Source organism: Achromobacter deleyi (assembly GCF_902859705.1).
Taxonomy (GTDB): Bacteria; Pseudomonadota; Gammaproteobacteria; order Burkholderiales; family Burkholderiaceae_B; genus Achromobacter; species Achromobacter deleyi.
In genome coordinates this window covers 111,965-340,063 of the sequence record NZ_CADIJO010000004.1, presented here as the reverse complement: position 1 = coordinate 340,063, position 228,099 = coordinate 111,965, and the positions used below count along the sequence as shown (strand labels likewise).

Annotated in this window: 216 protein-coding genes, 4 tRNA genes and 1 riboswitch (2 of these 221 only partly in view); of the genes, 128 read left to right on the top strand and 92 right to left on the bottom strand. The window is 64.8% G+C overall.

The window, feature by feature from the left end:
• The 5 genes from HV798_RS08695 to HV798_RS08675 all read left to right on the top strand — a co-directional run.
• Positions 1-1,916 carry the 3' portion of a DNA topoisomerase III gene (locus HV798_RS08695; protein WP_175192251.1) on the top strand. It extends 739 nt beyond the left edge of the window, so the window shows 1,916 of its 2,655 coding nt (coding positions 740-2,655); the start codon falls outside the window, past its left edge; it ends in the stop codon at positions 1,914-1,916.
• 138 nt (positions 1,917-2,054) lie between these two features.
• Complete coding sequence (locus HV798_RS08690) at positions 2,055-3,113, top strand: ABC transporter substrate-binding protein (RefSeq protein WP_175192252.1); 1,059 nt, start codon at positions 2,055-2,057, stop codon at positions 3,111-3,113.
• On the top strand, positions 3,113-3,883 hold the full coding sequence (locus HV798_RS08685; RefSeq protein ID WP_025141106.1) for an ABC transporter ATP-binding protein: 771 nt from the start codon (positions 3,113-3,115) through the stop codon (positions 3,881-3,883). The genes HV798_RS08690 and HV798_RS08685 overlap by 1 nt, the downstream gene beginning before the upstream one ends.
• Positions 3,884-3,890: 7 nt before the next feature.
• Positions 3,891-4,745 carry an ABC transporter permease gene (locus HV798_RS08680; RefSeq protein ID WP_025141107.1) on the top strand — a complete coding sequence of 285 codons (855 nt, stop codon included), beginning with the start codon at positions 3,891-3,893 and terminating at the stop codon, positions 4,743-4,745.
• A gap of 14 nt (positions 4,746-4,759) precedes the next feature.
• Positions 4,760-5,542 (top strand): SDR family oxidoreductase, encoded by a 783-nt coding sequence (locus HV798_RS08675; RefSeq protein WP_175192253.1) that lies wholly within the window; start codon positions 4,760-4,762, stop codon positions 5,540-5,542.
• Between the two features lie 141 nt (positions 5,543-5,683).
• On the opposite strand, the gene ilvB is transcribed toward HV798_RS08675, so the two are convergent.
• Positions 5,684-7,504, bottom strand: coding sequence for a biosynthetic-type acetolactate synthase large subunit (ilvB, locus tag HV798_RS08670; RefSeq protein WP_175192254.1), 1,821 nt, complete (start codon positions 7,502-7,504; stop codon positions 5,684-5,686).
• 93 nt (positions 7,505-7,597) lie between these two features.
• Here ilvB and HV798_RS08665 point away from each other — a divergent pair, with 93 nt between their 5' ends.
• The gene (locus HV798_RS08665) at positions 7,598-8,068 is read left to right on the top strand and encodes an Lrp/AsnC family transcriptional regulator (RefSeq protein WP_025141110.1); all 471 of its coding nucleotides are present in this window, start codon (positions 7,598-7,600) and stop codon (positions 8,066-8,068) included.
• A gap of 13 nt (positions 8,069-8,081) precedes the next feature.
• On the opposite strand, the gene HV798_RS08660 is transcribed toward HV798_RS08665, so the two are convergent.
• A complete protein-coding gene (locus tag HV798_RS08660; RefSeq protein ID WP_175192255.1) occupies positions 8,082-9,002 on the bottom strand; it encodes a bestrophin family protein in 921 nt (306 codons plus the stop codon).
• Between the two features lie 104 nt (positions 9,003-9,106).
• Between HV798_RS08660 and HV798_RS08655 the strand changes: the two genes are divergently transcribed.
• Together HV798_RS08655 and ribB are read left to right on the top strand one after the other, a co-directional pair.
• Positions 9,107-9,631, top strand: a complete 525-nt coding sequence (locus tag HV798_RS08655) for an SET domain-containing protein (protein ID WP_175192256.1) — start codon at positions 9,107-9,109, stop codon at positions 9,629-9,631.
• Between the two features lie 443 nt (positions 9,632-10,074).
• Positions 10,075-10,228, top strand: a riboswitch (FMN riboswitch).
• 111 nt (positions 10,229-10,339) lie between these two features.
• On the top strand, positions 10,340-11,059 hold the full coding sequence (gene ribB, locus HV798_RS08650) for a 3,4-dihydroxy-2-butanone-4-phosphate synthase (RefSeq protein WP_175192257.1): 720 nt from the start codon (positions 10,340-10,342) through the stop codon (positions 11,057-11,059).
• A gap of 88 nt (positions 11,060-11,147) precedes the next feature.
• Here ribB and HV798_RS08645 read toward each other — a convergent pair whose 3' ends face one another.
• On the bottom strand, positions 11,148-12,359 hold the full coding sequence (locus HV798_RS08645) for an MFS transporter (protein ID WP_175192258.1): 1,212 nt from the start codon (positions 12,357-12,359) through the stop codon (positions 11,148-11,150).
• 150 nt (positions 12,360-12,509) lie between these two features.
• Between HV798_RS08645 and HV798_RS08640 the strand changes: the two genes are divergently transcribed.
• A complete protein-coding gene (locus HV798_RS08640; RefSeq protein ID WP_175192259.1) occupies positions 12,510-13,196 on the top strand; it encodes a TetR/AcrR family transcriptional regulator in 687 nt (228 codons plus the stop codon).
• An 81-nt stretch (positions 13,197-13,277) separates the two neighbouring features.
• Here HV798_RS08640 and HV798_RS08635 read toward each other — a convergent pair whose 3' ends face one another.
• From HV798_RS08635 to HV798_RS08610, 6 genes are all read right to left on the bottom strand, one after another.
• Positions 13,278-13,775 (bottom strand): nucleoside 2-deoxyribosyltransferase, encoded by a 498-nt coding sequence (locus HV798_RS08635; protein WP_025141116.1) that lies wholly within the window; start codon positions 13,773-13,775, stop codon positions 13,278-13,280.
• Positions 13,776-13,781: 6 nt separating this feature from the next.
• The gene (locus tag HV798_RS08630; RefSeq protein ID WP_175192260.1) at positions 13,782-14,351 is read right to left on the bottom strand and encodes a flavin reductase family protein; all 570 of its coding nucleotides are present in this window, start codon (positions 14,349-14,351) and stop codon (positions 13,782-13,784) included.
• 16 nt (positions 14,352-14,367) lie between these two features.
• Complete coding sequence (locus HV798_RS08625) at positions 14,368-14,829, bottom strand: nuclear transport factor 2 family protein (protein WP_025141118.1); 462 nt, start codon at positions 14,827-14,829, stop codon at positions 14,368-14,370.
• 189 nt (positions 14,830-15,018) lie between these two features.
• A complete protein-coding gene (locus HV798_RS08620) occupies positions 15,019-15,630 on the bottom strand; it encodes an NAD(P)-dependent oxidoreductase (protein ID WP_175192261.1) in 612 nt (203 codons plus the stop codon).
• A 124-nt stretch (positions 15,631-15,754) separates the two neighbouring features.
• Entirely contained in the window at positions 15,755-16,681 is a 927-nt protein-coding gene (gene panE / locus HV798_RS08615) for a 2-dehydropantoate 2-reductase (RefSeq protein ID WP_175192262.1), read from the bottom strand.
• Positions 16,682-16,864: 183 nt separating this feature from the next.
• The gene (locus tag HV798_RS08610; RefSeq protein ID WP_175192263.1) at positions 16,865-17,779 is read right to left on the bottom strand and encodes a VTT domain-containing protein; all 915 of its coding nucleotides are present in this window, start codon (positions 17,777-17,779) and stop codon (positions 16,865-16,867) included.
• Positions 17,780-18,195: 416 nt separating this feature from the next.
• Here HV798_RS08610 and HV798_RS08605 point away from each other — a divergent pair, with 416 nt between their 5' ends.
• Genes HV798_RS08605 through HV798_RS08585 form a run of 5 tightly spaced genes read left to right on the top strand, consistent with a single transcriptional unit; the run spans position 18,196 to position 24,122 of the window.
• Positions 18,196-19,230 (top strand): BMP family protein, encoded by a 1,035-nt coding sequence (locus HV798_RS08605; protein WP_025141122.1) that lies wholly within the window; start codon positions 18,196-18,198, stop codon positions 19,228-19,230.
• Positions 19,227-20,756 (top strand): ABC transporter ATP-binding protein, encoded by a 1,530-nt coding sequence (locus HV798_RS08600; protein ID WP_175192264.1) that lies wholly within the window; start codon positions 19,227-19,229, stop codon positions 20,754-20,756. The genes HV798_RS08605 and HV798_RS08600 overlap by 4 nt, the downstream gene beginning before the upstream one ends.
• Before the next feature lie 34 nt (positions 20,757-20,790).
• The gene (locus HV798_RS08595) at positions 20,791-21,864 is read left to right on the top strand and encodes an ABC transporter permease (protein ID WP_025141124.1); all 1,074 of its coding nucleotides are present in this window, start codon (positions 20,791-20,793) and stop codon (positions 21,862-21,864) included.
• Positions 21,865-21,874: 10 nt separating this feature from the next.
• Positions 21,875-22,825, top strand: coding sequence for an ABC transporter permease (locus HV798_RS08590; RefSeq protein WP_025141125.1), 951 nt, complete (start codon positions 21,875-21,877; stop codon positions 22,823-22,825).
• A 16-nt stretch (positions 22,826-22,841) separates the two neighbouring features.
• A complete protein-coding gene (locus tag HV798_RS08585; protein ID WP_025141126.1) occupies positions 22,842-24,122 on the top strand; it encodes an amidohydrolase family protein in 1,281 nt (426 codons plus the stop codon).
• A gap of 22 nt (positions 24,123-24,144) precedes the next feature.
• On the opposite strand, the gene HV798_RS08580 is transcribed toward HV798_RS08585, so the two are convergent.
• Genes HV798_RS08580 through HV798_RS08545 form a run of 9 tightly spaced genes read right to left on the bottom strand, consistent with a single transcriptional unit; the run spans position 24,145 to position 32,376 of the window.
• Positions 24,145-24,531 carry a RidA family protein gene (locus HV798_RS08580; RefSeq protein ID WP_175192265.1) on the bottom strand — a complete coding sequence of 129 codons (387 nt, stop codon included), beginning with the start codon at positions 24,529-24,531 and terminating at the stop codon, positions 24,145-24,147.
• Positions 24,528-25,691 carry an NAD(P)/FAD-dependent oxidoreductase gene (locus HV798_RS08575; RefSeq protein ID WP_175192266.1) on the bottom strand — a complete coding sequence of 388 codons (1,164 nt, stop codon included), beginning with the start codon at positions 25,689-25,691 and terminating at the stop codon, positions 24,528-24,530. The genes HV798_RS08580 and HV798_RS08575 overlap by 4 nt, the downstream gene beginning before the upstream one ends.
• Positions 25,692-25,701: 10 nt before the next feature.
• Positions 25,702-27,144 (bottom strand): FAD/NAD(P)-dependent oxidoreductase, encoded by a 1,443-nt coding sequence (locus HV798_RS08570; protein WP_246288626.1) that lies wholly within the window; start codon positions 27,142-27,144, stop codon positions 25,702-25,704.
• The gene (locus HV798_RS31655; RefSeq protein ID WP_025141130.1) at positions 27,141-27,449 is read right to left on the bottom strand and encodes a (2Fe-2S)-binding protein; all 309 of its coding nucleotides are present in this window, start codon (positions 27,447-27,449) and stop codon (positions 27,141-27,143) included. Before HV798_RS31655 ends, HV798_RS08570 begins: the two co-directional genes overlap by 4 nt.
• Entirely contained in the window at positions 27,433-28,590 is a 1,158-nt protein-coding gene (locus HV798_RS08565) for an NAD(P)/FAD-dependent oxidoreductase (protein WP_175192267.1), read from the bottom strand. The genes HV798_RS31655 and HV798_RS08565 overlap by 17 nt, the downstream gene beginning before the upstream one ends.
• Positions 28,590-29,390, bottom strand: a complete 801-nt coding sequence (locus HV798_RS08560; RefSeq protein ID WP_025141132.1) for an ABC transporter permease — start codon at positions 29,388-29,390, stop codon at positions 28,590-28,592. Before HV798_RS08560 ends, HV798_RS08565 begins: the two co-directional genes overlap by 1 nt.
• Position 29,391: 1 nt before the next feature.
• Positions 29,392-30,258, bottom strand: a complete 867-nt coding sequence (locus HV798_RS08555; protein ID WP_175192268.1) for an ABC transporter permease — start codon at positions 30,256-30,258, stop codon at positions 29,392-29,394.
• Complete coding sequence (locus HV798_RS08550) at positions 30,255-31,307, bottom strand: ABC transporter ATP-binding protein (protein WP_025141134.1); 1,053 nt, start codon at positions 31,305-31,307, stop codon at positions 30,255-30,257. Before HV798_RS08550 ends, HV798_RS08555 begins: the two co-directional genes overlap by 4 nt.
• 37 nt (positions 31,308-31,344) lie before the next feature.
• Positions 31,345-32,376, bottom strand: coding sequence for an ABC transporter substrate-binding protein (locus tag HV798_RS08545; protein WP_175192269.1), 1,032 nt, complete (start codon positions 32,374-32,376; stop codon positions 31,345-31,347).
• Between the two features lie 232 nt (positions 32,377-32,608).
• On the opposite strand from HV798_RS08545, the gene HV798_RS08540 reads away from it, so the two are divergent.
• A complete protein-coding gene (locus HV798_RS08540) occupies positions 32,609-33,406 on the top strand; it encodes a GntR family transcriptional regulator (protein WP_025141136.1) in 798 nt (265 codons plus the stop codon).
• Between the two features lie 7 nt (positions 33,407-33,413).
• Here the strand turns inward: HV798_RS08540 and HV798_RS08535 are convergent, their stop codons facing one another.
• From HV798_RS08535 to HV798_RS08525, 3 genes are read right to left on the bottom strand one after another with little or no spacing between them, the layout of a single operon-like run.
• Entirely contained in the window at positions 33,414-35,114 is a 1,701-nt protein-coding gene (locus HV798_RS08535; protein WP_175192270.1) for a hydantoinase B/oxoprolinase family protein, read from the bottom strand.
• Entirely contained in the window at positions 35,107-37,164 is a 2,058-nt protein-coding gene (locus HV798_RS08530) for a hydantoinase/oxoprolinase family protein (protein WP_175192271.1), read from the bottom strand. Before HV798_RS08530 ends, HV798_RS08535 begins: the two co-directional genes overlap by 8 nt.
• A 40-nt stretch (positions 37,165-37,204) precedes the next feature.
• Entirely contained in the window at positions 37,205-38,185 is a 981-nt protein-coding gene (locus tag HV798_RS08525) for a Bug family tripartite tricarboxylate transporter substrate binding protein (protein ID WP_175192272.1), read from the bottom strand.
• A gap of 174 nt (positions 38,186-38,359) precedes the next feature.
• On the opposite strand from HV798_RS08525, the gene HV798_RS08520 reads away from it, so the two are divergent.
• The gene (locus HV798_RS08520; RefSeq protein WP_232786645.1) at positions 38,360-39,256 is read left to right on the top strand and encodes a LysR family transcriptional regulator; all 897 of its coding nucleotides are present in this window, start codon (positions 38,360-38,362) and stop codon (positions 39,254-39,256) included.
• A 321-nt stretch (positions 39,257-39,577) separates the two neighbouring features.
• On the opposite strand, the gene HV798_RS08515 is transcribed toward HV798_RS08520, so the two are convergent.
• From HV798_RS08515 to HV798_RS08475, 9 genes are all read right to left on the bottom strand, one after another.
• Complete coding sequence (locus HV798_RS08515; RefSeq protein ID WP_025141140.1) at positions 39,578-40,411, bottom strand: AraC family transcriptional regulator; 834 nt, start codon at positions 40,409-40,411, stop codon at positions 39,578-39,580.
• Between the two features lie 314 nt (positions 40,412-40,725).
• Positions 40,726-41,664 carry a 2-hydroxyacid dehydrogenase gene (locus HV798_RS08510; protein ID WP_175192273.1) on the bottom strand — a complete coding sequence of 313 codons (939 nt, stop codon included), beginning with the start codon at positions 41,662-41,664 and terminating at the stop codon, positions 40,726-40,728.
• Between the two features lie 89 nt (positions 41,665-41,753).
• Positions 41,754-42,824, bottom strand: a complete 1,071-nt coding sequence (locus HV798_RS08505; protein WP_025140436.1) for an ABC transporter substrate-binding protein — start codon at positions 42,822-42,824, stop codon at positions 41,754-41,756.
• Complete coding sequence (locus HV798_RS08500) at positions 42,821-43,990, bottom strand: NAD(P)/FAD-dependent oxidoreductase (protein ID WP_175192274.1); 1,170 nt, start codon at positions 43,988-43,990, stop codon at positions 42,821-42,823. Before HV798_RS08500 ends, HV798_RS08505 begins: the two co-directional genes overlap by 4 nt.
• Positions 43,987-45,372, bottom strand: coding sequence for an FAD/NAD(P)-dependent oxidoreductase (locus tag HV798_RS08495; RefSeq protein WP_175192275.1), 1,386 nt, complete (start codon positions 45,370-45,372; stop codon positions 43,987-43,989). The genes HV798_RS08500 and HV798_RS08495 overlap by 4 nt, the downstream gene beginning before the upstream one ends.
• Positions 45,369-45,707, bottom strand: coding sequence for a (2Fe-2S)-binding protein (locus HV798_RS08490; protein ID WP_175192276.1), 339 nt, complete (start codon positions 45,705-45,707; stop codon positions 45,369-45,371). Before HV798_RS08490 ends, HV798_RS08495 begins: the two co-directional genes overlap by 4 nt.
• Before the next feature lie 37 nt (positions 45,708-45,744).
• Positions 45,745-46,539 (bottom strand): ABC transporter permease, encoded by a 795-nt coding sequence (locus HV798_RS08485; protein WP_025140432.1) that lies wholly within the window; start codon positions 46,537-46,539, stop codon positions 45,745-45,747.
• A gap of 13 nt (positions 46,540-46,552) precedes the next feature.
• The gene (locus HV798_RS08480) at positions 46,553-47,440 is read right to left on the bottom strand and encodes an ABC transporter permease (RefSeq protein ID WP_175192277.1); all 888 of its coding nucleotides are present in this window, start codon (positions 47,438-47,440) and stop codon (positions 46,553-46,555) included.
• A 1-nt stretch (position 47,441) separates the two neighbouring features.
• Positions 47,442-48,512: an ABC transporter ATP-binding protein gene (locus HV798_RS08475; protein WP_175192278.1), complete on the bottom strand. Its 1,071-nt coding sequence runs from the start codon at positions 48,510-48,512 to the stop codon at positions 47,442-47,444.
• Positions 48,513-48,722: 210 nt separating this feature from the next.
• Between HV798_RS08475 and HV798_RS08470 the strand changes: the two genes are divergently transcribed.
• Positions 48,723-49,565, top strand: a complete 843-nt coding sequence (locus tag HV798_RS08470) for an IclR family transcriptional regulator (RefSeq protein ID WP_175192279.1) — start codon at positions 48,723-48,725, stop codon at positions 49,563-49,565.
• 493 nt (positions 49,566-50,058) lie between these two features.
• Here HV798_RS08470 and HV798_RS08465 read toward each other — a convergent pair whose 3' ends face one another.
• Together HV798_RS08465 and HV798_RS08460 are read right to left on the bottom strand one after the other, a co-directional pair.
• Complete coding sequence (locus tag HV798_RS08465) at positions 50,059-51,222, bottom strand: alpha-hydroxy acid oxidase (protein WP_175192280.1); 1,164 nt, start codon at positions 51,220-51,222, stop codon at positions 50,059-50,061.
• Positions 51,223-51,434: 212 nt separating this feature from the next.
• The gene (locus tag HV798_RS08460) at positions 51,435-52,331 is read right to left on the bottom strand and encodes a phytanoyl-CoA dioxygenase family protein (protein ID WP_175192281.1); all 897 of its coding nucleotides are present in this window, start codon (positions 52,329-52,331) and stop codon (positions 51,435-51,437) included.
• A 162-nt stretch (positions 52,332-52,493) separates the two neighbouring features.
• Between HV798_RS08460 and HV798_RS08455 the strand changes: the two genes are divergently transcribed.
• A complete protein-coding gene (locus tag HV798_RS08455; RefSeq protein WP_175192282.1) occupies positions 52,494-52,790 on the top strand; it encodes an acylphosphatase in 297 nt (98 codons plus the stop codon).
• Between the two features lie 164 nt (positions 52,791-52,954).
• Here the strand turns inward: HV798_RS08455 and HV798_RS08450 are convergent, their stop codons facing one another.
• The 6 genes from HV798_RS08450 to HV798_RS08425 form a co-directional block, all read right to left on the bottom strand.
• Complete coding sequence (locus HV798_RS08450) at positions 52,955-53,860, bottom strand: EamA family transporter (protein WP_175192283.1); 906 nt, start codon at positions 53,858-53,860, stop codon at positions 52,955-52,957.
• A gap of 39 nt (positions 53,861-53,899) precedes the next feature.
• A complete protein-coding gene (locus tag HV798_RS08445; RefSeq protein ID WP_175192284.1) occupies positions 53,900-54,958 on the bottom strand; it encodes a threonine aldolase family protein in 1,059 nt (352 codons plus the stop codon).
• 5 nt (positions 54,959-54,963) lie between these two features.
• Positions 54,964-55,698: an amino acid ABC transporter ATP-binding protein gene (locus HV798_RS08440; RefSeq protein WP_025140423.1), complete on the bottom strand. Its 735-nt coding sequence runs from the start codon at positions 55,696-55,698 to the stop codon at positions 54,964-54,966.
• A gap of 52 nt (positions 55,699-55,750) precedes the next feature.
• On the bottom strand, positions 55,751-56,440 hold the full coding sequence (locus tag HV798_RS08435) for an amino acid ABC transporter permease (RefSeq protein ID WP_175192285.1): 690 nt from the start codon (positions 56,438-56,440) through the stop codon (positions 55,751-55,753).
• 8 nt (positions 56,441-56,448) lie between these two features.
• The gene (locus HV798_RS08430) at positions 56,449-57,201 is read right to left on the bottom strand and encodes an amino acid ABC transporter permease (protein ID WP_175192286.1); all 753 of its coding nucleotides are present in this window, start codon (positions 57,199-57,201) and stop codon (positions 56,449-56,451) included.
• Positions 57,202-57,298: 97 nt separating this feature from the next.
• Positions 57,299-58,207 carry an amino acid ABC transporter substrate-binding protein gene (locus tag HV798_RS08425; RefSeq protein WP_025140420.1) on the bottom strand — a complete coding sequence of 303 codons (909 nt, stop codon included), beginning with the start codon at positions 58,205-58,207 and terminating at the stop codon, positions 57,299-57,301.
• Positions 58,208-58,378: 171 nt separating this feature from the next.
• On the opposite strand from HV798_RS08425, the gene HV798_RS08420 reads away from it, so the two are divergent.
• Complete coding sequence (locus HV798_RS08420) at positions 58,379-59,311, top strand: LysR substrate-binding domain-containing protein (protein WP_025140419.1); 933 nt, start codon at positions 58,379-58,381, stop codon at positions 59,309-59,311.
• 46 nt (positions 59,312-59,357) lie between these two features.
• Here the strand turns inward: HV798_RS08420 and HV798_RS08415 are convergent, their stop codons facing one another.
• From HV798_RS08415 to HV798_RS08390, 6 genes are all read right to left on the bottom strand, one after another.
• Positions 59,358-59,834 carry a DoxX family protein gene (locus HV798_RS08415; protein WP_175192287.1) on the bottom strand — a complete coding sequence of 159 codons (477 nt, stop codon included), beginning with the start codon at positions 59,832-59,834 and terminating at the stop codon, positions 59,358-59,360.
• A 12-nt stretch (positions 59,835-59,846) separates the two neighbouring features.
• Positions 59,847-61,742 (bottom strand): amidohydrolase, encoded by a 1,896-nt coding sequence (locus HV798_RS08410; RefSeq protein ID WP_217481158.1) that lies wholly within the window; start codon positions 61,740-61,742, stop codon positions 59,847-59,849.
• A gap of 127 nt (positions 61,743-61,869) precedes the next feature.
• On the bottom strand, positions 61,870-62,145 hold the full coding sequence (locus HV798_RS08405; protein ID WP_175192289.1) for a XapX domain-containing protein: 276 nt from the start codon (positions 62,143-62,145) through the stop codon (positions 61,870-61,872).
• 25 nt (positions 62,146-62,170) lie between these two features.
• Positions 62,171-62,875 carry a pirin family protein gene (locus tag HV798_RS08400; RefSeq protein ID WP_175192290.1) on the bottom strand — a complete coding sequence of 235 codons (705 nt, stop codon included), beginning with the start codon at positions 62,873-62,875 and terminating at the stop codon, positions 62,171-62,173.
• Positions 62,868-64,487: an MFS transporter gene (locus HV798_RS08395; protein ID WP_175192291.1), complete on the bottom strand. Its 1,620-nt coding sequence runs from the start codon at positions 64,485-64,487 to the stop codon at positions 62,868-62,870. Before HV798_RS08395 ends, HV798_RS08400 begins: the two co-directional genes overlap by 8 nt.
• 21 nt (positions 64,488-64,508) lie before the next feature.
• Positions 64,509-65,195, bottom strand: a complete 687-nt coding sequence (locus HV798_RS08390) for a hydrolase (protein ID WP_175192292.1) — start codon at positions 65,193-65,195, stop codon at positions 64,509-64,511.
• A 316-nt stretch (positions 65,196-65,511) separates the two neighbouring features.
• Between HV798_RS08390 and HV798_RS08385 the strand changes: the two genes are divergently transcribed.
• Positions 65,512-66,435, top strand: coding sequence for a LysR family transcriptional regulator (locus HV798_RS08385; RefSeq protein WP_175192293.1), 924 nt, complete (start codon positions 65,512-65,514; stop codon positions 66,433-66,435).
• Between the two features lie 70 nt (positions 66,436-66,505).
• Here HV798_RS08385 and HV798_RS08380 read toward each other — a convergent pair whose 3' ends face one another.
• The 5 genes from HV798_RS08380 to dnaA form a co-directional block, all read right to left on the bottom strand.
• Positions 66,506-66,964: a hypothetical protein gene (locus HV798_RS08380; protein WP_175192294.1), complete on the bottom strand. Its 459-nt coding sequence runs from the start codon at positions 66,962-66,964 to the stop codon at positions 66,506-66,508.
• Complete coding sequence (locus HV798_RS08375; protein ID WP_175192295.1) at positions 66,961-67,587, bottom strand: SatD family protein; 627 nt, start codon at positions 67,585-67,587, stop codon at positions 66,961-66,963. The genes HV798_RS08380 and HV798_RS08375 overlap by 4 nt, the downstream gene beginning before the upstream one ends.
• Before the next feature lie 220 nt (positions 67,588-67,807).
• On the bottom strand, positions 67,808-70,255 hold the full coding sequence (gyrB, locus tag HV798_RS08370) for a DNA topoisomerase (ATP-hydrolyzing) subunit B (RefSeq protein ID WP_175192296.1): 2,448 nt from the start codon (positions 70,253-70,255) through the stop codon (positions 67,808-67,810).
• Between the two features lie 94 nt (positions 70,256-70,349).
• The gene (dnaN, locus tag HV798_RS08365) at positions 70,350-71,459 is read right to left on the bottom strand and encodes a DNA polymerase III subunit beta (RefSeq protein WP_025140409.1); all 1,110 of its coding nucleotides are present in this window, start codon (positions 71,457-71,459) and stop codon (positions 70,350-70,352) included.
• 2 nt (positions 71,460-71,461) lie between these two features.
• Positions 71,462-72,922 (bottom strand): chromosomal replication initiator protein DnaA, encoded by a 1,461-nt coding sequence (dnaA, locus tag HV798_RS08360; RefSeq protein ID WP_025140408.1) that lies wholly within the window; start codon positions 72,920-72,922, stop codon positions 71,462-71,464.
• A 403-nt stretch (positions 72,923-73,325) separates the two neighbouring features.
• Here dnaA and rpmH point away from each other — a divergent pair, with 403 nt between their 5' ends.
• From rpmH to HV798_RS08335, 5 genes are all read left to right on the top strand, one after another.
• Complete coding sequence (rpmH, locus tag HV798_RS08355) at positions 73,326-73,460, top strand: 50S ribosomal protein L34 (protein ID WP_006228069.1); 135 nt, start codon at positions 73,326-73,328, stop codon at positions 73,458-73,460.
• 115 nt (positions 73,461-73,575) lie between these two features.
• A complete protein-coding gene (locus HV798_RS08350) occupies positions 73,576-73,947 on the top strand; it encodes a ribonuclease P protein component (RefSeq protein WP_175192297.1) in 372 nt (123 codons plus the stop codon).
• Positions 73,944-74,267 (top strand): membrane protein insertion efficiency factor YidD, encoded by a 324-nt coding sequence (gene yidD / locus HV798_RS08345; protein WP_425486130.1) that lies wholly within the window; start codon positions 73,944-73,946, stop codon positions 74,265-74,267. Before HV798_RS08350 ends, yidD begins: the two co-directional genes overlap by 4 nt.
• Before the next feature lie 48 nt (positions 74,268-74,315).
• The gene (gene yidC / locus HV798_RS08340) at positions 74,316-76,004 is read left to right on the top strand and encodes a membrane protein insertase YidC (RefSeq protein ID WP_175192298.1); all 1,689 of its coding nucleotides are present in this window, start codon (positions 74,316-74,318) and stop codon (positions 76,002-76,004) included.
• A gap of 271 nt (positions 76,005-76,275) precedes the next feature.
• The gene (locus tag HV798_RS08335) at positions 76,276-77,724 is read left to right on the top strand and encodes a catalase (protein WP_175192299.1); all 1,449 of its coding nucleotides are present in this window, start codon (positions 76,276-76,278) and stop codon (positions 77,722-77,724) included.
• A 263-nt stretch (positions 77,725-77,987) separates the two neighbouring features.
• Here the strand turns inward: HV798_RS08335 and HV798_RS08330 are convergent, their stop codons facing one another.
• Entirely contained in the window at positions 77,988-78,914 is a 927-nt protein-coding gene (locus tag HV798_RS08330) for a PLP-dependent cysteine synthase family protein (protein ID WP_175192300.1), read from the bottom strand.
• Between the two features lie 198 nt (positions 78,915-79,112).
• On the opposite strand from HV798_RS08330, the gene HV798_RS08325 reads away from it, so the two are divergent.
• From HV798_RS08325 to HV798_RS08315, 3 genes are all read left to right on the top strand, one after another.
• Positions 79,113-79,667 (top strand): sigma-70 family RNA polymerase sigma factor, encoded by a 555-nt coding sequence (locus HV798_RS08325; protein ID WP_175192301.1) that lies wholly within the window; start codon positions 79,113-79,115, stop codon positions 79,665-79,667.
• A 4-nt stretch (positions 79,668-79,671) separates the two neighbouring features.
• Positions 79,672-80,703 (top strand): FecR domain-containing protein, encoded by a 1,032-nt coding sequence (locus HV798_RS08320; RefSeq protein WP_246288624.1) that lies wholly within the window; start codon positions 79,672-79,674, stop codon positions 80,701-80,703.
• Between the two features lie 201 nt (positions 80,704-80,904).
• Positions 80,905-83,388, top strand: coding sequence for a TonB-dependent siderophore receptor (locus tag HV798_RS08315; RefSeq protein ID WP_175192302.1), 2,484 nt, complete (start codon positions 80,905-80,907; stop codon positions 83,386-83,388).
• 291 nt (positions 83,389-83,679) lie between these two features.
• Here HV798_RS08315 and HV798_RS08310 read toward each other — a convergent pair whose 3' ends face one another.
• The 7 genes from HV798_RS08310 to HV798_RS08280 form a co-directional block, all read right to left on the bottom strand.
• Complete coding sequence (locus tag HV798_RS08310; RefSeq protein WP_175192303.1) at positions 83,680-84,588, bottom strand: TauD/TfdA dioxygenase family protein; 909 nt, start codon at positions 84,586-84,588, stop codon at positions 83,680-83,682.
• A 253-nt stretch (positions 84,589-84,841) separates the two neighbouring features.
• Positions 84,842-86,044, bottom strand: a complete 1,203-nt coding sequence (locus tag HV798_RS08305) for a M20 aminoacylase family protein (protein WP_175192304.1) — start codon at positions 86,042-86,044, stop codon at positions 84,842-84,844.
• A 119-nt stretch (positions 86,045-86,163) separates the two neighbouring features.
• Positions 86,164-87,183: an ABC transporter ATP-binding protein gene (locus tag HV798_RS08300; protein ID WP_175192305.1), complete on the bottom strand. Its 1,020-nt coding sequence runs from the start codon at positions 87,181-87,183 to the stop codon at positions 86,164-86,166.
• Positions 87,180-88,190 carry an ABC transporter ATP-binding protein gene (locus HV798_RS08295; RefSeq protein WP_025140396.1) on the bottom strand — a complete coding sequence of 337 codons (1,011 nt, stop codon included), beginning with the start codon at positions 88,188-88,190 and terminating at the stop codon, positions 87,180-87,182. Before HV798_RS08295 ends, HV798_RS08300 begins: the two co-directional genes overlap by 4 nt.
• An 11-nt stretch (positions 88,191-88,201) precedes the next feature.
• The gene (locus tag HV798_RS08290; RefSeq protein ID WP_025140395.1) at positions 88,202-89,122 is read right to left on the bottom strand and encodes an ABC transporter permease; all 921 of its coding nucleotides are present in this window, start codon (positions 89,120-89,122) and stop codon (positions 88,202-88,204) included.
• On the bottom strand, positions 89,119-90,093 hold the full coding sequence (locus HV798_RS08285; RefSeq protein WP_175192306.1) for an ABC transporter permease: 975 nt from the start codon (positions 90,091-90,093) through the stop codon (positions 89,119-89,121). Before HV798_RS08285 ends, HV798_RS08290 begins: the two co-directional genes overlap by 4 nt.
• Before the next feature lie 22 nt (positions 90,094-90,115).
• Complete coding sequence (locus tag HV798_RS08280; RefSeq protein WP_175192307.1) at positions 90,116-91,702, bottom strand: ABC transporter substrate-binding protein; 1,587 nt, start codon at positions 91,700-91,702, stop codon at positions 90,116-90,118.
• 115 nt (positions 91,703-91,817) lie between these two features.
• Between HV798_RS08280 and mnmE the strand changes: the two genes are divergently transcribed.
• A complete protein-coding gene (mnmE, locus tag HV798_RS08275) occupies positions 91,818-93,170 on the top strand; it encodes a tRNA uridine-5-carboxymethylaminomethyl(34) synthesis GTPase MnmE (protein ID WP_175192308.1) in 1,353 nt (450 codons plus the stop codon).
• Positions 93,171-93,354: 184 nt separating this feature from the next.
• Positions 93,355-93,792, top strand: coding sequence for a hypothetical protein (locus tag HV798_RS08270; protein ID WP_175192309.1), 438 nt, complete (start codon positions 93,355-93,357; stop codon positions 93,790-93,792).
• A gap of 34 nt (positions 93,793-93,826) precedes the next feature.
• Here HV798_RS08270 and HV798_RS08265 read toward each other — a convergent pair whose 3' ends face one another.
• On the bottom strand, positions 93,827-94,741 hold the full coding sequence (locus HV798_RS08265; RefSeq protein ID WP_175216349.1) for a LysR substrate-binding domain-containing protein: 915 nt from the start codon (positions 94,739-94,741) through the stop codon (positions 93,827-93,829).
• Positions 94,742-94,865: 124 nt separating this feature from the next.
• On the opposite strand from HV798_RS08265, the gene mdlC reads away from it, so the two are divergent.
• The 10 genes from mdlC (at position 94,866) to HV798_RS08215 (ending at position 105,223) form a co-directional block, all read left to right on the top strand.
• Positions 94,866-96,491 (top strand): benzoylformate decarboxylase, encoded by a 1,626-nt coding sequence (mdlC, locus tag HV798_RS08260; RefSeq protein ID WP_175192311.1) that lies wholly within the window; start codon positions 94,866-94,868, stop codon positions 96,489-96,491.
• Between the two features lie 63 nt (positions 96,492-96,554).
• Positions 96,555-98,003: an aldehyde dehydrogenase gene (locus HV798_RS08255; protein WP_175192312.1), complete on the top strand. Its 1,449-nt coding sequence runs from the start codon at positions 96,555-96,557 to the stop codon at positions 98,001-98,003.
• A gap of 22 nt (positions 98,004-98,025) precedes the next feature.
• The gene (locus HV798_RS08250) at positions 98,026-99,216 is read left to right on the top strand and encodes a 4-hydroxybenzoate 3-monooxygenase (RefSeq protein ID WP_175192313.1); all 1,191 of its coding nucleotides are present in this window, start codon (positions 98,026-98,028) and stop codon (positions 99,214-99,216) included.
• A 74-nt stretch (positions 99,217-99,290) separates the two neighbouring features.
• A complete protein-coding gene (locus tag HV798_RS08245) occupies positions 99,291-100,721 on the top strand; it encodes an MFS transporter (protein WP_425486129.1) in 1,431 nt (476 codons plus the stop codon).
• Positions 100,718-101,647 carry a ketopantoate reductase family protein gene (locus tag HV798_RS08240; protein WP_175192314.1) on the top strand — a complete coding sequence of 310 codons (930 nt, stop codon included), beginning with the start codon at positions 100,718-100,720 and terminating at the stop codon, positions 101,645-101,647. The genes HV798_RS08245 and HV798_RS08240 overlap by 4 nt, the downstream gene beginning before the upstream one ends.
• Positions 101,644-102,852 carry a lyase family protein gene (locus tag HV798_RS08235; RefSeq protein ID WP_175192315.1) on the top strand — a complete coding sequence of 403 codons (1,209 nt, stop codon included), beginning with the start codon at positions 101,644-101,646 and terminating at the stop codon, positions 102,850-102,852. The genes HV798_RS08240 and HV798_RS08235 overlap by 4 nt, the downstream gene beginning before the upstream one ends.
• 34 nt (positions 102,853-102,886) lie before the next feature.
• On the top strand, positions 102,887-103,357 hold the full coding sequence (locus HV798_RS08230) for a carboxymuconolactone decarboxylase family protein (RefSeq protein WP_175192460.1): 471 nt from the start codon (positions 102,887-102,889) through the stop codon (positions 103,355-103,357).
• 29 nt (positions 103,358-103,386) lie between these two features.
• Positions 103,387-104,127: a protocatechuate 3,4-dioxygenase subunit beta gene (gene pcaH, locus HV798_RS08225; protein WP_217481157.1), complete on the top strand. Its 741-nt coding sequence runs from the start codon at positions 103,387-103,389 to the stop codon at positions 104,125-104,127.
• Positions 104,128-104,136: 9 nt separating this feature from the next.
• Entirely contained in the window at positions 104,137-104,742 is a 606-nt protein-coding gene (gene pcaG, locus HV798_RS08220) for a protocatechuate 3,4-dioxygenase subunit alpha (protein WP_175192317.1), read from the top strand.
• Positions 104,743-104,767: 25 nt separating this feature from the next.
• Entirely contained in the window at positions 104,768-105,223 is a 456-nt protein-coding gene (locus tag HV798_RS08215) for a GNAT family N-acetyltransferase (RefSeq protein ID WP_175192318.1), read from the top strand.
• A gap of 228 nt (positions 105,224-105,451) precedes the next feature.
• Here HV798_RS08215 and HV798_RS08210 read toward each other — a convergent pair whose 3' ends face one another.
• Entirely contained in the window at positions 105,452-106,843 is a 1,392-nt protein-coding gene (locus HV798_RS08210) for a ClcB-like voltage-gated chloride channel protein (RefSeq protein ID WP_175192319.1), read from the bottom strand.
• Between the two features lie 492 nt (positions 106,844-107,335).
• Here HV798_RS08210 and HV798_RS08205 point away from each other — a divergent pair, with 492 nt between their 5' ends.
• From HV798_RS08205 to HV798_RS08185, 5 genes are all read left to right on the top strand, one after another.
• Positions 107,336-108,013, top strand: coding sequence for a response regulator (locus tag HV798_RS08205; RefSeq protein WP_175192320.1), 678 nt, complete (start codon positions 107,336-107,338; stop codon positions 108,011-108,013).
• Positions 108,014-108,110: 97 nt separating this feature from the next.
• A complete protein-coding gene (locus HV798_RS08200; protein WP_246288639.1) occupies positions 108,111-109,487 on the top strand; it encodes a sensor histidine kinase in 1,377 nt (458 codons plus the stop codon).
• Between the two features lie 110 nt (positions 109,488-109,597).
• Complete coding sequence (locus HV798_RS08195) at positions 109,598-110,596, top strand: Bug family tripartite tricarboxylate transporter substrate binding protein (RefSeq protein ID WP_175192322.1); 999 nt, start codon at positions 109,598-109,600, stop codon at positions 110,594-110,596.
• 115 nt (positions 110,597-110,711) lie between these two features.
• Positions 110,712-111,149 (top strand): tripartite tricarboxylate transporter TctB family protein, encoded by a 438-nt coding sequence (locus tag HV798_RS08190; protein WP_175192323.1) that lies wholly within the window; start codon positions 110,712-110,714, stop codon positions 111,147-111,149.
• Positions 111,146-112,672, top strand: coding sequence for a tripartite tricarboxylate transporter permease (locus HV798_RS08185; protein WP_175192324.1), 1,527 nt, complete (start codon positions 111,146-111,148; stop codon positions 112,670-112,672). The genes HV798_RS08190 and HV798_RS08185 overlap by 4 nt, the downstream gene beginning before the upstream one ends.
• Positions 112,673-112,723: 51 nt before the next feature.
• On the opposite strand, the gene HV798_RS08180 is transcribed toward HV798_RS08185, so the two are convergent.
• A complete protein-coding gene (locus HV798_RS08180) occupies positions 112,724-113,890 on the bottom strand; it encodes a pyridoxal phosphate-dependent aminotransferase (protein WP_175192325.1) in 1,167 nt (388 codons plus the stop codon).
• Between the two features lie 114 nt (positions 113,891-114,004).
• Here HV798_RS08180 and HV798_RS08175 point away from each other — a divergent pair, with 114 nt between their 5' ends.
• The 8 genes from HV798_RS08175 to HV798_RS08140 all read left to right on the top strand — a co-directional run bounded on the left by HV798_RS08175 (position 114,005) and on the right by HV798_RS08140 (position 124,406).
• Positions 114,005-115,039 carry an AbrB family transcriptional regulator gene (locus tag HV798_RS08175; protein WP_175192326.1) on the top strand — a complete coding sequence of 345 codons (1,035 nt, stop codon included), beginning with the start codon at positions 114,005-114,007 and terminating at the stop codon, positions 115,037-115,039.
• 234 nt (positions 115,040-115,273) lie between these two features.
• Entirely contained in the window at positions 115,274-115,480 is a 207-nt protein-coding gene (locus tag HV798_RS08170) for a cold-shock protein (RefSeq protein WP_025140381.1), read from the top strand.
• Between the two features lie 2,733 nt (positions 115,481-118,213).
• On the top strand, positions 118,214-120,133 hold the full coding sequence (gene mnmG / locus HV798_RS08165) for a tRNA uridine-5-carboxymethylaminomethyl(34) synthesis enzyme MnmG (protein WP_175192327.1): 1,920 nt from the start codon (positions 118,214-118,216) through the stop codon (positions 120,131-120,133).
• The gene (gene rsmG, locus HV798_RS08160) at positions 120,130-120,819 is read left to right on the top strand and encodes a 16S rRNA (guanine(527)-N(7))-methyltransferase RsmG (protein WP_175192328.1); all 690 of its coding nucleotides are present in this window, start codon (positions 120,130-120,132) and stop codon (positions 120,817-120,819) included. The genes mnmG and rsmG overlap by 4 nt, the downstream gene beginning before the upstream one ends.
• Entirely contained in the window at positions 120,816-121,616 is an 801-nt protein-coding gene (locus HV798_RS08155; RefSeq protein WP_025140378.1) for a ParA family protein, read from the top strand. Before rsmG ends, HV798_RS08155 begins: the two co-directional genes overlap by 4 nt.
• A 10-nt stretch (positions 121,617-121,626) precedes the next feature.
• A complete protein-coding gene (locus HV798_RS08150; RefSeq protein WP_175192329.1) occupies positions 121,627-122,448 on the top strand; it encodes a GNAT family N-acetyltransferase in 822 nt (273 codons plus the stop codon).
• A 43-nt stretch (positions 122,449-122,491) separates the two neighbouring features.
• On the top strand, positions 122,492-123,409 hold the full coding sequence (locus HV798_RS08145; RefSeq protein WP_025140376.1) for a ParB/RepB/Spo0J family partition protein: 918 nt from the start codon (positions 122,492-122,494) through the stop codon (positions 123,407-123,409).
• The gene (locus tag HV798_RS08140) at positions 123,402-124,406 is read left to right on the top strand and encodes an asparaginase (RefSeq protein ID WP_175192330.1); all 1,005 of its coding nucleotides are present in this window, start codon (positions 123,402-123,404) and stop codon (positions 124,404-124,406) included. The genes HV798_RS08145 and HV798_RS08140 overlap by 8 nt, the downstream gene beginning before the upstream one ends.
• Here HV798_RS08140 and HV798_RS08135 read toward each other — a convergent pair.
• Positions 124,400-125,293 (bottom strand): LysR substrate-binding domain-containing protein, encoded by an 894-nt coding sequence (locus HV798_RS08135; RefSeq protein WP_175192331.1) that lies wholly within the window; start codon positions 125,291-125,293, stop codon positions 124,400-124,402. The two genes, HV798_RS08140 and HV798_RS08135, sit on opposite strands and share 7 nt — an antisense overlap.
• Before the next feature lie 121 nt (positions 125,294-125,414).
• On the opposite strand from HV798_RS08135, the gene HV798_RS08130 reads away from it, so the two are divergent.
• The 4 genes from HV798_RS08130 (at position 125,415) to HV798_RS08115 (ending at position 129,966) form a co-directional block, all read left to right on the top strand.
• Positions 125,415-126,002, top strand: coding sequence for a cysteine dioxygenase family protein (locus HV798_RS08130; protein ID WP_175192332.1), 588 nt, complete (start codon positions 125,415-125,417; stop codon positions 126,000-126,002).
• Between the two features lie 2 nt (positions 126,003-126,004).
• Positions 126,005-127,180, top strand: coding sequence for a cystathionine beta-lyase (metC, locus tag HV798_RS08125; protein ID WP_175192333.1), 1,176 nt, complete (start codon positions 126,005-126,007; stop codon positions 127,178-127,180).
• Between the two features lie 41 nt (positions 127,181-127,221).
• On the top strand, positions 127,222-128,817 hold the full coding sequence (locus HV798_RS08120) for a rhodanese-like domain-containing protein (protein WP_175192334.1): 1,596 nt from the start codon (positions 127,222-127,224) through the stop codon (positions 128,815-128,817).
• A gap of 147 nt (positions 128,818-128,964) precedes the next feature.
• Positions 128,965-129,966 carry a Bug family tripartite tricarboxylate transporter substrate binding protein gene (locus HV798_RS08115; protein ID WP_175192335.1) on the top strand — a complete coding sequence of 334 codons (1,002 nt, stop codon included), beginning with the start codon at positions 128,965-128,967 and terminating at the stop codon, positions 129,964-129,966.
• A gap of 17 nt (positions 129,967-129,983) precedes the next feature.
• On the opposite strand, the gene HV798_RS08110 is transcribed toward HV798_RS08115, so the two are convergent.
• From HV798_RS08110 to HV798_RS08075, 8 genes are all read right to left on the bottom strand, one after another.
• Positions 129,984-132,728, bottom strand: a complete 2,745-nt coding sequence (locus HV798_RS08110; RefSeq protein WP_175192336.1) for a bpX6 domain-containing protein — start codon at positions 132,726-132,728, stop codon at positions 129,984-129,986.
• The gene (locus tag HV798_RS08105) at positions 132,725-134,557 is read right to left on the bottom strand and encodes a hypothetical protein (RefSeq protein WP_175192337.1); all 1,833 of its coding nucleotides are present in this window, start codon (positions 134,555-134,557) and stop codon (positions 132,725-132,727) included. Before HV798_RS08105 ends, HV798_RS08110 begins: the two co-directional genes overlap by 4 nt.
• A 31-nt stretch (positions 134,558-134,588) precedes the next feature.
• Entirely contained in the window at positions 134,589-135,023 is a 435-nt protein-coding gene (locus tag HV798_RS08100; protein WP_175192338.1) for a bpX5 domain-containing protein, read from the bottom strand.
• Entirely contained in the window at positions 135,020-136,141 is a 1,122-nt protein-coding gene (locus HV798_RS08095; RefSeq protein ID WP_246288622.1) for an AAA family ATPase, read from the bottom strand. Before HV798_RS08095 ends, HV798_RS08100 begins: the two co-directional genes overlap by 4 nt.
• A gap of 137 nt (positions 136,142-136,278) precedes the next feature.
• Positions 136,279-137,040, bottom strand: a complete 762-nt coding sequence (locus tag HV798_RS08090) for a DeoR/GlpR family DNA-binding transcription regulator (protein WP_175192339.1) — start codon at positions 137,038-137,040, stop codon at positions 136,279-136,281.
• 17 nt (positions 137,041-137,057) lie between these two features.
• Positions 137,058-138,725: an ABC transporter permease subunit gene (locus HV798_RS08085; RefSeq protein ID WP_029954369.1), complete on the bottom strand. Its 1,668-nt coding sequence runs from the start codon at positions 138,723-138,725 to the stop codon at positions 137,058-137,060.
• Between the two features lie 52 nt (positions 138,726-138,777).
• Positions 138,778-139,785: an ABC transporter ATP-binding protein gene (locus HV798_RS08080; protein ID WP_175192340.1), complete on the bottom strand. Its 1,008-nt coding sequence runs from the start codon at positions 139,783-139,785 to the stop codon at positions 138,778-138,780.
• A 25-nt stretch (positions 139,786-139,810) separates the two neighbouring features.
• The gene (locus HV798_RS08075; protein WP_175192341.1) at positions 139,811-140,821 is read right to left on the bottom strand and encodes an ABC transporter substrate-binding protein; all 1,011 of its coding nucleotides are present in this window, start codon (positions 140,819-140,821) and stop codon (positions 139,811-139,813) included.
• 185 nt (positions 140,822-141,006) lie between these two features.
• On the opposite strand from HV798_RS08075, the gene hisN reads away from it, so the two are divergent.
• From hisN to rpoC, 17 genes are all read left to right on the top strand, one after another.
• On the top strand, positions 141,007-141,813 hold the full coding sequence (gene hisN / locus HV798_RS08070) for a histidinol-phosphatase (RefSeq protein ID WP_175192342.1): 807 nt from the start codon (positions 141,007-141,009) through the stop codon (positions 141,811-141,813).
• A gap of 64 nt (positions 141,814-141,877) precedes the next feature.
• The gene (locus tag HV798_RS08065; protein WP_175192343.1) at positions 141,878-143,263 is read left to right on the top strand and encodes a glutamine synthetase family protein; all 1,386 of its coding nucleotides are present in this window, start codon (positions 141,878-141,880) and stop codon (positions 143,261-143,263) included.
• A gap of 51 nt (positions 143,264-143,314) precedes the next feature.
• Positions 143,315-144,706, top strand: coding sequence for an aldehyde dehydrogenase family protein (locus HV798_RS08060; protein WP_175192344.1), 1,392 nt, complete (start codon positions 143,315-143,317; stop codon positions 144,704-144,706).
• A gap of 22 nt (positions 144,707-144,728) precedes the next feature.
• Positions 144,729-145,895, top strand: a complete 1,167-nt coding sequence (locus HV798_RS08055; protein WP_175192345.1) for an iron-containing alcohol dehydrogenase — start codon at positions 144,729-144,731, stop codon at positions 145,893-145,895.
• Between the two features lie 115 nt (positions 145,896-146,010).
• Positions 146,011-146,097, top strand: a tRNA-Tyr gene (locus tag HV798_RS08050).
• 145 nt (positions 146,098-146,242) lie between these two features.
• A tRNA-Gly gene (locus HV798_RS08045) sits at positions 146,243-146,316 on the top strand.
• A gap of 10 nt (positions 146,317-146,326) precedes the next feature.
• Positions 146,327-146,401: transfer RNA gene (locus tag HV798_RS08040), tRNA-Thr, on the top strand.
• 57 nt (positions 146,402-146,458) lie between these two features.
• Entirely contained in the window at positions 146,459-147,649 is a 1,191-nt protein-coding gene (gene tuf, locus HV798_RS08035) for an elongation factor Tu (protein ID WP_175192346.1), read from the top strand.
• Between the two features lie 143 nt (positions 147,650-147,792).
• Positions 147,793-147,868: transfer RNA gene (locus tag HV798_RS08030), tRNA-Trp, on the top strand.
• A 64-nt stretch (positions 147,869-147,932) separates the two neighbouring features.
• Entirely contained in the window at positions 147,933-148,313 is a 381-nt protein-coding gene (gene secE / locus HV798_RS08025; RefSeq protein ID WP_175192347.1) for a preprotein translocase subunit SecE, read from the top strand.
• 9 nt (positions 148,314-148,322) lie between these two features.
• The gene (nusG, locus tag HV798_RS08020; RefSeq protein ID WP_006389586.1) at positions 148,323-148,856 is read left to right on the top strand and encodes a transcription termination/antitermination protein NusG; all 534 of its coding nucleotides are present in this window, start codon (positions 148,323-148,325) and stop codon (positions 148,854-148,856) included.
• Between the two features lie 62 nt (positions 148,857-148,918).
• Positions 148,919-149,350 carry a 50S ribosomal protein L11 gene (gene rplK, locus HV798_RS08015; protein ID WP_006389587.1) on the top strand — a complete coding sequence of 144 codons (432 nt, stop codon included), beginning with the start codon at positions 148,919-148,921 and terminating at the stop codon, positions 149,348-149,350.
• 2 nt (positions 149,351-149,352) lie between these two features.
• A complete protein-coding gene (rplA, locus tag HV798_RS08010) occupies positions 149,353-150,054 on the top strand; it encodes a 50S ribosomal protein L1 (protein ID WP_025141328.1) in 702 nt (233 codons plus the stop codon).
• A 270-nt stretch (positions 150,055-150,324) separates the two neighbouring features.
• On the top strand, positions 150,325-150,849 hold the full coding sequence (rplJ, locus tag HV798_RS08005) for a 50S ribosomal protein L10 (protein ID WP_006389589.1): 525 nt from the start codon (positions 150,325-150,327) through the stop codon (positions 150,847-150,849).
• 81 nt (positions 150,850-150,930) lie between these two features.
• Entirely contained in the window at positions 150,931-151,311 is a 381-nt protein-coding gene (rplL, locus tag HV798_RS08000; protein ID WP_013397031.1) for a 50S ribosomal protein L7/L12, read from the top strand.
• Between the two features lie 162 nt (positions 151,312-151,473).
• Positions 151,474-155,586 (top strand): DNA-directed RNA polymerase subunit beta, encoded by a 4,113-nt coding sequence (rpoB, locus tag HV798_RS07995; protein ID WP_175192348.1) that lies wholly within the window; start codon positions 151,474-151,476, stop codon positions 155,584-155,586.
• Positions 155,586-159,830: a DNA-directed RNA polymerase subunit beta' gene (gene rpoC, locus HV798_RS07990; protein ID WP_025141325.1), complete on the top strand. Its 4,245-nt coding sequence runs from the start codon at positions 155,586-155,588 to the stop codon at positions 159,828-159,830. Before rpoB ends, rpoC begins: the two co-directional genes overlap by 1 nt.
• Before the next feature lie 111 nt (positions 159,831-159,941).
• Here rpoC and HV798_RS07985 read toward each other — a convergent pair whose 3' ends face one another.
• Complete coding sequence (locus tag HV798_RS07985) at positions 159,942-160,337, bottom strand: TssQ family T6SS-associated lipoprotein (RefSeq protein WP_175192349.1); 396 nt, start codon at positions 160,335-160,337, stop codon at positions 159,942-159,944.
• A 156-nt stretch (positions 160,338-160,493) separates the two neighbouring features.
• Between HV798_RS07985 and HV798_RS07980 the strand changes: the two genes are divergently transcribed.
• Entirely contained in the window at positions 160,494-161,891 is a 1,398-nt protein-coding gene (locus HV798_RS07980; protein WP_175192350.1) for a serine/threonine-protein kinase, read from the top strand.
• Between the two features lie 36 nt (positions 161,892-161,927).
• On the opposite strand, the gene HV798_RS07975 is transcribed toward HV798_RS07980, so the two are convergent.
• The 3 genes from HV798_RS07975 to HV798_RS07965 are packed head-to-tail and all read right to left on the bottom strand — an operon-like array spanning position 161,928 to position 166,117.
• Positions 161,928-164,252, bottom strand: coding sequence for a CHASE2 domain-containing protein (locus tag HV798_RS07975; protein WP_175192351.1), 2,325 nt, complete (start codon positions 164,250-164,252; stop codon positions 161,928-161,930).
• Positions 164,253-164,256: 4 nt separating this feature from the next.
• Positions 164,257-165,366, bottom strand: a complete 1,110-nt coding sequence (locus HV798_RS07970; protein WP_175192352.1) for a FecR domain-containing protein — start codon at positions 165,364-165,366, stop codon at positions 164,257-164,259.
• A 34-nt stretch (positions 165,367-165,400) separates the two neighbouring features.
• Positions 165,401-166,117, bottom strand: a complete 717-nt coding sequence (locus HV798_RS07965; protein ID WP_175192353.1) for a response regulator transcription factor — start codon at positions 166,115-166,117, stop codon at positions 165,401-165,403.
• A 259-nt stretch (positions 166,118-166,376) separates the two neighbouring features.
• Here HV798_RS07965 and HV798_RS07960 point away from each other — a divergent pair, with 259 nt between their 5' ends.
• From HV798_RS07960 to HV798_RS07880, 17 genes are all read left to right on the top strand, one after another.
• Positions 166,377-167,078 carry a response regulator transcription factor gene (locus HV798_RS07960; RefSeq protein ID WP_175192354.1) on the top strand — a complete coding sequence of 234 codons (702 nt, stop codon included), beginning with the start codon at positions 166,377-166,379 and terminating at the stop codon, positions 167,076-167,078.
• A 636-nt stretch (positions 167,079-167,714) separates the two neighbouring features.
• Entirely contained in the window at positions 167,715-168,092 is a 378-nt protein-coding gene (gene rpsL, locus HV798_RS07955; protein ID WP_005017264.1) for a 30S ribosomal protein S12, read from the top strand.
• Between the two features lie 166 nt (positions 168,093-168,258).
• The gene (rpsG, locus tag HV798_RS07950) at positions 168,259-168,729 is read left to right on the top strand and encodes a 30S ribosomal protein S7 (protein ID WP_006216561.1); all 471 of its coding nucleotides are present in this window, start codon (positions 168,259-168,261) and stop codon (positions 168,727-168,729) included.
• A gap of 18 nt (positions 168,730-168,747) precedes the next feature.
• The gene (gene fusA / locus HV798_RS07945; protein ID WP_025141318.1) at positions 168,748-170,850 is read left to right on the top strand and encodes an elongation factor G; all 2,103 of its coding nucleotides are present in this window, start codon (positions 168,748-168,750) and stop codon (positions 170,848-170,850) included.
• A 78-nt stretch (positions 170,851-170,928) separates the two neighbouring features.
• Positions 170,929-172,119: an elongation factor Tu gene (gene tuf, locus HV798_RS07940; RefSeq protein ID WP_175192346.1), complete on the top strand. Its 1,191-nt coding sequence runs from the start codon at positions 170,929-170,931 to the stop codon at positions 172,117-172,119.
• 73 nt (positions 172,120-172,192) lie between these two features.
• Complete coding sequence (gene rpsJ / locus HV798_RS07935) at positions 172,193-172,504, top strand: 30S ribosomal protein S10 (protein WP_003806903.1); 312 nt, start codon at positions 172,193-172,195, stop codon at positions 172,502-172,504.
• A 361-nt stretch (positions 172,505-172,865) separates the two neighbouring features.
• Positions 172,866-173,555, top strand: a complete 690-nt coding sequence (rplC, locus tag HV798_RS07930; protein WP_175192355.1) for a 50S ribosomal protein L3 — start codon at positions 172,866-172,868, stop codon at positions 173,553-173,555.
• A gap of 4 nt (positions 173,556-173,559) precedes the next feature.
• Positions 173,560-174,177, top strand: coding sequence for a 50S ribosomal protein L4 (gene rplD / locus HV798_RS07925; protein WP_175192356.1), 618 nt, complete (start codon positions 173,560-173,562; stop codon positions 174,175-174,177).
• Positions 174,174-174,470 carry a 50S ribosomal protein L23 gene (gene rplW, locus HV798_RS07920; protein WP_006216557.1) on the top strand — a complete coding sequence of 99 codons (297 nt, stop codon included), beginning with the start codon at positions 174,174-174,176 and terminating at the stop codon, positions 174,468-174,470. Before rplD ends, rplW begins: the two co-directional genes overlap by 4 nt.
• Positions 174,471-175,298, top strand: coding sequence for a 50S ribosomal protein L2 (gene rplB / locus HV798_RS07915; protein ID WP_025136344.1), 828 nt, complete (start codon positions 174,471-174,473; stop codon positions 175,296-175,298).
• A gap of 12 nt (positions 175,299-175,310) precedes the next feature.
• Positions 175,311-175,586: a 30S ribosomal protein S19 gene (gene rpsS / locus HV798_RS07910; RefSeq protein ID WP_006216555.1), complete on the top strand. Its 276-nt coding sequence runs from the start codon at positions 175,311-175,313 to the stop codon at positions 175,584-175,586.
• Between the two features lie 3 nt (positions 175,587-175,589).
• Complete coding sequence (gene rplV / locus HV798_RS07905) at positions 175,590-175,919, top strand: 50S ribosomal protein L22 (protein WP_006227021.1); 330 nt, start codon at positions 175,590-175,592, stop codon at positions 175,917-175,919.
• Positions 175,920-175,928: 9 nt separating this feature from the next.
• Positions 175,929-176,720, top strand: a complete 792-nt coding sequence (gene rpsC, locus HV798_RS07900; protein ID WP_025136343.1) for a 30S ribosomal protein S3 — start codon at positions 175,929-175,931, stop codon at positions 176,718-176,720.
• A 2-nt stretch (positions 176,721-176,722) separates the two neighbouring features.
• A complete protein-coding gene (gene rplP, locus HV798_RS07895; protein WP_006389610.1) occupies positions 176,723-177,139 on the top strand; it encodes a 50S ribosomal protein L16 in 417 nt (138 codons plus the stop codon).
• A 13-nt stretch (positions 177,140-177,152) separates the two neighbouring features.
• Positions 177,153-177,344 carry a 50S ribosomal protein L29 gene (rpmC, locus tag HV798_RS07890; protein WP_003806912.1) on the top strand — a complete coding sequence of 64 codons (192 nt, stop codon included), beginning with the start codon at positions 177,153-177,155 and terminating at the stop codon, positions 177,342-177,344.
• Positions 177,345-177,346: 2 nt separating this feature from the next.
• On the top strand, positions 177,347-177,628 hold the full coding sequence (gene rpsQ / locus HV798_RS07885) for a 30S ribosomal protein S17 (protein ID WP_006216549.1): 282 nt from the start codon (positions 177,347-177,349) through the stop codon (positions 177,626-177,628).
• A gap of 99 nt (positions 177,629-177,727) precedes the next feature.
• Entirely contained in the window at positions 177,728-178,204 is a 477-nt protein-coding gene (locus HV798_RS07880) for a hypothetical protein (protein WP_246288620.1), read from the top strand.
• Between the two features lie 100 nt (positions 178,205-178,304).
• On the opposite strand, the gene HV798_RS07875 is transcribed toward HV798_RS07880, so the two are convergent.
• From HV798_RS07875 to HV798_RS07850, 6 genes are read right to left on the bottom strand one after another with little or no spacing between them, the layout of a single operon-like run.
• Positions 178,305-179,372, bottom strand: coding sequence for a branched-chain amino acid ABC transporter permease (locus HV798_RS07875; RefSeq protein ID WP_175192357.1), 1,068 nt, complete (start codon positions 179,370-179,372; stop codon positions 178,305-178,307).
• 11 nt (positions 179,373-179,383) lie between these two features.
• Positions 179,384-180,394 (bottom strand): branched-chain amino acid ABC transporter permease, encoded by a 1,011-nt coding sequence (locus HV798_RS07870; protein ID WP_025136339.1) that lies wholly within the window; start codon positions 180,392-180,394, stop codon positions 179,384-179,386.
• A complete protein-coding gene (locus HV798_RS07865) occupies positions 180,391-181,143 on the bottom strand; it encodes an ABC transporter ATP-binding protein (protein ID WP_175192358.1) in 753 nt (250 codons plus the stop codon). The genes HV798_RS07870 and HV798_RS07865 overlap by 4 nt, the downstream gene beginning before the upstream one ends.
• Complete coding sequence (locus tag HV798_RS07860; RefSeq protein ID WP_175192359.1) at positions 181,140-181,925, bottom strand: ABC transporter ATP-binding protein; 786 nt, start codon at positions 181,923-181,925, stop codon at positions 181,140-181,142. The genes HV798_RS07865 and HV798_RS07860 overlap by 4 nt, the downstream gene beginning before the upstream one ends.
• A gap of 12 nt (positions 181,926-181,937) precedes the next feature.
• Positions 181,938-183,110, bottom strand: a complete 1,173-nt coding sequence (locus tag HV798_RS07855; RefSeq protein WP_175192360.1) for a substrate-binding domain-containing protein — start codon at positions 183,108-183,110, stop codon at positions 181,938-181,940.
• A 15-nt stretch (positions 183,111-183,125) separates the two neighbouring features.
• Positions 183,126-184,022, bottom strand: a complete 897-nt coding sequence (locus tag HV798_RS07850) for an alpha/beta fold hydrolase (protein ID WP_175192361.1) — start codon at positions 184,020-184,022, stop codon at positions 183,126-183,128.
• 162 nt (positions 184,023-184,184) lie between these two features.
• Here HV798_RS07850 and HV798_RS07845 point away from each other — a divergent pair, with 162 nt between their 5' ends.
• A complete protein-coding gene (locus tag HV798_RS07845; RefSeq protein WP_175192362.1) occupies positions 184,185-185,144 on the top strand; it encodes an AraC-like ligand-binding domain-containing protein in 960 nt (319 codons plus the stop codon).
• A gap of 80 nt (positions 185,145-185,224) precedes the next feature.
• Here HV798_RS07845 and HV798_RS07840 read toward each other — a convergent pair whose 3' ends face one another.
• Entirely contained in the window at positions 185,225-187,390 is a 2,166-nt protein-coding gene (locus HV798_RS07840; protein WP_175192363.1) for a metallophosphoesterase, read from the bottom strand.
• Positions 187,391-187,594: 204 nt separating this feature from the next.
• Complete coding sequence (locus tag HV798_RS07835) at positions 187,595-189,022, bottom strand: NAD-dependent succinate-semialdehyde dehydrogenase (protein WP_175192364.1); 1,428 nt, start codon at positions 189,020-189,022, stop codon at positions 187,595-187,597.
• A 186-nt stretch (positions 189,023-189,208) separates the two neighbouring features.
• Here HV798_RS07835 and HV798_RS07830 point away from each other — a divergent pair, with 186 nt between their 5' ends.
• The 19 genes from HV798_RS07830 to rplQ all read left to right on the top strand — a co-directional run bounded on the left by HV798_RS07830 (position 189,209) and on the right by rplQ (position 199,397).
• On the top strand, positions 189,209-189,973 hold the full coding sequence (locus tag HV798_RS07830; RefSeq protein WP_175192365.1) for an aspartyl/asparaginyl beta-hydroxylase domain-containing protein: 765 nt from the start codon (positions 189,209-189,211) through the stop codon (positions 189,971-189,973).
• 379 nt (positions 189,974-190,352) lie between these two features.
• Positions 190,353-190,721 carry a 50S ribosomal protein L14 gene (rplN, locus tag HV798_RS07825; RefSeq protein ID WP_006216531.1) on the top strand — a complete coding sequence of 123 codons (369 nt, stop codon included), beginning with the start codon at positions 190,353-190,355 and terminating at the stop codon, positions 190,719-190,721.
• Between the two features lie 11 nt (positions 190,722-190,732).
• Complete coding sequence (gene rplX / locus HV798_RS07820) at positions 190,733-191,053, top strand: 50S ribosomal protein L24 (RefSeq protein WP_006389623.1); 321 nt, start codon at positions 190,733-190,735, stop codon at positions 191,051-191,053.
• 12 nt (positions 191,054-191,065) lie between these two features.
• Complete coding sequence (gene rplE, locus HV798_RS07815; protein ID WP_025136330.1) at positions 191,066-191,605, top strand: 50S ribosomal protein L5; 540 nt, start codon at positions 191,066-191,068, stop codon at positions 191,603-191,605.
• Between the two features lie 12 nt (positions 191,606-191,617).
• Entirely contained in the window at positions 191,618-191,923 is a 306-nt protein-coding gene (gene rpsN / locus HV798_RS07810) for a 30S ribosomal protein S14 (RefSeq protein WP_006227037.1), read from the top strand.
• 10 nt (positions 191,924-191,933) lie between these two features.
• A complete protein-coding gene (gene rpsH / locus HV798_RS07805; protein WP_006216525.1) occupies positions 191,934-192,329 on the top strand; it encodes a 30S ribosomal protein S8 in 396 nt (131 codons plus the stop codon).
• 12 nt (positions 192,330-192,341) lie between these two features.
• Positions 192,342-192,875 (top strand): 50S ribosomal protein L6, encoded by a 534-nt coding sequence (gene rplF / locus HV798_RS07800; protein WP_175192366.1) that lies wholly within the window; start codon positions 192,342-192,344, stop codon positions 192,873-192,875.
• 21 nt (positions 192,876-192,896) lie between these two features.
• Positions 192,897-193,262: a 50S ribosomal protein L18 gene (rplR, locus tag HV798_RS07795; protein WP_013397004.1), complete on the top strand. Its 366-nt coding sequence runs from the start codon at positions 192,897-192,899 to the stop codon at positions 193,260-193,262.
• Between the two features lie 15 nt (positions 193,263-193,277).
• A complete protein-coding gene (rpsE, locus tag HV798_RS07790; protein ID WP_006389628.1) occupies positions 193,278-193,799 on the top strand; it encodes a 30S ribosomal protein S5 in 522 nt (173 codons plus the stop codon).
• 3 nt (positions 193,800-193,802) lie between these two features.
• Positions 193,803-193,988, top strand: a complete 186-nt coding sequence (rpmD, locus tag HV798_RS07785; RefSeq protein WP_006216520.1) for a 50S ribosomal protein L30 — start codon at positions 193,803-193,805, stop codon at positions 193,986-193,988.
• 9 nt (positions 193,989-193,997) lie between these two features.
• Complete coding sequence (gene rplO / locus HV798_RS07780) at positions 193,998-194,438, top strand: 50S ribosomal protein L15 (protein ID WP_043541568.1); 441 nt, start codon at positions 193,998-194,000, stop codon at positions 194,436-194,438.
• A gap of 14 nt (positions 194,439-194,452) precedes the next feature.
• Entirely contained in the window at positions 194,453-195,778 is a 1,326-nt protein-coding gene (secY, locus tag HV798_RS07775) for a preprotein translocase subunit SecY (protein ID WP_025136326.1), read from the top strand.
• 8 nt (positions 195,779-195,786) lie between these two features.
• Positions 195,787-196,005, top strand: coding sequence for a translation initiation factor IF-1 (infA, locus tag HV798_RS07770; protein WP_003806927.1), 219 nt, complete (start codon positions 195,787-195,789; stop codon positions 196,003-196,005).
• A gap of 34 nt (positions 196,006-196,039) precedes the next feature.
• Positions 196,040-196,153 carry a 50S ribosomal protein L36 gene (rpmJ, locus tag HV798_RS07765; RefSeq protein WP_003806928.1) on the top strand — a complete coding sequence of 38 codons (114 nt, stop codon included), beginning with the start codon at positions 196,040-196,042 and terminating at the stop codon, positions 196,151-196,153.
• A 43-nt stretch (positions 196,154-196,196) separates the two neighbouring features.
• Positions 196,197-196,562 (top strand): 30S ribosomal protein S13, encoded by a 366-nt coding sequence (rpsM, locus tag HV798_RS07760; protein WP_008168996.1) that lies wholly within the window; start codon positions 196,197-196,199, stop codon positions 196,560-196,562.
• Positions 196,563-196,577: 15 nt separating this feature from the next.
• A complete protein-coding gene (rpsK, locus tag HV798_RS07755; RefSeq protein WP_006216516.1) occupies positions 196,578-196,979 on the top strand; it encodes a 30S ribosomal protein S11 in 402 nt (133 codons plus the stop codon).
• An 11-nt stretch (positions 196,980-196,990) separates the two neighbouring features.
• The gene (gene rpsD, locus HV798_RS07750; RefSeq protein ID WP_006216515.1) at positions 196,991-197,614 is read left to right on the top strand and encodes a 30S ribosomal protein S4; all 624 of its coding nucleotides are present in this window, start codon (positions 196,991-196,993) and stop codon (positions 197,612-197,614) included.
• A 214-nt stretch (positions 197,615-197,828) separates the two neighbouring features.
• The gene (locus tag HV798_RS07745) at positions 197,829-198,815 is read left to right on the top strand and encodes a DNA-directed RNA polymerase subunit alpha (RefSeq protein WP_006216514.1); all 987 of its coding nucleotides are present in this window, start codon (positions 197,829-197,831) and stop codon (positions 198,813-198,815) included.
• Positions 198,816-199,001: 186 nt separating this feature from the next.
• Positions 199,002-199,397: a 50S ribosomal protein L17 gene (gene rplQ / locus HV798_RS07740; protein ID WP_025136324.1), complete on the top strand. Its 396-nt coding sequence runs from the start codon at positions 199,002-199,004 to the stop codon at positions 199,395-199,397.
• A gap of 101 nt (positions 199,398-199,498) precedes the next feature.
• On the opposite strand, the gene HV798_RS07735 is transcribed toward rplQ, so the two are convergent.
• The gene (locus HV798_RS07735; protein WP_175192367.1) at positions 199,499-199,936 is read right to left on the bottom strand and encodes an HIT family protein; all 438 of its coding nucleotides are present in this window, start codon (positions 199,934-199,936) and stop codon (positions 199,499-199,501) included.
• Positions 199,937-200,066: 130 nt separating this feature from the next.
• Here HV798_RS07735 and cutA point away from each other — a divergent pair, with 130 nt between their 5' ends.
• The 3 genes from cutA to HV798_RS07720 all read left to right on the top strand — a co-directional run bounded on the left by cutA (position 200,067) and on the right by HV798_RS07720 (position 203,280).
• Positions 200,067-200,414, top strand: coding sequence for a divalent-cation tolerance protein CutA (gene cutA, locus HV798_RS07730; protein WP_025136322.1), 348 nt, complete (start codon positions 200,067-200,069; stop codon positions 200,412-200,414).
• A gap of 71 nt (positions 200,415-200,485) precedes the next feature.
• On the top strand, positions 200,486-202,297 hold the full coding sequence (dsbD, locus tag HV798_RS07725; protein ID WP_425486133.1) for a protein-disulfide reductase DsbD: 1,812 nt from the start codon (positions 200,486-200,488) through the stop codon (positions 202,295-202,297).
• Between the two features lie 131 nt (positions 202,298-202,428).
• Positions 202,429-203,280 carry a DMT family transporter gene (locus HV798_RS07720; RefSeq protein ID WP_175192463.1) on the top strand — a complete coding sequence of 284 codons (852 nt, stop codon included), beginning with the start codon at positions 202,429-202,431 and terminating at the stop codon, positions 203,278-203,280.
• Here the strand turns inward: HV798_RS07720 and hemB are convergent.
• Complete coding sequence (hemB, locus tag HV798_RS07715) at positions 203,277-204,293, bottom strand: porphobilinogen synthase (protein ID WP_175192369.1); 1,017 nt, start codon at positions 204,291-204,293, stop codon at positions 203,277-203,279. The genes HV798_RS07720 and hemB overlap by 4 nt on opposite strands.
• A complete protein-coding gene (gene yihA, locus HV798_RS07710; RefSeq protein ID WP_025136320.1) occupies positions 204,290-204,913 on the bottom strand; it encodes a ribosome biogenesis GTP-binding protein YihA/YsxC in 624 nt (207 codons plus the stop codon). The genes hemB and yihA overlap by 4 nt, the downstream gene beginning before the upstream one ends.
• A 233-nt stretch (positions 204,914-205,146) precedes the next feature.
• Here yihA and HV798_RS07705 point away from each other — a divergent pair, with 233 nt between their 5' ends.
• The 3 genes from HV798_RS07705 to ccsB all read left to right on the top strand — a co-directional run bounded on the left by HV798_RS07705 (position 205,147) and on the right by ccsB (position 209,427).
• Complete coding sequence (locus tag HV798_RS07705; protein WP_025136319.1) at positions 205,147-205,848, top strand: c-type cytochrome; 702 nt, start codon at positions 205,147-205,149, stop codon at positions 205,846-205,848.
• A gap of 118 nt (positions 205,849-205,966) precedes the next feature.
• Positions 205,967-208,045 carry a cytochrome c biogenesis protein ResB gene (locus HV798_RS07700; RefSeq protein ID WP_025136318.1) on the top strand — a complete coding sequence of 693 codons (2,079 nt, stop codon included), beginning with the start codon at positions 205,967-205,969 and terminating at the stop codon, positions 208,043-208,045.
• Between the two features lie 47 nt (positions 208,046-208,092).
• Positions 208,093-209,427 (top strand): c-type cytochrome biogenesis protein CcsB, encoded by a 1,335-nt coding sequence (gene ccsB, locus HV798_RS07695; RefSeq protein WP_025136317.1) that lies wholly within the window; start codon positions 208,093-208,095, stop codon positions 209,425-209,427.
• A gap of 63 nt (positions 209,428-209,490) precedes the next feature.
• Here ccsB and lysA read toward each other — a convergent pair whose 3' ends face one another.
• Both lysA and lptM read right to left on the bottom strand, forming a co-directional pair.
• Positions 209,491-210,783, bottom strand: coding sequence for a diaminopimelate decarboxylase (lysA, locus tag HV798_RS07690; protein ID WP_175192370.1), 1,293 nt, complete (start codon positions 210,781-210,783; stop codon positions 209,491-209,493).
• Entirely contained in the window at positions 210,780-210,950 is a 171-nt protein-coding gene (gene lptM / locus HV798_RS07685) for an LPS translocon maturation chaperone LptM (protein WP_281360789.1), read from the bottom strand. The genes lysA and lptM overlap by 4 nt, the downstream gene beginning before the upstream one ends.
• A 55-nt stretch (positions 210,951-211,005) precedes the next feature.
• On the opposite strand from lptM, the gene cyaY reads away from it, so the two are divergent.
• The gene (gene cyaY, locus HV798_RS07680) at positions 211,006-211,335 is read left to right on the top strand and encodes an iron donor protein CyaY (RefSeq protein WP_025136314.1); all 330 of its coding nucleotides are present in this window, start codon (positions 211,006-211,008) and stop codon (positions 211,333-211,335) included.
• A gap of 51 nt (positions 211,336-211,386) precedes the next feature.
• Here cyaY and HV798_RS07675 read toward each other — a convergent pair whose 3' ends face one another.
• Entirely contained in the window at positions 211,387-213,834 is a 2,448-nt protein-coding gene (locus tag HV798_RS07675) for a penicillin-binding protein 1A (RefSeq protein ID WP_175192372.1), read from the bottom strand.
• A 259-nt stretch (positions 213,835-214,093) separates the two neighbouring features.
• Between HV798_RS07675 and HV798_RS07670 the strand changes: the two genes are divergently transcribed.
• Genes HV798_RS07670 through HV798_RS07660 form a run of 3 tightly spaced genes read left to right on the top strand, consistent with a single transcriptional unit; the run spans position 214,094 to position 216,815 of the window.
• The gene (locus HV798_RS07670; protein WP_232786501.1) at positions 214,094-214,591 is read left to right on the top strand and encodes a shikimate kinase; all 498 of its coding nucleotides are present in this window, start codon (positions 214,094-214,096) and stop codon (positions 214,589-214,591) included.
• Positions 214,588-215,664 (top strand): 3-dehydroquinate synthase, encoded by a 1,077-nt coding sequence (gene aroB / locus HV798_RS07665; protein WP_175192373.1) that lies wholly within the window; start codon positions 214,588-214,590, stop codon positions 215,662-215,664. The genes HV798_RS07670 and aroB overlap by 4 nt, the downstream gene beginning before the upstream one ends.
• A 23-nt stretch (positions 215,665-215,687) precedes the next feature.
• Positions 215,688-216,815, top strand: a complete 1,128-nt coding sequence (locus HV798_RS07660; protein WP_175192464.1) for a deoxyguanosinetriphosphate triphosphohydrolase — start codon at positions 215,688-215,690, stop codon at positions 216,813-216,815.
• A gap of 51 nt (positions 216,816-216,866) precedes the next feature.
• Here HV798_RS07660 and HV798_RS07655 read toward each other — a convergent pair whose 3' ends face one another.
• A complete protein-coding gene (locus HV798_RS07655) occupies positions 216,867-217,529 on the bottom strand; it encodes a glutathione S-transferase family protein (protein WP_175192374.1) in 663 nt (220 codons plus the stop codon).
• 29 nt (positions 217,530-217,558) lie between these two features.
• The gene (gene uvrA, locus HV798_RS07650) at positions 217,559-220,414 is read right to left on the bottom strand and encodes an excinuclease ABC subunit UvrA (protein WP_425486128.1); all 2,856 of its coding nucleotides are present in this window, start codon (positions 220,412-220,414) and stop codon (positions 217,559-217,561) included.
• A 179-nt stretch (positions 220,415-220,593) separates the two neighbouring features.
• Here uvrA and HV798_RS07645 point away from each other — a divergent pair, with 179 nt between their 5' ends.
• The 6 genes from HV798_RS07645 (at position 220,594) to HV798_RS07620 (ending at position 225,423) form a co-directional block, all read left to right on the top strand.
• Positions 220,594-221,778, top strand: a complete 1,185-nt coding sequence (locus HV798_RS07645) for an MFS transporter (protein ID WP_025136307.1) — start codon at positions 220,594-220,596, stop codon at positions 221,776-221,778.
• A gap of 290 nt (positions 221,779-222,068) precedes the next feature.
• Entirely contained in the window at positions 222,069-222,590 is a 522-nt protein-coding gene (gene ssb, locus HV798_RS07640) for a single-stranded DNA-binding protein (RefSeq protein WP_175192375.1), read from the top strand.
• A 429-nt stretch (positions 222,591-223,019) separates the two neighbouring features.
• The gene (locus tag HV798_RS07635; RefSeq protein WP_175192376.1) at positions 223,020-223,748 is read left to right on the top strand and encodes a class I SAM-dependent methyltransferase; all 729 of its coding nucleotides are present in this window, start codon (positions 223,020-223,022) and stop codon (positions 223,746-223,748) included.
• 201 nt (positions 223,749-223,949) lie between these two features.
• Positions 223,950-224,255 carry a DUF4148 domain-containing protein gene (locus HV798_RS07630; protein WP_175192377.1) on the top strand — a complete coding sequence of 102 codons (306 nt, stop codon included), beginning with the start codon at positions 223,950-223,952 and terminating at the stop codon, positions 224,253-224,255.
• Positions 224,256-224,402: 147 nt separating this feature from the next.
• Complete coding sequence (locus HV798_RS07625) at positions 224,403-224,708, top strand: DUF4148 domain-containing protein (protein ID WP_175192377.1); 306 nt, start codon at positions 224,403-224,405, stop codon at positions 224,706-224,708.
• A 124-nt stretch (positions 224,709-224,832) separates the two neighbouring features.
• A complete protein-coding gene (locus HV798_RS07620) occupies positions 224,833-225,423 on the top strand; it encodes a TetR/AcrR family transcriptional regulator (protein WP_025136302.1) in 591 nt (196 codons plus the stop codon).
• 84 nt (positions 225,424-225,507) lie between these two features.
• Here HV798_RS07620 and HV798_RS07615 read toward each other — a convergent pair whose 3' ends face one another.
• From HV798_RS07615 to HV798_RS07605, 3 genes are all read right to left on the bottom strand, one after another.
• On the bottom strand, positions 225,508-226,362 hold the full coding sequence (locus HV798_RS07615) for a cysteine hydrolase family protein (protein WP_175192466.1): 855 nt from the start codon (positions 226,360-226,362) through the stop codon (positions 225,508-225,510).
• Positions 226,363-226,670: 308 nt separating this feature from the next.
• The gene (locus HV798_RS07610) at positions 226,671-227,288 is read right to left on the bottom strand and encodes a TetR/AcrR family transcriptional regulator (protein WP_025136300.1); all 618 of its coding nucleotides are present in this window, start codon (positions 227,286-227,288) and stop codon (positions 226,671-226,673) included.
• Positions 227,289-227,414: 126 nt separating this feature from the next.
• On the bottom strand, positions 227,415-228,099 hold the final stretch of the coding sequence (locus HV798_RS07605) for a malate synthase G (RefSeq protein WP_175192378.1). Its footprint extends 1,490 nt past the window's final position; only the last 685 of its 2,175 coding nucleotides appear in the window; the start codon falls outside the window, past its right edge — the gene reads right to left on this strand; it ends in the stop codon at positions 227,415-227,417.

The window sequence follows — 228,099 nt, the reverse complement described above, 5'->3', positions numbered from 1 at the left end:
ACCCTGAAAAGCGCGAATCGCGCCTGTGGTCGCAGGCCGCCGCCCAGAGCGTGGTGGCCGCCTGCCGCGAGCAGCCGGGCAGCGTCACCGAAGAATCCAAGCCGTCGACCCAGATGTCGCCGGCCCTGTACGACCTGACCTCGCTGCAGCGCGAAGCCAACGGCCGTTTCGGCTTTTCGGCCAAGACCACGCTGGCGCTGGCCCAGACCCTGTACGAACGCCACAAGGCGCTGACCTACCCGCGTACCGATTCGCGCTACCTGCCCGAGGACTACATCGCCACGGTGCAGGAAACCATGCGGGCGCTGGCCAAGGGCGGCTCGAACGCCGTGGGCGGCCTGTCGCGCCACGCCGAAACCGTGGTCAGCCAGCACTGGGTCAAGCCGAACCGCCGCATCTTCGACAACAAGAAGGTGTCGGATCACTTTGCCATCATCCCCACGCTGCAGATCCCGCACGACCTGAGCGAAGCCGAGGCCAAGCTGTACGACCTGGTGCTCAAGCGCTTTTTGGCCGTGTTCTTCCCCGCAGCCGAATACCGCGTCACCACCCGCCTGACCGAAGTGCAGGGCCACCGCTTCCGCACGGACGGCAAGGTGCTGGTCAACCCGGGCTGGCTGGCCGTCTATGGCAAGGAAGCCCAGGGCGAGGATGCCAACCTGGTGCCGGTGGGCGACGGCGAGACCGTGCGCACCGAAGACGTCGAAGCCGTGGGCCTGACCACCAAGCCGCCGGCGCGCTTTAACGAAGGCACGCTGCTGTCGGCCATGGAAGGGGCCGGCAAGCTGGTGGACGACGAGGAACTGCGCGAGGCCATGTCCGAGCGCGGCCTGGGCACGCCGGCCACCCGCGCCGCCATCATCGAAGGCCTGCTCAACGAGGTCTACCTGCGCCGCGAAGGCCGCGACCTGGTGCCCACCGCCAAGGCGCGCCAGCTGATGACGCTGCTGTCGGGCCTGGACGTGTCGGAACTGACCTCGCCCGAACTGACCGGCGAATGGGAACACAAGCTCAAGCAGATCGAGCAGGGCGCGCTGGACCGCCAGGCGTTCATGCGCGAGATCGCCCAGATGACCCAGGTGATCGTCAAGCGCGCCAAGGAATACGAGCGCGACACGGTGCCCGGCGACTACGCCACGCTGCAGACGCCGTGCCCCAAGTGCGGCAACGTGGTCAAGGAAAACTACCGCCGTTACGCCTGCACCAACTGCGACTTCTCGATCGGCAAGCACCCGGGCGGACGCACGTTTGAGATTCCGGAAGTCGAGGAATTGCTGGCCAAGCGCGAAATCGGTCCGCTGCAAGGCTTCATCAGCAAGATGGGCCGGCCGTTCGCCGCCATTTTGCGCATCAGCGACGAATTCAAGCTGGAATTCGACTTCGGCCAGAACGACGAAGACGACAACGAAGCGGTGGATTTCTCGGGCCACACGCCGGTGGGCAACTGCCCCAAGTGCCAGTCGCGGGTGTTCGAGCACGGCATGAGCTATGTCTGCGAGAAGTCGGTCGGCCCTGAAAAGAGCTGCGACTTCCGATCGGGCAAGGTCATCCTGCAGCAGGAAATCTCGCGCGAGCAGATGGAAAAGCTGCTGACCGACGGCCGCACCGACTTGCTCGACGGCTTCGTGTCCAGCCGCACCAACCGCAAGTTCAAGGCTTTCCTGGTGCGCCAGCCCGACGGCAAGATCGGCTTCGAGTTCGAACCGCGTCCGGAGAAACCCGGCCGCGGCCGCGCGCCGGCCAAGACGGCAACGAAGACCGCCACCAAGACGGCAGCCAAGACCGCCGCGAAGAAGGCCCCGGCCAAGAAGGCGGCGGTGAAAAAGGCCGCCACCAAGACCGCGACCAAGACGGCAGCCAAGACCGCCGTCAAGAAAGCGGTGAAGAAGGCCGCCCCCAAGAAGACGGCGGCCTAGGCCCCCGACGCACCGCACGCTTGCCGCGTGCGGCGCCAGCAAAACGCCCGGGCGACCGGGCGTTTTCCATTGTTGGACCGGAATCGCTGCGGTATTGTTTCGCCAAACAGCTGCAACCCAATCAACGCCGAGGATGACATGCGCAATCGCCCTGACTTCACCACCCGCCGCCGTGTGCTGGCCGCTGCCGGCGCGCTTGCCGGCGTCAGCCTGCTCGATGGCCGCGTGGCCTTTGCCCAGCCCAAGCTGGGCCGCGTCGTCTACGGCCAGGGCAGCATCGACCCGTTCTTTGCCGCGGGCTACGTGGCGCTCAAGAAGGGCTATTTCGGCGATGCCGGCCTGGAAGTCGAATACCTGAACTCGCAAAGCGGCCCGCGCACCAACCAGTTGCTGGCCGCCGGCCAGATCGCGTTCGGCGCCACCGCCGCCACGGCAGCCCCCGCGCTGACCCTGGCCGGCAAGCCCGCCACGCTGGTGTTCGGCTTTGACCGCAAGCTCACCTATGCCAACGTCATCGTGCGCCGCGAAGACTTCGACAACGGCAAGATCAAGTCGCTGAAAGACCTGGCCGGCAAGCGCGTGGGCGCGACCCAGCCGCAGTCCAGCACCTGGCTGATGGCGCTGTACCTGATGCAGAAGGCCGGCGTGGCCGACAAGGTCGATATCCGCCCCCTGGGCGACCTGGCCACCATGCTGGGCGCCCTGAAGACGGGGTCGGTGTCGGCCAGCATGGCGACCATGTCGATGATGGAACAGGCCCGCCAGGAAGGCTGGGGCGTGCCCATTTTCGATGCCACCACGGAAAGCTCGTGGAACGAATTCATGGGCGGCGACGTGCCCGGCATTGCCGCGCTGACGCTGCAGGACACCATCCAGAAGCGCCCGGAAACCGTGCAGGCCTTCGTGACCGCGCTGGTGCGGGCGCAGGACTTCATTTCGGGCAATAGCGCCGCCGCCGTGGCCGACGCCATCTACGACGACTACCTGAACGCCTTTCCGCGCGCCGCCATCGAGAAGACGCTGGGCGTGTACCAGGAAACCGTGTTCCTCAAGGACAACGTGATCACCCAGGACGCCTATGACCGCATGACGGCCATCATGGGCGACGGCCGCCAGTTCTCGAACGACGAGATCAAGACCGTGCCCTACGCCAAGTGCGTCGACATGAGCTTCGTGCGCAAGGCGCGGGGGCTTTGATGATTACGCTGGACAGGGTCGGCAAGGCCTACCAGTCGCGCCAGGGCACGACCCACGCGGTGGGCGAGGTCAGCCTGGACATCGCCGCGGGCGAGTTCGTGTCCATCGTCGGCCCGTCCGGCTGTGGCAAGAGCACGCTGCTGAACATGATTGCCGGCTTTCTGCCGCCCACCACGGGCCAGATCCGGGTCGATGGCCGCGTAGTCGACGGCCAGGTGCCGCCCGCGCTGGGCTACATCTTCCAGAAAGACACGCTGCTGCCGTGGTTCAGCGTGAAAAAGAACGTGGCCCTGGGCCTGAAATTCCAGGGCGTGCCGCCGGCCCGCATCGCCAGCCGCGTGGCCGAGCTGCTTGAGCTGGGCCACCTGACGGCCTTTGCCGACGCCTTTCCGCACCAGCTGTCGGGCGGCATGCGGCGCCGCGTGGCGCTGTTGATGAGCCTGGCAGTGGAACCGCGCATCCTGCTGCTGGACGAACCCTTTGGCGCCCTGGATACGCACACCAAGACCCACCTGCACCGCGAGCTGATGGAAATCTGGCGCAAGCTGGGCCAGACCGTGGTGCTGGTCACGCACGACCTAGACGAAGCCATTTTGCTGTCGGACCGGGTGGTGGTGCTGTCCGGCCCGCCCAGCCGCGTGCTGCTGGATGAGCGCATCCGCATTCCGCATCCGCGCGACGTCTTCACCGTGCGCGAAACGCCGCAGTTCGTCACCCACGTGCAAAGCCTCTGGAGCGTGCTGGGCCAGCAGTTCCGCGCCGCCGCCTAGGTCTTCCATGAACGCTACCCCTATCGCCGATTCCCTGCAGGACCAGCTGCGGCTGGACCGCCGCGCCAGCGCCGCACGGCGCGTGCGCATCACGTTGTGGCAGGTGCTGATTCTTGCCGTCATCCTGGGTTCGTGGGAAACGCTGACGCGCATTCCGTGGTTCACCCAGAACACCCTGTTCGACCCCTTCTTCATCAGCCAGCCATCGCGCGTGGCCGTGCGGCTCTGGGAATGGCTGCAACCCGGCCCGCGCTCGGTCTGGCCGCACCTGTGGCTGACGCTGCAGGCCACGCTGGTGGGGCTGGTGGTGGGCGTAGGCAGCGGCTTCATCGTCGGCATGACGCTCAGCCGCAGCCGCTTTCTGGCCGACGTCTTCAACCCCTTCATCGTGGCGTTCAACTCGATGCCGCGCATTGCCTTCGTACCGCTGATCACCATGTTCTTCGGCCTGGGCCTGGCGTCCAAGGTGGTGACGTCGTGGTTCGTGGTGTTCTTTCTGGTGTTCTTCAACACCTACAAGGGCGGACGCAGCGTCGAACGCGAGCTGGTCGACTTCTGCCGCACGCTGGGCGGATCGCCGCGGCAGATCCTGTGGCGCGTGCGCATTCCCACGGCAGCGGCCTGGACCTTCGCGGCGCTGCCCAACGCCATCAGTTTCGCGCTCATCGGCGTGGTGCTGGCCGAGTTCGTCGGCTCGACCACCGGCATGGGCTATTTGATGATCACCGCGCTGGCGACCCTGAACGCCACCGACATGTTCGCAGCCGTCACGCTGCTGTCCATCGTCGGCATCGCGCTGGTGTATTGCGTAACCTGGCTGGAACGGCGGCTGCTGCACTGGGCGCCGGAGTTCCGCGAATGAACGGAGCCGCCTCCATGACGACCGCCTTGCCCTACCTGAAACAATTCGACCTGAGCGGCCAGGTCGCGCTGGTGACCGGTTCGGCCCGCGGGCTGGGCCTGTGCATCGCCCGCGCGCTGGCCGGCAGCGGCGCGCGCGTGCTGATCAATGGCCGCAGTGCCCAGGCGGTGGACGCCACCGTGGCCGGGCTGCGCGCCGACGGCCTGGAGGCCCACCCGCTGGTGTTCGACGTCAGCAACGACGCGGCCATGGCGCAGGCGTTCGAACGCATCGACCGCGAGCACGGCCGCCTGGACATCCTGGTGAACAACGTGGGCGCGCGCAACCGCAAGACACTGGCCGACACCAGCGCCGCCGAGATCCGCGAATTGATCGACACCGATCTGGTGGCCGGCATCCTGCTGGCCAAGCTGGCCGCCGAACGCATGGTGCGCCAGGGCAGCGGTCGCCTGATCGCCATCACCTCGGTCGTAGGGGAACTGGCCCGCGCGGGCGACGCCGTCTACCCGGCGGCCAAACAGGGCCTGACGGGCCTGGTGCGGGCGCTGGCAGCGGAATTCGGCGGACGCGGCATCACCAGCAACGCCATCGCGCCGGGCACCTTCGCCACCGAAACCAACGCCGCCATGGTGGCCGACCCCGACTTCGGCCCCCGCGTCGCGGCGCGCAACCCCACCGGCCGCTGGGGCGAGCCGGAAGAGATCGCCGGGGCGGCAGTCTTCCTGGCCTCAAAGGCCGCGTCGTACGTCAACGGCCATGTGCTGGTGGTGGACGGCGGCTTGTCGATACAGTTCTAAAGAACGAGCCGAGCACCGCGCACCGCGAGCAATTGGTTTTCCAGTTGCCCGCTGGAACAGTCGCCCGGCCGCCCGGCCGCCCGAAGGCCGGGCAGCCCCCTCGGGGGGCAGCAAGCGCGCGAAGCGCGTGCGGCGTGGGGGTCAACCCTCCTCCTGGTACCAGACGCCTTCGGCCAGCATCATCTTTTGGTGGCCGTGGCCGGCGGGCATCATGGGGAAGCAGTTTTCCTGGGCGGTGACCGCCACGTCCAGGAAGTAGGGGCCATCGTGCGCCAGGCACTCGGCCAGCGCGGCGTCCAGCTTGGCCGGGTCGTCCACCCGGGCTGCGCCCCAGCCGAACGCACGTGCCAGCGCCACGAAATCGGGCAACGACGCGTTGTAGCTGTGGCTGTAGCGGCCGCCGTGGATCAGCTCCTGCCACTGGCGCACCATGCCCATATAGCCGTTGTTGCACAGCACGACCTTCACGGGCGCCTGGTGCTGCATGGCCGTGGACAGTTCCTGGATGTTCATCAGCACCGAGGCGTCGCCGCTGACGCACACCACCGTCTTGTCGGGATGCGCGATCTGCGCGCCGATCGCGGCCGGCACGCCGTAGCCCATGGTGCCGGCGCCGCCGGACGTGAGCCAGCGGTTCGGCTGGTCAAAGCGCAGGTACTGCGCCGCCCACATCTGGTGCTGGCCGACGTCGGTGGACACGATGGCGTCGCGGTCTGCCAGCGCCGTATTCAAGCGTGACATCAGGTGCTGCGGCAGGATCGCATCGGCGGCCGGCGTGTAACCCAGGCAGTCCTGCGCGCGCCAGGTTTGCACCCGCGCCCACCAGGGCGCCAGGCGGGCCGGGTCCAGCGGCGTGTCGCCCAGTTCGGCGTGCAACGCGCGCACCAGCGGCAGGCAATCGCCCACCAGCGCCACGTCCACCCGCACCACCTTGTTGATGGATGCCGGGTCGATGTCGATGTGGATCTTGCGCGCATGCGGGCAGAATTCGGACAGCTTGCCCGTGATGCGGTCGTCAAAGCGGGCGCCGATGCACACCACCAGATCGGAATTGTGCATGGCCAGATTGGCTTCCACCGTGCCGTGCATGCCCAGCATGCCGACAAACTGCGGATCGGACGCCGGAAACGCCCCCAGGCCCATCAGCGTCAGCGTGCAGGGCGCACCGCTGGCGCGCACCAGCTCGGTGAACGCCGCGCAGGCCTCGGGGCCGGCATTCACCAGGCCGCCACCGCCGTAGAAGATCGGCCGCTTGGCCTGGGCGATCAACGCGGCCGCGCGGCGCACGGCCGATTGCGGCAGCTTGGCCGCCAGCTTGCCCGCCTGGCGCCGGGCGCGCAGCGCGGCCAGCTTCTGCTGCGACGGCGCATACGAGTCATCGTCGGCATCGCGCGGCACCGCCAACTGCACGTCTTTGGGAAAATCGAGCAGCACCGGACCGGGCCGGCCCTGGCGCGTCAGTTCGAAGGCGCGGGCGGTCACGGCCGCCACGTCGTCCACCGCGCGCACCTGCGTATTCCATTTGGTGACCGACCGCGAGATGCCGATGGCGTCGCATTCCTGGAAGGCGTCGGTGCCGATGGCCGCCGTGGTGACCTGGCCGCTGATGCACAGCACCGGGATCGAATCGCACATGGCATCCAGCAAACCGGACGTGGTGTTGGCCATGCCGGGGCCGGACGTGACGAACACCACCCCGGTACGGCCGGTGCTGCGGGCGTAGCCCTCGGCCGCATGCACGGCCGCCTGCTCGTGGCGCACCAGCACATGGCGCAGGCGCGGCTCGGCGTACAAGGCGTCATACAGCGGCAGCACAGCCCCGCCGGGATAGCCGAAGACGGTATCCACCCCGTGCGCAATCAGCGTATCGAGCAGAATCTTGGCCCCGTTGGCAGGGGGCAGTTCAGGGGCGGCAAGCGCGGTGACGGCGGAGGGGTGCAGGCGATCGTTCATGCTATCCATCTTAGGGGCAAGTCCGAAGAATTTTTATCTTCTTTTCCACGGATTGCCGCCAAACGCAGTAAATTTGTCTGCAAATCGGAGGGATTGAAGAAAATGAACCTGGACAAGTTTGATTTGGCGATTCTGCGGGTGCTGCAAGAGAATGCCCGCGCCAGCCTGAACGACATCGGCGCCGCCGTCGGCCTGTCGTCCACCCCATGCTGGAATCGGATCAAAAGAATGGAAGCTGCCGGCGTCATCCGCGGCTACACGGTCGACATCGACCCGGCCAGCCTGGGCTTCATGGACACCGTCATCGTCCACGTCACCCTGGAAAGCCACAGCGAAGAAACGCTCTATGAATTCGGCCGGGCGCTCGCCCAGATCCCCGAAGTGCTCGAAGCCTTCCTGGTCTCTGGCGACTACGACTACTACATCCGCATCGCCGTGCGCGACACCCGCGACTACGAACGGCTGCTACGCGAACAGCTCTACCGCATTCCCGGCATCCGCCACAGCAAATCCTGCTTCGTATTGCGCCGCCTGAAGGAAACCATGCTGCCCCTGACCGGACCGGCCACCTGAGCGGGCCCCGCCCTCAACGCAACACGTAATCCACCGGCTTGGCCGGCTCGGGCAGCGGCCGCACGCCCAGCCCTTCCAGCAGGTCCGTCTCGATTACCCGGGCCAACGCCGACAGCGGCAGGTCGTTTTCCTCGAGCCCGAACGGATCTTCCAGCTCGTCGCCCAGCGCGTCCAGCCCGAAGAACGTATACGCAATGATCGTCACCGCCACCGGCATCAGGTATTCCAGCGTGCCCACCAGCCCGAACGGCAACAGCAGACAGAACAGCCACGCCGTGCGATGCAGCAGCAGCGAATACGCAAAAGGCGAGGGCGTGAACTTGATCCGCTCGCAAGCCGCCTGGATCGCCGCGCACTGCGCCACCCGCTGCGTCAGCCCCTGGTAAAGAATGTCGCTCAGTTCCCCGCGCCGCAGACAGGCCGCCAGGTCCCGGTTGATCGCCATCAGCAGCGCGTCCGGCACATTGCGGCAACCGGCCAGCGTCTCCAGCTCGTCCGGCTGCACCCACGGCTGCACCGCCGCCACCATGTCTTCATCGCGCAACCGCGCCGCCAACGCATAGCCAAAGCCAATACAGCGCCGCACCAGCCTTTCCTGCAACGGATTCGCCGTGCTCGCCGCCAGCAGCACCGCGCTTTCACGCGCCAGGCTGCGCGCCTGCACAATCAGGTCGCCCCACTGCTTGCGCGCTTCCCACCAGCGGTCATAACAGACGTTGTTGCGAAACCCCATGAACACCGACAACGCCAGCCCGAACAGCGAAAACGGCACCGCCGACAGATGCGTCGGCGAAAACCATTGCCGGTGGTACATCCACACCACCACGCACGACAGCAGCGTAATGACAAGAATCCGGCTCAAGATGCGGGGAATGATGGAGCCGCGCAAAACAAAGAACAGAGCCAGCGCGGAAGGACGCGGACGGACAATCATGGTGCGTATCGGTAAGAAACAAGGCGGCGCTCACTATACGCCTGTCATCCCGTCATAAGCACGCCGATATAATTCTGTTTCGTCTCACCGCCCACCCGCCGCCAATGACCACCGAAGACACCCCCATCAAGCCCTGGCACGTCGTGCGCCGCTCCAAGCTGCACGGCAACGGCGTCTTCGCCGCCCGCAAGATTCCCGCTGGCACCCGCATCATCGAATACGGCGGCGCCCGCATCAGCGCCAAAGAAGCCGACCGTCGCCACCCCACCAACCCCGACGATCCCTTCCATACCTTCTTCTTCGCCCTGAGCTCCGGCCGCGTCATCGACGGCGGCGACGAAGGCAACGACGCCCGCTGGATCAACCACTCCTGCGACCCCAACTGCGAAGCCCAGGAAGGCAAGCACGGCAAACGCGTCTACATCGTCGCCCTGAACGACATCCCGCGCGGCACCGAACTGTCCTACGACTACGGCCTGGTCCTGGACGGCCGCATCACCAAGGCCCTCAAGCAAGGCTACCGCTGCCTGTGCGGCACCCCCCCGTGCCGCGGCACGATGCTGGCCCTGCCCAAGAAAAAGAAAAAGAAAGAACCCGAGCAAGAAGCCACGCCGCAAGCCGCGGAATAAATCCGGCCCCGGGAACACCACCACGCTGCCGCCGCAAGGACGGCAGCCTACCCCGCAAGATCCTCCACCCCCACCAGCCCTTGGCTAGAACGCCAAGCACACCCCCCGCCCCAACAACCTCCAGGCTGAAACCGATCGAGCCCGGGGCGGCGGGGCCTTGGGGTGCGCGGGGCGTGTAGATGCGCCCGAGGGAATCTGAAGGGAAGGCCGAAGGCCTGGACGAAGATGACGAAGGGGGGGGCCGCCGAGGCCAGTCCGGAGCGAAGGCTCCGGACCGCAATCGTAGCCCCGCGCACCCAAGGCCCAGCCGCCCCGGGCGTCAACAGAACCCCGCCCGACGCAAGCAGCCATCAATCCCCGATACCCATACTGCCCATAAGCATATTCTTCCCCCCTTCGAAGACAGGCGTAAAATCAAAAAGTCGTGAAAAACACGACAAGCAGTACGTCTTCAGGGCGGGGTGCAATTCCCCACCGGCGGTAAGCCATGCAATGTGGCAAGCCCGCGAGCGCCCGGCGTCCACCAGGACACCGGGGTCAGCAGATCTGGTGAAATGCCAGAGCCGACGGTCATAGTCCGGATGAGAGAAGATGTGCCGTCACATAACCAGCTGCCCGGGCCGCCAAGCGCCTGGCCAGCGGCTTTGCGTTCGGCTGTCCAATAGCCCTGAAACGTTTTTCGCCCACTTAATCCGCGAGAGCGTTTCAATGTCCAACACCATCGTCACCCAGCAGTCCGCCATCCCCAGCCTGGCTTCCCAGCCCTTCGCCGTGCGCCTGCAACGCGCCCTGCATCACCTGCGCCTGGGCCGTCCCGTCATTCTCATGGATGACTTCGACCGCGAAAACGAAGCCGACCTCATCGTCGCCGCCGACAAGCTCACCGTGCCCGTCATGGCCCAGCTCATCCGCGACGGCAGCGGCATCGTCTGCCTGTGCCTGCCCGGCGAAGTCCTTGACCGCCTTGACCTGGCCCCCATGGTCCAGCGCAACCAGAGCCGCTTCGCCACCGCCTTCACCGTTTCCATCGAAGCCCGCGAAGGCGTCAGCACCGGCGTATCCGCCGTCGACCGCGTCACCACCATCCGCGCCGCCATCTCGCCCACCGCCCAAAGCGAAGACATCGTCAGCCCCGGCCACGTCTTCCCCCTGCGCGCCCAGGCCGGCGGCGTGCTCACCCGCCGCGGCCACACCGAAGGGTCCGTCGACCTCGCCACCCTGGCCGGCCTGCGGCCCGCCGGTGTGCTGTGCGAACTCATGAACGCCGACGGCACCATGATGCGCGGCGCCGCCCTCGAGCGTTACGCCGCCCAGCATGGCCTGGTTGCCCTGACCATCGCCGAACTCGCCGACCACCTGCAACGCCTGCGCGACGGCCAGGCCGAAAGCATCGACGACCAGGTCCTGGAAATGGCCGCCACGGTCTGACGAAAAACGGCGCCCGCACAAGCGGGCGCCGTCAACGACGCATCAAGCCACGCGCGGCCACATCAATCGTCGGCCGCCACCCCTCTTGCTACGGAGCCGCCACCCGGCCCCGCAAGGCCATGGCCACCGCCACCGCGCCCAGCGCGCACGCGCCCCCCATCGCATACACCGCACCGTAGCCTTGATAGCCGGCCAGCCATCCGGCCAACGGGCTCGCGATGCCCAGCGCCACGTCCAGGAACGCCACGTACGCCCCCATCGCCGCACCACGGCTTGCCGCCGGCACCCGCCGCACCGCCTCCACCCCGAACGCCGGGAAGGCCAGCGAATAGCCCGCGCCGCTGAGCAACGCACCCGCAAACGCCCAGACCGGCGTCGCGCTCGTCCAGATCAGCCACTGGCCCACCGCCTCGATCAGCACGCACACCAGCGCCACCCGCGCGCCGCCCAGCTTGTCAGGCAAACCGGCAAAGAACACCCGCGCCAGAATGAAGCCGCCGCCGAACAACGTGAACATCCACGCCGCGCCGCTCCAGCCGCGTTCGGCGAACAGCAGGCTGATGAACGCCGTGATCACCCCGAAACCCACGCTGGTCAGCGCCAGGCCCAGCCCGGGCAGCAGCACCAGCCCCAGCACCCGGTAGAACGGCGTGCGCACGCCACCCGCCGCGCGCACACCGCGTTGCGGCAGCACCAGCGCCAGCGCCGCCACCGGAATCAGCACCGTCGCCCAGGCGATGCCGCCAAAACCCGCCGCACCGAACAATCGCATGCCAGCCGGCGCCCCCAGGCCGAATGCGGCGTAGATCGCCACGCCCACCCAGGCCATCACGCGGCCCGCGTTCTGCGGCCCCACACGGCCCACGCCCCAACTCAGCGCGCCAGTGACGATCAGGCTTTCGCCGCAACCCATGATGGCGCGGCCGGCCATCAACGCGGCCAGCGCGGCCTGGGGCTGCTGCTGCGCCAGGCCATCGGCCAGCAGATAGAACAGGCCCGCAAGCGAGCCCAGCAGAAAGCCCACCACCACCGCAAGCTTGGCGCCGCGGCGGTCTGCCAGCGACCCCGAATAGGCCCGCGACAGCAGCGCGGCTGCGAACTGCATGCCGGCCACCACGCCCACCATCAGCGCGCCTTGCGCCAGCACGCCGTCCACATATAGCGGCAGCACCGGCATCGGCAGGCCCACCATGAAAAAGCCGACGAAGACCGCCAGCGCCAGCGGCAGTATCTGCATGAAAACGGGGCGCGCGACCCCGCCGGCCGCGGGCATAGCCCCGGCCGTCGATGAATTCGACATAGGTATTCCTTGAAAGGGAGAAGTGCAGCGAGATGCCTGGCCGCCGGAATCGGCGATGGCATAATCCGCCAGTACAGGGCGGACTCAAGCTGCCTGCCAGAAATTTTATGAGCCAACGCTCAGGTTTGAAACTCGCTTTCCCCGAACTCCATGACCAGCATCCCGCAGCCCCGTAAATCGCCGCGCCAGCAGCGGTCGCAGCAGACGGTCGAGACCATTCTGCAAGCGACAGCTCGCGTTCTGGCCGAACATGGCTACGCCGGCACCAATACCAACCTGATCGCCGAGACGGCGGGCGTCAGCGTCGGTTCGCTGTACCAGTACTTTCCCAACAAGAATGCGCTGATCGCCGCGCTGCACGACCGCCACGACAACCAGATGCTGGATGTCATCGACCAGGCGCTGCTGGGCAACCCGGCAGCCACCCTGCGCGAGCGCGTCGCGGCCATCGTCGGCGCCTCGCTGCATGCGCATCTGCTCGAGCCCGCGCTGCACCGCGTGCTGGAACGAGAATTCCCGTTGTTTGACCAGCCGCGCGACCACAGCCGCGCCGACCAGGACATCCATCGGCGCATGCGCCACCTGCTGGAATTGCACCGTGCCGAAATCGCGCAACACGATCGCGAACTGGCCACCTACGTGGTGCTGCGCATCATCGAATCGCTGGTGCATGCCGCTGCGCTGGAACCGCCGGCCGGCTTCACCCCGGCGCAGCTGGAACAGGCGGTGGTGGATGCCGTGATGGGTTACCTGGGCACGCCGCAGGCGGCGGCCCCGGCTAAGCCGGCCCGCAAGACGGCAGGCAAGGCCGCGCGCGGCGCCAAGGCGCAGGCCTGAAACCCGGCCTGACACTCGGCCTGGCACCCGGCGGGCGCATCGCGCCGCCCGCCACCCTTATTCATGCGGGATCTTGCCGGGCTACGCCCGCGCCATGCGGGCCAGGCAATCGGCAGCGTCGCCCACCACGATGTGCGCGCTGCACGCCAGCATCAGGTTCAAGTTCATGCCGAAGTCTTCGACCGTGAACCCTTGCGCGTCCACGGCGCGTGAGGCGTCGTCGGCCGCCACGCCCACGGCGGACTGTTCGAGCAGGCTGCCGGCCTGCGAGGTATAGCCCCATACCGGCTTGCCGCAGGCGATTGCGTAGCCGACCTCGAACGCCGTACCGGAATCGGGCTCGGCGCCGCGGAAGGGGTTCAGGTTGGCCATGACCAGGTCGGCCCGGCGGATCATTGCCACGTTGGCGCGGTAGATCCATTGCGCCAGCGGCGCGCCGGCCAGGCCGGGCGGTGGCACGTTGTCCAGCGGGTACAGGCCTTCGAAACCGTAGGTAGCCACCAGCGCCTTGAGCCGCTGGCCGTGCGCCACGGCATCGGGCAGGAACACGTCGAAACCGGCCAGGTAGACGCGGCGCATGGCGGGTTATTCCGGGTCGGTAACGGTGAACGCTTCGCCGGTGGCGAAGAACGAGCCGCCCGCCAGGTAGTGCACGGACCGGCGCGCATCATCGTTGAAGTGCCAGCGGTTGCCCGAAAACACATCGGGCGCGGCCCACGCGGCCACGACTTCGCCGATGAACAGGTCGTAGGCCTGCTGGTTGTGGGGCTCGGGCACGACCTTGCATTCCAGCCAGCCCAGGCAACCCTCGACCAGCGGCGCGCCGATCTTGCTGGCGGCAAAGGTGGACAGGCCCGCGGCCTTGAACTTGTCGGCGTCAGTGCCCGAATGCGACCCCACCTGCAAGGTGGCCTGCGCCTGGGCGCGCGACGGAATGCACAGCGCAAATTCACCCGAGGCCTCGATCAGCTTGCGGGTGTAGGTGTTCTTGTCCACCACCACCAGCATCTTGGGCGGGCTGAAATCCAGCGGCATGGCCCAGGCCGCGGCCATGACGTTGCGCTCGCCACCGTGCGCGCTGGTGACCAGCACGGTGGGGCCGTGGTTCAGCAGCAGGTAGGCGCGGGGCAGGTCGACGGGTTCGATGGCGGACATGGGGGGCCTGTGAAAACTAGAACATGCCGTTCTTGTTGGCGGGGTTTTCCGGGATTTCCTGGCTGACGTCCCAGTGCTCGACGATCTTGCCGTTTTCGACGCGGAAGATATCCACCACGGCCTGGCCGCGGTCTTCGGGCGATTCTTTCCACAGGTTGTGGATGACGACCAGGTCGCCTTCGGCGATCACGCGCTTGATGTCGACCGTAGCTTGCGGATGCTGTTCGAAGTAATGGGGGAAGAAGTCCACCATGGGTTCGACGCCGTCGCGCATGTAGGGGTTGTGCTGCGTGTAGTTGTTCTTGGCGACGTACAGGCGCACCGCCTCGTCGATCTCGCGGTCCTGGAACATCATGCGGAAAAACGCCACCACGATGTCCTTGTTCGACTGCGGGGCGGCCGCCTGCGCCGGCGCAACCGCCAGGCAGCTGGAGGCCAGCAGCATACAGAGGGCCAGCGATTTCAACTTCATGCTCATACAACTACTCGGGTCGTGACGCCTGGTGGCGGCCTGCCAGTTTACAAACAAATGGGGACCATTCGACCCTACTGGCAGCGCGGCATTGGCGCAAAACGAAGCCCCCTTGGGGCGCAAGGGGGCAACGGGGCGGCGGCTATCGCGCGCAAACAACACTGGCGGCGACGCCGCCGAAATCGCTTGCCCGGGTCAGTAGCCCACGGTAAAGCGGCGGCGCGAGTGCTTGGGCGTCTCGATTTCGTCGGCCAGGGCGATGGCGTAGTCTTCCATCGAGATCCAGCTCTTGCCGTCATCGTCGGCCAGCAGCGAGTCGTCGCCGATGCGGAAGGTGCCGGTGCGCTCGCCGGGTTCGAACAGCGCCGAGGGCGACAGGAACGTCCAGTTCAGCACTTTTTCCTGGCGCAGCGTATCCAGGAACACGACGCCCGCACGGGCCTCGGGCTTGTAGGCGTCGGGGAATTCGGGGGTGTCGATCAGCATTTTGCCGGGCGCCACTTGCAGGCTGCCTGCACCGCCCACCACCAGCAGGCGCGGCACGCCGGCGTCTTTCACGGCGGCCAGCAGCGGCTTGGCGTCGGCCGACACGAAGCGCGAGGCGCTGACCACGGCGTCGTGGCCCTTGAGCAGCGGGGTCAGGCCTTGCGGGTCGGTGGCGTCGCCCTGCTGGATGGTCAGGCCGGGCTGGGGATTGACGTCGCCCAGGTTGCGGGCAATGCCCGTCACCTGGTGGTCACGCTTGAGCAATTCGTCTGCCACGCGCGAACCGACGCGGCCGGTAATTCCGATCAATGCGATTTTCATGGTCTTGCTCCTTGGAAGGTTGGACAAAGCCATACTATTCGGCCAGATCGGTTCCAGGAACTCACGGAGACGGAAGAGTTTTTTGCATTCCGTGCACCAATGAGCCCCTGGCGGCCCGGCCGTATCAGGTCGCGGCGCGCTGCGCCTGATACACCTGCAGATGCGCGTAGGCCGTGCGCAGCGTGGTGGCGTCCACGCCCAGCGTCTGCGCGCGGCGCACCATGTCGCCGACGATGTGGTCGGCCTCGACTGGCAGGCCCTGGCGCAGGTCGCGGAACATCGACGCGGTCATGGGCTGGGTCGGATCGGTCAGGATCTTGAGCGCGGCGGCATCGGCATCGGGCCGCACCGCGTGGCCGCTGGCGGCCGCGACCGACTGCGATTCGCGCAGCAGGCCGCGCACGATGTCGGCGCCGTCATTGGTGGACACGATCTGGCCGACGGTGCCGCGCATCAGGCAGGTGGCGGCGGCCAGGGTGGTCAGGAAAACGTATTTTTCCCAGATGTCCTGGTGGATGTCTTCGCTGAGACGGCTGACGTATTCGCCGCCGTCCAGGGCGTCAGCCAGGGCCGTGCAGCGGGCGCTGCGGGCCGGGCCCGCGCGTTCGCCGAAGACGATGCTGGCGTGCTTGCCCAGGTGGATGACCTGGCCTTCGGCGCCCAGCGTGGCGTTGATCTGGCACAGGCCGCCCAGCACCCGGTGGGGTTCGAATTCTCGGTCCAGCACGTCGTACTGCAGCACGCCGTTCATGATGGGCAGCACGGCGGTGTCCGGCCCCACGGCGGGGCGGATGGCGTCGATGGCGCTTGGCAGGTCGTAGGCCTTGCAGCTGAGCACCACCACGTCGTAGAAGCCTTGCAGCGTGTCGGCGGTGGCCAATTGGGGTTGCAGCGTCACATCGCCGAACGGGCTCTGGATGCGCAGCCCCTGTTCGCGCAGCCGCGCCGCGCGGGCCTCGCGCACCAGGAAGGTCACGTCCGCGCCCGCCTGGGCGGCGCGTCCGCCGAAATAACCACCGGTGCCGCCGGCACCCAAGAACAACAACCGCATGCCTGTCTCCTGTGCCCGTCGGAAGCGCGGGCCGATAGCGAAATTATGCGCCCGGGACGGCATCCGGCGCAGGGCCGGCCGTGCAGGCTGCCCACGGCCCGGACAGGCGGGCGGCGGGTCAGGCGGGTGTCAGGTGAAATGACCGTGGCGCGGCCCCGGCCGGCCCCGAAGGCCCCGGGCCGGTCAGGCAGGGTGGATGTGCCGCACCCAGGCCTCATAGCCGCCGCGCAGGGCCCAGGTATTGGGATAGCCGGCAGCCCGCAGGCGCGCGGCCAGCATGGCCGCCGAGACCTCGTTGGGGCAGGCGCAATAGACCACGATGTCGGCGGCCTGCGCATCGGCCGCCAGCGCCGGCAAGGGCGCGCGCAGGTCGACGGCGATCGCGCCGGGGATGCGGTCGGCCTCTTGCTGCGCCTCGGGCCGGACGTCGAACACCAGCGTGTTGCGGCCGTCCTGGCGCCACTGCATCAGTTCGTCGACCGACAGCCGCGGAATCACGCGCAGGTTGCGCTTGAGCACCCAGCGGCGCAGGCCGCGCGCCGTGATGTACAGCGCCAGCACCGCCGCCAGGATGGCCAGCCCCATCGGGCCGTAAGTGCCCAGCACGTCCAGCACATCGTTGACGACGCTGTGGAACAGGCCGCCCAACAACAGGGCAGAGCCCGCCCAGATCAGGGCGCCGACCAGGTCGTAGGCCAGGAAGCGCCGGTAGGGCGTATTGGTCAGGCCCGCCATGACGGTGGACAGCGCCCCCGCGCCAGGCAGGAACTTGCACACCAGCAGGGCGCGCACGCCGATGCGCAGGTACAGCCGCTGGGTCTGGCGGATGCAGGAATCCTGCGACAGCGACAGCTTGCAGACCACGCCCAGCAGCCGCGAGCCATAACGCCGCCCGGCCACGTACCAGAGCGTGTCGGCCAGCAGGCAGGCGACGGTGGCGGCCAGCCAGGGCGTCAGCCAGCCGCCCGCGCCGGCCAGGGCGCCCGCGGCGATCAGCATGGGGTAGGCGGGCACGGGCAGCCCGGCCTGCTCGACCAGCACGTTGGCGAACACGAGCCACCCGCCGTACTGCTCGAGCAGCAATTGAATGTCTTGCATGGTGTTTTCCGGCTTGCCGCGCCCAGCGCGGCTCTTTGCTGGAATTTTAGGCTTCTGCCCAGCCCGCGGACGCTCAAGCGGACCGCAACAGGCTGTTCCAGCACGAAAGTGTCCACGCCCCGCGACGGTGCGCACCATCTTGGTGCCACCTTTCCCCGCCAGGGTGCCTATAATCCCGCCCGGCCATCAGGATTCCCCCGACTTGCCGCGGGAATGCCCCATGGCATACAACTTGCTTCGCCAGGACTGGCTGCGAACCCGCCCATTCGGATGGGGCGCGCTGCCCCGGCAGCCCCCCTTCCGATGACCGATCCCACGCCTTCGTTTCCGCCCGCCCACGCGTGCCGCGCCGCGACGCCCGGACATCGCCGCCTTTCTCCCCATTCCCTTTCCATCCCCGCGAAGGAGCCTTCCGCATGAAATCCTTTTCCCTCCCGGCTGCAGGCGGCATTGCCCGCCGCGGCCTGCTCAAGCTGGCCGCGGCAGCCGCCGCCGGCGCGCTGCTGTTCTCGGGCGCTGCCCAGGCGCAAGCGCCCGCCAAGCTCAAAGTGGCCGCCATCTACACGGTGCCGGTCGAGCAGCAATGGGTGTCGCGCATCCACAAGGCGCTGACCGCCGCGCGCGACCGCGGTGAAATCGACTACACCTTCTCGGAAAACGTCACCAACGCCGACTACGAACGCGTCATGCGCCAGTACGCCGAGCAGGGCAACAAGCTGGTGGTGGGCGAAGCCTTCGCCGTGGAAGCCGCCGCCCGCAAGGTGGCCAAGGACTATCCGCAGACCGCCTTCCTGATGGGTTCTTCGGGCAAGCCGCAGCAGCCCAACTTCTCGGTGTTCGACAACTACATCCAGGAACCGGCCTACCTGACCGGCATGATCGCCGCCGGCATGAGCAAGACCGGCAAGATCGGCCTGGTGGGCGGCTACCCCATTCCTGAAGTGAACCGCCTGATGCAGGCGTTCATCGAGGGCGCCAAGGAAGTGAACCCCAAGACCGAATTCACCGTGACCTTCATCGGTTCGTGGTTCGATCCCCCCAAGGCCAAGGAAGCCGCCTTCGCCATGATCGACAAGGGCGCGGACGTGCTGTACGCCGAACGCTTCGGCGTGTCGGACGCCGCCAAGGAACGCGGCAAGCTGGCCATCGGCAACGTCATCGACACCCAGCCGCAGTACCCGGAAACCGTGGTGGCCTCGGCGCTGTGGAGCATGGAGCCCACCATCGACGAAGCGCTCAAGCAGGTCAAGGGCGGCACGTTCAAGGCGGCGGATTTCGGCCAGTACTCGCTGATGAAGTACAAGGGTTCGTCGCTGGCGCCGCTGGGCACCTTCGAAAGCAAGATCCCGGCCGACCTGATCGCCAAGGTGCAGGCCAAGCAGAAGGCCATCCTGGACGGCAGCTTCACGGTGCAGGTCGTCGACAAAGAACCCAAGTCCTCGGCACGATGAACCAAGCGCCTCTCGCCCTGCGTCTTGCGGGGATCACCAAACGCTTCGGCAGCCTGACGGCCAACGATGATGTCTCGCTGACCCTCGCGCAGGGCGAGGTGCTGGCCTTGCTGGGCGAGAACGGCGCCGGCAAATCGACCCTGGTGTCGATTCTGTTCGGCCACTATGTGGCCGACGCCGGCAGTATCGAAGTCTTCGGCCAGCCCTTGCCCCCCGGCCGGCCCGACGCCGCGCTGGCGGCGGGCGTGGGCATGGTGCACCAGCACTTCACGCTGGCCGACAACCTGACCGTGCTGGACAACATCATGGTCGGCACCGAATCGCTGTGGAAGCTGGCGTCCGGCCGCGGCCAGGCGCGCCGCCGCCTGGTCGAACTGGGCCAGCGCTTCGGCCTGGGCGTGGACCCGGATGCGCGCGTCGGCGGCCTGTCGGTCGGCGAGAAGCAGCGCGTCGAAATCCTGAAGGCCCTGTACCGCGGCGCCAAGGTGCTGATCCTGGACGAGCCCACCGCGGTGCTGACGCCCCAGGAAGTGCAGGACCTGTTCGCAACCCTGCGCGGTTTCGTGGACGAGGGCCTGGCCGTCATCTTCATTTCGCACAAGCTGGACGAAGTGATGGCCGTGTCGCGCCGCGTCGCGGTGCTGCGCCAGGGCAAGCTGGTGGCCGAACGCGACACCGCCGCCACCACGCCGGCCGAATTGGCCGAGCTGATGGTGGGCCGCAAGGTCGCCATGCCGCACGCCGAAGCGATGGCGGCGGCCGGCCAGGCCGCGCCGGTGGTGACGCTGTCGCAAGTCACCGTGCGCGACAGCCGCGACGGCGCGCCGCGCCTGGACAGCCTGGACCTGGTCGTACACAAACACGAGATCGTGGCCATTGCCGGCGTGGCCGGCAACGGCCAGCAGGCGCTGGTGTCGGTGCTGACCGGCCTGCGCCTGCCGTCGGACGGCACCATCCGCCTGGGCCCCGAGCATGCGGCCGCGCCCACCACGCCGGCCGGCTGGACGACGGCACAAGTGGGCCGCATTCCCGAAGACCGCCACGGCGAAGGCGTCATCGGCGACAGCCCGCTGTGGGAAAACGCCATTGTCGAAGACCTGAAGGACCCGCGCTTCGCCCGCTACGGCGTGGTGCGCGCCAGCGCCGGCCGCGCCTACGCGGCAGCCCTGGCCAAGCAGTTCGACGTGCGCGCGGCCTCGCTGGACGTGCGCACCCGCAGCCTGTCGGGCGGCAACATGCAGAAGCTGATCCTGGGCCGCACGCTGGCGCGCGAACCGCGCCTGATCGTTGCCGACCAGCCCACCTGGGGCCTGGACATCGGCGCGGTCGCCTACGTGCGCGAGCAGCTGCTGGCCGCGCGTCGTCGCGGCGCGGGCATCCTGCTGGTGTCCGAAGACCTGGAAGAAATCTTCGCCCTGGCCGACCGCATCGCGGTGCTGTGCGGCGGCAAGCTGGTCGCGGTCAAGCCCGTCGGCCAATGGACGCCCGCCACCGTCGGCCTGGCCATGACGGGCACGCGCGCGTGACGCGCCGCGCCCTTACTCATTGAGCATTTCTAGAATGAAACTGACCCTGGAACGCCGCCCCGAGCCCAGCCGCGCCGCGCTGGCCCTGGCGCCTATCGCGGCCATCCTCTTCACCCTGGCCATCTGCGCGCTGCTGGTGGCCTGGGCGGGCGCGCCCGTCGGCCGCACCTACGCGCTGCTGTTCGAAGGCGCGTTCGGCTCGCGCTTCGCGCTGTCCGAAACGCTGACCCGCGCCACGCCGCTGATGCTGACCGGCCTGGCCTGTGCCGTGGCGTTTCGTGCACGCTTCTACAACATCGGCGCCGAAGGCCAGCTGTACCTGGGCGCGCTGGCGGCCGTGGCCGTGGGCGGCATGCATGACGGCACGGGCTTTGACCTGCCGCTGCCCGTGCTGTTCTCCGGCATGATGCTGGCCGCGGCGCTGGCCGGCGCCTTGCTGCTGCTGATTCCCGCCTTGCTCAAGACCCGCCTGGGCGTGGACGAGGTGGTCACCACGCTGCTGGGCAACTTCATCGTGCTGCTGTTCGTGTCGATGATGCTGGATGGCCCCATGAAGGACCCGATGGCCATGGGCTGGCCGCAGTCGGTGGCGCTGAACCCCGACCTGGAGCTGGGCAAGCTGATCGAACGCACCCGCGCCCATACCGGCCTGCTGTGGGCCGCCGGCCTGGCGCTGGGACTGTGGCTGCTGAACCGCTACACGGTGTTCGGCTTCCAGATGCGCGCGGTGGGCGCCAATGCGCATGCGTCGCGCTTTCTGGGCCTGCCGGTCAGCCGCGTCATGCTGGGCACGGCCATGCTGTCGGGCGCGCTGGCCGGGTTGGCCGGCGCCATCGAAGTGGCGGGCCGCACCGGCTATGTCACGCTGGACATGTCGCCGGGCTATGGCTACACCGGCGTGGTGGTGGCCATGCTTGCCGGGCTGCATCCGCTGGGCGTGATCCTGGCCAGCATCTTCGTAGCCGGCATGCTGGTCGGCGCCGACAGCATGAGCCGCGCCATTGCCGTGCCGAACTACATCGCCGACGTCATCGTCGCCACTTCGTTGCTCGCCATGCTGGTCGCGACGCTATTCGCGCAGTACCGCCTGCGCCGCCACCGGGCTTGAGGAGCACGCCATGGAATGGATGGACCTGTTGAGTTCCGCGGCCTTCTGGGTCGCCGTGTTGCGGCTGGCGACGCCGCTGATCCTGGGCACGCTGGGCGTGCTGCTGTGCGAACGCGCCGGTGTGCTGAACCTGGGCATCGAAGGCATCATGGCCGCCGGCGCCTTCACCGGCTGGCTGGTGGTGTACCTGGGCGCGCCGCTGTACGTGGGCGTGCTGGCGGCCGCGTTTGCGGGCGCCGTGTTCGGCCTGCTGCATGCCGTGCTGACCGTGCCGCTGGGTTTGTCGCAGCACGTGTCCGGCCTGGGCGTGACGCTGCTGGCCACCAGCCTGAGCTACTTCGCCTACCGCGTCACGTTTCCCAGCGTGAACACGCCGCCCACCATCACGCCGTTCGCGGAAATGAAGTTCCTGGATGGCATTCCGCTGATCGGCCCGGTACTGGCCGGCCAGACGCCGATGACGCTGCTGGCGCTGGCCGCCGTGCCGATCCTGGCCTGGGTGCTGAACCGCACGCCGGTCGGCCTGGCCATCCGCATGGTGGGTGAAAACCCCGCCGCCGCCGAAGGCCAGGGCCTGTCGGTCACGCGCTTACGCATGGGCGCCATCGTGGCCGGCTCGGCGCTGATGGGCGTGGCCGGCAGCTTCCTGACGCTGGCGGCGTTCAATGCGTTCTTCTTCAATATGGTCAATGGCCGCGGCTGGGTCTGCGTGGCGCTGGTGGTGTTTGCCTCGTGGCGGCCCGGCAAGGCGCTGCTGGGCGCGCTGATCTTCGCGTTCTTCGATGCGCTGCAGCTACGCCTGCAGCAGGGCGGGGCGGCCTTGCCGGGCCTGCCCGAACTGCCGTATCAGGTGTACCTGATGCTGCCCTATATCCTGTCCATCCTGGCCCTGGTGGTGATGGCGCGCCGCGCCGCCTACCCGCAGGCCCTGATGAAGCCCTACCGCAAGGGCGAACGGTAATCCACAAGGTGTGACTATGCTCGATCTCATCATCAAGAACTGCACGCTGCCCGACGGCCGCCAGAACATCGACATCGGCGTGGCCCAGGGCCGCATCGCCGCGCTCGAACCGGCGCTCAAGGCCCAGGCAGCCCAGACGATAGACGCCGCCGGCCAGCTGGTCGCGCCGCCGTTCGTCGATGCGCACTTTCACATGGACTCCACCCTGTCGTTCGGCCTGCCGCGCGTGAATCAGTCGGGCACGCTGCTCGAAGGCATCGCGCTGTGGGGCGAGCTCAAGCCGCTGCTGACGCAGGAAGCACTGGTGGAACGTGCGCTGGCCTATTGCGACTGGGCCGTGGCCCGCGGCCTCCTGGCGATTCGCTCGCACGTGGACGTATGCGACCCGCGCCTGCTGGCCGTGGAAGCGCTGCTGCACGTGCGCGAAAAGGTCAAACCCTACCTGGACCTGCAACTGGTAGCCTTCCCGCAGGACGGCGTGCTGCGCGCGCCCGGCGCGCTGGACAACCTGAAGCGGGCGCTGGACATGGGCGTGGACGTGGTGGGCGGCATTCCCCACTTCGAACGCACCATGCAGGACGGCGCGGAATCCGTGCGCATCCTGTGCGAGCTGGCCGCCGAACGCGGCCTGCGCGTGGACATGCACTGCGACGAAAGCGATGACCCGCTATCGCGTCACATCGAGACGCTGGCGTATCACACGCAGCGCCTGGGCCTGCAGGGCCGCGTGACGGGTTCGCACCTGACGTCCATGCATTCGATGGACAACTACTACGTGTCCAAGCTCATCCCGCTGATGCGCGAGGCCGGCGTGTCGGCGATTGCCAACCCGCTGATCAACATCACGCTGCAAGGCCGCCACGACACCTATCCCAAGCGCCGCGGCATGACACGCGTGCCCGAGCTGCTGGCTGCCGGCGTGCCGGTGGCCTTCGGCCACGACTGCGTGATGGACCCCTGGTACAGCCTGGGTTCGGGCGACATGCTGGAAGTGGCGCACATGGGCCTGCACGTGGCCCAGATGACCGGCCAGGACGCCATGCGCGCCTGTTTCCAGGCCGTGACGGCCACGCCGGCCGCCATCCTGGGCCTGGACGACACCGGCCTGGCCGTGGGCAAGCGTGCCGACCTGGTACTGCTGCAAGCGCGCGATCCGGTCGAAGCGCTGCGCCTGCGCGCCACGCGCCTGATGGTGCTGCGCGCCGGCAACGTGGTGGCGACCACGCCGCCGGCCACCGCCACGCTGAACCTGCCCGGCCGTCCGGCCCAGGTCAGCTTCCAGACGCCGGCTCGCTGACCCTGCTGCGGGCCGCCCCGGATCAGGCTTCCGACACCGGCCCGCCAACGTACCCCGGCCGCTTGGCGGCCGTGACGATGATCTCGACCAGCAGGTCGGGCGAGGCCAGCTTGGCTTCGCAGGTGGCGCGGGTGGGCAAGGCATTGGCCGGCGCCCACTCGGCCCACACGGCGTTCATGCCGGCGAAATCCCGGTCGATATCCTTCAGCCAGATCTGCACCGACAGCAGCCGCGTCTTGTCGGTGTCGGCCTTGGCCAGGTAGCCGTCGATCTTGGCCAGCGCGTCGCGCGTCTGTTCGGTAATGCCGCCGGCCGCCGACGAGGTGACGCCGGCAACGTACACCGTGTCGCCGTGGATCACGATGCGGCTCAGGCGCTGGTTGGAGTCCTTGCGCACGATATCAGTCATGGATGCTGCTCCTTGGGGGATGAGGCCGGCGCCTGCGCGGCGCTGGCGAAACGATCAATGGCGAAGGGCACGATCGGAAGATCGGTCGCCCCGGTAGTGATCAGGTCGGCCATGATACGGCCCACGATGGGGCCCAGCTCGAAGCCGTGTGCCGAAAAGCCGAATGCATGGAAGGCGGTCTCGTGACGCTGGCTGCGGCCGATGACAGGAATTTCATCGGGCATGGCGGCTTCGATGCCGGCCCAGCCGCGGTTCACCACCGCGCCGCGCATGTGCGCAAACAGATCGCAGACGGTACGCGCGCCTTCGGCCAGCGAGCGGAAATCCAGCTCGGTCCATTCCGCGTCGCGGTCGACCCAGGCGCGGCGGCCGCCGCCGATCAGCACCGTGCCGTTGGCCCGCTGCTTGAACGACAGCGGACGGCCGGTACCCAGCACCACCGCATCCAGGAAGTGATCCATGCGCAGCGTCACCAGCATCATGGGGCTGATGGCGACGAGCGGCACCGGTTCGCCCCAGTCGGCCGCCACACGGTCGGCCCAGGCGCCCGCGCAATTGAGGATCTGCGGCGCGGTGTAGACCCCGGCGTCCGTCTCGACGCGCCACTGGCCGGCTTCGCGTGCGGTGCGCTGCACCCGTACCCCTTCCAGGAAACGCGCACCCAGGCTGGCGGCCTTGCGGCGAAAGGCCAGCGTGGTGCGGTAGGGGTCGGCGGCCGCGTCCTCGCGTGCGATCAGGCCGCCGTGAACGGTAGGCGCCAGCGCCGGAATCATCGTGAGCAGATCCTCACGGGATATCCATTGCTCGTGGGTGTAGCCATGTGATTGCATCGTGGCCAGCCGCTCACGCAGCGTGGCCGCGTCCGCCTCGTTTTCGGCCACGCGCACCTGGCCGTGCTGTTCGAAGCCGCAATCGTCGTCGACCAGCTCGCCGATGCGATACCAGAGCTCGCGCGAGGCCAGCGCCAGCGGCACCTCGGCCAGATGCCGCGCCAGCGTGCGCACGCCGCCCGCATTCACGCCGGACGCATGGCGGCCGACGTAGTTCTTTTCGATCACCAGCGCCGGCACGCCCGCACGCGCCAGGTGCAGAGCAGCCGAACTGCCATGCAGGCCGCCGCCGATGATGATGACCGCGGCCGACCGGGAAGCGTCCGTCATGTCGGCCCTCCTATTTTTTCAGGCGCACCACTGCCTGGCGGGAATCATCGGTCTGCGGCAGCGACGCCAGCTCGCCCAGGGTCAGCGGCTTGGTCGGAAAGCGCAGCCGGTAGTAGCCCACTTCCTCGACCGGCACGCCGCGTTCCTCGGCGATGATCTCCGACACGGTCAGCCCGCAGAACCGCCCTTGGCACGGACCCATGCCGCAGCGCAGGAAGGCCTTCATCTGGTTCGGACCGCTGCAGCCCAGCTTGACGGTGTCGCGCACCTGCGCCGCGGTGACTTCTTCGCAACGGCAGACGATGGTGTCGCCGGTGGGGCGGCGCAGGGCTTCGGGTGCCTTGTAGAGCGCGTCGAAGAATTCGCGGCCGCGCACGGCGCGCGCCAAGGCGGCGCGAGGTGCAGCGGCCTCGTTGTCGCGGCGGGCGGCGTCGATGCGGCCCAGCAGATGCGCCGCTTGCAATGCGGCCAGCCGGCCACGCTGTTCGGCCGCCAGCGCGCCGGCAATGCCGGCGCCGTCGCCCGCCATGCCCACGCCATCCACCGACGTCAGGCCCCAGTCGTCCACGTCGGGCTCCCAACAGTCCAGCGCGCCGTTCCAGCGGTGCTCGATGCCGATGGCACGCGACAGGTTGACGTTGGGCACCACGCCCTGGTGCAGCATCAGCTGCTGCGCCGGCAAGGTCTTGGTCACGCCGCCCACGGTGTAGCGCACGCTTTCCAGCTTGTCGTCGCCCAGCGCTTGCAGCGCCGTCACGCCCTTGACGATGGGCACGGCGGCTTTCACGGCGCGCAGCAGCGACAGGCCCTTGCCCAGGTAGGGCGACCGCAGAAAGCCCCACACCTTGGGCAACGCCTGGCGCAAGCGTCCCGGCGGGGTGGTTTCGAGCAGGGTATCGATCTTCACCCCTGCGTTCAGGTATTGCCAGGCCACCAGGTACAGCAGGGGGCCGCTACCGGCCAACACCGTGCGGTCGCTGGGCACCATGCCGGCGGACTTCAGCAGGATCTGCGCCGCGCCCGCGGTGATGACGCCGGGCAGCGTCCAACCCGGAATCGGGAAGGGCCGTTCCTGCGCGCCCGTGGCCAGCAGCAACCGGCGCGCATGCAGGATGCGTGCTTCGCCCGCCACCGAATAGGCCACCTCGAAACCCTGTTCGGGCTGCGGCGCGGTGCGTTCGGCCACGGCCCACACGGTGGCGCCCGGCACGTAACGCGCACCGGATTGCTTGAACGGTTCGACCAGCGAGGCGCCGTGCCAGTAGTCCTGCCCCAGGATCGTACGGTTGGTGACCGGCGTGGTGGTGATGGCGCGGTAGATCTGCCCGCCGGGCGCGGGTTGCTCGTCCAGCAGCACCGTATCCACGCCCAGGCGCGCGGCCGTCGTCGCGGCAGCCATACCGGCAGGGCCGGCGCCCACCACCAGCAAATCGCATTGCGTCGTCTCGATCATGCCTGCACCTTGCGCGCGCCCAGCTGGCGCTCGATCTTCATGCCTTCGCGCACGGCCGTCATGCAGCCCTGCTGGTTCGCCTGGCCATCGATGGTGACCAGGCAGTCGTAGCACACGCCCATCATGCAATAGGGTCCGCGCGGCACCTCGCCCACGGCCGTATCGCGACAGGCCTGCATGCCGCCGGCAAACAGCGCCGCGGCGACGCTGTCGCCCTGGCGGCATTGCAGGTCGGCGCCGTTGACCGTTACCCGCACCGGCGCGCCCTGCGCCTGGCGCTGAGCCTCATCAAGCCTCTTGAACATGGAACCTCCGGGTCGAGAAGGGCGCCATGTCGTCGGCCAGCTTGCCGGCGGCGATCATGGGCGCGAGTTTGAGCGCATGCGCGGCGGCCAGCGTCACGCCGCTATGACAGGTGGCCACGAAGGCCCCGGGACACGTTTCGGATTGCTGGTAGATCGGAAAGCCGTCTTGCGACATCACCCGCAGCGCGGCCCAGCTGCGCACCACGCGCACCTCGCGCAGTGCCGGCAGCGTGCGCAGTGCCCGATCGGCCAATGTACCCAGGATGGGCAGGCCCACCAGGTTGTCCACATAGCCGGCCTCTTCCTGCGAATCGCCGATCAGCCAGGTGCCTTCGTCGGTCTGGCGCAAGGTCGACAGCGGCGTTTCCAGCAGGCGGCGGGTGCGTTCCAGCACGACGATCTGGCCGCGTTGCGGGCGCACCGGCACGGTCAGGCCCACCTGTTCGCCCAGCGCCTTGTTGGACAGCCCGCCGGCCAGCACCACCTTGTGCGCGCGCACGGTGCCGGTGGGCGTGGCAATCTCGAACACGCCGTCGCGCTGGCGGATCTGCTGCGCCGGACTGCGCGGCAAGTAATCCACAACCCGCTGTGCAAAACTCATGTGCAGCGCGCGCAGCAGCTTGAGCGGATTGGCGATGCCGTCGACCGGCGTCCAGGTCGCCCCGCGCACGTCCGGGCCGATGCCCGGCACCAGGTCGGCCACCTCGGCGCGGTCCAGCATCTTCCAGTCGTATTGCGCCATGCCGGGCTGGGCCAGCAGCGTCTTCATGAAGGTGGCGCGTGCGTCCATCTCTTCGTCGCTCAACAGCACGTGCAGGCCGCCGCGCTGTTCCAGGTGCACGTCCACGCCGGTTTCTTCGTGCAGCTGCGCCGCCAGCTGCGGCCAGGCCGTGGCCGACGTCATGGTCCAGACGCCGTAGCGCGGCAGGCCCATGCCTTTGCTCTGCACCCACACCAGGCCGAAGTTGCCGCGCGACGCGCGGTACGCGACATCGCCCTCGTCCAGCACGGCGACGTGATCCAGTTCGCGCCGCAGCCCGTAGGCCACGGCCGAACCGACCAGCCCGCCACCGACCACCGCGGCATCGTAGATGCCCCGGTGCGTCGGCGCACGCGGCGTCCGTTCTTTCTCGTCCGTCATTAGCGTCCCTTTCCAACAAACAGCTTTTCCAGGCCGACCAGGCGGTCCAGGATGAAGATGGCGATGATCGTCACGTAGATCAGCACGGCCGACACCGCCGTCACCAGCGGATCGATGGTGTCTTCGATGTGCAGGAAGATGCGCACCGGCAGCGTGGTGGTCGACGGCGAGGCAATGAAGATCGACATGGTCAATTCATCGAAACTGGTGATGAAGGCAATCACCCAGCCGCTCACCACGCCTGGCAGCAACAGCGGCAGCACCACGCGCCGGAACGCCGTCCAGTTCGAGGCGCCCAGCGATTGCGCGGCGCGCTCCAGCGCCGGGTCGATGCCGGTGGCCGACGCCAGCACCAGCCGCAGCGCATAGGGCATGACCAGGATCACGTGCGCCACGACCAGCCCCACATACGTGCCGGCCAGGTTCACGGTGGTGAAGAACTTCAGGAAGGCCAGGCCCAGCACCACGTGCGGAATCATCAGCGGCGACAGGAAGAACGCCACCAGCGCCTCGCGGCCGCGAAAGCGGTTGCGCGCCAGCGCCAGCGCGCTGGGCACGGCCAGCGCAATCGCCACGGTAGCCGACAAGGTGCCCAGGCCCAGGCTGAACCAGAACGCCTCGATAAAGCGGGGGTTGTCGAGAATGGCGCGGAACCACCGCAGCGACAGGCCGCCGCTGGGCAGCGAGATGAAGCCTTCGGACGTGAAGGCCACCGCGCATACCATCACGATGGGCGCCAGGATGAACAGGATGAAGACGGTGTGGAACAGCAGGCCGATCGGACCATTGCGAAAGTTCATGTCAGGCCCCCGATTGATTGAAGACCGCGCCATAGCGACGCTCGATGATCCGGTTGGCCGACAGCAGCACCACCACAGTCGCCAGCAGCAGCACCACCGCCAGGGCCGCGCCCAACGGCCAGTTCAGCGTGTTCAGGAATTCGTCGTACGCCGCGGTGGCCACGTTCTTCAGGCGGCGTCCGCCGATGATGGCCGGCGTGGCGAACGAGCTGGCGGCCATGGCGAACACCATGATCGCGCCCGACAGAATGCCCGGCATGACCTGCGGCACGATCACGCGCCGGATCACGGTGAACTGGCTGGCCCCCAGCGACAGCGCCGCGGCCTCGGTGGACGGATTGATCCGCTGCAACGAAGCCCACACCGAGATCACCATGAACGGCACCAGCACGTGGGTCAGCGCAATGCCCACCCCCAGGTTGCTGTACATCAGGTCAATCGGCGTGGACACCAGGCCGATGCCCATCAAGGCCTTGTTGATGAGACCGGTGGACCCGAACAGCAAGGCCCAACCCAGCGTGCGCACCACCACCGAAATCAGCAGCGGCCCCAGCACCACCATCAGGAAAAGCCCCTTCCACGGATTGGCCATGCGCGACAGCACATAGGCTTCGGCCGTGCCCAGCACCAGGCAGGCCACGGTGACCAGCGCCGCCACGCCGAAGGTGCGGGCGTAGATCTCGTAGTAATAGCCGTCGCCCAGGATTTCCAGGTAGTTCTTCCAGGTGAACGTGGCCTGCATGCCGCCGTAGAACTGGAAATCGAAGAAGCTGATGAGAAACACCAGCGCCATCGGCACCACCAGAAAGGTGGCGTACACCGCCAGCGCGGGCGCGCTCAGCAGCCAGGGGTTGGCGCGTGCGCTCATGGCGTGGGTTTCCCGGCGACAAGGCACATGTCCTGCGCGCGCCAGCGCAGGTGCACCGGCTGGCCTTCAGCCGGCACCGGCACGCCGTCGTTCTGGCGGATCACCATCACTTCGCCTACCGACGTTTCCACCTGGCAGAGCCAATGGTTGCCCTGGAACACGCGCGTTTTCATGCGGCCGGGCAGGGCACAGGCGCCCGCGTCGGCAAACAGGATCTTCTCGGGCCGCACGATCACCGCACCCTGCGGCACCGGCAGGCCGTCCATGGGAATGTGGGCTTCGCCGATGCGTGCGCGCGTCTCGCCGTCGAACGGCTGGGCGGTCGGCGTGAACACGTTGGCCTTGCCCAGAAAGCCGCCCACGAAATGGCTGGCCGGCCCCTCGTAGGCCTCGAACGGCTCGGCCACCTGTTCGACCCGCCCCTGGTTCATCACCACGATGCGATCCGACAGCGCCAACGCTTCGGACTGGTCGTGCGTGACCAGGATGGTGGTGGTGCCCACCGTGCGCTGGATGCTGCGCAATTCCAGCTGCATTTCCTCGCGCAGCTTGGCATCCAGGTTGGACAACGGCTCGTCCAGCAGCAGCACGCTGGGCCGGATGACCAGTGCGCGGGCCAGCGCCACGCGTTGCTGCTGCCCGCCCGACATGCGCGCCGGATGCCGGTCAGCCAGATGCGACAGGCCCACCAGCTTGAGCGCATCGGCCACGCGAGCCTGGCGCTCGTCCTTCTTCACGCGCTGCATCTCCAGGCCGAACGACACGTTCTCGGCGGCGGTCATGTGCGGAAACAGGGCGTAGTTCTGGAACACCATGCCCAGCCCGCGCTTGTTGGCCGGCATCTTGCTGACGTCTTTGCCGTCCAGCACGATGCTGCCGCCGCTGGGTTCGACAAAGCCCGCGATCATCTGCAGGGTGGTGGTCTTGCCGCAGCCGGATGGGCCCAACAGGGAAATGAACTCGCCGCGCTTGACGGACAGGCTCAGGTCCTCGACAGCCGTCAGGTCGCCGTAGCGCTTGGAAAGGCGGTTCAGTACGAGATAGCTCATGGATGCTCCTGCGGGCGGCGCATGCGCCGCCGTTGCCTCAACGCTCGATTTCCCGCGTCCAGCGCTTGTTCCAGTCGTCCCGGTTCTGATTGACGGTGTCCCAGTCGATCACGATCAGGTCGGCGGCGCGCTTGCCGATCGGCAGCGGCACGCGCGGATCATCGGCCACCTTGGCCTGCTTGTTGACCGGGCCGTAGCCATAGGCGGTGGCCAGCTTTTCCTGCACCGCCGGGCTGACCAGGTAATTCACGAAGGCCTGCGCCAACGGATTGGCGTTGGCCTTGGCCACCGGACACACCGACGACAGCAGCGCATAGGCGCCTTCCTGGGGATACACGAAGCCCACCGGGAAGCCGGTGTCGGCAAAGGCCTTGACGCGGCCGCTGCCCCAGACCGCGATGGTGGCCTGGCCGCTGGAGAACAGCTCGGTCATCTTGCCCGGCGACGGCTCGTACACCAGCACATTGGGGCCGACCTCGTCCTTGAAGGTCTTGAAACCGGCATCGATCTTCTTTTCGCCGCCGCCGCCTTCGCGGGCGTACTCCACCAGCGCGTGCAGGCCGTAGGTATTGTTCAGCGGCGGCACCACCAGCTGCTTCTTGTACTTGGGGTCCTTCAGGTCTTTCCAGGACGTGGGCGCGGCCCATTTGCGTTCGTCGAAGACCTTCTTGTTGTACATGATGCCGGTGGCGACGATGCCGATGGCCACGGCCTTGTCGTCCTTGTAGCGCGCGGTGCCATAGATATCGTCGGCGGGCAGGCCCTGGATCGGGGCGCAGAAGCCCAGCGCGATCGCCTGGTACATGGGGCCGTCATCGATGATCGCGACGTCGATCTGCTGGTTGCTTTTCTGGGCCTGCAGGCGCGCCACCGTGTTGGTGGAATTGCCGGCGACGTAGTCCAGTTCAACGCCGTGCTGCTTGGCAAAGGGCGGGAAGATGTCCTGCCGCATGATGTCTTCGAACGAGCCGCCGTAGCCGGCGACCACCAGTTTCTGCTGCGCCTGCGCATTGGCGCCCACGCCGGCGGCCATCGTCGCCGCCGCGAGCACTGCAAGTACCTTGCCCATGAAAACCCCCGTGTATTGGAAGAGAACTGCAAGAACTGCCTGATGCCGCTAGATCGGGAAAGGACGCGCCGCTGCAAAAAAAGAACCGCCCCGCTTGCCCCGCGAACCCATGTCGGCCGTACAATTTGTCCGTACATGAATGTCCGGACAAATAATGGATCGGACGAGACAGCGTTGTCAATCGGTTATTGTCCGTACAAACCCCGATAGAACGAGCCAAAAAGGAGCCCCCATGACCCGATCTTCCGAACGCGTGGCCGCGCCCAATGGCGCGCGCGAAGCGCGCGGCCGGGCCGAGGCCCCGGACGCTGACGCCGGCGGCCCGCGCTACAAAAGCATCTATCAGCAGCTGGCGCGCGACATCGGCGCGGGCCGCTATCCGGTCATGACGCTGCTGCCTACCGAACACGAACTGTGCGACCAATTCGGCGCCAGCCGCCACACCATTCGCGAAGCCATCCGCATGCTGACCGTGGCGGGCATGGTGTCGCGCCGGCCCGGCGTGGGTACGCGCGTGGAAACCGCCAGCGCCAGCACCCGTTTCACGCAGCGCATTTCGCAGTTCCCCGACCTGCTGCAATACGCACGCAATGCCGCGCTGCTGGTGCAGGACGTGCGCACCATCAAGCTGACACGGCGCCTGGCCGAAACGCTGGGGTGTGAAGCCGGCCAGTCGTGGCTGCACATCAATTCGATCAAGACGCTGGGCGACCAGGACACGCCCGTGGCCTGCACGCTGATCTACGCCGACCCCGCGCATTCCGACCTGCGCGCCGACATCCAGCCGCGCATCTCGTTGCTGCGCCTGATCGAAGACCACTTCGGCAACCGCATCCACGAGGTCAACCAGGAGTTCTCGGCCACGCCGATTGCAGCCAGCATCGCGCGGCAACTGCAGGTCGAGCCGAAGACGGCGGGCTTTGTCATCACCCGCCGCTACTACGGCAGCGGCGGGGTCCTGCTGCTGGCCACCATCACCACGTTCCCGCACGACAAGATGAAGTACTCGATGTCGCTGAACGTGGCGTAGCGCGGGCCTAAACGCCGTAATCCGCCCTTGCGGCCGCGGCGCTGATCTTGCCGTCGGCCAGGTCGCGTTCGATGCGGGCACGGCTGCGCTGGGCCGGCGCGCCGTAGCCGCCCGCGCCCGGCGTTTCGATGCGCACGCTGTCGCCCGGCGCCAACGCGATGTTTGCGGTCTTGGAAAACAGCTCTTCCTCGCCGGGCGTGCCGAAATTGCGGATGAGCCGAGCCCGACGCCCATCGCCACCGCCGTCCACCCCCGCGGCCACGCCCACCGTATGGCTGTCCGAGCGCGCCGAGAACACGATGCCCGGCCCCACCGCGCGGATCTGCTTGGCAATGCCCATGCCGCCGCGCGTGCGGCCCGCGCCGCCCGAGTCCTGGATCATCGCGTACTCGTCCATCAACAGCGGATATTCGTTTTCCAGCGCTTCCACGGGCAGGTTCGATGTGTTGGTCATGTGCACGTGCACCGCATCCATGCCGTCGGCATCGAAGCGCGCGCCCGCGCCACCGCCCAGCGTTTCCAGGTACACGAAATGGCCCGCGCGTTCGCGCCAGCGGCCCGAGAACACGATGGCGGGGCAGCAGTCGTTGCTGGATGCCATGGTCTTTTCTGCCGGCAGCAGGCCGCGGAATGCGCCGAAGATGGCGCCCGCCACTTTCTGCGCGGTGATCGAACGCGCGCCCACCGCCGCCGGGTGTTCGGGGTTGGTGATCGTGCCGACCGGCGCCGACACGCTGATGGGATCGAACAGGCCGGCGTTGGGCGCCAGGTCAGGGTCCAGCAGCGCCTTCACGGCGTAGTACACGCAGGCCCGCAAGGCGTTGAACGGCAGGTTCATCGCGCCGCGCGCCTGTTTGCCCGAGCCTTCGAAATCGAAGTGCAGCCCGTCACGGCTGACAGTCAGCGTCACCTGGATCGGCACGGGGTCGCCGCCCATGCCGTCATCGTCCAGATCGCTGCGGAAGGTATAGCTGCCCAGCGCCAGTTCCTGGATGCGGTTGAGCAGACGGCGACGCGTATAGGTGATGACGTCGTCCACCGAACGCAGCACGGCGTCCAGGCCCATCTGGCGGATCAGGCCCTGCACCGCGGCCGCGCCGCGGCGGTTGGTGGCCATCTGCACCCGCAGGTCCAGCACACGCTCTTCGGGGTCGCGGGTGTTGGCGCAGATCAGGCGCAGCATGTCTTCGTCGACCTCGCCGGCACGCGCGATGCGGCAGGCGGGAATGCGGATGCCTTCTTCGAAGATCGATTTCAGCCCGCCCGCGATGGACCCCGGCACCGCGCCGCCCACGTCGGAATGGTGCGCGATGTTGGCGGCAAAGAACCGCAGCGCGCCGTCCCAGAACACCGGCGTGACGATGTTGATGTCGGGCAGATGGCTGCCGTCCGCCAGGTAGGGATCGTTGCAGATGAACACGTCGCCGTCGCGAATCTCGGCCTGCGGAAAGGTGCGCAGGATTGCACCCATGGCGCCATCCAGCGAGCCCAGGTGCAGCGGAATCTGCGTGCCTTGCGCGACCAGCCGGCCGGCGGCATCGAACAGCGCCACCGAGCAATCCTTGCGTTCCTTGATGTTGGTCGAGAACGACGCGCGCACCAGCGTGTTGTTCATGTCTTCGGTAATGGACAGCAGGCGGTTGCAGAACACCTCCATGCCGACGGGGTCGGCCAGCGCCGCGCCCGATTCTTCTTTGGCTTCACGCATCGGAGCCTCCTTGCAGACGGATGATCAGGTTGCCGTAATCGTCGACCACGACGTCCTGGCCGGCGCCAACGACAGTGGTCGAGCTCATTTCTTCCAGCAGCGCCGGGCCGGTGAAGCGCACGCCGGTGGGCACGCGGTCACGGTCGTACACCGGCGTATCCAGCCAGCCATGGCGGGCGCCGAAATAGGCGCGGCGTTCGCCGATGCGGGCCTCCTGCAACGTGCCGCCGACATGGCGCGGCGCCAAGGGCGCCTTCACGACCTGGCCCACGGCCTGCATGCGGCAGTTGATGATCTGCACCTTGCGGTCATCGACCGTGTAGCCGTATTCGCGCTCGTGCGCCTCGTTGAAGCGGCGCGCGAATTCCGCATAGCCGCCGGCGCCGGTGTCATCCAGGCTGACCTGCACTTCGAAGTTCTGGCCTTCGTAGCGCGCATCGATGGCGCTGCGATATAGGCGCAGCGCGGGTTCGACGCGTTCCTCATCCAGCCAGCGTTCGGCCAGGCCACGCAGGCCCTCGAAGATGGCGGACACGCCCGTCCACGTGGCCTCGCTGGCCAGGGATATCTCGCTGCGCACGAAGTCGAACGAGATATCGCTCAAGAGAATGCCGCGCGCGCACATGGTGCCGGGCTCCTGCGGCACGATCACCACGGGAATGCCGCATTCCTCGGCGACTTCCACCGCATGCAGCGGGCCGGCGCCGCCATAGGCATACAGCGCAAACTGCGACAGGTCGTAGCCCCGCTCGGTGGACACGGCGCGGATGGCACGGCTCATGTTGGCCGCCGCGATCCGCAGGATGCCTTCGGCGGCCGTTTCCCGGTCCAGCCCCAGCGGCTGGGCCACGCGCGCATCGATCACCTGGCGCGCGGCCTCGGCATGCACCGGCATGCGTCCGTTCAAGAGCGCCACCGGGTTCAGCCGCTGCAAGGCAATCTCGGCGTCGGTGATGGTCGGCTCGGTACCGCCACGCCCATAGCCCACCGGCCCGGGCACCGCGCCCGCGCTGTGCGGCCCCACCTTCAGGGCGCCCGCGTCGTCCAGCCAGGCAATGCTGCCGCCGCCCGCGCCGATCACATGGATATCCACCATCGGCGTCTTGACCGGATAGCCGGCCACCTGGCGATGTGACGTGAACAAGGGCCGTCCGTCGCAGATCAACGACACATCCGTGCTGGTGCCGCCCACGTCGAACGTCACCAGGTTCAGGCTGCCGATGGCGCGCCCCACCGCGGCGGCGCCCACCACGCCCGCGGCCGGCCCCGACAGGCAAGTGCGCACCGGATACTGGCGCACGGTGGCGATCGACATCAGCCCGCCGTTCGAATGGATGGTGTGCGGCTCGTGGGCGATGTCCAGCTCGCGCACGCGTTGCAAGAAACGTTCGAGGTAGCGCGCCATCTTCGGCCCCACCGCGGCATTGAGCACCGTGGTGGACAGGCGCTCGTACTCGCGGAATTCCGGCAGCACGTCGGACGACAGGCTCACGTACGCATCGGGCATTTCCTCGGCCACGATGCGCGCGGCGGCCTGCTCATGCGCGGGATTGCGGTAGGCGTGCAGAAAGCAGATCGTCACGGCATCGATGCCAGCCTGGGCGAACTTGCGCGCCGCGGCGCGCACCTGTTCGGTGTCCAGCGCGGTCAGCACGTCGCCCTGCGCGTTGATGCGCTCTTGCACCTCTACGCGGAACTCGCGCGGCACTGCCACCGGCGGCTTGCCGACGCTGTAGTCGTACAGGTGCGGACGGGTCTGCCGGCCGATCTCCAGCACATCGCGAAAGCCCTGCGTGGTGATCAGCCCCACGCGGGCGCCCTTACGCTCGATGATGAGATTGGTGGCCACCGTCGTGCCGTGGCCCACGTGCGACACCTGCGACGGCGACACGCCGTGGTCCGCCAGCATCTGGCCGATGCCGGTGGCAATGGCCTCTGACGGGTCCTGCGGCGTGGACGGCACTTTGTGAAAGTGCACCACGCCCCGGTCTTCGTCGATCATCGTGAAGTCAGTGAAAGTGCCGCCGACGTCTATCCCTATGCGATACATGCTTGTGCTTCCCAGAGAAAAATAAAGGGCGCCGACGCGCTCAATCCAGGTGGATGCCGGCCTGCTTGACCACGCCGCACCACTTGCTGATTTCGTCCTTGATCATGGCGCCGAAGGCCGGGCCAGATACGTCCGATACCTGCGCACCCTGCTGTTCCAGATAAGTCTTCATGGCCGGCGCGTGCAGGGTCTGCACCAACGCATCAGTCAGCTTCTGGCGCAGCGGCTCGGGCAGCTTGGCCGGCGCCAGCATGCCGAACCACACCATGGCCTCGTAGCCTGGATAGCCGGACTCGGCCACCGTGGGCACATCGGGCAACATGCTGGAGCGCTGCGGCGAGGTCACCGCCAGCGCCTTGATCTTGCCGTCCTTGATGTAGGGGTAGGACGTCATCACCACGTCCATCATCATGTTGATCTGGCCGCTCACCAGGTCGATCAGCGCCGGGCCCGAACCGCGGTACGGCACGTGCACCATGGACACGCCCGCCGTGCTCTTGAACAGCTCGGCCGCCAGGTGGTTGGAGGTGCCCTGGCCGTTGGAGGCGAACGAGTACTTCTCGGGATCCTTCTTGAGCAGCGCCACGAATTCCTGCAGCGTGTTGGCCGGCACCGACTGGTTGACCGACATCACGTTGGGAATGGTGGCCACCACGGAAAGCGGCGTGAAGTCCTTGACCGGGTCGTAGGGCAGCTTCGAATACACGCAGGGCGCGCTGCCGTGCGTGCTGACGGACCCCATCAGGATGGTGTAGCCATCGGGCGGCTGGCGCGCCACGTAGTCGGTGCCGACGGTGCCACCCGCGCCGGGGCGGTTTTCAACGATGACATTGGCGGACAGGCGTTGGCCCAGTCCTTCGGCGACCTTGCGCGCGATCAGGTCGGTCGAGCCGCCCGCCGCGAAAGGCACGACGATGCGGATCACTTTGTCGGGCCAGTCGGCTCGCGCCGGCAGGGCGGCCGCAGCTAGCGCGACGCTCCCGAATACAAGACAGCACTTGCGAATAAACGCTGCGTTCATGGCTTGGTTTCCCCTTGTTGATAGAACTTCCTTGCGGCCGGATCATGCGTGTCCAGCCTGAGAGGCATTGCCTCGGGTTCACTGCAACAACGGGAACATCCTAGGCTTGGCGGGCATCTGCCAGCAGCCCTGGCGGTTTATATTGGTATAGATGCCATTTATAGGTGGGCAGTCGTGAAGAATCCGGACCTGAATCTGCTGCTGCATTTCGATGCGCTGATGGCCTGCCGCAATGTGTCGCGCGCGGCCGAGCAGCTGGGCATCAGCCAGCCCGCGATGAGCGCGGCGATGAACCGGCTGCGGCAGTTGTTCGGCGATCCGCTGCTGGTGCGCGAGGGCGGTTCATGGCAACCGACGCTGCGGGCACAGGAGCTGCACCAGGGCTTTCAGCCGCTGCTCGAAAGCTGGCGCCGCGCCACCCGCACGCGCGAGGTGTTCGACCCGGCGCATTCGTCGCGCAGCCTGTCGTTCTATGCGACCGATTATGTGCAGTACACGCTGCTGCCCAAACTTATCCCCAGGCTGGCGGTCGACGCACCGCATTTCCAGTTGCTGATCGTGCCGGCGCGGCCGCAGCACGGCTTGAGCATGCTGGACACCAATCATGTGGAATTGATCGCGGGCTACTTTCCCGACCCGGCGCCGGATCTGCGCACGCGCTTCCTGTACCAGGAACCCGCGGTGTGCATCGTGCGCGAAGGCCACCCGTGCCTGCGCAAGCGCTGGAACCTGGACGCCTACCTGAGCTACGGGCACCTGGACCTGGCGGCCCACACGCGTTATTTCAGTACCGCGATCGATCGCATCCTGATGGGGCAGAACCGCAGCCGGCGGATCGTGGCGACGTTGTCCAGCTACATGGTGTGCCCGTTCATCGTCGAGGCCTCGGACCTGATCGCGACGATGCCGGTGAGCATTGCGAAGGCGATGTCGGGCAGCGCGCGCATCGTGACGCTGAAGGCGCCGCTGAGCCTGCCGGCGATCACGGTGTCGCTCTATTGGCACGAGCGCTACCAGGACGATCCGGCGCACGCGTGGCTGCGGCAGTATCTGGCGGGGGTGTTGGGCTAGGGCCTGTTAACACTAAAAGGAGCCTCGCATGAGTACCCAAATGAGTGGCTATCAAGGCGCGAAGCGCAGTCGTGGCGGCACCACGGCGAGCATTCGCAACGCTGAGAGGCACTCATTTGGGTACTCACCCTTCGGGCAGGCCAGTAATCGGTCGCCAGGCGTCGTTGCGCTCACCTTGCGTGGCACAGCCACGCGGCGGCGACCGCGCCTAGCCTGGCGACCGATTACTGGCCTGTGCGAGGCTCCTTTTAGTGTTAGCAGGCCCTAGGGCCTGTTGTCGGCAACAGGCCCCGGGGGGTTGCGAACGCCGGGGTGGCGGGCCTATTTCAGCGGCATGCAGATGCGCGTCTGCAATTGGGCGGGCGGGGTGGTGCGCGGGTCGTTCAGGTATTGCTCGAACATGGGAAAGTCGGCCGGCACGGCGCCGCTGGCGGGCAGCCATTCGGAGAACATCCAGTTATAGGGCTTGTCCATTTCGTTGTAGGGCCCGGTGTAGGTGAGGATGGCGCAGCGGCCGGCCGGGATCTCGAAGCGTTCAAGTTCATCGCCCAGGTCGGCGTCGGGCGCGACGGACATGCCGGCCAGGGACCGCAGCTGGCCGACGGGTACTTGTTCGGGGTCGTCGAAGTAGACGCCGAAGCCGATGGATTCGGGGCGGGCGAGGCCGCGGCTGCCAGCCAGCATGAAGGCGCGGGTGAAGACGGGGCCGATCTCCTGGTAGCTGCCACGGTGCGGCAAGGCGGCCAGGATGGCGCCAGGAAAGGTTTCGATGGTGATGGGGTACATGCCTAGCTCCTGAGGGTCAAAGGGACGGGAGCGGGCTTCGCGATAGCGCCCCGGCGAGATGCCGAAGGTGGCGCCGAAGGCTCGGCTGAAGGCAGCGTCTGATTCGTAACCGGCTCGCTGCGCAACGTCTCGCAGTGAAGCCCCGGTGCCACCCAATGCGACGGCCGCGCGATGCATGCGGATGCGCTGCACGGTGGCGTTGACCGTTTCACCCATCATCGCGCGGTAGACGCGGTGGAAGTGATACGGGGACAGGCAGGCGAGGTCGGCCAGCTGATACAGGTCTGGGTCGGCGTCGGGGTTGCTTGCCAGCCAGCGCAGGACGGGGTCCATGCGGTGGGCATATTGGGTTTTGGTTTGGGGTTTCACTTGCGGGCTCCTTGGGGAGCAATGTAGGTTTTGTTCGTTTGCAGATTTTGCGGTTTTTTTGCTGATGGGGGGTGGAGTTCTTTAGACGCCTGGGGCGCCGGGGCCGTGGGGGTGCGGGGCTACGATTGCGGTCCGGAGCCTTCGCTCCGGACTGCCCCTTCGTCATTCTCGTCCGCCTGCGGCTCCCTTCGAATTCCCTCGGGCGCATCTACACGCCCCGCACCCCCACGGCCCCGGCGCCCCAGGCTCTGCTCGTTTCAGCTTCACGAGGGCTGGGCGAGTTGTGTGCTTGGCGTTCTTGCCTGTGCCCTGCGTCAGTAGCCGCGTGCGGGGTCGTAGATGTTGGGGAGGGCTTCGCCGCGTTCGTTTGCTTCGATCAGCCAGGCGGTGTGCCTGGCGCGTTCTTCGCGGTCGGGGATGGCGGCGCAGTGGGGGGTGATGATGATGTTGGGGTGGGTCCAGAGGGGGGAGTCTGGGGGCAGGGGTTCGGGGTCGAAGACGTCCAGGACGGCCTGGTGCAGGTGGCCCGAGTTCAGGGCGTTCAGGACGTCTTGCGTGACCATGTGGGCGCCGCGGCCGGCGTTGATTAGGCTGGCGCCGCGGGGGAGTTGGGCGAAGGTGGTGTGGTTGAGGATGCCGCGGGTGGATTCGGTGGCGGGCAGGAGGCACACGAGGAGGTCGGTGCGGGACAGGAATTCGCCGAATTGGGCCTGGCCGGCGTAGGACGGCAGGCCGTCGGGCAGGGTGCTGGCGCCGCGGGACCAGCCGGCGACGGGGAAGCCGACGCGGGACAGCAGGCGGGCGGCGGCGATGCCGAGGTGGCCCAGGCCCATGATGCCGACGCGGATGTCGGCGGCGACGCGCAGGGAGTCGTACAGTTCCCAGTGGCGGCGGGCTTGCTGGTCGATGGCGCGTTTGACGTCGCGGGTCAGCATGAGGGCGCTGGTCAGGACGTATTCGGCCATTTCGGTTTCGGTGCGCGGGGTGACCATGCGGGCGATGCGCAGGTGGCGAGGCCAGGCGGGGTCGGAAACGATGTGGTCGACGCCAGCGCCGGCGCTGATGATGAGTTTGAGGTTGGGGAAGGTGGCGAGGCGGCCGGGGTCGGGGGCCCAGACCAGGGCATAGTCGACGGTGGCGGGGTCGATGTCGTCGTGCCAGTCGACCACGTCCAGGGCGGGCGCGTGGATCTTGAACTTTTCGCGCCATTCGTCGATGGCGCGAGGGCTGCCTGACCTGATGATGAGCCGCATGCCTGGCTTACTCCGTAGCGGGCGCGGTCGCGCCCTGGGGGGATCGGCGCCGCGCCGTTCTCGGTGGGGACGGTGCGGCGCGCCTGTGGTCAGCGTTCGACGGTGCGGTTCCAACGCGCGTTGAAGGCGGGACGGGTGGCGTTGATCTGGTCCCAGTCCAGGATCTTGGCGTTGGCCATGTAGCCCTGGAAGCGCGTGAGCGCCTCTTCGTTGCCGGCCGGCGGCTGAACGTTCTTATTGGACGGGAAATGGCCGCCCATTTCCAGTGCCTTGGCCTGGGCCTGGGCAGACAGCAGGTACAGGGCCAGTTTCTGGGACAGTTCGGGTTCGCTGTTCTTGGCGATGACGCATTCGCCGACCATCAGGATGACCGAGCCTTCCTTGGGCTGGACGTATTCGACGGGGATGTCGCGCTTTTTCAGGCGGGCGATGGCGGTGGGGGTCAGCGGGAAGATGGCGGCTTCGTTGGACTGGATCATTTCGGCCAGCTTGGCCGAGTTGGGGATGTATTCCAGCACGTTGGGGCCGATGGTGGTGGGCCACTGCTTGAAGCCGGGTTCGGTGTTCTGGTCGGTGCCGCCCTGGATGCGGTTGAACATCAGGAAGCCGTGCAGGCCGAAGGTGCTGCCGGAGGCGGATTGGAAGACGACTTTGCCTTTGTATTTGGGGTCGGCCAGGTCCATCCACGAAGTGGGCGGGGCCCAGCCTTTGTCGGCGAACAGCTTGGTGTTGTAGCCCAGGCCGGTCATGCCGATGTCGATGCCGGCGGCCATGCGGTCTTTCATGACGGCGGTGGGGTACAGCTCTTTGAGCACGGGGTCGTCGTTGAGCTGTTCGCACAGGCCCATGGTGATGGCGCGCGCCATGATGCCGTCGTCCAGGAACATGACGTGCATCTGCGGCTTGTCCTTGAAGGCCTGGGCCTTGGCCAGCACGTCGGTGGACGTGCCGGGCACGACGACGATCTTGACGTTGTTGGCCTTCTCGAAATCGGGAAACACGTACTGGGTGAAGGCGCGTTCCATGTCGCCGCCGTTCATGCCGACGTACAACGTTTTTTGCTGCGCCATGGCGCCGACCGACAGCGCAGCCAGCGCAGCGCCCAGCAGCCACTTCCCCTTGTGCAGGCGGCCCTTGCCGCCCTGTTTCTTGTCCATCATGGTGACTCCAGCGTTTGCTCACGAACAGGCCCCAACCGAGGCACGGCGCCGTGAGCGGCCCCCGTGTATCGTCCAATGCCGAAGGCATCGATGGGAATGGAAGACCGGCCGTGCACGACCAGTTCGGAAAGCGCTTCGCCCACGGCGGGGCCGATCTGAAAGCCCGCGCCCGACAGGCCGAAGGCGTGGAACAGGCCCGGCACGGTGGCGCTGGGGCCCAGCACCGGGTTGTGGTCGGGCATGTTGCCTTCGACGCCGGTCCAGAAGCGGATGACCTGGGCGCCGCGCAGTGCGGGCAAGAGGCGCTGCGCGTTGGCCATGAGCGTGCCGGTGGCGTCGCGGCCGGGGCGGGCGTAGTCGGGGCCGGACGCGACCGCGCGGCCGCCGCCGATGACGCAGTTGCCGCGCGCGACCTGGCGCGCATAGATGCCGCCGCCCTGCATGCCCAGGCTGACATCCATGAACAGCGGCAGGGGTTCGGTCACCATCATGAGCGGATGGATCGAGGTTTCGGGTACGGCTTCGCCAAAGCCCTGGGCGAAACGGCCGGCCCAGGCGCCGGCGCAGTTCAAGAGGAAACGCGCGCGCACTTCCAGCTCACCGGCGCGCAGCACGAAGCGGTCGCCGTCGTGGATGGCTTCGGTGACGGCGGTGCCTTCGCGCACATCCGCCCCCAGCGCGCGCGCGGCACGGCCAAAGGCAGGCGATACCAGCCGCGGATTGGCGTGGCCGTCGTCGGGGCAGAGCGAACCGCCTACGACCTGTTCGCCGAGCCAGCCAAAGCGGCGCGCCAGCGTGCGCTGGTCCAGCATCTGCAGGTTCATGCCGAAGCCGCGAGTCTGTTCGCGATAGGCGTGCAGTGCTTGCAGGTCGGCATCGGAACAGGCCAGCTTGAGGTGGCCCGAACGCACGTACTCGCCGTCGATGCCGATCAGCTCGGGCAGCTGGCCCCAGAGTTCGTGCGCACGGCGTGCCAGCGGCATCTGTTCCAGCCCGCGGCCCTGGCGCCGCACGCCGCCGTAGTTCACGCCGCTGGCGCGGGCGCCGCATAGCGCCGCTTCCAGCAGCACCACCGGCACGCCCAGGCGGCGCAGGAACAGCGCGGCGCTGCCGCCGACGATGCCGCCGCCGATGATGGCGACTTCGGTGTCGATGCGTTCGATCATGGCGCGGCCCTTGCGGAACGGTCCAGGCAGACGATATCCACCGGGATGGGCTTGACCGGGGGCTGGTTGCGCAGGCGACCCACCGCGTCGGGCGACGCGCCGCAAGCGTGCGCCAGCACTTCGGCGGCGCCCGCGCCACACATGCGGCCCTGGCAGCGGCCCATGCCCACGCGGGTCAGCGCCTTCAGGCGGTTCATTTCGCGCGCACCGGTCGTGTGGATCGCGGCGCGCATCGTGCCCGCGGTGACTTCTTCGCAGCGGCACACCACCGTGTCGTCGGCGATATCGGCCGCCCAGTCGTCGGGAAACGGAAACGCGCGTTCCAGCGCATCGCGCACGCGGCCGTTGGCAGCCAAGCGGGCTTCGAGTTCGCGCGCGCGGCCGCCGGGCTGTGGATAACCTGCGTCTTCCAGCAATGCCAGCGCGGCGCGCTCGCCGGCCAGCTCGGCTGCATCGGCGCCGCCGATGCCCGCACCGTCACCCGCCACGTAGACGCCGGTGACGCTGCTGCGCCCGGCGGCATCGCGGCGCGGCGTCCAGTTGCGGTCGCGGGCATGGAAGTCGAACTGGCAGCCCACCAGGCTGGCCAATTGCGTTTCGGACCGCAGGGACAAGCCGTAGCCCACCGCGTCGCAGTCGATGCGGTGCTGCCGTGCGCCTTGCCGATAGACCAGGCCGGTGACACGCGCGTCGCCGTCGACCTGCACCGGCCGCACCCCGCTTTTCATGGGCACGCCGTGCGCACGCAGCCACGCCATGTAGTACAGCCCCTTGGCCAGCAGCCCTGGTGCGCGCAGCAGGCCGGGCAGGGCGGCCACGCGGTTCGCGAAGCGCGAGGTATCCAGCACCGCGGCCACCGTGGCGCCGGCCTTGGCGTATTGATAGGCCACCAGGTACAGGAGCGGACCGGTGCCCAGGAACACGACGCGCGAACCGATGGCGCAGCCCTGGTGCTTCAACGCCACCTGCGAGCCGCCCAGGGTATAGACGCCGGGCGTCAGCCAACCGGGAAAAGGCAGCACGCGGTCGGTGGCGCCGGTGGCCAGGATCAGGTGCGTATAGGGCACCGGGGCGCTGGCGCCGGCTTGCAGCACGTCCAGCACCTTGCCTTCGGCGTTCCAGACCAGGCTGCCGGGCCGGTAGTCGATGCGCGGCAGCAGTTCGTCCATCTGGCGGTGCAGGGCATCGGCCTTGCGGTGTTCGAAGCCGTACAGCGCCTTCTTGGGCCGCGAGAAGCCCGGTGGCGGCTGGCGGTAGATCTGGCCGCCGGCGCGCGGCGCCTCGTCCAGCACCACGGGCCGCAGGCCCTGCGCGACCAGCGCCTGGGCCGCGCGCACGCCGGCCGGGCCGGCCCCCACGATCACGGGCAGGATGATGCTCATGGCGTCTCGCTCTCGGGCCACGCCGCGGCCAAGGTGCCCGGCACTGCCGTCGGCAGCAGCGCGCTGCTGCGCAAGCGCATGCCTGGCTCGATATAGGTGGAACAGGCCCGCAGCCGGGTGCCGTCTTCGCGCTGCATCCAGCAGTCCTGGCAGGCGCCCATCATGCAGAACCCGGCGCGCGGCGCGCCGCCGAATTCCGACAGGCGCAGGCGCTCGGCCTGGGTCAGCACCGCCGTCAGCACCGTGTCGCCGGCCAGCGCTTCGCAAGGCTTGCCGTCCAGCGTGAACGCCACGGTGGGCCGGGCCGTTTCGGCCAGCCGTTTCAGTATCGCCATGGTTCCCGGGCCTCCCGTCCCGCGTCCGGCATGGAATTCATTTCTGCCCCACCAGCACCCGGTCCAGCCCGTAGGCGCGATCCAGCAGCAGCATGGTCACCGCGGTCAGGCCGATGACCAGCGCCGACACGGCCGCCATCATCGGATCGATCGATTCGGTGGCGTACATGTACATGCGCACCGGCAGCGTGATGGTCGACGGCGCGGTGATGAACACCGACATGGTCAGTTCGTCGAAGCTGTTGATGAACGCCAGCAGCCAGCCGCCGGACACGCCGGGGATGATGAGCGGCAGCGTCACCTGGAAAAACACCGTGGCGCGACTGGCGCCCAGCGACAGCGCCGCGTGCTCGATCGAACGGTCAAAGCCCACCAGCGCGCCGATCACCAACCGCATCACGTACGGCGTGATGACCACGACGTGGCTGAACACCAGCCACGGAAAACTGCCCGTCATGCCCAGCAGCGCAAAAAAGCGCAGCAGCGCCACGCCCAGCACCAGGTGCGGAATCATCAGCGGCGACAGGAACAATCCATTGAGCGCATCGCGCCCCGGAAAGCGGTAGCGCGTGATGGCAATCGCCGCCGGCACCGCCAGGCACACGGCGATGCTGGCCGACAGGAACGCCAGCCACAGGCTGTTCTGGAAGGCCTGCATGAAATTGGGATGCTCGAACACTGCGCGGAACCAGCGCAGCGAGAACTGCGTGGTCGGCACCGTCAGCGTCGACTCGGGCGTGAACGCCACCAGGCACACGATGACCAGCGGCGCCAGCACGAACGCCACCACCAGGAAATTGAACGCCAGCGCGATAGGACCGTTCTTCTGCATGATCGTGTCCCCTTCAGCCCAGGCTGCGCCGGTAAGAGCGTTCCACCACACGGTTGTACGCCATCATGATGATCACGTTGACCACCAGCAGCACGATCGCAATCGCCGCGCCCAGCGGCCAGTTCAGCTCGGTCAGGAACTCGTCGTAGACCACCGTGGCCACCATCTTCAGGCGGCGTCCGCCCAGCAACGCGGGAATCGCGAACGAACTGGCCGACAGGCCGAACACGATCAGGCTGCCCGACAGAATGCCCGGCATCGCCTGCGGTAGCACGATGCGCAGCAGCGTCTGAAAGCGCGAGGCATTCAGCGACAGCGCGGCGTGTTCGACGGCCGGGTCCAGCTTCTGCAACGACGTCCACACCGGAATCACCATGAACGGCAGCATCACGTGCACCAGGCCGATGATGACGGCGGTGGGCGTGTACAGCAGCGGACCCAGGCCCACCGCGGCCGCCGCACGGCCGATCACGCCGCCAGGTCCCAGCAGCATGCTCCAGCCGAACGCGCGCACCACCAGCGAGATCAGCAAAGGCGACAGCACCACCAGCAGGAAGATCGAGCGCCACGGCTTGCCCATGCGCGACAGGATGTAGGCTTCGGGCGCGCCGATCAGCACGCAGATCAACGTGGTGACGCCCGCGATCCAGAACGTGCGCCAGAAGATCTCCAGGAAATAGCTGTCGGTCACCACCGCCAGGTAGTGCTCGAACGTGTGCCCCGGCAGGATGCCCGCGCCGTAGTCGAACGGCCGGAACGACAGCACGAACGTCAGCGCCAGCGGCGTCAGCACCAGCGTCAGGAACACGATGGCCAGCGGAATCGAGCCCAGGATGGCCAGGAGGCCGTCGGTGCGCGGCTTGGGCGCGCTGGCGGCGCCGGGTTGGGTCAGCGTCGCCATGTCAGGCCTCTTCGGCCACGGCCGGTGCGCGCAGCACACGCAGCACGCCCTCGGCCCAGTCCAGCCCGATGGCGTCGCCATCTTCGTGCGGCCGGCGGCCGTCGTTGGGCGTCAGCACCGTCAGCGCCCCCACCGGCGAATCCAGGTCATACATCCACTGGCTGCCCAGGAAATAGCGCGTGCTGACCACACAGGCCAGCTTGCCCTGGCCTGCCGCCACCGGCACCAGCTTTTCCGGCCGCAGCGACAGCTGCACGCTGTCGCCATGGCGCAGGCCCGTGCCATCGACCAGCACGCGCAGCGCGCCGGTTTCCACTTCGGCCTGTTCGCCGCAGCGCGTCACGCGGCCGGGCAACAGATTGGTCTTGCCCACGAAGCGCGAGATGAATTCGGTCTGCGGATGCTCATACATGCGATAGGGCGCATCCACCTGCGTCGCACGACCCTCCTGCATCACCACCACCCGGTCGCTGATCGACAGCGCCTCGGCCTGGTCGTGCGTCACCATCACCGTGGTCGTGCCGATTTTCTTCTGAATGCTGCGCAGCTCGAACTGCATGTCTTCGCGCAGCTTGGCGTCCAGGTTGGACAGCGGCTCGTCCAGCAGCAGCACCGGCGGGCGGATCACCAGCGCACGCGCCAGCGCCACCCGCTGACGCTGGCCGCCCGACAATTCGCGCGGAAAGCGGTCCGCGTGCTTGTCCAGCTTGACCAGAGCCAGCGCCTCGCGCACTCGCGCCTGGCGCTCGGTGCGTTCCACCTTGCGCATCTTCAACCCGAAGGCCACGTTGTCCGCCACCGTCAGGTGCGGAAACAACGCATAGCTCTGGAACACGATGCCCAGGCCGCGCGTGTTGGGCTTGGCGTGCGTGATGTCGCGCCCATCCAGCGTGATCACGCCCCGCGTCACATCGGCAAAGCCCGCGATCATCTGCAGCGTGGTCGTCTTGCCGCAGCCCGACGGCCCCAGCAACGACACGAATTCCCCTTTCTCGACCGCCAGGTTCAGATCCGACACGACCCGCAGGTCGCCGTAATTCTTCGAGACGTTATCCAACCGCAAAAATGACATAGTCCAACCCCGTGGCCCGATATGGAGCGGTGCGCGGACCCGCCGGCTCAGCCGGACACCACCGCGCATTCGATGAGGCAGTCTAGGAGTCGCCGAAAAGGGCGGTCAATTAGGGTTTTCCGAAGAATCGAATTTTCTTAAAGTTATTTCCGCTCAACCGAATTTACTGATAAAAATACAGCAAGATATTTTGATTATCGGAATTGAACAATGAAGAAATCAGAAACCAACGAAGACGCCAGCGGCCAGGGCGTCCTGCAACGCGCCTTTGCCGTGCTGCGCGTGCTGGCCGACGCCAAGGGCGAAAAACTGCGCCTGACCGACATCGCCTCCCGCACCGGTCAGGCCCAGGCCACCGTCCACCGCGTGCTGCAGGGGCTGGTGCAGGAAGGCATGGTCGAGCAGCCTGCCAACAGCAAGGGCTACCAGCTCACCGTCGCCTTCTTCTCGCTGGCCGCTGCCGCCGGCAACCACCAGTCCACCCTGCGCTCGATCTACCGCCCCGCCATGCTGCGCCTGTGCGGCATGCTCAACGACACCGTCTTCCTGCTGGTGCGCAGCGGCTTTGACGCCGTCTGCCTGGACCGCATCGACGGCGCCTTCCCGGTGCGTTCACACACCGGCGACATCGGCGGCCGCGTGCCCCTGGGCCTGGGCCAGGGCGGCCTCGTCCTGCTCGCCAACCTGCCCCCCGCCGAACGCGAAGAAGTCCTGCGCTTCAACATCCCGCGCCTGCACCACCTGGGCTTCGTCGACGAAATCTCCATGCGCGTCGGCATCAAGGAATGCCTGGAACTCCAATACGCCCGCAGCAAAGGGCAGGGCGTCTTCCCCAACATCGCCGGCCTCGCCGTCCCCGTCCACGACCCCAACGGCGTCACCGTCGCCGCCCTGAGCGTCGCCGCCCCCGTCGAACGCATCAGCGACGAACGCCTCCCCCTGATCGTAGAAATCCTGCGCCGAGAAGCCGCCGGCATCAGCGCCCAACTCAACCCCTTCGACCCCGCGCTGCGCCGCCCCAGCCAGTTCCTGGGCACGGGCAACCGCGAATAGACAAAACGCCCTCACGCACGTCACGCCCCAGCCACGAAAGAGCAGCCGCCCCCGCAACGCAAACCAGGCAAGCACAGCAACGCCACGCAAACGCGCAGCGAACCCCGTCACGACGCAGCACACTGCGTAAGCTCAGACCCGGCCGCCCGCGCGGCCGGTCTGAGCGGGCGACGCAAACCCCTCCCCCATCCCCCGGCCTGGCAGCGCCCCATTTCTCCACGCCGGTAGCCCGGCACGGGTGGTGCACACATGGTGCGCGCCGTCGATGCGCCCGAGGGAATCTGAAGGGAAGGCCGAAGGCCTGGACGAAGATGACGAAGGGGGGGGCCGCCTAGGCATGTCCGGAGCGAAGGCTCCGGACCGCAATCGTTGGCGCGCACCATGTGTGCACCACCCGTGCCGGGCGGCCTACGAAGCAATCCCAGCCAACAAAAAACAAAGGCCGAGCAAGTCGCGCCAAGCGACTCCCCCGGCCTAGACAGCCCAAAAGAACTCAGACCGGATAGGTCCCAGGCAGCAAGATGCTCCGATCCCCCACCTCGATGCTACGACGCCCGCAAAGCGCCATCGTCGTATCCATTTCCTTGTACAGAATCTCAAGCACCCGGCGCACGCCGTCCTGCCCATAAGCCCCCAACCCATACAGGAAGGCCCGCCCGATCATCGCCCCCCGCGCCCCCAGCGCCACAGCCTTCAGGATGTCCTGGCCAGAACGCACCCCGCCATCCATCCAGACTTCGATCTTCGACCCCACCGCCTCCGCAATACCCGGCAACGCAGCGATCGACGACATCGCGCCATCCAGCTGACGCCCCCCGTGGTTGCTGACGATCAGCGCGTCGGCCCCGCTATTGGCCGCCAACTGCGCATCCTCGACATCCAGGATGCCCTTGATGATCAGCTTGCCGCCCCAGCGCTGCTTGATCCATTCCACATCGTCCCAGCTCAGCCGCGGATCGAACTGCTCGGCCGTCCATGCCGACAGCGACGACAGGTCGCTCACGCCCTTGGCGTGGCCCACGATATTGCCAAACGTGCGGCGCTTGGTGCCCAGCATGCCCATGCACCAGCGCGGCTTGGTCGCCAGGTTGATCAAGTTGCGGATCGTGGGCTTGGGCGGCGTCGACAGCCCGTTCTTGATGTCCTTGTGGCGCTGCCCCAGGATCTGCAGGTCCAGCGTCAGCACCAGCGCCGTGCAGCCGGCCGCCTTGGCGCGGTCGATCAGGTTGGCCACGAACTCGCGGTCACGCATCACGTACAGCTGGAACCAGAACGGCTTGCCGGTGGCCGCGGCCACATCTTCCAGCGAGCAGATGCTCATCGTCGACAACGTGAACGGCACGCCGAAGTCTGCCGCCGCCTTGGCCGCCAGGATCTCGCCATCGGCATGCTGCATGCCCGTCAGGCCCGTGGGCGAAATGGCCAGCGGCATCACCACATCGTGACCCACCAGCGTCGTGCGCAACGAACGGCCTTCCATGTTCACGGCCACGCGTTGGCGCAGCTTGATCTTCTGGAAATCGCTTTCGTTGGCGCGGTACGTGCCTTCCGTCCAGGCGCCCGAATCGGCGTAGTCGTAGAACATGCGCGGCACGCGCTTTTGCGCAATAGCGCGCAGGTCTTCGATGCAGGTGATCGTGGAGAGATTAGCGGTCATGGTTATTTTTCTGGGAGAAGAGGGACGCAGTCCCAGAGCGGCCTGCCTGCTGCGCGAACGCCCCGCGCATCGATGCGCACCCGCCGTCCGCGCAAGGCGGCGACGCCCTGCGGCGCCGCCCAGTATACGCGCCGGGGGCGGCAAGCGCCCCTTGCCGGCCCCGATTTCCCCTTGTTTACAGGCCTCGACCGGGCCTCTTGGCGCCGCTTGCGCTAGCGCGGCCAGACCTTGCTGACCGCGCGTATCGTGGCCCATGCCACCCAGCGCGGGCTGGTCAGGCGCGCCCCCGGCAGGCGCCGCAGCACGTCCACCGCCAGGCCGCCGCGGCGGTGCCATTCCTTCTTGCGGGTCTGGCTGTCGGTCCAGCGTCCCTCCAGCCACGGGAATTCGCGTCGTCCCGGCTTGTAGACCGGCGGCGTGTTGTAGATAAGGATGTACGCCAGCCGCGGCTGCGGCGACGTATTGGCGCCCGTGAAATGCAGCGTGCGCGCATCGTGCACCGTGCAGCCGCCCGGTTGCAGCGGTTCGGCCACGGCCTGGCTGCGCGGAAAATCGGCGCAGCATTCCAGCGGATGCAGCGTCTTGTCACCGCCCGGCGAGCGGTGTTCCAGCACGTCACCCTTGTTCGAGCCGGGAATGAACTGCATGCAGCCGTTTTCCAGCGTGGCCGGCTGCAACGCCAGCCAGATGCTCAGCTCGTTGTAGACGAAGTCGGGCGAGCGAAATGCCTCGTCCTGGTGCCACGGCGTTTCGGGGCCATTCAAGGCCGGCTTGAGCAGCGCATGCTCGCCATACAGCGCGGCATCCTCGCCCAGCAGCTGGCGCGCCAATTCCAGCGTGCGCTCGTGATAGCTCGTCTTCAGCAGCCCCGGGGCATAATGGCGCGGATCGTGCAAACTGGGAAACTTGGCCGGCTTGGATGGGTCGTCACGGCTGATGAAGTCGTATTGGGCCCCCTCGTTGTAGCCGGTCTTGTTCGCGAACAGTTCCAGCAGCGTGCGCCGGATGTACCCCACTTCATCCTGCGGGCACATGTCCGGCAGGGCCAGGTAACCCTGGTCTCGATAGCGCGCTGTTTCTGCTTCCGACAACAAACTGGTCTCTTCCATAATGGCTTCTCCAAGCTTTGCTTGCGGGTGGTCCCGTTGGCACGTTTTGACATGTGCTCTAACGTATCGCTTCGATGCCCAGAGGGCCTATCGACCATCCGCTGTAGCCGGAAGCGCCTAATGCTCCGGTGCGCTGCGGCGCATCATCCGAAGGAAATTTCCATGCAAGACCCTCATTCCGACAGCCATATCGAAACTGTTCATGTCACCGTCAGCGGCACCGTCCAGGGCGTGGGCTACCGCCATGCCGCCGTGCGGCGCGCGCACCTGCTGGGCGCCCGGGGATGGGTGCAGAACATGCTGGACGGCACGGTGGAAGCGCTGGTGCAGGGCACGCCCGACCAGGTGGATCACATGCTGGAATGGCTGCGCCGCGGCCCGCCGGGCGCCTATGTGGCCGAGATCATCACGCGCCGGGAATTCACCGACAAGCGTTACGCCCACTTCGAACAGCTATAGGCGCCGCGCACGGCACACCCCCCCTGTCATCCGAAAGCGGGGTGGAGCGCGCGAAGCGAAAGGATGAACTGCAGGGATGAACCGCCGTGATGAACCGTGGGAATGAACTGCGGCGGATGAAGCCGGCGCGAGGCCCGCGCCGGCCAGGCGGCACCCCGGGGCGATCAGCGATTGCGCAGCCAGCGCCCGCCGACCTGGTTGATGATCAGGCCCGCCAGCACGCCGCCCGCGCCCAGCCATTGCAGGGGTTGCAATTGCTCGCCGAAGGCGGCCGACGCCGCCCACAGGCCCACCACCGGCACCAGCAACGAGAACGGCGCGATCTTGGCGGCGGGGTGGCGCGTCAGCAGCTGGGTCCATAGCGTGTAGGCCAGCAGCGTCGCCAGCACCGCCAGATACAGCACGGAAAGCGCCTCGCTCCAGCCGATGCCGGTGATCATGCCGGCCACGGCGTCCCAGCCATCCGCCCACACCGCCAGCGCCAGGAACGGCAGCACCGGCGCGGCGCTGCTCCAGGCAATGAAGGCAAAGGGGTCGTAGCCGGGCGACTTGCGGCTGGCCAGCCGCACGATCATGTTCGATACCGCCCACATGAATGCGCCGCCCAAGGTCAGGGTGAATCCCAGCATGGTCATCTGGCCCGGGCCCTCGCCGCGGCCGGCGGCAATGACGGCCAGCCCCACCGCGGCCACGCCCAGCCCGATCCAGTGGTGCCGGCGCGCGCGCTCGTGCAGCACGGGCGCGGCCAGCAAAAGCGTGAAAAATGCCTGGGTCTGGATCACCAGCGAGGCCATGCCCGCCGGCATGCCGAATTTCAGCGCCGTGAACAGCAGGCCGAACTGGCCCAGCCCCTGCACCAGGCCGTAGGCCGCGATCCAGTGCCACGGCAGGCGAGGGGGCCGCACGAACAACACCAGGGGAAATGCCGCCAGCGCAAACCGCAGCGCGCCGAGCATCATGGGAGAGAGGCCTTTCAGGCCGAACTTCATGACGACGAAGTTCAGGCCCCAGATCACCACTACCGCCAAAGCGCAGAGATAATCTTTCCTGGAGAGGTGGGTCGCGGACATGCGTCATTATCGCATCGCCGGCCCTCTCCAAAGGCAATTTCAACGGCTGGAAAGCACCTTTTTGAAGGCGTCGATCGCGGCGTCGATACCGGCGTCATCGATGTGCCGGTGGGTCACGCAGCGCAGCCGCGTACGGCCCCACGGGCGGGTCAGGAGGCCCGCCGCTTCCAGCGCCGTCACCCAATGTGCGTTGGTCATGCCGGTATCGGCGGTCTCGACCTGCACGATGTTGGTCTGCGGCACCGTCGCCGACAGCGCCGGGTCCAGCCGGTTCAGCCCGTCGCTCAGGCGGCGCGCGCGGACATGGTCTTCGCCCAGGCGGGCGCCCATGTGCTGCACGCCTTCCATGCCGGCCGCGGCCATGATGCCGGCCTGGCGCTGCGTGCCGCCCAACATGCGGCGCAGCGTGCGTGCCCGCGTCATCACCGCACGCGGCCCCGACAGCACGGCGCCCACCGGCGCGCTCAGGCCCTTGGACAGGCACAGCGATACCGTGTCGGCATGGCGCGCGATTTCGACGGGTTCCACGCCCAGCGCCACCGCGGCGTTGAACATGCGCGCACCGTCCAGATGCACCGCGATGCCGCCAGCATGCGCCATGCCGTAGACGGCCTGCATGTGATCCAGCGGCAGCACCGTGCCGCCAGCGTTGTTGTGCGAGGTTTCCATCGCCACCAGCGAGGTCTTGAGCTTGTGGCCGCCGGACAGCAACGCGTCTTCCAGGCGGTTCAGGTCCATGGCGCCGTCGGTGCCGGGCACGCCCTGGTAGAACAGGCCGGTGAAGGTGGCCGCGCCCCGTTCCGACGTGTACATGTGCGCGGCAGATTCCAGCACCACCTGTTCATTGCGCTGCGTCTGCGCCAGCACGGCCAGCAGGTTGGCCATGGTGCAGCTGGGCACGAACAGCCCGGCTTCCTTGCCCAGGCACGCCGCCACGTGGGCTTCCAGCGCACGCACGCTGGGGTCGCCATCCAGCCCGTCGTCGCCGATGGGCGCCGTTCGCATGCGCTCGTACATCTCGGCGGTGGGCTGGGTCACCGTGTCGCTGCGCAGGTCGACAAGTGCGCGGGATGGGTCGTCGGAGATCCGCTGGGTCATGACTATCAGTGCTGCAAAATTTTGGAAAGGAATTGGCGCGTGCGGGGGGCACGTGCGTCTACGTTGCCGAAGAACTCGTCCTTGACGCAGTCTTCGACGATCTTGCCGCCGTCCATGAAGATCACCCGGTCGGCGACGCGGCGGGCGAAACCCATTTCGTGGGTCACCACCATCATCGTCATGCCGTCGCCGGCCAGGTCGGTCATCACGTCCAGCACTTCATTGACCATCTCGGGGTCCAGCGCCGAGGTCGGTTCGTCGAACAGCATCACGACCGGGTCCATCGACAGCGCGCGGGCGATCGCCACGCGCTGCTGCTGGCCGCCCGACAGTTCGCCAGGGTGCTTGTCCTTGTGCGCCGACAGGCCCACGCGTTCAAGCAGCGTCAGCGCCCGCGCGCGGGCCTCGTCCTTGCCGCGCTTCAAGACCTTGACCTGGCCCAGGCACAGGTTTTCCGTCACCGTCAGGTGCGGGAACAGCTCGAAATGCTGGAACACCATGCCGGCCACCGAACGCAGCTTGGGCAGGTTGGTGCGGGGATCGCCCACCGCAATGCCGTTGACGATGATCTCGCCCTTCTGGAAGGGTTCCAGCGCGTTCACGGTCTTGATCAGGGTGGACTTGCCCGAGCCCGACGGGCCGCACACCACCACCACCTCGCCGCGGCCGACGGTCGTCGTGCAGTCATCCAGCACCTGGAAGGCGCCATACCATTTGCTGACCTGGCGGATTTCGATCATCGGAGGGTTCGAAGAAAGTTGCATCGTTGGACCTGTGGATAACCCGGGGCGCCTAGCGCAGCACCCGGACGCGCTTTTCCAGCCGTTTGACCAGACGGGATGCCGTGAAGCAGATCACGAAATACACCACCGCCACGAAGAGATAGAGTTCGACCAGCCGGCCGTCGCGCTGGCCGATCTTGGACGCCGCGCCCAGGAAGTCGGTCAACGACAGCACATACACCAGCGACGTGTCCTGGAACAGGATGATGACGCGCGTCAGCAGCGCCGGCACCATGTTGCGCACCGCCTGCGGCAGGATCACGTAGCGCATGCCCTGCCAGTGGTTCAGGCCCAGCGCCATGCTGGCCGAGACCTGGCCGCGGGCAATCGACTGGATGCCGGCGCGCATGATTTCGCAGAAGTACGCCGCCTCGAACAGGGTGAACGTCACCACCGCCGAATTGAACGCCCCCACGCGCAGCGGCGTGGGCGAGCCGACGATCCAGGCCGCGATGTACGGCACCAGGAAATAGAACCAGAAGATCACCAGCAAGAGCGGCACCGAACGCATCACGTTCACGTAGATGCCCGCCGGCACCGACAGAATCTTGTAGCGGGACAGCCGCATCATCGCCAGCAGGGTGCCCAGCGCCAGCCCCATCACCGCTGCCAGCAGCGTGAGGGTCAGCGTGAACGTCATGCCGGTCTGGAACAGGTACGGCAGCGCGCTGCCGATGACGTCGAAATCGAATTTGCCCATGGCTGCCCCTAGCGACCGTTCTTGGCCGCCGCGCCGATCTGGCCGGGGACCGCCACGTGGCGTTCAAGCATGCGCATGCCAAGCACGACGATGCCGTTCAGGATCAGGTAGATCACCGTCGCGGCCGAGAAGGCCTCGAAGATGTGGAAGCTGAATTCCGCCATGGAACGGGACTGGCCCGTCAGCTCCAGCAGGCCGATGGTCAGCGCCACCGACGAATACTTGACCGTGCCCATGAACTCGGAAGTCAGCGGGGGCAGGACGATGCGATAGGCCTCGGGCAGGAGGATGTAGCGGTACACCTGCACTTCGGTCAGGCCCAGCGCCGTGCCCGCCTGGAACTGGCCGCGCGGCAGCGACTGGATGCCGGCGCGCAGCTGTTCGGCCACGCGCGCCGAGCCATAGAAGCCCAGGCACATCACCGCCGGCACGAACTGGCCCCAGGGCTGCGGCATCTGCTTCATCGCCAGCCCCCAGGCATGCGGCAGCAGCTCGGGCAGCACGAAATACCACAGGAACATCTGCACCAGCAGCGGCACATTGCGGAAAATCTCGACATAGGTCGCGCCCACGGCGTTGGCCAGGCGCGACGACGCGGTGCGCAGCACGCCCAGACAGGAACCGAGCAGCAGGGAGAACACCCATGCCGTCAGCGCCAGCGCCAGGGTCCAGCCCACGCCGATCAGGATGGTCTCCAGGAAGGTATGCACGCCGTCGGGCGACATCTCCAGGAAGACGCTCCAGCTCCAGTTGTAATTCATGCTTCGGGACCTGTAGAACTGAAAGGAGGCGCCGGCGGGCGGCGCCTTGTCCGCACATCGCCGCGATGCCCGAACGGGCATCCACGGCGAGGCCGGCTTACTCGTAGGCCTTGGGGTCGCCCGAGTCGGTCGGATGAGCCAGGGCGCGCTTGAGCGCGTCGCTCATCGGGTACTTCAGGTTGATGTTCTTGGGCGGGATCGGCGAATTGAAGTACTTCTCGTAGATCGCCGCGACGCGGCCGTTCTTGATCAATTCCAGCACGGCCTCGTCCACCACCTTCTTGAAGGCGACGTCGTCCTTGGGCTGCATGATGCCGTAGGGCGCCAGTTCCAGACCCTTGGTGCCGATCACGAACACGTCGGGGTTCTTGGCCGAGGCCACGGCGCCGTAAGCGATGCCGTCGTCATTGGCCGAGCCCGCTGCGCGGCCCGACTCCACCATCAGCAGCGTTTCCGCCGTATCCTTGGTGGGCGCCATGGTGATGCCCAGGCTGCCCTCGGCGTTCAGGCGCGAGATCAGCTTGAACGTCTGGCCGCCGGCCTGCGCCGCGATCGACTTGCCCCGGAACGAGGCCAGGTTGTTCGGGTCCACGCCGCCGTCCTTGCGGGCCACCAGCACGACCTGCGCCACGAACGTGGTGGGCGCGAACGACACCAGCTTGTGGCGTTCCAGGTTATTGGTGGTGTTGCCGCATTCCAGATCGATGGTGCCGTTGGCCAGCAACGGGATCCGGGTGGCGGAAGTGGTGGGGTTGTAACGCACGTCCAGCTTGGGCAGCTTGAGCGCGGTTTTGACGTATTGGGCGATTTCCTGGCAGATCTCGACGGTATAGCCCACCGGCTTCTGGTTGCCGTCCAGGTAGGCGAACGGCACCGAGGTCTCGGGGTGGCCGATGGTGATCACGCCGGTTTCACGGATCTTGTCCAGGCGGCTGGGGCCTTCGGCGTGGGCGGCGGCGCTGCCGAGCAGGGCGGCGGCGACCGAGATCGCGGCAAATGCTTTCATCGTATTCCCTTGGCGCCATGCGAGCGGCGCGTGTTTATGTTCACGAACAGCGGTACCAGACTGCCTGAATACCGCCGCGTCCCGCGATGAGCCCCGCGGCTGGCAAAAAGTATCAACTAGCGTTATGGTTTTATCCAGTTCCAATCGGGTATTCCTCTATACGGATTTGATATGGCCATTACACGAATGGGCTTACGGCACATCGAGGCTTTCCGGGCCGTCATGATGACCGGCTCCATGACCGCGGCCGCCAGGCGAGTACACACCTCGCAGCCGCACGTTAGCCGCTTAATCGCGCAATTGGAAGCAATCACCCAGTTTCCCCTTTTCGACCGCAACGGCAGCCGCCTGACCCCCACCCAGGACGGTTCGCGCTTCTTTCAAGAGGTGGAAAAGACCTTCATCGGCCTGGCCGGCCTGGAATCGGCGGCGGCCAGCATCCGCTCGTTCAGCGCCAGCCGCCTGAGCGTGGCGGCCATGCCGCGGCTGGCCGGCGGCCTGCTGGCGCGCATCGTGGCCGCCTTCAAGACCGAATACCCGGATGTGATGGTGTCGATCCACTCGGGCAACGCCAGCGCGGTGCACAACTGGATCAGTTCGGGGTTCTGCGACACCGGGCTGGCCATGCTGTCGGGCGATTCGCCCGGCATCCAGGTCGAACCCGTGCTGACCATGAATTGCGTGGCGGTGCTGCCCAAGGGCCACCGGCTGACCAAGCTGAAAAAGCTCAAACCCGCCGATTTCGCGGGGGAACCTTTCATTGCCTTCCCCAGCGCCACGCCGCTGCGGGAAAAGATCGACGCGGTCTTCAAGGCCGCCAAGGTCGAACGCCAGACGGTGGCCGAAGCCGGCCTGGGCTCGTCGGTCTGTGCGCTGGTCGGCGCCGGACTGGGCGTGGCGCTGATCAACCCGCTGGCGGCGCGCGAGGAATACGAGGCCAACGGGGTCGAGGTACGCCCCTTCAGCCCCGCCGTGCCGGTCACGGTGGCGCTGCTGTACCCGCCGTACCACACCCGCACCCGCCTGGTCAGCGTGTTCTCGCGCTACGCCCACCAGTTGATGCAGGAAGAAATGGCCGACCTGAAGGCCCGGCCGGCGCGCTAAATGCCGCTGGCCAGCCTGGACGGGAAGCCGGCGGCCGCGCCCGCCCTCAAGCAGGTGTGCGCGGCGCCCCAGGCGGCGTAGCCGCGGCCTCGGGGGCACGCAAGTCCAGCCAGGCCACCAGCAGCAAGCCGCCCGCCAGCCCCAAGTGCTCGAAGAAGGCATTGGCGGCCATGAAGCGGTCTTGCCCCAGGGGCATTTCCCAGAACCGCAACGCCAGCCCGGTGGCCGCCAGCGTGAAACCGGCCAGCGCCACCGCCCCCAGCCAACGCAGCCGGCCGGTCAGGATCATGGCCGACGCCGCCAGTTCCAGCACAATCACCAGCGCCGCGAAGAGCGGCTCGGGCGACAGGCCGAAATGCGCCATCTCGCGCAGGGCGCCAGGAAAGTCCGTGAGCTTGACCCAGCCGCCTTGCAGATAGGCCGCGCACAGGCCCAGGTACGCCAGGAACCGCAGGGCAGGGGAACCGAACAGCGGCCGGGCGGCGCCGGCCAGCCGCTGTTCCCAGGAAGAAGACGCTTGCATGGCCGGACTCCCTTAAACCGCCCAGCACGCGCAGCCCAGCGCGCCGAAAAAGCCCTGCAGATCGCCGCTGGGCGCCTTCGAGGCCCACGCCTTGGCATGGTCGTGGCCATGCACGCCGCAAGCGCTGGCGCAACCGCAGGCGGCCATGTTGCGATAGCCCAGCGAATTGCGGCCGGCGCCGTCAGGATCCCCCCAGGCGGCATAGCCGCCGAACAGGCGCGTGGGCGACCAGTCCGGCATCGCAGGCGGCAACGGGTTCTCGTCCAGCGGCCCGAAATCACCGCCGCCATAGACCACGCGGCCGCCCACCACCGTCAGGTCCGACGTCAGGAACGAGATGTCGTCTTCGGCGCAGCTGAAATAGTCTTTGCTGGGCACGATGAAGTCGGCAAGCTGGCCGGCCTGGATGCGGCCGCGCTTGCCTTCCTCGTTCGAGAACCAGGCGACGTTCTCGGTCCACATGCGCAGCGCCGTCTCGCGGTCCAGGCAGTTGCGCGCCGGATACAGGCGCGTGCCGCCCACGGTCTTGCCGGTGATCATCCAGGACAGCGATACCCACGGGTTGTAGGATGCGACGCGCGTGGCGTCCGTGCCTGCCGATACCTTCACGCCCCGCTGCAGGATCTTGGCCACGGGCGGCGAGGCCTCGGCGGCGGCCGCGCCGTAGCGCTCGATGAAGTATTCGCCCTGGTAGGCCATGCGGTGCTGCACGGCAATGCCGCCGCCCAGCGCGGCAATGCGGTCGATCGACTTGTCGGAGATGGTTTCGGCGTGGTCGAAGAACCAGTTCAAGCCGGTCAGCGGCGTGTCCTGGTGCACCTTCTCGAACACGTCCAGCGCCCGCGAGATGGTCTCGTCATAGGTCGCGTGCAGGCGCCACGGCCAGCGGTTCTGCGCCAGCACGCGCACCACTTCTTCCAGCTCGCCTTCCATTTCCGCCGGCATGTCGGGCCGCTCGACGCGGAAGTCCTCGAAGTCGGCCGCCGAGAACACCAGCATCTCACCCGCGCCGTTGTGACGGAAGTAGTCGGTGCCTTGCTTGTACTTCACGCTGGACGTCCAGTTCAGGAAGTCTTCCTTTTCCTGCTTGGGCTTCTGGGTGAACAGGTTGTAGGCCAGGCGCACCGTCATCTGGCCATCGTCGGCCAGCTTCTGGATGACGGCATAGTCGTCGGGATAGTTCTGGAAGCCGCCGCCGGCATCGATCACGCCGGTCACGCCCAGGCGGTTCAATTCCCGCATGAAATGGCGCGTCGAATTGAGCTGGTAGTCGAACGGCAGCTTGGGCCCCTTGGCCAGCGTGGCGTACAGAATGGTCGCGTTGGGCTTGGCCAGCAGCAGCCCGGTAGGGTTGCCCTGGCTGTCGCGGATGATCTCGCCGCCGGGCGGGTTGGGCGTGGTCTTGGTGTAGCCCACGGCACGCAGCGCGGCGCCATTGAGCAGGGCGCGGTCGTACAGGTGCAGGATGAACACCGGCGTGTCCGGCGCAATGGCGTTGATCTCGTCGATGGTGGGCAGGCGCTTCTCGGCAAACTGATGCTCGGTGAAGCCGCCCACGATCCGCACCCACTGCGGGGCCGGCGTGATGGCCACCTGGCGCTTGAGCATGCCCATGGCATCGGCCAGCGAACGCACGCCGTCCCAGCGCAGTTCCATGTTGTAGTTCAGGCCCCCGCGCACCACGTGCGTGTGGTTGTCGAACAGCCCCGGCAGCACGCCGCGGCCCTTCAGGTCGATGCGCCGGGCGGTGGAGCCGGCCAGCGCCATGACCTCGGCATCGGTGCCGACGGCAACAAAGCGGCCGTCCTTGATCGCGACTGCGCTGGCCTGTGGCCGGGCGCGGTCCAACGTGGTGATGCGGCCGTTGTAGAAAACGACATCCGGGGTGGCGTTTGACGTGTCGGACATGGAGGAATCTCCTTGGGATCGGGCAATGGCGCGGCTGCCCAGCAGGCTATTGAGCGCCAGGGTAGAAGCAACACCAATGAGGTCGCGGCGAGTAGGCATACGATATTCCTTTGGTGCGTGATTGGGGTCAGCTCTGGGCCTTGTCCCCGGGATCTTTGGCCTGTGCCTGGCGGCCGGGCAGTTGCCCGAAGACATGGCTCACCGCCTTCTCTTTGTCGCAGGCGGCGACAAACGCGGTGCCGCTGAGCCATTGCTTGCCCACCGGCACGATCTGCTCGCCGACCAGGATGCCGAGCAGGCCGATCAGCGCCACCAGCGGCGGTGCCGGCGAACGCACCTGCAGCAGGCTGTACACCACGCCGACCAGCAAGCCGGCGCCAAGGGAAAGTAGATAGATCTTCATGGGTGTCCTTGCGGGATGAATGGGGTCAGGCATGGGTATCGGCCAGCAGAACTTCGGTGTCGTCCAGGGCCATGAGGCGTAGATCGGTTTCATCGTGAATGGCAACGCCGTCGCCGCCATCCACGGGGATGTCGTTGACGGTCAAGCGCCCCTTGGCAGCCACCAGGTAGCCGCGGCGCGCGCCTTGCGCGAAACGATAGGTGGCCGCTTGCCCGGCCTTCAGCGCAACCGCCAGCACGCGCGCGTCGCTGCGGATCGGCAACGCGTCGTCGTCGCCCTCCAGACCGCTGGCCAGCGTGACGAACTGGCCATGGCACGCCTCGCGGGCAAAGGTCTTGCGGCCCCAGCTGGGCGGCACGCCGCGGCGGTCCGGCTCGATCCAGATCTGGAACACGCGGGCAGGGCCGCCTTCCATGTTGAATTCGGCGTGCGTCACGCCGCTGCCCGCGCTCATCACCTGCACATCGCCCACGCGGGTGCGGCCCCGGTTGCCCAGGTCGTCTTCGTGCGTCAGCGCGCCTTCGCGCACGCAGGTGATGATTTCCATATCCGTCTGCAACAGGGGCGGAAAGCCCGCGCCTGCCGCGATCGTTTCATCGTTCCACGCGCGCAGCGCCCCCCAGCGCATCCGCTTGGGGTCCTGGTAGCCGGCGAACGAAAAGTGGTGCTTGGCATCGAGCCAGCCGCGACGGGCATGGCCCAGGCTTTCAAGAGGACGGCGCTCAATCATGGCGAGCCTCTTTCGATGATCCTGGTTTCAACGCCAGGAAGTGATGGACTTCCGGCTTGTCCGGCCCGATATGAAAGCGCAGCGTCTCAGCCTGCAGGTCGGCATCGGCATGCGATACCCGATGATGCTGGCGCAGATGTTCGGCCCACGATTCCACGAAGAACCACTCGACCACGCGCTCTGGATCGTTCGTGTGTTCGACCACGCCCCAGGCATAGGCGCCATCGCGCAACCGTTCCTGCGACAAGCGTTGCATCGCATCCAGGAACGCCGGGCGGTCTTCCTGGCGAATGCGGTATTCCACCTGCACCATCACCGGCCCGCGGTCGTTGGCCACCGATTCCGCCACCAGCGGCTCGGGCCAGTGGTTGGATGCCTGCAGATCCGCTTCGCCCACCGGCAGGCGAACACGGTGGAACAACAGCGCCACCAGCACCAGGCCTGCCGCGCTGGCCGCCAGCGCGTACGGCACGCCGATCTCCCGGGCCACCAGGCCCCAGCCCAGGCTGCCGGCGGCCATCGCGCCGTTGAACACCATCAGGTACACGGCCAGGCCGCGGCCACGCACCCAGTTCGGCAGAATCGCCTGGGCCACGCTGTTGAAGGTCGTGAGCGCAGTGATCCAGCCCATGCCCAGCAGCACCAGCAACAGCACGGCCAGCCACTTGGGGGGGGCAAACACCAGCATCGCCATGACCGCCGCACTGACCACCGACGCCAGCAGCACCAGTCCGTCCGTATCCAGATGCGCGCTCAGCCGCGGCATCACCAGAGCGCCGATGATGGCGCCAGCGCCCACCGCGCCCAGCAGCACACCGTAGAACCCCGCGGTGCCGCCCAGCATCTGCCGTGCCACCAGGGGCAGCAGGGCCCACACGGCGCTGGCAAACAGGAAGAACACGGCGGCGCGCAACAGCACGCGGTGCAGTTCTTTGCTGGCCCGTGTGTAACGCAGGCCGGCGCGGAAAGCCCCCAGGAAGTTTTCCGACAAGGCGCTGTCGCCAGCGGCCGGGCGCTTCCACCAGAGCAGGGCGGCAATCACGAAGACGTAGCTCAGCACATCCATGCCGTAGGTCACCGCGGCGCCGAAGCTGGCCAGTATCAGGCCGCCTGCGGCCGGGCCGATGGCCCGCGCAATGTTGATCCCCAGCGAGTTCAGCGCCACCGCGCCTTTCAGATTCTCGCGCGGCACCAGCTCGGGCACGATGGACTGCCAGGTCGGCCCCATCAACGCCGCGCCGATACCGCCCACGAAGGTCAGCGCAATCAGGTAATCCACCGTCAATGCGCCAAAGTGCGACAGCACCAGCAGCGTGCCGCTGACCGAGGCCAGCAGCAGCTGCACCACTATCAGGAAGCGCCGCCGGTCCAGAATGTCCGACAGCACGCCCGCCGGAATCGCCAAGAGAAAGATCGGCAGCGTCGCCGCCGTCTGGATCAGGGCCACGGCGGTCGGGCTGGCGGACAGGTCCGTCACCAGCCAGGAGCTGGCCACGTCGCGCATGAAGCTGCCGACGTTGCCCAGCACCGTGGCCGCCCACAACACGGCAAACACGGGCTGGCGCAGCGCCACGAAGCTGCCTCCCGCGGAATGGTTCTTCTGGTCTGGCACGGTGCGCTCCTGGTTCCGGGATTACTTGGCCGGGTTGGGGCCGATGCGTTCGCCGTGCTGCACGCGCTCGGCCAGCTTGTGAACGTGGGTCACGGCGTAGTCGATGCCCATGCCGTATGCACCGGAGTGTTCCTTGACGATGGCGGTGACGGCGTCATAGGTTTCCTTGCGGGCCCAGTCGCGCTGCCATTCCAGCAACACTTGCTGCCAGGTCACCGGCACCACACCGGCCTGGATCATGCGGTCCATGGCGTACTTGTGCGCATCCGCCGAGGTGCCGCCCGAAGCGTCGGCCACCATGTAGATCTCGTAGTCGCCTTCCAGCATGGCGCACAGCGCGAAGGTGGTGTTGCAGACTTCGGTCCACAGGCCCGCCACGATGACCTTCTTGCGGCCGTTGGCGGCCAGCGCGTCACGCACGTTCTGGTCGTCCCACGAATTCATCGAGGTGCGTTCCAGGATCTTGTTGTCCGGAAACACGGCCAGCAGTTCAGGGAAGGTATTGCCCGAGAAGCTCTCGGTTTCCACCGTGGTGATGGTGGTGGGGATGTTGAAGGTGCGCGCGGCCTTGGCCAGGCCCACCACGTTGTTCTTCAGCGTCTGGCGGTCGATCGACTGCACGCCGAATGCCATCTGCGGCTGCTGGTCGATGAAGATGATCTGGCTGTTCTCGGGGGTCAGGACTTCGAGGTATTTGCGGTTCGACATGGCGGGTCTCTCTTTCAGGGGATCAGTCAAAAAAGGGGCGGCGAAATGAATTCGGGGTCCTCGCAGGCGGCTTGTGCCTGCACCGTTTCAGGGCTGCTGGAAGCGCCGCTTGAAGCTTCCGTCTGCGTTGTCTGTCGGTGTAGGCATATTAGGGATGGGTCCGTCCCCTGAGAATCCGCCGCACGGAATTCCATCCTTTCCATTTTTTGCATGATCCCTCTGGCGTACTGCGATTGCGTGACCCTTTGCAAGGCAATCTTGTATGGGCAATAGGCAGCCGCTATCATCGGCGCGAACTGATACCTGAGAGCGCACGATGAATAAACTGCCCGATCTGGAAGGGTGGGCGATCTTCGCCAAGGTTGCCGAGACCGGGTCGTTCGCCAAGACCGCCACGGAACTGTCGGTGGCCCAGGCCACGGTTTCCAAGACCATCACCCGGCTGGAAACCCGCATGAAGACCACGCTGTTCCACCGCACGTCGCGCAGCATGACGCTGACCGAATCGGGTTACGCCGCCCTGGAACGGGCCGCCCGCATCCTCGAGGAAGGCGAAGCGGTCGAAGCCGAGGTCACGGAAAAATCCACCAGCCTGCGCGGCAAGATCCGCCTGGCCGCACCCATGTCGTTCGGCGTCACGCACCTGGCGCCGATGCTGCCGCCCTTCATGCAGGCGCATCCCGACGTGGGACTGGAGATCGAATTCAACGACAAGCAGGCCGACCTGGTGTCCGAGCGCTTCGACGTGGCGCTGCGCATCTCCAACCTGGTGGATTCCACCCTGCTGGCGCGGCGCCTGTGCTCGGTGCGCATCCTGCTGGTGGGCGCGCCCGGCTACTTCAAGCGCGCGGGCAAGCCCAAGCACCCGCGCGACCTGGCGCAGCACAACGCGCTGCAATACATGTACGCCCGCAACGGCGCCAGCTGGCGCTTTCGCCACGAGAAGCACGGCGAGTTTTCGCAGGCCTTGCCCATCCACCTGAACGTCAACAACGCCGAAGCCCTGGCGCCCGCTCTGCGGGCCGGCATGGGCCTGGCGCTGCAACCGGAATTCCTGGCCTGGGAAGACCTGCAATCGGGCGCCCTCGAAACCGCCATGGACGACTGGCAGGTGGACCCGATCGCGCTGCACATCGTCACACCACCGGGGCGGCGCCGGCCGGCCCGGGTGCAGGCGCTGATCGAATACCTGGCACAGCGCCTGACGGCCGAGCCGTGGGCGAATGACGTGCAGGGGTAGTCATCCCGCAGGACCTGATCAATGCAAAGAGGGGCCGCACCTGCGGCCCCTCGATGACATGGCATACGGACTACTTGGAACGCTTGAGTTCGGCTAGCAGATCAAGCCCCAAGAAGTGGTCAAACCCCATCCAACCGTACGTGATGACGATGGCCCAGACCAAACTGAACAGAGAACCGACCAGAAAATATTCCGCGTCGAGCTTCTGATCCAGTTCCTTGAAGCGAGCCACTGTCTTCAGCGCAATGACCGCAACCAGAATTTCCCACGCCCCCACCAATACACCTGCGGCGATAAGCAGTCGCTCAAGGCTGCCTATCAAGTGACCCACCCTGGGATGACTGATCAATGGCGACGCCGCGGGCGCCTCACCAGCAGGACTGGAACTTGCCTGCAGGGGCTTGTTCTTCATGGCCGTAATCAGCCCGCTCCACTCAAGCATTCTCTTGCAAATTCTGTTGCCGGTGGCAGTCAGCAGAAATAGCGCGACAATCGTTGAGGCGATCGATAGTACCCATTCGCAGGTCATAGCAGTCCGTAATGTCTGTCCAGCGCCGCGGCGCTTTCCGTCAACGCACGCCACTCGTGTTCATAGAGTTCGAAACGGCCGGCTCGGCGAATCTTGTAGTAGGTGGCCGTAGACATTCCGAGCTGAGTCACCAGATCTCCGACCGCCTTTCGCTCCGACAACAAAATGACCTGCCTTTGGCGGTCGGTCCAATCACTCTCGATATCCGTCAGCGCAGCGCCCACACCGTCCATCAGAATCTGTACGGTTGGCTGATCCGGCAATACAAAACGGTATGCGTTGCTGTCTCGCTTGTCAGCAAGGCGTTTGCGACTCGCTGCAAGACCCGGCCCCATCATGTTCCATGCCCGATCGTTGTTGATGGGTGTTTCCAAAGAGATGACACCCAACACAAACCGGCATTCGAGCAGCTTGAGCAGCATGCCTGCCCTGAGCTTTCGCAACAGCGCCAGGCCATCGGACAGATTCGCACAAATGCCTTGGAATTCGTCACCCAGTGTGATCGTGAGCGGCGAGACGAGCTTGCGCTGGTCGTCTTCATTGACCTGATCGATCACCTCATTGAATACACGATGCAAGTCGGCCACTGAGGGCGAGCGCTCACTGGATACGAGGTCTCCCATGACAACGGTGTGCGAATATCGAGATGTCATCATAAGTTACATAATTAACCCATAATTGGGATATTTTTGTAATGTAGCCCATTTTTGGTACTCCTGATCGAATCTGCCAGCAGGGCGAGAACAGAGCAAACCCGCAAAAAAAGGGGCTGCCTGAGCAGCCCCTTCTTGTGTCATCCCGCCGCCCGGGCGGGCAGCACGATGTTTGCCTGACCGCAAGCGATCAAACGTCGATGTTGCCCGCCGACAGCGCGTGCGCTTCGATGAAGTTGCGGCGCGGTTCGACGTCGTCGCCCATCAGCGTGGTGAATACCTCGTCCGCCGCGATGGCGTCTTCGATCTGCACGCGCAGCAGGCGGCGCACCTTCGGGTCCATCGTGGTTTCCCACAGCTGTTCCGGGTTCATTTCGCCCAGACCCTTGTAGCGCTGCTTGGAGATGCTGCGGTCGGCTTCGCTGCGCAGCCACTGCATGGCTTCGCGGAAGTCGGACACGGCCTGTTCCTTGCGCTTGTCGCCTTCGCCACGAGCGGCCAGCGAGCGCGGGCCCACCTTGCCCGAGAAGCTCTTGGCGGCCTTGGACAGGATGGCGTAGTCGCTGCCGTTGACGAAGTCGGCGTCGATGATGCTGACGCGCACGTTGCCGTGGTGCATGCGTTGCACCGACAGGCGGTGGCGTTCGGTGGCTTCGTCGAATTCGGGCACGACGTCCACGCCATTGCCGCTGACCGGGTCACGCATGGCATCGGCCAGGCGCTTGGCCGAATCGGCGGCGGCTTCGGCCGAGTCCAGGTTGATCTCGACGCCTTCGGCCATGGCCGACAGCGCGGCCACGTCGAACACGCGCGCCAGGCGGGCCATCACGCCGTCAGCGGCCACGTACTGGCGGGCCAGGTCGCTGAGTTCTTCACCGCGGATGATGTTGCCGCCCGAGATGATCTCGGCGTCTTTCAGGGCCAGCTGCAGCATGAACTGCGCTTCTTCCTGGGCATCCTTCAGGTAGCGTTCTTCGCGGCCAACCTTGACCTTGTACAGCGGCGGCTGGGCGATGTAGACGTAGCCGCGTTGCACCAGCTCGGGCATCTGGCGGTACAGCAGCGTCAGGAGCAGGGTGCGGATGTGCGCACCGTCGACGTCCGCGTCGGTCATGATGATCAGGCGGTGGTAGCGCAGCTTGTCGACGTTGAAGTCGGGGCCGATGCTGGTGCCCAGCGCGGTGATCAGGGTGGCGATCTGTTCGCTGGCGATCAGGCGGTCAAAGCGCGCCTTTTCCACGTTCAGCACCTTGCCGCGCAGCGGCAGGATGGCCTGGAACTTGCGGTCGCGGCCTTGCTTGGCCGAGCCACCTGCCGAGTCACCCTCGACGATGTACAGCTCGCACAGCGCCGGGTCTTTTTCCTGGCAGTCAGCCAGCTTGCCGGGCAGGCCGGCGCCTTCCAGCACGCTCTTGCGACGCGTCATTTCGCGCGCCTTGCGGGCGGCTTCGCGGGCACGGGCGGCTTCGACGATCTTGTTGCACAGGGCCTTGGCGTCGTTCGGGTGTTCGAGCAGCCAGGTTTCCAGCGTGCGGGCCACGGCTTCTTCGACGGCCGGACGCACTTCGCTGGACACCAGCTTGTCCTTGGTCTGGCTGCTGAACTTGGGCTCGGGCACCTTCACCGACAGCACGCAGGCCAGGCCTTCGCGCATGTCGTCGCCGGACGTCTCGACCTTGGCCTTCTTGGCCAGCTCGTTGTCGGTGATGTACTTGTTGATGATGCGGGTCATCGCCGCGCGCAGGCCGGTCAGGTGCGAGCCGCCGTCGCGCTGCGGGATGTTGTTGGTGAAGCACAGCACGCTTTCGCTGTAGCTGTCGTTCCACTGCATCGCCACTTCCACGCCCACCGACACGCCGCCCGCGGCGGACTCGGTGCTGACCGAGAACACGTTCGGATGCAGCACGGTCTTGGCGCGGTTGATGTATTCGACAAAGCCCTTCACGCCGCCCGAGAAGGCGAAGTTCTCTTCCTTGCCCTGGCGCTGGTCGATCAGGCGGATCTTGACGCCGTTGTTCAGGAACGAGAGCTCGCGCAGGCGCTTGGAGAGAATCTCGTAGTGGTATTCGATGTTGTTGAAGATGATCGGGTCGGCCAGGAAGCGCACTTCGGTGCCGCGCTTGTCGGTCGTGCCGGTCACGGCCAGGGGCGCGACGCGCTCACCCTGGCGGAATTCCATCTGGTGCACTTCGCCGTTGCGGCGGATGGTCAGGCGCAGCCATTCGGACAGGGCGTTCACGCAAGACACGCCCACGCCGTGCAGGCCGCCGGACACCTTGTACGAGTTCTGGTCGAACTTGCCGCCGGCATGCAGCTCGGTCATGACGATTTCCGCCGCGCTGCGGTGGAATTCATCGTCCTTGTGGATATCCGTGGGGATGCCGCGGCCGTTGTCGGTGACCGAGATGGAGTTGTCGGTGTGGATCGTTACGACGATGTCGTCGCAATAGCCGGCCAGTGCTTCGTCAATGGCGTTGTCGACGACTTCGAACACCATGTGGTGCAAGCCGGTGCCGTCGGACGTGTCCCCGATGTACATGCCGGGGCGCTTGCGCACGGCCTCCAGCCCCTTGAGCATCTTGATCGAGTCGGCGCCGTAGCCGCCGTTCTCGGGAGTGGTGTTCTGCTGATCTGACATGTCTGTATCGATAACGCTTTAAAGAACGGCCTGGCGGCCGGACCGCCGACGAGCCATCAGGCCCGTGGCGGCACAAACCCACATGAGCGCGGACTTAGATCCGCATGGGCATGACGACGTATTTGAACTGGTCGTCTTCGGGCAGGGTGATGAGCGCCGACGCGTTGGCATCGGGCATGACCGACCACTGGATGTTGTCCACTTTGACGTTGGCCAGCACGTCGAGCAGGTAGCCGACGTTGAAGCCCACGTCCAGCGGCTCGTGGCCGTAGTCGATGTCGATTTCTTCCTGCGCCTCTTCCTGCTCGGCGTTCGAGGACGAGATCTTCATCTGGTTCTGCGCCAGCTGCAGGCGCACGCCCTTGAACTTGTCGGTGGTGAGAATGGCGGCGCGCTGCAGGCTGCCCTGCAAGGCTTCGCGGCCCACCAGGAAGTGGCGCGAGTAATTCGTGGGAATCACGCGCGTGAAATCGGGGAACTTGCCTTCGACCAGCTTGGACACCAGCTCGACGTCGCCGAAACGGAAACGGATCTGGCCCGGCGCCACGTCGATCGACACGACTTCGTCGGAGTCTTCGAGCAGGCGCTGCATTTCAAGCACGGTCTTGCGCGGCACGATCACTTCGTGGCGTTCGCTGATGCCGTCTGCTTCGGTGGAGCAGTGGGCCAGGCGGTGGCCGTCGGTGGCAACCGCGCGCACACGGCCCGGTTCAAACACCAGCAGCATGCCGTTCAGGTAGTAGCGGATGTCCTGTTGGGCCATGGCGAAGTGCACCATGTTGAACAGATGGCGCAGCGTGCGTTGCGGCATGGTCAGCGACACGTCCCACTGCTCGGGCTGAGCCACGGTGGGGAATTCGCTGGCGGCCAGCGTCTGCAGGGCAAAGCGGCTCTTGGCCGATTGCACCGACAGCTTGTTGCTGGCCAGCGCCAGGCGCACGTCGCCCGTATCGGGCAGGGCCTTCAGGATGTCGAGCAGCTTGCGCGCCGCAACGGTGGTGGACTCGTTGTCGTGGCCCACGCCGAAGTCGGCATGCGTCGTGATCTGTACTTCGAGGTCGGTCGCAATGAAGGCAACCTTGTTGCCTTCCTTGCGCATCAGGATGTTCGCCAGGATGGGCAGGGTATGGCGTCTTTCGACGATGCCCGCCACGGTCGACAGCGGTTTCAGCAATGCATCGCGTGTGGTTTGTACGAGTTGCATGGTCATCCTTTTAGAGTTTGTTCCAACACGTGCAGGGTATGGTTGAGCTCCGCTTGCTTTGCGCGGGCGTCGGAAATCTTGCGTACGGCGTGCAGGACGGTGGTGTGATCACGACCACCGAACAGGTCGCCGATTTCCGGCAGGCTTTTCTGGGTCAGCTCCTTCGCCAGGTACATAGCGACCTGGCGCGGCAACGCGATATTGGCCGGCCGGCGTTTCGAATACATGTCGGCCACTTTGATCTTGTAGAAATCCGCCACCGTCTTCTGGATGTTTTCCACGGTGATCTGCCCGTTGGACACGGACAGCAGATCCTTCAGGGCTTCCTTGCAGACGTCTACCGTCAGCACGTCGCGGCCATGGAAGCGGGCGTAGGCCAGCACCTTGCGCAACGCGCCTTCAAGTTCGCGCACATTGCTGCGCAGGTGCTTGGCGATGAAGAACGCCACTTCCTCGGGCATGGGCACGCCTTCGGACTCGGCCTTGCGCAGCAGGATCGCCACGCGCATCTCGAGTTCGGGCGGCTCGATCGCGACCGTCAGGCCGGAATCGAAGCGCGAGATCAGGCGGCTGTCGATGCCCGACAGTTCCTTCGGGTACGTATCGCTGGTGATGATGATCTGCTTGCGCTGCGCGACCATCGCCTCGAACGCGTAGAAGAATTCTTCCTGCGTGCGGTTCTTGCCGGAGAAGAACTGGATATCGTCGATCAGCAGCAGGTCCAGCGAGTGGTAGTAGCGCTTGAAATCGTCGAACGCCTTGCGCTGATACGCCTTGACCACGTCGGACACGTATTGGTCGGCGTGCACGTAGCGCACGCGCACCCCGGTGCCGGCCGCCACCATGGCGTTGCCGATGGCGTGGATCAAGTGGGTCTTGCCCAGGCCCACGCCGCCATACAGGAACAGCGGGTTGTAGGACGTACCCGGGTTCTCGGCCACCTGCAGCGCGGCAGCGCGCGCCAGCTGGTTGGCCTTACCCGTCACGAAGTTCTCGAACGTCAGGTCGGTGTTCAGGCGCGAGCGCTCGTACACGATGTTCGCGGCATCCGCGTTGACGGCAGCCGCGCCCGCACTGGGTGCGGGGGCTGCCGGCGCGGCGGGCTGCGCGGCCATGCCGGGCGGCGGCGCACCGCCTGACGGCGTGGCACCGGACAGTGGCGTATGCGCGGGCTGCTGGGCGCGCACGGGCGCGACAGGCATGCGCGGCGTCGCGCCCTGCGAGGGCAACTCGAACAAAACCTGTACCGGACGCTCGAACCACTCCGCGGCCAACGCTTCGATCTGGTGGGAGAAGTTCTTGCGCACCCAGTCCAGCTTGAACCGGTTGGGGGCGGCAACGCGCAGCACCGCCTGCGTCTCGTCATACGCAAGCGGGACCAGCGGTCGTATCCACGCGCTGATTTGTTGGGGGGGGAGTTCCTGCTCAAGACGACTGACGCAGGTCTGCCAGAATTCTTTCATGTCGCTCTTATTCAAACCTCGATTCTACCTTGCCTGGGCATGGGTTATCCACAGGGTAGGGCATAAGCTTGCACATGCCGCCAGCTTAACTGTTTGACAAGACAGGGAAAACTTGCTGAAATGGTGGGCTTTTCCGAATTCTGTCTGTCAGAAGGTTTCGCAGAAGGCCCAGTATCAACGTGAGCGCTACACTAGCGTTCGCCTGGAATCCTGGCCTTGCTGAATAGGTCGCCCGGGGAATCCCCGGCCCCCAAGCCCCGTCTACAAGTCTGATTTTGCTGGCGTTTTTGCACCTTGGTGCCATGACGCGGCGCAATCGCTTACTAGATACCCGCTTTGGATCCGCGACCAGGAACCCTCCGGGCAGGTCCCTTCTGACTTTTGTTCTTTTTGTGGATCGTCCATGAAACGTACCTACCAACCTTCCGTTACCCGCCGCAAGCGCACCCATGGCTTTCGCGTGCGCATGAAAACCCGCGCTGGCCGCGCCATCCTGAGCGCCCGCCGCGCCAAGGGCCGCAAGCGTCTGGCCGTCTAAGTCCCGCGTTTCCGGTCTTTTGCCGGAAGCCTGACTTTTTTTGCACGGACCGGCCATATTGCAAGACCTCTCGCAATCCCGTCCCGGTTCCGCGCAAAAGCCTGACCCGCAGTCCATGCCGCGCTCCACGCTTCCCCCGGAGGCGCGGCTGCATCGCCCCTCCGAGTTCGCCGCCGCCCTCAAAGGCCGGCGTCTTGCCCGAGGGGCGTTTTTCGTTGTGAGCGCCGCTCCCAACGATCTGCCTCCCGGCCAGGACGCCTGTGCCCGCCTGGGCCTGGTGATCGCCAAGCGGTTCGCCGCCCACGCCACCACACGCAACGCCTTGAAGCGGGTCATCCGCGAGGCGTTCCGTCATCGGCGCCTGGCGCTTCCGGCAAAAGACTACGTCGTGCGGCTGCACTGCAAGGTGGCGCCCGCCTCGCTCACCGCGCTTAAACGCGCGGCCAGAGCCGAAGCGGACGCTCACTTCGAGCGGATCGCACGATGAACGGCCCATCCCCCCGGCAGGCAAGCCGTCCGCGACGCGGGCGTTCCGTGGGGGCCGCAATACTCATTGCCCCGATCCGGTTCTACAGGTTCTTCCTGAGCCCCTGGATCGGCCGGCAGTGCCGCTTTACCCCGACCTGCTCGGCGTACGCGATCGAGGCGATCGAACGCCACGGTCCCTGGCGCGGCTTCTGGCTGATGGTCCGGCGCATCGGCCGTTGCCATCCCTGGTCGCCCGGCGGCTGGGACCCGGTTCCGCCGGCCAAGGGAACCAACGGCGACGCTTGCTGCTCCCATGGCCACCGCACCGAGCACGATTGACGCTAAACTGGCGGGCTTTGCTGGCCCGTATTCACTTCAGTAGGCACCATGGATATCCGACGAACCGTCCTCTGGATGATTTTTTCCTTCTCGCTGTTGCTCCTTTGGAACAACTGGCAGATCCATAACGGCAAGCCGTCGTTGTTCGGGGGCCCCACGCCCGCGGCCAGCACGAACGCCAACGGCACGCCGGCCGCCGCGAACAACGCGACGCCTTCGGTGCCCAATGCGCCCACGGCCGCCAGCGCGCCTGCGCCCTCGGCCGTGCCGGGCGCCGCCACGCCGGCCCCGACGCGCTCGGAAGAAGTCGTCATCACCACCGACGTGCTGCGCCTGACGTTCGACACGCTGGGCGCCCAGCTGGTGCGGGCCGAACTGCTGAAGTACCCGGCCACCGGCCAACCTGACAAGCCCACCGTGCTGCTCGATCGCGCCGCCGGCCTGAACTACGTCGCCCAGACCGGCGTGGTCGGTGCAGGCAACGGCCAGAGCTTCCCGACGCACCAGACGCCTTTCCGCGTCGTCTCGACCGATCGCCAGCTGACCGGCGACAACCTGGACGTGACGTTCGAAGCCGAATCCGGCGGCGTCAAGGTCACCAAGACCTTCACGCTGCATCGCGGCCGCTACGACATCGACGTGCGCCACGACCTGGCCAACGTCGGCTCCGCCCCCGTGACGCCCGCGCTGTACCTGCAGCTCGAGCGCGACGGCAACGACCCGGCCGATACCTCCAGCTTCTATCACACGTTCACCGGCATGGCCGTCTACTCGGAACAGGACAAGTTCCAGAAGATGACCTTCGCCGACATCGAAAAGAAGAAGGCCAACTACATCAAGCAGACGGACAACGGCTGGATCGCCGTGGTCCAGCACTACTTCGCCACCGCCTGGGTGCCGCCGCAAGGCAAGCCGCGCAGCAACGAAGTGCTGGAAGTGCAGAAGAACCTGTACGCCGCCCGCACCATCGAAGCTGTTGGCGAGATCGCCCCGGGCGCCGCTGCCCGCGTCGATTCGCACCTGTGGGTCGGCCCGCAAGACCAGAAGGCCATGGCGGCGCTCGCCCCCGGCCTGGAACTGGTGGTCGACTACGGCTGGCTGACCATCATCGCCAAGCCGCTGTTCACGCTGATGACCTGGCTGCATTCCATCCTGGGCAACTGGGGCTGGACCATCGTCGCCCTGACCGTGCTGATCAAGGCCCTGTTCTACCCCCTGGCCGCCGCCAGCTACCGCTCGATGGCCCGCATGAAGCAGGTCGCCCCGCGCCTGCAGGCCCTGAAGGAAAAGTACGGCGACGACAAGCAGAAGCTCAATGCGGCCATGATGGAGATGTACCGCACCGAAAAGATCAACCCGCTGGGCGGCTGCTTGCCGATGGTGGTGCAGATCCCGGTGTTCATCTCGCTGTACTGGGTGCTGCTGGCCAGCGTGGAAATGCGCGGCGCGCCCTGGATCCTGTGGGTCCACGACCTGTCGATCCGCGACCCGTTCTTCATTCTGCCCGCCATCATGATGGCCACCATGTTCCTGCAGATCAAACTGAACCCGACGCCCCCGGACCCCGTCCAGGCCAAGGTCATGATGATCATGCCGCTGGTGTTCGGCGGGATGATGTTCTTCTTCCCGGCCGGCCTGGTGCTCTACTGGTGCGTCAACAACACCCTGTCGATCGCCCAGCAGTGGTCGATCACCCGCGCCATGCAGCGCAAGGCAGAAGCCGCGGCCAGCCGCTGATCGCTTCGCGCCACGAAAAACCGGCCTCCTGGGGCCGGTTTTTTTTCGCCTGCGTTCCGGGATGGTTGGGCGGCGATGGGTGTCATGTCGCACCATCGATAGTTATTTTTAATCAAATTTACTAGTTCAATCAACTTCACAGTGGAAACATAGACCCCTATGATGTGTCGGAGATATTCCCCGGCCGGCTATGTCCGGGGCGGTATCCATCACGTTGCGCGGCCCGGCCCAGGCGCCGCGCATTCCAGGAATTACGTAGGGAGTGTGTGCCATGACCGACAAGAAGCAGCATCTGACCACCGCCTCTGGCGCCCCGGTGGCCGACAACAACAACACGCTGACCGCGGGCCCTCGCGGTCCCGCGCTGTTGCAGGACTTCTGGCTGATTGAAAAGCTCGCCCATTTCGACCGTGAACGCATCCCCGAACGCGTGGTGCACGCCAAGGGTTCGGGCGCCTATGGCACCTTGACCATCACCCACGACATCTCGCGCTACACCCGCGCCAGCATCTTCTCCAAGGTCGGCAAGCAGACCCCGCTGTTCCTGCGCTTTTCGACCGTGGCCGGCGAACGCGGCGCGGCCGATGCCGAACGCGACGTGCGCGGCTTCGCCATCAAGTTCTACACCGACGAAGGCAACTGGGACCTGGTGGGCAACAACACGCCGGTGTTCTTCATCCGCGACCCGCTCAAGTTCCCCGACTTCATCCACACCCAGAAGCGCGACCCCAAGACCAACCTGCGCAGCGCCACCGCCGCCTGGGACTTCTGGTCGCTCAGCCCCGAATCGCTGCACCAGGTCACCATCCTGATGAGTGACCGCGGCATTCCCGCCAACCTGCGCCAGCAGCATGGCTTCGGTTCGCATACCTTCAGCTTCGTCAATGCCAACAACGAACGCTTCTACGTGAAGTTCCACTTCAAGTCGCAGCAGGGCATTGCCTGTCTGAGCGACGATGAAGCGGCACAAGTGGTCGCTCACGACCGCGAAAGCTCGCAGCGTGACCTGTTCAACAACATCGAACAGGGCAACTTCCCGAAGTGGTCGCTGAAGGTGCAGATCATGCCCGAGGCCGAAGCCGAGACCTACCACATCAACCCGTTCGATCTCACCAAGGTGTGGCCGCACGGCGACTACCCGCTGATCGACGTGGGCGTGCTGGAACTGAACAAGAACCCCGAGAACTACTTCGCCGAAGTCGAGCAGGCCGCCTTCACGCCGGCCAACGTGGTGCCGGGCATCGACTTCTCGCCGGACAAGATGCTGCAGGGCCGCCTGTTCTCGTATGGCGACACGCACCGCTACCGCCTGGGCATCAACCACCACCAGATTCCGGTGAACGCGCCGCGCTGCCCGTTCCACAGCTACCACCGCGATGGCGCATCGCGCGTGGACGGCAATGCCGGCGGCACGCTGAACTACGAGCCCAACAGCGCCGGTGAATGGAAGGAAACCCCGTCGGCCGGCGAACCGCCGCTGGCGCTGGACGGCCAGGCCGCGGCCCGCTGGAACCACCGCGTGGACGACGACTACTACTCGCAGCCGGGCGCCTTGTTCCGCCTGATGACGCCGGCACAGCAAGAGCTGCTGTTCGGCAACATCGGCCGCCACATGGCGGACGTGCCCGAGGAAATCCAGCGCCGCCAGCTGGAACACTTCCGCAAGGCCGACCCGGCCTATGCCGCGGGCGTGGCCAAGGCGCTGGGCCTGAAGCTGTAACGCACCAGCACGGATGCCGCGCGGTATTGACCGCGTGGACCTGGCGGGCGGCCTGCGGGCCGCCCGTTTTCATTGCTGCCGTGCCGTTTGGCGCCGAAAGACTCCGAAAAACCCTTCCAGCGACTTATCCCCAGAGGGTGGGGTGGAAAGTTATTCTTTTTTATCCACAAGCCTTTCACAGGCAATCCACAGGACTTTCACAGGGATATCCACAGCTTCGCCCGCTTTTGACCCGATTTTGCATCGGGACGGGTGTCCCGGGCCTAATACTTCAAGCCGGTGTCGCACAACACGGTAGCCACCGTCGCATCCGGCCGCAGCCGTCCGGACTGCAACAGCTTCGCCGCCGCGCACACGTTGGCCGCGGCCGAAAACCCCACGTACAGCCCCTCGCGCACGGCCAGCGGGCGGCGCCAGTCCTCGGCCTCGTCGTCGGTCACCGCCAGGCTAAGGTCCATCAGGGTGGCGTCCCAGTGGGGCGGCACGGCGCCGTAGCTGGTGCCCTGGATCACGTGGCGGGCCTTCAGGACGGGCGCCCCCGCCAGCACTTCGCAGCCCTGCGGCTCGACTGCCGCGCAGACCGTCGCCGGATTGGCCGCCTTCAATGCGCGCGCCACGCCCATGAACGTGCAACCCGTGCCTACGGCTGCGACCCAGCCATCCGGCGCACTACCCAATTGATCCAGGATTTCCCGGCCCGTGCCCGCTTCGTGCGCCGCAATGCATTCGACGGCGTTGAACTGGTCGACATAGAAGCCGCCGCGTTCGGCCGCGATGCGAGCCGCGACATCAGCGGCGGCCTGCACGTCGGCGCCGGTGACCTGCCCGGAGGCGCCATCCACTTGCGCCACCAGCACCACCTCGGCGCCCAGGCCTTCCAGCATGCGGGCGCGGGCAGGGCTGTTGCCGGCGGACATCGTCACCACCAGCGGATGCCCCAGCGCGGCGCAGGCCACGGCCAGGCCCGCCCCCATGTTGCCGCTGGTCATCTCCACCACCGGCATCCCGGGCTGCAGCCGGCCGTCCGCCCTGGCGGCCAGCAGGATCGCGCGGGCAGCGCGGTCTTTGACGCTGCCGCCGGGCTGCAGGAATTCCGCCTTGGCGACGATGCGCCCGGGGCCGTCGTGGATACGGCCCAATGTCACCAGCGGGGTATTGCCGATCAGGTCGATGGAAGAGGTTGCAAGCATGTCGGTCCAGGAAAGCCCGCTGCAGCAGCCCGGCGGGAATGCCGGACGGCGGGGGAGCAGGCGTCCCGTCATTGTAGGGAGGCGAGGTCGACGCCATTGACAGCGGTTGGCGCCGGTATCAATAATGATTACTATTCATTACTCATCGCCTGCTGCCCGTCCGGGCCCAGGGCGCAGCCACCGCCATCGAGCCGGACCGTGAACCCGCAGGGATATCCCTCAACGCCTTCCATCGAAACCCTGTACCAGGACCACCACGGCTGGCTGCGTGGATGGTTGCAACGGCGCCTGGGCAACGCCGCCGACGCGGCCGACCTGGCCCACGATTCCTTCCTGCGCCTGATCCTCAAGCCGGCGCCGCGCGGCTTCGGCAGCCCCGGCGAGGCCCGGGCCTACCTGCGCGCCATGGCGCAGGGCATGTGCATCAACCTGTGGCATCGGCGCGAAATCGAACAAGCCTGGCTCGACACGCTGGCCGCCAGCCCCGAAGCCTGCGCCCCGTCAGCCGAGCGGCAGGCCATCGTGCTGGAAGCCTTGCAGGAAATTGGCGCCTTGCTGCGGGATCTGCCGCCCAAGGCGGCACAGGCATTCCTGATGGCTGCGGTGTGCGACGTGCCCACCTGCGACGTCGCTTCGGAGCTCGGCATTTCGCCCCGCATGGTCCGCAAGTATGTTGCCCAGGTGATGCTGCGCTGCATGCTGACCGAGGCCAGCGCCACCGCTGCCGCCCTGCAAGACCCGTCCTTCGCCTGACGGCATGGCCACCTTGCCCATCGGCGGCTCCCGCCCCCTTGCATCCGCCAGCCCGCCGCATGACGTCATGGAGCAGGCCGCCGAATGGTATGCGCTGCTGATCTCCACGGACGCCGTGCCCGCCGACCGCCAGCGCTGGCATGTCTGGCTGGACGCCCATCCCAGCCACCGCCAGGCCTGGACCTATGTGGAACAGGTCAGCCAACGCATCCTGGCGCCGCTGCGCGACACGCCCGACCCGCGCCTGACCACCGACACCCTGCACGCGGCCGCCCAACGCGTCATGCGGCGCCGCCGCGCCCTGGCGCGCATGGCCACGCTGGCAGGAGTGGGGCTGTTCGGCTGGCTGGGCTGGCGGCAAACGCCGCTGGGCGGACTGGCCGCCGCGTGGCGCGCCGACTATCGCGCAGCCACCGGCGAGATCCGCAGCGCCACGCTGTCCGACGGCACCCGCGTATGGCTCAACACGGCCAGCGCCTTCAACCAGGCTTATCAGCCCGACCTGCGCCGGCTGCAGCTGGTGCAAGGCGAGATCCTGATCGAAACCGGGCCAGATCACTCTCGGCCGTTAGTGGTCGATACCGCCCAAGGGCGCTTGCGCGCGCTGGGCACCCGCTTCACGGTGCGCCAGGAGCAGGGCGCCACCTTGCTGGCGGTGTATCAGGGGGCGGTGGAAATCCGGCCATCCGCCGCCGCGTCGTCGGTCATCATCACAGCCGGCCAGCAGACCCGCTACACCGCCACCACGGTGGCGCCTGCCACTGCCGCCGACCCGGCACGCGAAGCCTGGAGCCGCGGCGACCTGGTGGCCGCGGACCTGTCGCTGCAAGAGGTCGTGGACGAGCTGGGCCGCTACACCCTGGGCCATATCGGCGTGGCACCGGAAATCGCACAGCGGCGCGTCTTCGGCACCTTCCCGCTGCGCGATGTGGACAGCGCCCTGGCCATGCTGGCGCAAGCGGCCCAGGCGCAGATACGACGCCCTTTGCCCTGGTGGACGACGCTGGCCGCCGATGAGCGTGGCCGGCCGCATTGAGACGGGCGGCCAAGGACGCAGCAGGCCCGATCGAAACCCGCTTTACAAATTTTCTGCCATCAATCGGGGCCGCCAGGTTCCGTTTTCGGCTGCTCGATTGATTCAGGAGGTGAAAGCACATGGCATCGATGGCCGACGGCCGGCGGCCCGTCGATGGACATGCGCTGACGACACCCGAACCTCCCGCAAGGATTGAACGCCATGTCCCCCCGCTTGTTCCATTCCCGCTTCGCCGTTGCCGGCGTGCGCCGCGCGCGCCAACCACGAAGCGGACAGCCCGCCGTGCTGGCCCTGCATATCGCCGTCGCCGCCGCCCTGGCCGGCAGCGCCGCTGCGGTACACGCCCAGGCCGCTTCCGGCCGCACTGCGCCAGCCCCTGCAGCCCGCAGCTACGACATCCCGGCAGGCCCGCTGCAACCCGCCCTGATTCGATTCTCGGCCGAGGCGGGCATCTATCTCGCCGGATCCACCGACCTGGCCAGCGGCAAGCACAGCCCCGGCCTGAAAGGCCGCTTCGGCGCCCAGGAAGGCCTCACCGCGCTGCTGGCCGGCACCGGCCTGCAAGCGGTGGCCAACGAACAGGGGCAGTACGTGCTGAAAGAAGCGCCTGCGGCCGGTGTTGCCACGTTGCCGGCCATCGCCGTCACCGGCGCCGAGATCGATCCCGTCGTCCAGCGGCTCAATCCGCAGACCAGCGTCGCCTCGAAGATCCCGCTGGCACAGCGTGAAATCCCGCAGACCGTCAGCGTGGTCACGCAACAGCAGATCCAGGAACAGAACTTGCAATCGCTGGACGAGGCCATGAAACGCACCCCGGGCGTGATGGTGCTGCAAAGCGACGCCGACCGCGTTCAATACTATGCGCGCGGCTTCCCGATCAGCTCGATGGTCGTGGATGGCTTGCCGGTCGTGATGAATTCCGACATGTCTTCCACCGCCGGCACCAACGCGCCCAGCCTGGCCATGTACGACCGCGTGGAAGTACTGGATGGCCCGGCGGGCCTGTACGGCGGCTTCGGCAGCGTCGGCGGCGTCATCAGCCTGGTGCGCAAACGCGCGCCGTCGGAATTCTCGACGCAGTTGAGCACCACGGTGGGCACCCGCGACAACTTCGCCGGCCAGGCTGATATCGGCGGCCCGCTGAACGACGCCGGCACGCTGCGCGGACGCTTCGTCGCATCCGCCCAGCGCAAGGATCTGGAGCCCGATTCGACATGGCGCAAGGACCAGTCGTACTACGGCACCCTGGAAGCCGACCTGGCGCCGGGCACGTTGCTGCGCACCGGCGTGAGCTACAGCCAACGCGATTCCAATGTCGGCTGGGCCGACAAGGTGCCGCTCTACGGCGACCTGACGCTGGCGGGTGGCCGGTCGGACTTCTTCGGCGCGCCCTGGAACCACGACCGCTACGCCAACACCAATGTGTTCGCCAGCCTGGAGCACAAGCTGGCCCAGGACTGGAAGGTCACGCTTGCCGGCAGCTTCGACCACAACACGGCGCGGGTGTTGTCAGGCGAAACCTTCGGCAGCGTCGACAAGGCCACCAACGAAGCCACCTTCGGCACCACCAACACCGACTACTACGAAAACAATCAAAGCTACGACTTGAACCTGACCGGCAAATACGTGCTGCTGGGCCGCCAGCACGACCTGGTGATCGGCGCGAACTACAGCCGCATGTACAACTACGGCACCAGCTATTACGGCACCGACGACCTGTTCAATTTCCAGACGGTCAACATCAAGGATTATTCCTACGCCAAACCCACCTGGAGCGGCCTGCCCGAACACACCTCGAAAGGCGCCGTCGAACAAAGCCAGTACGGCATCTACGGCAACACGCGCTACCACCTGACCGACGCATTGACCGCCATCGTCGGCGCCCGCGTGTCGTGGTGGGATACCCGCTACAAGCAGGACGCGACCTACAACCCGTTCAACAACCAGTCCAGCAGCGACACCTACAAGAAGAAGGTCACGCCATATGCCGGCCTGATCGCCGACATCGACGACGCGCATTCGGTCTATGCCAGCTATTCCACCATCTTCCAGCCGCAGGCCTTGCGCACGCCTTCGGGCGAACTGCTCAAGCCGATGGAAGGCGAGCAATATGAAGTGGGGGTGAAGGGCAGCTACCTGGACGGCAGGCTGCAGACGTCGGCCGCGCTGTACCAGGTCACGCAGACCAACCGCGCGCTGCCCACCGACGATACGTCGCAGTACTTCGAGGCGGCGGGCAAGGCCCGTTCACGCGGGTTGGACTTGCGCGCATCGGGTCAGATCACGCCCGGCTGGACCGTGACGGCCGGCTACACCTACAACGACAGCAAGCTGCTGGACGAGGCCAGCCTGGATACCAGCGCGTCCGCGTTCTCTCAGATCGCGCCGCGCCATCTGTTCAGGGTCTGGAGCAACTATCGCTTGCCGGGCGATCTGAGCCGTTGGGAGGTCGGCGGCGGCATCAATGCCACCAGCAAGCTGTACGGCGGCACCAATGACGCCAAGATCACGCAGGGCGGCTTCTACACGGCCGATGCGCGGCTGGCCTACAAGATCGACGAACACATGACCGTGGCACTCAATGCCACCAACCTGTTCGACCGGCGCTACATCACGCCGATGACCCAGGGTGCGCTGTTCGGCGAAGGGCGCCGGGTGGCGCTGACGCTACGCGCCAATTTCTGAGCGTCGCCAGGCGTTTGTGCGCCAGCATTGTCCCGGGCCGGCAGGTTATCCCCAGCCCCGGCCCGGGCAGTCGGATTACTTCGTCACCGATGCGGCGCTGTGCGGTTGCGATGCAACCGCCTGGCCGGCTTGCGCCGCGACGGACGGCGTAGGCGAAGCCAGTGCAACGAGGCCTAGCGCCAATGCCAGGCCCGCACCGGTCGCGGCGCGAACCAGGCGTTCACGTAGTTCAGAGGAAAGACGCATGGCGGTCCTTGTGGATAAGTACGGGGGGCGGTGAATGAACCGGCGTCAGACCGGCACATCGCCTTCAATCGTGGTGCGGTACAGCTTGCGCCGCAGGTGATCGGGCGTGCCGCCGGCCAGGTGGATCAGCGAACGGTTGTCCCAGAACACCAGGTCATGCGGCTGCCAGCGATGGCGGTACAGATGTTCCGGCCGGATGCTGTGGGCAAACAATTCGTCCAGCAACTGGCGGCTTTCGTCTTCCGGCAGGCCTTCGATGCGCGTCGTGAATCCTTCGCTGACGAACAGCGCACGGCGTCCGTTCTCCGGATGCGTACGCACCACCGGATGCACCACTTCCTGCACCTGCGCCACTTGCTGCGCGCTCAGGTTGGGGCGCCAATTGCCTTCCTTCTGCAGCTGGCCGTACTTGGCCAGGTAGGAATGCACCGCGCGCTTGCCTTCAATGGCGCTGCGCAGCGCCGCGGGCAGGGTGTCGTAGGCCAGGTGCATGTTGGCGAACAGCGTGTCGCCGCCTTCGGCGGGCAGCTCCTGCGCATGCAGCAGCGACCCCAGGCTGGGCAGTTCCTTGTACGAGATGTCCGAATGCCAGTACTTGCCGGCATCGCCCAGACCGACAGGCTTGCCGTCTTCGACGATGTTGGACACGATCAGAATTTCAGGGTGTCCGGCCAGATGGAACTGGTGCAGCACGTGAATCATCAGGCGGCCAAAGCGGCGGCTGAAATCGATATGCTGCTGCGGCGTGATGCGCTGGTCGCGAAACACCAGCAGATGGTGATCCAGGTGCGCCTGGTGCACCCGCGAGAAGTCGGCCGATGTCAGCTCGCGCGACAGGTCCAGGCCGATGATCTCCGCGCCCACCGGGCCGGCCAAAGGCCGCAGCTCGAACGTCCGCGGTTGGGGGATGGCGGCGCCAGCCTCCACACGCCGCACGGCATTGCTCTGGGACATCGATCGCTCCGGTTCGCGTGGCGGCAATGCCGCCTGCGCTGGCTCTGCGACCCGCCCACGGGCGGATCAGGAATGATCGATTATGGAAAGCGTGCCTTGTATCTCAAACGAAGATATCGGCGTTTGAACAAAGCTTCCCGTCATATAGAAAAGCCGCCCGGGGGAGGCCGGGCGGCTTCATGCGCTGCACGCATAAGCTAATAGCGCTCATGGCTGAAGGGCGGTGCAAATCCGCCGCAAGGATGCAAACGAATCACTTCTGCGCGGGCAGGAAGGCCTCGACCAACTTGACCCAATACGTCGCGCCCACCGGCAGCAAGGCATCGTTGAAATCGTAGTTGGGGTTGTGCAGCTGGCACGGCCCCATGCCGTGATAGCTCTCCATGCGATGGTCGCCGTCGCCGTTGCCCAGGAACAGGTACGTACCCGGCAACGCTTCCAGGAAGAAGGAAAAATCTTCCGCCCCCATGAACGGCGGCATCTCGCGCACCACGTTCTCGGCGCCAAAGGCGTCTTCGGCCACCTGCGCGGCAAACGCGGTTTCTTTTTCCCAGTTCACCAGCGGCGGATAGGCACGCACGAAATCCAGCGTGCCGGTGCCGCCGTACACCTGCGGCAGCGTCGTGGCGATACGCCGCATGTCGGCTTCGATCTTGTCCAGCACCGCCACCGAATAGGTGCGCACGGTGCCACGCAGCACGGCTTCGCCGGGAATGACGTTGTAGGCATCGCCCGCGTGAATCTGCGTGATCGACAGCACGGCCTGCTCCAGCGGGTCTTTGCTGCGCGAGATGACGGTCTGCAGCGCATGCACCATGTCGGCGGCCACGATGATCGGATCGACCGACGCGTGCGGCTGCGCGGCATGGCCGCCCACCCCCTTGATGACGATGTCCCAGCGATTGCTGGACGCCATGGTGGGGCCGGTACGGAAACCGAACTGGTTCACCGGCATGCCCGGCATGTTGTGGATGCCGAACACGGCATCGCACGGAAATCTGTCGAACAGGCCGTCCTGCATCATTGCCCGCGCGCCGGCATTGCCGCCTTCTTCGGCGGGCTGGAAGATGAACACCACCGTGCCGTCGAAATTGCGATGCTTGGACAGATACTGGGCTGCGCCCAGCAGCATCGTGGTGTGGCCATCGTGGCCACAGCCATGCATGCGGCCGCTGATGGTCGACTTGTGCGCGAAGCGATTGTGCTCGGGCATGGGCAGCGCATCCATGTCGGCGCGCAGGCCCACCGTCTTGCCGCCGTTGCCGCCGCGCAATACGCCGACCACGCCGGTTTTCCCCAGGCCGGTGTGCACTTCCAGCCCCCATTCGCGCAGGCGCTCGGCCACCAGGTTCGACGTACGCGTTTCCTGGAAGGCCAGTTCGGGGTGGGCGTGGATATCGCGGCGCAGGGCGGTCAGATCGCCGTGGGCGCGTTCGATTTCGGCTAGGGTTTTCATGGCTGTGGATAAGCGGTCGGTAGAGGTTCGGATCGAAAAGGCAACGTCTGCATAAACGGACTATCGCAGGAATTCTCGCGCTGGCCACCCGCCGCGTCCAGCCCTGTTACGGATGAGGGTCAGGCCGCATCGTTCAGATGGCAGGCGCTGAATTGCCCTGGCGCAATCTCGCGCAGCAGCGGCCGCTCGGTCTTGCAGCGCGCCATCGCCTGTGGACAACGCGGGTGAAACGCACAGCCGCTGGGCGGGTCCAGCGGCGACGGCAACTCGCCCTTGATGGGCTGGTAACTGCGACGCCCCGGCGTCAACGTGGGCAGCTCTTTCAGCAACGCCTGCGTGTACGGATGGTTGGCACGCTGGAACACCATGTCGGTGGGCGCCAGCTCGACCACGCGCCCCAGGTACATGATGGCCACGCGATCCGAAATATGGCTGACCACGCTCAGGTTGTGGCTGATGAACAGGTAGGTCAGGTCCAAGTCGTCGCGCAGTTGCTCGAACAGGTTCAGCACCTGCGCCTGGATGGACACATCCAGCGCAGCCACGGCCTCGTCGCAGACGATCACCGACGGCTTGAGCGCCAATGCCCGCGCGATGCCGATGCGCTGGCGCTGGCCACCCGAGAATTGATGCGGATAGCGCTGCGCAAAGCTTGGGTCCAACCCGACCTGGCGCATCAGGCCTGCCACGTACTCGGCCTTGTCGCGGGCCCGTATCAAACCATGCGCCACCGGCGCCTCGCCGATGATCTCGCGCACCCGCATGCGCGGATTGAGCGAGGCATACGGGTCCTGGAAGATCATCTGCACGCCCAGCTCGTAGGCGCGTCGTGCCGGCCCCGCCATGGCCTTCACGGCCTGGCCCTGGTAGTGCACTTCGCCGGAAGAGGGCGGCAAGATGCCGGACACGATGCGGCCCAGCGTCGACTTGCCGCAACCCGATTCGCCAACGATGCCGATGACTTCGCCCGGCTGCACGTTCAGGTCGACGCCGGCCACCGCGTGCACGACCTGCGTCTTCAGGCCCGCCCCCAACAGGTTGGCGATGCGGCCGGCCAGGTCCACGGGCTGCGTGAATCGCAATTCCACACCGCGCAGGGACAGGATGGGGGCGGCGGCGCCGCGTTCTGCTGCGCTCATTTGATGTCAGGGTCTCCGGCATGCCAGCAGCGCACCCATTGCGCCGGGCGGACTTCCACGGGTTGCGGCTCGACCAGACAGGCGTCGGTCGCGCGCGGACACCGCCCGCGAAACGCACAGCCTTGCGGCAGGTTGAGCAGCGACGGCGTCATGCCGGGAATCGGCACCAGCGGACGGCCACGCGATTCAGGCGTGGGAATCGACGCGATCAGGCCATGCGTATACGGGTGCATGGGGTGGCTGATCACGTCCTGCGTGCTGCCGGTTTCCACGACGCGGCCGGCATACATCACCGACACGCGGTCGGCCAGGCCCGCCACCACCGCCAGATCATGCGTGATCCAGATCAGGCCCGTGCCGGTCTCGCGGCACAGCTTCTGCACTTCGAACAGAATCTGCCCCTGGATGGTCACATCCAGCGCCGTGGTGGGCTCGTCGGCAATGATCAAGCGCGGCGAATTCAGCAGCGCGATCGCGATCGCCACGCGCTGGCGCATGCCGCCGGACAACTGGTGCGGATACGCACGCAGCCGTTCCTGCGGCGACGGAATGCCGACCATCGTCAGCGTCTGCAACGCCCGGTCGCGCGCTTGGTCGCGCGACACCTTATGATGCGCCTGCACCGCCTCGATCATCTGCGTATCGACGCGCAGCACCGGGTTCAGCGTCATCATCGGGTCCTGGAAGATCATGGCGATCTCCTGCCCGCGCAACTGGCGCCAGCGCGCGGGCGATGCGCCGCGCAGGTCTTCGCCATTCAAGCGCAATTCACCGTCGACGATGCGGCCCGGTTCGTCCAGCAGGCCCATCAACGAAAATCCCGTGATGCTCTTGCCCGACCCCGACTCGCCCACCAGCCCCAGAATCTCGCCTTCGGCCAAGGTCAGGTCGACGCCATCCACCGCCTTCACCACGCCGTTGCGCGTGAAGAAGTGCGTCTTCAGTCCGTGCACTTGCAGCACGGGGCCTGGCGTGGCCAGCGGCTTTTCCACAGCTTGGGTCTGCATCGCGTCCGCCCTCAATTCGCGTGGCGCGGGTTGAGCACATCGCGCAGGTGGTCACCCACCAGGTTGATGGCGATGATAGCCAGCGCCAGCGCAATGCCGGGAAAGAACGAAATCCAGTATTGGCCCGACAGCAGGTATTCGAAGCCGTTGTAGATCAGCATGCCCAACGACGGCTCGGTCACCGGCACGCCCACCCCCAGGAACGACAGCGTGGCTTCCAGCGCGATGGCGTGCGCCAGGTCGATCGTGGCGATCACGATGAGCGGCGGCATACAGTTGGGCAACACGTGGCGAAACAGCACCCGTCCCCACGAGAGCGACATGCAGCGCGCCGCCTCGACGTATTCCTTGCCGCGCTCGACCAGCGCCGCGCCGCGGGCCGCGCGGGCAAAATAAGCCCACTGCACCACGATCAGCGCGATGATCACCTTATCCACACCCTTGCCCAGAATCGCCAGCAGCATCAACGCCACCAGGATCGCAGGAAACGACAGCTGGATATCCACAATCCGCATCAGCAGCGCGTCGATGCGGCCGCCAAAGTACGCGGCGATCAGCCCCACCGTGGCGCCGATACCGAAGGCTGCCAGCACCGACACCGTTGCCACCATCAGGCTGGTGCGCATGCCATACAGAATGGCCGACAACAGATCGCGCGCCTGGCCATCCGTGCCCAGCCAATAGCGCATGGCGCCATCGCCGCTCTCGCTGCCGGGCTTGAGCTTGGAGTCCATGATGTCCAGCGACGCCAGGTCGTACGGATTCTGCGGCGCGATCCACGGCGCCAGCAGCGCTGCGCCGACGATCACCACCAGCATCACCAGACCCAGCGTGGCCAGCTTGCTGGCAAAGAAATCCGCCACGAAGCGGCGCCAGGGCGTCTGCTCCTTGGCCGCGGCGGGCGGCGCGCTTGCGGTCGCGGGCGTATTCATCGGCGGCTATCCAGGCGTACGCGGGGGTCCAGCACCGTATAGATGATGTCCACCACGAGGTTCAGCATGACAAGGAAAAACACGATCAACAGCAGATACGCCACTACCACCGGGCGGTCCAGGTTGATGATGGAGTCGATCAGCAGCTTGCCCATGCCCGGCCACGAAAAGACGGTCTCGGTCACCACGGCAAACGCCATCACCTGGCCGAATTCCAGGCCTGCCACCGTCACCACGGGAATCAGGATGTTCTTGAGCAGGTGCACGCCCAGCACGCGCTTTTCCGACAGCCCCTTGGCGCGCGCGAACTTGATGTAGTCCATCGGCAGCGCCTCGCGCGTGGCCGCCCGCGTCACGCGGATGATCATGGCGCACTTGGCAAATGCGATGGTGGCCGCCGGCAGCGCCAGGCTCAACCAGCCGTTCAGCGTCAGCACGCTCAGTTGCAATGACCCGATGCTGACCGTCTGCCCGCGACCGCCGGCCGGCACCCAGCCCAGCATCACGGCGAACACCATGATCAGCATCAGGCCGACCCAGAAGTTGGGCAAGGAAAAGCCCAGCACCGAACCCGTCATGATGGCGCGTGAGCCCGCCGCCTTGGGCTTGAGCCCGGCCAGGATGCCCAGCGGCACGCCAATCAGCACCGACAGCAGCATGGCCACACAGGCCAGCTCGACGGTGGCCGGCATGCGCTCGAGAATCAAGTGCATGGCCGGCTCGCCAGTCAGGAAGCTATTGCCGAAATCGCCGCGCACCGCCTGGCCCATGAAGATCAGGTACTGCCGCCAGAGCGGCAGGTCCAGGCCCAGCGATGCGCGTATCGCGGCGCGTTGCGCTTCGGTGGCCTCCGGACTGGCCAGCATCGATACCGGATCGCCCACCATGTAGATGCCGGCGAAGACCAACGCCGACATCACCAGCATGACGACGATGGTTTGCAGCAGCCTTCGTACGATTGTCGCTAGCACGGGAACCTGCCCAACGACCGCATTACTTCTTCAACGTCGCGAACTGCGCCAGCGTCACCTGGTCAGGACGGCCTTGGTAACGGATGTCGTTCTTCATCGCCCACACCGACAGTTCGAAGTGCACCGGCAGCATCGCGTAGTCGTCCATGGCGATATTGCTGGCCTGCGACAGCAGTTCGGCACGCTTGGCATCATCCATGGTGGACGAGGCTTCCTTCACCAGCTCGTCCATCTTGGGGTTCGAATAGCGGCTGCGGTTGGTGGTGCCCAGGCCCGCCTCGGGATTGCGCGTCACCAGCAACGACGTCAACGCATTGGACATCTCGCCGCTGGTCACCGACCAGCCCGCCAGATAGGCCGAGAACGCATAGCTGTCGCGGTTCTTGAAGAACACCGGCGGCGCCATCGCATCCACGCTGGTCTTCACGCCGATACGCGTCCACATCGACGCGATGGCCTGCGCCACCTTCGAATCGTTGACGTAGCGGCCCGACGGCGAGCCCAGCGTGATAGAGAAGCCGTTGGGATAACCCGCTTCCTTCAGCAGCGCTTTCGCCTTTTCGACGTCAGCCTTGGGCGCCTTGGAATGTTCCTTGCTGGATCCGAACATGGGGTAGGGCAGCAGGTTGCCGGCTGGCAATGCCACGCCCCCCATCACGCGTTCCACCAGCGCATCGCGGTTGATCGCCAGGGACAGCGCTTCACGCACGCGCTTGTCCTTCATCGGATTCTTTTCGGTGCCCTGGATGCCGGGCGAGGGCTCGGCGTATTGATCCAGCGCCACGTACACCACGCGCACCGACGGCGTCTCTTCGACGTACAGCTTCTTGTCGCCCTTCAGCTTGGGCAGGTCATCGGTGGGGGGATCCTCGATCATGTCGACGTCCCCGGCCAACAGGGCGGCCACGCGCGCCGCGGCATTGCTGATCGGGCGGTAGATCACCTTGTCCCAGGTCGGTTTCTTGCCCCAGTAATTGTCATTGCGCGCCAGCACGAATTCCGCGCCGCGCTTCCACGACACGAACTTGTACGGGCCGGTGCCCACCAGGCCATCGCCGCTGTTGAGTTCCGTCGTCGTCTTGCCTTCGGCTGCAGGGCCCGATGCGGCTTTCTTGGACATGATCGGCAATTGCGCCAGGTTCACGAGCAGGTTGGGCGCGACTTCTTTGGTGGTCACACGCAGCGTCATCGGATCCACGGCTTCCGTCTTGGCGACAGACCCCAGATACAGCGTGAATGGCGACGGGCTGTTCGGCACCTTGGGTACGCGGTCATACGTGAACACCACGTCTTCGGCGGTGAACGGCGTGCCATCCGAGAATTTCACCCCGGGGCGCAGCTTGAACGTCCACACCTTGCCGTCCACGGTCCAGGATTCGGCCAGCGCCGGCACGGGCTTGAGCTGGGCGTCGGTCGCGACCAGCGTATCGAAGATGGTCTGGGATATCTGCGTATTCGGCGTCAGGGCGTGGTACTGCGGATCCATCGACGACGGCTCAGTTTTCAGGGCAATCACCAGATCGCGCGCCAGCGCCGAACTGAAGGTGCCGAAAGCCAGCATTACCGCGGCCGAACCACAGGCCAACGCACGCGAAAACCGATATGCCATCGTGATCTCCCTGAGCTGTTTTGGGTTTTAAACCTCGGGGCCACCATAACCAGCAAACAAGCCGCCGCGCAACAGTTATATTCCCCTATTGTTCTCGCTTAGCCTTGTCCCTGATATGTCTGTCCACGCCCCCATCGCCGCCATTGCAACCGCCCCCGGAAGAGGCGGCATCGGCGTCGTGCGCGTTTCTGGTGCGGACCTGTCCGAATTGGTGCGCCGCCTGTTCCAGCGCGACCTCACGCCGCGCCACGCCCATTACCTGCCGTTCAAATCGCAGGACGGCGAACTCCTCGACGAAGGCATCGCGCTGTACTTTCGTGCGCCGCACTCGTATACCGGCGAAGACGTGCTGGAACTGCAGGGCCACGGCGGCCCGGCCGTGCTGCGCCGCGTGCTGGAAAGCTGCCTGGCCGCGGGCCGCGACCTGGGCGCGCGCCTGGCCGAGCCCGGTGAATTCACGCGCCGCGCGTTCCTCAATGACCGCATGGACCTGGCCCAGGCCGAAGCCGTTGCCGATCTGATCGAAGCCTCGTCGGTAGCGGCTGCCCGCGGCGCCATGGCCTCGCTGTCCGGCGAATTCTCGGCCCACGTCAACGATCTGTCCGACCGCATCATCCACCTGCGCATGCTGGTCGAGGCCACGCTGGATTTCCCAGAAGAAGAAATCGACTTCCTCGAGAAATACCAGGCCCGGCCCACCCTGGAAAAGCTGGCCGACGACCTGAACCGCCTGATCGCCCAGGCCCGTCAGGGCGTCATCCTGCGCGAAGGCCTGCACGTGGTGCTGGCCGGCCAGCCCAACGTGGGCAAGTCCAGCCTGCTCAACGCCCTGGCCGGCGACGATATTGCCATCGTCACGCCCATTGCCGGCACCACGCGCGACAAAGTGGTGCAACAGATCCATATCGACGGCGTGCCGCTGCACATCGTCGACACCGCCGGCCTGCGCGAGACCGACGACACCGTCGAAAGCATCGGCATCGCCCGCACCTGGCAGGAAATCGAACGCGCCGATGTCATCCTGCACCTGCAGGACGCCACCGCCCCCGGCGACGAACTCGACGCCCAGATCACCGCCCGCCTGCCGCCGCGCACACCGGTGCTGAAGGTGTTCAACAAGGTCGACCTGTTATCCACAGCCTTCGCGCCCGGCCCGGGCGAACTTGGCATCTCTGCCAAGCGCGGCGCCGGCCTGGACGCGCTGCGCGCCGAACTGCTGCAGATCGCCGGCTGGAACCCCGGCGCCGAATCGCCCTGGCTGGCCCGCGAACGTCACCTGCACGCCCTGCAAGACGCCGCGGAACACCTGGCCCTGGCCGCAGAACACGCGGAACAGGACGACCGGGTGCTGGACCTGTTCGCAGAAGAATTGCGGCTGGCGCATGACAGCCTGTCGAGCATCACCGGAAAATTCACCAGCGACGATCTGCTGGGGGAGATCTTTTCAAGCTTCTGCATTGGCAAATAGCGCAACAGAAAGCCGTATTTGCCGATTTTTCCTACAGTCGATGAGCCCCGCCGACACGCACAATGCGTGTTTCCGGCGTGATGCAGAGCAGCCTGCAGAGGTCGGTCCATCTGAACATAGGGCTCATCACCAGACTATGACGCGACCGTCCTCGAAAAGAGCCGCGGCCTTGAGGGCCATCAGCGTGCAAGACGAGATCGTCTACTTATTGGCATCACAGAAAGACCCCGTCATTACGGCATTCCGAGACCACTGGAACAAGCACTGCGACCTGTGGATTCAAGAGATGGACGCGGGCCAGCTGTCTGTCGCGACATTGACCGGTAACGTCATGCTGTCATTGCGGGAAAGCCTGCCCATTTTCTTGCGCGCTATCCCACCAAAAGATCGCCGTGCGTTCAATCTCGCGTACCGAGGGATGGTCATCGCTACCTTCCCTGATTTTTACGAGCAGGACGAGAGCGAGCTTGATGCGATCATCGCGCGCGGGAAGATCAGGAATGACGATGAGTTCCATCTCATCGAGTTCTATTTCGAGCAACAGCAGAACATCGACCCTGATAGTTCCGCAAGCGCAGCACTACGCCAACTCATGGACGATTTCGAGTTCAGAGAGCACTGAGGATCAGCGCCATCCTGGGACTGCGCATCCTCGCCTAACCCTGCAACGGCCTCGCCGTCAGCACCCGCAGTTCGTCCAACAGCTTCACCGCCGGCCCGGGCAGCAAGCCCTGGCTGCGCCGAAACGCCGTGAGCGTACGAGTATCGGCGGTGCCGGGAATGTCCAGCCTGTCGATCAAGCCGGCACGCCGTTCCGCGTCGAACATTGGCTCGGGCATCCACCCCAGGAAGTCCGAGTGCGCGATCAGGCTCTTGAGCACCGTGATGGAGCGCGTTTCGACCACCACATTGGGCATCGGCAGCCCATGGTCGGCAAAGACCTTTGTCATGTGATTGAACGGCCCGGTGCCCTTGGGCAGGATGGCCCATTTGTGATCCAGCGTGTCGGCCAGCGCCAGTGTGCCACGCGCCCGCAGAGGGTGGCTTACGCCGGCCACGACATGGCTGACGTCCTCCCAGCGGCAGTCGGGCACGGCCACGATGTCGTCGCTGTCTTCTCCCAGCACACCCAATGCCAGATCGATCTCGCGCGATATCAGCGCGCCGGCCAGGCGATCCCACACGCCTTCGATCACCTCTACCCGCAGGTTCGGCCACTTGCGGCAGGCGCGGTCGATGGCCAGCGGTAACAGCAGACAGGCAATGCTGCCCACCGCGCCGACGCGGATGGTGCCCTTGGCCAGACCCAACATGGCATGGATTTCTTCTTTCGCGGCTTGGGCCTCGCGTTGCAGCAATCGTGCGTGCGGCAACAAGGCCTGCCCGATATCGGTCAGTTGCATGCCTTTGGAGTGACGCTCGAACAGGGGCGCGCCGACCTGTTCTTCCAGGCGCCGGACGATACGGCTCAACGCGGGCTGCGTCACGCTGAGCTGGTCCGCAGCCCGGCCCAGGCTTCCGGCTGCTGCGATGGCATTGAATGCCGCGAGTTGCTGAAGATCGAAAGTCATACCAAAGCGTAATGACTTTGTGCAGATATATCAATTCTCAAGAATGGCGCGCCCCGAGACACTAACCCCGTCTTCCATTTCAGGCCATGCCGGCCCATCAGCCGACCGCCTTCTCCTGAAAATCATGATCGAAACCCTTGATCTCCAAACCTCGCCAACGGCTTGCGATGCCGGTGCAGTGACCTTCACGGTGCGCGACGCCGTCTTCGATCTGATGCGCCGGTTCAACCTGACCTCGGTGTTCGCCAACCCTGGGTCGACCGAACTGCCGATGTTCCGAGATTTCCCGGCGCAATTCCGATATGTGCTGGGCCTGCAAGAAGCGACAGTGGTCGGCATGGCCGACGGCTACGCCCAGGCCACCCATAACGCGGCCCTGGTGAATCTGCATTCGGCCGCAGGCGTGGGCAACGCCATGGGCAACCTGTTCACCGCGCACAAGAACCGCACGCCGCTCGTCATCGTGGCGGGCCAGCAGGCGCGCGCCATTCTGCCGTTCGAGCCTTTCCTGTGCTCCAGCCAGGCCACAGAGCTGCCCAAGCCGTACGTGAAATGGAGCATCGAGCCTGCCCGGGCGCAGGACGTGCCGCTGGCCATCGCCCGTGCGTACTACATCGCCATGATGCCTCCGCGCGGGCCGGTGCTGGTGTCGGTGCCGGTGGATGACTGGGATCAACCGGCGGAACCGGTGGCGCCACGGCTGGTCAGCGATGCTGTGCGGCCCCAGCCATCGGTCCTGGACAAGATAGGCGCCATGCTTGATGCCAGCGAGCGCCCGGCCATCGTCGTCGGCGCGGCCGTCGATCGCGACAATGCCTGGGACGATATCGTCGCGCTGGCGCAAGCCCACAATGCCCGCGTCTGGGCGGCTCCGATGTCGGGGCGTTGCAGTTTTCCCGAAGACCATCGCCTGTTCGCGGGCTTTCTTCCTGCGATGCGTGAAAAGATCGTCAGCCTGCTGGCCGGCCACGATGTCATTCTGGTCGCTGGCGCACCGGCGTTCGCGTACCACGTCGAAGGCGCGGGCCCGCACATTCCCGAAGGCGCGGCGCTGTGCCAACTGACCGAAGACCCTGACACCGCGGCCTGGACGCCGGTAGGCACCACCGCCGTGGGCAGCCTGCGCTTGAGCCTGCGCGACCTGCTGGCCAGGCCCGCCCCGGCGCCCAGGCCTTTGCCCGCGCCACGGCCTTGCAGGCCCGCGGCGGCGCCTGACACGCCCATGACCACGGCGTTCGTCCTTCAAACCCTGGCCGAGGTGCGCGGCCCTGACGACATTGTCGTGGAAGAAGCGCCCAGCGCACGTCCCGTCATGCAGATGCACTTGCCTCACGTCCGGCCTGAAACCTTCTACACCATGGATAGCGGCGGCCTGGGCTACGGCATGCCCGCGGCGGTGGGCGTCGCGTTGGGCAAGCCGGGAAAGCGGGTGGTCGCGCTGATTGGCGACGGCTCGAGCATGTATTCGCTGCAGGCGCTCTGGTCGGCCCGGCAGCACAACCTGCCCATCACCTTCCTTATTCTCAACAACGGTCGCTATGCGGCCTTGCAGGACTTTGCGCCCGTGTTCGGCTTTTCGGCCGGGGACGTGGTCGAGGGCACGGAACTGCCAGGCCTGGATTTTCCTGCCCTGGCCGCGGGGATGGGATGCAGGGGCATGCGCATCGACGATCCGCACCGACTGCGCAGCGCGCTGACCGAGGCGCTGACCAGCGGCGAACCTGTGCTGATCGAGGTACCCGTGGTCTGACACATACCGCCAGAACAAGGGCGCCCGGCGAGGCCAGCCCGCTATCAATAAGGAGACAACCCCATGCAAGTATCCATGCTGATCAACGGCGAAAAATCGCAGACGGCCAACGGCGCCCATTTCGAACGCCGCAATCCGCTCGATGGTAGCGTCGCCTCCCGCGCCCCTGCGGCACGCCCCGAGGATGCCGTCGCCGCCGTCGAGGCCGCCGAAAAGGCATTCAAGACCTGGTCCAGGACCGGCCCGGGCGAACGCCGAGCGCTGCTGCTCAAGGCCGCGCAAACACTCGCTGCCAAGTCCGCTGACCTGGCAACGGCAATGGCAGCGGAAACGGGCGCATCCGCCGGCTGGTCTGACTTCAACGTGCAGTTGGGTGTCAACACGCTGCTCGAAGCCGCATCGCTGACGACCCGGATCAACGGCGAAGTCATCACCTCGGATGTGCCAGGCAGCCTTGCCATGGCATTGCGCCAGCCGGCGGGCGTGGTGTTGGGCATCGCCCCCTGGAATGCGCCCGTCATCCTTGCGGTACGTGCGATCGCCACGCCGCTGGCCTGCGGCAATACAGTGGTGCTCAAAGGTAGTGAAACCTGCCCCGCCACACAGGCACTGGTCATCGATGCGCTTCATGAGGCAGGCCTGCCCCGGGGCGTCGTCAATTTCATCACCCATGCGCCGGCCGACGCGGCCTCGGTCGTGCAAGCCATGGTCGCCCATCCCGCCGTGCGCCGAGTCAATTTCACCGGCTCGACTCAGGTCGGAAAGCGCATCGCCGCCACTTGCGCCCAATATCTCAAGCCCGTGGTGCTGGAACTGGGCGGCAAGGCGCCGTTCATCGTGCTGGATGACGCCGACCTGGACGCGGCCGTCAATGCGGCGGTGTTCGGCGCATTCGCCAACAGCGGGCAGATCTGCATGTCGACCGAGCGCGTGATCGTCGATACGCGCATCGCCGACGCCTTCGTCGCGCGGCTGGCGGCGCGCGCGGCGGCCCTGTCGCTGGGCGATCCACGCGAAGGCGACGTCGTGCTGGGCTCCGTCGTGGACATGACCACGGTGCAGCGCTGCAACGCGTTGATCGATGATGCGCTGGAGCGGGGCGCCAAACTCGTGGCGGGCGGCAAGGCAGACAGCACCCTGATGCCGGCCACCTTGCTGGATCACGTGACGGCAGACATGCGCATCTATCACGAAGAAGCCTTTGGACCGGTCAAAGGCATCGTCCGCGTCGACGGCGTGGAAGCAGCCATCTCCTGCGCCAACGACAACGAATACGGGCTCGCCGCGGCAGTGTTCGGCCGCGACGCAGGGCGAGCGATCGAAGTCGCCAAACGGATCGAATCTGGCATCTGCCATGTCAATGCGCCGACGGTGCACGACGAACCCCAAATGCCGTTTGGCGGCGTCAAGCATAGCGGCATCGGCCATTTCGGCGGCCAAGCGGGCATCGACGCCTTCACCGACCTGCGCTGGATCTCGGTGCAGACGACGACGCGCAGCTACCCCTTCTAATTCTGCTTACCGAGACAATCCTATGCGAACCCAGGTGGCAATCATCGGCGCAGGCCCGGCGGGTCTGACCCTGTCGCACATGTTGCATCAGCAGGGCATCGAATCCATCGTTCTCGAAACACGCGCGCGCGATGCCGTGGAAGCGACCATCAGAGCCGGCGTTCTCGAACAAGGAACCATTGACCTCCTGACGGAGATCGGCGTTGGCGAACGCATGCAGCGCGAAGGGCTGCGACACGCCGGTACGGTGCTGCGCTATGACGGCCGCGACCATCGGATCGACTTTGCCGAACTCACCGGCGGCAAGACCGTCATGGTGTATCCCCAGCACGAGGTGTTGAAAGACCTGGTTGCCGCGCGGTTGGCCACGGACGGAGATATCCGCTTCGAAGTCTCGGAAGTCAGCGTGCACGATATCGACTCGGACAAGCCTTATGTCCGGTACCGCGACAGCCTCGGGAACACGCAGGTCATCCACGCCGATTTCATCGCGGGCTGCGATGGCTCTCAAGGCGTATGCCGGCCGGCCGTGCTGGCAAGCCATCCCACGTTCCACGAACACGTCTATCCCTATGCGTGGCTCGGCATCCTGTGTCATGCGCCGCCATCCTCCGACGAACTCATCTATGCACACGGCGGCGGTGGCTTCGCATTGGTCAGCACACGCTCGCCCCGGGTTCAGCGGATGTACCTGCAGTGTGATCCCCAAGACAAGACCGAAAATTGGCCCGAGGCTCGCATCTGGACCGAACTTCGCACCCGGCTGCGTACCCACGACGGGTGGGCGCCCAATGAAGGAGAGATCTTCAGCAAGACAGTCGTCGGCATGCGCAGCTTCGTGATCGATTCGATGCAGTCCGGACGCTTGTTCCTGGCGGGGGATTCGGCCCATATCGTTCCCCCCACGGGCGCCAAGGGGCTGAATCTTGCCATATCGGACGTGTGCATCCTGGCCCGTGCCTTCATCCCGTTCTACAAGGACAGCACCCGCACCCTGCTCGATAACTACAGTGCTACGGCATTGGCCCGGGTATGGCGGGCGCAGCGCTTTTCGTGGTGGATGACATCGTTGCTGCATACCGCCCCCGGCGCCGATCAATTCCAGAAACGACTGCAGTACGCGGAACTGGACTATCTGGCCAGATCCTCGTCCGCACGCGCCGTACTGGCCGAAAACTACGTTGGCCTGCCCATGGATTTTCCCGTGAACTAGCACCATCTTTTCCACCGCAGCACATCATCGCGGGGCGCCGCAACAAAGTAGAGCGCCCCCGATCGGAGACAACAATGACATCACCTTCTTCCTTGCCGTCGGCACAGCGGGCCATGGCGGTTCCACCCTTCGGCGCATCCGCGCAGCGGGGTCCCGTTGCATCGGAACGTCCGGCGGCGGGTACAGCCGATATCGGCAAGATGCTCGACGACGGCCCCTACACCAGCATGCAGAAGTTCGTCGTGCTGCTTGCCGCCTTGTCGATCGTGATGGACGGCTTTGATGGCCAGCTCATCGGCTTTGCCATTCCGATGATGATCAAGGAGTGGGGCATCACGCGCGAAGCGTTCGCCCCCGCCGTCGCTGCGGGATTGATCGGGATGGGTATCGGCAGCGCCTTCGCGGGATTGTTCGCCGATCGCTTCGGGCGCCGGATGGCGGTGATATGCAGCGTGCTCGTGTTCGGTACAGCCACTTGCGCGATCGGACTGGCGCCGGACGCCATGACCGTTGCCGTCCTGCGATTCATCGCCGGATTGGGTATCGGGGGTGCGTTGCCCAGCTCCACCACGATGACCGCCGAATTCACACCGGCACGCCGACGCACGCTGGCCGTGACCGCCACGATTGTCTGCGTCCCCTTGGGCGGAATGCTGGCAGGTCTTTTCGCCGGCCAGGTCTTGCCCGCATATGGCTGGCGCGCGCTGTTCTTCATGGGCGGCGCATTGGCCATCGCCCTGGGCATTCTGTTGCTGATCATGCTGCCCGAGTCCCCCCGCTATCTGTCGCGCCATCCACGCCGTTGGGCCGAGTTGACCAAGCTGCTGCTCAGAATGGAACGCCCCATGGCCGATGGCGTGCGCTACACCGACGTGCGTGAGCAAGCCAACGAAAAGCAGGGCGGCTTCCGCGCCCTGTTCATCGCCGGCTTCGCACGCGACACCATCGCCATCTGGGTCGCGTTCTTCATGTGCCTGACGGCCGTCTACAGCGCATTCAGCTGGTTGCCGACCATGCTGGCGTCCGAAGGTTTGCCGTTGGGTATCGCCGGTTCGGGCTTGACCGCCTACAACCTGGGCGGCGTCATCGGCGCACTGGCATGCGCGGTCGCCATGACGCGCTGGGGCTCGCTCTGGCCGCTGGCGATCTGCTGCCTGGGGGCGGCCATCAGCGCATTCGCCATGCTGCAGGTCGACGCGACGCAAAGCAGCAGCCTGTTGATCTTCGGCTTCGGCGTGCATGGCCTGTTCGTCAATGCCGTGCAGTCCACCATGTATGCGCTCTGCGCCTTCATCTATCCCACCAGCGTGCGGGCGACCGGCACGGCATCCGCGCTGGCTTTTGGACGCCTGGGGGCGATTTTGAGCGCGTTCATCGGCGCAACCGTCATTACCCGAGGGGGTGCGCAAGGCTATCTGACACTGCTGGGCTCTGTCATGGTGGTAGCACTGATCGCGTTGCTGCTGGTGCGCCGGCACATTCCTGCACAAAAGGAGCACGCATGAACATCGCAATTCTCGGTGCTGGCGCAATGGGTTCATTGTTCGGCGGCCTGCTGGCCGAGGCGGGTCAAGATGTCATTCTGCTGGACATCAACGAAGGACATCTGAACGCCATCCGCAACAACGGCCTGGGCCTGTGCACCGACAGCGGTGATCGCCAGGTAACGCGGTTGACTGCCATGCGCCCCGAGCAGGCGCAAGTATCCCCCGATCTGCTGATTGTGTTCACCAAGACTTTGCACACGGAAGCGGCGCTGGCAGGCGTACGCAGACTGCTCTCACCGGATACCTTGGTGCTGACCCTGCAAAATGGACTTGGCAACATCGAAGCGGTCGGCCGCCATGTGCGGCAGGACCGCATCCTGATCGGAATGACCACCTGGCCTGCCGATCTTGTCGGCCCCGGCCAAGTGCGTTCACACGGGCAGGGCCTGGTCCGCATCATGCCGGTCGAGATCCAGCAGCAGAAGGCTGCAACTCAGGTGGCAAAGATACTGAGTCTGGCCGGCTTGCGGTGCGAAGTCGATCCGCAGGCCTGGACTGCCATCTGGGAGAAAGTGGCCTTCAATGCCGCCTTGAACAGCCTTTGCGCGGTCACTGGCTGCACGGTGGGGCAGTTGAACGCAGTATCCGACGGCCTGGCATTGGCGCGGGCGGTGGTGGCCGAAGTGATCGCAACCGCGCAGTCAGCCGGCATCAACGCCGACGCTGCGCATTGCATGGCCAGCGTCACCGATGCCCTCGCCAGGCACAAGGCGCACAAGCCATCCATGCTGCAGGACGTCATTGCAGGACGCCAGACCGAAATCGAATCCATCAACGGCGAGGTGGTGGCCCGCGCTCACCGGGCGGGGATAGCGGTGCCGCATACCGAGATGCTGCTGGGACTGGTGCGGTTGATCCAGGCCCGCAAGGCAGAAGACGCATGACCTTGTTTGAATCATTTCTGTCACATGCGTCATGCCGCGAGTGCTTTTCCGATCGAGAAGTGCTGGCCGCCATGCTGCGCGTGGAGTCCGCGTTGGCAGAAGCTCAGGCCGAACACGGCGTGATTCCCGTCGATGCCGCCCGCGTCATCGCCAGGCATTGTGATATTGCCGGCTACGACGTGGCGGCGATCATGGCCCAGGAAGCCGGCGCCGGCAGCGTCGCGATTCCGCTGATACAGGCATTGAAACAGGCGGTACAGGCGCAAAGCGAAGCCGCCTGCGCGTTCACGCATATGGCCAGCACCAGCCAGGATATTGCCGACACGGCCCTTGCACTGGTGACCCGCGACGCGCTGGCGTTGATCGCCAAGGATCTGCGCCGGGCGGTATATGCCGGCCTGGCGCTGGCCCACAGACATGCGCGGGACCCCATACTGGCGCGCACATTGATGCAGCCGGCGTCAGTCACCAGCTTCGGATTCAAATGCCTGGCCTGGACCGCGCCATTGGTGCGCGCGCACTTGCGATTGCATCGTACGGCCGGACAAGCCCTGCAGCTGCAGCTGGGAGGCGCCGTCGGCACCTTGGCGCAGATGAAAGGCAAGGGCCCGGCGGTCGCCGCGAGCATGGCACGTTCGTTGGGATTGCATAACCCGGAGATCTCCTGGCACACCCAGCGCGATGCCTGGGTCAGCCTGGGCTGCGAACTGGGTGTCCTGGCCGGCAGCCTGGGCAAGATTGGCCGCGATCTGTCGCTGGCAGGACAGTTTGAACTCAGCGAGGTCTTCGAGCCGTCCGGGCCTGGACGTGGCGGTTCGTCCGCCATGCCGCACAAACGCAATCCTGTGTCCTGCCTGACCGCCATCTCGGCTGCGGCGCGCGCCCCTCAGCAGGTCGCCAGTCTGTTGGCCGCCATGCCACAGGAAAACGAGCGCGCATTGGGACTCTGGCAGGCCGAGCTGGCCGAATGGCCGGCGCTCGTCATGACCGTGCATGGCAGCCTGGCCGCCATGGCCGATGCGCTGCAAGGGCTGGTCGTCGACACCGCCCGCATGCGCCAGAACATACAGCGGCTTGTCCAGGCACTGCCGTCGAGCGTGGCCGGCCAGTGGTTCAACGCTGAATTGGCGGATGACATCGCCGTAACTACGCAGCAACAGGCCGACAGGCTCCGGCGCGAATTCGACAGTGTCGATGCGGGCTGACCGTCATCAGGAACTTATCCACAGGACGTTCGCCATGAACCCAAAGCCATTGCCAGATTCTGTCCACGCCTCGGATGCCGAAAACGCCGCATGTCAGGCCGGCGAACGCAATCGCCGCCGCATTCTCGGCGACGCCTGGGTGGACCGGTCAAAGGCCGCACGCAATCCGTTCACGGCCGACTTCCAGGACCAGATCACGCGTCATGCCTGGAACGACATCTGGGGCCGTCCCGGCCTGGGCGACAAGACACGGCGATACCTGGTGTTGGCAATGATGCTTGGCACCCACGCCTATGACGAATTCATGCTGCACGTGCGTGCGGCGTTGGATGGCCCCCAGGAATCGCGCCTCTCGCCGGACGACATCAAGGAAATCATCTTGATGGCGGCCATCTATTGCGGCGTGCCGGTAGCCAATCACGCATTCGGCCTGGTCGCGACCCTGTTGCGCGAGAGAGGCCTGATCGACGCCCCCGTCGGGGCACAGCCCCCATCGCGGGGATGAATCCGCTTCATTTACCCATGGAGACTTCGATGAAGACCGAAATCGCCCCCCTGACACCGCGAGTTGCAGCTGCCAGCCTGTCTGCACGAGACTGGCACAGCCATCCCGCCTATCTTTACGAGGGCTACCGCTCGACCGCCAAGCGCGGACCGCAGCAGCCCTTGGTACCGTTGAAGTCGGCATTGGGGGAACTGCGTCGTCCGGTTTACGGCCATGATTGCGTCGGCGAACTCGATCATGACCTGACCCGAAATGCCCGCCGCAATGGCGAGCCCATCGGTGAACGCATGGTACTGGCAGGTCAGGTGCTCGATGACCGGCGTCGCCCAGTGCGCAATACGCTCGTGGAAATATGGCAAGCCAACGCCGCCGGTCGCTACGTGCACAAGGCGGACCAACACGACGCGCCATTGGATCCCAACTTTCTGGGAGCCGGCAGGTGCATGACCGACGACGAAGGGCGCTATCGCTTCCTCACGATCAAGCCGGGCGCCTACCCGTGGGGCAATCACCCCAACGCCTGGCGCCCGCAACATATTCACCTATCCCTGTTTGGCCAGTGCTTCGGCAGCCGCCTGGTCACGCAGATGTACTTTCCCGGGGATCCGCTGCTGCCATTCGACCCGATGTATACCGGGACGCCACCAGCCGCTCGCAGCCGGCTGGTGGCGGATTTCAGCCTCGACTTGACAGTGGAGGGCTACGCCCTGGGGTATCGCTTTGACATCGTATTGCGTGGCGTGGATGAAACCCCGTTTGAAAACCAGTGAGACTCGCTCATGATGCACGGACTTGAAACCAATTTTGGACAGACCCCGTCACAGACCGTCGGCCCGTACTTCGCCTACGGATTGGCGGCCTCGCAGTACGGCTACGACTTCAACCAGCCCTACGGCAGCGTAGTGGCCCTGGGTCATGCGCGCGGTGAACGCATCCGGCTCGAAGGCCGGATACTCGATGGCAATGGCGAAGCGATATCGGATGCGCTGGTCGAGATCTGGCAGGTGGACGGCGAAGGCGCGTATCCATGTAGCGCCGACGATGCATTGAAGGGCGGTTTTCGGGGAATTGGCCGTAGCGGTACTGGCACCGATGCACAACATCGATATCGCTTCGATACCGTAAAACCAGGTGCTCAATCGCCAGGCGAGGCGCCGCATATCGACATGGTCGTCACCATGCGTGGACTGCTGCTGCATGTATTCACACGCGTCTACTTTGACGATGAAACCCAGCGCAATTCTGGCGATGCCGTACTGAAGGCCGTGCCGGTCGGGCGCCGCCACACCTTGATCGCCCGGCGCGTGCAGAAGGGCAATGAGGTAACGTATGAGTTCGACGTGCATATGCAGGGCACGGACGAGACTGTCTTTTTCGACCTTTGAACCCCTGCAGCTCCCGAGAGCCGGCATGACCGCGCACCGCATCCGCCAAGCCACTACTGCCGACCTGGCCGCCATCGAGCGCATCGTCCACGACGCGTATCGCCATTACATAGACCGCATCGGGGCAACGCCCGGTCCGATGCGTGACGACTACCGCCAACGCATCTCGCAAGGCCAGACGCAAGTGCTGGAAGACGACGCCGGCATACAGGCCGTGCTGGTGTTGGTGCGCGAGCCGGACTGCTTGCTGCTCGACAACGTAGCCGTTTCTCCGGCCGCGCAAGGCAAGGGGTATGGACGCGAACTGATGCAGTGGGCCGAGATTCAGGCGCGCCAGGCGGGCTATCGGCAGATACGGCTTTACACGCAGGAATCGATGACCGAGAACATTGGCATCTATCAACGCTATGGCTACGTTGAAACGCATCGCGCCGAAGAGATTGGTTTGAAGCGCGTTTTCATGACCAAGTCTCTGCGATGAGACTCCTTTCAATAAATTAGTAATTACTCATTTATTGAAGATCACGAACGCGCATGAATCATGCGCGCCCCAACGCCATATTCAACTCTGAAAGCCAAGAAAAATGGCGATGAATTCGACGATATCGCTTTCATCATTTCTTGGGAAAAAAGAACAATATGAGCTTTTACTCATAAAATATAAAATGGGGGATTACTTATGCAAAACCCCTGTATTCAAGCACTTTTCTCAAGAGCTCCCTGGCTTGTCGGCATGCAATGACGGCACTGCACGGATCTGCTCCCGAGCGATCCGGTTGCTGGCCAACGACTTGGCATACACCGAATCCGGCCGAATTTTCTGCGCAATGACAAAGCCCGTGATGCAGGCGAGCATCAGCGGCAACATGACCTCGTAGCTCAACGTCATCTCGAAGATCATCAGTATCGACATCAACGGCGCATACGTCGTGGCAGCGAGCAGCGCCCCCATGCCCACCACGGCATAACTCGACACGGCAGACAGGTCACCAGCGGGAAACAGCGCATGCAATCCGCTGCCATAGAGGGCGCCGACGGCCGCGCCTACAAACAGCGTCGGCGTGAACACGCCGCCGATTGCCCCCGAGCCCACGCTGGCGCCGGTCGCCACGATCTTGAACAGCAGTACCGCCGCCACAGCCTGCCAGGCCCACTCGCTGTGCAGCATGCTGTTCACCACGCTGTAGCCGTTGCCCCAGACTTCGGGCTTGAACACAGACAAGGCCCCAACCACCAGCCCGCCGACCGCCATGCGGGTCCACAACGGCAGCGGCATGCGCCGAAACAGTGCCTTGGACGCATCCAGAAAACGCAGGAATTGCGGTGCCACCAGGCCGGCGATCAGCCCCAGACCCAGATAATTGACCACTTCCCAGCCCGATACGAAGTCGAAAGGCGGCATATGGAAAACCGCGTCGTAGTGCAGGATCTGGCGGGTCACGATGTTGGCGACCACCGACGACACCACCAGCGGAACCAGGGTGGCCGACGAAATCGCGCCATAGACAATTTCCGAAATGAACAGGGCGCCCGCGATCGGCGCGTTGTACGCCGCGGTGATCCCGGCCGTGGCGCCGCAGGCCACCAGCAGGCGCAGGTGGCGCGGCGGCAGCACCAGGTAGCGACCGGATAGCGACGAGAACATGGCGGCCAGCTGCACCATGGGGCCTTCACGCCCAATGGATGCCCCGGAACCAATTGAAAACAAAGAAGAAATGCTGCGCGCCACGGTTTGCCGAAAGCCGATGACACCGCGGCCGATGGAGATCGCTTCCATATAGTCGGCAGCGCCGCGCCTGGGCAGGCGGCTGGCCGCCCATTGCAAGATCAGCCCGGCAATCGCGCCTCCTGCCGCCGGCAACAGGAATCTTTGCCAGGCTGACAGGCCCCGCGCAAGCGAGACCATGCCATGCGGTTCGTCCGCACCGGCCAGCAGCATCTGGATCCCGCCCAGCAATTCCCGAAATATCACGGTGGCCAGTGCGCCAGCCAGTCCCATCAACGCCGCCGCGCACAGTGTGGCGGGCAAGTTGTCGGCCAGCAAACGGCCTCTCAGCCAGGTCGCCCAGGCTGGTTTCTTGATTCTGATTTGTCGTGCCATGGCCGAATTCTACGGCGGAAAGCTGCTCACTTTTTGTTCAGGCAACCGTCAACCGCGGCAGGGATTCCTCCCCAGGCAGGGCCAATTTCCCAGGCGCCTGCAGGGCCCTTTACGGGGCTGGAAAGGGGCGAAAACCAGGGTAGGCAATAGGCGGTTTTTCGGGGTAAAAGTGCCGCTTCCGACCCCGGCTTCCAGAAAAGGGCCTGTGGATAACTCCTAAGGCGGCAGGTTGTGCACATTGTGTGGAGGCAAGTTGAACAAGCGGAGGTTTTGGGCCAGGTCCGAAATCTTGTCCAACTTCAACTTTTTTCCCACACAGAGTTCTTGCACAGCCAAAAACGGCCGCAAGTTCATGAAAAAAAACAGGTTTCCAAGGTTAAGGTAGTTATCCACAGGCCTTATTAATCATTAGTCTTTATATAAAGAGAAATACAGGGAAAAGACAAACATGCTTTCTCCTAGCTCCCAGCCACGCCCCCCCGGACTCCGTCCATGCGCATCCTCCTGATAGAAGACGAAGCTGAACTTGCTCGCTGGTTGGCCAGAAGCCTGGCCCGACATGCGGGTTTCGTCGTCGAGTGGGCCGATGACGGCCTGGTTGCCGAAAGAAGGTTGGCCGTCGAAGAATTCGATGCAATCGTGCTGGACTTGGGATTGCCAGGCATGGATGGCCACACTTTGCTGGCGAAGATTCGCGCGCGGGACGATCGAACGCCGGTCCTGGTCCTGACCGCGCGCGATTCACTGGCCGAAAAAATCGGGACACTTCACCAGGGCGCAGACGATTTCCTGCCGAAACCGTTTGTTGTGGAAGAGTTGGAGGCGCGTTTGATCGCGTTGGTACGACGCAGCCGAGGTCGCGAACACCCGCGACTTGCCCTGGGGAACCTGGTTTTCGAGACTTCCGCGCAAAAATTTTCGGTCTCGGGACAGACTTTGCAGTTATCCCCACGTGAACACGCGGTGCTTCGGGTCTTGATCCAGAAAAGCGGCGAACCGATCAACAAGCAGCAGATCCTGGATCGGATCGTGACCGACGATGCCGACATCAACCTCGAGGCCATCGAGGTTCTGGTGCACCGGTTGCGCAAAAAATTGGCGGAAACAGGCGTGCAGATCACAACCATGCGCGGCATGGGCTACTGCCTGGAGAACGCTGTTGACAACTAGTTTTCCGGAAAAAACCCGGTTTTCCAGGAAAAAAAACCGCACCCGGACCCTGAAGACCCAGCTTCTCTGGTGGCTGATCCCCACATTAGTTTTAGTAATGATGGGTGCCTTGTGGCTGTCGAACCACCAGTTGCGCAACCAGGTCGACATTGCGTACGACCGCTCGCTTGCCGGCGCGCTGCGCGCGATCGACCACAACATATCCACAGCCAGCGGTGGATTAGCCATGGAGCAGCCGTACCTGATGCTGGAATTTTTCGAGCTGACGGCCAATGGCAGCGTGTTCTACCGGGTGGCGACCGAAGACGGGCTGGCCGAAATCGGCCATCCTGAGCTGCCCATGCCCACTCAGCCGCTGGTGTCTGGCGAACCGCAGTTTTTTTATGCGACGTATCTGGGCATGCCGGTCCGGGTCGCCGCGCTGGCGCGGGCGATGGATCCGCCGCTTTACGCGAACAAAGGGGGACGGGTTATCGTCCAGGTTGCCGAAGGCCTGGAAAGCCGCCAGGCGTTCCTGCACCAGGTGCTGGTGCGGTCGGTAGAGCGTGACCTGGCCGTGATCCTGATCAGCGTCCTGGTGATCATCCTGGGCGTTTTCATGGCCTTGCGCCCCCTGGCGCGGCTGAGGCAAGAGCTGGAAAGGCGTCCTGCAGACGATTTAAGCCCCGTCAGCGCGTCCGACCTGCCGGGTGAGGTCCTGCCCCTGGTTGGCGCCGTAAACCTCCACATGGCCCGCTACGCGGCCCAGGCGAGGGTCCAGAGCCAGTTCCTGGACGACGCATCCCACCAATTGCGCACGCCGCTGTCGGTTTTGCGTACCCAGACCGCCTATGCCTTGCGGGAAACATGCCCCCAGGAGGTCCGTACAGCCCTTCTGGCGATGCAAGAGGGGTTGGACAGGGCCGTACGCACCACCAACCAGATGCTGGCTCTGGCGCGCGCTAAAGACGCTTCTCTGGCCGAAGGCGGCTTTTCGCTGGAACCCGTCGACCTGGCCGCGCTGGCCGACGGGGTCATCCGCAGCTTGCTGCCTACGGCCCGTGCCCGGCAGATGGACATCGGCCTGGAAGCCGATCCCGGTCCGGCCATCGTCCCGGGCGCCGAATGGCTGCTGCGCGAAGCGGTCGGCAACCTGGTGGACAACGCGATCCGTTACACCTCCCCCGGCGGAACGATCACCGTGCTGGTACGGCGCGAGCCGGGGCAACTGCGGTTATCTGTGGAAGACAGCGGTCCCGGCATGTCGGCCGAGGACATCGCCCGTGCCGGCATCCGCTTTCGCCGTGGCGCTGCCGGCAAGAACAAGCCGGGGGCCGGCCTGGGGCTGGCCATTGTCGGCACGATCGCCGAAGCCCTGGGCGCCCGCCTGGTGCTGGAGAACCGCGCCCCCTTGCCCGGGCTGCGCGCATCCCTGGTGTTTTCCCTGCAATCCGCCGCCGATGTTGCGGCGCGTCAGGAAAAACGCGTTTTTTGAAAGGTGTTAGAAAGCTTCGGTTTTGTACGGTTGCATCCGCTGGACCCGCCTTGTCGTGCTTCGCCGGGTCGCCAGCCATACCTAGACCTATAAATCACGGAGACACCACAATGCAGACCAGCCTGAAGCTGCGCCTGGCCGCCGTCGCGGCGCTTGGCGCACTGACCTTGCCCCTGGGCACCGCCCAGGCGGCCGACGAACCGCGCCGCCCCGAATGCATCGCGCCGGCCCAGCCCGGTGGCGGATTCGACCTGACCTGCCGGCTGGCCACCGAAGGCCTCAAGCAGAGCGGGGCGCTCAAGAGCGCCATGCGCATCGTCTATATGCCGGGCGGCATTGGCGCCGTGGCCTACAACAACATCGTGGCGCAGCATCCCAACGAGCCCGGCACCATCGTGGCCTTCTCGGGCGGTTCGCTGCTGAACCTGGCGCAGGGCAAGTTCGGCAAGTACAACGTCGACGACGTGCGTTGGCTAGCCGCCATCGGCACTGACTACGGCGTGGCCGTGGTGCGCAACGATTCGCCCTATACCGACCTGAAGGGCCTGATGGACGCGTTCAAGCAGGACCCGACCAAGATCGTGCTGGGCGCCGGCGGCACGGTCGGCAGCCAGGACTGGATGAAGGCAGCCTTGACCGCCAAGGCGGCGGGCGTCGACTTCAAGAAGATGCGATTCGTGGCCTTTGAAGGCGGTGGCGAAGCCGTGACGGCGCTGCGTGGCGGCCACATCCAGGCCTACATGGGCGATGCGGCCGAAGCCTTCACGATGCTCGAGGGCGGCGCTCCCATCCGCGTGCTGGCCGTGTTCAACGACCAACGCCTGCCGGGCAAGCTGGGCACCGTGCCCACCGCCAAGGAACAGGGCTACGACATCGTCTGGCCGATCATCCGCGGCTTCTACGTCGGTCCCAAGGTGTCGGATGCCGACTACCAGTTCTGGGTCACCGCGTTCAATCGCGTCACCAGCGCCCCCGAGTTCTCCAAGCTGCGCGAACAACAGGGCCTGTTTCCCTTCAACAAGACGGGCGCCGACCTGGATGCGTACGTGAAGCAGCAGGTCAAGCAATACGCTGAACTGGCCGACTCTTTCGGCCTGGTCAAGAAATAAGCCGCAAGGCGTTCCTTTCAACCGCGCCTGCAGGCGCCCCCCCGTTGCCGCCGGTACTGCCTGCGGCCGGGGCGGGCTTGCGCCGCGCGGTCCTGCTACCAACGGAAATCTGATCATGAACGATCGCATCCTGGGCATCGCCGCGCTTGCGCTGGCGGCCTTCATGACATGGGCGGGGTGGGGCATTGAAGCGCCATTCGCCTACGAACCGGTGGGGCCGCGCGCGTTCCCGCTGCTGCTGGCATTGATCATCGGCCTGTGTGGCCTGCGGCTGGCCTACAAGGGCGGCAATGCCGTCGAAGCCAACCCGGCCGGCGCCAACGTGCGCATCGTGATGATGGTGCTGTTCGCCACGGCGTATGCCTTTCTCTTCCAGTGGCTCGGCTTCATCATCGCCACCGCGTTGATGACGGTGTTTGTCGGCCGCCTGTTCGGCGGCGGCTGGGCCAAGTGCGCGATCGGCGGCATCGTCATGAGCGCTTTCTTCTACGTGTTGTTCGACAAGGTGCTGGACGTGGTCCTGCCCGGCGGGCTGCTGGAGAACCTGATATGAGCGGAATTCTTGATCACCTGTCGATGGGCTTCGGTGTTGCGTTCTCGTGGACCAACATCCTGGTGGCCGCCATCGGCTCGTTCTTCGGCACCATGGTGGGCGTGTTGCCGGGCCTGGGGCCGATCAACGGCGTCGCGATGCTGATTCCCATCGCGTTTGCGATGAACCTGCCGCCCGAGACGGCGCTGATCCTGCTGGCGGCGGTGTATGTCGGCGCGGAATACGGCGGCCGCATCACCTCGATCCTGATCAACGTGCCGGGCGAAGCCAGCGCCATCATGACGACGCTGGACGGCTATCCGCTGGCGCGCCAGGGCCTGGCCAACGTGGCCCTGTCGCTGTCGGCATGGTCGGCATTCTTTGGTGCGCTGGTATCGGTGGTGGGCGTGGTTCTGCTGGCGCCGACCTTGGCCAAATGGGCATTGGCATTCGGTCCTGCCGAATACTTCGTGCTGATGATCTTTGCGTTCTGCTGCCTGACCAGCCTGCTGGGCAAGCAGCCCGTGAAAGGCGTGCTGGCCGCGATGATCGGGTTGTCGATTTCCGTGATCGGCGTGGACGCGAACTCGGGCGTATACCGCTATACCTTCGACTCCGTGCATCTGGCCGACGGCATCGATTTCGTGGTGGTGGTGATTGCGTTGTTCGCGGTCAGCGAAATGCTGGAAATGCTGGAAAAGGTGATGGCCGGGCATAGCGTCGAGGTCGAGTCCAGCGGCCGCAAGATCTTCAATCTGAAAGAGATGGCTTTCACCTGGTGGAGCGTGGTGCGCAGCGCCTTCGTGGGCTTCGGCGTGGGCGTGTTGCCCGGCGCCGGCGCCAGCGTGGCGGCAGCCGTGGCCTACTCGCAAGAGAAGCGCATCATCGAGGCCAAGGATCCGGATGCCAAGTTCGGCCGTGGCGACATGCGCGGCCTGGTGGCGCCGGAAGCCGCGGCCACGGCCTCTGCCATCGGCTCGTTCGTGCCGATGCTGACGTTGGGCGTGCCGGGGTCGGGCACGACCGCGGTGATGATGGGGGCGTTGACGCTCTACAACATCACGCCGGGGCCCGTGTTGTTCGAATCCAAGCCGGAATTGGTGTGGGGATTGATTGCGTCGCTGTTCGTGGCCAACGTGCTGCTGTTCATCATGAACGTGCCGCTGGTGCGCGTGTTCTCGAAGGTGCTGTCGGTGCCGGGTTGGCTGATGGTGCCGGGCATCCTGTGCATCAGCTATATCGGCGTGTATGCCATCAATGCTGGTACGTTCGACCTGTTGCTGGTCGCGGCCATCGGCACGCTGGGCTACCTGCTGCGCAAGTTCGGCGTGCCGATGGCGCCGCTGGTGCTGGGCGTGGTGCTGGGCAACATGATGGAACAGAACCTGCGCCGCGCCTTGTCGATGACCGATGGCAACGTGTCGGTGCTGTTCTCCAGTCCCGTCGCGATCACGTTGTGGGTGGCGGCCGCCGCAGTGGTGGTGGTGCCGCAGATCATGCGGCGAGTGCGCCGCGCCAGGAAGATTGCCGCCGATCCGGTGTGAGCAAAAGAAAAGCCCCGCAAGGGGCTTTTTTCTGCAAGACGTATTGCTCGGTCAGACTTGCGCCAGGCGTTCCAGCGCCGCGTCCAGCGTGGTGTCTTTCTTGGCGAAACAGAAGCGCACGATGCGGTGGTTCGATTCCGGCGCATCGGGCTTCTGGTAGAAGGCCGACACCGGGATCACCGTCACACCGTGGCGCACCGTCAGGTCGCGCGCAAAATCGGCTTCGCTCTGTTTGGAGATATCGCTGTAGTCCGCCAGCAGGAAGAAGGTGCCGGGGCTGGGCAGCGGCTTGAAACGCGTCTTGGCCAGGCCTTGGGCCAAGCGGTCGCGCTTGGCCTGGTAGAACGCGGGCAGGTCCAGGTAGGGCTTGGGATCGCGCATGAATTCGGCCAGCGCGAATTGCATGGGCGAGGGCACCGTGAACACCATGAACTGGTGCACCTTGCGCAGCTCGGCGCTCAATTGGCGCGGCGCGCAGCAGTAGCCGATCTTCCAGCCGGTGGTGTGGTAGGTCTTGCCGAACGATGAAATGACAAAGGCGTGCTCGGCCAGCAGCGGGCGACGCGCCACGCTGGCGTGCGGCTTGCCGTCGAACACGATGTGTTCGTAGACCTCATCGGACACCAGCAGCACGCCGGTGTCGCGCACAATGGCTTCCAGCGCGTCCAGGTCGCTGTCGTCCAGCACGGCACCGGTGGGGTTGTGCGGGAAGTTCAGCATCAGCAGGCGCGTCTTGGACGTGATGGCGTCGCGCACGCGCTGCCAGTCGATGCGGTAGTAGGGGTCGTCCGTGGTGGGCGCGCGCAGCGGCACCGGCACGGCCGTGCCGCCGGCCAGGCGAATGGCGGGCAGGTACGAGTCGTAGCAGGGCTCGATGACCACGACTTCGTCGCCGCTGTTCACGGCGGCCAGTACCGTGGCCATCAGGGCTTCGGTGGCGCCGCTGGTGACGGTGATTTCGGTTTCGGGGTCATAGGCGCGGCCGTACAGGGCCTGCGTCTTGGCGGCGATGGCTTCGCGCAGAGGCGCCACGCCGGGCATGTAGGGGTACTGGTTATGGCCGTCGGCCATGGCCTTGCTGACCAGCGCGCACAACGCCGGGTCGGGATCGAAGTCGGGAAAGCCCTGGCCCAGGTTGATGGCCTTGTGCTCGATGGCCAGGCGGCTCATGACGGTGAAGATGGTGGTGCCGACGTCGGGAAGTTTGGATCGGATCATGGTGGACGCGAAGGTGAACGCTAGGTATGCACGGGAGTTTTCGTAAGTATCCCACTAACTCATAATTCCGGTTTCTCATGAGCTTATGGCGTGGACGGTGTCGTGGTGCAGAACATGTTGTTGAGAGTCTTCGGCGGATTGGCGATCGCGTTGACGGGGGCCTTGCTGGCGGTGTGGGCGCACATCCCGCTGCCCTGGATGCTGGGGGCGCTGCTGTTGACGGCGGCGGTGCGGATCGGCGGTCTTCGCACGGTCTGCCCGCGCCCGGCGCGCAACGCAGGGCAGTGGGTCATCGGCACGTCGCTGGGCCTGTATTTCACGCCGCAGGTCATCGGGCACATCGGCACCAACGCCGGGCCGATCATCGTCGGCATGTTGTTCGCGTTGGGGCTGGCGTTCATCGGCACCGCCATCCTGCGGCGCTACACCGATGTCGATTTCAAGACGGCGTGGTTCTCTTGCGCGATGGGCGGCGCCAGCGAGATGGCCAGCCTGGCGGAACGGCATGGTGCGCGTATCGATCGCGTGGCGACGGCGCACAGCGTGCGTGTGCTGATGGTGGTGTTGACGGTGCCCTTCATCTTCCAGTGGTGGGGCGTGGCGGGCATCGATCCGACCGTGCCAGGGCCGCGTACCGTGGATGGTGCAGGCCTGGCTGCGCTGGTGGGCCTGACCTGCATCGGAGGCCTGTTCTTCATGAAGCTGAGGCTGCCCAATCCGTGGGTGCTGGGGCCGATGCTGGTGGCCATGCTGCTCACCAGCAACCGCATCGAACTGTCGGCGTTGCCGGACTTCGTGCCCAAGATCGGCCAGCTCTTTATCGGGTGGTCGTTGGGTGATCGCTATCGGCCCGATTTCTTCCGTGCGGCGCCGCGCTTCATTGCCGCAGTGGCCGTGTTCACGGTCATCGCGTTGGCGTTGGCATTTGGCCTGGGCGCCTTGTTGTCGCTATGGTCCGCGGCACCGATTCCCACGTTGATCCTGGGCACTACGCCAGGTGGCATCGCAGAGATGGCCATCACCGCGAAAGTGCTGCAGCTAGGGGTTCCCGTGGTCACCGCGTTCCACGTCACGCGCATGGTATTCGTCGTGATCGTGACCGGTCCGATGTACGCATTGCTGGCGCGTCGGCAGGCTAATTCCGCGTGACGGGATTGCGTTTCCAGTCAGAAAAATACGACATTGGGGTAAACAACTATATGAGTCTGTAATGTCGGATGAGTATGCTGATTCCGCAGTTGATTCAAGCAGCGCGCGGACTCGTTCTGCTGCTTTTGCGGCATGCGAGAACGCAGCAGCAACGCAGGTATCCCTACCGGTCGTTCAGTTCTCACGGCGTCCTTGATTCATTGCATTTCGAGTTAATTACAGGACGCTAGGAAAATGGCTCAGAAGGGCAAAGTTAAGTGGTTCAACGCTGACAAGGGTTACGGTTTCATCACGCCGGACACCGGCGGTACCGATGTTTTCGCACACTTTTCCGCCATCCAGGGCCGCGGCTATCGCAGCCTGAACGAAGGGCAGGAAGTCGAATTCGAAGTCAAGGATGGTCCGAAAGGACCTCAAGCGGCCGAAATTCGCCCGCTCTAAATCGGGAAATCCCAATTTCCCGTCTGCCAGGCCAAGCCTGGCTACGACGCCCCAGAACCTCACGGTCTGGGGCGTTGTTTCATTCCGGCCGAGCTTTGTGCCGCCTTAGATGCGCTCAATGTTAGTGTTCACTAACATATCCTCCAACCTTGGATAAGTTTGTGGATAATTATTTTCGGGCATGAGTATCCGGCTGCTCAGTAATGAAGCAACCGTGAATTTGAAATCACGGTTTTGCACATTTTTAGACACCTCATGAATTGCGTTCTTGACGTCGATCCCCGCACTGACAGCACCAGGCTGCCAGCTTGCCGTTCCATGGGAAACAGCGCTTTTCCGTAGGGAAACCATGTGGTTACGCGGCTTTTGTTGATTGTTTTTCTGCGCGGGCCGATCTTTTTTTACGCCGGCGGGCCGAGGTAAGGACGGCGGTTCGGGTCGCCTCGGTGGCGGTTGTTCACAAAGATATCCCCATCCCGGTTATGCACAGAATTAGGCCTTCGGCGCCCAAATGATGGGTGCTCAACCTGTGGATAGAAATGGGGATAGCAGTCCTCGCGTGACCTCGGCCGGGGGGAATCTGGTGTTCTGAGTGGGGCCTGGCCGGCGCCCATGATCGGGCTGCTGTGGATTTCACGTGAAAGGAAAATTCGCGTCGAATTTCCTTTCGTCGACTTTTCCACAGGTGGCTGGCATGCCGCCTCAGCCAAATGGATGATGGCGTTGCCCGTGAGGGGAGGGCAAGATATTTGTTGCATCAAGCGTCCCCGGCAACTTGTGCACAGGGCAGCGCTTGATCGCAGATCTGAATAAGGTTGGGGATAAGTGCGGCGCGCGTACGGCAGTCGGATCCAGACAGAGCGGCGATTGGACTTCGGCAGGGAGATGAAGTTCCCGAGGGGGTGTGACCCGCATCGAGCATGTTTGGTACGCGGCCTAGTTGGGGCACATGCGCATTGCGGGCAGGCGCATCGAAGATTTTAAGAAAGCCAATGGGTTCGATAGCGCTGACTTATCCACAATTTTTTCCACCGTTTTTCATAGGCTGATTAGCGCGTCACCATATCCTCCAGAAAGGGCGGCGAAGCGGGCCGGACGCGTAGCAGAGTACGGGCTCTAAAGACAATTTCCCTGGGAAGGCATTGCCGTTTTGTGCGTTTTGCCAAATCTGGGTATTTGAATTGCCGTCGGTACTTCGTGGCTGATTACGGGGCAATCTCTCCTGTTGAATCGAAGCCTCTTCCCAAGTTATCCCCAAAGTTGTTCCACGTGAAACCGGCCGATTGCAGCCCGAGCGGACTGTGGATTGATATGTTGATAAATCATGGTTGCCCTGGATGCTGGGCGTGGCGACGTTCTCAGTGCGGGATGAAGTTACTGCTGCGGTCCTGCCTTGGTTTGCGGTTGCACTGGGGGTTGGGCCGGATGCACCAGGACGTAGTCGTGCCCAATTGCGGGGACGCATAAGGGATTGAGCCGATCCTGTGTTGGAGGGGCTGCGGACCCTGGTTACGGACTGCCCGCAGTGTTCGAAATTCTTGCCTTGCTATGTTTCAGTCGGATGACGGGAGATGGTCAACCGGCCTGGTGCTGCCCGTAATCTTCCGAGAGGTTCTTGAATTTTCCGTTGACTGGGACAGGAAGCTTGGGTGCGGCTTCGGTCCATGTTTCACGTGAAACCCAAAAATTCACCATATTTTGGGGTAAGGGGTAGGGTAGGGCTCTGAAAACTGTCTTCTTTTCAACGTGGATGGATTGGATGGGTGCGCGAATGTCTTGATGGAAGGGCGTGTCTTCGTGATCAGGCCCTAGCGTCGAAGCTGTTTTGACCTTTCCGACCTGTGCGAGCACTCATATTGGTCCCTACGGCCTGATGGATTTGCTGTGTTCCACGTGAAACGTCACGGGAGGGGCCGCGCATAAGGTCTGCGAAGCTGAATGATCTGCCTCAGTTTTCGCGTGTTTCACGTGGAACATTCTCGATAGACTGATGAACTACAGGGTTCGGGTGCGTTCACTTCACGCGTTGCAGTGTGCAGCGGGATCGGGGTTTCGATGCTGAGTGCTACTGCTTCCTTGGTATGTTTCACGTGAAACATTGGCGGTGCAGCCTTTCGGTCACCTTATCAAGTAGTGCGGTGTGGCATTCCACCTAGCCTCTCCCGCTGGTCTCAAGCCCCGTTCAGTGAATTATGTTCCACGTGAAACATACAACGATGATCATCGTTTCCATCATTGAACAGCGCCTGGGGAGGTCATTCATATTCTTGGATTCTGAATGGCAGATATCAGTACGAAGGCTATGCTCAATGTTTCACGTGAAACATGCCGCTTGAGAATGACGAAGATCTCTAACCTTGGTTGCTCGCCATCGCTTGTGTAGGAACAGACCGAGCATGCGGACCATATGACCGGTCATAGATTGTGCTTGAGCGCAGGGTGATCTTCTATGTTCTACATGAGGGCAGCACGCCCCGAGCACTGCTGGTGGGCTCATGTTTCACGTGAAACATGCCCGGGTAAGAGCAGGGCGCCGGTGTGTTTCACGTGGAACATCCACTCAACAGAGGCAAATGCCGACATATTTGGCCGCACCAGGAGGCCACCTCGTTGCCTTTTGCACACGAACAAGGGAAGACCTCTGGGCCCATTGCTGCACCGAACCATGTTTCACGTGAAACATGCCCCCCCTGCCTCTATAATGAGCACCGAACGCTCTCTTACCTCCCCATCATGGATTATCCCCGCGAATTCGATGTCATCGTCGTTGGTGGCGGCCACGCCGGCACCGAGGCGGCGCTGGCTGCAGCGCGCGCTGGCGCCCAGACGCTGCTGCTCACCCACAACATCGAAACCCTAGGTCAGATGTCTTGCAATCCCTCCATTGGCGGGATCGGCAAAGGCCATCTCGTCAAAGAAGTCGACGCCCTTGGCGGTGCCATGGCACTGGCAACGGACGAGGCGGGGATTCAGTTCCGCATCCTCAACGGTTCGAAGGGGCCGGCCGTACGCGCAACCCGCGCCCAGGCAGACCGGGTGCTTTACCGCCAGGCCATCCGTGGCCGTCTGGAAAACCAGCCCAACCTGTGGCTGTTCCAGCAAGCGGTCGAGGATCTGATGGTGGAAGGCGACCGCGTGGTCGGTGCCGTCACCCAGGTCGGACTCAAGTTCCGAGCCAAGACTGTGGTGCTTACCGCCGGCACGTTTCTGAATGGCCTGATTCACGTGGGCCTGCAGAACTACTCGGGTGGCCGCGCGGGAGATCCCCCCGCCATTTCGCTGGGCCAACGCCTGAAAGAACTGCAGCTGCCCCAAGGCCGTTTGAAGACCGGCACTCCGCCGCGTATCGACGGTCGCAGCATCAACTACAGCATTCTTGAAGAACAACCGGGCGATCTCGATCCGATTCCCGTCTTCTCGTACATGGGCAATGTGGCGATGCACCCGCGGCAATTGCCGTGCTGGATCACGCACACCAACGCCCGTACCCACGACATCATCCGTGGTGGCCTGGATCGCTCGCCCATGTACAGCGGCGTGATCGAAGGGGTAGGGCCGCGCTATTGCCCGTCCATCGAAGACAAGATCCACCGTTTCGCTGACAAGGAATCCCACCAGGTCTTCCTCGAGCCCGAAGGGCTGGACACGCACGAGGTCTACCCCAACGGCGTATCGACCAGCCTGCCGTTCGACGTGCAGCTGGACTTGATCCATTCCCTGCCCGGCCTGGAAAACGCGCACATCCTGCGCCCGGGCTACGCCATCGAATACGACTACTTCGATCCACGTGGATTGAAGAGCACGCTCGAAACCAAGGCCATCTCCGGGCTGTTCTTCGCCGGCCAGATCAACGGCACCACCGGCTACGAAGAAGCTGCGGCCCAGGGCTTGCTTGCTGGCGTGAATGCCGCGTTGCAATCGTTGGGCCGCGATTCCTGGACGCCGCGCCGCGATGAAGCCTATCTGGGCGTGTTGGTCGACGACCTGGTGACGCGCGGCGTAACCGAGCCGTACCGCATGTTCACGTCGCGTGCCGAATACCGCCTGAGCCTGCGTGAAGACAACGCCGATCTGCGCCTGACCGAAATCGGCCGCCAGCTCGGCATCGTCGATGACGCCCGCTGGGAAGCCTTCAACCGCAAACGCGATGCCGTCGCCGCCGAAGTCGAACGCTTGAAGTCGTCGTGGGTGAACCCGCGGCTGTTGCCGCTGGAAGTGGCTGAGCCGCTGCTCGGCAAGGCCATTGAACGTGAGTACTCACTAGCTGACCTGCTGAAACGTCCGAATGTTTCCTATGAAGCCTTGATGGCCGCCCGCAATGTCGACGGTACGCTCCTGGCCGGCCCCGGTGTCGTGGCCGACGAGGTGCTGGCCGAGCAGGTCGAGATCCAGGTGAAGTACGCCGGCTACATTGCCCGCCAGCAAGACGAAGTGCAAAAGCAGATTGCCCACGAACAACAGCCCATCCCGGCGGACGTCGATTACGACGCCGTGACCAGCCTGTCGTTCGAAGTGCGCCAGAAGCTGAAGACGCATCGGCCCGAGACCATCGGCCAGGCCGCCCGCATTTCGGGCGTGACGCCGGCGGCGATCTCGCTGCTGCTCATCCACCTGAAGCGCCTGCATTACGGCTCGCGCAAGCAAGCCGCATGAGCGCCCATCCCAATCCGGCCGGCGCAGACATGGCCGGCCGTCTCTCCCTTGCCTTCGAGCAACTGGGGCTGCAGGCCGATGCCGGCGCCGCCCCCAAGCTGCTCGACTACCTGGCGCAGATGCAGCGCTGGAATCGAACCTATAACCTGACCGCCATCCGCGATCCGCAGCAGATGCTGGTGCAGCACCTGTTCGACAGCCTGGCCGCGGTGGGCCCGTTCAGCGAGGCGCTGGGCCAGCCCGGCACGCCGGCCAAGGTCTACGACGTCGGATCCGGTGGCGGCTTGCCTGGCGTCGTCCTGGCCGTCATGCGGCCAGAATGGTCCGTGACCTGTGTCGACGCCGTAGAAAAGAAAACCGCATTCGTTCGGCAGATGAGTGGCGCGCTGGCCTTGCCCAATCTGCAGGCCCGCCATGCACGCATCGAAACGCTGGACCCCGCCGACTGCAACATTGTGACGTCGCGTGCCTTCGCATCCTTGGATGATTTTGCGATGCTCGCGGGCAGGCACGTGGGCAACGATGGTACCCTCGTCGCGATGAAGGGCAAGGTCCCCGATGATGAGATCGCAGCGCTGCACGCGCGCGGGGAATGGCAAGTCGACCATATTCAGCAGCTCCGGGTGCCGGAGCTGCAAGCAGAACGCTGCCTGATCTGGATGCGCCGCAGTCAAGGAACCCTATGAAGAACTTACCCCCCAGCTCGTCCGCCCGCGTTTTCTGCATCGCCAATCAAAAAGGCGGTGTGGGCAAGACGACGACCGCCATCAACCTGGCGGCCGGCCTGGCGACGCACAAGCAACGCGTGCTGCTGGTGGACCTGGACCCGCAAGGCAACGCCACGATGGGCAGTGGCATCGACAAGAATTCGCTCGAGTCGAACCTGTACCAGGTGCTGATCGGTGAATCCACGATCGAGCAGGCGCGCGTGCGCTCGGAATCGGGCGGCTACGACGTGTTGCCCGCCAACCGTGAATTGTCCGGCGCCGAGATCGACCTGGTGCAGATGGACGAACGCGAGCGTCAGCTCAAGGCTGCCATCGACACCGTGGCCAGCCAATACGATTTCGTCCTGATCGACTGCCCGCCCACCCTGTCGCTGCTGACGCTGAACGGCCTGGCGGCCGCGCACGGCGTCATCATCCCGATGCAGTGCGAATACTTCGCGCTGGAAGGCCTGTCCGACCTGGTCAACACGATCAAGCGCGTACATCGCAACATCAACGACGACCTACGCGTCATCGGTTTGTTGCGTGTCATGTTCGACCCGCGCATGACGCTGCAGCAGCAAGTGTCCGCGCAGCTCGAAGCGCACTTCGGCGACAAGGTCTTCAAGACCGTCGTGCCGCGCAACGTGCGCCTGGCCGAGGCCCCCAGCTATGGCATGCCCGGCGTGGTCTACGATCGCGCCTCGCGCGGCGCACAGGCCTACATCGCCTTCGGCGCCGAAATGATCGAACGCGTTCGCGACCTGAATAAATAAGCCGTACAGCATGTCCGCCGCACCGCGCCATTCTTCGACCCACGCCTTGCCCCACACGCCGCCCGCCGACGTGCGCGATGCGCTGCGCGTGCGTCTCGAAGAAGCCGCGCTCAATGCCACGGCGGTACGCGCGCAAGTGCTTTACGACGGCTGGCTGGTGCGTTTTTCGCAGTCGTCCGCCAAACGGGTACGCAGCATCAATGTGCTGGGGTTATCCACACGTCCGCTCGATGAGCGGCTGGCGTATTGTTCAACGTTGTATGCGCGCCATGGCTTGCCCATGGTGCTGCGCATCACCTCCATCGGTCCCGATTTCGCCCTGGACGCCGACCTGGAGTCCCGTGGTTACATCCTCACTGGCGAGACCCGAGTCATGAGCATGCCGCTCGCCCCCAGGCCTGGCGCCCGGGGCGATCTGCTTTTCAAGACAGTGGACGCTGCCCGATTCGCGGCGGCGGTCGGACGCATGCGCGATTCACGTCCGGAACACATCGCCGAGCATCAATCCCGTCTCGAAGGGCTGGCTGTGGATATCTCGCCGGTGCTGGCGCTGGACAGCGCCGGACATTGCGTGGCCGCTGGCATGGCCGTGCGCGATGGCGATGTCGTGGGGATGTTCGATGTGGTGACGGACCCGGGGCAACGGCGCAAGGGGCACGCCGCGATGTTGGTCGAGCATCTGTTGGCACAGGGCGCCGCTGGCGGCGCCACCACGGCTTATCTGCAGGTCGAGCCGGAAAATACCGCGGCGCGCGCCTTGTACGGCCGCTACGGTTTCAAAGACTGTTACGCGTATTGGTACCGCCTGCCCGCCGAGCAGGCGGACGCCTGAGCCTGGCTCGGGATACAAAAACAGAAGGAAAGAGGATTTAACTATGGCCACCAAGAAACCCAAGGGTTTGGGTCGCGGACTTGACGCCTTGCTGGGCGCCGACGCGCCTGCGATCGACAATATCGGCAAGGCTGCGGCCAAGCCCGAGGGTCTGCCGTCCACCTTGCCTGTTTCGAAGATGCGGGCCGGCAAGTATCAGCCGCGCACCCGCATGGACGAGGGCGCGCTGGGCGAGCTGGCCGAATCGATACGCACACAAGGAATCATGCAACCCATTCTTGTGCGCGCGCTGGGCGATGCGCCCGGCCACTACGAGATCATCGCGGGCGAACGTCGTTTCCGCGCGGCGCAGCTGGCCGGCCTGAAAGAAGTGCCGGTGCTGGTGCGCGAAGTCGCCGACGAAAATGCGGCCGTCATGGCGCTGATCGAAAACATCCAGCGCGAAGACCTGAATCCGCTGGAAGAAGCGCATGGCGTGCGCCGCCTGCTCGACGAATTTGGTTTGACGCACGAGCAGGCCGCGCAAGCCATCGGCCGCTCGCGTTCGGCCACCAGCAATCTGCTGCGGCTTTTGAACCTGGCCGCTGCCGTGCAGACCATGCTGTTGGCCGGCGACGTCGACATGGGCCATGCTCGCGCGCTGCTGGCCGTGGATGCCGCCACGCAGATCCAGCTGGCCAACCAGATCATCGCGCGTCGCCTGTCGGTGCGCGAAGCCGAAAAGCTGGTCGCCAAGACCGCCAAGGAAGCCGAGACCGCGGCGTCGCCCAAGAAAAAGACCAACGGCGCGTCGCGCGACCTGACGCGCCTGGAAGAGGCCTTGTCCGATCATCTGGGCACCCGTGTGGCACTGAAGGTCGGCGCCAAGGAAAAGGGCCAGATCGTGATCGACTTCCATGGTTGGGAACACCTGAATTCGCTGCTCGAGCGTCAAGGCTTGTCCGGAGTGGTCGATGCCTGATCAGGCTTTGCCGGTCATTGCCGTACTGGCCACCGGCGGCACCATTGCCGGCGCCCAGGCCGACGCCACCGCGGCCGGCTACAAAGCCGGCTCGTTCTCGGTAGGCGACCTGCTCGCAGCCGTGCCGCAGTTGGCGGGCCTGGCGGACATCCGCGCCGAGCAGGTGGCCAACGTGGGCAGCCAGAACATGACGCACGACGTCTGGCGCGCGTTGGCGCAACGCGTGGATGCGCTGTGCGCCGATGCATCGGTGGCCGGCATCGTCATCACCCACGGCACGGATACGCTTGAAGAAACCGCGTACTTTCTCAGCCTGGTGATCCAGCACGACAAACCGGTGGTGCTGGTGGGTGCGATGCGTCCGGCCACCGCGCTGGGCGCCGAAGGCCCTGCGAACCTGTACAACGCGGTAGCGCTGGCGCGGCACCCTGACGCGCGTGGCCGCGGCCCACTGGTCGTCATGAACGAAGACGTGCACTACGCACGCGAGATCCAGAAGATCGCCAGCGCCGGCATCAGCGCCTTCGCCTCGCCCAATCGCGGACGCGCAGGCGTCATGCACGGCGGCGTGCCGTGCTTCTATTCGCGCAACACCACGACGCACACGGCACAAAGCGAGTTTTCACTCGCATTGTTGGAAAAGGCGGGATGGCCGCGCGTGGATATCGTCTATGCGCACGCCAATCTGCAAGCCGATGTCATTGCATTCATCGCCGGCAAGGCCGACGGCATCGTGCTGGCCGGCGTGGGCGATGGCAATGCCACCGACCTGGCCGTCGAGGCCTTGACCCGTGCGGCTGCCGATGGCGTGGCGGTGGTGCGCTCCAGCCGCACCGGCAGCGGCCTGGTGGCGCGCGATGTCGAACTGGACGACGCGGCGCTTGGCTTTGCCGCCGCCCGCGACCTGAGTCCGCAAAAAGCCCGCATCCTGCTGATGCTGGCGCTGTGCATCACCCGTGAACCTGCCGCCGTGCAGGGTTACTTCGACCGCTATTGAAGGCTTGCGGGGTTGGGTGCGGCATCCGCATGCCGCGCCAACCCCAGGCTGGCCTTGAGCATGTCGTAGACCTGCCGCGTCAGCGGATTGATCAGGTCACGCCTTATCCACAGGAAGTACGTTACGTCCGGCAAGGGCGGCAGGCCTTCCTTTTCACCCAGCACCCGCATTTCCGGCCCCAGCAGCTCCACGCTGCGCGCCGTGACGCCCAGGCCCGCCCGCAGCGCGGCCTTGATGCCCACCAGGTTCGGCGCCACGTAGTTGGTGTGCCAGCGCACTTGCGCCTGTTCCAGCGCCGTCAACGCCAGGCGGCGGAAGATGCTGGGTTCATCGGCCAGCACCAGCGGCACCGGCGCGTTCACATCGTGCACGTAGTCGGCCGACGCCAGCCAGACGGTGGGCGAGGTGCGCAGCGCCACGCCTTCGAAGTCCTGGTCAAAGCGGGTCGATATGGTCAGGTCGAGTTCACCGGCCCGCAGCGCGTCCATCAGGAACGGGCTGCGATCGGCGCGAATCTCGAGTTTCACGCGCGGCGCCGAGCGCGCGATGTGCGTCAGCAGTGTGGGCAGGATGGTGTCCGCGACGTCCAGCGGCGCACCCAATCGCAAATCGCCTTCCAGCGGCCCGTCCTGCAATGCGCGCAGCGCCTCGTCGTTGATGGCCAGCATGTGGCGTGCGTATTCGACCAACCGCCGGCCGTGGGTGGACAAGGCCTTGTTGCGCCCTTGCTTTTCGAACAGCGGCAGGCCGATGGTGGCCTCCAGGCGCTGCATTTGCTGCGTGACGGCCGATTGCGTCTTGTGCAGCCGGTTGGCCGCTTCGGAAAACGTCTCGTAGCGCGCGATCGCGGTCAGCGTGCGCAGCAGGTCCAGATCCAGATTACGCATGTCGCTTGAAATCTAAAGTATTAGCAATGCTTATGGAATCTTAAGGCAATTTAAATTGTTGCGCCCCGCCCGGGGCGATACAGTGACCGAAATAACTCATGAAACAAGAGGGAAAGTCACTGTGGGCAACGCGCATCCTCACCAGCAGGGCATCGACAGCATCGTTGGAAATATTAAAAATACTTTAGGAAATAAGGGCCTGAACCGCGACAGCCTGAAGGCCGTGCTGGACGACCTGATCCAGCTGGCAGGCCACACCGACTGGTGGGCCCAGGACCGCTACCCGGCGCCGGAAGAAGGCGAGCGCCAGGCGCGCTACCTGATCAGCGAAGACGCCGACAAGCAATATGCGCTGTACTTGAACGTGATGCGGCCGGGCAAGCAGATCGTGCCGCACAACCACACCACCTGGGCCTGTATCGCGGCCGTGGAAGGGGTGGAATACAACTACGTCTACGACCGCACCGACGACGGGTCGGTGCCTGGCGTGGGGCATCTGGAAAAGACCGGCACCGTCGTGGTCGGCCCGGGCGCCGGCATCGCACTGATGCCTGACGATATCCACGCCGTCGAGATCCAGGGCGACAGCGTCATCCGTCACCTGCATATGTACGGCCGCGCGCTGGAAACGCTGACCGAGCGGCTGGCCTTCGATCTGGCCGCCGGCACCTGCAAAGTCATGCCTATCGGCGTGCAGACCCGTCGCTGATCATGGACAAGCCCTATCGGTCCGCGACGCGGCTGCTGCGTGCCGGGCGCCCGCATGGCGGCTGGGTCAACACCCCGGTCACGCGTGCCAGCACCTATGTGTTCGACAGCGTCGCGGCCTGGCGCGACACGCGGGCGCGCCGCGAGCAGGAACGCCTGCCGTCCTATGGCGCGCGCGGCACCGACAGTACGCACGCACTGGAAGATGCGCTGGTCGAACTGGAACAGGGCTTTCGCGCCAAGCTGTTTCCCACGGGGCAGGCGGCCATCGCCACCGTGTTGCTGGCCTATCTGCGCGCCGGCGATCATGTGCTGGTGACCGATGCCGTGTACGAGCCGGTGCGCCGCTTTTGCGCCGAACATCTGTCGCGCCTGGGTATCGAGTTCTCGTATTACCCGCCGGATGGCAACGGCCTGGCCCAGTGGGTGCGTCCGAACACCCGCATGATCTACGCCGAATCGCCGGGTTCGCTCACCTATGAAATGCCGGACCTGCGCCGCCTGGCCGAGTTGGCGCGGCAACACGATTGCTGGCTGGCTGTGGATAACACCTGGGCTTCCGGATTGCTGTGCCAGCCGCTGTCGCTGGGCGCCGATATCTCGATTCTTGCCGCCACCAAATATCTGGGCGGCCACGCCGACGTGATGATGGGCGCGGTCGTGACCAACCCGCGCGCCTGGCGGCCGTTGGACCGCGCAGGCATCGACTTCGGCCAGACCGTCGGCGCCGACGACGCCTTCCTGGTGCTGCGCGGCATGCGTTCCCTGCCGTTACGCCTGGCCCAGCATGCCCGCAGCGCGATGCGCGTGGCCGAATGGCTGCAGGGCAGGGCAGAGGTTGCGCGCGTGCTGTGCCCGGCGCTGCCTGGCGATCCGTCGCATGCCGTCTGGCAGCGTGAATGCTCCGGCACCAACGGCCTGATGACACTGGAGTTCGCGGCGCCCATCACCGACGCCGATATGGAGCGCGCCATCGATGCACTGCGACTGTTCGGCATCGGCGCTTCGTGGGGCGGCTTCGAAAGCCTGGTGATTCCGGTGCAGCTGGGCAATGCGCGATCGCTGCCGGCACCGCAGGCGCGCGGTCCGATGCTGCGCCTGCATATCGGGCTGGAAGACCCGGAAGACCTGATCGCCGACCTCGAACACGCGTTGACCCAGTTGCGGCCCCAGCGCTGATATCCGCCATTCCCCCATTTCCGATTCCAGAGAATTCACTGATGCATCCCCATTCCGACCTGAACACGGCCGACGTCGATTCCCACACGCTCAAGGGCTGGCTGCATGACGGCAGCGAGATTGCGCTGCTGGACGTGCGCGAACATGGTCAATACGGCGAGTCTCACCTGTTCTATGCCGCGCCGGTTCCGTACAGCCGGCTTGAAGCCGACATCGTGCGGCTGGCGCCGCGTCGCGGCGTGCGGGTGGTGGTCTATGACGAGGGCGGCACGGACGACACGGCGGCGCGCGCGGCGCACGCATTGCGCGGATTGGGTTATCCACAGGTGTATCGCTTGGCAGGCGGCATTGCCCAATGGCTGCGCGACGGCTATGCGGCATTCGCCGGCGTCAACGTGCCCAGCAAAACCTTCGGCGAACTGGCCGAAGAAGTTTTCCACACCCCCCGCATCGGCGCACGTGAATTGGCCGAACGCCAGCGTCGCGGCGACGATCTGATCGTGCTGGATGGCAGGCCCTTTGCCGAATACCAGAAGATGAGCATTCCGGGCGGCATCTGCTGCCCCAACGGCGAACTGGCCTTGCGCGCACACACGCTGGCCAAGGACCCGGCCACCACCATCGTGGTCAATTGCGCCGGGCGCACGCGCAGCATCATCGGCGCGCAGACGTTGATCAATCTTGGCGTGCCCAACCCTGTCTACGCGCTGGAAAACGGCACTCAAGGCTGGTATCTGGAAGACTTCAAGCTCGACCATGGCGCGCAGCGCCGCTACGTCGATAGCGTGGCGCCCGAAGACCTGCCGGCGCTGGTGCAGCGTTCAGCCAATCTGGCCGAGCGCCATGACGTGCCGCGCGTCGATGCACGTCAGGTGCAGCACTGGCTGGATGACGCCAACCGCAGCACCTTCCTGTGCGATGTCCGCAGCGCCGAAGAATTCGCGCAAGGGTCCTTGCCCGGCGCACAGCACACGCCGGGCGGACAGCTGATCCAGGCCACCGACCAATATCTGGCTGTGCGCGGCGCGCGCATCGTGGTGTTCGATGCCGAAGGCGTGCGCGCACCGGTCGTGGCCAGCTGGCTGCGCCAGATGGGCTGGGACGCAAGCGTGCTGCAAGAGGGTGTCGCTGCAGCATTGAATGTCACTGCGGCTTCGGTCGACGTGCCGACCGTGCCGGTGCTCGACGATACCGCGCTGGCCGCTGCATCGGCCCAAGGGGCGCAACTGGTCGATATTCGCGCCAGCATGCGTTATCGCGCCCAACATATCGCGGGGGCGCAATGGTCGATTCGCCCGCGCTTTGCCGATCTGGCGCTGGATCCCGCGCAACCGGTGGTGCTGCTGGCCGACGAGCAGGCCGTAGCCGCCTGGGCGGCGGCGGATCTGCGGGCGCTGGGTGTGCGCGACGTCAAGGTCAATCTCGGATCGCCCGCTGGCTGGTCGGCCGCAGGCCTGGCCCTGCAAGCCACACCTGACGAGCCCGCCGACCGCGATTGCATCGACTACCTGTTTTTCGTGCACGACCGCCACGACGGCAACAAGGCCGCGGCGCGTCAGTACCTCGCCTGGGAAACCAATCTGGTCAAGCAGATCGACGAGCGCGAACGCGCCGCGTACCGCTTCCCGGCGCAGTAACCCGCGCGCTGCGCAAGCGGCCGCACGACATGCTTCATCCGATCAGCACGCCCCGGCGCCAAGCCGCCGGGGCGCGGACGGTTCCTGGCGAACCGAAATGCAACGGACGGCCGAGTATCCGGCCGCCGACAACAAGGGGAAGTACCGATGACAAAGCAACACGTGCTGCAAGCTTGCAGAACCGCGGCGGCCCTGGCCTGCCTGGCATGGGGGGCCAGCGCCCACGCCCAGGCGCTCGCGCCGCTGGCCGACTATCCCAAACAGGCGATCACGGTCGTATCGCCGTTTCCGCCCGGGGGCGGCAACGACGGCGTGGCGCGCCTGATCGCGCAGGAACTCGGCGCGATCACGGGGCAAAGCGTGGTGGTGGAAAACCGATCCGGCGCCGGTGGCAACGTGGGCACCTCCCAAGTCTCGCGCGCCAAGCCGGATGGCTACACGCTGGTGATGTCGCAGACCAGCGTCATGGCCGTGAATCCGCGTCTGTACAAGAACGTGGGCTTCGATCCCGTCAAGGACTTCGTGCCCATCTCGCAGATCACGTCCGCGCCGCTGGTGCTCGTGTCGCGCAGTGAAAGCGCCTACAAGTCGTTGAGCGACTACCTGGACGCTGCGCGCAAGCAACCGGGCGTCATCACCTACGCCACGCCTGGCAACGGCACCATGAGCCACCTGATGGGCGCGCTGCTGTCGCAAAAGGCGGGCGTGAAACTGGTGCACGTGCCGTACCGTGGCGCCGCGCCCGCCATCACCGATCTGATGGGCGGCACCGTGGACATGCTGATCACTTCGCCCGCATCGGCCGAACCCATGGTGGCCGCCGGCAAGCTGCGCATCCTGGCGCTCAGCCACGACAATGGCATCGGCATCTTCAAGACCGCGCCCACGCTCAAGCAATCGGGCCTGGACGGCATCACCGCCGACGACTGGTATGGTCTGTTCGCACCCGCCGGCACGCCGCCCGACCGCATCGCCTATCTGGCAAAGGCCGTGGCCCAGGCCATGAAGTCGCCCAACGTGATCGCCAAGATTCAGGCGGGCGGCAGCCAACCCGTGGGCAGCGCGCCCGATGCTTTCCAGAAGCGCTTGCAGCAAGATACGGTGTACTGGGCAGACATGGTGAAGGTGGCGGGCGTGTCGGTGGACTGACCCGTCTTGGGAGGCTGTCAGAGCACCTGCGCGCCCCAGGCCTCGCCTGATTTCAGATCGCATCGGAACAGGCGGCCCTGCGTATCGACGACCACCAGATCGGATCCGGCGACCCGCAGTGTCATGACGGCGTCCGCCGGCCAGTCCAGCCGGGCGCGCGGCACGGAGACGCTGGCGTCATACGCGAACAGTGTCCAACGTAGGGTATGGGCATCGAGCGGCGTGCCGACGAATAACCAGTTTTCTTCCTGTCGCAGGCCGTACTGATCGTCTTGCGCCGGGTCCAGCGGACTCACCGGCGGCACCCAGCTGAAGCCGGAGGCATTGGTCAAGCGCAAGCACCGGGCGCCCGTGTTGTCGCGCTCGAAGCCGACGGCGATGAGTTCGCCGCGCGGCGCCAGGATGCGGGCGCTGTCGCTGTCGGCGACGTCGTTGCGCGCAATCAGGCGCCGGCTGGGCAGGGCGTAACTCCACATCTGCGCGGCCGTCCGCTCGTGATCGACGATCAGGAAGTGTTCCTGGGTGCCGAACCGTTGATACGCCGCGATGCTTCCGGGCAGGTCGCCTACGCGCCAGTGCGCGGAAAACGCCTTGTCCACATCCACCACGCGGATTTCTTGCCGGGTTGCGATGACCCAGTTGGTGCCGTCGAAATCACGAGCATGAAAATCGAATGCCAGCATGCCCAGGTCGGTGGCGTGTCGCGTCGCCAGGTCCAGCTTGCTGATGCGCCACAGATGATCGCGGCGCGCCAGCGCCAGGGCACTGCGGCGATTCTTGGCGATCACCAGCAGGTCGGCGGGCACGGCAAAGCGGAACAGCGTGCGGCCGCGCCGGTCGACCACCAACGCGCCGGATTCGCCCAGCGCCAGCAGCGTGCGGTCTTCATCCAGCGCCGCGGCGTCCAGCAAAGGCATGGCGCCGGGCTCGGGTGCAAACCATTCCTTTGCCCTTTCCGCCTCGCTGAGCTGCCGGGCAGGCATGGACGGCAGCTTGGACGGTAAGTCCGCCTGCAACAGCGCGTCGCCGCTGAGCGCGATCAGTGTTTTCAGGTCCTTGGATGCCAGCGATGCGCGTTGCGCCACGTGGTCTTCGAGGAGCGGCGCAATCAACAGATTTGCCAGCCGTGCGATGGCCGACTGCTGTGCGCCGGATTTCTTCGGCGTTTGCGCCTGCACCAGCAGCAACGCCTGCAGCATCTCCGAGCGCGCGTGGCTGGCGGCGGGGTCTTCGCACAAGGTCGGCAGCAGGTCGGACTGCGGATCCAGCGTGTCCGGCAGCAGCATGGCACGTTTGACTAACGCCCTGGCTGACAGGCCGCCGCCGGCGCGTTCGGCAAGGCAAAGCCACTGCGCGGCGCGCTCGCGTTCCTCCGGCAGCGGCCAGATCGCCTCAACGGCCTCCAGCCAGTCACCCCGGGCGCACAGCATCTCGGCCCACTCCATTCGCAGCCGGTTGGCGGCCTCGGGCCACTTTTCCTGCATCTGCGGAATCGCTTGCGCGAAGGCGTCGTCGCGCCGCACGATCTGGATCGCCCGCTTCCAGTCGCCAACCAGGCAATGCAGGCGCACGATGGTGGCGGGCGCGCAGTCCCACGCCAGTGACAGCCGCGCCGCCTGTTCCAGACGGCCGTGTTTTTCCAGATAGTCCAGCGCCTCCTGTCGCGCGTTCAGCAGTTCGGCCAGCACGAAGACTGCTTCGTCGATTCGTCCGGCGCGATCCAGCTTTTCGAAGCTCTGGCGGTACAGCGTGCGCAGATGGGCATTGAGCGTGGGGTCGAACATCATCGACGGTCCCGCGGCGCGCTGTTCCTGCAGGCTCAGGCTGTCGCGGCGGCCCGGTGTGTCGAACGCCTGCCCGGTGCTGTTCAGGTCTCCGTCCAACGGGACGGCATGACGCAAGGCTTCTTGCAGGTTGCCTTCGTCGAACATCTTCATCATGCGTCGCAAGTAGGCGGCCTGCTTTCTGCCCACCATCTTGCCCAACAGGGTCGCATTCGCCAGCCGCGCCAGCCAGTTGCGCCAGGCCTGAGGCTTGATGGGACCTGCGCGGGGGGCGACGCCGGCGTGGGAATGGCCGGAGTGGGCGTGACCCGCCGCCTGGGCCGCGCGAGCGGGCATCGCCAATCGTTGCAGCAGCGTTTGCCAGAACGATCCGCGCGACGACTGGCGGGCGCCAGGGGCGGCGGCCGCGTCTGGCCGGCGGGCCTGTTGCCGGCGCCGCGCCATGTCGGCCAGGAACTCGCTGCGCTCGGCGCTTGGGGGCGGAATTGCGTCGCCCAGCACCTCGCGCAGATCCTGAACCGGCGACGGCATGTCGGCGGCGGGCGGGGCGAGGGCCTGGCTGCAATCGTAGGTGTCCAGCAAACCGTAGCGGTCGACGTCCATCCAGGCTTGCAGGGCCAGTCTGCTGCCCTGGGCGAGTTGCCGTGATTGCGCCTGGGCCCCGCGGACCAGGTGCAGGTCGGCAACCGGCAACGCCGCAATCTCGTCCTTGGCCAACACCGCCGAGCACAACGCCGTGCCCACGCGTAGCAACGGCCACCCCAGGCTGCGGTCGCAATCGACATGAGCGGGTGCCGCGAATATCAGCAGATCGCCGTCGTCATAGCGATAGGCGCGCGCGCCGTTCTGCCAGTGCGAGACGAGTTCGCGTATGCGCTGCCCGTTATCGAATCGCTCGGCGGAGAACCACAGCGCCGCGATCAACTGATGGCCGCTGAGCAGCGGACGCCGGATGGGGGCGCTCGATGAGACGTTCATGCCTGAGCCTTTGCAGCGGATTCGCTTGCGCTGTGCAAGTGCAGCAGCAGCCGGGGCGGGGTGATGGAATGGACGATCAACTGCCGGTCGTCGGTCAGCATGGCGACCACGCCGGCCTGGGTCGCAACCGACAGGCGGGCGATCGGGCGTGGCGCGGTGTAGAGCGTGTCCAGGCCGTCGCGGTGCAGCAGGCTAACCGAGAGCCTGGACGCGTTCAGGACGACCAGGCCAGCCTGGTGGCTCTCGGATGACAGATGCAGGCCGACCACCGACCAATTTGCCGGGATACGCCACGTTTCGGCCGGCGCGTCGACGCCGGGATGGACGCGCCAGGCATCCTGCTTATGCGTTTTTTCCTGTACGGCGCAGGCCTGCCGCAGCAGGCCGCGGTTCGACTGGCGCAGGCTGGCGAAGAACACGGCGGGATTCTTCTCGGGGGCGGGACCCAGCGCCACGGTGCGTGGATCCTGCAGCGCACCGTCGACCGTCACCCACTGCAGCAATTGGCCGTGGCGCCGGATATAGGTCAGCCCGGTATCGCCATTGACCGCGCTCATGCCCAGCACGTCCAGATCCAGGGTCTTGGTGATGGCCGGTTGCGCGCTGCGTTCCTTGGCCAAGAGGCTGCGCCGGGCGGTCCAGTAGACCAGCCTGCCGGCCTTGTCGAGCAGGAACAGCCGATTGCCTGTAGACGAGGTGATCCAGGCGCAAGGCAGGCGGGCTGCCGTGCCAGGAGGAATCAGCAGCGTCTCGCGTGACGGAAGCTCCACGGATTCGAAGTCGGGCAGTTGCCAGAAATGCAGTTTTTCCTCGGCGCTGACGATGCCGCACAGTTGGCGTCCGGCGAAGGTCAGGGTGAGCGGCGGGCGTCGCGCGCTCCAGCGCACCGGGCTGCTCTTGGCCTTGGTATCGGGCCGCGACAGGTTGGGCAATTGAATCAGCAGCACACCGCGCTCATCGAGCAAGGGCGCGGCGATGCGTGCGCCATCGGGCGAGAGCAACGGCGCGGCCAGAAGCGACAGGCGTTGCGAGCTGGCCTGGTTCAGTTGCGCGCCCGCTTCGTTCTTGAACTGGCCTTTCAGCAACCGCACCGCCGCCTTTTCTTCGGGTAACGGCAGGCGTAGTTTGCCGTTGCCCAGATCCAGTTCCAGGCCGCCGCTTTCCGGTGTGCGCCACAGCATGGCGTGGCGGGGCGCTGGCAGCGTCCGTGACTGCTCGCGCAGACCTGGCGGGCCGATCAGCCAGCATTCTCCCGGAGGCGAGGGCAGCCGCGCGATCGCCGCGTGCCATTCGTCGATATCCGCCGCGCTTGGTGATTGATAGCAACGGCTGGAAAGCAGTTTCTTCAGCTGCGCCGAGGACTCCAGCGGCAGCAATTTGCCAGGCGCCTGGAGCAGGCCCCAGCGCAGTTCGCCGCCAGCTTGGGCGGCGCGGCGCGCCAGCAGGATCAACATCGCCAGCTGGGCCAGCCGGGGGGAGCCTAGTTGCCGCGGACCGGCATCGAACAGCGCGATGATGAGGCGGTTGGCTCGGTGAGCCTGCCGTGCCGGCGCCAGGAACAGATGTTCGCCGTTGGCGGCGCGGCGCAGGAATTCGTCGGGCAGTTCGTCGGCCAGCAGCCACTCGGTGGCCAGCAGATGCTCATAATTGCCGCGCCGTCGCAAGTCGCCCAACCCTTCGAATTCCGGTTGGCCGGCCGTGTCCTGTTCGCGGATCGGACCCAGCAGCGGATGAACCCGGCTAAGCAGATCGCCCACGGCCGGCACCAGTTCGGAATCGAACCAATCCAGCCAAAGCCGCCAGGGCTGCAGGGATTCAGGAAGTTGCACGGGTCAGACGATTACGGAGCGGGAAGAGGAATCAACGGCCGCGCCAGAGCGCATCGATGCGCTCCAGCAGCTCGGTGTTGACGGGCAGTTGGCGATCCAGGGGAATGCAGACGGCGGGGTCGCGCCACAGCAGCATGGGCTTGCGTCCATGACGGCCCTGCAACGCCAGCGATATCAGGTCCAGGGGCAGGTCGGGTTGCCAACGCGTAGGCAGCCATAACGCCGGGTCGACGCTGGCGGCGGCATAATCCGCCCCGTCCACCCAGGGCAGGTCCGCGCTTGCGCCCAGCACGACCAGCGCATCGGGGGCCGCCGTGGCATGCAGGCGTGCCCGGCGCGGGCCGGGCAGTTCGGCCAGGCGCGTCAGCAGCTGCGCGGCGGCATCGCCCCAGGCGATGGCGGCACCAGGTTCCGGTACGGGATCGCGGGGCCGCCAGGACCACCCCAGCAGGTCGGACGGGTTCATGCCGGCGCGATTAGCTGCGCCATCAGGCGCAGCCGCAGCGCCTGCAGTTCGGCAGGCAGTTCGTCGCGCGAGAAATTCGCGTCGATTTCCCTGAGCAACGCTTCCAGTCGAGCGGGGCCTTCTTCGCTGGTATCGGCCAGGCAATGACGGGACGCTTCGATCAGGCGGCTGGCTCGGGAATGCGGTTGCAGCGTGGCTTCTTCGATGGCGCTGAACAGATTGGGATTGCCGGACGCCGCCAGCGAGGCGCGCAGCGTGTCGCGGCCGGACTCCTGGGTTTCCTTGGTCGGCAGCATATACAGCAGCGGCCAGAGATCGGCCGGCGTGGCGTGCAGGCGGCCGCCCAGCAGCGCCGCCGCCGCCACCAGCCGTTGCGACTTGACGATACGCCGGTCGGACAGCGGGATGCCGGCCTGGCGCAGGCTGCGTATCGCATTGGCCAGCGGGGGGCGCGCCGCGGTCAGATCCACCTGCGCCAACGAGCGTCCCAGCGTATCCAGAGGCGCCAGGCCGATAGAGGCAGCCGCGGCGGATTGCTCCGACTGCCAGCCGCCTTCCAGCATGGCTTCCAGCAGATTGTCCGGCAGCGGCTCGACGAACAGGCGCAGCATGAAGCGGTCGGCGAATGCCGACAGCGACTCATCGGACGGCAGGGCGTTGGCGGCGCCCACGCACACGCGCATCGCGCAAGCCACGTCCGTGTGGCCGCGGCGGAAGCGCCGCTCGTTCAGCACGCCCAACAGGGAATTGAGGATGGCCGTCGAACCCAGGAATACCTCGTCCAGGAACGCCACGTCCGCCTGCGGCAACATGCCGGTGGTGTCGGTTTCGACGGTACCTTCGCGCAGCTTGCGCAGGTCGACGGTGCCGAAGATCTCGGACGGCTCGGTGTAGCGGCCCAGCAGGTATTCAAAGTAGCGGCCGCCCAGCGATTGGGCCACGCGCCGCACGACCGCGCTCTTGGCGGTGCCGGGAGGGCCGATGACCAGCAGATGTTCCTGCGCCACGGCGGCCAGCATGATCAACTCGGCCAACTGCTCGCGTCCGACCAGGCCGGTGGTGGCACGCCGTATACCTTCGCGGATCTGTTGCGCCGCGACTTGAATCGATGAGGTCAAGATAAGGGTTCCCTGCGCAAAGGCCGAACGCGACTGAGGGTCTTGGGCCGGAGGTGCCGCTGGGCGGCGGCGTGCCCGGAGGGCGTCGCCGATTATAGGGGAGGCTTGCTGCAGGAAAAGGGTAGGAAATTTCCGCTTCAGGCCGTGGTAACGGCGCCCACCGCAGTCTTCAACGGCGCGAACGCGGGCATCTTTTCCGCGTTGACGTTGGTGACCAGGTGATCGATGCGGCCCACCTCGCAATACGACACGCGGCTGCACAGGCCGATCTTGCTGAAGTCGGCCAGCAGCACGCGTTGCTTGGCGTTGGCGGCCATGGCGCGGGCGACTTCGGCCTCGCGCAGGTCGTAGCTGGTGGCGCCGCATTCCGCATCCACGCCGACCGGCGAGAGCAGCGCCAGGTCGGCGCGGTAGCGGTGGATTTCGGCGATGGTGATGTCGCCGGCCGTGGCGCACACCGGGCCGCCCACCGAGCCGCCCAACATGATCAGTTCGTTGGCGCCGTTGCCGGCCGCGCCGACCTTCAGCGCCACGTCGAACGAATTGGTGATGATGGTCAGTCCGGTCAGCTTGGCCAGTTCGTCGGCCAGCACGCTGGTGGTGCTGCCCGCGTCAAGAAACAGTGTCTGTCCGCTGCTGACCAGGCCTGCCGCGGCGCGTGCGATGGCGCGCTTGTATTTGACGCGCGTGTGCACGCGTTCGGTGATGGGCGGCTCGCTGTGTACCGGCACGGCGCCGCCGTGCACGCGGCGCAGTTCGCCCATCGCCTCCAGTTCCAGCAGGTCTCGCCTGACGGTTTCCCGTGATACCCCCAGTTCGCCGACGATACGGTCGGTCGATACCTGCTGCAGGGAAGACAGCAGGGCGCGGATTCTTTGATACCGCTCTTCTTGCCACATATCGGATGCTTCCTAATCTATTTGCGGCGCCGTGCCGCCAGCGCGATCAACGCGCGCATCGCCAGCAGGGAACCGCCCACGACCAGCATGATAAGCGTCGAATACGCTGCCGCCTGCGAGACGAACCCCGCTTCGTCCAGCCGCAAGACAGAAACCGGCGCCACGCTGACCGAGGGCGTCACCAGGAAAATCACCGCGGACAACGTGACCATGGACCGCATGAACAGGAAAAAGAACACGCCCAGCACCGTGGGGGCGATCTGCGGCAGCACCGCATCGCGCAGTATCTGCCAGGTGCCGCCGCCCAGGCAGCTGACCGCTTCTTCCAGGGCCTGCGGCACTGCGCGCATGCCCGTCATCATCGTCAGGAAACCCTGCGTGTGATAGTGGTAGAAATTGCATAGCGCGATCAACGCGGCGCTGCCATACAGGGCATAGAGCGGCGTGGCCGGCGAGTTGAAGGCGAAGATATAAGACAGCCCCAGCACCAGACCAGGCACGCCTACCGGCAGCACCGACACCAGGTACACCAGCTTGGCCCAGGCCCGCGGAATGCGGCATACGCCGAAGGTCAGGAAGAACAGCAGCAGCACGCCGCCGGACGCGGCGGCCAATGACAGGTACAGCGACGTCCACAGCGGCGCATAGCCACCACTGACCGTGATGTCGTAGTGCTTCAGCGTCCATTCCATGCGGTAGGGCCACAGCCGCATGAAGCTGGCGAACACCACGGTGGCGACCGTGGCCACGATCGTGCTGGTACACAGCAGCACTCCCACCGTGAAGGCTCGGTCGCGTCCGCGCGCCGGCTGCGGCGTCACGCGCAGGCCGCTGGGCGAGGCGGCGCCGAACTGGCGCTGCGACGCCACGCGTTCGATCTGCACCGAGATCAACGACGGCAGCAGCAGCAGGATGCCCACCACCGATCCCATGCCGAAGTTCATCTGGCCAGACACCTGGCTGTAGATCTCGGTGGCCAGCACCTTGTAGTTGCCGCCGATCACCGCAGCGTTGCCGAAGTCGGTGATGGTGATGACGAACACGACGAACGCGGCGCTCAGCAATCCGAACTTGCAGTTGGGCAATGTGATGTCGAAGAACTGCCTCGTGCTGGATGCGCCCATCACTTCGGCCGCGTCGTAATAGCGTGCGTCGGTGTTGCGCAGCGCCGCCTGCAGGATCAGCACCGCCTGCGGCAGGGCGTAGAACACATTGGAAATCAACAGGCCCCAGAAGCCATAGATATCGAATTCCCAGCCGGTCCAGCGGTGCACCAGGCCATTGCGGCCCAGGATGAAGATCAGGCCCAGGCCCTGTACCAGTGAAGGCGCCAGCAACGGCAACACCAACGCCAACTTGACGTAGGCCTTGCCGCGCATGCGGCTGCGGTCCAGGCCGTAGGCGATGGCAAAGCCCAGCAGCAGGCTGACGACGGTGGTGGCCGCGCTCATGGTCAGGCTGTTGGCGGTGGCGGTCAGGATGCCGCGGGTCGCAAATACCTCGGCATAGTTGCCCAGGCCGATCCCGCCATCTTTTTCCACCAGGCTGCGCCAGGCCACGGTCGCCAGCGGGAACAGGAAAAACAGCGCCAGGCCCGCCATCGGTATGCCGACGCAAGTCCACAGCAGCACCCGGTCCAGCGACCAGGGCGCGCGGGCGGCGGGGGCGGATGCGGTCGCGCTCATGCGGGCGGTGTTCACGCGGCGGCTCCCGGCCGCCTTGTCGCGGCAGCCGGCGTCATACGCGGACCCAGGCGCATTGTCCCGGCTCCATGTCCAGGCGTACCGGCGCGCCTTGCGACAGTCCGGCCGCGCCCTGTTGTTCCACCAGCAGTTCACGGCCTTGCCAGTCCACTCGCAAACGCGTCAGGTTGCCCATGAAAGTCATCTCGCGCACGCGGCCAGGGCCCTCATCGTCGGCGGCGATGCGCAGGCTCTCGGGGCGCAGGCAGGCCTCGAAGCGGTCGCTGGCGCCATCGGGCCGCGTGGCCAGCAGCGCCGGCATTGCCTGGCGTACCCAATCGGTGGGCAGCAGATTGCTCAGCCCCACGAAATTGGCCACGAACCGCGTCTGGGGGCGCAGATACAGGTCGGACGGCGATCCGACTTGCTCCACGCGCCCGTCATTCATGCACACGATCTTGTCGGCCAGCGTCAGGGCTTCTTCCTGGTCGTGGGTCACCATGATGGTGGGAATTCGCAGCCGGCGCTGCACCTCGTGAATTTCCGCGCGCATGTCCGTGCGCACGCGGGCATCCAGCGCTGACAGTGGTTCGTCGAGCAGGATCAGGGCGGGGTCCACCGCCAGCGCGCGGGCCAGCGCCACGCGCTGCTGCTGGCCGCCGGAAAGCTGGTGCGGATAGCGCTGTGCATAATCGGGCAGCTTGATCAGCGCCAGCAGTTCCGTCACGCGCGCTGCGATGCGGTCGCGGCTTTCTCCGCGTATGCGCAGGCCGTAGCCGACGTTCTCGGCCACGGTCATGTTGGGAAAAAGCGAATACGACTGGAACACGATGCCGAAGCCGCGCTTGCGCGCCGGCAGCGCCGACAGATCGTGGCCGCCCAGCATGATGCTGCCCGCATCGAAGGGCAGCAGTCCTGCCACAATGCGCAGCAGCGTGGTCTTGCCGCAGCCGCTGGGGCCCAGCAAACAGACGAATTCGTGTTCGCCAACGGACAGGTCGATGCCTTCCAGCGCTACTGCGCCATCGAAGGTCTTGCGTATCCCGCGCAGTTCCAGGTACATGGCTGCTCCAGCCGGCCGCATGCCATCAGCGTTTGATGGTGTCTTGCCAGGTCTTGATGGTGGCGTCGCGCTCGGCGGCCGATTTCTGGAAGTCCACGGGGTACAGCACCGCGGTCAGGTCCTTGGGCAGGCCGGCGGCTTCGGCGGCCTTGTTCGGCGCCGCGCCGGGAATGGTCACCAGTTCCTTGTACTTGCTGTAGAGCCCGCCGGCCTGTGCCGACAGCGTCCAGTCCAGGAAACGCTTGGCGTCCGTCGGGTTCTTGGCGGTCTTCATCAGGCCGGACGCCTCCAGCTCGTAGCCCACCCATTTCGACGGAATCACCATCTTGACGGGGAAGCCTTCCTCGATGGATTGCATGGCAGGGAAGGCGAACGACACGCCGATCGCATATTCGCCGGCGCGCGCCATCTTGCATGGGCGCGAGCCGGATGGCGTGTACTGCGCCACGTTCTTGTCCAAGTCCTTCAGGTACGCCCAGCCCTTCTCGGCGCCCAATCCCTGCAGCAGCGCCACGATCTGCAGGTAGCCCGTGCCGGATGCCGCGGGGCTGGGAATGACGATTTCACCCTTGTAGACGGGTTTGGCCAAGTCTTCCCACGATGTGGGCATGGGCAGGTTCTTGGATTTGAGCCGATCGGTATTCACACAGAACGCTGCCACGTAACCTGTGGCGGCGAACCACTTGTTGTCGGCGGCCTTGTACTGGGCGGGCAGGGCGTCGATGCCTTTCGCGGCATAGGGTTCCAGCAGCTTCTGCAGCCGCGGGTCCAGCATGTTGCTGACGGCAAAGCCCCAGATCACATCCTGCTGGGGGTTGCCCGCTTCGGCGATCAGGCGCGCGCCCAGGTCGCCGGTGGACAGGCGCAGCACGTTCACCTTCACGTCCGGCATGGCGGCGTTGGCGGCCTTCAGGTAGGCGGCGATCTCGTCTTCTTCCAGCGCGGAATAGACGGTGATGGCGCCCGCGTGGGCGGCCTGTGCACAACTTAGGGAAATTACTGCAACCACAAGGCTAAGCTTCTTCTTACATTGCATGATGGAACTCCGGAAAGGAATACACGGCAACGGCGGTGAGCTACGGTTTGCGGACAGCGGCCTGCTGTAAGACGGTTGGGTTGCGTTTTTAGGTATATTTGCAAATTTGTGGCAACGTGTCTAGACTGGAAAAACCTTAATCGCATGGGTTTTTTTGGCGCTGCGCCACGCCTGGGAGCTCGTCAATGCAAACTTCGCCGCCGCTTACCGCGCAGCAACTGGCCGCTTTTTCCTCGTTCGCCCAATCGCTGGCGGACCAGGTCCGGCCCTTGTCGCGCCAGTGGTTCCGCCACCCGCTGTCGGTGGATACCAAAGCGGACGAAAGTCCCGTCACCCAGGCCGACCGCGAGGTCGAAGCCGCCTTGCGCGCAGCCATCGCCAGCCAATACCCTGATCACGGCATCTTCGGCGAGGAATTCGGCGCCAGCCATGCCGAAGCCGAGCTGGTGTGGTCCCTTGACCCCATCGACGGCACGCGCGCCTTCATCTCGGGCAACCCGTTGTGGGGCACCCTGCTTGCGCTGCTGCACCGCGGCCGCCCGGTGTTGGGGCTGATCGATATCCCGATGCTGGGCGAACGTTGGCTCGGCGCAGCCGACGCCCCCGCGCGCTTGAACGGCGAAGTCTGCCGCGCCAGCGGCTGCACCGAGCTGGGGCAGGCGATTCTCTACGCCACCTCGCCCGACATCTTCGAAGGCACCGATCTGGCCGCGTTTGATACGCTGACCCAGTCGGTGCGCATGCGCCGCTACGGCGGCGACTGCTACAGCTACGGCCTGCTGGCCAGCGGCCACGTCGACCTGGTGGTCGAGGCCGGCCTGCAGCCTTATGACTATCTGGCGCTGATGCCCGTCATCGAAGGGGCGGGCGGCGTCATTACCGATTGGTCGGGGCAGCCGTTAGGCCTCGCGTCGCAGGGCCGCGTGATCGCGGCCGCCACACCGCAACTGCATCGCGAAGCGATGCGGGTGCTGGGGGCGGCCAACACCTGAAACGCCACGCCCCGCGACCCCGCAAGTCAACGCAACGCTTCAGCCACGGACAAGGTGAACAAGCATGCATGCACTAGGGGTAGCAACGGTGGAAGACGCAGAGCGGCTGGTGCAAGCCAGCACGCTCTCGCATATCAAGGTCGGCCTGTCTGACGTCGATGGCGTCATGCTGGGCAAGTACATCCGGCGCGACAAATTCCTGTCTGCGCTGCGCGGCGGGCTGGCATTCTGCGATGTCGTGTTCGGCTGGGACCTGGACGACCAGCTCTACGACAACACCAAATACACCGGCTGGCACACGGCGTATCCGGACGCCAAGCTGCGCATCGTGCCGTCCACCGGCCGCCGGCTGCCGCTGGAACAAGGACCGGGCGGCGAAGACATGCTGCTGTTCCTGGCCGAGTTCGAAGGCCCAGCGGCCGAGATCTGCCCGCGCCGCCTGCTTCACCGCACGCTCGATCGCGCGGCCGACATGGGCTTCGAGGTCTACGCTGCGCTGGAATACGAGTTCTTCATGTTCCGCGAGACGCCGCATTCGGTGCGCGCCAAGCACTATCGCGACATGGAGAACTGGACGCCCGGCAACTTCGGCTATTCCATGCTGCGCAGCACGGTGCAGGGCGATTTCTATCGCAAGCTGCTCGACATGTGCGAGCGCATGGACATGCCCATCGAAGGCCTGCATACCGAGACGGGCCCGGGCGTGCTCGAAGCCGCCATCGCGGTGGACCAGGCCGCGGCTGCCGGCGACAAGGCTTTTCTCTTCAAGACCTTCACCAAGGCGCTGGCGCAGCAGAACGGCCTGATGGCCACCTTCATGGCAAAGTGGTCGCATGACCATCCCGGCCAGAGCGGCCATATCCATCTTTCGCTACGCGAGCGCAAGAGTGGCCGCTCGGCCTTCTACGATGAATCGCAGCCCCACGGCATGAGCGCGACGCAGACTGCGTTCATGGCAGGCGTGCAGCGCTACCTGCCGGAATTCATGGCGCTGTACGCGCAGACCATCAACAGCTACTCGCGGCTGGTGCCGGGCTATTGGGCGCCGCTGGATGCCACCTGGGGCATGGAAAACCGCACTACCGCGTTGCGGCTCATTCCGGGCAGCGACAAATCGCAGCGCGTCGAAGTGCGCATCGGCTCGGCCGATGCCAATCCCTACCTGGCGCTGTCCGCCGCTTTGGCATCGGGCCTGCACGGCATCGAGCAGGGCCTCAAGCCCGAGCCCATGGTGCAAGGCAACGCCTATACCCAGCAGTTTCCCGCGCACCTGCGCTTGCCCACCACCTTGTGGGAAGCGGCGCAACGCCTGCGTGAATCCGAGGCAGCGCGCCACCTGTTCGGCGACGCCTTCGTCGAGCACTACGCCGCCACGCGTGAATGGGAAGAGCGCCAGTTCCGGCGCCACGTCACCGATTGGGAATTGGCGCGGTACTTCGAAATTATCTGACCACGAAGACGCGCACCACACTTATCCACAGCTTGTACGCATAGGGTCGCCATGACGCAGGAACTCATCACCATCAGTCCCATCGACGGCCGCGAAGTCGTGCGTCGTCCCTACGCCAGTGAAGCGCAGATCGCGCAGGCGTTGGCCGACGCGCAGGCCGCGCAAGCGCCATGGCATGCGTTGGGCATCGAACAACGCGCACGCATTCTGTCAGAGGCCGCCACGCGTTTCGTCGCGGCAAAGGCCGAAGCGGCGCGCGCAATCACGATCCAGATGGGGCGGCCGCTGCGCTATACGCCTGGCGAGGTCGACGGCTTCGAGGCACGCGCGCGCCACATGATCAGCATCGCCGCCGCCGCGCTGGCACCGATACGCGTGCCCGAGCTGACGGGCTTCACCCGCTTCATCAGCCGCGAACCGATCGGCGTGGCGTTGACGATCGCGCCGTGGAACTACCCGCTGCTCACGGCCGTCAACAGCATCGTGCCGGCATTGATGGCGGGCAACACCGTCATCCTCAAGCACTCCGACCAGACACCGCTATGCGCCGAACTCATCGGCCGCGCATTCAGCGAGGCGGGCGTGCCGCCGGGCGTGTTCCAGTACCTGCATGCCAACCACGACATTGCGCAGCGGCTGATTCGTGCGCCGGAAATCGGCTACGTGTCGTTCACCGGCTCGGTGCGTGGGGGGCGCAGCGTGGAACAGGCTGCCGCCGGCCGTTTCATCGGCGTAGGCCTGGAACTGGGCGGCAACGATCCGGCCTATGTGCGCGCGGACGCCAAGCTCGACCACGCCGTCGAAACCCTGGTGGATGGCGCGTTCTTCAATTCGGGCCAGTCTTGCTGCGGCATCCAGCGCATCTATGTGGCGCGCTCCCGCTACCAGGAATTCGTCGACCACGCGGCGAGCCTCACGAACGACTACGTGCTCGGTGATCCGCTGCGCGCCGAAACGACCTTGGGTCCCGTGGTGCGCACGCGCGCTGCCGACGAGGTGCGGGAAGTGATCGACGAAGCCCTGTCGCGCGGTGCCCGCAATCTGGTCGACGCCAACCGCTTCGAGGCCGCCCGTGCCGGCACGCCTTATGTGGCGCCCGCGCTGCTCACGCAGGTCGACCACCACATGCGCATCATGAACGACGAGTGCTTCGGACCCGTGGTCGGCGTGATGCCGGTGGACAGCGACGAAGAGGCCATCGCACTGATGAACGACAGTCCCTACGGCCTGACCGCGGCCGTGTTCACGCAGGACGAAGACGCCGCGCTGCATCTGGGCCGCCAGGTGCGCACCGGCACGTTCTTCATGAATCGCTGCGACTACCTGGACCCCGCGCTGGCATGGACCGGCGTCAAGCACACCGGCCGCGGCGTATCGCTGTCGCAGGTCGGCTACGAACAACTCACCCAAGCCAAATCCTTTCATCTGCGCAGCGTGGCTTAAGGCCGCGCGACCAGGAGCCGACATGACTGTCCCCAGCGTCAACTGGAACTATCCCACCGCCATCAAGGCGGGCCCCGGCCGCATCAAGGAACTGCCGCACTGGTGCCGCGAACTCGGCATGGCAAGACCCTTGCTGGTCACCGACCCGGGCTTGGCGGCATTGCCCATGATTGGCGAGGCCGTGCGCGCATGCCGGCAGGCGGGCTTGGAATGCGGCCTGTTCCACGAAGTGAAGGGCAACCCGACGGGGCGCAATGTCGACGATGGCGTGGCACGTTATCGCGAAGGCCACCATGATGGCGTGATCGCGTTCGGCGGCGGCTCGGCGCTGGATGCGGCCAAGGCCATTGCGCTGATGGCGGGCCAGAACCGTCCGCTATGGGACTTCGAAGACGTGGGCGACAACTACCTGCGCGTCAATGTCGCCGGCATGGCGCCGGTGGTGGCGGTGCCGACAACGGCGGGCACCGGTTCGGAAGTGGGCCGTGCATCAGTCATCACTGACGAGGCCGCGCACGTCAAACGCATCATCTTCCACGCGCGCATGCTGCCCGCCATCGTCATTCTCGATCCGGAACTCACCACGGGCCTGCCGCCGAAGATCACCGCGGCCACCGGCATGGACGCGCTGTCGCACAACCTGGAAGCCTACTGTTCGCCGTTCTTTCATCCCATGGCCGCCGGCATCGCGCTGGAAGGCATGCGCATCATCAAGGAATACCTGCCGCAAGCGGTTGCGGACGGAGCCGATCTGCAGGCGCGCCAGCAGATGCTGGTGGCTTCCAGCATGGGCGCCACCGCGTTCCAGCGCGGCCTGGGCGCGATGCATGCGCTGGCGCATCCGCTGGGTGCGTTGTACGACGCGCACCACGGCATGCTCAACGCCATCCTCATGCCCTATGTGCTCAAGGCCAACCAGCATGCCGTCGCGCCGCGGCTGCAGGCGCTGGCCCGCTACCTGGCGCTACCGGACGACGACAACCCGGGCGCGGTGCTGGACTGGGTGCTGGCCTTGCGCGAAACCGTGGGCATCCCCCATACCCTGGCCGACATCGGCATCAACGACTCGGAAGCCGAGCGGGTAGGGCGCATGGCCAGCGAGGATCCGTCGGGCGGAACCAACCCTGTGACCTACACGCCAGACCAGTACGCTGAACTTTTCCGTGCAGCCGTTCGCGGAATCTTGTAAGCTTCGCCCCCTCTGCGCGGAAACGCGGCGGAGGTAGAACAAAAGATTTGAATATTTTTCGTCCCAGGCGTTTGACAGCGGATTTGAAAGTGTTCATAATCTCAAGTTCTCCGCTGGAGGGGTGCCCGAGTGGTTAAAGGGGGCAGACTGTAAATCTGTTGGCCTTGCGCCTACGTTGGTTCGAATCCAACCTCCTCCACCAGAGACCCATACCTGAATCCAGGCGATGTTTGCCTGGATTTTAAAATGTAGGCCTAGGGAACTGGGCGGCCTTCGCAACGAAGGTTGAAAAGTTCCCCGGGCCTTGATTTTGAAAGTCTGGGATAGAGATGGTGAAAGGGTAGCCCGCGGGTGTAGCTCAATGGTAGAGCAGAAGCCTTCCAAGCTTACGACGAGGGTTCGATTCCCTTCACCCGCTCCAAGATTTACATGCCCATGTGGCTCAGTGGTAGAGCACTCCCTTGGTAAGGGAGAGGTCGCGCGTTCGATCCGCGCCATGGGCACCACTAATTTCCAAAGTTCTTTTCTTCAGTCAGAAGCGCAATCCAGGTCAGGAGTCAGCCATGGCAAAAGGCAAGTTTGAACGTACCAAGCCGCACGTGAACGTGGGTACGATTGGTCACGTTGACCACGGCAAAACGACGTTGACGGCGGCGATCACGACCGTTCTGTCGAGCAAGTTTGGCGGCGAAGCCAAGGGCTACGACCAGATCGATGCGGCTCCTGAAGAAAAGGCTCGCGGTATCACGATCAACACGGCACACGTCGAGTACGAAACGGAAGCGCGTCACTACGCACACGTTGACTGCCCGGGCCACGCCGACTACGTCAAGAACATGATCACGGGCGCTGCCCAGATGGACGGCGCGATCCTGGTCGTGTCGGCCGCTGACGGTCCGATGCCGCAAACGCGTGAACACATCCTGCTGAGCCGCCAGGTTGGCGTGCCGTACATCATCGTCTTCCTGAACAAGGCTGACATGGTTGACGACGCCGAGCTGCTCGAGCTGGTGGAAATGGAAGTTCGCGAACTTCTGTCGAAGTACGACTTCCCGGGCGATGACACCCCGATCGTCAAGGGTTCGGCCAAGCTGGCGCTGGAAGGCGACAAGGGCGAACTGGGCGAGCAAGCGATTCTGTCGCTGGCGCAAGCGCTGGACACCTACATCCCGACGCCTGAGCGTGCCGTTGACGGCGCGTTCCTGATGCCGGTTGAAGACGTGTTCTCGATCTCGGGTCGCGGCACCGTGGTGACCGGCCGTATCGAACGCGGCATCATCAAGGTTGGTGAAGAAATCGAAATCGTCGGTATCGTTCCGACGGTCAAGACGACCTGCACCGGCGTGGAAATGTTCCGCAAGCTGCTGGACCAAGGTCAAGCTGGCGACAACGTGGGCATCCTGCTGCGCGGCACCAAGCGTGAAGACGTCCAGCGCGGCCAAGTTCTGGCCAAGCCGGGCTCGATCACCCCGCACACGGACTTCACGTCCGAGGTGTACATCCTGTCCAAGGAAGAAGGCGGCCGCCACACCCCGTTCTTCAACGGCTATCGTCCCCAGTTCTACTTCCGCACGACGGACGTGACGGGCACGATCGACCTGCCGGCCGACAAGGAAATGGTTCTGCCGGGCGACAACGTGACGATGACCGTCAAGCTGCTGGCCCCGATCGCCATGGAAGAAGGTCTGCGTTTCGCCATCCGTGAAGGCGGTCGTACCGTCGGCGCCGGCGTCGTCGCCAAGATCCTGAAGTAAGCAATACCCGGATGGGTAGAGTGGGCTCTCAAGCCCCTCTATCCATCTTTGCTGTAAAAGTAGTATTATGTATGGTTCCGCAAGCCGTCACGCAGACGGCACGGGCGGAAAGTGGTTGAAATGTAGTGCACGTGTAGTGTTTTAGGGGCATAGCTCAATTGGCAGAGCGTCGGTCTCCAAAACCGAAGGTTGTAGGTTCGATTCCTACTGCCCCTGCCACCGCCAGGATAAACCCGCGGGAGATCATCGCGAGTTACGCATTCACGGCGGCTCGCGTCGCAATATGTCTAATACCAGCGTAGAAACCGTAACCAGTACCGCCGACCGGGTGAAGCTCGGGCTGGCGGTTCTTGTCGTTATTGCTGGCATCGTCGGGTTTTCCGTGCTTAGCGCGCAACCGATGCCTGCACGTGTCGGCGTGTTCGTTGGCGGCCTCGTGATCGCAGCTGTGATCGCCTGGTTCAGCGAGCCCGGCCGCCGCACCCTGAGCTTCGCCAGCGAGTCCTACAACGAAGTCAAGCGTGTCTCGTGGCCCACCCGCAAGGAAACGACCCAGATGACGGGCATCGTTTTCGCGTTCGTGGCGATCATGGGCATTTTCATGTGGGTGCTCGACAAGGGCATCGAATGGATTCTCTACGGCCTGCTGTTGGGCTGGAAATAAGGACGGCGAATGAGTAAGCGTTGGTATGTCGTCCATGTGTACTCCGGCATGGAAAAAAGCGTACACAAGGCCCTGAACGAGCGCATCGAGCGCGCGGGCCTGCAAACGTCTTTTGGCCGCATTCTTGTGCCCTCCGAGGAAGTCGTCGAGGTCAAGGGTGGCCAGAAGTCGATCACCGAGCGCCGCATTTTCCCCGGTTACGTCCTGGTTGAAATGGACCTGACCGACGAAACGTGGCACTTGGTCAAGAACACCAACCGAGTCACCGGCTTTTTGGGTGGCTCGGGCAATCGTCCGACCCCGATTTCCGAAAAGGAAGTCGAAAAGATCCTCTCCCAGATGGAAGAGGGTGTCGAGAAACCCCGCCCCAAGATCCTGTTCGAAGTGGGCGAGATGGTTCGGGTCAAGGAAGGTCCGTTTGCGGACTTCAACGGCAACGTCGAAGAAGTCAACTACGAAAAGAGCAAGGTTCGCGTGTCGGTCACGATTTTCGGTCGTGCCACGCCCGTCGAACTCGATTTCAGCCAGGTCGAAAAGACCTGATTTCAAACCCCGGGGAGCCCTGGCCTTTGCGCTAGGGCGATATAACCCGCAAGGAGCAAAGCATGGCGAAGAAGATCGTCGGCTTTATCAAGCTGCAAGTACCGGCTGGTAAGGCTAACCCCTCCCCCCCGATTGGCCCGGCCCTGGGTCAGCGTGGCCTGAACATCATGGAATTCTGCAAGGCGTTCAACGCCAAGACCCAAGGCATGGAGCCTGGTCTGCCGATTCCGGTGGTGATCACCGCTTTCGCCGACAAGAGCTTCACCTTCATCATGAAGACCCCGCCCGCGACGGTCCTCATCAAGAAGGCCGCCGGTGTGCAAAAGGGTTCGTCCAAGCCGCATACCGACAAGGTCGGCACGCTGACCCGCGCCCAGGCTGAAGAAATCGCCAAGGCCAAGGGTCCCGATCTGACCGCCGCTGATCTGGACGCCGCCGTCCGCACGATCGCTGGCAGCGCCCGCAGCATGGGCATCACGGTTGAGGGGATCTAATCATGGCAAAACTGTCCAAGCGCGCCGCCGCCATTGCACAAAAGATCGACCGTACCAAACTGTACCCGGTCGCCGAAGCCCTGACCCTGGTCAAGGAAACCGCTGTCGCCAAGTTCAATGAATCCATTGACGTGGCCGTGCAGCTCGGCATCGACCCGAAGAAGTCGGACCAACTGGTCCGCGGTTCGGTCGTGCTGCCCGCCGGTACCGGCAAGTCGGTCCGCGTGGCCGTGTTCGCCCAAGGCGACAAGGCTGAAGCCGCCAAGGCCGCCGGCGCCGACATCGTCGGTCTGGACGACCTGGCTGACGCGATCAAGGCCGGTCAAATGGACTTCGACGTCGTCATCGCCTCGCCCGACACGATGCGTGTCGTGGGTGCCCTGGGCCAGATCCTGGGTCCCCGTGGCCTGATGCCGAACCCGAAGGTCGGCACCGTGACGCCCGACGTCGCCACCGCTGTCAAGAACGCCAAGGCCGGTCAGGTTCAGTACCGTACCGACAAGGCCGGCATCATCCACGCAACGATCGGCCGTGCGTCGTTCGGCGTGGAACAGCTGCAAACCAACCTGGCCGCTCTGGTCGACGCCCTGCAAAAGGCTCGTCCCGCAGCGTCCAAGGGCATTTACCTGCGCAAGCTGGCCGTTTCGTCCACGATGGGCGGCGGTGCGCGCGTGGAAATTGCCTCGCTGTCGGCTTCCAACTAAGCCAACAGCAGTAAACGTACTTTGGGCTGCATCCGGATTCCTCCGGATGTTGCTGTCAAAGACCGCTGGAGCAGGGCAGTGCGAAGGTTCTCCTTGCACTTGAAGCAGTTCCCCCGCTGCCCCGCTTAATCCCGAAGCTCGCAAAGTTCGGATCCAGCGTAGACGGCGTCCCCAGGAAGATTTCTTTACCCGAAGAACTCGACCAGGCGCCGCATTCGGTTGACGCGCAAGGCTCAGGCCCCAAGCGTCTTTTGATGGAGTGTTCAAACCGTGAGTCTCAATCGTCAAGAGAAAGCGGTGGTAATCGAGGAAGTCTCGGCCGAAGTGGCCAAGGCGCAATCGATTGTTATCGCCGAGTACCGTGGTCTGGACGTCGCCTCTGTCACCGTACTGCGCAAAACTGCGCGTGAATCGGGCGTGTATCTGCGTGTTCTGAAGAACTCGCTGGCCCGTCGTGCTGTTGCCGGCACGGCTTTCGAGCCGTTGGCTGAGCAACTGACCGGTCCGCTGATCTATGGCATCAGCGCTGATCCGGTTACGGCGGCCAAGGTCCTCGCAGGTTTCGCGAAAAGCAACGACAAGCTGGTCATCAAGGCGGGCGCTCTGCCCAACAGCCTGCTGAACCAAGAAGGTGTGAAGGCTCTGGCCACCATGCCCTCGCGCGAAGAGTTGCTGTCGAAACTGCTGGGCACCATGCAAGCCCCCATCGCGCAATTCGTGCGTACGCTCAACGAAGTTCCGACCAAGTTCGCCCGTGGCCTCGCCGCCGTGCGCGACCAGAAGGCAGCGGCTTAATCGCCCGCCTTCACGGAATTCGCTGAACGACCGAGCGACACCCAAACCCTGGCATTACCAAAATTTTTGGAGTTCTGAAAAATGGCACTTAACAAAGCTGAAATCCTTGACGCCATCGCTGGCATGACCGTGCTCGAGCTGTCCGAGCTGATCAAGGAAATGGAAGAGAAGTTCGGCGTGTCGGCTGCCGCCGCCGCTGTCGCTGTCGCTGCTCCCGCCGCTGGTGGCGCTGCCGCCGCTGCTGAAGAGCAAACCGAGTTCACCGTCGTTCTGACCGAAGCTGGCGCCAACAAGGTTAGCGTCATCAAGGCCGTGCGCGAGCTGACCGGTCTGGGTCTGAAGGAAGCCAAGGACCTGGTCGACGGCGCTCCGAAGCCCGTCAAGGAAGCTGTGGCCAAGGCTGACGCCGAAGCCGCCAAGAAGAAGCTGGAAGAAGCTGGCGCCAAGGTCGAAGTCAAGTAAGACCTGCGTCAATTTGCCCGGGGACAGCGCAGTTTGCAGTCCCCGGGCTTTTGCGTTTCCAGGAAACCCCTGCTGGGGTCATGCCCTTTCAGAGGGGTTTCCTGGAGTCGTATCACCTGGGGCCGTGGTTGACGGCCCATGCAACCTCGAGTCGGAGTGCTCATGCCTTACTCGTACACCGAAAAAAAGCGCATCCGCAAAAGCTTCGCCAAGCGTGAAGACGTTCAAAACGTTCCCTTCCTGTTGGCGACACAGCTTCAATCCTACCTAACTTTCCTGCAGGCGGATACCGCCCCGTCCGATCGCGTAGCCGACGGTTTGCAGGCGGCGTTTTCGTCGATTTTCCCGATCGTTAGTCACAACGGTATGGCGCGCTTGGAGTTCGTGAGCTATGTGCTCGGCGAACCGGTGTTCGATGTCAAGGAATGTCAGCAACGTGGCTTGACCTATGCCTCGCCCCTGCGAGCCAAGGTCCGCCTGGTGCTGCTTGACCGCGAAGTCAGCAAGCCCACCGTCAAGGAAGTGAAGGAACAGGAAGTCTACATGGGCGAAATTCCGCTCATGACCGGCACCGGTTCGTTCGTCATCAATGGCACCGAGCGTGTCATCGTGTCCCAGCTGCACCGCTCGCCGGGCGTGTTCTTCGAACACGACCGCGGCAAGACGCACAGCTCGGGCAAGCTCCTGTTCTCGGCCCGCGTGATTCCCTACCGCGGCTCGTGGCTGGACTTCGAATTCGACCCGAAGGACGTCCTGTTCTTCCGCGTCGACCGTCGTCGCAAGATGCCTGTCACGATCCTGTGCAAGGCCATCGGCATGACGCCGGAATCCATCCTGGCCAACTTCTTCGATTTCGACAATTTCGAATTGAAGAGCGAAGGCGCCATGATGGAATTCGTGTCCGAGCGTTGGAAGGGCGAAATGGCCCGTTTCGACATCGCGGACCGCTCGGGCAAGGTGATTGTCGAAAAAGACAAGCGCATCAACGCCAAGCATCTGCGTGACTTGGCTGCCGGTGGCATCCAGCGCATCTCCGTGCCGGAAGACTTCCTGTACGGCCGCGTGCTGGCCAAGAACATCGTTGACGCGGACACCGGCGAAGTCATCGCCAACGCCAACGACGAGATCACGGAAAGCGTGCTGGGCGCCCTGCGCGCCGCCAACGTGCACGACATCCAGACGCTCTACACGAACGACCTGGACCGCGGCCCGTACATCTCGCAGACGCTGCGTACCGATGAAACCGCCGACCAGATGGCCGCGCGTGTTGCCATCTATCGCATGATGCGTCCTGGCGAACCGCCCACCGAAGAAGCCGTGGAAGCGCTGTTCCAGCGCCTGTTCTACAGCGAAGAAACGTACGATCTGTCGCGCGTCGGCCGCATGAAGGTCAACAGCCGTCTGGGCCGTGGTGAAGACATCACCGGCCCGATGACGCTGACCAACGAAGACATCCTTGAAACCATCAAGGTGCTCGTCGAGCTGCGTAACGGCCGTGGCCAGATCGATGACATCGATCACTTGGGCAACCGCCGCGTGCGTTGCGTGGGCGAACTGGCCGAAAACCAGTTCCGCGCCGGCCTCGTGCGTGTCGAACGCGCCGTCAAGGAACGTCTGGGCCAGGCCGAGACCGAAAACCTGATGCCGCACGACCTGATCAACTCCAAGCCGATCTCGGCTGCCATCAAGGAGTTCTTCGGTTCGAGCCAGCTGTCGCAGTTCATGGACCAGACCAACCCGCTGTCGGAAATCACGCACAAGCGTCGTGTTTCCGCACTGGGCCCGGGCGGTCTGACCCGCGAGCGCGCCGGCTTCGAAGTCCGCGACGTGCACCCGACCCACTACGGCCGCGTGTGCCCGATCGAAACGCCGGAAGGCCCGAACATCGGCCTGATCAACTCCATGGCGCTGTACGCTCGCTTGAACGAGTACGGCTTCCTGGAAACGCCTTACCGCAAGATCATCGACGGTCGCGTCAGCGAGCAGATCGATTACCTGTCGGCCATCGAAGAAAGCCACTACGTCATTGCGCAGGCTAACGCCGCGCTCGACGAAGAAGGCAAGTTCGTGGACGACCTGGTTGCTTGCCGTGAAGCCGGCGAAACGATGCTGACCGCTCCGGCCAACGTGCACTACATGGACGTTGCCCCGTCGCAGATCGTGTCGGTTGCTGCCTCGCTGATTCCGTTCCTGGAGCACGACGACGCGAACCGCGCACTGATGGGCGCCAACATGCAACGTCAGGCCGTGCCTTGCCTGCGTCCGGAAAAGCCGGTCGTGGGTACGGGTATCGAGCGCACCGTGGCCGTTGACTCGGGCACCACCGTGCAAGCGCTGCGTGGCGGCCTGGTCGACCACGTCGACGCCGAACGCGTGGTTATCCGCGTGAACGACGAAGAAAACGTCGCCGGCGAAGTCGGTGTCGATATCTACAACCTGATCAAGTACACGCGTTCCAACCAGAACACGAACATCAACCAGCGTCCTATCGTCAAGCGTGGCGACAAGGTCGCCAAGGGTGACGTGCTGGCCGACGGCGCATCGACCGACCTGGGCGAACTCGCCCTGGGTCAGAACATGCTGATCGCGTTCATGCCCTGGAACGGCTACAACTTCGAAGACTCGATCCTGATCTCCGAAAAGGTTGTTGCCGACGATCGCTACACCTCGGTGCACATCGAGGAACTGACGGTCGTGGCTCGCGACACCAAGCTCGGCCCTGAGGAAATCACGCGCGACATCAGCAACCTGGCTGAGACGCAACTGAACCGCCTGGACGATTCGGGCATCACGTACATCGGCGCCGAAGTCAGCGCCGACGACGTGCTGGTCGGCAAGGTCACGCCCAAGGGTGAAACCCAGCTGACGCCGGAAGAAAAGCTGCTGCGCGCCATCTTCGGTGAAAAGGCGTCCGACGTTAAGGACACCTCGCTGCGCGTGCCCTCGGGCATGACCGGCACCGTGATCGACGTGCAAGTGTTCACGCGTGAAGGCATCGTGCGCGACAAGCGCGCCCAGTCCATCATCGACGATGAACTGCGCCGCTATCGCCAGGACCTGAACGACCAGCTGCGCATCGTTGAAAACGACCAGTTCGACCGTATCGAAAAGATGCTGGTCAACAAGACCGTCAACGGCGGCCCGCGCAAGCTGGCCAAGGGCGCCACGATCACCAAGGCTTACCTGGCTGATCTGGACCGCTGGCAGTGGTTCGACATCCGCCTGGCCGACGAGCCGCATGCCGTGGTGCTGGAACAGGCCAAGGAATCGCTCGAGCAGAAGCGTCACCAGTTCGATCTGGCCTTCGAAGAGAAGCGCAAGAAGCTGACGCAAGGCGACGAGCTGCCCCCGGGCGTGCTGAAGATGATCAAGGTCTACCTGGCCGTGAAGCGTCGTCTGCAGCCTGGCGACAAGATGGCAGGCCGTCACGGTAACAAGGGTGTGGTCTCGCGCATCACCCCGGTGGAAGACATGCCGCACATGGCTGACGGCACGCCGGCCGACATCGTTCTGAACCCGCTGGGCGTGCCCTCGCGGATGAACGTCGGTCAGGTGCTGGAAGTGCACTTGGGCTGGGCTGCCAAGGGCGTGGGCCACCGCATTGCCGATCTGCTGCGCGACGAGCGCACTGCGCAGGTCAAGAACGTCCGCGCCTACCTGGACAAGGTCTACAACACGACCGGTACGGGTGCACGCATCGACGAGCTGACCGACGAAGAAGTCATGGAAATGGCCCAGAACCTCAAGAACGGCGTGCCGTTCGCGACGCCCGTCTTCGACGGCGCGACCGAAGAGGAAATCACCACGATGCTGGAACTGGCCTATCCGGACGACGTCGCCAAGCGCATGGCACTGACGCCTTCGCGTACGCAAGCGTGGCTGTACGACGGCCGCACCGGCGAGAAGTTCGAGCGTCCTGTCACCGTCGGCTACATGCATTACCTGAAGCTGCACCACTTGGTCGACGACAAGATGCACGCGCGTTCGACCGGTCCGTACTCGCTCGTTACCCAGCAGCCGCTGGGCGGCAAGGCGCAGTTCGGCGGCCAGCGTTTCGGGGAAATGGAAGTGTGGGCGCTGGAAGCTTACGGCGCCGCCTACACCCTGCAGGAAATGCTGACGGTGAAGTCCGACGACATCACCGGCCGTACCAAGGTATACGAAAACATCGTCAAGGGCGACCACGTCATCGACGCCGGCATGCCGGAATCGTTCAACGTGCTGGTCAAGGAAATCCGCTCGTTGGCCCTGGACATGGATTTGGAGCGTAACTAATGAAAGCGCTACTCGACCTCTTTAAGCAAGTCTCGCAAGACGAGCAATTCGATGCCATCAAGATCGGCATCGCCTCGCCCGAGAAGATCCGTTCGTGGTCTTACGGCGAAGTTCGCAAGCCCGAGACCATCAACTACCGCACGTTCAAGCCCGAGCGCGACGGCCTGTTCTGCTCCAAGATCTTTGGCCCGATCAAAGACTACGAGTGCTTGTGCGGCAAGTACAAGCGCCTGAAGCATCGTGGCGTGATCTGCGAAAAGTGCGGCGTTGAAGTTACCGTTGCCAAGGTTCGCCGTGAACGCATGGGCCACATCGAGCTGGCCAGCCCCGTCGCGCACATCTGGTTCCTGAAGAGCCTGCCGTCGCGTCTGGGCATGGTGCTCGACATGACCCTGCGCGACATCGAACGCGTGCTGTACTTCGAAGCCTGGTGCGTGATCGAACCTGGCATGACGCCGCTCAAGCGCGGCCAGATCATGTCGGACGACGATTTCCTCGCCAAGACCGAAGAATACGGCGACGACTTCCGTGCCCTGATGGGCGCCGAAGCCGTGCGCGAACTGCTGCGCACCATCGACATCGACCGCGAAGTGGAAACGCTGCGCGGCGAACTGAAGGCCACCAGCTCGGAAGCCAAGATCAAGAAGATCTCCAAGCGCCTGAAGGTGCTGGAAGGCTTCCAGAAGTCGGGCATCAAGGCCGAGTGGATGGTCATGGAAGTGCTGCCCGTGCTGCCGCCGGACCTGCGTCCGCTGGTGCCGCTGGACGGCGGCCGCTTCGCGACCTCCGACCTGAACGACCTGTACCGCCGCGTCATCAACCGCAACAACCGCTTGAAGCGCCTGCTGGAGCTCAAGGCGCCGGAAATCATCCTGCGCAACGAAAAGCGGATGCTGCAGGAAGCCGTTGACTCGCTGCTGGACAACGGTCGCCGCGGCAAGGCCATGACCGGCGCCAACAAGCGCCAGCTCAAGTCCCTGGCCGACATGATCAAGGGCAAGAGCGGTCGTTTCCGTCAGAACCTGCTGGGCAAGCGCGTCGACTACTCGGGCCGTTCGGTCATCGTGGTGGGTCCGCAGCTCAAGCTGCACCAGTGCGGCCTGCCCAAGCTGATGGCCCTGGAACTGTTCAAGCCGTTCATCTTCAATCGACTGGAGATGATGGGCCTGGCCACGACCATCAAGGCTGCCAAGAAGCTGGTGGAAAGCCAGGAACCGGTGGTCTGGGACATCCTGGAAGAAGTCATCCGCGAACACCCGGTCATGCTGAACCGTGCGCCCACGCTGCACCGTCTGGGCATCCAGGCGTTCGAGCCGGTCCTGATCGAAGGCAAGGCCATCCAGCTGCACCCGCTGGTTTGCGCGGCGTTCAACGCCGACTTCGACGGTGACCAGATGGCCGTTCACGTGCCGCTGTCGCTGGAAGCCCAGCTCGAAGCGCGCACGCTGATGCTGGCCTCGAACAACGTGCTGTTCCCGGCTAACGGCGAACCGTCGATCGTGCCGTCCCAGGATATCGTGCTGGGTCTGTACTACACGACGCGCGAGCGCATCAACGGCAAGGGCGAAGGCATTTTCTTCACCGACGTCGCTGAAGTGCAGCGTGCCTACGACAACGGCGAAGTCGAACTGCAAACCCGCATCACCGTGCGTCTGAAAGAGCACGAGCGCGACGAAGCAGGCGAATGGCAACCGGTTATCCGCCGTCACGAAACGACGGTCGGCCGCGCGCTGCTGTCCGAGATCCTGCCCAAGGGCCTGCCCTTCACCGTCTTGAACAAGGCGCTGAAGAAGAAGGAAATCTCGCGCCTGATCAACCAGTCGTTCCGCCGTTGCGGCCTGCGCGACACGGTGATCTTCGCTGACAAGCTGATGCAGTCCGGCTTCAAGCTGGCCACGCGCGGCGGTATCTCCATCGCCATGGGCGACATGCTGATCCCGACGGCCAAGGAAGGCATCCTGGCCGAAGCCAGCCGTGAAGTGAAGGAAATCGACAAGCAGTACTCGTCGGGTCTGGTCACGTCCCAGGAACGCTACAACAACGTGGTGGACATCTGGGGCAAGGCTGGCGACAAGGTCGGCAAGGCGATGATGGAACAACTGGCCACCGAGCCCGTGATCAACCGTCACGGCGAAGAAGTGCGCCAGGAATCGTTCAACTCCATCTACATGATGGCTGACTCGGGCGCCCGCGGTTCGGCCGCCCAGATCCGCCAGCTGGCCGGTATGCGCGGCCTGATGGCCAAGCCGGACGGTTCCATTATCGAAACGCCCATTACCGCAAACTTCCGTGAAGGCCTGAACGTACTCCAGTACTTCATCTCGACTCACGGTGCGCGTAAGGGTCTGGCCGATACGGCACTGAAGACCGCAAACTCGGGCTACCTGACTCGTCGTCTGGTCGACGTGACGCAAGACTTGGTGATCACCGAGGACGATTGCGGTACGTCGCAGGGCTACAACATGAAGGCCCTGGTGGAAGGCGGTGAAGTCATCGAGCCGTTGCGTGACCGTATCCTCGGCCGCGTGGCTGCCGTGGACATCGTCAACCCGGACACGCAGGAAACGGCCATCACCGCCGGCACCCTGCTGGACGAAGACATGGTCGACATGATCGACCGCATCGGCGTGGACGAAGTCAAGGTCCGCACCCCGCTGACGTGCGAAACGCGTCACGGTCTGTGCGCACACTGCTACGGCCGCGACCTTGGCCGCGGCTCGCCGGTCAACCAGGGCGAAGCGGTGGGCGTTATCGCCGCCCAGTCCATCGGTGAACCGGGCACGCAGCTCACGATGCGTACGTTCCACATCGGTGGTGCGGCATCGCGTTCGGCTCTGGCCAGCGCGGTGGAAACCAAGTCCAGCGGCGTGGTTGGCTTTGCCAGCACGATGCGCTACGTCACCAACGCCAAGGGCGAACGCGTTGCGATTTCGCGCTCGGGCGAACTGGCGATCTTCGACGACAACGGCCGCGAACGCGAACGCCACAAGATCCCGTACGGCGCGACCGTGCTGGTGGGCGATGGCGAAGCCGTCAAGGCCGGCGCTCGCCTGGCTACGTGGGACCCGCTGACCCGTCCGATCGTGTCGGAATACGGTGGCGCCGTGCGCTTCGAGAACATCGAAGAAGGCGTGACCGTTGCCAAGCAGGTGGACGAAGTCACCGGCCTGTCGACGCTCGTCGTCATCACGCCCAAGACCCGTGGCGGCAAGATCGTCATGCGTCCGCAGATCAAGCTGGCCAACGAGAACGGCGAAGACGTCAAGATCGCCGGCACCGATCACTCGGTGAACATCTCGTTCCCGGTGGGCGCGCTGATTACCGTGCGCGACGGCCAGCAGGTTGCCGTGGGTGAAGTTCTGGCGCGTATTCCGCAAGAATCGCAAAAGACCCGCGACATTACCGGCGGTCTGCCGCGTGTGGCCGAACTGTTCGAAGCCCGTTCGCCGAAGGATGCCGGCATGCTCGCCGACGTCACCGGTACGGTTTCGTTCGGCAAGGACACCAAGGGCAAGCAGCGCCTGGTCATCACCGACCTGGAAGGCGTGAGCCACGAGTTCCTGATTCCGAAGGAAAAGCAGGTTCTGGTGCACGACGGCCAAGTGGTGAACAAGGGCGAAATGATCGTGGACGGCCCGGCCGATCCCCACGACATCCTGCGCCTGCAAGGCATCGAGAAGCTGGCGACGTACATCGTCGACGAAGTGCAGGACGTTTACCGTCTGCAGGGCGTGAAGATCAACGACAAGCACATCGAAGTGATTGTTCGTCAGATGCTGCGCCGTGTGAACATCGTCGATGCGGGCGATACCGAGTTCATCCCGGGCGAGCAGGTCGAGCGCTCCGAGCTGCTGAACGAGAACGACCGCGTCAACGCTGAAGACAAGCGTCCGGCTTCGTACGACAACGTGCTGCTGGGTATCACGAAGGCCTCGCTGTCGACCGACTCGTTCATCTCGGCCGCTTCGTTCCAGGAAACCACGCGTGTCCTGACCGAAGCCGCCATCATGGGCAAGCGCGACGACCTGCGTGGCCTGAAGGAAAACGTCATCGTCGGCCGCCTGATTCCGGCGGGTACCGGCCTGGCGTACCACCACGCCCGTCGCGACAAGGAAGCGCTGGAGGCGGCGGAACGCGAAGCCGCTCGCCAGCTGGCCAACCCGTTCGAAGACTCGCCGGTCACGGTGGGCTCGGACGCCGATGTCCCGTCGCTCGACGTGGGCAGCGACGACGCCGCCGAGTAATCGGCCCGTCCGGAACATCCCCCGCGCAGTCCTGGCGGGGGAGGCCAGAAGCAAAAAGGCCGCTGATGCGAATCAGCGGCCTTTTTTTCGCCTGGCGGCGGGACTGCGTGCCTACTTGGCCGATTGGCTCTTGGCGCGCTGGAATGCCGGGCCCCAGGCGGGGTGGCCGGCCTCGTTGGGGGCCAGTTCGAAAGCCGGGTCCAGTTGCAGGATCCGGGCGAAGCTGTCTTCGCAAAGCTGGGGATAACGGCTGACGCAGTAGCTGAACGCCTGCAGCTTGTAGGCTTCGATGCGCACGGCCTTGCTGGATGCTGCCAGCTCGTCGGACTTGGCCACCCGCCGGATGACCTCGCCATAGTGGCCGGCGCTGTACTGGTCGCGGACGTCCTGCAACTGTTGCAGCGCTTCGGGCGTGGGTGGCTTTTCAGGGGCGGCGGAAGGCAGGCCGGCGCAGCCGGCCAGAAGGGCCGATAATCCAATCATGGTGCCGAAGAGGCGAATTTTCATAGGCGTTCAACGAATCAAGGGAATTTGGCGATACGCTATCGTGCCACAGCCTGATGCGCTCGGACATTTTCGGCAATGTCCTTGCGTAACGGATTGGATAATATCCGCTTATCAGCCCTAAACCCGTCTTGCGACCGTCTTCGCAGTATTTTGAATATGTCTTCATCCGTCGGCCTGCATACGCCGCGTAGCCCGTTTTCCGGGGCTGCGCCGCTCGCCTTGCGCCCTTTGAGCGCCATCGCTGCCAGCGCGGCGGGTGGCGTGCCGGAATCGCGCATCAAGCGTTTGCTGTCGGATTTGCTGCCCTCGCTGATGGGCCTGCATGCGCAGGGTGAAATATGCGGCGACATTTCCGTGGATACGGTCGGCATGGACGAAGGCGCCCGCGCGCATTTGTTGCCCGAACTGGCCGTGCCGCGGTCGCGCCGCGCCGGCGTCACGCCGGCACCGGGATTCGCGCCGTTCGAGCTTTACACCGATTCGGCCGAGTGGCCACGCGGCCCCTGGACAGACGTCTACGCACTGTGCGCCGTCATGCATGCCCTGGTCATCGGCCAGCGGCCGCCGCCGGCCCCCGAACGCCGGGCCACCGACAGCTACGAACCGCTGGCATCGTTGGGCCTGGCCAAGTACACCCCGGCCTTTCTGGCCGTGATCGATCAAGGCTTGTCGATGCTGCCCGCCGATCGGCCGCAAACCTTGGCCGAGTTGGCCGCCATGTTGGACATCTCGGCCTATGCCGAAACGTCTCCGGCGGCCAACGAGGCATCGGTTGCCGAAGTGACCGCGCCGCCGGCTGCGCCCGTGTTGCCCGCCGCCAGCAAGCCGCGCGGCGCCGGCCGCCCGTTGCTGGCGTTGCTATTGCTGGTGGCGCTGATGGGCGGGGGGATCTATGCCTGGGTCCATACCGGCATGGGTTCGACCAATTCCCTCATCACCCGTTCCGAAGTGGTGCAGCCCAATCCGCCTGCCGTCCAGCCCGCGCCGGGCGGGTCAACGCTGACGCCGGAATTGCCGGTGGCGGCCTATCGCGGGGCCGAATCAGGCGCGGCCAATCCGGGCACGCCGGGTCCTGATCCTTTTGCCCCTGCATCGACGACGCCAGGGACGGCGACTCCGGGAACGGTCGCCCCGGGCGCTGCGCCTGGACCGTCTGCATCAGGGCCCGCTGCGTCCGGACCGGCTGGCGCTTCGCCCGCGGCTGCCGGCCCGACTGGCCCGACGTCTGAAAACACGCCTTCCGCGCCGGCTTCCGCAGACCCGGGACAGGGCAGCGCGGCACCCGCGCCCGAGCTGGCACCGCCCGCTGCCGCTGCCCAGGACGAGACCCCCAAGCCCAAACCCGTACCGGTTCAGGTGCGTCTGGATATCCGCCCCTGGGGCGAGGTCTGGATCAACGGCATCGCGCGCGGCATCAGTCCGCCGGTGAAGGAAGTGCGGCTGATTCCCGGCAAGTACCAGGTCGTGCTGCGCAATGCCGATTTGCCGCCTTATCGGGCGACGCTCGAGGTCAAGGCGGGGAAGCCCACTGTCATCTCGCACGTTTTCCAATAGCGCGGCAGCCAGCCTGCGGTGCCGCCGTGCGCGCGGCTAGTCGGCCCGGGCTTCGTCGGGCGCCATCGGCAACTGCAGTGTGAAGACCGAGCCCGTGCCCAGTTCGCTGGTCACTTCGACCTCGCCGCCGTGGCGCTGCGCCACCGTACGCACGAACGCCAGTCCCAGTCCGGCCCCGCCCACATCTGCCTTGGTGTCGACGCCGACCCGGGCGAACGGTTCGAACAGCCGCGCCAGGTCCTGTGGCGCAATGCCCTGTCCGTGATCACGCACCGACGCACGCCAGTAGCCAGGCGCGGCGTCGATGCCGCACTCGATGCGGGTCTGCGCAGGGCTGTACTTGATGGCGTTGTCGATCAGGTTGCACAGCGCCCGCATCAGCAGTGTCTGGTCGCCTCGCACATACGCCGCCGGTAGCGGCGTGCGCACGACCAATTCGATGCCCCGTTTGTGCGCCGATGCCCAGAACTCATCCACACCGTCCTGCAAGAGGCTGCCCAGGTCCAGTTCGACGGCGTTGATGGCCATCGACTCCGCCCGCGTGAGATGCACGAAATCATCGACCAGATGCAGCGTGCGGTTGGCCAGCGCCGCGATACGCGTCAAGGTCTCGTCCTTGCCGGGCGCTACGCCGTTTTCCTGCGTCATCTCGACCAGCGCCAGGATCGAGCTTTGCGGCGCACGCATGTCGTGCGAGATGAAGCGCAGGGTTTCCTCGCGCTGGCGTTCGGCGTGACGGATGCCGGAAATGTCGGTCAAGGTGGCGACCGTACCGGCGAAATTGCCCTCGGCGGTGTGGATCGGCGCGCATTTCAGGATCAGGTCGCGGCCGGCGCGATCGCGGACTTCCAGGTCCGCGCTCCAGGGAGATTGGTCTGACGCCGGACCCTGGCCGCTCAGCACCTGCGCGACGCGTTGACGTGTCGAGTCGTCGCTGATGGTCTTCTCGAGCAGGTGCGTGGCAGGATGGCCGACGCGGGGCGGACGCATGCCCAGCCGCTGAAAGTACATGACCGCGGCCTGGTTGCGAAACTGCATCCGGCCTTCCTGGTCGAACACCAGGGTTGCGTCCGGCATGCCATCCAGGCCGTCGGCCAGGAATCGACGCAGGTTGCGCACGCGCGCCAGCGCCCGTCGCAGTTCGCCGACTCGGCTTTCGAGCGATGCGGTCGGGCCGTTGAACTGCGCCCGGGCTTCGTTCAGCACGGGAGGGTATTCGCGCTGCAGTCGGCGCAACTCGGTATCCATGTAGCGCAGGGCTGCCTCCTGGCTGCGCCAGCTCCACAAGGGATAGCACAGCGCCACGCCGACCAACGCAGCCGTCGGCGCAAACCATAGATAGCTGTGGCCCAGCAGCAGCAGGCTGGATATCAGCACCAGGGCCAGCAGGCCGATGTTGACCAGTAGCGCCTGGTTGGGCGACAGCCGCCACAGAGCCAGACAGGCAAGCAGCACGGGCAGTGCGGAAAACAGGGCGTTGAGCCAGGGGGCGGGCGGCTGAAAGGCGATGTCGTCGTTGGCGGCTTGCAGGAGATTGGCGATGATCTCCACGCCAGGCATGCCGCTGACCTCGTGCGAGACGGGCGTGGTGTAGGCATCGCCCAGGCCGGTCGCCCACGCGCCCACCAGCACGTATTTGCCCCGCAGCTGCTCGGGGGGCACATCGCCGCGCAACACGGAAAGATAGGACACCGCCCGCGTATGCGCGGCGGGGCCTGCGTAGGGGATCAGGATGCTGCCGTCCGGCCGGGCGCGCCGCAGCAGGTTGTCGCTCAGCGCCGCCTGTCCGCCGACATCGAGCATGCTCAGGGCGAAGTGACGCCAGTGCTCGCCGGCAAAGCCGACAGTCAGCACCGCCGATCGCAACACGCCGTCGGCATCCATGCTGGCGTTGATGAAGCCGCTGCCGGCCGCGGCCTGCGCCAGGATGGGAATGGGCGTGCTGATGGAAGACGGATAGACCAGTCGATCGAGCACCACGGGCAGCACGGTGTGGCCGTTGCGCCGGATGCTGTCGGCCAGGATGGCGTCGTCGCCAGGGTGGACGGTGTCGGGTTCGGCAAAGATCAGGTCCAGCCCGACCGCACGCGCGCCTTGCAGGCGATCCAGCAACGCCGCGTGCACGGCGCGGCGCCAAGGCCAGCGTCCCAACGCTTCGATGCTGGTGTCGTCGATGGCCACGATCAGGATGTCCGGCGACATGTCGCGTCCGGTCAGGGCGACGGCCCGATCATAGAGAATCTGGTCGATCCGCCCCAGGCCGTTGAACGAACCCAATAACGCCGCCAACAGCGCCAGTACCACCGTCAACCACAGCCCTGATCGCGAGGTCCGGTCGATGGGGTCGGTGGCGTCCGGCATGCCGCTAGAACTCAGTCAACGTCACGAATCCGCCGGAGCCGGTGGCCACACCCAGGCCGCTGCTGGTCATCAGCAGGTTCACGCCCGTGAAGGTGGCCGTGGCATCCGTGCCGCCCAGGCCCAGTTCGTCGATGGCGCGCACCGACACATAGAATGTGCCGGGACCGGGGGCGCTGAAACGGATATCAGGGCTTTCGAACTGCCTGGATGACACGGGCTGCGTGCCATCGGCGTCGCGCGACACGCGCACCAGGTAGCCCTTGGCGCCGGGCACGGGGGCGAAGGCGCTGGTCCAGGCGCCGCCGCCGGCTCGAACAGGTTCGCCGAGCTGCGGGGCTGCCAGCAGCGGCCGCACGCCGGATACCTGGCCATTCGCGCCGATGGCCGCGCCAAAGCCCTTTGCCACCGCGACAGGCCGCGCCGGCGCTTCGCCGGGCGCGTGCGGCTGCAGCCGCACGCTGCCTTCCAGGACTTCGCTGTGTACGCCGTGGCTGCCGCTTTGCACGCGGAACCGCGTGCCGCGCACGCCGGTGACAGCGACGGGTGTGCGGACCTCGAAGCGGCCCACGCCTTGCCCGGTCGGCGCGACGGTGGATTCGACACTGCCGCGTTCGACGTGGATGACGGAATCCGTCAGGTCGGTGCCTTCGAACTGGCGCAGGCGAGTCAGCTCCACGGCGCCGTCGGCCGGCAGCGTCAGCTTGGAGCCATCGGCCAGTTCCAGCGTGACGAAGCCGTTGGGCGCCGTGACGACCTTGCTGCCTTCGGCCACGTTGGCGCCAGGCTTGAGCGCCTGACCATTCAGGTTGGCCTGGCCGCTGACGTGCACGACACGCGCGTCGGCTGGCCGCTCGGGAATCATCGACAGCGGTATGCGCAGCTCCAGGCCGATGGGCAGGCGCTCCGGCGTGGTGACGCTGTTCAGCGTCTGCAACGGACTCCAGTTGGCCTGGTTGCGCGTGTAGGTCGAGGCGATGTTGATCAGCGTGTCGCCTTGGCGCACGCGGTAGATGAAGTTCTCTCCCAGCGCGCCGGCGGGTTGGCTATGCGAGGAAGTGGCGAGCAGCAGGCCGGAAAGCAGGGCAAGCAAAGAAAGCGCGCGGCAGCGGCTCATGACTTTCAAATCTCCAGGTAATACCCGCCAGGCGCTAAGGCGCGGGGGGCGGACTGTCTTCGGACGGGCTGATCAATTCCAGCCGGTAGCCGAGCGCATACGACGAGCTAAGACGCACGCCATGTTCCGGACGCAGCTGCAGCTTTTGCCGGATGTTGGACAGGTGCGTGTCCAGCGTGCGGGAGGTCGCGGGGATCTCGCGGTTCCAGACGCACTCGGCCAACACGTCGCGCGACATGAGGCGGCCCAGATTGCGAAAGAACAGCAGCGCAAGTTCGAACTCCTTGGGCGCCAGCGCAACCGGCGAGCCATTGAGCGAAATCGTGCGGGGGGCGGGCTCGATGCGGTAGTTCGCGACATCGAACGCCTCGTTGGCGGGCTCGGCGATCTGGCTGCGACGCAGCAGGGCGGCGACGCGCGCCAGCAATTCCAGCGGCCGCAGCGGCTTGACGATGTAGTCATCGGCGCCCGCCCGCAGGCCTTCGACCAGGTCGTCCTCGCTGGACCGGTTGGTCAGGAAGATGACCGGCACGCGCGGTCCGATGTTGGCGCGCAGCCAGCGCACCACATCATCGCCGTCGATATCGGGCAGGTGCCAGTCCAGCAGCACCAGGTCGAAGGTCTCGTTGCGCAACGCGGCAAGCAGGTCGCGGCTTTGTTGATAGCTGGTGCAGGTGTATCCGGCGGCAGTCAGGACTTGCTGGATGCGTCTTGCCTGGTCCAGGTCGTCTTCCAGCGACGCGATTTTCATCAGACGTGGTCTCGCGAAGGTTGGCTGCGCAAGCGCGCCCTGTGGCGCCCTACTGCAAGAAGGGAAAGGAATTGTGTAATGGAATGATAACTCGCGTCGCGTCACTGTTGGCTACGTTGTGCCAAGAACTGTCAAACATTGCAAAGTTAACGAATCTTGACTGGAGTTGTTGCACAACAACGGGCCAAACTGTCCTTACCGTCCAGTCAACCGGCGCGGTCTGCCGGGAACTGGGGGGACGAAGGGATGGAAAGAACATATGAATCAATTGCGCGTACTGATGATGTCGCCGGACGAGGCTGCACGTAACACCGCTGTGTCCGCACTGCTTCAAGCTGGGATTTCGGCCCGTGGCTGCTCGACGTCCCTGGAACTGTTTGGCCTGCTCAGCAATGGCACCTATGACGCCGTCGTGTTGAACGTGGGCACGCTGGGTGAGGTGGGCTATGCCCTGGTTGCCCGCCTGCACGGTTCTTCCTCGCTGGGCATCGTGGTGATGGGGAACAATCTGTCCCTGGATACCCGCCTGCGTTGCCTGCAGAGCGGCGCCGACGCCTGCCTGCCGCCGCCGCAGGACCCCCGTGAACTCGCCTGCATCCTGCTGGCCCTGGCTCGCCGCTTGCCGGCCGGACAGGACACGGCCACCGCCGAGGAGCCCGTGATGGGGCAGTGGGAGCTGCGCGACCAGGGCTGGACGCTGGCGGCGCCTTCGGGCGCGACGATCTCGCTGTCGGCCAACGAACGCCTGATCGTGCGGTCTCTGCTGGAAGTGGCAGGCCGGGCCGTCGGGCGCAACGAGCTTGGCGATGAACTGCGGGTCGAAGGCGGGGGCGCACGCTCCAGCGGCTCGCGCAGCATCGATGTGATCGTCAGCCGACTGCGGCGCAAGGCCGAACTGGCCGGCGTGATGTTGCCGATCCGCACGGTCTACGGCAGCGGTTACCTGTTCGCCGACCAATAACCGCCCGCGCCGCCAGGCTCGGGGGTACACTGCCCACCGGACTTCCGGTTTCAACCGATCCGGCCCAACGCTCGCGCGCCTGCCGCGGCCCTCTCGGCCCGCTGGCAACCTGCGGCGGCACCACCGCCCAGGGGCATCGCCTTCTGTCGCGATAATTTGGCCCCATTTTTGTCGACCTGGGTCCGACCTGCGCCTAACACGCTGTCTTTTGCCGGCAACGCGCTTGCGCGTGGCGCTTACAAAAGATTTTGACAGTGCGCCCTGATCTAAGCTATGCTAAAGGGCTTACTGCTTTATTCGCGCGCAAAGTTTGATACCACCGACTGGCGTATCAAGGCGCCAGGAAGACAGGTCCGGCCAATCCCAAGCAATGCCTTGCCATGCATCACCTGCATGGCGCAGCTGAACTTGGCGGCCCAAGGCCAAAGGGGTGCGTCACGAGCCCCCGTCGACCGACGCTGCCATTTGACGGTCTCAGGTTTGTGCGTTTGTCATGGTTTGTTGGCAAGCCCGCTCTTTTACGTATACGAACGTTTGAGGCGGTTTTGCGCGAACTGCCTTCTCCGAAAGTTCTTTGCTTGAGGAGACGAGTACGTAAGTACTTACCAGTGGTACGTAAAAGGGATTTCAAAGGTCATGCCTACCATTAGCCAACTCGTGCGCAAGCCGCGCGAAGTCAGCATCATCAAAAGCAAGAGCCCCGCGCTCGAAAACTGCCCGCAACGCCGCGGCGTGTGCACTCGCGTGTACACCACCACCCCCAAGAAGCCGAACTCCGCTCTGCGCAAGGTTGCCAAAGTGCGTCTGACCAACGGTTACGAAGTCATTTCGTACATCGGCGGTGAAGGCCACAACCTGCAAGAGCACTCGGTGGTTCTGGTGCGTGGCGGTCGTGTGAAGGACTTGCCCGGTGTGCGTTATCACATCGTGCGCGGTTCCCTCGACCTGCAAGGCGTCAAGGATCGTAAGCAAGCCCGCTCGAAGTACGGCGCCAAGCGCCCGAAGAAGGCTTAATAACGAGTCAGCAGTACCCCCGCGTGGCGGCCATCCGCCATCAGGGAAGTGCAACCGCGCCGTCCGGAGTATGGGAAGGTGCGCGGCACGTAAGGGGTCGTCCTATTGGGCGGCCATGGCCGTGTAATGAAACACGGTTCAACTGAACAGACACAAGGAAGCAACAATGCCCCGTCGTCGCGAAGTACCCAAGCGCGAGATCCTGCCCGATCCCAAGTTCGGCAGCGTCGAGCTCGCCAAGTTCATGAACGTCGTCATGCTGGACGGCAAGAAGGCCGTCGCCGAGCGCATCGTCTACGGTGCCCTCGAGCAAGTGCAAACCAAGACCGGCAAAGAGCCGATCGAAGTTTTCAGCCTGGCGATCAACAACATCAAGCCGATCGTCGAAGTGAAGAGCCGCCGCGTTGGCGGTGCCAACTACCAAGTGCCGGTTGAAGTGCGCCCCGTGCGCCGCCTGGCCCTGGCTATGCGTTGGCTCCGTGAAGCCGCCAAGAAGCGTGGCGAGAAGTCGATGGATCTGCGTCTTGCTGGCGAACTGATCGACGCCTCCGAAGGTCGTGGCGCCGCGATGAAGAAGCGCGAAGACACGCACAAGATGGCAGAGGCCAACAAGGCCTTCAGCCATTTCCGCTGGTAATTTAAGGACTAATCCACCATGGCCCGCAAAACCCCGATCGAGCGCTATCGCAACATTGGTATCTCTGCGCACATCGATGCAGGGAAAACCACCACGACCGAACGTATCCTGTTCTACACCGGCGTCAATCACAAGATTGGCGAAGTGCATGATGGCGCAGCCACCATGGACTGGATGGAACAAGAGCAAGAGCGTGGCATCACCATTACGTCGGCAGCTACGACGGCGTTTTGGCGTGGCATGGCCGGCAACTACCCCGAGCACCGCATCAACATCATCGACACCCCGGGCCACGTGGACTTCACCATCGAGGTGGAGCGTTCCATGCGCGTCCTGGACGGTGCCTGCATGGTCTACTGCGCGGTGGGCGGTGTTCAGCCCCAGTCCGAAACCGTGTGGCGTCAAGCCAACAAGTACGGCGTGCCGCGTCTGGCGTTCGTCAACAAGATGGACCGCACCGGCGCGAACTTCTTCAAGGTCTATGACCAGCTGAAGACGCGTCTGCGCGCGAACCCCGTGCCCATCGTGATCCCCATCGGCGCCGAAGACACGTTCCAAGGCGTGGTCGATCTGGTCAAGATGAAGGCCATCATCTGGGACGAAGCCAGCCAAGGCACCAAGTTCGACTACAAGGACATTCCGGCTGAGCTGGAAGGCGTCGCGAACGAATGGCGTGAAAAGCTGGTTGAAGCCGCCGCTGAGTCGTCGGAAGAGCTGATGAACAAGTACCTGGAAACGGGTTCCTTGGACGAAGCCGAAATCAACCTGGCCATCCGTCAACGCACCATCGCTGGCGAAATCCAGCCGATGCTGTGCGGCACCGCCTTCAAGAACAAGGGCGTGCAGCGCATGCTGGACGCGGTCATCGACTACCTGCCTTCGCCCGTGGACATTCCCCCGGTCGACGGCATGGACGACGACGGCAATCCCGTGCAGCGTAACGCTGACGACGGCGAGAAGTTCTCGGCTCTGGCTTTCAAGCTGATGAGCGATCCGTTCGTGGGTCAGCTGACCTTCGTGCGCGTTTACTCGGGCGTTCTGAAGTCGGGCGATACGGTCTACAACCCCATCAAGGGCAAGAAAGAACGTATCGGCCGCATTCTGCAGATGCACGCGAACAACCGCGAAGAAATCAAGGAAGTGTTGGCAGGCGACATCGCCGCCGTGGTGGGTCTGAAAGACGTGACCACCGGCGAAACGCTGTGCGACATCGACTCCCACATCCTGCTCGAACGCATGGTGTTCCCGGAGCCCGTGATTTCGCAGGCTGTTGAACCCAAGTCGAAGGCTGACCAGGAAAAGATGGGTCTGGCGCTGTCGCGTCTGGCTCAGGAAGATCCGTCGTTCCGCGTGCGCAGCGACGAAGAATCCGGCCAAACCATCATTTCCGGCATGGGCGAGCTGCACCTGGAAATTCTGGTCGACCGCATGAAGCGCGAATTCGGCGTGGAAGCGAACGTCGGCAAGCCCCAGGTGGCTTACCGTGAAACCATCCGCAAGACCTGCGACGAAGTTGAAGGCAAGTTCGTCAAGCAGTCGGGCGGTCGTGGTCAGTACGGTCACGTGGTTCTGAAGGTCGAGCCGTTGGCTCCTGGCGGCGGCTACGAATTCGTGGACGCCATCAAGGGCGGTGTGGTTCCTCGCGAATACATCCCCGCGGTGGACAAGGGCATCCAGGAAACGCTGCCTTCGGGCGTGCTGGCTGGCTACCCGATCGTCGACGTCAAGGTCACGCTGTTCTTCGGTTCGTACCACGATGTGGACTCGAACGAAAACGCGTTCAAGATGGCCGGCTCCATGGCATTCAAGGAAGGTCTGCGCAAGGCCAGCCCCGTGCTGCTGGAACCGATGATGGCCGTTGAAGTCGAAACGCCTGAAGACTACGCTGGTACCGTGATGGGCGATCTGTCCTCGCGTCGCGGCATGGTTCAGGGCATGGACGACATGGTTGGCGGCGGCAAGACCATCAAGGCCGAAGTTCCGCTGGCCGAGATGTTCGGTTACGCCACGAACCTGCGTTCGCTGACGCAAGGTCGTGCCACGTACACGATGGAATTCAAGCATTACTCCGAGGCCCCCAAGAACGTCGCTGACGAAGTCATCGCCGCTCGGGCCAAGTAAATAACCCTTGTCGGGGCTGCCCATCCGGGCGGTCCTGGCAGAAATCCAAGTTTCCTTGAAAGTTAAAGGATAGAGATCATGGCAAAAGGCAAGTTTGAACGTACCAAGCCGCACGTGAACGTGGGTACGATTGGTCACGTTGACCACGGCAAAACGACGTTGACGGCGGCGATCACGACCGTTCTGTCGAGCAAGTTTGGCGGCGAAGCCAAGGGCTACGACCAGATCGATGCGGCTCCTGAAGAAAAGGCTCGCGGTATCACGATCAACACGGCACACGTCGAGTACGAAACGGAAGCGCGTCACTACGCACACGTTGACTGCCCGGGCCACGCCGACTACGTCAAGAACATGATCACGGGCGCTGCCCAGATGGACGGCGCGATCCTGGTCGTGTCGGCCGCTGACGGTCCGATGCCGCAAACGCGTGAACACATCCTGCTGAGCCGCCAGGTTGGCGTGCCGTACATCATCGTCTTCCTGAACAAGGCTGACATGGTTGACGACGCCGAGCTGCTCGAGCTGGTGGAAATGGAAGTTCGCGAACTTCTGTCGAAGTACGACTTCCCGGGCGATGACACCCCGATCGTCAAGGGTTCGGCCAAGCTGGCGCTGGAAGGCGACAAGGGCGAACTGGGCGAGCAAGCGATTCTGTCGCTGGCGCAAGCGCTGGACACCTACATCCCGACGCCTGAGCGTGCCGTTGACGGCGCGTTCCTGATGCCGGTTGAAGACGTGTTCTCGATCTCGGGTCGCGGCACCGTGGTGACCGGCCGTATCGAACGCGGCATCATCAAGGTTGGTGAAGAAATCGAAATCGTCGGTATCGTTCCGACGGTCAAGACGACCTGCACCGGCGTGGAAATGTTCCGCAAGCTGCTGGACCAAGGTCAAGCTGGCGACAACGTGGGCATCCTGCTGCGCGGCACCAAGCGTGAAGACGTCCAGCGCGGCCAAGTTCTGGCCAAGCCGGGCTCGATCACCCCGCACACGGACTTCACGTCCGAGGTGTACATCCTGTCCAAGGAAGAAGGCGGCCGCCACACCCCGTTCTTCAACGGCTATCGTCCCCAGTTCTACTTCCGCACGACGGACGTGACGGGCACGATCGACCTGCCGGCCGACAAGGAAATGGTTCTGCCGGGCGACAACGTGACGATGACCGTCAAGCTGCTGGCCCCGATCGCCATGGAAGAAGGTCTGCGTTTCGCCATCCGTGAAGGCGGTCGTACCGTCGGCGCCGGCGTCGTCGCCAAGATCCTGAAGTAATTCGGATCTCTTAAGCAGCACACAACCAGCGAGAGCGCTCGCCGCTCTCGCGTCTCGTTCTTTAGGAAACGCCATGAAAAACCAAAAGATCCGTATCCGCTTGAAAGCCTTCGATTACAAGCTGATCGATCAATCGGCCGCTGAAATCGTCGACACCGCCAAGCGCACGGGCGCCGTTGTCCGCGGCCCGGTGCCGCTGCCCACGCGTATCCGTCGTTACGACGTGCTGCGTTCGCCGCACGTCAACAAGACGTCGCGTGACCAGTTCGAAATCCGTACCCATCAGCGCCTGATGGACATCGTTGATCCCACCGACAAGACCGTTGACGCCCTGATGCGTCTGGACCTGCCGGCCGGCGTCGACGTCGAAATCGCGCTGCAGTAAGGCGTATCGGGTCCGCTACCTTCGCCAGTGGACTCGCAAGAATGGCCGCAATCCTCCGGGACTGCGGCCATTTGTTTTTCTGCCACAGCCTGGTCCCCAGGGGGCAGGACAGGGCGCATTTCACGCTAAGTGCTTGTGTTGCCTGAAAAAATCGTGCTAATATGCGAAGCTTGCCATTTTGTGGCGAGTCTAACTATGGCGAAAGCCTGAGTTACCTCAGTGTTTTCAAGGTGCCCCCGGGTGCCTTCTGAAAAGACCCGGGGTGCAAAGGTTCAGCCAGGTTGAACATAGTCGTAGGGCAAAGGCCGTTACCTTTTGCCTGATTAGCCCCGACCAATCGCAGTCGGGAATGGAGAATACGATGTCGAATTCGACACCCACGCCCGCCGCTCATCGGCTGGGGCTGGTGGGTCGCAAGGTCGGCATGACCCGCATTTTTACCGAGGAAGGTGAATCCATCCCGGTGACCGTGCTGGACGTGTCGAACAACCGCGTGACCCAAGTTAAGTCGCTGGAAACCGACGGCTACGCCGCGATCCAAGTGGCTTATGGCACTCGTCGTGCCTCGCGTGTGGCTCAGCCGCAAACGGGCCACTACGCCAAAGCTGGCACTGAAGCCGGCAGCATCCTGAAAGAATTCCGCCTTGATCCCGCTCGCGCCGCTGAATTTGCGGCCGGTGCCGTGATCGCCGTGGAATCGGTGTTCGAAGCCGGCCAACAGGTCGACGTCACGGGCACCACCATTGGTAAAGGCTTCGCCGGTACCATCAAGCGTCACAACTTCGGTTCGCAGCGCGCGTCGCACGGTAACTCCCGTTCGCACCGCGTTCCGGGCTCGATCGGTCAAGCTCAAGATCCGGGCCGCATTTTCCCGGGTAAGCGCATGGCAGGTCACCTGGGTGACGTCACCCGCACCGTTCAAAACCTCGACGTCGTTCGCGTTGACGTTGAGCGCGGCCTGCTGCTGGTCAAGGGCGCTGTCCCCGGCCACGCTGGCGCCGACATCGTCGTGCGTCCGGCCATCAAGGCCCCGGCCAAGAAGGGAGCGTAAGTAAATGGATCTCAAGCTCCTGAACGACCAAGGTCAGGCCGCGACTTTCAGCGCGCCCGACACGATCTTCGGCCGTGACTTCAACGAAGCGCTGATTCACCAGATCGTGGTGGCTTTCCAAGCCAATGCCCGTGCCGGCAACCGCGCTCAGAAGGATCGCTCGGAAGTCAAGCACTCGACCAAGAAGCCCTGGCGCCAGAAGGGTACCGGCCGCGCTCGCGCCGGTATGACTTCGTCGCCGCTGTGGCGTGGCGGTGGTCGGATTTTCCCGAACTCGCCGGAAGAGAACTTCAGCCAGAAGGTCAACAAGAAGATGTACCGCGCCGGGATCCGTTCGATCCTGTCGCAGCTGGCTCGCGAAGACCGCATCGCCGTCGTCGAATCGTTCGATCTGGAATCGCCCAAGACCAAGGCTGCCGCTGCAAAGCTGAAGAGCCTGGGCCTGGACTCGGTCCTGATCATCACCGACAGCGTTGATGAGAATGTTTACCTCGCCACCCGCAACCTGCCGCACGTTGCTGTTGTCGAGCCCCGTTATGCCGATCCGTTGTCGCTGGTCCACTACAAGAAAGTGCTGATCACCAAGCCGGCCATCGCTCAACTCGAGGAGATGCTGGGATGAACGCTGAACGCTTGATGCAAGTCATTCTGGCTCCGATCGTGACCGAAAAGGCCACGTTCGTCGCTGAGAAGAATCAGCAAGTCGCTTTCCGTGTCGTGGCTGACGCTACCAAGCCGGAAATCAAGGCTGCCGTCGAACTGCTCTTCAAGGTGCAGGTCGAGTCCGTGCAGGTCCTCAACCGTAAGGGCAAAGTCAAGCGCTTTGGCCGATTCGTTGGCCGCCGCCGCAATGAGCGCAAGGCTTACGTTTCGCTCAAGGACGGCCAGGAAATCGACTTTGCGGAGGTGAAGTAAATGGCCCTCGTAAAAGTTAAGCCGACTTCGGCCGGCCGCCGTGGCATGGTGAAGGTTGTCAGTCCCAACCTGCACAAGGGTGAGCCCTACGCGCCGCTGCTGGAAAAGAAGACCCGTGGTTCTGGCCGTAACAACAACGGTCACATCACGATCCGCCACCGTGGCGGCGGTCACAAGCAACACTACCGTGTCGTCGACTTCCGTCGCGACAAGGACGGCATCCCGGCGAAGGTCGAGCGTCTGGAATATGACCCCAACCGTACGGCGCACATCGCTCTGCTGTGCTACGCCGACGGCGAGCGTCGTTACATCATCGCTCCGCGTGGTCTGGAAGTGGGCGCTACGCTGCTGTCGGGCGTCGAAGCCCCGATCCGCGCTGGCAACACGCTGCCGATCCGCAACATCCCGGTGGGTACGACGATTCACTGCGTCGAAATGCTGCCCGGCAAGGGTGCCCAGATGGTCCGTTCGGCCGGCGCTTCCGCCGTCCTGCTGGCTCGCGAAGGCATCTACGCTCAGGTGCGTCTGCGCTCGGGTGAAGTCCGCCGTGTGCACATCGAATGCCGCGCCACCATTGGTGAAGTCGGTAACGAAGAACACAGCCTGCGCCAAATCGGCAAGGCCGGTGCAATGCGTTGGCGCGGTGTCCGCCCGACGGTTCGTGGCGTGGCCATGAACCCGGTCGATCACCCGCACGGTGGCGGCGAAGGCCGTACCGGTGAAGCACGCGAACCGGTCAGCCCGTGGGGCACTCCGGCGAAGGGTTTCAAGACCCGTCGCAACAAGCGGACGAACAATATGATCGTCCAACGGCGCAAGCGCAAGTAAGAGGCGAACACTATGTCACGTTCGATCAAGAAAGGCCCGTTTGTCGATGCTCACCTGATCAAAAAGGTGGACACGGCCGTCGCGGGCAAAGACAAGAAGCCGATCAAGACCTGGTCGCGTCGCTCGACGATCCTGCCCGAGTTCATCGGTCTGACGATCGCTGTGCACAACGGCAAGCAGCATGTTCCCGTTTACATCAACGAGAACATGGTCGGTCACAAGCTGGGCGAGTTCGCGCTGACCCGTACGTTCAAGGGTCACGCCGCGGACAAGAAGGCGAAGAGGTAAGCGATGGAAACTACTGCCATTATCCGTGGGGTTCACATCTCCGCTCAAAAGACGCGTCTGGTTGCGGATCTGATCCGCGGCCAGAAGGTCGGCCGTGCGCTCGAGATCCTCACCTTCTCGCCGAAGAAGGCTGCCGTCATCCTGAAGAAGGCTGTCGAGTCTGCCATCGCCAACGCCGAGCACAACGACGGCGCCGATATCGACGAACTGAAAGTCACCACGATCTTCGTGGACAAGGCTCAGTCGATGAAGCGCTTCTCCGCTCGCGCCAAGGGCCGCGGCAACCGTATCGAGAAGCAGACCTGCCACATCACGGTCAAGGTCGGAGCTTAAGGAGTCACGATGGGTCAGAAAATTCACCCCACTGGGTTCCGTCTCGCGGTCACCCGTAATTGGTCCTCGCGTTGGTTCGCCGACGACAAGGCCTTCGGCGCCATGCTGGCCGAAGACATTCGCGTTCGCGAGTACCTGAAGAAGAAGCTCAAGAGCGCCTCCGTTGGTCGCGTGATCATCGAGCGTCCGGCCAAGAATGCCCGCATCACCGTCTACTCGGCTCGTCCGGGCGTGGTGATCGGCAAGCGCGGCGAAGACATCGAAAGCCTGAAGGCTGATCTGCAGCGTCTGATGGGCGTGCCCGTGCACGTCAACATCGAAGAAATCCGCAAGCCGGAAACCGATGCTCAACTGATCGCCGACTCGATCTCGCAACAGCTCGAGAAGCGCATCATGTTCCGCCGCGCCATGAAGCGCGCCATGCAGAACGCGATGCGTCTGGGTGCCCAAGGCATCAAGATCATGAGCTCGGGCCGTCTGAACGGTATCGAAATCGCCCGCACCGAGTGGTATCGCGAAGGCCGTGTGCCGCTGCACACCCTCAAGGCCAACATCGACTACGGCACCTCCGAAGCCCACACCACGTACGGCGTGATCGGCATCAAGGTCTGGGTCTACAAGGGCGACATGCTGGCCAACGGCGAATTGCCGCCGGAAACCGCTGCCCCGCGTGAAGAAGAACGTCGTCCGCGCCGCGCTCCGCGTGGTGATCGTCCGGACGGTGCTCGCACCGGTCGTCCGGGTGGTCGTGGCCGTGGTCCCCGCAAGGCGGACGCTGCTCCGGCGCCTGAAGGAGAATAACCATGCTGCAACCCTCTCGCAGAAAGTATCGCAAAGAGCAGAAGGGCCGCAACACCGGTCTGGCGACCCGTGGTACCCACGTGTCGTTCGGCGAATTCGGTCTGAAGGCCACCGGCCGTGGCCGTCTGACCGCCCGTCAGATCGAAGCTGCTCGTCGTGCCATCAATCGTCACATCAAGCGTGGCGGCCGTATCTGGATTCGCATTTTCCCGGATAAGCCCATCTCGCAGAAGCCTGCCGAAGTCCGTATGGGTAACGGTAAGGGCAACCCGGAGTACTGGGTTGCTGAAATTCAGCCCGGCAAGGTGCTCTACGAAATGGAAGGGGTTAGCGAAGAGCTCGCGCGTGAAGCTTTCCGCCTGGCCGCTGCCAAGTTGCCGATTTCGACCACGTTCGTCGCGCGTCATATCGGTGCTTAAGGAGTACTAAGACATGAAAGCCAGCGAACTCCGTTCGAAAGACGCCGCCGAGCTCGGCAAAGAGCTCGAAAGCCTGCTGAAGGCGCAATTCGGTCTGCGTATGCAGAAGGCCACGCAGCAGCTTGCCAACACCAGCCAGCTGCGTAACGTGCGCCGCGACATCGCGCGCGTGCGTACCTTGCTGACCGAGAAGGCAGGGAAATAAAGATGAGCGAAACTCAAAACACCCAAGTGGCCAAGCGCCAGCGTACGCTGGTCGGCAAGGTCGTCAGCAACAAGATGGACAAGACTGTCGTCGTTCTGGTTGAGCGCCGCGTCAAGCACCCCATCTTCGGCAAGATCATCATGCGTTCCGCGAAGTACAAGGCGCACGATGAATCGAACCAGTACAACGAAGGCGATACGGTTGAAATCGCTGAAGGCCGTCCCATCTCGCGCTCGAAGTCGTGGCGTGTGGTGCGTCTGGTTGAAGCCGCACGTATCATCTAAGTAAAAGCAGGCCATCGGAACGGTTCACCGTTCTGATATAAAACGGCAAGGGCTCATCCCCTTGCCGTTTTTTTTCGTTTACGGATATCCAAGGGCATCATGCGCGGTTTGATGAAGAGGGATGGGCGGGTGCTGTTGATCGTGGTCGGATTGGCGTTGGCGCCGATGGCGGTCGCCGCGGACCCGGCCACCGTTGGCAGGAACGTGCTGAACGCGGGTCCCGATCCTCGCGTCCAGCTCGATGGCCTGTCACGTGATCACGCCGCCATCTTCGGCACCCAGGACGAAGACGAGCAGGCCGTGCTGGATCAGGAGCGCGCGGTGCAGACGCAGCAGGATCAATTGCGGATGCTGGAGCGGCTGTTGACCCAGAAGCCGGCTGCAGCCAATCCACCAGCTGCGGCCACCATCCCGTTGAGCAAGCCGACGGATGCACCCATGAATATGGCGCCTTTGGCGCCGACCCCGTCCGGCTCGAAACTGGGTGGGGAGGCGCAGCGCAGCATCGACCAGATGCAAAAGCGCGTCAATGAACTGCGCCGTGGCGTGGATACGTCGGCACAAGGCGCACGCTGAATGCGCAGCCGCGTAAAGTAGTCACGGGCAGGTCGCCTGAACGCGCTTTGCGCATGTTCAGGCCGCCTTCGCTGTGTAGCCGGGCAGGCCTGTGTGTTCGCTACGGACGCCGGGCCAGTTCCCGCAGCCGCCCCGCAACGCCCGTGGGAAAGTAATACACCGACAGCACGAACAGAATGCCCAGCCACAGCAGCCAGCGGTCCGGTTCGAACAGCAGCGCCAGCGGCGCGACGCCCGCGACGGCGTCGTGGATCACGTGCAGTCCATCCTGCAGGTAGCTTTGGGCGAACACGAACAGGCTGGCGCCGATGATCGCGCCGTACATCGTGCCCATGCCGCCGATCACTACCATCAGCAGAATGTTCAACATGATCTCGAACGACAGCGATGTGTCCGGACCGTTGTAGCGCAGCCAAAGTGCATAGAGGGCACCCGCCAGCGTCGCGAAGGCCGCGGCAAGCAGGTTGGACAGGCTGCGGTACAGCACGGTGCGGTAGCCGATCGCTTCGGCACGGAAGGGATTTTCGCGAATCGCCTGCAGCACGCGGCCGAATGGCGAATTGACGATACGCAGCAGCATCAGGAACAGCACCACGCACACGGCGGCGATCAGGTAGTAGGTGATGATGCGGCCGTCGATCGTGACACCGAACAGCGGTTCCGACAGCGGCCGGTAGGCCGGGCGCAGCATCTGCGGCACCTTGAAGTTCAAGCCATCCTCGCCGCCGGTCAGGTTGGACAACTGCGAGACCAGCGTCTGGAACGCCGCAGCCACGGCCAGTGTGATCATCGCGTAGAAAATGGCCCGCACCCGCAAGCTGGCCAGGCCGATGATCAGCGCGAAGACCAGCGATACCGCCAGGCCGGCGCCCACGCCTGCCAGGACGGACAACCAGCTGGCGTCCAGGCGCACGCTGGCAATGGCCACGCCATAGGCGCCGATGCCGAAGAACATGGTGTGGGCGAAGCTGACGATGCCGGTGTAACCCAGCAGCAGGTCATAGCTGGCGACCAGAATCACGAACACCAGGATCTTGGCGGCCACGGCCAATGCCTTGGGGCCCGGGAACAGGAAGGGCGCGGCGGCCAGGGCCACGACGATGGCGATCAGCATGAGCGCCAGCAAGGTGCTGCGCGGAGGATCGCCGGAGAGCAGACGGAAGGACATGGCGGCGGTTCCTAGCGATTCGTGACCGGATACACGCCTTGCGGGCGCCACAGCAAAATGGCGACCATCAGGGCGATATTCGAAAACAGCGCGGCCTTGGGCATCAGAAAGCCGGTGTAGTTGGCCATCAGGCCCACCAGCAGTGCGCCGATCAGGCAGCCTACCGTGGACCCCAGGCCGCCGATCATGATGACGATGAAGATCAGCACGTTCACCTGCGCGCCCAACTGCGGCACGATGGATTGCTGGTACAGCCCCCACAGCACACCGCCCAGGCCCGCCAGCATCGACCCGGCGACAAACACGCCGACGAACAGGTGGCGGATGCGGTAGCCCAGGCTTTCGACCATTTCGCGGTCTTCGACGCCAGCGCGAATGAGCAATCCCAGCTTGGTGCGATTGAGCAGCCACAGCATGCCGCCCAGCACGGCCAGGCCAACCACCAGCGCGACGATGCGGAATTTCTCGATGGCGGCATCGCCGACCAGTACCGCGCCGCGCAACGCGTCAGGCAATGGCAGCGACAGCGTCTGCGGCCCCCACAACATCTTGATGATCTCTTCGCCGATGATCATGCCGCCCATCGTGATGAGGATCTGCTTGAGATGCTGGCCATAGACGGGCCGCACAATCACGCGTTCGAACGCGACGCCCACGGCGCCGGCCACCAGCATGCCCACGATCAGGGCAGGGAGCACCGCGGCCAGGTTCAACCACAGGCTGCCGGATTGGGTCCAGTCGGCCATCGAGCCCAGCACGGTGGCGGCCATGTAGGCGCCGATCGCGATGAACAGGCCATGGCCGAAGTTCAGCACGTCCATCAGCCCGAACACCAGCGTCATGCCCGAGGCGACGATGAAGATGATCATGCCCATGGCCAGGCCGGCGAAGGTCAGCGTGACCCAGGTCGAGAACGAGCCGACGAGCGGCAGGGCGATGGCGGCCAGCGCAAGCACCAGCAGCACGGGGCGCAGGTCAGCGCGCGTGCGCGGCAGCGGCGCATCGATATCGGCGGCAGTCATTGGTGGGCTCCCAGGGACAGGCCCAGCAGGCGGGTCTGCAGCGCTTCGTCTTGCGCCAGCTGCGTCATGCTGCCGGCGTGCACGACGCGGCCATTGTCCATGACCGCCACGTGATCTCCCACCTGGCGCGCGAAATTGAAGTTCTGCTCCACCAGCAAGATGGTGGTCGAGGCTTGCTTGAGTTCGATGAAGGCGTCGATCATGTTCTGGATGATGGCGGGCGCCAGGCCCTTGCTGGGTTCGTCCACCAGCAGCAGGCGGCGCGGCTCGATGATGGCGCGGGCAACGGCCAGCATCTGCTTCTGGCCACCCGACAGCTTGCCGGCGGGGTGCAGCCAGAATTTCTTGAGCGCCGGGAAGAAGCCGAAGATCCATTCCAGCCGGGCGGTGTCGAGCTGGTTGGCGCTACGCGCCTGGCGGGCCGCGAGCAGGATGTTTTCCTTGACTGACAGGTCGGCGAAGATGCCCATGTTTTCGGGGACGTAGGCGATGCCCAGCCGCGCCATATCGGGCGGCGAGGTGCGTACGCCAGGACCGCCGGCCGGCGCGCCGTCGAAGGCGATGCGGCCTTGTGTGGCCTTCCACAGGCCCATGATCGTGCGCAGCGTGGTGGTCTTGCCGGCGCCGTTGCGGCCCAGCAGCATGGTGACGGCCGCAGGCGGCACGGCCAGGTCCACGCCATGCAGGATGTGATACGCGCCGATATGCGTGTGCACATCGTTCAGTTCCAGCAGCGGGGCCTGGGTCACTGGGGCGTCCTCACGGAAGGGGCGGCCGACGGGCTGACGCCCAGGTAGGCCTGTTGCACGATGGGCGAGGCGATCACCTCGGCGGGTTCGCCGTCGGCCATCAGTTGGCCGTTGTGCAGCACCACGATGCGGTCTGCCAGCTCGCGCACCACATCCATCTTGTGCTCGACCAGCAGAATGGTCTTGGTGGGGTCCTGCTTGATTTCGCGTATCAGGTCCAGCACCACGGGCACGTCATCCACGCTCATGCCGGCGGTGGGTTCGTCGAACATGAATACTTGGGGTTCCAGTGCGATCAGCATGGCGATCTCGAGTTTGCGCTGGTCGCCATGGGGCAGGTCGGCGGCAAGCTGGTCGCGACGAGCGGTCAGCCGGGTGCGTTCCAGCAGCGCGTCGGCGCGCGCCAGCAGCGTGCGGTCGTCATCCCAGGTACGCCAGAAGCGAATCTGCCGCCAGCCCAGGCCTTGTTGGCGCGACTGCAGTGCCAGCCGCACGTTCTCGTGCACGGACAGGCGCGGAAACAGTTGCGTGAGCTGGAAGGCGCGGCCCAGGCCTGCGTGCATGCGGGCCGGCGCCGACAGCCCGGTCAGATCGCGGCCGTTCAGGTGTACCGAACCCACACTGGCGCGCAGCTGTCCGGAGATCAGGTTGAAGTAGGTGGTCTTGCCCGCGCCGTTGGGGCCGACGATGGCCGTCAGGCTGCCGGGCGTGAAGCGGCAGCTCACGGCATTGACGGCCACGTGGCCGCCAAAGCGGATCGTGAGCGATTGGGTTTCCAGCATGGAAGGCGAGGCTCAGCGTTTGTTCTGGATCGGCACGGCCATCTGGTCGGGCGTGATTTCCTTGACCAGGTCCTGCACCGCCCACGGCACGGAGGGATCATTCTTGATGCGGAAGTGGTACATCGACTGCATGGCCTGGTGGTCTTCCGGACGGAAGGTCATCTTGCCCTTGGGCGTGTCGAAGCTCATGCCTTCCATCGCCTTGATGAGCGTGTCGGTATCCGAATTGCCCGCCGTCTTGTTCAGCGCGGCCACCAGGGCGATGCCGGCCGACATACCGCCTGCGGTGAAGAAGTCCGGCGGCTGGCCGAAGCGCTTCTGGTGTTCGGCTACCAGCCAGTCGTTGACCGGATTCTTCGGAATGCCGTAGTAGTAATAAGTGGCGCCTTCCATGCCGGCCAGCGGCTTGAGCGGCGTCATCGCGGCCAGCGTGTTGCCGCCCGTGGCGATTTCAATGCCGAAGCGCTTGGGGTCCAGGTCGGCGATCTTGAACGGATTGCCGGCGCCTGCCCAAAGGATGAAGATGATCTTGCGGCCGGGCTTGTCTTTCAGCGCATCGAACAGGCGCTGGGCGCCCGCCGTGAAGTCGGTGGCATTGGCCGGCAGGTATTCCTCGTGCACGATCTTGGCCTGCTTGAGCGCGCCCTTGAAGGCCTTGACGCCGTCGCGGCCGAACGCGTAGTCCTGCGCCAGCATGGCGATGGACGTGCCCGCCTGGTCGAAGGCGACCGCGTTGGCGATGGCGTCCTGAGACGAATTGCGGCCGGTGCGGAAGATGTACTTGTTCCACTTGTCGCCCGTGATCGAATCGGCGACGGCGGGCTCGACCAGCAGGATCTTTTCGTATTCTTCGGCGATGGGCAGCATGGCCAGTGCCACGCCGGACGACGTGGGTCCCACGGCGATGTCGGCGTTATCGTCGGCATACGCGGACGCGAGTTGGGCGCGCGCGACATCCGGCTTGCCCTGGTTGTCCTTTTCGATGACGCGGATCTTGCGGCCGGCCACCGTCATGCTGCCCTGAGTGGCGTATTCCAGGCCCAGCATCAGGCCGTTGTGGGTCTGCTTGGCGTAGGCTTCCAGCGGGCCCGTCTTGTCGTAGACGTGCGCCACGACGAAATCCTTGGCCGCGGCGGCCGAACTCAGGCACAGGCCGACCAGCGTGGCGAGCAATAAGCGTTTCATGGGAGTCTCCTTGTTCTACTGATTGCCGGCGGCGCTGATGGCGGCCGAGGTGGCGAGAAAGCGGCGGATCGCGTCGATCTGCGGCGCGACATTCAGGGCAGGAGCGTGACCGCAATCGGGGAAGTCGATGCGTTCTGCGCGCGGTCCGCGCTGGGTCATGGCATGGGCGACCTCGGGCAGCAACAGGTCGGAATCGGCGCCGCGCAATAACAGCAGCGGCATATCCAGGCTGTCGTATTCCGTCCAGCGCTCGTAGTCGGTGGGGTGATGGCTGAACTGCCCGACAATCGCCGGGTCGTAGTGCGCGGTGACGCGCCCATCGGGCAGCCGGCGTACCGATGTCTCGGCCATGCGGCGCCATTGCTCGTCGCTCTGCCAGCCATAAGGCTTGTAGGCGGCGCGCAGCCAGGTCTCGAGTTCCGTGACGGTATCGAAGGCGGGCGGGTTGCCGGCATAGGCCAGGATGCGTGCGATGGCCGGCTGCGGCAACGTCGGGCCGATATCGTTGACCACCAGGTGCGAGACGCGCCCTTTGAGCGTAGTGGCGGCCGCAAGCATGCCGGTGGCGCCGCCCATCGACGTGCCGACCCAACGCACGCGCGTCAGCGCCAGGCCATCGAGCAGGGCGCGCGCCAGCCGGGCGTAGAACCCAAGCTGGTATTCCGCGACCGGGTCCGGGCTCCATTGAGACAGGCCGCGGCCGATCGTGTCGGGGCAGATGATGCGGTAGTCGCCCGCCAGCGCCTGCGCCAACTCATCGAAGTCACGACCAGTCCTGGCCAGGCCGTGCCACATGATGAGCGCAGGGGCATCGGGGGCGCCCCACTCGGTGTAATGCAGCTCGCGGCCTTCGCAGCGCAGGTAGCGCGAAGCCGGGGCGTGGCGGGCGGCCTGTGCCGGCGCGTTAGCCATGAGTCTCCTCCCGGGTTGTCCAGGTTGTATGCTTATCGGGCTGAATATAGACTTGCCCCCGGCGCGGCCACAATGCGCCAGACCGCCCGCGGCAGGGTGAGTCAAGAATATGTAGACGCAGGATCACAAGCGTCCAGCCCCCGCGAACCAGGAGACCGCGCCATGCCCGATACGGAATTTGCCATTTCGGCCAGTGCCGGCGCCGAGCGCCACGAGCAATGGCGCGCGGCCCTGTCCGACGCCTTCGGGCCGTTCGAGGTGCATCACGGCCAGGGCGGCCGTTTTGCCGGGCACGTGCGCTACGTGCGGCGGGCCGCCTTGCAGTTCAATGACCTGCACTATCAGGGACAGAAGATTGAGCGCACCGCCGGCAATGTGTCGCGGCTGGACCAGGAGTTCTATACCTTCGGCCTGCCTTTGACCGGGCCGTTGGCGGTGGTGCAGCAGGGGCGTGAATTCCAGGTCGAGCCGGGTTGCGTCTACCTGATGAACCAGAGCCTGCCTTATCAGGCCACCGCCCTGGGCGCCGACGGCTACCGCAGCCTGAGCGTGTCGTTTCCGCGCAGCGCGCTGTCGCAGCGCGATTCTCGCATCGGCCCGTTCTACAAGCTGCGCGTCGATGACGGCTCGCCAAGGGGGGCGATGCTGGCCAGCTATATGGACCACCTGTTCAAGGGCCTGGATGGCTGGACGGCAGCCGAAGCGGCCGAACTGGGCGAACGGCTGATCGACCTGATCGTGCTGTTCGTGGTGCAGCCGGGGCAGGGCCATGCGTCGGCATCGGACAGCAGCGTCACCATGGCGCACCGGCAACGGGCCATGGCCTACATCCGCCAGCATCTTGCCGACCCGGCGCTGACACCTCAGCGGGTGGCGCAGGGCTGTGGCGTGTCGGTGGCTTATCTGCACCGCATCTTCCAGGCAGGCGACCTATCCGTGGAAAGCTTCGTGTTTGACCAACGCCTGGAGCGCTGTCGTGAATTGCTGTTGAATCCGGCGCAGCGTCACCGCGGTATCGCCGAATTGGCCTACCAGGCCGGTTTCGCGCATCCCTCGCATTTCAGCCGGCTTTTCAAGCAGCGCTTTGGCGTGTCGCCGCGCGAGTGGCGCGCACGCGGCTAGACCGGGGGCGGTACGACAGCGCAAAAAAAGGCCCGCTTGCGCGGGCCTTGTCGTCTCCGGCGCCAGGCCGGGCACCGCCCTTAGAAGGGCGAGGGCTGGGTCGACAGATTGACCACGGTGTTGCTCTTGAGGTCAACGAGGATGTGCTCGGACGGCAGGCCGTCGGCCAACTTCAACATGATCGCCATCAGCGGCTTGAAGCGCGCCTTGTACATGTCGGCCAGCGTGTTCGCGTCGCTGACGCGGTCACCGTTGAGCTGCAGGCCGGCGTTGGTCTGGCTCAGTGCCTGGGCCAGCAGCTTGTATTGGCTGGCGCGCTGGGCCGGGATGTCGGCATAGGCCAGGTCACCGGCATTGGCCAGGCGCACGAAGTCGCCCGCCAGGTCCAGCGCCTGCCACTTGCCGAAGTCGGCCAATTGCATGCCATGCGCCTGGGCCAGGGCCTGTGCGCGGTTCTGGGCATCGGCCAGGTCCGCGGCGTAGGCGGGGTTGCTGGCACTGGCGCCACCGGCGGTGTACAGGCAGTTGAAGAACTCGGGCGTCAGCTTGTTCTGGTCACCGGTGTTCTTCAGTTCGGCCAGCGTCACCGTGGTGCGCAGTTGCGACAGCACGAGCATGTCGGCGCCGGTCAGGGGGCTCTTGACCAGCTCGCGCATTTCGCAGCGCCAGTCGTCGTTGAGCAGGCGCAGGCGCACCAATTCGCTCATGTAGCGATAGTTGAAGTCGCCGTAGTCCTTGGCGTCCAGGATGGACACGTTCCAGCGCGGCGGCACGTCATACGCGTTCTCGGCGCGGTACAGGTCGAACAGCTCATCGAAGCGCGGCACCTTGTCCAGGCGAATCGTCTTGACCTCGATCTCGCTGGCGCTTTGCATCGTCATGATCTTGTAGGCCGGCACGTAGGCGGCCATGGACGGCGCCTGGATGTTGAACAGCGCCTTGTCGCCGCCATACGTGCGGACCGCCATGTCATTGAAATGCATGTGGCCGCCCACGTGGATCTTCAAACCGGTCTCGGCCAGCGCGCGGGTGGTGTTCTCCGCCGGGCGGCGCACCATCTGCATCTTGTTGGCACCCAGCAGCGCTTCGATGTCGTCCGAGGCGCCGTTGAAGAATTCCGTCATCGGGAAATGGCTGAACGCGATCACCTGCTTGCCCTGCGCCTTGCCGCGGGCCACCACATCGGCCAGCCACTTGATGACGTGGGACTTGTGCGTGAGCATCTTGTTGTAGCCCTGGTCGCCCGAACCCGTGAAATCATTCGGGCCCGTACCCGTCGGCACGTAGACGTTGGCATCCAGGCCGACCAGCCACACGCCCTTGACGGGTTCGACCACGTAGGACGTATCCGGCACCATCTTGCACAGGGTGTAGTTCGACGGCTTGTTGGGGCCGCCCGTGCCCTGGGCGCAGATTTCGTACTGGCGATTGATCCACCCGGCCTGCGACAGCGCGGTGTTGTAGTTGTAGTCCTCGTACTTGTAGGTGCTGTACGGGGTTTCGTAATACACATACTGCGGCTTGGGCATGAAGCCGTGCTGGGCGAGGGCGTCGGTGATGCCCGCATAGCCCATGTGCAGCACTTCCTCGGTGCAGTAAGTGTCGCCCACGCGGGCCCAGTCGCCGGCATAGGGCGTGCTGCAGGCGGCGTTGCCGCCGCGGCTGTAGATGGGCTGCGAGAAGCCGATGGCGCCGGTGACCGGGTCCAGGCCCAGGTAGTCGCTCTTGCCGTTGGCCTGGTTGAAGGGGCGCACCGGATCGTGGTTGCCGGGGGCGGCGAAGAACTGGATGCCGTACTTGGCGGCGTACTCGTCCATCACCTTGACCAGGCCGCGCATGTGCACCGGCTGGCCGTCGTCCGAGAAGTCGCCGGGCAGGGCGATGTACTTCACACCGCGCGTTGCCGCATCATCCAGCGCCGCCAGGAAGGCAAAGTAGTTTTCGTTGAACAGCCGCGTCGACGTCAGCTGGGCATACATCGTGCGGATGGTGGCGTTGTCGCCACGCTTGGGATTGGGAATGCCCGGGAACGAACCATCCTTGAAATCCGCATAGATGTCATGGAAGTGGATGTCCGGCATGAAGGCGACCTGCACGGGGGCGGGCGGCTGCGGGGTGGCGGGCGTCTCGGCAACGGGCGGCTTGCTGCCGTTGTCGTCATCATCCTTGTCGCCGCCGCAGGCGGCCAGCAAGGCCATGAGCGCCATCGCGCCCGCGGAGCGGGCGAAACGTTGATATCGGTTCATTGTGCTTCTCTCTCTTTCGGAACACGTTTTTCTTCAGGCGACTGTTTCCCCGTTCCTGGGAAGTCGCGCCCTCGAGCGAGGCGCAATCCTGGGGGTTCAGGATGACAGCGTGATGAAAGAATGGCGCCAAAACGGTCCGCGTCGCCTTGGGTGACGGGCGAAAAAAAAGCCCCTTGCGGGGCTTTTTGCGAGAGGGCGCTTGGGTCAGACGTGCGTGATGAACTTCGTGACCAGGTAGCCATCGAACGTTTCGAGGCCGCCTTCGCTGCCGATGCCGCTGTCCTTGATGCCGCCGAAGGGCGTCTCGGCCAGGGCGCTGCCGAAATGGTTGATGTTGACCATGCCGGCTTCCAGGCCGTTGGAGACCTTGGTAGCGGTCTGCAGCGAGTTGGTGAACACGTAGGACGACAGGCCGAACGGCAGGCTGTTGGCGCGCGCCAGCACTTCATCGGTGTCGGTGAAGCGGACCACCGGCGCGACCGGGCCGAAGGGTTCTTCGGTCATCAGCATGGAGTTGTCGGGCAGGTCGGTCACGACCGTGGGGGCGAAGAAGAAGCCCTTGCGGTCCAGCGGGCCGCCGCCGACCACCACCTTGCCGCCGTGCTTCTTGGCGTCGTCGATGAAGGCGCTCATGGCGGGCACGCGGCGCTCGTGGGCCAGCGGGCCCATGTCGGTGCCGGCTTCCAGGCCGTCGCCGACCTTGATGTTCTTGAGCACGTCGGTGAAGCGCGCCAGGAACTGTTCGTAGGCGCCGTTCTGCACGTAGAAGCGGGTGGGCGACACGCAGACCTGGCCAGCGTTGCGGACCTTGAACTTGGCCAGCATGGTGGCGGCGCGATCGATGTCGGCGTCGTCGAACACCAGCACGGGCGAATGGCCGCCCAGTTCCATCGTGACGCGCTTCATGTGCGCACCGGCCAGCGCGGCCAGCTGCTTGCCCACCGGCACGGAACCGGTGAACGAAACCTTGCGCACGATGGGCGAGCGGATCAGGTAGTCGGAAATCTTGGCGGGCTCGCCCCAGACGATGTTCAGGCAGCCCTTGGGCAGGCCGGCGTCGTGGAACATGCGGGCGATGGCCATGACGGCGCTGGGCGAGTCTTCCGGACCCTTGAGCACCACCGTGCAACCGGCGCCGAGCGCGGCGGCGATCTTGCGGATGGCCTGGTTGTACGGGAAGTTCCAGGGCGTGAACGCGGCGCAGACGCCGATGGGTTCGCGCACGACGATCTGGCGCACGTCGGGGTTGCGCGGCTGAATCACGCGGCCGTAGATGCGGCGGCATTCCTCGGCGTGCCAGTCGGCGTGCTCGGCGCAGGAAGTGACTTCGCCGACGGCTTCGGCCAGGGGCTTGCCCTGGTCCAGCGTCATGTTGCGGCCGATTTCCTTGGCGCGTTCGCGCGACAGCGTGGCGACCTTGCGCAGGATGGCGGAACGATCCATGGGAGAAGACTTCTTCCAGGATTCGAACGCGCGCTGGGCGGCGGCTAGCGCGCGATCCAGATCCGCTTCGGTGGCGTGGGGCAGCTGGCCGAGCACTTCCAGCGTGGCCGGGTTGATGACGTCCTGGGTGCGCCTGCCCTCGCCGGCAACGAATTCGCCGTCGATATACAGCGCCAACTGTTCATACATGCCTGTCTTTCCTTGCGAAATAGGAGTGGGTAGCGATCGCAGTCGCCCATGCCAGTCTAAACCAGCTTGCCGGCCGCGGGGAGGTCCAATTCCGGCGGCCGCCTAGGAGCCAATGGCCGGCACTTGCGTGCAACGGGCACCGTCGACAAAATGGTGCATCTTTGGCTGTCTATATAGATACCTATTGTGCAACCCGTCGATACGCGTCCGCCGAGCCAGCCCAGTGTCTATTCCCGTGTTTTCTTCCGTTTCATAGATTGGTTGCGCCACCGGATCGCGCTGGCGTCCCTGGTGGGTGACCATCCCATCTTCAAGAACAGCCAGTTCCCCTGGGTGGCCGCCCTTGAGGCCCAGGCACCCGCCATTCGCGCCGAGCTGGTGGCCCTGTTGGCCGAGCGCCAGCAGCTGCCGTCCTTCCATGAACTGTCCCCCGATGTCGGCATGATCACGTCCGATGACCAGTGGAAGACTTTCGTCTTCATGGGCTACGGGCTGCGATCCGAGCGCAATCTGGCGCGCTGCCCGGCCACGGCCCGGGCGCTGCAGGGCATTCCGGGCCTGCGCACCGCGTTCTATTCCATTCTGGAACCAGGCAAGCGCATCCCTTTGCACACTGGCCCCTACAACGGCGTGTTGCGCCTGCACCTGGGGCTGGTGGTGCCCGAGCCGGCCGATCGATGCTGGATCGAGGTCGGCGGCGAGCGCTACTGCTGGAAAGAGGGCGAGGCCGTGGTGTTCGACGACCTGTACCCCCACCAGGTGCACAACGACACTGCGGGCACACGAGCCGTCCTGTTCGTCGATTTCGAACGGCCCTGTCGGGTGCCGATACGCTGGCTCAACCGGCTGGTGCTGATGGCCGCGCCGTTCACCGACGAAATCCGCCGCGGCAAGGCCAACCACGACGCCTGGGAGCGAAACTACTACCGGGATAAAACGGGGGCAGATTGAATCCCCTCGTATCGCGGCCTGGACGGGCCTTCGGAAGTGCCCGTCTGTGTCGAGTTTTCCACAGGCGCTGTCGTGTATTTGCTCACTAACTCAACAAAGGGCTTGCGCTCAAAATCTAACCACGCTAGAATGGTCAGCTTTCCCAGATTGTCGATTGGCCAGGACTAGCCCGGGCCAACGTGTTGGGGGAATACCCGCAGGATTTCAACCCAGGGTCGTTGCGTTGCCACCAGTTGATGGTCTTTGAAGCGAAAGCTCGAAGCACCAGCCAACAATAAAGCAGGGCGGCTGACCTGACGGGACCAAAACTGGCAGGAATTGCAGTGTTCCCTTTTTTGGGGAAAACCGTATTTCCAGTTAAGTTGGAACAGGAAAAATCATGATCCAAATGCAGACCACGCTGGACGTGGCCGATAACACTGGTGCGCGTCATGTCATGTGCATTAAGGTGCTCGGTGGCTCCAAGCGCCGTTATGCCGGTATCGGCGACATCATCAAGGTGAGCGTCAAAGATGCGGCTCCGCGCGGACGCGTCAAGAAAGGCGAAATTTACAATGCCGTGGTGGTTCGTACCGCCAAGGGCGTGCGCCGTAAAGACGGTTCGCTGATTCGTTTCGGTGGCAATGCCGCCGTGTTGCTCAACGCCAAGCTGGAGCCCATCGGCACCCGCATCTTCGGACCCGTTACGCGTGAACTGCGTACCGAGAAGTTCATGAAGATCGTGTCGCTGGCCCCGGAAGTGCTGTAAGGAGCCCTACGATGAACAACATTCGTAAAGGCGACGAAGTCATCGTCCTGACCGGCCGCGACAAGAAGCGTCGCGGTACCGTGCTAGCCCGCGTTGATGCCGACCACGTCCTGGTCGAAGGCGTCAACGTCGTCAAGAAGCACGTGAAAGCAAACCCGATGGCCAACAACCCGGGTGGCATCGTCGAAAAGACCATGCCGATCCACATCTCGAATGTGGCGCTCTTCAACCCCGCTACCGGTCGTGGCGACCGCGTCGGCGTGCAAGAAGTCGAAGGCCGCAAGGTTCGCGTGTTCCGTTCCAATGGTGCCGTTGTCGGCGCCAAGGCGTAAGGGGCGAAAGACATGTCTCGTTTGCAAGATTTCTACAAGAGCAAGGTCGCTGGCGACCTGCAGGCCAAGTTCGGCTACAAGAGCGTCATGGAAGTGCCGCGCATCACCAAGATCACCCTGAACATGGGTGTCTCGGAAGCCGTCGCCGACAAGAAGGTCATCGAACACGCTGTGGGTGACCTGACCAAGATCGCTGGCCAAAAGCCGGTCATCACCAAGACCAAGAAGGCTATCGCCGGTTTCAAGATCCGCGAAAACTACCCGATTGGTTGCATGGTCACGCTGCGTGGTCAACGCATGTACGAATTCCTGGATCGCCTGGTGGCGGTTGCGCTGCCTCGCGTGCGCGACTTCCGCGGTATCTCGGGTCGTGCGTTCGACGGCCGTGGCAACTACAACATCGGGGTGAAAGAGCAGATCATTTTCCCCGAAATCGAGTACGACAAGATCGACGCGCTGCGTGGGCTGAACATCAGCATCACCACCTCCGCGAAGACCGACGAAGAAGCCAAGGCGCTGTTGACGGCCTTCAGCTTCCCGTTCCGTAACTAAGGGGCTGATGACGTGGCTAAACTTTCCCTCATCAATCGCGACATCAAGCGCGCCAAGCTGGCTGACAAGTTCGCTGCCAAGCGCGCTGAGTTGAAGTCGATCATCGACGACCAGTCGAAGACCGACGAAGAACGTTACCAAGCTCGGCTCAAGCTGCAACAGCTGCCGCGCAATGCCAACCCGACGCGTCAACGTAACCGTTGCGTGGTCACCGGTCGTCCGCGCGGTGTGTTCCGCAAGTTCGGCCTGACGCGCCACAAACTGCGTGAAATGGCGATGAAGGGCGAAATCCCCGGCATCACCAAGGCCAGCTGGTAGGAGAAACAATATGAGCATGAGCGATCCCATCGCCGATATGCTGACCCGCATTCGCAATGCGCAGCAAGTGGACAAAGTTACGGTGAGCATGCCCTCCTCGAAGCTGAAGGCGGCTATTGCCGCTGTGCTGAAAGACGAAGGCTACATCGACAGCTTTGAAATCAAGGGCACCCAGGCCAAGCCTGAGCTCGAGATCACCCTGAAGTACTACGCTGGCCGTCCGGTTATCGAGCGCATCGAACGCGTCTCGCGCCCTGGTCTGCGTATCTACAAGGGCCGTACCAGCATTCCTCAGGTCATGAACGGCCTGGGCGTGGCTATCGTTTCGACCTCGCGCGGCGTGATGACCGACCGTAAGGCTCGCGCCAACGGCGTCGGCGGCGAAGTGCTGTGCTACGTGGCCTAAGGAGAAATTCGAATGTCACGTATCGCTAAGTATCCGGTCGAACTGCCCAAGGGTGTCGAAGCTGACATCAAGCAGGATCAGATCACTGTCAAGGGCCCGCTGGGTTCCTTGACCCAAGCCCTGACTGGCGACGTCACGGTTGAGTTGGACAACGGCAAACTCACGTTTGTCGCCGCCAACGAAACCCGTCACGCCAACGCCATGTCGGGTACCGTGCGCGCGCTGGTGGCCAACATGGTCAACGGCGTGAGCAAGGGATTCGAGCGCAAGCTGAATCTGGTTGGCGTGGGTTACCGCGCCTCGATTCAAGGCGACGCCGTTAAGCTGCAGCTCGGTTTCTCGCACGACGTTTTGCACCAGTTGCCGGCCGGTATCAAGGCCGAATGCCCCACCCAGACGGAAATCGTCATCAAGGGCTCCAACAAGCAAGTCGTCGGTCAGGTGGCCGCTGAAATCCGCGCGTACCGCGAACCCGAACCCTACAAGGGCAAGGGTGTGCGTTACTCGGACGAACGCGTCGTCATCAAAGAAACCAAGAAGAAATAACGGCGCACGCAAGGACGAATCATGGACAAAAAAGTTTCCCGTTTGCGTCGTGCGGTTCCGACCCGCCGGAAGATCAACGAGCTGCGCGTTCACCGCCTCTCGATCTTCCGCTCGAACCAGCACATCTACGCCAATATCATTTCGCCGGAAGGCGATCGCGTTCTGGTCAGCGCCTCGACGGTGGAAGCCGAAGTGCGTGCGCAACTGGCCGGCCAAACCGGCCAGGGCGGCAACAAGGCCGCTGCTTCGCTGGTTGGCAAGCGCGTGGCCGAAAAGGCCAAGGCTGCCGGTATCGAACTGGTCGCTTTCGATCGCTCGGGCTTTCGTTACCATGGCCGCGTGAAAGCGCTGGCCGATGCCGCGCGTGAAGCCGGCCTGAAGTTCTAAGCGAGGATCTGTCAAATGGCTAAAGTACAAGGCAAGAACGCCGCGGAAAAAGAGAACGATGACGGCCTCCGCGAAAAGATGATCGCGGTCAACCGCGTGAGCAAAGTGGTCAAGGGTGGTCGCACCATGAGCTTTGCCGCGCTGACCGTGGTTGGCGATGGCGATGGCCGCGTCGGCATGGGCAAGGGCAAGGCGCGTGAAGTGCCGGTGTCCGTTCAGAAGGCTATGGAACAGGCCCGTCGCGGCATGTTCAAGGTGGCTCTGAAGAACGGCACGCTGCACCACACCGTGGTCGGCAAGCATGGCGCCGCTACCGTGCTGATCTCGCCCGCTGCTGAAGGTACTGGCGTTATCGCCGGCGGCCCGATGCGCGCTATTTTCGAAGTGATGGGTGTGCGTAACGTGGTTGCCAAGAGCCTGGGCTCGAGCAACCCCTACAACATGGTTCGCGCCACGTTGAATGGCCTGCGCGCCTCCCTGACCCCGGCGGATGTTGCTGCCAAGCGCGGCAAGACCGTCGAAGAAATCCTGGGGTAAATCATGGCTCAGAAGCAGATCAAAGTGACCCTCGTGCGCTCCGTGATCGGTACCAAGCAATCGCACCGTGACACGGTTCGCGGTTTGGGCTTGGGCCGCATCAACAGCAGCCGCGTGCTGGTCGATACGCCCGAGGTGCGTGGGATGATCCGTAAGGTGGATTATCTCGTTTCCGTCTCGGAAGCCTAAGGAATCACCATGTCGGATATGCAACTTAATTCGCTGAAGCCCGCTGAGGGCAGCAAGCACGCCAAGCGCCGCGTCGGCCGTGGTATCGGTTCGGGTCTGGGTAAAACCGCCGGCCGTGGCCACAAGGGTCAGAAGTCGCGCTCGGGCGGTTTCCATAAGGTTGGCTTCGAAGGCGGTCAAATGCCGCTGCAGCGTCGCCTGCCCAAGCGTGGTTTCACCCCGCTCGGTCAGCACCTGTACGCCGAAGTCCGTCTGTCGGACCTGCAAGCCCTGCCCATCGACGAAGTCGACGTGCAAGTGCTGAAGGCGGCTGGCGTGATTGGCCAGGCGGTTCGTTACGCCAAGGTCATCAAGTCGGGTGAACTCTCGCGCAAGGTCGTGCTCAAGGGCATTACCGCGACGGCCGGCGCTCGCGCCGCCATCGAAGCCGCGGGCGGCTCGCTTGCTTGATCACGAGGTGACGAGTGGCTAACGCGCAGGCATTGGGCAAAACCGGAGCACGGTACGGCGACCTTAAACGCCGCCTCGTGTTCCTGGTGCTCGCCCTGGTGGTTTACCGTTTGGGTACACACATCCCCGTACCGGGTATCAACCCGGATGCGCTGGCGGACTTGTTCCGTCAGAACCAGGGCGGGATCCTGGGCCTGTTCAACATGTTCTCGGGCGGGGCGCTCTCGCGCTTCTCGATTTTTGCCCTGGGGATCATGCCGTACATTTCGGCATCCATCATCATGCAGTTGATGTCGGTGGTGGTGCCGTCGCTGGAAGCGCTCAAGAAAGAGGGCGAAGCCGGCCGTCGGAAGATTACCCAATACACCCGCTACGGCACGGTCGTGCTGGCGCTGGTGCAGGCTGTGGGCATTTCGGTAGCGTTGGAGTCCCAGCAGGGACTGGTGATCGATCCGGGCATGCTGTTCCGCTTTACGACCGTCGTGACTCTGGTCACTGGCACCATGTTCGTCATGTGGCTGGGTGAGCAAATCACGGAACGTGGTCTTGGCAACGGGATTTCCATCCTGATCTTCGCAGGTATCGTTGCGGGTCTGCCCGCGGCGCTGGCTGCACTGTTGGACCTGGTCCGCACCAACGCGATGTCCGTGCTTTCCGCACTGTTCATCGTGGCTCTGGTGGTGCTGGTTACCGCTTTTGTGGTGTTCGTGGAACGCGGACAGCGCAAGATCACGGTGAACTACGCCAAGCGTCAGGTCGGCAACAAGGTCTACGGTGGTCAAAGCTCGCATTTGCCGCTGAAGCTGAACATGGCCGGGGTGATTCCGCCGATCTTCGCATCGTCGATCATCCTGTTCCCGGCAACGATCACGAGCTGGTTCTCCAGCAGCGAGAACATGCGCTGGCTTAGCGACCTGGCTGCGGCCCTGTCGCCTCGTCAACCGCTCTACATCACGCTGTATTCGGTCGCGATTATTTTCTTCTGCTTTTTCTACACGGCTCTGGTGTTCAACAGCCGCGAAACGGCGGACAACCTGAAGAAGAGTGGTGCGTTTGTTCCGGGCATTCGTCCGGGTGAACAAACAGCGCGCTACATCGACAAGATCCTGATGCGTCTGACGCTCGCAGGTGCCATCTACATCACGTTGGTGTGCCTGTTGCCGGAATTCTTGGTGATGCGCTGGAACGTTCCCTTCTACTTCGGTGGTACGTCTCTGTTGATTATTGTGGTGGTGACGATGGATTTCATGGCGCAGGTTCAGGCCTACATGATGTCTCACCAGTACGACTCGTTGCTCAAGAAGGCTAACTTCAAGGGCGCGGGTTTGCCGATGCGGTAAGCAAAAGAATGTCCAAGGACGACGTCATTCAGATGCAAGGCGAGGTTCTTGAGAACCTCCCGAACGCGACATTTCGCGTCAAGCTCGAAAACGGCCACGTGGTGTTGGGCCATATTTCCGGCAAGATGCGTATGCATTACATCCGGATCCTGCCGGGTGACAAGGTCACAGTGGAGCTCACGCCCTATGACCTGACGCGAGCCAGGATAGTTTTCCGCTCCAAATGAGCGGAACCGGATTACGGAAAATTAGGAGTCAACCATGAAAGTAATGGCATCGGTTAAGCGGATCTGCCGCAACTGCAAAGTTATCAAACGTCACGGCGTGGTGCGCGTTATCTGCACCGACCCGCGTCACAAGCAGCGTCAAGGCTAACTCGGGTTAGCGACTACGCAACGGATTTATTCAAGGAACAGTCATGGCCCGTATTGCTGGCATTAACATTCCGCCGCAACAGCACGCCGAGATCGGCCTGACCGCCATTTTTGGCATCGGTCGTACGCGCGCTCGCAAGATTTGCGAAGCGGCAAACGTACCCTTTGACAAAAAGGTCAAGGATCTGAGCGACGCTGAATTGGAACGCGTCCGCGAACATGTTGGTTTGTTCACGGTTGAAGGCGACCTGCGTCGTGAAGTACAGCTCTCGATCAAGCGTTTGATCGACCTGGGAACCTACCGCGGTATGCGTCACAAGCGCGGTTTGCCCGTGCGCGGCCAGCGCACTCGCACCAACGCCCGGACCCGCAAGGGCCCGCGTCGTGCTGCTGCGTCCCTGAAGAAATAATCGAGGAACTGGATTATGGCGAAAGCTTCCACCAGCGGCGCTTCGCGCGTGCGCAAAAAGGTCAAGAAGAACGTCTCGGACGGCATCGCGCACGTTCACGCTTCGTTCAACAACACCATCATCACCATCACCGACCGTCAGGGCAACGCTTTGTCGTGGGCCACTTCGGGCGGTGCTGGCTTCAAGGGTTCGCGTAAGTCGACCCCGTTCGCCGCGCAGGTTGCTGCTGAAACGGCTGGCCGCGTTGCGCTGGAATACGGCATCAAGACGCTGGAAGTTCGCATCAAGGGCCCCGGTCCTGGCCGCGAATCCTCCGTTCGCGCTCTGAACGCGCTGGGCATCAAGATTTCGAGCATTGCCGACATCACGCCCGTTCCGCACAACGGCTGCCGTCCGCCGAAGCGTCGTCGTATCTAAAGGGAATCCACATGGCACGTTATATTGGACCCAAATGCAAGCTCTCGCGCCGCGAGGGTACTGACCTGTTCCTGAAGAGCGCCCGTCGCTCGCTGGATTCCAAGTGCAAGCTGGATTCCAAGCCTGGCCAACACGGCCGCACTTCGGGTGCCCGCACTTCCGACTACGGCCTGCAGCTGCGCGAAAAGCAAAAGCTCAAGCGCATGTACGGCGTGCTGGAAAAGCAATTCCGCAAGTACTTCGCTGAAGCCGAGCGTCGCCGTGGCAACACCGGCGAAACGCTGATCCAGCTGCTGGAATCGCGCCTGGACAACGTCGTCTACCGCATGGGCTTCGGTTCGACCCGCGCTGAAGCTCGCCAGCTGGTGAGCCACCGCGCCATCGAACTGAACGGCCACACCGCCGACATCGCTTCGATGCTGGTCAAGGCTGGCGACGTCGTCTCGATCCGTGAAAAGGCCAAGAAGCAAGGCCGTATCAAGGAATCGCTCGACCTGGCTACCAGCATCGGCATCCCCCAGTGGGTGGAAGTCGACGCGACCAAGCTGACCGGTACGTTCAAGTCGGTCCCCGATCGCGCTGACGTCGCTCGCGACATCAACGAATCGATGGTCGTCGAACTGTACTCGCGTTAATCACGCCTGCCGGCGCCTCCTTCGCAAGGCGCTGGCGAGCTGGTCTCGCGACCCGTTTGCACGTCTCGCAGCAGCCCGCTTTCCGCCTTTTGGCGGGGCGGGCTTTGCGGTAAGTATCGGCCGGTGTTTTTGCACCGTCCGAGTTTCACGTTTCACCCTGTCCATCAGCCTTATCGGTGTAACGAGCCGAGGGTATTGAAAAGGAACACAGTACATGTCCACTCAAGGTTTCCTGAAGCCGCGCTCCATTGAAGTCGAACCGGTCGGCACCCACCATGCCAAGATCGTGATGGAGCCGTTCGAGCGTGGCTACGGTCATACGCTGGGCAACGCCCTGCGCCGCATCCTGCTGTCTTCGATGACCGGCTACGCGCCGACCGAAGTCCAGATGACGGGCGTGGTGCACGAATACTCGACCATCCCGGGCGTTCGCGAAGATGTCGTCGACATCCTGCTGAACCTGAAGGGCGTGGTCTTCAAGCTGCACAACCGTGACGAAGTCACCCTGGTCCTGCGCAAGACCGGCGCCGGCACCGTGCTGGCCAGCGACATCGAGCTGCCGCACGACGTCGAGATCATCAACCCCGGCCACGCCATCTGCAACCTGACGGATGCAGGCAAGCTGGAAATGCAGATCAAGGTCGAAAAGGGCCGCGGCTACGTGCCGGGCAACGTGCGTGCTCTGTCGGAAGACCGCACCCACACCATCGGCCGCATCGTGCTGGACGCGTCGTTCAGCCCGGTTCGCCGCGTGAGCTACGCAGTTGAAAGCGCCCGTGTGGAACAGCGCACCGACCTGGACAAGCTGGTCCTGGACATCGAAACCAACGGCGTGATCTCGCCCGAGGAAGCGGTGCGCCAGTCGGCCCGCATCCTGATGGACCAGATCTCGGTTTTCGCCGCCCTGGAAGGCGCTGGCGATTCGTACGAAGCCCCGGTCCGCGGCACGCCGCAGATCGACCCGGTCCTGCTGCGTCCGGTCGACGACCTGGAGCTGACCGTGCGTTCGGCCAACTGCCTGAAGGCCGAAAACATCTACTACATCGGCGACCTGATCCAGCGTACCGAAAACGAGCTGCTCAAGACCCCGAACCTGGGTCGCAAGTCGCTCAACGAGATCAAGGAAGTCCTGGCTGCACGTGGCTTGACCCTCGGCATGAAGCTCGAGAACTGGCCGCCCCTGGGCCTGGAGCGTCCCTAAGTCTTGAAGGGTGGCGCCCCTGGAAGGGGGCGTCTCCCGCAGCGCCTGGCGTCACAGCCGGGCGGTTTGCGAAACCGTCGTAAAATGCACCGTTTTCTACCGGACCGCGGCCTGATTGCAGGTTGATAGAAGAGCCGGACAACCCGATGGCGGAAACGCCTTCTTTAGATTCAAAGGATACTTATCATGCGTCACGGTAATGGCTTGCGTAAGCTCAACCGCACCAGCAGTCACCGTCTTGCCATGTTCCGCAACATGGCCGTTTCGTTGATCACCCACGAAGCCATCAAGACCACGCTGCCGAAGGCGAAAGAATTGCGCCGCGTCATCGAACCCCTGATCACGCTGGGTAAAGAACCCACCCTCGCGAACAAGCGTCTGGCTTTTGCCCGTCTGCGCGATCGCGACGCCGTGGTGAAGCTGTTCGCCGAAATCGGCCCGCGCTACGCGGCCCGTAACGGCGGCTACACCCGCGTGCTGAAGATGGGTTTCCGTCAAGGCGACAACGCTCCCATGGCTTTCATGGAGCTGGTCGACCGTCCGGAAGTCGATGAAGCCGCTGAGGACAGCGCCGCCGAATAAGCTTCGGTTGCGCGATGAGTAGCAAGGGCGGGTCTTCGGACCCGCCCTTGTTTTTTGTGGCGCCGCCAAGGAGGCGCCAGAACGGCCTGCAGGCGCGTGGGCTACGACGCGTGCAGTTCGCCTCGCAATTGCGCCGCGGCGGCCTCCAGCGCCTCTTTGGGGGCCTGGGGCGGCATCCGGAAGGTCAGGTCCTGCTGCTCGATGTACTGGGTCGAGGTCACGTCCTGCGGATGGTGCATCGGAATCACGTGTGCATGGGTGTGGGCCACGTGGATGCCCGTGAACGCGAACGCCACGCGATCCACGCTATACAGGCGCTTCATATGGCGACCCAGCTTCTGGCCCAGGTTGACGATGTGCCCGGCCAGGTCGGCCGGCATGTCTTCGTAGTACGGGTAGTGCTGCTTGGGAATGATGAGCGTGTGCCCGGCCCGCACGGGCTGGATGTCCAGGAACGCCATCAGGCGGTCGTCTTCGTGGATGATGTGGGCCGGGATTTCGTGGCGGGAGATGCGGCAGAACAGGCAGTTATCGGACATGCTTGCCTCGGTGGGAATGGGAGTGCGCGACGGCGCGGCGTAGCCGCAAGTCCGGCCGTGGCGGACGGCGGCGGCAATATCGATAAAATACCCCGAGTTACATCCCACACGGCTACCCCAAGGAGGCCCCATGTTGCGCGATGACGACGTCGTGCTGGTCATCAGCAACGCGCCGGACCTGCTGCTGGCCAAGCGTATCGCCCATGTGCTGGTCGAAGACGGACTGGCGGCCTGCGTGAACCTTGGCGCCCCGGGCCTGTCCATCTACCTGTGGCAAGGCGTGGTCGAGGGGACGGAAGAAATCCCCATCCACATCAAAACCACCTACGCGCGCCACCAGGCCGTGGTCCAGGCCCTGGCGCAGATGCATCCCTACGACGTGCCCGAAATCATCGTGCTGCCGGTCATCGGCGGCGCGGCGCCCTATCTGGATTGGGTGCGCGAACAGACGGCCGTCCCGCAGAACAAGAGAGACTGATGTTGCAACTCGCGGTTCCAGCCGGCGTCCCGGCGCGTGCCTTATTCCCCAGACTGCTGGCCCTGTTGGCCATGGCGCTGCTGCTGTGGGGCTGGAACGCGCCCGCGCGCGCCGATGCCGAATTCCTTGAACCGGAGAAGGCCTTTGTCTTCAGTGCGGTGATGGCGGCGCCGGACACGGTCGAGCTGCGTTTCAAAGTGGCGCCCGGCTATTACATGTACCGCGAGCGCTTTGGCATCACCATCAGTCCGCTGGGCGCGGCGACCTTGGGCGAACCCGTCTATCCGAAAGGGGACGTCAAGTACGACCCGACCTTCGAGAAAGACATGGAGGTCTATCACAAGGATGTCGTGATCCGTGTGCCGGTGGCTCCTGGCGGGCAGCCCTTCACGCTGACGCTGACGGGCCAGGGCTGTGCCGATGCCGGCCTGTGCTACCCGCCAATGGACAGCAGCGTGAAGCTGACGCCCGTGGCGGGCGGGTACGCCGTGGCTGGCGCAGGCGGCGCCAGCGCTGGCGCGTCGACCGCCCCGGCATCGTCGGGCGGCTTGAGCGCGCTGGTGAACGCGGGTGACACCGGCCTGGCCGATGCGCTGGGCGGGCTGGGCTGGGCGAAGACGGCTGGCGTGTTCCTGGTGCTGGGCCTGCTGCTGGCGTTCACGCCCTGCGTCTTGCCGATGATTCCGATTCTTTCGTCGATCGTACTGGGCGGGGCCAGCCAGGCCCGCCCGAGTCGCGGCCGGGGCCTGGCGCTGGCGGCGACCTACGTGCTGGGCATGTCGGTGGTCTATACCGCGCTGGGCGTGGCGGCAGGCCTGAGCGGCGCGGGCCTTGCCGCATGGTTGCAGACGCCCTGGATACTGACCCTGTTTGCCATTTTGCTGGCGGTGCTGGCACTGGCGATGTTCGATGCCTTCACCTTCCAGATGCCGTCGGGGATTCAGGCCAAGTTGGCTGAACGTTCGTCGCGCGTGCCCGGCGGGCGCTACACCGGCGCGCTGGTGATGGGGGCACTGTCTGCCCTGATCGTCGGGCCCTGCGTGGCCGCGCCGCTGGCCGGAGCGTTGCTGTACATCTCGCAGACCGGCGACGTGGTGCTGGGCGGATCTGCCCTGTTCGCCATGGCCTGGGGCATGGGTGTGCCGCTGTTGATCGTGGGCGCGTCGTCGGGGACCCTGCTGCCCAAGGCGGGGCCCTGGATGGATGGCGTCAAGCGGCTCTTTGGCATGTTGCTGCTGGCGACCGCCTGGTGGATGCTGATTCCGGTCGTGCCCACCTGGGTGCAGATGACGGGCTGGGCCTTCCTGGCGATTGTCGGGGCCGTGATGCTGCGGGCATTTGATGCGCTGCCCGCCGGTGCCGGCTCGGCTCGCATGTTCGGCAAGGGCCTGGGGCTGCTGCTGGCCCTGGCCGCCGCCGCGTGGCTGGTGGGGGCGGCCAGCGGCGGGCGCGACGTGCTGCAGCCTTTGTCCCATTTCGCATCGGGCGGTCCGGCCGCGGCAGGCGTGTCGGCCAATGCCGGCGAGGTGCATTTCAAGCGCGTGCGCAACAATGCCGAGCTCGACGCGGTGCTGGCGCAGAGCCAACAGCCGGTGATGCTGGATTTCTACGCCGACTGGTGTGTGTCGTGCCGCGAGATGGAGCGCTTCACCTTCACCGATCCGGGGGTAGCGCAGCGCATGGCGGGCATGCTGCTGGTGCAGGCGGACGTCACGGCCAACAATGCCGACGACCGCGCGCTGCTCAAGCGGTTCCGCCTGTTCGGCCCGCCGGGCATCATGTTCTTCGCGCCGGGCGGCAAGGAATTGCCCGAGGCCCGCGTGGTGGGTTTCCAGGACGCCAAGCGTTTCACCGAGTCGCTGGACCGCGTGCTATTGCGTTGAGCGGCGCCCGGCCGCTACCATGAGGGCTCGCGCCGCGTGGGCGGCGCCCTCCATCCACCAGGCCGGCGCCCGTGACGTCTCCGACAGTTGCTGCAAGCCAGGACCGCACCGGTCTTATCTATCTTCAATTGATGTTCGTGATGGCCACGTGGGGCCTGAACATCGTCTCCATCAAGTACCTGACGCAACACATGGACATCCGGGCCCTGGCGGCCGTACGGATTGCCGTGGCGTTCGTTGCGGTCACCTTGATCGTCAAGGCCCGCCGCGGCCGCATTCCCCGGCTAGGCCGCGTGGAACTGGGCTGGGTCGCGCTGGCGGGCTTTCTGGTGGTGTATGCGCACCAGACCGCGCTCGTCTACGGCCTGCAGTTCTCGTCGGCCGCCAATGGCACGCTGTTGATGGCCACCAGCCCGCTGTTGTCGGCGTTGTTGGCGGCCTTGTTCTACCGTGAAAAGCTGACGTGGCTGCGCATTGCCGGCGCCTTGCTGGGCCTGGCTGGCGTGGCAATGGTGGTGATCGGCAGCGGTGCGCAATTGGGCCTGACAGGCTGGGGCGACGCGATCGTGTTCCTGGCGGTCGCGGTGTTCGTGTTCGGCGGGCTGGTGATCCAACGCATTTCGCGCACGCTCGATCCGCTGGCGATGCTTTGGTACATGTACCTGGCCGGCGGGCTGATGCTGGTGGTGCATGCCATCCTGACGCCCGGCTCGTACGAAGCCGAGGGCTGGCGCATGACGTGGTGGCCGTGGATGGTGCTGCTGTTCTCGGCCGTCATCGCCTCGGGCGTCAGCAACATCATCTGGAATGCAGGCATCGCGCGGCTGGGGATCAGCCGCGCGGCGCTGTTCGTGAACTGGCTGCCGATCTTCGGCCTGCTGTTCGCCGCGCTGTTCCTGGATGAACACGTGACGCCGGTGCACGTGGCCGGCCTGGCCTGCATCTTGAGCGGGACCTGGCTCGGCCTGCGGCGTAGCGCCTAGTCGCGGCTCTTGAGCAGCTTGGCCGCTTCGATGGCGAAGTAGGTCAGGATGCCATCGGCGCCGGCGCGCTTGAACGCCAGCAGGGCTTCCATCATGACCTTGTCGTGGTCCAGCCAGCCGTTGGCGGACGCGGCCTTGATCATCGCGTATTCGCCGCTGACCTGATAGGCGAAGGTCGGCACGCGGAAGGTGTCCTTCACGCGGCGCAGCACGTCCAGGTAGGGCATGCCGGGCTTGACCATGACCATGTCGGCGCCTTCCTGCAGGTCGGCGGCGACTTCGCGCAGGGCTTCGTCCAGGTTGCCCGGGTCCATCTGGTAGGCCATTTTGTTGGACTTGCCCAGGTTGGTGGCGGACCCGACGGCGTCGCGGAACGGGCCATAGAAGGCGCTGGCGTACTTGGCCGAGTAGGCCATGATCTGCGTGTGGATGTAGCCGTTGGCTTCGAGCGCGCGGCGCACGGCGCCGATGCGGCCGTCCATCATGTCGCTGGGGGCGACCATGTCGACGCCTGCGGCGGCCTGCGTGAGCGCCTGCTTGACCAGGATTTCGACGGTAGGCTCGTTGACGACGTAGCCGTTTTCGTCGATGACGCCGTCCTGGCCGTGGCTGGTGTACGGGTCCAGCGCCACATCGCACAGCACGCCCAATTCAGGGAAGCGCTTTTTCAGCTCGCGCACCACGCGCGGGATCAGGCCGTCGGGGTTGGTGGCTTCGATGCCGTCGGGCGTCTTGAGCGACGGATCGATGGCGGGGAACAGCGACAGCACCGGGATGCCCAGCGATACGCATTCTTCGGCCACCGACATCAGCGTGTCCGGCGAATAGCGGACCACGCCGGGCAGCGAAGGCACGGCCTGCTTCAAGCCCGTGCCTTCGGCCACGAAGACGGGGTAGATCAGGTCGTCCACCGTCAGGGTGTTTTCGCGCACCAGGCGCCGGGTGAAGTCGTCGCGGCGCAGGCGGCGGGGGCGGGAAACCGGGAAGTCGGGGGTGATGATCTGCGGGTTCATGGTACGACCTTGGGAGAGATCCAGTTTTCTATGTGCGCGCCAGCTTCTTCCAGGCCGATGCGCTCGGGTGCCGAGAAGGGGATGGTGTGCAGGGCGCCGATGTCCGCCAGGTCTTTGCGCACGGAAAACACGGTGCGCATGCGCTGGCCGTAAGGCAGCTTGTCGGCTTTGGTGAGCAGCGCCAGCACCGGGCGGCCGGTGGGGGCGATGAAATTGGCCAGGCGGCGATCCAGTTCGGTGACGCCGCGGCGGATGTCGATGAGCAGCACGATGCCGACCAGCGATTCGCGGTCGCGCAGGTATCCGCCCAGGATGTCGGCCCACTTTTCCTTCTCGTTGCGGGCCACCGACGCGTAGCCGTAGCCGGGCAGGTCGACGAGATAGCCGATGTGGCTTTCAGGGTCCAGCGGGTCGGGCAGGCTGAACATGTTGATCAGGCGCGTGCGGCCCGGCGTCTTGCTCGAGAAGGCAAGGCGGCGCTGGTTGCACAGCACGTTGATGGACGTGGATTTGCCCGCGTTGGACCGGCCGACAAAGCAGACCTCGGGTGCGCCGGCGGGCGGCAACTGGTCGAGGCGAGCTGCCGACGTGAGAAAAGAGGCGCGATGTAGGAGGGACACGGATGGCTTTGGATACGGTTGGTTTCGAGCCCTATTGTATAATCCGGCGTTTGCAACAGTGGTCCCCGTGCGCGGAGCCGTCTCTTTTGCTTACTGTTCAGGGCATTTCGGTACCTACCGGCATGTTCCAGGCAGGCAAGACGGGCAAAGCAGGTTCGATACGGTTTTCCAGATGTGCGGGTAGGCGTGGGCGCCTTTTTGCGCCTTGAGCGATGCGATTCGTCGAGGTCTTCATGAAGCGTGTGCTGTCCCGGATGTTGGTTGCGAGCGGGCTGTTGCTCGGCGCCTCCGCCTTATCTACTACGAGTTTCGCCGCCGACGGTGCTGCGGGCCCGGCCAAGCCAGATGCCGCCAAGGGCGGACAGCTGTTTGACCAGGGTGACGCCTCCCGAGGCATCATTGCCTGTGCCTCCTGTCATGGCGCGGCGGGCAACAGCACCATCCCGGTGAACCCCAACCTGGCCGCGCAACCCCACGAATACCTGGTCAAGCAACTGACCGATTTCCAGGTCAAGGCGGGCGCCAAGTTGCCGGTGCGCAATGGCGCGGGCGGCAACCCCACCCCGATGACCGCCATGGCGCAGAACCTGACGCCGGCCGACATGCAGAACATCGCGCTGTACCTGGCGCAGCAGCCTCTGAAAGAGCCCGCCACGGCCGGCTACGAGAAGCTGGTTGATCTGGGTCAAAAGATCTGGCGCGGCGGTTTGCCTGAACGCAATGTTCCCGCGTGCGCGGCATGCCATTCTGCCAACGGCGCGGGCATTCCGGGCCAATACCCCCGTTTGTCGGGTCAGTTCCCCCTGTATATTGAAGAGCAGCTCAAGCTGTTCCGCAGCGGCGATCGCGCCAACGACGTCATGCACGCCGTGGCCGACCGGATGTCGGATGCCGACATCAAGGCCGTGGCGGATTACGCGGCTGGCCTGCGGTAGCCGCTTGCCGGCAACGCGCGCGGCTGGTCCGCGTTCACGCAACCTGAGCGTACGGAACCTGGTTCCGTTACGCGCTGTCTACGAGGGGGGTAGCCGATAGCGCGGCCCCCCTTTTTTCATGAATTCGACTCAGACACACTCTCGTCCCTCTCTGCGCAGCCTGCCCCGCGATCTGTTCGAACTGCTGGGTTCGATGCGTTTTGCCGTCAGCCTGCTGATGTTCATCTGCGTGGCCAGCCTGGTGGGGACGGTACTGCAGCAGAACCGGTCGTCCAGCAACTACATCGACCAGTTCGGCCCGTTCTGGTACGAGGTGTTCGACAAGTTTTCCATCTGGCACGTCTACAACAGCTGGTGGTTCCTGTTGATCATGGCGTTCCTGGTCATTTCGACCTCGGTCTGCCTGATTCGCAACGCGCCCAAGATGCTGCGCGAGGCCAGCTCGTTTCGCGAGCACGTGCGTGGCAGCAGCCTGCGAGCCTTCCCGCACCGCGTCGAAACCGAGGTGTCCAGCGACGTGCCCCAGACCGCGGCCGGCCTGACGGCGCTGCTCAAGCGCATGGGCTATGCGGTGCGCGAGCGCCAGGACAATACGGGGGTGCTGCTGGCGGCCAAGAAGGGCAGCGCCAACCGGCTGGGTTATGTGTTTGCGCACGCCGCCATGGTCATCATCTGTATTGGCGGGCTGCTCGACAGCGAGCTGCCCGTGCGCCTGCAGGTCATGTTCGGCGGCAAGAAGCCCATCGTCGAGAACATGCTGATCTCCGAGGTGCCGGAAAGCGGCCGCCTGTCGGTGGACAACCCCAGCTTTCGCGCCAGCGTGCTGGTGCCCGAGAACGGCCAGGCCAGCACGGCGGTCGTGATGGTCGGCGACGGCGCGTTGGTGCAGCCGATGCCGTTCACGCTCAAGCTCAAGAAATTTGTCGTCGATTACTACTCGACCGGCATGCCCAGCCGCTTTGCCAGTGAAGTGGAAGTGACGGATCCGGATACCGGCAAGTCGTTCGATTCCACCATCGAAGTGAACGAACCGCTGCGCTTCAAGGGCATGACGGTGTATCAATCCAGCTTCGACGATGGCGGCAGCACGGTCGTACTCAAGGGCTATCCGCTGGTGGGCGCCGACAGCGCTACCTTCAACGTCGACGGCACCGTGGGCAAGACCGCCGAAGTCAGCGCGAACACGGCCAAGGGCCCGCGCAGCATGGGCGTGGAAATCACGGCGCTGCGGCCGATCAACGTCGAAGACCTGACCCGTGGCGACCCCAAGGGCGCGAACCAGAGCTTTGCCGAGCACGTGGCATCGGTATCCGGCAGCGCGGCGGGCAAGAAGAATGAAAACCTGCGCAACGTAGGCCCCAGCGTCGAATACAAGCTGATCGACGACGCGGGCCAGGCGCACGAATTCCAGAACTACATGCTGCCGGTGCAATTGGACGGCGCCAGCGTGTTCCTGGCCGGCGTGCGCAACAACGCGTCCGAGCCGTTCCGTTACCTGCGCATTCCCGCGGACGACGACAGTTCGGTAGCGGAATTCATGCGGCTGCGCGCCACCTTGGCCGATCCGGCGGCGCGCCAGGAAGCGGCCCGCCGCTTTGCCGAGCGCAACAGCCCCACCGGCGCCGACCGCCAGCCCTTGCAGACGGCCGCCGAGCGCGCGTTGGAAACCTATTCCGGCGGCGGCTTGCAGGCCGTGGCCGCATTCCTGCAGGCCAATACGCCGCCCGCCGACCTGGAGCGCGCGGCTGACGTCGTGATCCGGCTGATCGGCGCCAGCATGAATGAACTGCGGGGCGTCGAACGCGAACGCGCCGGCTTGCCGCCTGTGCCGACCGAAGGCGCCGATGGCGAGCGCGCCGCGGTGTGGTCGCGCCTGGCGGTGGCGGCCTTGTCCGACCTGACCGTCTACCCGGCGCCGGTGTTCTTCTCGCTGGCCGATTTCAACCACATCCAGGCCAGCGTGTTCCAGGTCAGCCGCACCCCGGGCAAGAACACGGTCTACCTGGGCAGCCTGCTGCTGGTGCTGGGGGTGTTCTCGATGTTCTATATTCGAGATCGCCGTGTCTGGATCTGGGTCCGGCCGCAAGACGGCGGCAGCGGCATCCTGGCGGCGATGACTTCGCAGAAGCGTACACTCGACTTCAATCAAGAGTTCGATCGCTTCAAGCAGGCGCTGCTGCGCCAGAAAGGGTCTTAAGGTTTCTTATGTCCACGACGACCACCACGCATTCCCCCACGCCCGACATGCCTGTGCATGCCGCCTCGCCAGGCAGCCCCTGGGACGAAAGCCTGTCCGAGACCGGCGACAACCGCGCGCAACGCGGTAAACCCGACTGGACCGACGTCGTCTTCTTCCTGTTGCTGGCAGTGGGGGCGGGTTTTGCGCTGACCCGCTACGCCGGCGCCATGGACTACTACGAGAAGATCATCCTGTGCGGCACGGTGCCCGCGCTGGCCTGGCTGGGCTGGCTGTGGCGCCCCTTGCGCCGCCTGATGGTCGCCTGTGCGATCGCGGCCGGCCTGGCGCTCATGCTCTACGGCAACGACCTGGCGCGGGCCGAGCAGGTGTTCTTCCTGAAGTACCTGTTTTCGTCGCAGTCGGCCATTCTCTGGATGAGCGCGCTGTTTGCGCTGGCCATGGTGTGCTACTGGATCGGCGTGGTCAGCCCGACGGCCGCCTGGCTGGGCACGGCCCTGACCTGGGGCGCAGTGTTCGCGGGTGTCACGGGCCTGCTGGTGCGTTGGCGCGAAGGCCACCTGATGGGGCCGGACCTGGGCCACATTCCGGTCAGCAACCTGTACGAAGTGTTCGTGCTGTTCTCGCTGATCACGGCGCTTTTCTACCTGTACTACGAACGCAAATACAAGACGCGCGCGCTGGGCGGCTTCGTGCTGCTGGTGGTGACGTCGGCCGTCGTGTTCCTGCTCTGGTATTCGTTCACGCGCGACGCGGGGCAGATCCAGCCGCTGGTGCCGGCGCTCAAGAGCTGGTGGATGAAGCTGCACGTGCCCGCCAATTTCATCGGCTACGGCACGTTCTCGCTGGCGGCCATGGTCGGCTTTGCCTACCTGGTCAAGCAGCATGGGCAGACCACGTCGTGGTTGAAACTGGCGCCGCTGTTTGTGCTGGGCGTGCTGCTGTGCGCCGAACCGATGGTGTTCCGCACCGACGGCCTGTCGGCGACCTGGATGCTGTATTTCGGCATTGGCGCCGTGATCGTCGGCGCGATCCTGCTGGCGCGGCGCCATATCGCAGCGGCGCTGCCGCCGCTGGAGGTGCTGGACGACATCATGTATCGCGCCATCGCCATCGGTTTCGCCTTCTTCACGGTGGCCACCATTCTGGGCGCGCTGTGGGCGGCCGATGCCTGGGGCGCGTACTGGCAATGGGACCCCAAGGAAACCTGGGCGCTGATCGTCTGGCTGAACTACGCGGCCTGGCTGCACATGCGCCTGATCAAGGGCTTGCGCGGCACCATGGCGGCCTACTGGGCCTTGACGGGCCTGCTGATCACAGGCTTCGCCTTCCTGGGCGTGAACATGTTCCTGTCGGGCTTGCACTCCTACGGCCAGCTCTGACGCCTGGATGACCCACGAAAAAGGCCCCGACGGGGCCTTTTTCACATCTGGACGGCATGCCGCTCAGGGCAGCGTCGATTCGCCCCGCAGCAGATCGTCCAGCGTTTCGCGTTGGCGCACTACATGATAGTGGTCGCCGTCGACCATCACTTCGGCCGCGCGGGGGCGTGTGTTGTAGTTGCCCGCCATGGTCATGCCGTAGGCGCCCGCCGATTCCAGCGCCAGCACGTCGCCTTGTTCCAGAGCCAGCACGCGCTGCCGGGCGAGCCAGTCGGCGCTTTCGCAGACCGGGCCGACGATGTCGTACTCCGTGGCATCGCCCGCGCGCGGCCGAAGGGGGCGCAGCCCGTGCCAGGCCTCGTACAGGGCGGGCCGCAACAGGTCGTTCATGGCGGCATCGACGATGGCGAAATTGCGGGTCTCGTTGTGCTTGAGGTACTGCACGGTGGTCAACAGCACGCCGGCATTGCCGATCAGCGAGCGGCCCGGTTCCAGCACCACGTGCAGGTGGCCTTGGCCGCGGGCCTGCAGCCGCTGGAACACCGGGTCCAGCAAAGCCTTGGGCGAGGGGGGCGTTTCGTCTGCGTAGCGGATACCCAGTCCGCCGCCCAGGTCCAGGTGCGACAGCGGGATGCCGATGGCGTCCAGTTGCTCGACCAGGTCGAGCAGCTTTTCCAGGGCATCTAAATAGGGACTGATGTCGGTCAGCTGTGACCCGATGTGGCAATCCAGGCCGGTGATGTCCAGGCCCGGCAGCAGGCGGGCGCTGCGGTAGGCGTCCAGCGCGCAATCGATGGGGATGCCGAACTTGTTTTCTTTCAGGCCCGTGGAGATGTACGGATGGGTCTGGGCATCGACATCCGGATTGACGCGTAGCGATACCCGGGCGCGCTGGCCCATTTCCTGGGCAACGTCCGACAGACGTTGAAGTTCGGCCTCGGATTCGACGTTGAAGCAGAGCACGCCGGCCGCCAGGGCCGCGCGCATTTCCCAGGCCTGCTTGCCCACGCCGGAGAACACGATCCTGGCGGGGTCGGCGCCGACGGCCAGGGCGCGCTTGAGTTCGCCGCCGGAGACGATGTCGAAACCCGCGCCCAGCCGGACGAATTCTTTCAGGATGGCCAGGTTGGAATTGGCCTTCATGCCGTAGCAGACCAGCACGGGGCGCTGGCCGATGGCGCTGCGGTAGGTATCCCAGGCGCCCTTGAGGGCGGCGCGGGAGTAGACGTAGAGGGGTGTTCCCAGTTTTTCGGCCAGGTGGTCCAGCGGCACGTCTTCGGCGTACAGCACGTTGTTGCGGTACTGGAAGTAGGGGTGCCCGGCCAGTTCGGGCGGAACTGGGAACGCGGCGGTCATGGTAGCGAGGGAGCCGCCGGAATCTGGGGAACCTGGGGCGTCTGCTGCCGCTGCTGGGTACGCTGAGGCGGCTTGCCATCAGGCGTCGGCATATACAAAGGACCCTTGTACCCGCAGGCCGCAACCATGCCGGTCGCCACAAGCGTGGCTACAATGCGAAGAGACATGCGGCTGAATGCCAAATGGAACACTGGGAACTCCGTAATTCTTGCAGGCTCGATTATGACCGAAACCGAATTTCTTGCGTTGATCGACCAGGTGCTGGAAAGCATCGAAAGCCAGGCCGATGACTGGGCGGCTTCGCTCGACGTCGACGTCGAAACCAGCCGCAGCGGCAATGTGCTGACCATGGTGTTCGAAGACAATACCCACGTGGTGGTGAACAGCCAGGCCGCCATGCAGGAACTGTGGGTGGCCGCGCGCAGCGGCGGCTTCCATTACCGCTACGACGGCCAGAACTGGAACGATACCCGAGGCGGACCGAAATTGCCGGACGCCTTGTCCCAGATCTGTTCCGCGGCGGCGGGTGTGCCCGTTACGATCCGCCTGTAGCATTCAATAAAAAAAGGCCGGTTCATGCGAACCGGCCTTTTTCTTTGCGCGTCAGAAAGGAATTTTCTGCGACCAGGGCTGCGCGTTCTGCGTGCCCACGCCCGGCGCGACCTTGATGCGGTTGTCGGCGCCGCTGTCGTTGTTCAGGCCGTTCAGGAACTCGCCCAGCGTGTCGGCCTGGGGCAGGCCCAGACGGGCCACGGCTTGTCCGGGCGGGAATTCCGAGAAATAGTATTCGCCGTTCTCGACGATGATGCCGTCCGGACGGGGGCGCGGCTTTTCTTCCGGCACGCCCTTGAGCACGTCCTGCATGTAGTCGACCCAGATCGGCATGGCCACGCCGCCGCCGGTTTCGCGCGAACCGAGCGACTTGGGCTGGTCAAAGCCCAGCCAGGCGGTGGCGACGAGAGACGGGGTGTAGCCCGAGAACCAGGCATCCACGGATTCGTTGGTGGTCCCGGTCTTGCCGGCGATGTCATTGCGCTTGAGCAGTACGCGGGCGCGGGCAGCGGTGCCGTAGGTGGCCACGCCACGGAGCACGTCGTCCATGATCCAGGCGGTGCGCGGATCGATGGCGCGGGCAGCGGCATCGCCGGCCACGACGGGCTTGGACTGCATCACGATCTTGCCGTTGCTGTCGGTGACGCGGTCGATCAGGTAGGGCGTGATGCGGTAGCCGCCGTTGGCGAACACCGAGAACGCGCCGGCCAGTTGCAGCGGGGTCACGGAACCGGCGCCCAGCGCCAGCGGCAGCACGGCCGGCTGACGCGCCTTGTCGAAGCCAAAGCGGGTCAGGTAGTCCTGGGCGTACTGCGGGCCGATGGCCTGCAGGATGCGGATCGAGACCATGTTCTTGGACTTGTACAGGCCCTGGCGCAGCGTCAGCATGGGCTCGTACTGGTTGCCGTAGTTCTTCGGGTTCCAGGCCTTGGAGCCCGTTTGCGCGGCGGTCAGCTCGAACGGCTGGTCGGAAATCTGCGTGGCCGGCGTCAGGCCGCGTTCGAGCGACGCGGCGTAGATGAACGGCTTGATGTTCGAGCCCGGTTGGCGCCAGGCTTGCGTCACGCGGTTGAAATTGCCGCGGTAGAAGTCGAAGCCGCCGACCATGGCGCGGATGGCGCCATCCTGCGGCGACAGGGCCACGAACGCGGCCTGCACCGACGGCAGGTTGATGATTTCCCAGTTGTCGCCCAGCTTGCGGATGTAGACGACGGAACCGCGCTTGATGCGTTGTTCGGGCTTGGCCTTGTCATTGAGCGCACGGGCCACCACGCCCAGCACCTTCTTGTCGGTGACGGTGATGACTTCGCGCGAGCTGCGGGCCAGCTTGACCTCGGTGGGGCTGGCCGACAGGACCAGCGCGGTCAGCAGGTCGCCGCTGTCGCTGAACTTGTCGAACACGCCGTCCAGGAATTCGTCCAGGGCCTGCGGGTTGTTCTCGGTGCCGGGGGGCAGGTCGAGCTGCTCTTCGGGGCCGGGGTAGGGGGCGCGGCGGGTGTATTCCAGCACGCCTTCGCGTACGGCGCGGTAGGCGGCTTCCTGGTCCTTGGACTGGACCGTGGTGTAGATGTTGATGCCGCGCGAGTAGACGTTGTCCTGGTAGACATTGAACAGCAGCTGGCGGGCCAGTTCGGCCACGTATTCGCCATGGATGGCATAGCCGCCCGCGGGCGTGCCTTCCGCCGACTTCATGACGATCTGCTGCGCCATCGCCTGCTTGTACTCAGGCTCGGTCAGGTAGCCCAGCGACTGCATGCGGCCCAGCACGTAGCGCTGGCGCAGTTCGGCGCGGGGGCGGTTGGAAATCGGGTTGAAGCGCGAAGGGGCCTTGGGGATGCCGGCCAGCATGGCGGCTTCGGCCGGGGTGACTTCCGACAGCGGCTTGCCGAAGTACGTGCGCGAGGCGGCGGCGAAGCCGTAGGCGCGATGCCCCAGATAGATCTGGTTCATGTAGAGCTCAAGGATCTGATCCTTGGTGAGCTCGGATTCGATCTTGAACGTCAGCAGCAGTTCGTAGAACTTGCGCGAGTAGGTCTTTTCGGACGACAGGTAGAAGTTGCGCGCCACCTGCATGGTGATCGTGCTGGCGCCCTGCGTCTTGGACATGTTGATCAGGTTGGTCAGGCCTGCCCGGACCACGCCCGTCCAGTCGATGCCGCCGTGCTGGTAGAAGCGGTCGTCTTCGGCGGCCAGCACCGCGGACTTCATGACGTCCGGGATTTCGTTGAAGCGCAGCACGTTGCGGCGTTCTTCGCCGAACTCGCCGATGAGCACCTTGTCGGCCGTATAGACGCGCAGCGGCACCCGCGGGCGGTAATCCGTCATGGCGTTCAGGTCGGGCAGGTTGGGCCACGCCAGCGCCAGAGCCATCCCCGCCAGCAGGACGCCGCACAGGAACAGGCCGGCACAGAAAATGCCGGTCTTGACGAAAAATCGCAATATCGGGGAACCGCTCTTGGCGGGCTTGTCTTTTTTGGAGGAATTCTGGGGCTTGCTCATCGCGGCGATTTTACGGGTATCTCCGGTCCCGCCTTAGCGAGGCGGATCGGTTTCTGTAACAAGATAGTTCAGTGTGGTGCGCGGGCAACTTGGCGGCAGATGTGATAATGCCGTCATGAACTTTTCCGCTCACTCATGTCCGGAGGCTGACCCGGACCTGGCGCCCTCCGGCGAGGCGCCCGAAAACTTGCCTTGCGCCTCGGAATGCGCAGGCAAGACCGTGTCGTTGCCGCATGACCTGCCCGTCTTCCTGGTGGGGATGATGGGTGCCGGTAAAACGACCATCGGCCGTGGCCTGGCGCGTGCCCTGGGGCGCGAGTTTGTCGATCTGGATCATGAGCTCGAGGCGCGTTGCGGCGTACGGGTGCCGGTAATCTTCGAAATCGAGGGCGAGGCCGGTTTCCGTCGCCGGGAGGCCGCCGCTTTGGAAGAGTGTACCCAACGGCGCAACATAATTCTTGCCACGGGCGGCGGCGCCATCCTGGCGGCCGAAAACCGCCTGCGGTTGCGCCAGCGGGGCATCGTGGTCTATTTGAGGGCCAGCGTGGACGAATTGTTCCGCCGGACTTGCCGCGATCGCAACCGTCCCCTGCTGGCCACCGCCGATCCCCGTGGCACGCTGCGCGATCTGATGACGCTGCGCGAGCCCCTCTATAAAGAAGTAGCCGACCTGGTGGTGGAAACGGGCTCGATGCCCATCCACACCCTGGTCAAGGCGCTGCTGCCGCAATTACAAGCCTTCGAGAAGCAGATATGAACGTTGTTGAGGTCGACACCCCGGGCGGGCAGTACCCGATCCGCATCGCGCCGGGCCGCCTGGACGCCCTGGACCAGAGCATTCCCGCCGACGCCACCGCCATCGCCGTGGTCACCAACCCCACGGTGGCCGCGCTGTACGGCGAACGCGCCGAGGCCGCCCTGGCGCGCACCGGCAAGCGGGTGCTGCGCATCGAATTGCCCGACGGCGAGTCCTATAAAGACTGGCAGTCGCTGAACCTGATCTTCGACGCCCTGTTGACACATCGCCTGGACCGGCGCTGCGTGCTGGTGGCGCTGGGCGGCGGCGTAATCGGCGACATGACCGGGTTTGCCGCCGCGGTGTACATGCGCGGCGTGCGCTTCGTGCAGGTGCCCACGACGCTGCTGGCCCAGGTTGATTCGTCGGTGGGCGGCAAGACGGCCGTGAACCACCCGCTGGGCAAGAACATGATCGGCGCCTTCTACCAGCCGCTGGCGGTGGAAATCGACACCGACGTGCTCAACACCCTGCCGGCGCGCGAAGTCTCGGCGGGCTTGGCGGAAGTCATCAAGTACGGCCTGATCCTGGATCCGGATTTCTGGACCTGGTGCGAGGAAAACGCGCCCAAGCTGCGCAGCCTGGACCCCCAGGCCATCGCCTATGCCATCCGCCGCTCTTGCGAGCTGAAGGCGCAGGTGGTGGGCAAGGACGAGCGCGAATCCGGCCTGCGCGCGATCCTGAACCTGGGCCATACCTTTGGCCACGCCATCGAGGCCGGCCTGGGCTACGGCGCCTGGCTGCACGGCGAGGCCGTGGGCTGTGGCATGGTGCAGGCTGCCGAGCTGTCGGCCGACGTGGCGGGTTTTCCGCGTGCCGATGTGGCGCGCGTGCGCGACCTGGTGGCGGCCATCGGCTGCCCCACGGTGGCGCCCGACCTGGGCGCCGAACGTTGGCTGGACCTGATGCAGGTCGATAAAAAGACCGAGGGCGGTGAAATCCGCTATGTGCTCATGACCCGCATCGGCGAAGCGATGATGCGGGCGGCGCCGGCAGACGCCGTGCGTGCCGTACTGGCCCGAACCACCGAGTAACGACAGGAGTGACGGTGTCGCAGATGAAAGAACTGGCTTCCTATGCATCCGACCCGTCCCGATCGCGCGGCCGGACCTATGCCGAGCCGCCGCCGGAAAACCGCAGCGAATTCCAGCGCGACCGCGACCGCATCGTGCATTCAAGCGCCTTTCGGCGGCTGGAATACAAGACCCAGGTCTTCGTGAACCACGAAGGCGATCTGTTCCGCACCCGGCTGACGCACAGCCTGGAAGTGGCGCAGATCGCGCGCACGCTGGCGCGCAGCCTGGGGCTGTCCGAAGACCTGACCGAAGCCATTTCGCTGGCGCATGACCTGGGCCACACGCCCTTCGGCCATGCGGGCCAGGACGAACTCAATGCCTGCATGCGCGAGCTGGCGCCCGAGGCGGGCGGCTTCGAGCACAACCTGCAGAGCCTGCGCGTGGTGGACGAGCTTGAAGAGCGCTACGCCGACTTCAATGGTTTGAACCTCTGCTTCGAAACGCGCGAGGGCATACTCAAGCATTGCTCGGCGGCGCATGCACGGCAACTGGGCGCCGTGGGCGAACGCTTCCTGTCGCGTACCCAGCCCTCGCTCGAGGCGCAGTTGGCCAACCTGGCTGACGAAGTGGCCTACAACAACCACGATATCGACGACGGCCTGCGCTCGGGCCTCATAACGCTCGAACAATTGCAGGACGTCTCGATTTTCCAGCGGCATCATGCCCAGGTGCTGGATCGCTACCCGGGCCTGGCGTCGCGCCGGGCGGTGGCCGAGACCATTCGCCGCATGATCAATACGCTGATCACCGATCTGACGCAGACGTCGCTGGCACGCATACGCGATGTGGCGCCGGCCAGCGCCGACGACGTACGGCGTGCGCCGCCGCTGGCCGGGTTTTCAGACGTGATTCGCCGCGAAGCCGACGAGCTGAAGAAATTCCTGTTCGACAACCTGTACCGGCACTATCGGGTGCTGCGCATGACCACCAAGGCGCGGCGCATCGTGCGCGAATTGTTTGCAGCCTTCCTGGATGACCCGCGGCTGCTGCCGCCGGACTATCGCCGGGCGGCGTTCAACGAGCAGGCCCGTGCCATTGCGGACTACATCGCCGGCATGACCGACCGCTACGCCATCCGCGAGCACAAGCGCCTGTTCGACATGACGTAGGCCCCGGGAACAGGCGGTTTGCCACGGCGGCAAACCGTCACTGCCACGGTTTCAGCGATTCTTGCGGTAGGGTTCGTCGGCTTCGACGAAGGTGGCCTCGGCGCGTGCATCGCGCATCCATTCCTGCATGGCCGGCAGCGCCAGCACCGCATCCATGTAGTCGCGCACCGGGCCCGCCGCGGCGATGCCATACGTGGTGAAACGCGACACGATCGGCGCAAAGAACGCGTCGGCGATCGAGAACCCACCGAACAGGAACGGGCCGCCCTGGCCGAATTCGGCGCGCGTGTCTTGCCAGATGGCATGTATGCGCGAGATGTCCTGGCGTGCGGCTTCGGGGATATCGATGCCGGGCAGGTGGGCTTCGATGTTCATGGGCAGGGCCTGGCGCAGTGCGCCAAAGCCGCTGTGCATCTGCGCGGCCAGCGAGCGGGCCCGCCCACGGGCACGGGCATCCTGCGGCCACAGGCGGGCCTCGGGGTGCTGTTCGGCAACGTATTCGCAGATGGCCAGCGAATCCCACACGGCGAATTCGCCATCCAGCAGCACCGGCACCAGGCCGGCCGGGGTCAGCGGGCCCAGGCTGCGGGCGAAGTCCTCGGTGAACAAGCCCAGCTTTTGCTCGGTGAATGCGACACCGGTGGCGCGCAGGGCGAGCCAGGGGCGCAAGGACCACGACGAATAGTTCTTGTTGCCGATGATCAAGGTGTACATGTCGATTCCCCTATGTGGAGCCGCGCCCGTCAACCGCCGGGCGTGCGGCGCAGCAGTTTGCCCAGATAGTGTCCCGTATGGCTGCCCGGGGCGTCGGCGACGTCTTCGGGGGTGCCTTGCGCCACCACGCGGCCGCCGCCGTCGCCGCCTTCGGGGCCCATGTCGACCAGCCAGTCCGCCGTCTTGATGACGTCCAGGTTGTGTTCGATGATCAGCACGGTGTTGCCGCTGTCCACCAGTTGGTTCAGCACCTGCAGCAGCAGTTCGATGTCGCGGAAATGCAGGCCGGTGGTGGGTTCATCCAGGATGTACAGCGTGCGGCCGGTGCTGCGCCGCGATAGTTCCTGGGACAGCTTGACGCGCTGCGCTTCGCCGCCGGACAGCGTCGTGGCGCTTTGGCCCAGCCGGATATACGACAGGCCCACGTCGATCAGCGTATGCAGCTTGCGCGCAATGGCCGGTACCGATTCGAAGTATTCCAGCGCCTGCTCGACGGTCAGGTCCAGCACCTCGCTGATGTTGCGGCCGCGATAGCGGATTTCGAGCGTTTCGCGGTTGTAGCGCTTGCCGTGGCAGACGTCGCAGGGCACGTACATGTCGGGCAGAAAGTGCATTTCCACCTTGACCACGCCGTCGCCCTGGCAGGCTTCGCAGCGTCCGCCCTTGACGTTGAAGCTGAAGCGGCCGGGATCGTAGCCGCGCGTGCGCGCCTCGGGCACGCCCGCGAACAATTCTCGGATGGGCGTGAACAGGCCGGTGTAGGTGGCCGGGTTGCTGCGCGGCGTGCGGCCGATGGGGCTTTGGTCGACGCTGATGATCTTGTCGAAGTTTTCAAGCCCCTGCATAGACACGTAAGGCGCGGGTTCGCTTTGCGCATGATGCAGCGCGCGCGACACCGCCACGGCCAGCGTGTCGTTGACCAGGGTCGACTTGCCCGACCCCGACACGCCGGTCACGCAGATCAGCCGGCCCGCGGGCAGGCGCAAGTCCACGGTTTTCAGGTTGTTGCCGCTGGCGCCGGTGAGCGTCAGCCAGGGCAGGTCGTCGGTGACCGGGCGGCGCTCTGGAATGGCGATGGCGCGCTTGCCGCTCAGGTACTGGCCCGTGAGCGAATTGGGATCGCGCTGCACGGTGTCGGGATCGCCTTGCGCCACGACTTCACCGCCATGCTCGCCCGCGCCGGGTCCCATGTCCACGACCCAGTCGGCCATGCGGATCATGTCTTCGTCGTGTTCGACCACGATGACGCTGTTGCCCAGGTCGCGCAGGTGCTGCAGGGTGCCGATCAGGCGGTCGTTGTCGCGCTGGTGCAGGCCGATGGAGGGTTCGTCCAGCACGTACATGACGCCGGTCAGGCCCGAGCCGATCTGGCTGGCCAGGCGAATGCGCTGTGCCTCGCCGCCGGAGATGGTGTCGGCGCTGCGGTCCAGCGACAGGTAGTTCAGGCCGACGTTGTTCAGGAAGCTCAGGCGCGCCTCGATCTCGCGCACGATGCGCTGGGCGATCTCTTGCTTGGCGCCGGTCAGCGTCAGATCGCGAAACCACGCCAGGCAGGTCGACAGCGGCATGGCTTCGACTTCGTAGATGGCCTGGCCGTGGCGTTCGCCGCCGCGCGGATCGTGGCCGATCAGCACATTGCGGGCCTCGGGCCGCAGGCGCGAACCGCCGCAATCCGGGCAGGTCTTGATGTTGCGGTACTTGCCGAGTTCTTCGCGCACGGTGGCCGAATCGGTTTCGCGCCAGCGGCGTTCCAGGTTGGGGATCACGCCTTCGAAGGTGTGGCGCTTGACGGTGCTGCGGCCCTTTTCGTTCAGGTAGAGGAACGAGATTTCTTCTTCGCCGGAGCCGTACAGCACCTTGTCGCGCAGCGTCTCGGGCAGGTCTTCGAAGGGCGCTTCGATATCGAATTCGTAGTGCGCGGCCAGGCTGGTCAGCAGCGAATGGGTAAAGGCGTTGCGGCGGTCCCAGCCGCGGATGGCGCCGGCCGCCAGGCTGAGTTCGGGGAAGGCGACCACGCGCTTGGGGTCGAAGAACCCGACCTGGCCGATGCCGTCACAGCTGGGGCAGGCGCCCATCGGGTTGTTGAAACTGAACAGGCGCGGTTCCAGTTCCGGCAGGCTGTGGCTGCAGACGGGGCAGGCGTAGCGGCTGGAGAAGACCTGTTCGCGAGTGCTGTCCATGTCGAGCGCCAGCGCGCGGCCGTCGGCCAGCTGCAGGGCGGTTTCGAAGCTTTCGGCCAGACGCTGCTTGCTTTCGGGCTTGATGCGCAACCGGTCGATCACGACATCAATGTCGTGCTTCTCGGTTTTCTTGAGGGGCGCCATGCCGTCGATTTCGACCATCTGGCCGTCTACGCGCAGGCGTACATAGCCTTGCGCCTGCAGGCTGGCGCATTCGTCTTCGAAGCTGCCTTTCTTGCCGCGCGCGATGGGGGCCAGCACCGCCAGCCGGGTCTCGGCCGGCCAGGACAGCACCGCGTCCACCATCTGGCTGACGCTCTGGGCCTGCAACGGCAGGCCGTGATCGGGGCAGTAGGGCGTGCCGACCCGCGCATACAGCAGGCGCAGGTAGTCGTGGATCTCGGTGATGGTGCCGACCGTGGAGCGCGGATTGTGCCCCGCGGCCTTCTGCTCGATGGAGATCGCCGGCGACAGGCCTTCGATCAGGTCCACGTCGGGCTTGTCCATCAGTTGCAGGAACTGGCGCGCATAGGCGGAAAGGCTTTCGACGTAGCGCCGTTGCCCTTCCGCGTAGAGCGTGTCGAACGCCAGCGAGGACTTGCCCGAGCCGGACAGGCCCGTCACCACCACCAGCTTGTGGCGCGGCAGATCCAGCGAGACGTTCTTGAGATTGTGGGTGCGAGCACCCCGAATGCGTATGGTCACGTCTATCGGGCTCTTTTAAGCGGTTGCAAAGGCCAACTTGGTACTATAGCGCGCCGAGTCCTCCCCCGTACGGGGGCGTTCGCCAAGATAGCTTGATGCGGACCCGGCGCCCAGGATCAGACCGTAAGCGCATGACATCCGTCAGCGCGGCCGGCCCTCGTCATCGTCTAGATTTCCGCATGCCGGCAGATACCAAACTGAAATTGACCCCTTCCGAGCGCCGCGCCAGCGTGGCGCTGGCCGGCCTGTTCGCCGCGCGGATGCTGGGGTTGTTCCTGTTGTTGCCCGTTTTCGCCGTTGCCGCCCGCGGCCTGCCCGGGGGCGACGACCCGGCGCGCGTGGGCCTGGCGCTGGGCATGTATGGCCTGACCCAGGCTTTCATGCAGATTCCGTTCGGCCTGGCGTCCGACCGCTGGGGCCGCCGGCCCGTGGTGATCTTCGGCCTGCTGCTGTTCGTGGCGGGCAGCATTGTCTGTGCCCAGGCGACCGACGTGTTCTGGATCACCATCGGCCGCGCCATCCAGGGCGCCGGCGCCATCTCGGCCGCCGTGACGGCCTGGCTGGCCGACGCCACCCGGGACGAGGTCCGCACCCGGGCCATGGCCATGGTGGGCGGATCCATCGGCCTGTCGTTCGCGGTGTCGTTGGTGCTGTCGCCGGTGCTGGTGGGCTGGTGGGGGCTGTCGGGCCTGTTCTGGACCATTGCCTGTCTGGGCGTGATCTGCCTGGGCGTGGCGCGCTGGGTCGTGCCGGTGGTGCCGCGCACGCAGGCCCGCAGCATGCAGGCGGCCAGCCCGCGCCAGGTGCTGACCCACCGCGACCTGTTGCGGCTCAATTTCGGCGTCTTCGTGCTGCACCTGATCCAGGTGTCGTTGTTCGTGGTGGTGCCGGCGCTGCTGGCCAAGGTGGGCGGCCTGGACGCGCGCGAACTCTGGAAGGTCTACCTGCCGGTCATCCTGGTGTCGTTCGTGCTGATGGTGCCGGTGGTGTTCGTGGCGGAAAAGCGCCGCGCGCACCGTGGCGCCCTGCGAGGCGCGGTGGCGGGCCTGGTGCTGGTATGCGCGCTGCTGCCGGCGGCGAGCCATGGCTTTTACACCCTGGCGGTGGCCTTGACCGGCTTTTTCGTGGCGTTCAATGTGCTCGAAGCCCTGCAGCCGTCGCTGGTGTCGCGCGTGGCGCCGCAGGCCTACAAGGGCTTGGCGCTGGGGTTCTACAACACGGCCCAGGCCGCCGGCCTGTTCACCGGCGGTGCGCTGGGCGGCTGGGTGGCCTCGCATTCGGGCGCGGGGGCGGTGTTTGTCGGCGCCGCGGTGCTGGCGGCCTTGTGGCTGGTCGTGACCTGGGCGCTCAAGCCCCTGGCCTAGCGGGCCGGGCAATGCCGGGGGCGGAAAGTCGCGGATCGCGCCGCCAACGGTGTCCAACAGCGCTGAAATCGTTTCCCGGGCAGGATGTCTTTGTCACGATTGCGGTTTGGCGCGGCAGGCGCTTTTCGTCGATAATACTAGCCAAATTAGGGCTTCACCGGCATCGCCGGTCATCGCTATGATGACCGGCGAGTTTCATGAAGCCGGTCTTCAACATTGCTATTTATGTTGTTGCCGGCGTGTCCGCGGCAACGCGTGGCGCAGGCTGTCAACAACAGAGGGACAACGGCATGGCATCGGTTAACAAAGTCATTCTCGTGGGCAACCTGGGTCGCGACCCGGAAGTCCGCTACAGCCCCGACGGGGCCGCAATCTGCAACATGTCCATCGCCACCACCTCGTCCTGGAAGGACAAGGCCAGCGGCGAGAAGCGCGAAGAAACCGAATGGCACCGCGTCGTCATGTATAACCGCCTGGCCGAAATCGCCGGCGAATACCTGAAGAAGGGCCGCTCGGTCTACATCGAAGGCCGCCTGAAGACCCGCAAGTGGCAAGACAAGGATACCGGCGCCGATCGCTACAGCACTGAAATCGTCGCTGACCAGATGCAGATGCTGGGTGGCCGCGAAGACGGCGGTGGCGGTGGCGGCAGCTACGGTGGCGGCGGTGGCTACGACGATGCGCCCGCGCGCCAGCCGCAGCAACGCGCTCCGGCTCAGCGCCCGGCGCCGCAGCAACGTCCGGCCCCCCAATCGGCCCCGGCCGGTGGCGGCGCCAACCTGGCCGACATGGACGACGATATCCCGTTCTGATCGCGTCATCGCGATGGTGCGCCGACCGCGCATCATCAACATAGCCCGGCAAGCCTTGCGGCCGCCGGGCTTTTTTGTGTCCGTTGCCTGGCCGTAGCAGCGGCTGTCCACAGGCTACGCACAGCCTGTCCACAGCTTGCCCACCGATTTTCAGGGCTTTTCCACCGGTTATGCACAAGGGGGCGGGCAGGCAATGAGCGAGCGGGAATCCGTTCACGCAGGCAAACTACCTGCCCGATTTCCGGCTTTTCGACTGGGCTGGCCTGGATCGCCGCAGTCCACCTGGGTTTGCCGGCGATACCCCCGTGTGCTGTCCACAGGCTGCGCACAGCATCTCCACAGCTTGCCCACCGATAATCGGGGCTTTTCCACAGCTTGTTAACAGGGGTAGTCTGAAAGGCCCGCCCGTCATGCCCGCGAGAGAGCCAAATGACCCAGAACATCTACGACACGCCGGAATTCTTTGAAGGCTATAGCCAGATGGCCCGCTCGGTGCATGGCCTGGATGGTGCGCCCGAGTGGCCGGCGCTGCGGGCGCTGGTGCCCGATGTGAAGGGCCGCGACGTGGTCGACCTGGGGTGCGGCTTCGGCTGGTTCTGCCGTTGGGCCGATGAGCAAGGGGCTGCCAACGTGCTGGGGTTGGACGTGTCCGAAAACATGCTTGCGCGGGCACGTGACACCACTCGCAGCGCCACGATCCGGTATCAGCGGGCCGATCTGGACCAGTTGCAGCTACCGCCGCAAAGCGTCGACCTGGCCTATAGCTCGTTGACGCTGCATTACCTGGAACATCTGCCCACGCTGTTCGCCACGGTGCACCAGGCGCTCAAACCGGGCGGGCGCTTCGTGTTTTCGGCCGAGCACCCGATCTACACGGCGCCGACGCGGCCCGGTTTCGTCCAGGATGCCGCGGGGCAGCGCATCTGGCCGTTGAATCAGTACGCGCTGCGGGGCCCGCGGACCACCGACTGGCTGGCCAAGGGCGTCATCAAGCAGCACCGCACCGTGGGGGACTACGTGAACCTGTTGATCGAAGCGGGTTTCTCGCTGGCGCACCTGGACGAATGGGCGCCCACCGCGGCCCAGCTTGCCGCCCAGCCTGCGTTGGCCGAAGAACAGGACCGACCCATGATGCTGCTCGTGGCTGCAGACCGTTGAAATATCTGGTTTCACAATAACCGCTTGCGCTATCTATCTAGTAGTAGGTAAGATTCATCCATCGACGCAGCAAACCCAGCAACACCGCAGCGTCGCCCCAAACCAGAAATACAGTAGTCCCCTTTTTATTTGTCTTGCTATCTACCTATAAGTAGATAGTTTAACTGAAACAACCTAGCCATCGCTATCTGGAGATCCATCATGAAGACCCTCGTATCCGCCCTGATCCTGTCCGCCTCGTTCATCGGCGCCGCCCAAGCCGGCGAACTGGACTATCCGCCCGCCGCGAACACCCAAAGCACGGTGACCCGCGCCCAGGTGCAGCAAGAACTGGCCGCCGCCCGCGCCAATGGTGAACTGGTCACCAACGAAGAAGGCTACGCCGCCACTGCTTTCGCCAGCGCCGGTGACAAGAGCCGCGCCCAAGTGAAGCAGGAACTGGCTGCTGCCCGCGCCCAAGGCCTGACCGAAAGCGGCGAACTGGACTATCCCCCCGTTCAAGGCTGATTTTTTTTGGCTGGACGTCTATCTATAGATAGGTAGCCTTATTCGGGCCTGGCCGCAATGTCGGCAGCAAGACCAAACAGCAAGACCCAAGCAGCAACCCCCTGAACAGCAAGCCAAGCATCACCCCATCCTTACTGGAGATCCACCATGAAGACCCTCGTATCCGCCCTGATCCTGTCCGCCTCGTTCATCGGCGCCGCCCAAGCCGGCGAACTGGACTATCCGCCCGCCGCGAACACCCAAAGCACGGTGACCCGCGCCCAGGTGCAGCAAGAACTGGCCGCCGCCCGCGCCAATGGTGAACTGGTCACCAACGAAGAAGGCTACGCCGCCACTGCTTTCGCCAGCGCCGGTGACAAGAGCCGCGCCCAAGTGAAGCAGGAACTGGCTGCTGCCCGCGCCCAAGGCCTGACCGAAAGCGGTGAACTGGACTACCCGCCCGTTCAAGGCTGAGTCTGATGCCGAACGATGCGGACTCCGGGGGGCGGGATATTTCCCGGCCGGAGTCCGCACGGTTGTTCCGGCCCGGGGAAACCCGCCGATGACGAACCGATCTATTAGTAGGTAATATTCAGCCATGGACACTCCGACTCCCAACACCACCCGCGACCAGCTGCTGGCCCATGCCGAGAAGCTGATCCGTACCCGCGGTTGCAATGGCTTCAGCTATCGCGACCTGGCTGAGCATGTGGGCGTGAAGACGTCCAGCATTCACTACTACTTTCCTGGCAAGGACGACCTGCTCTACGAGGCCGTCGAAGCCTACAGCGCCCGTGCGCTGGCCTCGGTGCGCAGCATCGATACCGCCCAACCGGCCCACGCCCAGCTTGAAGCCTATCTGTCGATGATGGAATCGAAGGCCTGCAGCAGTGGCGAGCTGTGCCTGGGCGGCATGCTGGCCGCCGAAGTCATGAGCCTGCCCGAGCGCGTGCGTGGCGCCTTGCAAGGATTCTTCCGGGCGCACGAAGTCTGGCTGACCCGGGTGCTGGCGCAAGGCGCTGAAGAAGGCACATTGAAATTCTCGGGCACCGCCGAAGCGGCCGGACGCGCGGTGTTCGCCACCGTGCAGGGTTGCCTGCTGGTGTCTCGTCTGTTCCAGGCGCCGCCCGCCTTGTGCGAGGCGATCAGCGCCCTGTATGTGGAATGCCAGGATAAGCCGGCGGCTTGATCTGCCCACCGGTTTGTCGCCACGGCCGCACAGCGCAAGCGTGCGGCCGTTGTCTTTGGGGCGCCGCCGTGTTGGCGGGCAGGCTCAGGCCAGTGCGCGCGCCATGTCCACGCTGCTGCGCGCCTGCATGCCCAGATCGCGCATGCGTTGCAGAAAACTGGACTGGGCGTCGTCGAACCCGGTGACCGGGCTGATGCAATCGGTCAGCAGCACGACGCGCGACAGATTGCCGCCCGGCAGGTATTCACCGATGTGCTCGACCGTGGCCTTGACGCAGTGGCTACCGGCAACGCCTGCGACGACGATGAGATCGGCGCGATCCAGCGAGTCGAGCAGGTTGCGGTTGAGCTGGCTACGGGGATCGTCGGCGTCGGGCACCTCGGCCATCAGCGCACTGTAGTGTTCCGTCCACGGGTTGGTGCCCTTGGGCACCTTGCGCACGATGAATTGGCCCGCGTCTTCCCAGCGGCTGTAGGCGGCGCGCACATCCGGGTGGACATTGTGGCCCCAGGTGCCGATTTCGCAGTGCACGGGCCACACCATCAGGGTGTAGCGGCCGCGCACCTCCAGTTCATCCAGATAGGACAGCGTGCGCGGCAGGTCATCGACATGCCGGGGCTGGAAAGCACCCGAACGCACCTGGCTGGCCGTGATAGGCGTGAATGGGGCGACTGGCCGGCCGTCGCCCGTGCGCCAGAACGTCGGGTGGGCAATGTCCAGTCGATGATGCGAATCCAGCGTGACGGTCACGGCGGACAACGCCGGCGCGGCGGCGTCGATGAATCGCGCCAGCCGCTGCATGTCGCCATGCGCGCCGGGCACCGGCAGCGCGGGCATGATGGCCTGGCCGGTCAGGGGATCGGCGGGCAGGTAACCCTTCGGCAGATCGCAGAAATCGTTCTGCGGATCGATGATCAGTAGATGAACAGAGCGCGACATGAGGGCGGGGGCGGGGAGTGAATACGGAATATAGACCGGGATGCCCGCGCCGGGCGAGTTCATTGCGTTTGCCCTGTTGGGGTCGAGCCATCCCGCCAGGCAGGACATGCTAGAACAGCACGAGATGACGGGCGCAGTCCGGCAATTGCCGCAGCAAGGCGCGCCACAGGAACCAGATGCGTGCCAGCGCCGCCACCCCGACTGCTGCTGCGATGTAGAAAACCATGACCCGCTCCATTTTTCAATAAATTCGCACGACCGTGCGAAATTGGCTGCAAGAAATGCCGGCTCGCGCCGGCGCCAGGGGATTATTCGATGTACTTGAAGCTGCGATACGTGGAAATCAGACGCTCGTAGGCGGCGCGCACCCGCTCGTGCGCCTTGGGATCCCGCAGGAAGCGGGCGTCGTGCATCAGCCCGATCATCAGGCTGTAGACCTCGAACACCAACTGTTCGGGATCCGTGTCCGGACGCAGGTGGCCGGCCTCCAGCGCCTGCTGCACGGTGCGTACCATCGCGGCGCGCCAGCCGCGCAGATGTTCTTCGACCACCGAGCGCAAGGGCGTATCGACGTCGTCGTATTCAAAGGCGCCGGCAACATAGATGCAGCCAGTCAGCAGTTCGACATTGCAGGCGCGTTCGATCCAGTGGGCCACCAGCGCATTCAGACGAGGCAGCCCGCGGGGTTGCGCCATGGCGGGGGTGAACACGGCGGCCACGAAGCGGCGGTCGTACTCGTCCAGCACCGCCTGTTGCAGCGCTTCGCGCGAACCGACCCGCGAGAACACGCCGCTCTTGCTGATCCCCAGCCGCTTGGCGACCTGGCCGAGCGACAGGCTCTCCAGCCCCTGGGCGGCGGCCATGTCCAGGGCCGCGTCCACAATGGCCGCGAAAGTCAGCTCGCTCTTTTCAGTCAGGGCAGTCATGCCCGAAATTTAGCACGATCGTGCGAAACCGGGAGATTTATTTGCCGCCACTGCCGGTCGCGGCGGCCAAAGAAAAACCGGGCCGCTTGCGCGGCCCGGCGGGGTGATGCGGATCTGGCGGAATGATCAGGCCCGGGCGGCCTTGAATTCCAGGCGGAACTTGTGCAGCAAAGGCTCGGTGTAGCCGTTGGGCTGGGTCAGGCCTTCGAACACCAGCGCGCAAGCAGCCTTGAACGCCAGCGAGCCCTCGAAGTTGCCGGCCATGGGCAGGTACTGGGGGTCTGCGGCGTTCTGGCCATCAACCACCTTGGCCATGCGCTTGAAGGTTTCCATGACCTGGTCGCGGTTCGTCACGCCGTGGCGCAGCCAGTTGGCGATGTGCTGGCTGGAGATGCGCAGCGTGGCGCGGTCTTCCATGAGGCCGACGTTGTGGATGTCGGGCACCTTGGAGCAGCCGACGCCCTGGTCGATCCAGCGGACCACGTAGCCCAGGATGCCCTGGACGTTGTTGTCGAGCTCTTGCTGGATGTCGGCGGCGGACCACTTCGAGCGGTCGCCGACGGGCACCGTCAAGAGGCCGGCCAGCAGATCGTCGCGAACGCTGTCGAGCTTGGTGCGTTCGAGTTCCTGTTGCACGGCCTGCACATCCACCTGGTGGTAGTGCAGCGCATGCAGGGTGGCGGCGGTGGGCGAGGGCACCCAGGCGGTGTTGGCGCCGGCCTTGGGGTGGGCAATCTTCTGTTCGAGCATGGCGGCCATCAGGTCGGGCATGGCCCACATGCCCTTGCCGATCTGGGCGCGGCCGCGCAGG

Bases quoted from the DNA above. Each gene is read 5' to 3' on its own strand.
- mnmG (WP_175192327.1), top strand. From the start codon at position 118,214: ATGGATTATCCCCGCGAATTCGATGTCATCGTCGTTGGTGGCGGCCAC.
- HV798_RS08600 (WP_175192264.1), top strand. From the start codon at position 19,227: ATGAACCAAGCGCCTCTCGCCCTGCGTCTTGCGGGGATCACCAAACGC.
- HV798_RS08210 (WP_175192319.1), bottom strand. From the start codon at position 106,843: ATGGCACGACAAATCAGAATCAAGAAACCAGCCTGGGCGACCTGGCTG.
- HV798_RS08330 (WP_175192300.1), bottom strand. From the start codon at position 78,914: ATGCTTGCAACCTCTTCCATCGACCTGATCGGCAATACCCCGCTGGTG.
- HV798_RS07850 (WP_175192361.1), bottom strand. From the start codon at position 184,022: ATGGCTAACGCGCCGGCACAGGCCGCCCGCCACGCCCCGGCTTCGCGC.
- rpmC (WP_003806912.1), top strand. From the start codon at position 177,153: ATGAAAGCCAGCGAACTCCGTTCGAAAGACGCCGCCGAGCTCGGCAAA.
- HV798_RS08595 (WP_025141124.1), top strand. From the start codon at position 20,791: ATGAAACTGACCCTGGAACGCCGCCCCGAGCCCAGCCGCGCCGCGCTG.
- HV798_RS08440 (WP_025140423.1), bottom strand. From the start codon at position 55,698: ATGATCGAAATCCGCCAGGTCAGCAAATGGTATGGCGCCTTCCAGGTG.
- rplF (WP_175192366.1), top strand. From the start codon at position 192,342: ATGTCACGTATCGCTAAGTATCCGGTCGAACTGCCCAAGGGTGTCGAA.
- rplN (WP_006216531.1), top strand. From the start codon at position 190,353: ATGATCCAAATGCAGACCACGCTGGACGTGGCCGATAACACTGGTGCG.
- HV798_RS08240 (WP_175192314.1), top strand. From the start codon at position 100,718: ATGAACATCGCAATTCTCGGTGCTGGCGCAATGGGTTCATTGTTCGGC.
- nusG (WP_006389586.1), top strand. From the start codon at position 148,323: ATGAGTAAGCGTTGGTATGTCGTCCATGTGTACTCCGGCATGGAAAAA.
- lptM (WP_281360789.1), bottom strand. From the start codon at position 210,950: ATGTCTCTTCGCATTGTAGCCACGCTTGTGGCGACCGGCATGGTTGCG.
- HV798_RS08090 (WP_175192339.1), bottom strand. From the start codon at position 137,040: ATGTGGCAAGAAGAGCGGTATCAAAGAATCCGCGCCCTGCTGTCTTCC.
- HV798_RS08055 (WP_175192345.1), top strand. From the start codon at position 144,729: ATGACTGTCCCCAGCGTCAACTGGAACTATCCCACCGCCATCAAGGCG.
- rpmH (WP_006228069.1), top strand. From the start codon at position 73,326: ATGAAACGTACCTACCAACCTTCCGTTACCCGCCGCAAGCGCACCCAT.
- HV798_RS08675 (WP_175192253.1), top strand. From the start codon at position 4,760: ATGACGACCGCCTTGCCCTACCTGAAACAATTCGACCTGAGCGGCCAG.
- HV798_RS08375 (WP_175192295.1), bottom strand. From the start codon at position 67,587: ATGGGAGACCTCGTATCCAGTGAGCGCTCGCCCTCAGTGGCCGACTTG.
- HV798_RS08170 (WP_025140381.1), top strand. From the start codon at position 115,274: ATGGCTCAGAAGGGCAAAGTTAAGTGGTTCAACGCTGACAAGGGTTAC.
- HV798_RS08200 (WP_246288639.1), top strand. From the start codon at position 108,111: ATGATGGGTGCCTTGTGGCTGTCGAACCACCAGTTGCGCAACCAGGTC.
- HV798_RS08535 (WP_175192270.1), bottom strand. From the start codon at position 35,114: ATGCGTGAAGCCAAAGAAGAATCGGGCGCGGCGCTGGCCGACCCCGTC.
- rpsQ (WP_006216549.1), top strand. From the start codon at position 177,347: ATGAGCGAAACTCAAAACACCCAAGTGGCCAAGCGCCAGCGTACGCTG.
- HV798_RS08280 (WP_175192307.1), bottom strand. From the start codon at position 91,702: ATGGCATATCGGTTTTCGCGTGCGTTGGCCTGTGGTTCGGCCGCGGTA.
- HV798_RS08640 (WP_175192259.1), top strand. From the start codon at position 12,510: ATGACCAGCATCCCGCAGCCCCGTAAATCGCCGCGCCAGCAGCGGTCG.
- HV798_RS07835 (WP_175192364.1), bottom strand. From the start codon at position 189,022: ATGTATGAACAGTTGGCGCTGTATATCGACGGCGAATTCGTTGCCGGC.
- rpsK (WP_006216516.1), top strand. From the start codon at position 196,578: ATGGCGAAAGCTTCCACCAGCGGCGCTTCGCGCGTGCGCAAAAAGGTC.
- HV798_RS08110 (WP_175192336.1), bottom strand. From the start codon at position 132,728: ATGAACGTCTCATCGAGCGCCCCCATCCGGCGTCCGCTGCTCAGCGGC.
- HV798_RS07660 (WP_175192464.1), top strand. From the start codon at position 215,688: ATGAAAGAACTGGCTTCCTATGCATCCGACCCGTCCCGATCGCGCGGC.
- HV798_RS08135 (WP_175192331.1), bottom strand. From the start codon at position 125,293: ATGCGTAATCTGGATCTGGACCTGCTGCGCACGCTGACCGCGATCGCG.
- HV798_RS08485 (WP_025140432.1), bottom strand. From the start codon at position 46,539: ATGCAGAAGAACGGTCCTATCGCGCTGGCGTTCAATTTCCTGGTGGTG.
- HV798_RS08205 (WP_175192320.1), top strand. From the start codon at position 107,336: ATGCGCATCCTCCTGATAGAAGACGAAGCTGAACTTGCTCGCTGGTTG.
- rpmD (WP_006216520.1), top strand. From the start codon at position 193,803: ATGGCTCAGAAGCAGATCAAAGTGACCCTCGTGCGCTCCGTGATCGGT.
- HV798_RS08460 (WP_175192281.1), bottom strand. From the start codon at position 52,331: ATGGAAGAGACCAGTTTGTTGTCGGAAGCAGAAACAGCGCGCTATCGA.
- HV798_RS07745 (WP_006216514.1), top strand. From the start codon at position 197,829: ATGTCCACTCAAGGTTTCCTGAAGCCGCGCTCCATTGAAGTCGAACCG.
- HV798_RS08465 (WP_175192280.1), bottom strand. From the start codon at position 51,222: ATGACCGCTAATCTCTCCACGATCACCTGCATCGAAGACCTGCGCGCT.
- HV798_RS08690 (WP_175192252.1), top strand. From the start codon at position 2,055: ATGCGCAATCGCCCTGACTTCACCACCCGCCGCCGTGTGCTGGCCGCT.
- HV798_RS08310 (WP_175192303.1), bottom strand. From the start codon at position 84,588: ATGTCCCAGAGCAATGCCGTGCGGCGTGTGGAGGCTGGCGCCGCCATC.
- HV798_RS08510 (WP_175192273.1), bottom strand. From the start codon at position 41,664: ATGCGGCTCATCATCAGGTCAGGCAGCCCTCGCGCCATCGACGAATGG.
- hemB (WP_175192369.1), bottom strand. From the start codon at position 204,293: ATGAACCCGCAGATCATCACCCCCGACTTCCCGGTTTCCCGCCCCCGC.
- HV798_RS08630 (WP_175192260.1), bottom strand. From the start codon at position 14,351: ATGTCCGCCATCGAACCCGTCGACCTGCCCCGCGCCTACCTGCTGCTG.
- HV798_RS08505 (WP_025140436.1), bottom strand. From the start codon at position 42,824: ATGATGGACAAGAAACAGGGCGGCAAGGGCCGCCTGCACAAGGGGAAG.
- HV798_RS08635 (WP_025141116.1), bottom strand. From the start codon at position 13,775: ATGCGCCGCGTCTACCTGGCCGGTTTCGACGTGTTCCTGCCCGATGCC.
- HV798_RS08140 (WP_175192330.1), top strand. From the start codon at position 123,402: ATGCCTGATCAGGCTTTGCCGGTCATTGCCGTACTGGCCACCGGCGGC.
- mdlC (WP_175192311.1), top strand. From the start codon at position 94,866: ATGATCGAAACCCTTGATCTCCAAACCTCGCCAACGGCTTGCGATGCC.
- pcaG (WP_175192317.1), top strand. From the start codon at position 104,137: ATGATGCACGGACTTGAAACCAATTTTGGACAGACCCCGTCACAGACC.
- HV798_RS08455 (WP_175192282.1), top strand. From the start codon at position 52,494: ATGCAAGACCCTCATTCCGACAGCCATATCGAAACTGTTCATGTCACC.
- HV798_RS08495 (WP_175192275.1), bottom strand. From the start codon at position 45,372: ATGAGCATCATCCTGCCCGTGATCGTGGGGGCCGGCCCGGCCGGCGTG.
- cutA (WP_025136322.1), top strand. From the start codon at position 200,067: ATGTTGCGCGATGACGACGTCGTGCTGGTCATCAGCAACGCGCCGGAC.
- HV798_RS08100 (WP_175192338.1), bottom strand. From the start codon at position 135,023: ATGAACCCGTCCGACCTGCTGGGGTGGTCCTGGCGGCCCCGCGATCCC.
- HV798_RS08425 (WP_025140420.1), bottom strand. From the start codon at position 58,207: ATGAAAGCATTTGCCGCGATCTCGGTCGCCGCCGCCCTGCTCGGCAGC.
- rplQ (WP_025136324.1), top strand. From the start codon at position 199,002: ATGCGTCACGGTAATGGCTTGCGTAAGCTCAACCGCACCAGCAGTCAC.
- rsmG (WP_175192328.1), top strand. From the start codon at position 120,130: ATGAGCGCCCATCCCAATCCGGCCGGCGCAGACATGGCCGGCCGTCTC.
- infA (WP_003806927.1), top strand. From the start codon at position 195,787: ATGTCCAAGGACGACGTCATTCAGATGCAAGGCGAGGTTCTTGAGAAC.
- HV798_RS08300 (WP_175192305.1), bottom strand. From the start codon at position 87,183: ATGAGCGCAGCAGAACGCGGCGCCGCCGCCCCCATCCTGTCCCTGCGC.
- HV798_RS07965 (WP_175192353.1), bottom strand. From the start codon at position 166,117: ATGAAAATCGCGTCGCTGGAAGACGACCTGGACCAGGCAAGACGCATC.
- HV798_RS08075 (WP_175192341.1), bottom strand. From the start codon at position 140,821: ATGCAATGTAAGAAGAAGCTTAGCCTTGTGGTTGCAGTAATTTCCCTA.
- HV798_RS08215 (WP_175192318.1), top strand. From the start codon at position 104,768: ATGACCGCGCACCGCATCCGCCAAGCCACTACTGCCGACCTGGCCGCC.
- HV798_RS08625 (WP_025141118.1), bottom strand. From the start codon at position 14,829: ATGAGCATGAAGTTGAAATCGCTGGCCCTCTGTATGCTGCTGGCCTCC.
- rpsE (WP_006389628.1), top strand. From the start codon at position 193,278: ATGGCTAAAGTACAAGGCAAGAACGCCGCGGAAAAAGAGAACGATGAC.
- rplO (WP_043541568.1), top strand. From the start codon at position 193,998: ATGTCGGATATGCAACTTAATTCGCTGAAGCCCGCTGAGGGCAGCAAG.
- HV798_RS08400 (WP_175192290.1), bottom strand. From the start codon at position 62,875: ATGATTGAGCGCCGTCCTCTTGAAAGCCTGGGCCATGCCCGTCGCGGC.
- HV798_RS07880 (WP_246288620.1), top strand. From the start codon at position 177,728: ATGCGCGGTTTGATGAAGAGGGATGGGCGGGTGCTGTTGATCGTGGTC.
- HV798_RS08545 (WP_175192269.1), bottom strand. From the start codon at position 32,376: ATGGGCAAGGTACTTGCAGTGCTCGCGGCGGCGACGATGGCCGCCGGC.
- HV798_RS08085 (WP_029954369.1), bottom strand. From the start codon at position 138,725: ATGAGCGCGACCGCATCCGCCCCCGCCGCCCGCGCGCCCTGGTCGCTG.
- dsbD (WP_425486133.1), top strand. From the start codon at position 200,486: ATGGCGCTGCTGCTGTGGGGCTGGAACGCGCCCGCGCGCGCCGATGCC.
- rplW (WP_006216557.1), top strand. From the start codon at position 174,174: ATGAACGCTGAACGCTTGATGCAAGTCATTCTGGCTCCGATCGTGACC.
- HV798_RS08305 (WP_175192304.1), bottom strand. From the start codon at position 86,044: ATGAAAACCCTAGCCGAAATCGAACGCGCCCACGGCGATCTGACCGCC.
- HV798_RS08580 (WP_175192265.1), bottom strand. From the start codon at position 24,531: ATGACTGATATCGTGCGCAAGGACTCCAACCAGCGCCTGAGCCGCATC.
- mnmE (WP_175192308.1), top strand. From the start codon at position 91,818: ATGTCTGTCCACGCCCCCATCGCCGCCATTGCAACCGCCCCCGGAAGA.
- HV798_RS08390 (WP_175192292.1), bottom strand. From the start codon at position 65,195: ATGTCGAACCGCAAATACCTCGAAGTCCTGACCCCCGAGAACAGCCAG.
- HV798_RS08660 (WP_175192255.1), bottom strand. From the start codon at position 9,002: ATGATTGTCCGTCCGCGTCCTTCCGCGCTGGCTCTGTTCTTTGTTTTG.
- HV798_RS08500 (WP_175192274.1), bottom strand. From the start codon at position 43,990: ATGATCGAACGCATCGACACCGAAGTCGCCATCATCGGCGGCGGCATC.
- HV798_RS08555 (WP_175192268.1), bottom strand. From the start codon at position 30,258: ATGAGCGCACGCGCCAACCCCTGGCTGCTGAGCGCGCCCGCGCTGGCG.
- yidC (WP_175192298.1), top strand. From the start codon at position 74,316: ATGGATATCCGACGAACCGTCCTCTGGATGATTTTTTCCTTCTCGCTG.
- metC (WP_175192333.1), top strand. From the start codon at position 126,005: ATGGACAAGCCCTATCGGTCCGCGACGCGGCTGCTGCGTGCCGGGCGC.
- ribB (WP_175192257.1), top strand. From the start codon at position 10,340: ATGTCCAACACCATCGTCACCCAGCAGTCCGCCATCCCCAGCCTGGCT.
- HV798_RS08155 (WP_025140378.1), top strand. From the start codon at position 120,816: ATGAAGAACTTACCCCCCAGCTCGTCCGCCCGCGTTTTCTGCATCGCC.
- rpmJ (WP_003806928.1), top strand. From the start codon at position 196,040: ATGAAAGTAATGGCATCGGTTAAGCGGATCTGCCGCAACTGCAAAGTT.
- HV798_RS08335 (WP_175192299.1), top strand. From the start codon at position 76,276: ATGACCGACAAGAAGCAGCATCTGACCACCGCCTCTGGCGCCCCGGTG.
- HV798_RS07705 (WP_025136319.1), top strand. From the start codon at position 205,147: ATGAAGCGTGTGCTGTCCCGGATGTTGGTTGCGAGCGGGCTGTTGCTC.
- rplK (WP_006389587.1), top strand. From the start codon at position 148,919: ATGGCGAAGAAGATCGTCGGCTTTATCAAGCTGCAAGTACCGGCTGGT.
- rplE (WP_025136330.1), top strand. From the start codon at position 191,066: ATGTCTCGTTTGCAAGATTTCTACAAGAGCAAGGTCGCTGGCGACCTG.
- HV798_RS08065 (WP_175192343.1), top strand. From the start codon at position 141,878: ATGCATGCACTAGGGGTAGCAACGGTGGAAGACGCAGAGCGGCTGGTG.
- HV798_RS08525 (WP_175192272.1), bottom strand. From the start codon at position 38,185: ATGAACGCAGCGTTTATTCGCAAGTGCTGTCTTGTATTCGGGAGCGTC.
- HV798_RS08475 (WP_175192278.1), bottom strand. From the start codon at position 48,512: ATGTCATTTTTGCGGTTGGATAACGTCTCGAAGAATTACGGCGACCTG.
- HV798_RS31655 (WP_025141130.1), bottom strand. From the start codon at position 27,449: ATGTTCAAGAGGCTTGATGAGGCTCAGCGCCAGGCGCAGGGCGCGCCG.
- HV798_RS08605 (WP_025141122.1), top strand. From the start codon at position 18,196: ATGAAATCCTTTTCCCTCCCGGCTGCAGGCGGCATTGCCCGCCGCGGC.
- HV798_RS07720 (WP_175192463.1), top strand. From the start codon at position 202,429: ATGTTCGTGATGGCCACGTGGGGCCTGAACATCGTCTCCATCAAGTAC.
- HV798_RS08420 (WP_025140419.1), top strand. From the start codon at position 58,379: ATGGCCATTACACGAATGGGCTTACGGCACATCGAGGCTTTCCGGGCC.
- rpsG (WP_006216561.1), top strand. From the start codon at position 168,259: ATGCCCCGTCGTCGCGAAGTACCCAAGCGCGAGATCCTGCCCGATCCC.
- HV798_RS08590 (WP_025141125.1), top strand. From the start codon at position 21,875: ATGGAATGGATGGACCTGTTGAGTTCCGCGGCCTTCTGGGTCGCCGTG.
- HV798_RS07970 (WP_175192352.1), bottom strand. From the start codon at position 165,366: ATGAGCCGCTGCCGCGCGCTTTCTTTGCTTGCCCTGCTTTCCGGCCTG.
- HV798_RS08230 (WP_175192460.1), top strand. From the start codon at position 102,887: ATGAACCCAAAGCCATTGCCAGATTCTGTCCACGCCTCGGATGCCGAA.
- HV798_RS08530 (WP_175192271.1), bottom strand. From the start codon at position 37,164: ATGTATCGCATAGGGATAGACGTCGGCGGCACTTTCACTGACTTCACG.
- rplV (WP_006227021.1), top strand. From the start codon at position 175,590: ATGGAAACTACTGCCATTATCCGTGGGGTTCACATCTCCGCTCAAAAG.
- HV798_RS08610 (WP_175192263.1), bottom strand. From the start codon at position 17,779: ATGCAAGACATTCAATTGCTGCTCGAGCAGTACGGCGGGTGGCTCGTG.
- rpoC (WP_025141325.1), top strand. From the start codon at position 155,586: ATGAAAGCGCTACTCGACCTCTTTAAGCAAGTCTCGCAAGACGAGCAA.
- dnaN (WP_025140409.1), bottom strand. From the start codon at position 71,459: ATGCAACTCGTACAAACCACACGCGATGCATTGCTGAAACCGCTGTCG.
- HV798_RS08255 (WP_175192312.1), top strand. From the start codon at position 96,555: ATGCAAGTATCCATGCTGATCAACGGCGAAAAATCGCAGACGGCCAAC.
- HV798_RS07700 (WP_025136318.1), top strand. From the start codon at position 205,967: ATGAATTCGACTCAGACACACTCTCGTCCCTCTCTGCGCAGCCTGCCC.
- gyrB (WP_175192296.1), bottom strand. From the start codon at position 70,255: ATGTCAGATCAGCAGAACACCACTCCCGAGAACGGCGGCTACGGCGCC.
- rpoB (WP_175192348.1), top strand. From the start codon at position 151,474: ATGCCTTACTCGTACACCGAAAAAAAGCGCATCCGCAAAAGCTTCGCC.
- HV798_RS08665 (WP_025141110.1), top strand. From the start codon at position 7,598: ATGAACCTGGACAAGTTTGATTTGGCGATTCTGCGGGTGCTGCAAGAG.
- rplC (WP_175192355.1), top strand. From the start codon at position 172,866: ATGTCGAATTCGACACCCACGCCCGCCGCTCATCGGCTGGGGCTGGTG.
- rpsJ (WP_003806903.1), top strand. From the start codon at position 172,193: ATGAAAAACCAAAAGATCCGTATCCGCTTGAAAGCCTTCGATTACAAG.
- rpsS (WP_006216555.1), top strand. From the start codon at position 175,311: ATGTCACGTTCGATCAAGAAAGGCCCGTTTGTCGATGCTCACCTGATC.
- HV798_RS08265 (WP_175216349.1), bottom strand. From the start codon at position 94,741: ATGACTTTCGATCTTCAGCAACTCGCGGCATTCAATGCCATCGCAGCA.
- HV798_RS08680 (WP_025141107.1), top strand. From the start codon at position 3,891: ATGAACGCTACCCCTATCGCCGATTCCCTGCAGGACCAGCTGCGGCTG.
- HV798_RS08655 (WP_175192256.1), top strand. From the start codon at position 9,107: ATGACCACCGAAGACACCCCCATCAAGCCCTGGCACGTCGTGCGCCGC.
- HV798_RS08250 (WP_175192313.1), top strand. From the start codon at position 98,026: ATGCGAACCCAGGTGGCAATCATCGGCGCAGGCCCGGCGGGTCTGACC.
- HV798_RS08560 (WP_025141132.1), bottom strand. From the start codon at position 29,390: ATGAACTTTCGCAATGGTCCGATCGGCCTGCTGTTCCACACCGTCTTC.
- HV798_RS08235 (WP_175192315.1), top strand. From the start codon at position 101,644: ATGACCTTGTTTGAATCATTTCTGTCACATGCGTCATGCCGCGAGTGC.
- HV798_RS08585 (WP_025141126.1), top strand. From the start codon at position 22,842: ATGCTCGATCTCATCATCAAGAACTGCACGCTGCCCGACGGCCGCCAG.
- aroB (WP_175192373.1), top strand. From the start codon at position 214,588: ATGAACGTTGTTGAGGTCGACACCCCGGGCGGGCAGTACCCGATCCGC.
- HV798_RS07655 (WP_175192374.1), bottom strand. From the start codon at position 217,529: ATGTACACCTTGATCATCGGCAACAAGAACTATTCGTCGTGGTCCTTG.
- ilvB (WP_175192254.1), bottom strand. From the start codon at position 7,504: ATGGATAGCATGAACGATCGCCTGCACCCCTCCGCCGTCACCGCGCTT.
- HV798_RS08295 (WP_025140396.1), bottom strand. From the start codon at position 88,190: ATGCAGACCCAAGCTGTGGAAAAGCCGCTGGCCACGCCAGGCCCCGTG.
- HV798_RS08490 (WP_175192276.1), bottom strand. From the start codon at position 45,707: ATGGCGATACTGAAACGGCTGGCCGAAACGGCCCGGCCCACCGTGGCG.
- HV798_RS08450 (WP_175192283.1), bottom strand. From the start codon at position 53,860: ATGTCCGCGACCCACCTCTCCAGGAAAGATTATCTCTGCGCTTTGGCG.
- HV798_RS07610 (WP_025136300.1), bottom strand. From the start codon at position 227,288: ATGACTGCCCTGACTGAAAAGAGCGAGCTGACTTTCGCGGCCATTGTG.
- tuf (WP_175192346.1), top strand. From the start codon at position 170,929: ATGGCAAAAGGCAAGTTTGAACGTACCAAGCCGCACGTGAACGTGGGT.
- dnaA (WP_025140408.1), bottom strand. From the start codon at position 72,922: ATGAAAGAATTCTGGCAGACCTGCGTCAGTCGTCTTGAGCAGGAACTC.
- HV798_RS07615 (WP_175192466.1), bottom strand. From the start codon at position 226,362: ATGTCGCGCTCTGTTCATCTACTGATCATCGATCCGCAGAACGATTTC.
- HV798_RS08320 (WP_246288624.1), top strand. From the start codon at position 79,672: ATGGCCACCTTGCCCATCGGCGGCTCCCGCCCCCTTGCATCCGCCAGC.
- HV798_RS08185 (WP_175192324.1), top strand. From the start codon at position 111,146: ATGAGCGGAATTCTTGATCACCTGTCGATGGGCTTCGGTGTTGCGTTC.
- rpsH (WP_006216525.1), top strand. From the start codon at position 191,934: ATGAGCATGAGCGATCCCATCGCCGATATGCTGACCCGCATTCGCAAT.
- HV798_RS08470 (WP_175192279.1), top strand. From the start codon at position 48,723: ATGAAGAAATCAGAAACCAACGAAGACGCCAGCGGCCAGGGCGTCCTG.
- HV798_RS08445 (WP_175192284.1), bottom strand. From the start codon at position 54,958: ATGACCCAGCGGATCTCCGACGACCCATCCCGCGCACTTGTCGACCTG.
- rpsD (WP_006216515.1), top strand. From the start codon at position 196,991: ATGGCACGTTATATTGGACCCAAATGCAAGCTCTCGCGCCGCGAGGGT.
- rplX (WP_006389623.1), top strand. From the start codon at position 190,733: ATGAACAACATTCGTAAAGGCGACGAAGTCATCGTCCTGACCGGCCGC.
- HV798_RS07975 (WP_175192351.1), bottom strand. From the start codon at position 164,252: ATGCCGGACGCCACCGACCCCATCGACCGGACCTCGCGATCAGGGCTG.
- HV798_RS08180 (WP_175192325.1), bottom strand. From the start codon at position 113,890: ATGATCCGATCCAAACTTCCCGACGTCGGCACCACCATCTTCACCGTC.
- HV798_RS08480 (WP_175192277.1), bottom strand. From the start codon at position 47,440: ATGGCGACGCTGACCCAACCCGGCGCCGCCAGCGCGCCCAAGCCGCGC.
- HV798_RS08565 (WP_175192267.1), bottom strand. From the start codon at position 28,590: ATGACGGACGAGAAAGAACGGACGCCGCGTGCGCCGACGCACCGGGGC.
- HV798_RS07855 (WP_175192360.1), bottom strand. From the start codon at position 183,110: ATGAAACGCTTATTGCTCGCCACGCTGGTCGGCCTGTGCCTGAGTTCG.
- HV798_RS08620 (WP_175192261.1), bottom strand. From the start codon at position 15,630: ATGAAAATCGCATTGATCGGAATTACCGGCCGCGTCGGTTCGCGCGTG.
- HV798_RS08570 (WP_246288626.1), bottom strand. From the start codon at position 27,144: ATGATCGAGACGACGCAATGCGATTTGCTGGTGGTGGGCGCCGGCCCT.
- HV798_RS08410 (WP_217481158.1), bottom strand. From the start codon at position 61,742: ATGTCCGACACGTCAAACGCCACCCCGGATGTCGTTTTCTACAACGGC.
- HV798_RS07735 (WP_175192367.1), bottom strand. From the start codon at position 199,936: ATGTCCGATAACTGCCTGTTCTGCCGCATCTCCCGCCACGAAATCCCG.
- HV798_RS08350 (WP_175192297.1), top strand. From the start codon at position 73,576: ATGCCGCGCTCCACGCTTCCCCCGGAGGCGCGGCTGCATCGCCCCTCC.
- rplD (WP_175192356.1), top strand. From the start codon at position 173,560: ATGGATCTCAAGCTCCTGAACGACCAAGGTCAGGCCGCGACTTTCAGC.
- HV798_RS08550 (WP_025141134.1), bottom strand. From the start codon at position 31,307: ATGAGCTATCTCGTACTGAACCGCCTTTCCAAGCGCTACGGCGACCTG.
- yidD (WP_425486130.1), top strand. From the start codon at position 73,944: ATGAACGGCCCATCCCCCCGGCAGGCAAGCCGTCCGCGACGCGGGCGT.
- rplA (WP_025141328.1), top strand. From the start codon at position 149,353: ATGGCAAAACTGTCCAAGCGCGCCGCCGCCATTGCACAAAAGATCGAC.
- pcaH (WP_217481157.1), top strand. From the start codon at position 103,387: ATGAAGACCGAAATCGCCCCCCTGACACCGCGAGTTGCAGCTGCCAGC.
- HV798_RS08405 (WP_175192289.1), bottom strand. From the start codon at position 62,145: ATGAAGATCTATCTACTTTCCCTTGGCGCCGGCTTGCTGGTCGGCGTG.
- HV798_RS07625 (WP_175192377.1), top strand. From the start codon at position 224,403: ATGAAGACCCTCGTATCCGCCCTGATCCTGTCCGCCTCGTTCATCGGC.
- HV798_RS07875 (WP_175192357.1), bottom strand. From the start codon at position 179,372: ATGTCCTTCCGTCTGCTCTCCGGCGATCCTCCGCGCAGCACCTTGCTG.
- HV798_RS07670 (WP_232786501.1), top strand. From the start codon at position 214,094: ATGATGGGTGCCGGTAAAACGACCATCGGCCGTGGCCTGGCGCGTGCC.
- HV798_RS08415 (WP_175192287.1), bottom strand. From the start codon at position 59,834: ATGCAAGCGTCTTCTTCCTGGGAACAGCGGCTGGCCGGCGCCGCCCGG.
- HV798_RS07980 (WP_175192350.1), top strand. From the start codon at position 160,494: ATGTCTTCATCCGTCGGCCTGCATACGCCGCGTAGCCCGTTTTCCGGG.
- rpsM (WP_008168996.1), top strand. From the start codon at position 196,197: ATGGCCCGTATTGCTGGCATTAACATTCCGCCGCAACAGCACGCCGAG.
- HV798_RS07620 (WP_025136302.1), top strand. From the start codon at position 224,833: ATGGACACTCCGACTCCCAACACCACCCGCGACCAGCTGCTGGCCCAT.
- HV798_RS07675 (WP_175192372.1), bottom strand. From the start codon at position 213,834: ATGAGCAAGCCCCAGAATTCCTCCAAAAAAGACAAGCCCGCCAAGAGC.
- HV798_RS08195 (WP_175192322.1), top strand. From the start codon at position 109,598: ATGCAGACCAGCCTGAAGCTGCGCCTGGCCGCCGTCGCGGCGCTTGGC.
- panE (WP_175192262.1), bottom strand. From the start codon at position 16,681: ATGCGGTTGTTGTTCTTGGGTGCCGGCGGCACCGGTGGTTATTTCGGC.
- HV798_RS07985 (WP_175192349.1), bottom strand. From the start codon at position 160,337: ATGAAAATTCGCCTCTTCGGCACCATGATTGGATTATCGGCCCTTCTG.
- HV798_RS08145 (WP_025140376.1), top strand. From the start codon at position 122,492: ATGGCCACCAAGAAACCCAAGGGTTTGGGTCGCGGACTTGACGCCTTG.
- rplP (WP_006389610.1), top strand. From the start codon at position 176,723: ATGCTGCAACCCTCTCGCAGAAAGTATCGCAAAGAGCAGAAGGGCCGC.
- rplR (WP_013397004.1), top strand. From the start codon at position 192,897: ATGGACAAAAAAGTTTCCCGTTTGCGTCGTGCGGTTCCGACCCGCCGG.
- HV798_RS07635 (WP_175192376.1), top strand. From the start codon at position 223,020: ATGACCCAGAACATCTACGACACGCCGGAATTCTTTGAAGGCTATAGC.
- HV798_RS08290 (WP_025140395.1), bottom strand. From the start codon at position 89,122: ATGAATACGCCCGCGACCGCAAGCGCGCCGCCCGCCGCGGCCAAGGAG.
- hisN (WP_175192342.1), top strand. From the start codon at position 141,007: ATGCAAACTTCGCCGCCGCTTACCGCGCAGCAACTGGCCGCTTTTTCC.
- HV798_RS08430 (WP_175192286.1), bottom strand. From the start codon at position 57,201: ATGAATTACAACTGGAGCTGGAGCGTCTTCCTGGAGATGTCGCCCGAC.
- fusA (WP_025141318.1), top strand. From the start codon at position 168,748: ATGGCCCGCAAAACCCCGATCGAGCGCTATCGCAACATTGGTATCTCT.
- HV798_RS07845 (WP_175192362.1), top strand. From the start codon at position 184,185: ATGCCCGATACGGAATTTGCCATTTCGGCCAGTGCCGGCGCCGAGCGC.
- HV798_RS08190 (WP_175192323.1), top strand. From the start codon at position 110,712: ATGAACGATCGCATCCTGGGCATCGCCGCGCTTGCGCTGGCGGCCTTC.
- lysA (WP_175192370.1), bottom strand. From the start codon at position 210,783: ATGACCGCCGCGTTCCCAGTTCCGCCCGAACTGGCCGGGCACCCCTAC.
- HV798_RS07860 (WP_175192359.1), bottom strand. From the start codon at position 181,925: ATGCTGGAAACCCAATCGCTCACGATCCGCTTTGGCGGCCACGTGGCC.
- HV798_RS07840 (WP_175192363.1), bottom strand. From the start codon at position 187,390: ATGAACCGATATCAACGTTTCGCCCGCTCCGCGGGCGCGATGGCGCTC.
- HV798_RS08685 (WP_025141106.1), top strand. From the start codon at position 3,113: ATGATTACGCTGGACAGGGTCGGCAAGGCCTACCAGTCGCGCCAGGGC.
- HV798_RS08060 (WP_175192344.1), top strand. From the start codon at position 143,315: ATGACGCAGGAACTCATCACCATCAGTCCCATCGACGGCCGCGAAGTC.
- HV798_RS08380 (WP_175192294.1), bottom strand. From the start codon at position 66,964: ATGACCTGCGAATGGGTACTATCGATCGCCTCAACGATTGTCGCGCTA.
- ccsB (WP_025136317.1), top strand. From the start codon at position 208,093: ATGCCTGTGCATGCCGCCTCGCCAGGCAGCCCCTGGGACGAAAGCCTG.
- HV798_RS08315 (WP_175192302.1), top strand. From the start codon at position 80,905: ATGTCCCCCCGCTTGTTCCATTCCCGCTTCGCCGTTGCCGGCGTGCGC.
- HV798_RS08645 (WP_175192258.1), bottom strand. From the start codon at position 12,359: ATGTCGAATTCATCGACGGCCGGGGCTATGCCCGCGGCCGGCGGGGTC.
- HV798_RS08120 (WP_175192334.1), top strand. From the start codon at position 127,222: ATGCATCCCCATTCCGACCTGAACACGGCCGACGTCGATTCCCACACG.
- HV798_RS07645 (WP_025136307.1), top strand. From the start codon at position 220,594: ATGCCGGCAGATACCAAACTGAAATTGACCCCTTCCGAGCGCCGCGCC.
- HV798_RS07870 (WP_025136339.1), bottom strand. From the start codon at position 180,394: ATGACTGCCGCCGATATCGATGCGCCGCTGCCGCGCACGCGCGCTGAC.
- HV798_RS08080 (WP_175192340.1), bottom strand. From the start codon at position 139,785: ATGTACCTGGAACTGCGCGGGATACGCAAGACCTTCGATGGCGCAGTA.
- cyaY (WP_025136314.1), top strand. From the start codon at position 211,006: ATGACCGAAACCGAATTTCTTGCGTTGATCGACCAGGTGCTGGAAAGC.
- HV798_RS07960 (WP_175192354.1), top strand. From the start codon at position 166,377: ATGAATCAATTGCGCGTACTGATGATGTCGCCGGACGAGGCTGCACGT.
- rplB (WP_025136344.1), top strand. From the start codon at position 174,471: ATGGCCCTCGTAAAAGTTAAGCCGACTTCGGCCGGCCGCCGTGGCATG.
- HV798_RS08150 (WP_175192329.1), top strand. From the start codon at position 121,627: ATGTCCGCCGCACCGCGCCATTCTTCGACCCACGCCTTGCCCCACACG.
- rpsC (WP_025136343.1), top strand. From the start codon at position 175,929: ATGGGTCAGAAAATTCACCCCACTGGGTTCCGTCTCGCGGTCACCCGT.
- HV798_RS08175 (WP_175192326.1), top strand. From the start codon at position 114,005: ATGTTGTTGAGAGTCTTCGGCGGATTGGCGATCGCGTTGACGGGGGCC.
- rpsL (WP_005017264.1), top strand. From the start codon at position 167,715: ATGCCTACCATTAGCCAACTCGTGCGCAAGCCGCGCGAAGTCAGCATC.
- rplL (WP_013397031.1), top strand. From the start codon at position 150,931: ATGGCACTTAACAAAGCTGAAATCCTTGACGCCATCGCTGGCATGACC.
- ssb (WP_175192375.1), top strand. From the start codon at position 222,069: ATGGCATCGGTTAACAAAGTCATTCTCGTGGGCAACCTGGGTCGCGAC.
- tuf (WP_175192346.1), top strand. From the start codon at position 146,459: ATGGCAAAAGGCAAGTTTGAACGTACCAAGCCGCACGTGAACGTGGGT.
- HV798_RS08115 (WP_175192335.1), top strand. From the start codon at position 128,965: ATGACAAAGCAACACGTGCTGCAAGCTTGCAGAACCGCGGCGGCCCTG.
- HV798_RS08540 (WP_025141136.1), top strand. From the start codon at position 32,609: ATGACCCGATCTTCCGAACGCGTGGCCGCGCCCAATGGCGCGCGCGAA.
- HV798_RS08385 (WP_175192293.1), top strand. From the start codon at position 65,512: ATGAATAAACTGCCCGATCTGGAAGGGTGGGCGATCTTCGCCAAGGTT.
- secE (WP_175192347.1), top strand. From the start codon at position 147,933: ATGTCTAATACCAGCGTAGAAACCGTAACCAGTACCGCCGACCGGGTG.
- HV798_RS08435 (WP_175192285.1), bottom strand. From the start codon at position 56,440: ATGGGCAAATTCGATTTCGACGTCATCGGCAGCGCGCTGCCGTACCTG.
- HV798_RS07630 (WP_175192377.1), top strand. From the start codon at position 223,950: ATGAAGACCCTCGTATCCGCCCTGATCCTGTCCGCCTCGTTCATCGGC.
- HV798_RS08245 (WP_425486129.1), top strand. From the start codon at position 99,291: ATGACATCACCTTCTTCCTTGCCGTCGGCACAGCGGGCCATGGCGGTT.
- HV798_RS08575 (WP_175192266.1), bottom strand. From the start codon at position 25,691: ATGACGGACGCTTCCCGGTCGGCCGCGGTCATCATCATCGGCGGCGGC.